This window comes from Propionicimonas sp. T2.31MG-18, assembly GCF_964266745.1.
GTDB lineage: Bacteria > Actinomycetota > Actinomycetes > Propionibacteriales > Propionibacteriaceae > Propionicimonas.
The window spans coordinates 1-230,686 of sequence record NZ_CAXWGX010000023.1 but is presented as its reverse complement, the minus strand read 5'-3'; the positions used below and the strand labels follow the sequence as shown (position 1 = coordinate 230,686).

At 70.7% G+C, this 230,686-nt stretch carries 193 protein-coding genes and 7 tRNA genes (1 of these 200 cut by a window edge); 102 read left to right on the top strand and 98 right to left on the bottom strand.

The window, feature by feature from the left end:
- The 3 genes from ACFQQJ_RS09085 to ACFQQJ_RS09075 all read right to left on the bottom strand — a co-directional run.
- Positions 1-224, bottom strand: the start of a protein-coding gene (locus ACFQQJ_RS09085) for a HEPN/Toprim-associated domain-containing protein (protein ID WP_377105834.1). 652 nt of this gene lie to the left of the window's left edge; the window shows 224 of its 876 coding nt (coding positions 1-224); the start codon lies at positions 222-224; the stop codon falls past the left edge of the window.
- A 119-nt stretch (positions 225-343) separates the two neighbouring features.
- Positions 344-853, bottom strand: coding sequence for a hypothetical protein (locus tag ACFQQJ_RS09080; protein WP_377105832.1), 510 nt, complete (start codon positions 851-853; stop codon positions 344-346).
- Positions 846-1,358: a hypothetical protein gene (locus ACFQQJ_RS09075; protein ID WP_377105831.1), complete on the bottom strand. Its 513-nt coding sequence runs from the start codon at positions 1,356-1,358 to the stop codon at positions 846-848. Before ACFQQJ_RS09075 ends, ACFQQJ_RS09080 begins: the two co-directional genes overlap by 8 nt.
- Before the next feature lie 453 nt (positions 1,359-1,811).
- Here ACFQQJ_RS09075 and ACFQQJ_RS09070 point away from each other — a divergent pair, with 453 nt between their 5' ends.
- Together ACFQQJ_RS09070 and ACFQQJ_RS09065 are read left to right on the top strand one after the other, a co-directional pair.
- Positions 1,812-2,408: a hypothetical protein gene (locus ACFQQJ_RS09070; protein WP_377105829.1), complete on the top strand. Its 597-nt coding sequence runs from the start codon at positions 1,812-1,814 to the stop codon at positions 2,406-2,408.
- A 530-nt stretch (positions 2,409-2,938) separates the two neighbouring features.
- Entirely contained in the window at positions 2,939-3,238 is a 300-nt protein-coding gene (locus ACFQQJ_RS09065) for a hypothetical protein (protein ID WP_377105828.1), read from the top strand.
- A gap of 9 nt (positions 3,239-3,247) precedes the next feature.
- On the opposite strand, the gene ACFQQJ_RS09060 is transcribed toward ACFQQJ_RS09065, so the two are convergent.
- Positions 3,248-3,427, bottom strand: a complete 180-nt coding sequence (locus ACFQQJ_RS09060; protein WP_377105826.1) for a helix-turn-helix domain-containing protein — start codon at positions 3,425-3,427, stop codon at positions 3,248-3,250.
- A 165-nt stretch (positions 3,428-3,592) separates the two neighbouring features.
- Between ACFQQJ_RS09060 and ACFQQJ_RS09055 the strand changes: the two genes are divergently transcribed.
- The 3 genes from ACFQQJ_RS09055 (at position 3,593) to ACFQQJ_RS09045 (ending at position 5,634) form a co-directional block, all read left to right on the top strand.
- A complete protein-coding gene (locus ACFQQJ_RS09055; RefSeq protein ID WP_377105825.1) occupies positions 3,593-4,351 on the top strand; it encodes an ArsR family transcriptional regulator in 759 nt (252 codons plus the stop codon).
- Positions 4,352-4,773: 422 nt separating this feature from the next.
- Complete coding sequence (locus ACFQQJ_RS09050; RefSeq protein WP_377105824.1) at positions 4,774-5,001, top strand: DUF2188 domain-containing protein; 228 nt, start codon at positions 4,774-4,776, stop codon at positions 4,999-5,001.
- Entirely contained in the window at positions 5,002-5,634 is a 633-nt protein-coding gene (locus tag ACFQQJ_RS09045; RefSeq protein ID WP_377105823.1) for a hypothetical protein, read from the top strand. It abuts the gene before it with no gap.
- 208 nt (positions 5,635-5,842) lie between these two features.
- Here the strand turns inward: ACFQQJ_RS09045 and ACFQQJ_RS09040 are convergent, their stop codons facing one another.
- The 4 genes from ACFQQJ_RS09040 to ACFQQJ_RS09025 all read right to left on the bottom strand — a co-directional run bounded on the left by ACFQQJ_RS09040 (position 5,843) and on the right by ACFQQJ_RS09025 (position 9,589).
- Positions 5,843-6,949: a tyrosine-type recombinase/integrase gene (locus ACFQQJ_RS09040; RefSeq protein ID WP_377105821.1), complete on the bottom strand. Its 1,107-nt coding sequence runs from the start codon at positions 6,947-6,949 to the stop codon at positions 5,843-5,845.
- A 207-nt stretch (positions 6,950-7,156) separates the two neighbouring features.
- Positions 7,157-7,232: transfer RNA gene (locus ACFQQJ_RS09035), tRNA-Pro, on the bottom strand.
- A gap of 60 nt (positions 7,233-7,292) precedes the next feature.
- Positions 7,293-8,747: a hypothetical protein gene (locus ACFQQJ_RS09030; protein ID WP_377105819.1), complete on the bottom strand. Its 1,455-nt coding sequence runs from the start codon at positions 8,745-8,747 to the stop codon at positions 7,293-7,295.
- Complete coding sequence (locus tag ACFQQJ_RS09025; protein WP_377105818.1) at positions 8,720-9,589, bottom strand: Fpg/Nei family DNA glycosylase; 870 nt, start codon at positions 9,587-9,589, stop codon at positions 8,720-8,722. Before ACFQQJ_RS09025 ends, ACFQQJ_RS09030 begins: the two co-directional genes overlap by 28 nt.
- A 44-nt stretch (positions 9,590-9,633) precedes the next feature.
- Between ACFQQJ_RS09025 and ACFQQJ_RS09020 the strand changes: the two genes are divergently transcribed.
- Together ACFQQJ_RS09020 and pepN are read left to right on the top strand one after the other, a co-directional pair.
- The gene (locus ACFQQJ_RS09020; protein WP_377105817.1) at positions 9,634-9,819 is read left to right on the top strand and encodes a hypothetical protein; all 186 of its coding nucleotides are present in this window, start codon (positions 9,634-9,636) and stop codon (positions 9,817-9,819) included.
- A gap of 97 nt (positions 9,820-9,916) precedes the next feature.
- The gene (gene pepN, locus ACFQQJ_RS09015) at positions 9,917-12,505 is read left to right on the top strand and encodes an aminopeptidase N (protein ID WP_377105815.1); all 2,589 of its coding nucleotides are present in this window, start codon (positions 9,917-9,919) and stop codon (positions 12,503-12,505) included.
- Positions 12,506-12,512: 7 nt separating this feature from the next.
- Here the strand turns inward: pepN and ACFQQJ_RS09010 are convergent, their stop codons facing one another.
- Positions 12,513-12,680: a hypothetical protein gene (locus ACFQQJ_RS09010; RefSeq protein WP_377105814.1), complete on the bottom strand. Its 168-nt coding sequence runs from the start codon at positions 12,678-12,680 to the stop codon at positions 12,513-12,515.
- Positions 12,681-12,910: 230 nt separating this feature from the next.
- Here ACFQQJ_RS09010 and pyrR point away from each other — a divergent pair, with 230 nt between their 5' ends.
- The 4 genes from pyrR to ACFQQJ_RS08990 all read left to right on the top strand — a co-directional run bounded on the left by pyrR (position 12,911) and on the right by ACFQQJ_RS08990 (position 16,867).
- Positions 12,911-13,483, top strand: a complete 573-nt coding sequence (gene pyrR, locus ACFQQJ_RS09005) for a bifunctional pyr operon transcriptional regulator/uracil phosphoribosyltransferase PyrR (protein WP_377105813.1) — start codon at positions 12,911-12,913, stop codon at positions 13,481-13,483.
- Entirely contained in the window at positions 13,480-14,436 is a 957-nt protein-coding gene (locus ACFQQJ_RS09000) for an aspartate carbamoyltransferase catalytic subunit (RefSeq protein WP_377105812.1), read from the top strand. Before pyrR ends, ACFQQJ_RS09000 begins: the two co-directional genes overlap by 4 nt.
- The gene (locus ACFQQJ_RS08995) at positions 14,433-15,716 is read left to right on the top strand and encodes a dihydroorotase (protein WP_377105811.1); all 1,284 of its coding nucleotides are present in this window, start codon (positions 14,433-14,435) and stop codon (positions 15,714-15,716) included. Before ACFQQJ_RS09000 ends, ACFQQJ_RS08995 begins: the two co-directional genes overlap by 4 nt.
- Positions 15,717-15,874: 158 nt before the next feature.
- Positions 15,875-16,867 (top strand): LacI family DNA-binding transcriptional regulator, encoded by a 993-nt coding sequence (locus ACFQQJ_RS08990; RefSeq protein WP_377105810.1) that lies wholly within the window; start codon positions 15,875-15,877, stop codon positions 16,865-16,867.
- 6 nt (positions 16,868-16,873) lie between these two features.
- Here the strand turns inward: ACFQQJ_RS08990 and ACFQQJ_RS08985 are convergent, their stop codons facing one another.
- Positions 16,874-17,734, bottom strand: coding sequence for an acyl-CoA thioesterase (locus ACFQQJ_RS08985; protein ID WP_377105808.1), 861 nt, complete (start codon positions 17,732-17,734; stop codon positions 16,874-16,876).
- On the bottom strand, positions 17,731-19,575 hold the full coding sequence (locus ACFQQJ_RS08980; RefSeq protein WP_377105807.1) for an AMP-dependent synthetase/ligase: 1,845 nt from the start codon (positions 19,573-19,575) through the stop codon (positions 17,731-17,733). The genes ACFQQJ_RS08985 and ACFQQJ_RS08980 overlap by 4 nt, the downstream gene beginning before the upstream one ends.
- 165 nt (positions 19,576-19,740) lie before the next feature.
- On the opposite strand from ACFQQJ_RS08980, the gene ACFQQJ_RS08975 reads away from it, so the two are divergent.
- The 3 genes from ACFQQJ_RS08975 to ettA are packed head-to-tail and all read left to right on the top strand — an operon-like array spanning position 19,741 to position 24,781.
- Positions 19,741-20,199 (top strand): MarR family winged helix-turn-helix transcriptional regulator, encoded by a 459-nt coding sequence (locus ACFQQJ_RS08975; protein ID WP_377105805.1) that lies wholly within the window; start codon positions 19,741-19,743, stop codon positions 20,197-20,199.
- Positions 20,200-20,203: 4 nt separating this feature from the next.
- The gene (locus ACFQQJ_RS08970; protein WP_377105803.1) at positions 20,204-23,038 is read left to right on the top strand and encodes an FAD-binding and (Fe-S)-binding domain-containing protein; all 2,835 of its coding nucleotides are present in this window, start codon (positions 20,204-20,206) and stop codon (positions 23,036-23,038) included.
- A gap of 60 nt (positions 23,039-23,098) precedes the next feature.
- Positions 23,099-24,781: an energy-dependent translational throttle protein EttA gene (ettA, locus tag ACFQQJ_RS08965; RefSeq protein ID WP_377105802.1), complete on the top strand. Its 1,683-nt coding sequence runs from the start codon at positions 23,099-23,101 to the stop codon at positions 24,779-24,781.
- A 141-nt stretch (positions 24,782-24,922) separates the two neighbouring features.
- Here the strand turns inward: ettA and ACFQQJ_RS08960 are convergent, their stop codons facing one another.
- The 5 genes from ACFQQJ_RS08960 to ACFQQJ_RS08940 all read right to left on the bottom strand — a co-directional run bounded on the left by ACFQQJ_RS08960 (position 24,923) and on the right by ACFQQJ_RS08940 (position 31,186).
- Positions 24,923-25,450: a hypothetical protein gene (locus tag ACFQQJ_RS08960; protein WP_377105800.1), complete on the bottom strand. Its 528-nt coding sequence runs from the start codon at positions 25,448-25,450 to the stop codon at positions 24,923-24,925.
- Between the two features lie 301 nt (positions 25,451-25,751).
- The gene (locus tag ACFQQJ_RS08955) at positions 25,752-26,207 is read right to left on the bottom strand and encodes a single-stranded DNA-binding protein (RefSeq protein ID WP_377105798.1); all 456 of its coding nucleotides are present in this window, start codon (positions 26,205-26,207) and stop codon (positions 25,752-25,754) included.
- Between the two features lie 108 nt (positions 26,208-26,315).
- Complete coding sequence (locus ACFQQJ_RS08950; protein WP_377105796.1) at positions 26,316-27,923, bottom strand: GTPase; 1,608 nt, start codon at positions 27,921-27,923, stop codon at positions 26,316-26,318.
- Complete coding sequence (locus ACFQQJ_RS08945) at positions 27,920-29,761, bottom strand: ABC transporter (RefSeq protein ID WP_377105794.1); 1,842 nt, start codon at positions 29,759-29,761, stop codon at positions 27,920-27,922. Before ACFQQJ_RS08945 ends, ACFQQJ_RS08950 begins: the two co-directional genes overlap by 4 nt.
- Before the next feature lie 9 nt (positions 29,762-29,770).
- Complete coding sequence (locus ACFQQJ_RS08940) at positions 29,771-31,186, bottom strand: PrsW family intramembrane metalloprotease (protein WP_377105793.1); 1,416 nt, start codon at positions 31,184-31,186, stop codon at positions 29,771-29,773.
- A gap of 186 nt (positions 31,187-31,372) precedes the next feature.
- On the opposite strand from ACFQQJ_RS08940, the gene ACFQQJ_RS08935 reads away from it, so the two are divergent.
- The 8 genes from ACFQQJ_RS08935 to ACFQQJ_RS08900 are packed head-to-tail and all read left to right on the top strand — an operon-like array spanning position 31,373 to position 38,879.
- Positions 31,373-31,993, top strand: a complete 621-nt coding sequence (locus ACFQQJ_RS08935) for a TetR/AcrR family transcriptional regulator (protein WP_377105791.1) — start codon at positions 31,373-31,375, stop codon at positions 31,991-31,993.
- Positions 31,990-33,273 (top strand): HlyD family efflux transporter periplasmic adaptor subunit, encoded by a 1,284-nt coding sequence (locus tag ACFQQJ_RS08930; protein WP_377105789.1) that lies wholly within the window; start codon positions 31,990-31,992, stop codon positions 33,271-33,273. The genes ACFQQJ_RS08935 and ACFQQJ_RS08930 overlap by 4 nt, the downstream gene beginning before the upstream one ends.
- Positions 33,274-33,278: 5 nt before the next feature.
- Entirely contained in the window at positions 33,279-34,073 is a 795-nt protein-coding gene (locus ACFQQJ_RS08925) for an HlyD family secretion protein (protein ID WP_377105787.1), read from the top strand.
- A gap of 3 nt (positions 34,074-34,076) precedes the next feature.
- The gene (locus ACFQQJ_RS08920; RefSeq protein ID WP_377105785.1) at positions 34,077-35,072 is read left to right on the top strand and encodes an ABC transporter ATP-binding protein; all 996 of its coding nucleotides are present in this window, start codon (positions 34,077-34,079) and stop codon (positions 35,070-35,072) included.
- Positions 35,069-36,214: an ABC transporter permease gene (locus ACFQQJ_RS08915; protein WP_377105784.1), complete on the top strand. Its 1,146-nt coding sequence runs from the start codon at positions 35,069-35,071 to the stop codon at positions 36,212-36,214. The genes ACFQQJ_RS08920 and ACFQQJ_RS08915 overlap by 4 nt, the downstream gene beginning before the upstream one ends.
- A complete protein-coding gene (locus tag ACFQQJ_RS08910) occupies positions 36,211-37,332 on the top strand; it encodes an ABC transporter permease (RefSeq protein ID WP_377105783.1) in 1,122 nt (373 codons plus the stop codon). Before ACFQQJ_RS08915 ends, ACFQQJ_RS08910 begins: the two co-directional genes overlap by 4 nt.
- Positions 37,333-37,339: 7 nt before the next feature.
- Positions 37,340-38,320, top strand: coding sequence for an ABC transporter ATP-binding protein (locus ACFQQJ_RS08905; protein WP_377105782.1), 981 nt, complete (start codon positions 37,340-37,342; stop codon positions 38,318-38,320).
- A 16-nt stretch (positions 38,321-38,336) separates the two neighbouring features.
- Positions 38,337-38,879: a lipoprotein gene (locus ACFQQJ_RS08900; protein WP_377105781.1), complete on the top strand. Its 543-nt coding sequence runs from the start codon at positions 38,337-38,339 to the stop codon at positions 38,877-38,879.
- A 12-nt stretch (positions 38,880-38,891) separates the two neighbouring features.
- On the opposite strand, the gene ACFQQJ_RS08895 is transcribed toward ACFQQJ_RS08900, so the two are convergent.
- Positions 38,892-39,587: a M50 family metallopeptidase gene (locus ACFQQJ_RS08895; RefSeq protein ID WP_377105780.1), complete on the bottom strand. Its 696-nt coding sequence runs from the start codon at positions 39,585-39,587 to the stop codon at positions 38,892-38,894.
- A gap of 244 nt (positions 39,588-39,831) precedes the next feature.
- Here ACFQQJ_RS08895 and ACFQQJ_RS08890 point away from each other — a divergent pair, with 244 nt between their 5' ends.
- Positions 39,832-40,530 carry an esterase/lipase family protein gene (locus ACFQQJ_RS08890; RefSeq protein WP_377105779.1) on the top strand — a complete coding sequence of 233 codons (699 nt, stop codon included), beginning with the start codon at positions 39,832-39,834 and terminating at the stop codon, positions 40,528-40,530.
- A gap of 8 nt (positions 40,531-40,538) precedes the next feature.
- Here the strand turns inward: ACFQQJ_RS08890 and ACFQQJ_RS08885 are convergent, their stop codons facing one another.
- Positions 40,539-41,138 carry a malonic semialdehyde reductase gene (locus ACFQQJ_RS08885; protein WP_377105778.1) on the bottom strand — a complete coding sequence of 200 codons (600 nt, stop codon included), beginning with the start codon at positions 41,136-41,138 and terminating at the stop codon, positions 40,539-40,541.
- A gap of 161 nt (positions 41,139-41,299) precedes the next feature.
- Here ACFQQJ_RS08885 and ACFQQJ_RS08880 point away from each other — a divergent pair, with 161 nt between their 5' ends.
- The 4 genes from ACFQQJ_RS08880 to ACFQQJ_RS08865 all read left to right on the top strand — a co-directional run bounded on the left by ACFQQJ_RS08880 (position 41,300) and on the right by ACFQQJ_RS08865 (position 44,459).
- Positions 41,300-42,619 carry an MFS transporter gene (locus ACFQQJ_RS08880; protein WP_377105776.1) on the top strand — a complete coding sequence of 440 codons (1,320 nt, stop codon included), beginning with the start codon at positions 41,300-41,302 and terminating at the stop codon, positions 42,617-42,619.
- Positions 42,620-42,674: 55 nt separating this feature from the next.
- Positions 42,675-43,391 (top strand): type 1 glutamine amidotransferase, encoded by a 717-nt coding sequence (locus ACFQQJ_RS08875; RefSeq protein ID WP_377105774.1) that lies wholly within the window; start codon positions 42,675-42,677, stop codon positions 43,389-43,391.
- Positions 43,392-43,479: 88 nt separating this feature from the next.
- The gene (locus ACFQQJ_RS08870) at positions 43,480-43,905 is read left to right on the top strand and encodes a PLDc N-terminal domain-containing protein (protein WP_377105773.1); all 426 of its coding nucleotides are present in this window, start codon (positions 43,480-43,482) and stop codon (positions 43,903-43,905) included.
- A 128-nt stretch (positions 43,906-44,033) separates the two neighbouring features.
- The gene (locus tag ACFQQJ_RS08865) at positions 44,034-44,459 is read left to right on the top strand and encodes a PLD nuclease N-terminal domain-containing protein (protein WP_377105771.1); all 426 of its coding nucleotides are present in this window, start codon (positions 44,034-44,036) and stop codon (positions 44,457-44,459) included.
- Here the strand turns inward: ACFQQJ_RS08865 and ACFQQJ_RS08860 are convergent.
- Positions 44,433-45,392: an EamA family transporter gene (locus ACFQQJ_RS08860; RefSeq protein ID WP_377105770.1), complete on the bottom strand. Its 960-nt coding sequence runs from the start codon at positions 45,390-45,392 to the stop codon at positions 44,433-44,435. The genes ACFQQJ_RS08865 and ACFQQJ_RS08860 overlap by 27 nt on opposite strands.
- Positions 45,393-45,463: 71 nt before the next feature.
- Here ACFQQJ_RS08860 and ACFQQJ_RS08855 point away from each other — a divergent pair, with 71 nt between their 5' ends.
- The gene (locus tag ACFQQJ_RS08855; RefSeq protein WP_377105769.1) at positions 45,464-46,366 is read left to right on the top strand and encodes a LysR family transcriptional regulator; all 903 of its coding nucleotides are present in this window, start codon (positions 45,464-45,466) and stop codon (positions 46,364-46,366) included.
- Here ACFQQJ_RS08855 and ACFQQJ_RS08850 read toward each other — a convergent pair.
- From ACFQQJ_RS08850 to ACFQQJ_RS08840, 3 genes are all read right to left on the bottom strand, one after another.
- On the bottom strand, positions 46,356-46,976 hold the full coding sequence (locus tag ACFQQJ_RS08850) for a vitamin K epoxide reductase family protein (protein ID WP_377105767.1): 621 nt from the start codon (positions 46,974-46,976) through the stop codon (positions 46,356-46,358). The two genes, ACFQQJ_RS08855 and ACFQQJ_RS08850, sit on opposite strands and share 11 nt — an antisense overlap.
- The gene (locus tag ACFQQJ_RS08845) at positions 46,969-47,742 is read right to left on the bottom strand and encodes a DsbA family protein (protein ID WP_377105766.1); all 774 of its coding nucleotides are present in this window, start codon (positions 47,740-47,742) and stop codon (positions 46,969-46,971) included. The genes ACFQQJ_RS08850 and ACFQQJ_RS08845 overlap by 8 nt, the downstream gene beginning before the upstream one ends.
- Positions 47,743-47,864: 122 nt before the next feature.
- Positions 47,865-48,341: a hypothetical protein gene (locus ACFQQJ_RS08840; RefSeq protein WP_377105764.1), complete on the bottom strand. Its 477-nt coding sequence runs from the start codon at positions 48,339-48,341 to the stop codon at positions 47,865-47,867.
- A gap of 320 nt (positions 48,342-48,661) precedes the next feature.
- Here ACFQQJ_RS08840 and ACFQQJ_RS08835 point away from each other — a divergent pair, with 320 nt between their 5' ends.
- Genes ACFQQJ_RS08835 through ACFQQJ_RS08820 form a run of 4 tightly spaced genes read left to right on the top strand, consistent with a single transcriptional unit; the run spans position 48,662 to position 51,631 of the window.
- Positions 48,662-49,129: a DUF4395 domain-containing protein gene (locus ACFQQJ_RS08835; protein WP_377105763.1), complete on the top strand. Its 468-nt coding sequence runs from the start codon at positions 48,662-48,664 to the stop codon at positions 49,127-49,129.
- On the top strand, positions 49,126-49,554 hold the full coding sequence (locus ACFQQJ_RS08830) for a thioredoxin family protein (RefSeq protein ID WP_377105762.1): 429 nt from the start codon (positions 49,126-49,128) through the stop codon (positions 49,552-49,554). Before ACFQQJ_RS08835 ends, ACFQQJ_RS08830 begins: the two co-directional genes overlap by 4 nt.
- A 5-nt stretch (positions 49,555-49,559) precedes the next feature.
- Positions 49,560-50,348, top strand: coding sequence for a serine O-acetyltransferase (gene cysE / locus ACFQQJ_RS08825; protein ID WP_377106319.1), 789 nt, complete (start codon positions 49,560-49,562; stop codon positions 50,346-50,348).
- A 23-nt stretch (positions 50,349-50,371) separates the two neighbouring features.
- Positions 50,372-51,631 (top strand): APC family permease, encoded by a 1,260-nt coding sequence (locus tag ACFQQJ_RS08820; protein WP_377105760.1) that lies wholly within the window; start codon positions 50,372-50,374, stop codon positions 51,629-51,631.
- 19 nt (positions 51,632-51,650) lie between these two features.
- On the opposite strand, the gene ACFQQJ_RS08815 is transcribed toward ACFQQJ_RS08820, so the two are convergent.
- Positions 51,651-52,553 (bottom strand): metallophosphoesterase family protein, encoded by a 903-nt coding sequence (locus ACFQQJ_RS08815; protein ID WP_377105759.1) that lies wholly within the window; start codon positions 52,551-52,553, stop codon positions 51,651-51,653.
- Between the two features lie 250 nt (positions 52,554-52,803).
- Between ACFQQJ_RS08815 and ACFQQJ_RS08810 the strand changes: the two genes are divergently transcribed.
- Complete coding sequence (locus ACFQQJ_RS08810) at positions 52,804-54,963, top strand: peptidoglycan-binding protein (protein ID WP_377105757.1); 2,160 nt, start codon at positions 52,804-52,806, stop codon at positions 54,961-54,963.
- 21 nt (positions 54,964-54,984) lie between these two features.
- Here the strand turns inward: ACFQQJ_RS08810 and ACFQQJ_RS08805 are convergent, their stop codons facing one another.
- A complete protein-coding gene (locus ACFQQJ_RS08805) occupies positions 54,985-55,347 on the bottom strand; it encodes a lipoprotein LpqH (protein WP_377105755.1) in 363 nt (120 codons plus the stop codon).
- Between ACFQQJ_RS08805 and ACFQQJ_RS08800 the strand changes: the two genes are divergently transcribed.
- The gene (locus tag ACFQQJ_RS08800; RefSeq protein WP_377105754.1) at positions 55,346-55,618 is read left to right on the top strand and encodes a hypothetical protein; all 273 of its coding nucleotides are present in this window, start codon (positions 55,346-55,348) and stop codon (positions 55,616-55,618) included. The two genes, ACFQQJ_RS08805 and ACFQQJ_RS08800, sit on opposite strands and share 2 nt — an antisense overlap.
- A gap of 102 nt (positions 55,619-55,720) precedes the next feature.
- Here ACFQQJ_RS08800 and ACFQQJ_RS08795 read toward each other — a convergent pair whose 3' ends face one another.
- A complete protein-coding gene (locus ACFQQJ_RS08795) occupies positions 55,721-58,234 on the bottom strand; it encodes a DEAD/DEAH box helicase (protein WP_377105753.1) in 2,514 nt (837 codons plus the stop codon).
- Positions 58,235-58,446: 212 nt separating this feature from the next.
- On the opposite strand from ACFQQJ_RS08795, the gene ACFQQJ_RS08790 reads away from it, so the two are divergent.
- Complete coding sequence (locus tag ACFQQJ_RS08790) at positions 58,447-58,755, top strand: GNAT family N-acetyltransferase (protein WP_377105752.1); 309 nt, start codon at positions 58,447-58,449, stop codon at positions 58,753-58,755.
- Positions 58,756-58,781: 26 nt separating this feature from the next.
- Here the strand turns inward: ACFQQJ_RS08790 and ACFQQJ_RS08785 are convergent, their stop codons facing one another.
- The 4 genes from ACFQQJ_RS08785 to ACFQQJ_RS08770 form a co-directional block, all read right to left on the bottom strand.
- Complete coding sequence (locus tag ACFQQJ_RS08785; protein ID WP_377105751.1) at positions 58,782-60,161, bottom strand: glycoside-pentoside-hexuronide (GPH):cation symporter; 1,380 nt, start codon at positions 60,159-60,161, stop codon at positions 58,782-58,784.
- Positions 60,158-61,441, bottom strand: a complete 1,284-nt coding sequence (locus tag ACFQQJ_RS08780) for a glycoside hydrolase family 1 protein (RefSeq protein ID WP_377105750.1) — start codon at positions 61,439-61,441, stop codon at positions 60,158-60,160. Before ACFQQJ_RS08780 ends, ACFQQJ_RS08785 begins: the two co-directional genes overlap by 4 nt.
- A 74-nt stretch (positions 61,442-61,515) precedes the next feature.
- On the bottom strand, positions 61,516-62,253 hold the full coding sequence (locus ACFQQJ_RS08775) for an HNH endonuclease family protein (protein WP_377105748.1): 738 nt from the start codon (positions 62,251-62,253) through the stop codon (positions 61,516-61,518).
- 55 nt (positions 62,254-62,308) lie between these two features.
- Positions 62,309-63,271, bottom strand: coding sequence for a YihY/virulence factor BrkB family protein (locus tag ACFQQJ_RS08770; RefSeq protein ID WP_377105747.1), 963 nt, complete (start codon positions 63,269-63,271; stop codon positions 62,309-62,311).
- Positions 63,272-63,404: 133 nt separating this feature from the next.
- Between ACFQQJ_RS08770 and ACFQQJ_RS08765 the strand changes: the two genes are divergently transcribed.
- Positions 63,405-63,620 (top strand): hypothetical protein, encoded by a 216-nt coding sequence (locus ACFQQJ_RS08765; RefSeq protein ID WP_377105745.1) that lies wholly within the window; start codon positions 63,405-63,407, stop codon positions 63,618-63,620.
- 60 nt (positions 63,621-63,680) lie between these two features.
- Complete coding sequence (locus ACFQQJ_RS08760) at positions 63,681-64,166, top strand: SRPBCC family protein (RefSeq protein ID WP_377105743.1); 486 nt, start codon at positions 63,681-63,683, stop codon at positions 64,164-64,166.
- A gap of 54 nt (positions 64,167-64,220) precedes the next feature.
- Here ACFQQJ_RS08760 and ACFQQJ_RS08755 read toward each other — a convergent pair whose 3' ends face one another.
- On the bottom strand, positions 64,221-65,834 hold the full coding sequence (locus ACFQQJ_RS08755; RefSeq protein WP_377105741.1) for a phytoene desaturase family protein: 1,614 nt from the start codon (positions 65,832-65,834) through the stop codon (positions 64,221-64,223).
- Positions 65,835-66,363: 529 nt separating this feature from the next.
- On the opposite strand from ACFQQJ_RS08755, the gene ACFQQJ_RS08750 reads away from it, so the two are divergent.
- Positions 66,364-66,675, top strand: coding sequence for a hypothetical protein (locus ACFQQJ_RS08750; RefSeq protein ID WP_377105739.1), 312 nt, complete (start codon positions 66,364-66,366; stop codon positions 66,673-66,675).
- A 13-nt stretch (positions 66,676-66,688) separates the two neighbouring features.
- Here ACFQQJ_RS08750 and ACFQQJ_RS08745 read toward each other — a convergent pair.
- Positions 66,689-66,761 (bottom strand) — tRNA-Arg (locus ACFQQJ_RS08745).
- 61 nt (positions 66,762-66,822) lie between these two features.
- Between ACFQQJ_RS08745 and ACFQQJ_RS08740 the strand changes: the two genes are divergently transcribed.
- The 3 genes from ACFQQJ_RS08740 to ACFQQJ_RS08730 all read left to right on the top strand — a co-directional run bounded on the left by ACFQQJ_RS08740 (position 66,823) and on the right by ACFQQJ_RS08730 (position 68,190).
- Positions 66,823-67,365, top strand: coding sequence for a DinB family protein (locus ACFQQJ_RS08740; RefSeq protein ID WP_377105737.1), 543 nt, complete (start codon positions 66,823-66,825; stop codon positions 67,363-67,365).
- Between the two features lie 53 nt (positions 67,366-67,418).
- Positions 67,419-68,048, top strand: a complete 630-nt coding sequence (gene orn / locus ACFQQJ_RS08735; protein ID WP_377105735.1) for an oligoribonuclease — start codon at positions 67,419-67,421, stop codon at positions 68,046-68,048.
- Positions 68,049-68,114: 66 nt separating this feature from the next.
- Positions 68,115-68,190: transfer RNA gene (locus ACFQQJ_RS08730), tRNA-His, on the top strand.
- 103 nt (positions 68,191-68,293) lie between these two features.
- Here ACFQQJ_RS08730 and ACFQQJ_RS08725 read toward each other — a convergent pair.
- Positions 68,294-68,923, bottom strand: a complete 630-nt coding sequence (locus ACFQQJ_RS08725) for a DUF2461 domain-containing protein (RefSeq protein WP_377105734.1) — start codon at positions 68,921-68,923, stop codon at positions 68,294-68,296.
- A gap of 109 nt (positions 68,924-69,032) precedes the next feature.
- On the opposite strand from ACFQQJ_RS08725, the gene ACFQQJ_RS08720 reads away from it, so the two are divergent.
- Positions 69,033-69,824, top strand: a complete 792-nt coding sequence (locus tag ACFQQJ_RS08720) for an SGNH/GDSL hydrolase family protein (RefSeq protein WP_377105733.1) — start codon at positions 69,033-69,035, stop codon at positions 69,822-69,824.
- Positions 69,825-69,935: 111 nt separating this feature from the next.
- Here the strand turns inward: ACFQQJ_RS08720 and ACFQQJ_RS08715 are convergent, their stop codons facing one another.
- The gene (locus ACFQQJ_RS08715; protein ID WP_377105732.1) at positions 69,936-70,424 is read right to left on the bottom strand and encodes an SRPBCC domain-containing protein; all 489 of its coding nucleotides are present in this window, start codon (positions 70,422-70,424) and stop codon (positions 69,936-69,938) included.
- Between the two features lie 2 nt (positions 70,425-70,426).
- Positions 70,427-70,753, bottom strand: coding sequence for an ArsR/SmtB family transcription factor (locus tag ACFQQJ_RS08710; RefSeq protein ID WP_377105731.1), 327 nt, complete (start codon positions 70,751-70,753; stop codon positions 70,427-70,429).
- 103 nt (positions 70,754-70,856) lie between these two features.
- Between ACFQQJ_RS08710 and ACFQQJ_RS08705 the strand changes: the two genes are divergently transcribed.
- Positions 70,857-72,155, top strand: a complete 1,299-nt coding sequence (locus tag ACFQQJ_RS08705) for a MurT ligase domain-containing protein (protein WP_377105729.1) — start codon at positions 70,857-70,859, stop codon at positions 72,153-72,155.
- Positions 72,152-72,883: a type 1 glutamine amidotransferase gene (locus tag ACFQQJ_RS08700; protein ID WP_377105728.1), complete on the top strand. Its 732-nt coding sequence runs from the start codon at positions 72,152-72,154 to the stop codon at positions 72,881-72,883. Before ACFQQJ_RS08705 ends, ACFQQJ_RS08700 begins: the two co-directional genes overlap by 4 nt.
- 39 nt (positions 72,884-72,922) lie before the next feature.
- Here the strand turns inward: ACFQQJ_RS08700 and ACFQQJ_RS08695 are convergent, their stop codons facing one another.
- Positions 72,923-73,474, bottom strand: a complete 552-nt coding sequence (locus ACFQQJ_RS08695) for a TetR/AcrR family transcriptional regulator (protein ID WP_377105726.1) — start codon at positions 73,472-73,474, stop codon at positions 72,923-72,925.
- Entirely contained in the window at positions 73,467-74,882 is a 1,416-nt protein-coding gene (locus ACFQQJ_RS08690; protein WP_377105725.1) for an MFS transporter, read from the bottom strand. Before ACFQQJ_RS08690 ends, ACFQQJ_RS08695 begins: the two co-directional genes overlap by 8 nt.
- A 109-nt stretch (positions 74,883-74,991) precedes the next feature.
- On the opposite strand from ACFQQJ_RS08690, the gene ACFQQJ_RS08685 reads away from it, so the two are divergent.
- Entirely contained in the window at positions 74,992-75,645 is a 654-nt protein-coding gene (locus tag ACFQQJ_RS08685) for an NADPH-dependent F420 reductase (RefSeq protein ID WP_377105722.1), read from the top strand.
- Position 75,646: 1 nt separating this feature from the next.
- Here the strand turns inward: ACFQQJ_RS08685 and ACFQQJ_RS08680 are convergent, their stop codons facing one another.
- The 6 genes from ACFQQJ_RS08680 to ACFQQJ_RS08655 are packed head-to-tail and all read right to left on the bottom strand — an operon-like array spanning position 75,647 to position 79,974.
- A complete protein-coding gene (locus ACFQQJ_RS08680; RefSeq protein WP_377105720.1) occupies positions 75,647-76,261 on the bottom strand; it encodes a maleylpyruvate isomerase N-terminal domain-containing protein in 615 nt (204 codons plus the stop codon).
- 2 nt (positions 76,262-76,263) lie between these two features.
- Positions 76,264-76,620, bottom strand: coding sequence for an SHOCT domain-containing protein (locus ACFQQJ_RS08675; protein ID WP_377105718.1), 357 nt, complete (start codon positions 76,618-76,620; stop codon positions 76,264-76,266).
- Positions 76,617-77,048: a DUF6325 family protein gene (locus tag ACFQQJ_RS08670; RefSeq protein WP_377105716.1), complete on the bottom strand. Its 432-nt coding sequence runs from the start codon at positions 77,046-77,048 to the stop codon at positions 76,617-76,619. Before ACFQQJ_RS08670 ends, ACFQQJ_RS08675 begins: the two co-directional genes overlap by 4 nt.
- A 39-nt stretch (positions 77,049-77,087) precedes the next feature.
- Positions 77,088-77,738, bottom strand: a complete 651-nt coding sequence (locus tag ACFQQJ_RS08665) for a lactate utilization protein C (protein WP_377105714.1) — start codon at positions 77,736-77,738, stop codon at positions 77,088-77,090.
- Positions 77,735-79,216 (bottom strand): LutB/LldF family L-lactate oxidation iron-sulfur protein, encoded by a 1,482-nt coding sequence (locus ACFQQJ_RS08660; protein ID WP_377105712.1) that lies wholly within the window; start codon positions 79,214-79,216, stop codon positions 77,735-77,737. Before ACFQQJ_RS08660 ends, ACFQQJ_RS08665 begins: the two co-directional genes overlap by 4 nt.
- Positions 79,213-79,974 carry a (Fe-S)-binding protein gene (locus tag ACFQQJ_RS08655; RefSeq protein ID WP_377105710.1) on the bottom strand — a complete coding sequence of 254 codons (762 nt, stop codon included), beginning with the start codon at positions 79,972-79,974 and terminating at the stop codon, positions 79,213-79,215. Before ACFQQJ_RS08655 ends, ACFQQJ_RS08660 begins: the two co-directional genes overlap by 4 nt.
- Positions 79,975-80,072: 98 nt before the next feature.
- Between ACFQQJ_RS08655 and ACFQQJ_RS08650 the strand changes: the two genes are divergently transcribed.
- Positions 80,073-80,804, top strand: coding sequence for a FadR/GntR family transcriptional regulator (locus tag ACFQQJ_RS08650; protein WP_377105708.1), 732 nt, complete (start codon positions 80,073-80,075; stop codon positions 80,802-80,804).
- Between the two features lie 22 nt (positions 80,805-80,826).
- On the opposite strand, the gene ACFQQJ_RS08645 is transcribed toward ACFQQJ_RS08650, so the two are convergent.
- The 3 genes from ACFQQJ_RS08645 to ACFQQJ_RS08635 all read right to left on the bottom strand — a co-directional run bounded on the left by ACFQQJ_RS08645 (position 80,827) and on the right by ACFQQJ_RS08635 (position 83,897).
- The gene (locus ACFQQJ_RS08645) at positions 80,827-81,066 is read right to left on the bottom strand and encodes a hypothetical protein (protein ID WP_377105706.1); all 240 of its coding nucleotides are present in this window, start codon (positions 81,064-81,066) and stop codon (positions 80,827-80,829) included.
- 87 nt (positions 81,067-81,153) lie between these two features.
- Positions 81,154-82,551 carry an ElyC/SanA/YdcF family protein gene (locus ACFQQJ_RS08640; protein WP_377105704.1) on the bottom strand — a complete coding sequence of 466 codons (1,398 nt, stop codon included), beginning with the start codon at positions 82,549-82,551 and terminating at the stop codon, positions 81,154-81,156.
- Positions 82,552-82,709: 158 nt separating this feature from the next.
- Positions 82,710-83,897 carry a cytochrome P450 gene (locus tag ACFQQJ_RS08635; RefSeq protein WP_377105702.1) on the bottom strand — a complete coding sequence of 396 codons (1,188 nt, stop codon included), beginning with the start codon at positions 83,895-83,897 and terminating at the stop codon, positions 82,710-82,712.
- Positions 83,898-84,062: 165 nt separating this feature from the next.
- On the opposite strand from ACFQQJ_RS08635, the gene ACFQQJ_RS08630 reads away from it, so the two are divergent.
- On the top strand, positions 84,063-84,677 hold the full coding sequence (locus ACFQQJ_RS08630; protein WP_377105701.1) for an NAD(P)-dependent oxidoreductase: 615 nt from the start codon (positions 84,063-84,065) through the stop codon (positions 84,675-84,677).
- Positions 84,678-84,687: 10 nt separating this feature from the next.
- On the opposite strand, the gene ACFQQJ_RS08625 is transcribed toward ACFQQJ_RS08630, so the two are convergent.
- Positions 84,688-85,386 (bottom strand): ZIP family metal transporter, encoded by a 699-nt coding sequence (locus tag ACFQQJ_RS08625; RefSeq protein ID WP_377105699.1) that lies wholly within the window; start codon positions 85,384-85,386, stop codon positions 84,688-84,690.
- 80 nt (positions 85,387-85,466) lie between these two features.
- On the opposite strand from ACFQQJ_RS08625, the gene ACFQQJ_RS08620 reads away from it, so the two are divergent.
- From ACFQQJ_RS08620 to ACFQQJ_RS08600, 5 genes are all read left to right on the top strand, one after another.
- The gene (locus ACFQQJ_RS08620; RefSeq protein ID WP_377105698.1) at positions 85,467-85,964 is read left to right on the top strand and encodes a DUF427 domain-containing protein; all 498 of its coding nucleotides are present in this window, start codon (positions 85,467-85,469) and stop codon (positions 85,962-85,964) included.
- A 91-nt stretch (positions 85,965-86,055) separates the two neighbouring features.
- Complete coding sequence (locus tag ACFQQJ_RS08615; RefSeq protein ID WP_377105697.1) at positions 86,056-87,015, top strand: glycosyltransferase family 2 protein; 960 nt, start codon at positions 86,056-86,058, stop codon at positions 87,013-87,015.
- Positions 87,016-87,085: 70 nt separating this feature from the next.
- On the top strand, positions 87,086-87,760 hold the full coding sequence (locus ACFQQJ_RS08610; protein WP_377105695.1) for a hemerythrin domain-containing protein: 675 nt from the start codon (positions 87,086-87,088) through the stop codon (positions 87,758-87,760).
- A gap of 140 nt (positions 87,761-87,900) precedes the next feature.
- Positions 87,901-89,814 carry an FAD-dependent oxidoreductase gene (locus tag ACFQQJ_RS08605; RefSeq protein ID WP_377105694.1) on the top strand — a complete coding sequence of 638 codons (1,914 nt, stop codon included), beginning with the start codon at positions 87,901-87,903 and terminating at the stop codon, positions 89,812-89,814.
- 109 nt (positions 89,815-89,923) lie between these two features.
- Complete coding sequence (locus ACFQQJ_RS08600) at positions 89,924-90,784, top strand: META domain-containing protein (protein ID WP_377105692.1); 861 nt, start codon at positions 89,924-89,926, stop codon at positions 90,782-90,784.
- A gap of 517 nt (positions 90,785-91,301) precedes the next feature.
- Here ACFQQJ_RS08600 and ACFQQJ_RS08595 read toward each other — a convergent pair.
- The 13 genes from ACFQQJ_RS08595 to ACFQQJ_RS08535 form a co-directional block, all read right to left on the bottom strand.
- The gene (locus ACFQQJ_RS08595; RefSeq protein WP_377105691.1) at positions 91,302-92,774 is read right to left on the bottom strand and encodes a hypothetical protein; all 1,473 of its coding nucleotides are present in this window, start codon (positions 92,772-92,774) and stop codon (positions 91,302-91,304) included.
- A 96-nt stretch (positions 92,775-92,870) separates the two neighbouring features.
- Complete coding sequence (locus ACFQQJ_RS08590) at positions 92,871-93,458, bottom strand: TetR/AcrR family transcriptional regulator (protein WP_377105689.1); 588 nt, start codon at positions 93,456-93,458, stop codon at positions 92,871-92,873.
- A complete protein-coding gene (locus ACFQQJ_RS08585; RefSeq protein WP_377105687.1) occupies positions 93,458-96,019 on the bottom strand; it encodes an MDR family MFS transporter in 2,562 nt (853 codons plus the stop codon). The genes ACFQQJ_RS08590 and ACFQQJ_RS08585 overlap by 1 nt, the downstream gene beginning before the upstream one ends.
- Positions 96,020-96,129: 110 nt before the next feature.
- The gene (locus tag ACFQQJ_RS08580) at positions 96,130-96,717 is read right to left on the bottom strand and encodes a TetR/AcrR family transcriptional regulator (RefSeq protein WP_377105685.1); all 588 of its coding nucleotides are present in this window, start codon (positions 96,715-96,717) and stop codon (positions 96,130-96,132) included.
- A 9-nt stretch (positions 96,718-96,726) separates the two neighbouring features.
- Positions 96,727-99,297, bottom strand: a complete 2,571-nt coding sequence (locus ACFQQJ_RS08575) for a YhgE/Pip family protein (protein ID WP_377105684.1) — start codon at positions 99,295-99,297, stop codon at positions 96,727-96,729.
- A 77-nt stretch (positions 99,298-99,374) separates the two neighbouring features.
- Positions 99,375-100,118 (bottom strand): ATP-binding cassette domain-containing protein, encoded by a 744-nt coding sequence (locus ACFQQJ_RS08570; protein ID WP_377105683.1) that lies wholly within the window; start codon positions 100,116-100,118, stop codon positions 99,375-99,377.
- A gap of 309 nt (positions 100,119-100,427) precedes the next feature.
- Positions 100,428-101,276, bottom strand: a complete 849-nt coding sequence (locus ACFQQJ_RS08565; RefSeq protein ID WP_377105682.1) for a shikimate dehydrogenase family protein — start codon at positions 101,274-101,276, stop codon at positions 100,428-100,430.
- A gap of 25 nt (positions 101,277-101,301) precedes the next feature.
- Entirely contained in the window at positions 101,302-102,135 is an 834-nt protein-coding gene (locus ACFQQJ_RS08560) for a Cof-type HAD-IIB family hydrolase (protein WP_377105681.1), read from the bottom strand.
- A gap of 72 nt (positions 102,136-102,207) precedes the next feature.
- Positions 102,208-103,161, bottom strand: coding sequence for a sugar-binding transcriptional regulator (locus ACFQQJ_RS08555; protein ID WP_377105679.1), 954 nt, complete (start codon positions 103,159-103,161; stop codon positions 102,208-102,210).
- Between the two features lie 77 nt (positions 103,162-103,238).
- Positions 103,239-104,309: an autoinducer 2 ABC transporter substrate-binding protein gene (locus ACFQQJ_RS08550; protein WP_377105677.1), complete on the bottom strand. Its 1,071-nt coding sequence runs from the start codon at positions 104,307-104,309 to the stop codon at positions 103,239-103,241.
- 85 nt (positions 104,310-104,394) lie between these two features.
- Positions 104,395-105,381, bottom strand: a complete 987-nt coding sequence (locus ACFQQJ_RS08545; RefSeq protein ID WP_377105675.1) for an ABC transporter permease — start codon at positions 105,379-105,381, stop codon at positions 104,395-104,397.
- Entirely contained in the window at positions 105,378-106,406 is a 1,029-nt protein-coding gene (locus ACFQQJ_RS08540) for an ABC transporter permease (RefSeq protein ID WP_377105673.1), read from the bottom strand. The genes ACFQQJ_RS08545 and ACFQQJ_RS08540 overlap by 4 nt, the downstream gene beginning before the upstream one ends.
- The gene (locus ACFQQJ_RS08535; RefSeq protein WP_377105671.1) at positions 106,403-107,932 is read right to left on the bottom strand and encodes a sugar ABC transporter ATP-binding protein; all 1,530 of its coding nucleotides are present in this window, start codon (positions 107,930-107,932) and stop codon (positions 106,403-106,405) included. The genes ACFQQJ_RS08540 and ACFQQJ_RS08535 overlap by 4 nt, the downstream gene beginning before the upstream one ends.
- Positions 107,933-108,221: 289 nt before the next feature.
- On the opposite strand from ACFQQJ_RS08535, the gene ACFQQJ_RS08530 reads away from it, so the two are divergent.
- The 5 genes from ACFQQJ_RS08530 to ACFQQJ_RS08510 all read left to right on the top strand — a co-directional run bounded on the left by ACFQQJ_RS08530 (position 108,222) and on the right by ACFQQJ_RS08510 (position 114,751).
- Positions 108,222-109,421: a hypothetical protein gene (locus ACFQQJ_RS08530; RefSeq protein WP_377105670.1), complete on the top strand. Its 1,200-nt coding sequence runs from the start codon at positions 108,222-108,224 to the stop codon at positions 109,419-109,421.
- A gap of 33 nt (positions 109,422-109,454) precedes the next feature.
- Entirely contained in the window at positions 109,455-110,453 is a 999-nt protein-coding gene (locus ACFQQJ_RS08525; RefSeq protein ID WP_377105669.1) for a class II fructose-bisphosphate aldolase, read from the top strand.
- 85 nt (positions 110,454-110,538) lie between these two features.
- Entirely contained in the window at positions 110,539-111,546 is a 1,008-nt protein-coding gene (locus ACFQQJ_RS08520; RefSeq protein ID WP_377105667.1) for a sugar-binding transcriptional regulator, read from the top strand.
- On the top strand, positions 111,543-113,099 hold the full coding sequence (locus ACFQQJ_RS08515) for an FGGY-family carbohydrate kinase (protein WP_377105666.1): 1,557 nt from the start codon (positions 111,543-111,545) through the stop codon (positions 113,097-113,099). Before ACFQQJ_RS08520 ends, ACFQQJ_RS08515 begins: the two co-directional genes overlap by 4 nt.
- Before the next feature lie 5 nt (positions 113,100-113,104).
- Complete coding sequence (locus ACFQQJ_RS08510) at positions 113,105-114,751, top strand: alcohol dehydrogenase catalytic domain-containing protein (RefSeq protein WP_377105665.1); 1,647 nt, start codon at positions 113,105-113,107, stop codon at positions 114,749-114,751.
- A gap of 22 nt (positions 114,752-114,773) precedes the next feature.
- On the opposite strand, the gene recQ is transcribed toward ACFQQJ_RS08510, so the two are convergent.
- From recQ to ACFQQJ_RS08495, 3 genes are all read right to left on the bottom strand, one after another.
- Positions 114,774-116,642 carry a DNA helicase RecQ gene (gene recQ / locus ACFQQJ_RS08505; protein ID WP_377105663.1) on the bottom strand — a complete coding sequence of 623 codons (1,869 nt, stop codon included), beginning with the start codon at positions 116,640-116,642 and terminating at the stop codon, positions 114,774-114,776.
- Between the two features lie 30 nt (positions 116,643-116,672).
- Positions 116,673-117,554: a VOC family protein gene (locus ACFQQJ_RS08500; protein ID WP_377105662.1), complete on the bottom strand. Its 882-nt coding sequence runs from the start codon at positions 117,552-117,554 to the stop codon at positions 116,673-116,675.
- 107 nt (positions 117,555-117,661) lie between these two features.
- Positions 117,662-118,447, bottom strand: a complete 786-nt coding sequence (locus tag ACFQQJ_RS08495) for a hypothetical protein (RefSeq protein WP_377105660.1) — start codon at positions 118,445-118,447, stop codon at positions 117,662-117,664.
- A gap of 184 nt (positions 118,448-118,631) precedes the next feature.
- Here ACFQQJ_RS08495 and ACFQQJ_RS08490 point away from each other — a divergent pair, with 184 nt between their 5' ends.
- Positions 118,632-121,301, top strand: a complete 2,670-nt coding sequence (locus tag ACFQQJ_RS08490) for a DUF4062 domain-containing protein (RefSeq protein ID WP_377105659.1) — start codon at positions 118,632-118,634, stop codon at positions 121,299-121,301.
- Positions 121,302-121,390: 89 nt separating this feature from the next.
- Here ACFQQJ_RS08490 and ACFQQJ_RS08485 read toward each other — a convergent pair whose 3' ends face one another.
- Positions 121,391-122,335, bottom strand: a complete 945-nt coding sequence (locus ACFQQJ_RS08485; RefSeq protein WP_377105658.1) for a trypsin-like serine protease — start codon at positions 122,333-122,335, stop codon at positions 121,391-121,393.
- Positions 122,336-122,515: 180 nt separating this feature from the next.
- Between ACFQQJ_RS08485 and ACFQQJ_RS08480 the strand changes: the two genes are divergently transcribed.
- The 3 genes from ACFQQJ_RS08480 to ACFQQJ_RS08470 all read left to right on the top strand — a co-directional run bounded on the left by ACFQQJ_RS08480 (position 122,516) and on the right by ACFQQJ_RS08470 (position 127,188).
- Complete coding sequence (locus tag ACFQQJ_RS08480) at positions 122,516-125,395, top strand: LpqB family beta-propeller domain-containing protein (RefSeq protein WP_377105657.1); 2,880 nt, start codon at positions 122,516-122,518, stop codon at positions 125,393-125,395.
- Between the two features lie 260 nt (positions 125,396-125,655).
- A complete protein-coding gene (locus ACFQQJ_RS08475; protein WP_377105656.1) occupies positions 125,656-126,639 on the top strand; it encodes a quinone oxidoreductase family protein in 984 nt (327 codons plus the stop codon).
- A gap of 150 nt (positions 126,640-126,789) precedes the next feature.
- Positions 126,790-127,188 (top strand): OsmC family protein, encoded by a 399-nt coding sequence (locus tag ACFQQJ_RS08470; RefSeq protein WP_377105654.1) that lies wholly within the window; start codon positions 126,790-126,792, stop codon positions 127,186-127,188.
- Between the two features lie 115 nt (positions 127,189-127,303).
- Here ACFQQJ_RS08470 and ACFQQJ_RS08465 read toward each other — a convergent pair whose 3' ends face one another.
- Positions 127,304-127,933: an SRPBCC family protein gene (locus ACFQQJ_RS08465; RefSeq protein ID WP_377105653.1), complete on the bottom strand. Its 630-nt coding sequence runs from the start codon at positions 127,931-127,933 to the stop codon at positions 127,304-127,306.
- Between the two features lie 102 nt (positions 127,934-128,035).
- Positions 128,036-128,911 carry a nuclease-related domain-containing protein gene (locus tag ACFQQJ_RS08460; protein WP_377105652.1) on the bottom strand — a complete coding sequence of 292 codons (876 nt, stop codon included), beginning with the start codon at positions 128,909-128,911 and terminating at the stop codon, positions 128,036-128,038.
- Positions 128,912-129,512: 601 nt separating this feature from the next.
- Between ACFQQJ_RS08460 and ACFQQJ_RS08455 the strand changes: the two genes are divergently transcribed.
- The 4 genes from ACFQQJ_RS08455 to ACFQQJ_RS08440 are packed head-to-tail and all read left to right on the top strand — an operon-like array spanning position 129,513 to position 133,228.
- Positions 129,513-129,740, top strand: coding sequence for a hypothetical protein (locus ACFQQJ_RS08455; protein WP_377105650.1), 228 nt, complete (start codon positions 129,513-129,515; stop codon positions 129,738-129,740).
- Positions 129,740-131,623: a hypothetical protein gene (locus ACFQQJ_RS08450; protein WP_377105649.1), complete on the top strand. Its 1,884-nt coding sequence runs from the start codon at positions 129,740-129,742 to the stop codon at positions 131,621-131,623. Before ACFQQJ_RS08455 ends, ACFQQJ_RS08450 begins: the two co-directional genes overlap by 1 nt.
- A gap of 1 nt (position 131,624) precedes the next feature.
- Positions 131,625-132,482 (top strand): hypothetical protein, encoded by an 858-nt coding sequence (locus ACFQQJ_RS08445; protein WP_377105647.1) that lies wholly within the window; start codon positions 131,625-131,627, stop codon positions 132,480-132,482.
- Complete coding sequence (locus ACFQQJ_RS08440) at positions 132,479-133,228, top strand: DUF6339 family protein (protein ID WP_377105645.1); 750 nt, start codon at positions 132,479-132,481, stop codon at positions 133,226-133,228. Before ACFQQJ_RS08445 ends, ACFQQJ_RS08440 begins: the two co-directional genes overlap by 4 nt.
- Here the strand turns inward: ACFQQJ_RS08440 and ACFQQJ_RS08435 are convergent.
- The 3 genes from ACFQQJ_RS08435 to ACFQQJ_RS08425 form a co-directional block, all read right to left on the bottom strand.
- Complete coding sequence (locus tag ACFQQJ_RS08435) at positions 133,191-133,616, bottom strand: very short patch repair endonuclease (RefSeq protein ID WP_377105644.1); 426 nt, start codon at positions 133,614-133,616, stop codon at positions 133,191-133,193. The genes ACFQQJ_RS08440 and ACFQQJ_RS08435 overlap by 38 nt on opposite strands.
- Positions 133,617-133,662: 46 nt before the next feature.
- A complete protein-coding gene (locus ACFQQJ_RS08430; RefSeq protein WP_377105643.1) occupies positions 133,663-135,141 on the bottom strand; it encodes a DNA cytosine methyltransferase in 1,479 nt (492 codons plus the stop codon).
- Between the two features lie 389 nt (positions 135,142-135,530).
- The gene (locus tag ACFQQJ_RS08425; protein WP_377105642.1) at positions 135,531-136,472 is read right to left on the bottom strand and encodes a nuclease-related domain-containing protein; all 942 of its coding nucleotides are present in this window, start codon (positions 136,470-136,472) and stop codon (positions 135,531-135,533) included.
- Positions 136,473-136,902: 430 nt separating this feature from the next.
- Here ACFQQJ_RS08425 and mobF (ACFQQJ_RS08420) point away from each other — a divergent pair, with 430 nt between their 5' ends.
- From mobF (ACFQQJ_RS08420) to ACFQQJ_RS08395, 6 genes are all read left to right on the top strand, one after another.
- The gene (gene mobF / locus ACFQQJ_RS08420; RefSeq protein ID WP_377105641.1) at positions 136,903-140,790 is read left to right on the top strand and encodes a MobF family relaxase; all 3,888 of its coding nucleotides are present in this window, start codon (positions 136,903-136,905) and stop codon (positions 140,788-140,790) included.
- A gap of 25 nt (positions 140,791-140,815) precedes the next feature.
- Positions 140,816-141,049 (top strand): helix-turn-helix domain-containing protein, encoded by a 234-nt coding sequence (locus ACFQQJ_RS08415; RefSeq protein ID WP_377105640.1) that lies wholly within the window; start codon positions 140,816-140,818, stop codon positions 141,047-141,049.
- 33 nt (positions 141,050-141,082) lie between these two features.
- Entirely contained in the window at positions 141,083-141,874 is a 792-nt protein-coding gene (locus tag ACFQQJ_RS08410) for a metallophosphoesterase (protein ID WP_377105639.1), read from the top strand.
- Positions 141,875-141,910: 36 nt separating this feature from the next.
- Positions 141,911-142,381 (top strand): nucleotidyltransferase domain-containing protein, encoded by a 471-nt coding sequence (locus tag ACFQQJ_RS08405; protein WP_377105637.1) that lies wholly within the window; start codon positions 141,911-141,913, stop codon positions 142,379-142,381.
- The gene (locus ACFQQJ_RS08400) at positions 142,378-142,701 is read left to right on the top strand and encodes a DUF86 domain-containing protein (protein ID WP_377105636.1); all 324 of its coding nucleotides are present in this window, start codon (positions 142,378-142,380) and stop codon (positions 142,699-142,701) included. Before ACFQQJ_RS08405 ends, ACFQQJ_RS08400 begins: the two co-directional genes overlap by 4 nt.
- Positions 142,702-143,205: 504 nt before the next feature.
- Positions 143,206-144,138, top strand: a complete 933-nt coding sequence (locus tag ACFQQJ_RS08395; RefSeq protein WP_377105634.1) for a DUF4238 domain-containing protein — start codon at positions 143,206-143,208, stop codon at positions 144,136-144,138.
- Positions 144,139-144,413: 275 nt separating this feature from the next.
- On the opposite strand, the gene ACFQQJ_RS08390 is transcribed toward ACFQQJ_RS08395, so the two are convergent.
- The 3 genes from ACFQQJ_RS08390 to ACFQQJ_RS08380 form a co-directional block, all read right to left on the bottom strand.
- Complete coding sequence (locus ACFQQJ_RS08390) at positions 144,414-147,980, bottom strand: hypothetical protein (protein WP_377105633.1); 3,567 nt, start codon at positions 147,978-147,980, stop codon at positions 144,414-144,416.
- 412 nt (positions 147,981-148,392) lie between these two features.
- Complete coding sequence (locus ACFQQJ_RS08385; protein ID WP_377105631.1) at positions 148,393-149,559, bottom strand: tyrosine-type recombinase/integrase; 1,167 nt, start codon at positions 149,557-149,559, stop codon at positions 148,393-148,395.
- Between the two features lie 116 nt (positions 149,560-149,675).
- Positions 149,676-149,751, bottom strand: a tRNA-Lys gene (locus tag ACFQQJ_RS08380).
- 58 nt (positions 149,752-149,809) lie between these two features.
- Here ACFQQJ_RS08380 and ACFQQJ_RS08375 point away from each other — a divergent pair.
- Complete coding sequence (locus ACFQQJ_RS08375) at positions 149,810-150,514, top strand: hypothetical protein (RefSeq protein ID WP_377105629.1); 705 nt, start codon at positions 149,810-149,812, stop codon at positions 150,512-150,514.
- 34 nt (positions 150,515-150,548) lie between these two features.
- On the opposite strand, the gene ACFQQJ_RS08370 is transcribed toward ACFQQJ_RS08375, so the two are convergent.
- Positions 150,549-150,902: a metallopeptidase family protein gene (locus ACFQQJ_RS08370; protein WP_377105627.1), complete on the bottom strand. Its 354-nt coding sequence runs from the start codon at positions 150,900-150,902 to the stop codon at positions 150,549-150,551.
- A gap of 224 nt (positions 150,903-151,126) precedes the next feature.
- On the opposite strand from ACFQQJ_RS08370, the gene ACFQQJ_RS08365 reads away from it, so the two are divergent.
- Positions 151,127-152,446, top strand: coding sequence for an SH3 domain-containing protein (locus ACFQQJ_RS08365; RefSeq protein ID WP_377105625.1), 1,320 nt, complete (start codon positions 151,127-151,129; stop codon positions 152,444-152,446).
- A 126-nt stretch (positions 152,447-152,572) separates the two neighbouring features.
- Positions 152,573-152,648: transfer RNA gene (locus ACFQQJ_RS08360), tRNA-Glu, on the top strand.
- Positions 152,649-152,651: 3 nt separating this feature from the next.
- Here ACFQQJ_RS08360 and ACFQQJ_RS08355 read toward each other — a convergent pair.
- Positions 152,652-154,079 (bottom strand): glycosyltransferase, encoded by a 1,428-nt coding sequence (locus ACFQQJ_RS08355; protein WP_377105623.1) that lies wholly within the window; start codon positions 154,077-154,079, stop codon positions 152,652-152,654.
- 120 nt (positions 154,080-154,199) lie between these two features.
- On the opposite strand from ACFQQJ_RS08355, the gene ACFQQJ_RS08350 reads away from it, so the two are divergent.
- Both ACFQQJ_RS08350 and ACFQQJ_RS08345 read left to right on the top strand, forming a co-directional pair.
- Positions 154,200-154,273 (top strand) — tRNA-Asp (locus tag ACFQQJ_RS08350).
- 24 nt (positions 154,274-154,297) lie between these two features.
- Positions 154,298-154,371: transfer RNA gene (locus ACFQQJ_RS08345), tRNA-Phe, on the top strand.
- A gap of 623 nt (positions 154,372-154,994) precedes the next feature.
- On the opposite strand, the gene ACFQQJ_RS08340 is transcribed toward ACFQQJ_RS08345, so the two are convergent.
- From ACFQQJ_RS08340 to ACFQQJ_RS08320, 5 genes are all read right to left on the bottom strand, one after another.
- Entirely contained in the window at positions 154,995-156,785 is a 1,791-nt protein-coding gene (locus ACFQQJ_RS08340; protein WP_377105621.1) for an ABC transporter ATP-binding protein, read from the bottom strand.
- Positions 156,782-158,035, bottom strand: a complete 1,254-nt coding sequence (locus ACFQQJ_RS08335; protein ID WP_377105619.1) for an ABC transporter permease — start codon at positions 158,033-158,035, stop codon at positions 156,782-156,784. Before ACFQQJ_RS08335 ends, ACFQQJ_RS08340 begins: the two co-directional genes overlap by 4 nt.
- On the bottom strand, positions 158,032-159,558 hold the full coding sequence (locus tag ACFQQJ_RS08330; RefSeq protein WP_377105617.1) for an ABC transporter permease: 1,527 nt from the start codon (positions 159,556-159,558) through the stop codon (positions 158,032-158,034). Before ACFQQJ_RS08330 ends, ACFQQJ_RS08335 begins: the two co-directional genes overlap by 4 nt.
- A 121-nt stretch (positions 159,559-159,679) precedes the next feature.
- Positions 159,680-161,506: an ABC transporter family substrate-binding protein gene (locus ACFQQJ_RS08325; protein WP_377105616.1), complete on the bottom strand. Its 1,827-nt coding sequence runs from the start codon at positions 161,504-161,506 to the stop codon at positions 159,680-159,682.
- 151 nt (positions 161,507-161,657) lie between these two features.
- Positions 161,658-162,083 (bottom strand): RDD family protein, encoded by a 426-nt coding sequence (locus tag ACFQQJ_RS08320; protein WP_377105614.1) that lies wholly within the window; start codon positions 162,081-162,083, stop codon positions 161,658-161,660.
- Between the two features lie 248 nt (positions 162,084-162,331).
- Here ACFQQJ_RS08320 and glnA point away from each other — a divergent pair, with 248 nt between their 5' ends.
- The 5 genes from glnA to ACFQQJ_RS08295 all read left to right on the top strand — a co-directional run bounded on the left by glnA (position 162,332) and on the right by ACFQQJ_RS08295 (position 168,755).
- The gene (glnA, locus tag ACFQQJ_RS08315) at positions 162,332-163,762 is read left to right on the top strand and encodes a type I glutamate--ammonia ligase (RefSeq protein WP_377105612.1); all 1,431 of its coding nucleotides are present in this window, start codon (positions 162,332-162,334) and stop codon (positions 163,760-163,762) included.
- A gap of 470 nt (positions 163,763-164,232) precedes the next feature.
- Positions 164,233-164,607 carry a hypothetical protein gene (locus tag ACFQQJ_RS08310; protein WP_377105611.1) on the top strand — a complete coding sequence of 125 codons (375 nt, stop codon included), beginning with the start codon at positions 164,233-164,235 and terminating at the stop codon, positions 164,605-164,607.
- 79 nt (positions 164,608-164,686) lie between these two features.
- Positions 164,687-164,989 (top strand): DUF2249 domain-containing protein, encoded by a 303-nt coding sequence (locus tag ACFQQJ_RS08305; protein ID WP_377105609.1) that lies wholly within the window; start codon positions 164,687-164,689, stop codon positions 164,987-164,989.
- Between the two features lie 61 nt (positions 164,990-165,050).
- A complete protein-coding gene (locus ACFQQJ_RS08300) occupies positions 165,051-165,887 on the top strand; it encodes an aminodeoxychorismate lyase (protein WP_377106317.1) in 837 nt (278 codons plus the stop codon).
- A 372-nt stretch (positions 165,888-166,259) separates the two neighbouring features.
- Entirely contained in the window at positions 166,260-168,755 is a 2,496-nt protein-coding gene (locus ACFQQJ_RS08295; protein WP_377105607.1) for an FAD-dependent oxidoreductase, read from the top strand.
- A 305-nt stretch (positions 168,756-169,060) separates the two neighbouring features.
- On the opposite strand, the gene ACFQQJ_RS08290 is transcribed toward ACFQQJ_RS08295, so the two are convergent.
- The gene (locus tag ACFQQJ_RS08290; protein ID WP_377105605.1) at positions 169,061-169,966 is read right to left on the bottom strand and encodes a VOC family protein; all 906 of its coding nucleotides are present in this window, start codon (positions 169,964-169,966) and stop codon (positions 169,061-169,063) included.
- A gap of 260 nt (positions 169,967-170,226) precedes the next feature.
- Here ACFQQJ_RS08290 and ACFQQJ_RS08285 point away from each other — a divergent pair, with 260 nt between their 5' ends.
- Positions 170,227-171,018: an MBL fold metallo-hydrolase gene (locus tag ACFQQJ_RS08285; RefSeq protein ID WP_377105603.1), complete on the top strand. Its 792-nt coding sequence runs from the start codon at positions 170,227-170,229 to the stop codon at positions 171,016-171,018.
- Position 171,019: 1 nt separating this feature from the next.
- Here the strand turns inward: ACFQQJ_RS08285 and ACFQQJ_RS08280 are convergent, their stop codons facing one another.
- From ACFQQJ_RS08280 to ACFQQJ_RS08270, 3 genes are all read right to left on the bottom strand, one after another.
- On the bottom strand, positions 171,020-171,778 hold the full coding sequence (locus tag ACFQQJ_RS08280) for a phosphotransferase (protein ID WP_377105601.1): 759 nt from the start codon (positions 171,776-171,778) through the stop codon (positions 171,020-171,022).
- Between the two features lie 67 nt (positions 171,779-171,845).
- Positions 171,846-172,607, bottom strand: coding sequence for a decaprenylphospho-beta-D-erythro-pentofuranosid-2-ulose 2-reductase (locus ACFQQJ_RS08275; protein WP_377105600.1), 762 nt, complete (start codon positions 172,605-172,607; stop codon positions 171,846-171,848).
- A gap of 22 nt (positions 172,608-172,629) precedes the next feature.
- Positions 172,630-174,063 carry an FAD-binding protein gene (locus tag ACFQQJ_RS08270; RefSeq protein ID WP_377105598.1) on the bottom strand — a complete coding sequence of 478 codons (1,434 nt, stop codon included), beginning with the start codon at positions 174,061-174,063 and terminating at the stop codon, positions 172,630-172,632.
- Positions 174,064-174,129: 66 nt separating this feature from the next.
- Between ACFQQJ_RS08270 and ACFQQJ_RS08265 the strand changes: the two genes are divergently transcribed.
- Together ACFQQJ_RS08265 and ACFQQJ_RS08260 are read left to right on the top strand one after the other, a co-directional pair.
- Positions 174,130-174,879 (top strand): HAD family hydrolase, encoded by a 750-nt coding sequence (locus tag ACFQQJ_RS08265; protein ID WP_377105597.1) that lies wholly within the window; start codon positions 174,130-174,132, stop codon positions 174,877-174,879.
- Entirely contained in the window at positions 174,876-177,371 is a 2,496-nt protein-coding gene (locus tag ACFQQJ_RS08260) for a glycoside hydrolase family 65 protein (RefSeq protein WP_377105596.1), read from the top strand. Before ACFQQJ_RS08265 ends, ACFQQJ_RS08260 begins: the two co-directional genes overlap by 4 nt.
- A 9-nt stretch (positions 177,372-177,380) precedes the next feature.
- On the opposite strand, the gene ACFQQJ_RS08255 is transcribed toward ACFQQJ_RS08260, so the two are convergent.
- Positions 177,381-180,359 (bottom strand): bifunctional [glutamine synthetase] adenylyltransferase/[glutamine synthetase]-adenylyl-L-tyrosine phosphorylase, encoded by a 2,979-nt coding sequence (locus ACFQQJ_RS08255; RefSeq protein WP_377105595.1) that lies wholly within the window; start codon positions 180,357-180,359, stop codon positions 177,381-177,383.
- Between the two features lie 24 nt (positions 180,360-180,383).
- Between ACFQQJ_RS08255 and ACFQQJ_RS08250 the strand changes: the two genes are divergently transcribed.
- From ACFQQJ_RS08250 to ACFQQJ_RS08230, 5 genes are all read left to right on the top strand, one after another.
- On the top strand, positions 180,384-180,770 hold the full coding sequence (locus ACFQQJ_RS08250; RefSeq protein WP_377105593.1) for a sterol carrier family protein: 387 nt from the start codon (positions 180,384-180,386) through the stop codon (positions 180,768-180,770).
- A gap of 133 nt (positions 180,771-180,903) precedes the next feature.
- Positions 180,904-182,136 carry an efflux RND transporter periplasmic adaptor subunit gene (locus ACFQQJ_RS08245; RefSeq protein WP_377105591.1) on the top strand — a complete coding sequence of 411 codons (1,233 nt, stop codon included), beginning with the start codon at positions 180,904-180,906 and terminating at the stop codon, positions 182,134-182,136.
- Positions 182,133-182,837: an ABC transporter ATP-binding protein gene (locus tag ACFQQJ_RS08240; protein ID WP_377105589.1), complete on the top strand. Its 705-nt coding sequence runs from the start codon at positions 182,133-182,135 to the stop codon at positions 182,835-182,837. The genes ACFQQJ_RS08245 and ACFQQJ_RS08240 overlap by 4 nt, the downstream gene beginning before the upstream one ends.
- Positions 182,834-184,063 carry an ABC transporter permease gene (locus ACFQQJ_RS08235; RefSeq protein WP_377105587.1) on the top strand — a complete coding sequence of 410 codons (1,230 nt, stop codon included), beginning with the start codon at positions 182,834-182,836 and terminating at the stop codon, positions 184,061-184,063. Before ACFQQJ_RS08240 ends, ACFQQJ_RS08235 begins: the two co-directional genes overlap by 4 nt.
- Positions 184,063-185,700 carry an HlyD family efflux transporter periplasmic adaptor subunit gene (locus ACFQQJ_RS08230; RefSeq protein ID WP_377105585.1) on the top strand — a complete coding sequence of 546 codons (1,638 nt, stop codon included), beginning with the start codon at positions 184,063-184,065 and terminating at the stop codon, positions 185,698-185,700. The genes ACFQQJ_RS08235 and ACFQQJ_RS08230 overlap by 1 nt, the downstream gene beginning before the upstream one ends.
- Before the next feature lie 662 nt (positions 185,701-186,362).
- Here the strand turns inward: ACFQQJ_RS08230 and ACFQQJ_RS08225 are convergent.
- On the bottom strand, positions 186,363-187,700 hold the full coding sequence (locus ACFQQJ_RS08225) for a glutamine synthetase family protein (protein WP_377105583.1): 1,338 nt from the start codon (positions 187,698-187,700) through the stop codon (positions 186,363-186,365).
- 75 nt (positions 187,701-187,775) lie between these two features.
- Here ACFQQJ_RS08225 and ACFQQJ_RS08220 point away from each other — a divergent pair, with 75 nt between their 5' ends.
- Positions 187,776-188,165, top strand: a complete 390-nt coding sequence (locus tag ACFQQJ_RS08220; RefSeq protein ID WP_377105581.1) for a VOC family protein — start codon at positions 187,776-187,778, stop codon at positions 188,163-188,165.
- A gap of 13 nt (positions 188,166-188,178) precedes the next feature.
- Here ACFQQJ_RS08220 and ACFQQJ_RS08215 read toward each other — a convergent pair whose 3' ends face one another.
- Positions 188,179-188,439 (bottom strand): hypothetical protein, encoded by a 261-nt coding sequence (locus tag ACFQQJ_RS08215; protein WP_377105580.1) that lies wholly within the window; start codon positions 188,437-188,439, stop codon positions 188,179-188,181.
- A gap of 19 nt (positions 188,440-188,458) precedes the next feature.
- Between ACFQQJ_RS08215 and map the strand changes: the two genes are divergently transcribed.
- From map to ACFQQJ_RS08195, 4 genes are all read left to right on the top strand, one after another.
- Positions 188,459-189,307, top strand: a complete 849-nt coding sequence (gene map / locus ACFQQJ_RS08210) for a type I methionyl aminopeptidase (protein ID WP_377105578.1) — start codon at positions 188,459-188,461, stop codon at positions 189,305-189,307.
- 280 nt (positions 189,308-189,587) lie between these two features.
- A complete protein-coding gene (locus ACFQQJ_RS08205) occupies positions 189,588-190,982 on the top strand; it encodes a DUF6421 family protein (protein WP_377105576.1) in 1,395 nt (464 codons plus the stop codon).
- A gap of 43 nt (positions 190,983-191,025) precedes the next feature.
- Positions 191,026-192,078: a threonine aldolase family protein gene (locus ACFQQJ_RS08200; RefSeq protein WP_377105574.1), complete on the top strand. Its 1,053-nt coding sequence runs from the start codon at positions 191,026-191,028 to the stop codon at positions 192,076-192,078.
- Between the two features lie 348 nt (positions 192,079-192,426).
- Complete coding sequence (locus ACFQQJ_RS08195; RefSeq protein WP_377105572.1) at positions 192,427-192,795, top strand: phage holin family protein; 369 nt, start codon at positions 192,427-192,429, stop codon at positions 192,793-192,795.
- Between the two features lie 455 nt (positions 192,796-193,250).
- Here the strand turns inward: ACFQQJ_RS08195 and ACFQQJ_RS08190 are convergent, their stop codons facing one another.
- The 5 genes from ACFQQJ_RS08190 to ACFQQJ_RS08170 all read right to left on the bottom strand — a co-directional run bounded on the left by ACFQQJ_RS08190 (position 193,251) and on the right by ACFQQJ_RS08170 (position 205,146).
- On the bottom strand, positions 193,251-194,645 hold the full coding sequence (locus ACFQQJ_RS08190) for a polysaccharide deacetylase family protein (protein WP_377105570.1): 1,395 nt from the start codon (positions 194,643-194,645) through the stop codon (positions 193,251-193,253).
- A 157-nt stretch (positions 194,646-194,802) separates the two neighbouring features.
- Positions 194,803-202,596, bottom strand: a complete 7,794-nt coding sequence (locus tag ACFQQJ_RS08185; RefSeq protein ID WP_377105568.1) for a hypothetical protein — start codon at positions 202,594-202,596, stop codon at positions 194,803-194,805.
- Positions 202,597-202,824: 228 nt separating this feature from the next.
- Positions 202,825-203,673, bottom strand: a complete 849-nt coding sequence (locus ACFQQJ_RS08180) for a MarR family transcriptional regulator (protein ID WP_377105566.1) — start codon at positions 203,671-203,673, stop codon at positions 202,825-202,827.
- 151 nt (positions 203,674-203,824) lie between these two features.
- The gene (locus ACFQQJ_RS08175; protein ID WP_377105564.1) at positions 203,825-204,289 is read right to left on the bottom strand and encodes a hypothetical protein; all 465 of its coding nucleotides are present in this window, start codon (positions 204,287-204,289) and stop codon (positions 203,825-203,827) included.
- The gene (locus ACFQQJ_RS08170) at positions 204,286-205,146 is read right to left on the bottom strand and encodes a CPBP family intramembrane glutamic endopeptidase (RefSeq protein ID WP_377105562.1); all 861 of its coding nucleotides are present in this window, start codon (positions 205,144-205,146) and stop codon (positions 204,286-204,288) included. The genes ACFQQJ_RS08175 and ACFQQJ_RS08170 overlap by 4 nt, the downstream gene beginning before the upstream one ends.
- A gap of 615 nt (positions 205,147-205,761) precedes the next feature.
- Between ACFQQJ_RS08170 and ACFQQJ_RS08165 the strand changes: the two genes are divergently transcribed.
- Positions 205,762-206,139: a helix-turn-helix domain-containing protein gene (locus ACFQQJ_RS08165; protein WP_377105561.1), complete on the top strand. Its 378-nt coding sequence runs from the start codon at positions 205,762-205,764 to the stop codon at positions 206,137-206,139.
- Between the two features lie 4 nt (positions 206,140-206,143).
- Complete coding sequence (locus ACFQQJ_RS08160; RefSeq protein ID WP_377105560.1) at positions 206,144-206,716, top strand: PIN domain-containing protein; 573 nt, start codon at positions 206,144-206,146, stop codon at positions 206,714-206,716.
- A 42-nt stretch (positions 206,717-206,758) separates the two neighbouring features.
- On the opposite strand, the gene mobF (ACFQQJ_RS08155) is transcribed toward ACFQQJ_RS08160, so the two are convergent.
- Both mobF (ACFQQJ_RS08155) and ACFQQJ_RS08150 read right to left on the bottom strand, forming a co-directional pair.
- Positions 206,759-210,421, bottom strand: a complete 3,663-nt coding sequence (gene mobF, locus ACFQQJ_RS08155) for a MobF family relaxase (RefSeq protein WP_377105559.1) — start codon at positions 210,419-210,421, stop codon at positions 206,759-206,761.
- A gap of 695 nt (positions 210,422-211,116) precedes the next feature.
- A complete protein-coding gene (locus ACFQQJ_RS08150; RefSeq protein ID WP_377105558.1) occupies positions 211,117-212,154 on the bottom strand; it encodes a sodium:calcium antiporter in 1,038 nt (345 codons plus the stop codon).
- 224 nt (positions 212,155-212,378) lie between these two features.
- Here ACFQQJ_RS08150 and ACFQQJ_RS08145 point away from each other — a divergent pair, with 224 nt between their 5' ends.
- The 5 genes from ACFQQJ_RS08145 to ACFQQJ_RS08125 all read left to right on the top strand — a co-directional run bounded on the left by ACFQQJ_RS08145 (position 212,379) and on the right by ACFQQJ_RS08125 (position 217,661).
- Positions 212,379-214,355, top strand: a complete 1,977-nt coding sequence (locus ACFQQJ_RS08145; protein ID WP_377105556.1) for an FAD-dependent oxidoreductase — start codon at positions 212,379-212,381, stop codon at positions 214,353-214,355.
- A 93-nt stretch (positions 214,356-214,448) separates the two neighbouring features.
- On the top strand, positions 214,449-215,420 hold the full coding sequence (locus ACFQQJ_RS08140; protein WP_377105554.1) for a thiamine pyrophosphate-dependent dehydrogenase E1 component subunit alpha: 972 nt from the start codon (positions 214,449-214,451) through the stop codon (positions 215,418-215,420).
- Positions 215,417-216,442 carry an alpha-ketoacid dehydrogenase subunit beta gene (locus ACFQQJ_RS08135; RefSeq protein ID WP_377105552.1) on the top strand — a complete coding sequence of 342 codons (1,026 nt, stop codon included), beginning with the start codon at positions 215,417-215,419 and terminating at the stop codon, positions 216,440-216,442. The genes ACFQQJ_RS08140 and ACFQQJ_RS08135 overlap by 4 nt, the downstream gene beginning before the upstream one ends.
- Positions 216,439-216,672 carry a lipoyl domain-containing protein gene (locus tag ACFQQJ_RS08130; RefSeq protein WP_377105550.1) on the top strand — a complete coding sequence of 78 codons (234 nt, stop codon included), beginning with the start codon at positions 216,439-216,441 and terminating at the stop codon, positions 216,670-216,672. Before ACFQQJ_RS08135 ends, ACFQQJ_RS08130 begins: the two co-directional genes overlap by 4 nt.
- Before the next feature lie 119 nt (positions 216,673-216,791).
- Positions 216,792-217,661, top strand: coding sequence for a universal stress protein (locus ACFQQJ_RS08125; RefSeq protein WP_377105548.1), 870 nt, complete (start codon positions 216,792-216,794; stop codon positions 217,659-217,661).
- Between the two features lie 102 nt (positions 217,662-217,763).
- Here the strand turns inward: ACFQQJ_RS08125 and ACFQQJ_RS08120 are convergent, their stop codons facing one another.
- Positions 217,764-218,261, bottom strand: coding sequence for a beta-class carbonic anhydrase (locus ACFQQJ_RS08120; protein WP_377105546.1), 498 nt, complete (start codon positions 218,259-218,261; stop codon positions 217,764-217,766).
- Positions 218,262-218,874: 613 nt separating this feature from the next.
- Positions 218,875-219,243 carry a MarR family transcriptional regulator gene (locus ACFQQJ_RS08115; protein ID WP_377105544.1) on the bottom strand — a complete coding sequence of 123 codons (369 nt, stop codon included), beginning with the start codon at positions 219,241-219,243 and terminating at the stop codon, positions 218,875-218,877.
- 155 nt (positions 219,244-219,398) lie between these two features.
- Between ACFQQJ_RS08115 and ACFQQJ_RS08110 the strand changes: the two genes are divergently transcribed.
- The gene (locus tag ACFQQJ_RS08110) at positions 219,399-222,110 is read left to right on the top strand and encodes a phosphoenolpyruvate carboxylase (protein WP_377105542.1); all 2,712 of its coding nucleotides are present in this window, start codon (positions 219,399-219,401) and stop codon (positions 222,108-222,110) included.
- Positions 222,111-222,222: 112 nt separating this feature from the next.
- Here ACFQQJ_RS08110 and ACFQQJ_RS08105 read toward each other — a convergent pair whose 3' ends face one another.
- From ACFQQJ_RS08105 to ACFQQJ_RS08090, 4 genes are all read right to left on the bottom strand, one after another.
- The gene (locus ACFQQJ_RS08105; RefSeq protein WP_377105540.1) at positions 222,223-223,962 is read right to left on the bottom strand and encodes an HAD hydrolase family protein; all 1,740 of its coding nucleotides are present in this window, start codon (positions 223,960-223,962) and stop codon (positions 222,223-222,225) included.
- On the bottom strand, positions 223,955-226,669 hold the full coding sequence (locus ACFQQJ_RS08100; RefSeq protein WP_377105538.1) for a cation-translocating P-type ATPase: 2,715 nt from the start codon (positions 226,667-226,669) through the stop codon (positions 223,955-223,957). The genes ACFQQJ_RS08105 and ACFQQJ_RS08100 overlap by 8 nt, the downstream gene beginning before the upstream one ends.
- 143 nt (positions 226,670-226,812) lie before the next feature.
- Positions 226,813-227,832, bottom strand: a complete 1,020-nt coding sequence (locus ACFQQJ_RS08095; protein ID WP_377105536.1) for a TerC family protein — start codon at positions 227,830-227,832, stop codon at positions 226,813-226,815.
- Positions 227,833-228,846: 1,014 nt separating this feature from the next.
- Complete coding sequence (locus ACFQQJ_RS08090) at positions 228,847-230,424, bottom strand: cation:proton antiporter (RefSeq protein ID WP_377105534.1); 1,578 nt, start codon at positions 230,422-230,424, stop codon at positions 228,847-228,849.
- Between the last annotated feature and the right edge of the window lie 262 nt (positions 230,425-230,686).

Below are 230,686 nucleotides of genomic sequence, written 5' to 3'. Positions count from 1 at the left end.
GACTTGGTCTCCTGTAGTGAATACCCAAGGTGGCAGAGACGGAAATGAGTCTTCTGCAATGCCGTCTCGAACCCGGGCTTCGTCTCCGTCACATTGTCGGCGTAGAGGTAGTCGATCTCCCTGATGCTGTCGGGCGGAAAGAGCCAGTGGTGTCTCCTCCAATAGCGGTTCTTGCCATAGTCGATGGTGATGCCGTTCAGGGAGAGCGTGATCTCGGTGCCCACATGCACATCTTGACACTGGAGACGATTGGTCGCGATAACCGGCGTCCTACCGGACCAGTCATGCGATCCAGCGCCGGGCGGCGGGCGTCTCTCGACTCAACCGGTCTCCCGAGATCGGGTTAGCCGGCGTCTGACCAGACGCCCGGCGTGCCGAGCCTCGACTGCCATGTGATCCTCGCCGTCACGGTGTAGCGGGTGCCGTAGGCGCGGTTAGCGCCGTCAGGCCCGTAGCTGGCGGCGATCACGATCCGCTTGCCCATGCCCCTAGCGTCGTAGCCGATCGATCCGCCCGGCTCGACCACGTCAGCCTCGATCGTCACCCGTGCCCCGTTGATTGTGAGGACGGCAGCGACCTGGAACGCTGGCGTGCTGCCAACGTTGCGGTAGACAACCCGGGACTGGTCGTCCCCGCGTTGCCGCGGGCGTTCCCATTTGACGTCTGTGCGCTCCAAGTGTCGGGCCTCATCCCGCTGTGCCACGGCGGCCGACTCTGCGGCCGCCTTTGCTGAGGCCGCTGACGCCTCCGCTGACCGGTGCGAGTCTCGGCGGGCGAGCCACGCCACAGCAAGTGCGGCGATGGCCACGGCAGCCGTGACCGCAGTGGCGACAGACTGAACCCAGTCAGGCACGATCGGTTCTCGTCCAGATCGCGGGTGTTCCAAGCTCTGAGGACCACACGATTCGCGTCTCGATCTCCATACCGGGAGAGCCGAAGAAGCCGTGCTCGAGACCATCGAGCCATCGCCGCTCCGCCTCCTCATGGAGGTCGTGTGCGTCGTGGCTGATCGACTGGCCGGGCGGGACCCTGTCGGCCTGCAGCTCGACCCGGACGCCATCGATCACTAGCACAGCCTCCACCTTGTGCGCCGCTGTCAGGCCGATATTGCGGTACTCGACCTTCCAGCGCAGGTCGTCTGTCTGCTCGACGAACTCCCAGGAGACATCTGAGCGCTCGATGCGACGCTCCGCCTCCGTCTTGGCAACTGCTGCACTGTCGGCGGCTGCTGTGGCCGCCAACTCCGAGGCGTCAGCCGAGCGCCGCGAGTCGGCGCTCGCCCGACGCGCGACGACCCAGGCGGCCCCAGCAAACACCGCTGCGATAACCGCTGCAATCGCAGAGACCCACTCCGCCATGCTGCCCCTCACGCTCACGCCGGCGCCCGTGACCCCGACCACGAACCCTGCTGCGGAGTATTCCCCAACCGGGCACGACTGTCCGGCGAACTCCTCCGTGTCCGCGCAATCTGCCCCCGGGATCCGTAGAAGCCGGCCCCCTGGGGGCGCCCTTGGAAGCTCGGGATGGCCAACCGTGTTCATCCGACTTCGGCCGTGATCGTTGCAGGATCTCCCAGGCGCCCGACGCTCGGGCAGTCGGCGCGTTGTGGCTCGCCGTCAGGTGTAGCGCCGACCGTCACCAGCCCACATCCGGCCCCCGTCACCGGATAAGGTCACTAGAGGCGCCGGTCTGCGTCAGGTCGCCGGTTCTCAACAGTCGTCTGACGTAACCAGAAGCATCACACACCTCTGGCATGCACTTCTGCATTTCGTTAGTATGAAATGCAACACTCCTCCCACTAGGAGCTTCGCATGCGAGAGGTGATCCGCGATCCGGCGAAGACGTTCAGGTGCCCTCGCTGCGGTGCTCCGGTGACGTACAAGGGACGCGGCCGGCGTCCGGTCTGGTGCTCGGCGCGGTGCCGGGTCGAGGCGTCCATTGAGCGCCGCGCGAACGAAATCGTCGGGGTCAAGCCCGAGGTCGTGAAGGTCGTTTCACCGACCACTCGGCTCAGCGATTGGGAGAAGGAACGGCGCCAGGAGATCGAGCGAAGCCTCGATCGCGACGCGGTCGTCGAGATGGTCGCGAGCCGGCCCGACCTGCTCATGGACGTGCTCGCCCGCGTCGGAGAACAGGGGTTGAGCGCTCCCTCTGGAGACCGCCAGATCCTCTCCGGTGCCATGATCCGGACGGCGCGATCCGTCTCCCCCGAGACCGTCGACCACGCCATCACGTCGCCGCGACGCTCGCACAAGCGGGACGTCTCCGAATGGGTCACCCTCCTCGACGAGCTGACCATGCAGCTCGCCACCGGGTTGCTCTATGACCGCGATCTGCCGACCATCGACGATCCCATGCGTAACCTGGTCGACCACTACCTCCGGCGCGTGGACGGCTCGAAACGCTGAGCACGCTTCCCTTCCTGGCGGTCAGGCGCTTCTGAAGCACTGCTCAATCACATGACAGTCGTGTCCGCAGCAGCACCAGCGCGCGGCCAGCGGACTCCGGAACTTTGCAGATCTGAGCTTCGAGACTTGCAGATCTGAGCTTCGAAACTCGCAGATCTGAGGCAACACCACAGGGAGGGCCGGCCAAGAGACCGCGTTGCGCTTCTCACAAGGCTTCAGTGCTGAGCGAAGCCTTCGGCGAGAGCTTCATCAACACGGTCAGAGGTATCGCGCCGGCCATCGTTGGCCGGCCCGAAGGCAAAGAAGGCTGGCGGCCATGAGCCGGCCCGTCGACCGTGGCCCTCAGCCCCCCGGGCCAGCGCAATCAAGCTGGCGACCTCGTGGTCAGACACTGGTCGATGAGCTGACGCAGTTCGTCGCGGCCGGCGTCCATCGCAGCAATGTAGGACCGCATGCCGAGGCGGAACCGGTCCAGTCGTGGCGCTTCGTATTGCACGCGTAATACGCTCGGTTCCAGGAGAGGGCAACCCATGGGAACAGAGAAGTTGATTGCGGCCGAGTCGGAGGCTGCCGAGCAGCACCCGGACACTGCGATCCGCCCGGGGTCCAAGGTCACGCGCGGCCACAACCGGGTCAAGACTCTTCAGGTGCGGCTCAACGACGACGAGTTCGCGACACTCACCGCCGCTGCCGAACGGCTCGGGGTGCCCGCGTCCACGCTCGCCCGCGACCTGCTGCTGCGCGAACTGGCCTCGCCGAGTGAGAGCCCGCAGGCTGTCATTGCCCGAATGCGAGCCGATCTCGACGCGCTGGCCTCGTCACTGGCCTGAACGGATCGCTCACCGGAGCCAGAACGGACGCAACATCGCGTCGACGTCCTCGGGCCGGACGCGGAGGATGCGCCGTCCGCTGGAGAAGACCGGCAGCTGGCCGGACGCGATCCGGCGACGCAAGGTCTTCCGGCTGATCCCCGTCCGTTCCGCCGCCTGGGCCAGGGACTCGTAGCGCTGCAGTTCCATGGTGGACTCCTTCCGCAGCCTTAAGCCTCAGAAGGGGCCCGATCCGGACACCGGAGGACCAAGCGATGTGAAGATCTGACACCTCGTGCCGCCTGCCCGGCCTGACGCCCTGGGGTCAACCAACGGCCCAGTATCCTGCATTATCCGGGTGATATGCTCCACTTTATGAAGGTTTCCGCGCCGGCGCTGCTACCCCTGCTGCGGTCCCAGGCCCAGGGGGAGATCCTCGCTTGGGTCTTCCTCACCCCGGGCGAGCACAGCATCGTCGACATCGCCCGAGCCACCAACATCCCCGAAACCACCGTGCTTCGCGAGATCGACCGGCTCACGGCGACTGGCTTTGTCCTCGAACGCCGCCAGGGCCGGTCACGGCTCGTCACACCCAACCCCGACAACCCCGCCACCCAGCCCCTCACGGCGCTTCTGGCCATCACCTTCGGACCGGCCCACGTGCTGCGCCAGAACCTGGCGAGTCTCGACGGCGTCGACTACGCCGCGATCTACGGCTCTTGGGCCGCGCGGGCAACCGGCGCACCCGGACAACCCCCCGCCGACATCGACCTCCTCGTCGTCGGAGAGCCGCCCCGCACGGACCTCTACGAACTCGCCGAAGACGCTTCGACGACCCTGCGTAGGCCGGTCAACGCGACTGTCGTCGACCGCGCCATCTGGCTCGCCGGCACCGATCCCTTCGTCGCCACCGTCCAGCAACGTCCGCTCATCACTCTGATTGACAACCTCCACCAAGCCGAAGGGATCACGGTCGCCGGACAGCCGAGCGCCCGCCTGGTGCCCGCGGCACTGAGCCACTGGAGGCGCTCGGACGAGATCGCCGACCTGTTCAGTGGTCCCACCGACCCGGACTGGCAGCATGACCGCGAACGGGTCGGGGACGACCTGCGAGACCCGTCGAACAAGCGGTAAGCGTCACAGCTCGGCGAGCTTGCTCTGGTTCTCGGCCAGCCGCGACCGGGACGCGCGTCGCGTGCTGATAGCGCCCGAGGATCCCGGCGGTGGCGCGGCCCATCATCGCCTTCAGTTAGGCGGTCGTAGCGCAGGTCATGCCAGCCAGGGAGGCCGCGGAGTGGCGCAAGTCGTGGAAGGTCAGATCCTCCCGGCCGATGTCCTTGCGCGCCTTGCCGTAGGCGCAAGACAGCAGGCCCGTAGGCGCAAGACAGCAGGCCCGTAGGCGTCATCGACGCGGTCGCTGCCCACACGGCCCGTGGCGTGCGATCCCATCCCGTACGTTCCGGCAGGGCAAGCTCGTCACCGTCGGGTGCCTTGGCCGCGAACACTCGGTGGGAGGTAGACTTGGGCTACGGAGACGGGTTGAGGGAGGTTAAGCCGTGGGCGCGAAGAAGGGTCAGCACGTGGTCCCGTCGTCAGACGGCTGGAGCGTCCGCAAGGCTGGATCTTCTCGGGTCACTCGGACGTACCCAACGCAGCAGGCCGCGATTGACGCAGCTACCAAGATCGCCCGCAACCAGCAGACTGAGGTCTACGTTCATGGCAGTGACGGCAGAATCCGTGAGCGTAACTCGTATGGCAACGACCCTTATCCGCCCCGCGGGTAGATGAGCGAGGAGCCGCCGTTCGAGCGGTCGGTCTTTATCAACTGTCCGTTCGATAAGGACTACGCCCCCATATTGCAGGCGATCGCCTTCTGCGTGATCGACATGGGCTTCTATCCACGACTAGCGCCAGAGAACTCGGATCACAGCGCAAGTCGGCTTGCGCGCATCCTCGAGTTGGTGCAGGGATCACGCTTCGGCATTCACGACCTCAGCCGCTGCAAAGCGACGACCGCGGATGAATACTACCGGCTGAACATGCCGTTTGAGTTGGGTCTCGACCATGGCGCCGCGCGATTTGGCGCTGACCATCTCACTACCAAGAGCATCTTGGTCCTTGAGGAAACCCGGTACGACTACCAGAGGTCTCTTTCCGACATCTCAGGGTGGGACATCGAGGATCATGGCGGGGACTTCAGCAAGGCCGTTCGGAAGGTTAGGCAGTGGCTCGTCCACCATCCTGGTGCCGAACCCATCGGCGCTACCAAGGTTCTCCGCGACTACCAAGATTTCCAAGAGTGGTATTGGGAGCGGGAACTCGCCAGAGGCGCCTCTGAGGATGACATTCGCGAGTACCCGACGATTGATTTCGTACGCGCCATGACCGAATGGACAAGCCTCGACAAGCCGCTCTAGCGATCGGATCCGACGGTTAGGGTGCTGTGAACTGGGGGCTCCCCACACCCGAGCAGTAAGGGACGATACTGCGACTGCCGGGTCGGCGAAAATGGTGTCGCTGACTCACCAGTTGGCAGATCGGCTCCTTGACCTCGCGGGTCGCGGGTCTGTGCATTGATGATCGTTTGGCGTTCCGACGACCTGCCGTGCCAAGCCTGGCACCGAATCACAGGTCGACCAGCTTGCTCATGTTCTCGGCCAGCCGCGACCGGGACGCCCGTGTCGCATGCTGGTAACGCTCGACCATCCCGGCGGTGGCGTGGCCCATCATCGCCTTCAGCTCGGCCGTCGTCGCCCCGGTCATGCCGGCCAGAGACGCCGCCGAGTGGCGCATGTCGTGGAAGGTGAGATCTTCCCGGCCGATGACCTTGCGCGCCTTGCCGTAGGCGTAGCGCAGCGCCTTCTCCGACATCGGCGACACGCCGTCTCCGCCCGGGAAGAGGAACCCGTCGCGTCCGGTTACCGGGAGCGCGGCTACGTACTTCGCCAGGTACGGGATCAGGTGCGGCGGGATGCCGACGTCCCGGACGCCGGCCGCCGTCTTCGGCGCGCCGACATGCACCTGGCCCTTCGTCCGCGTCACCGCCTGCCGGACGCGCACCACGCCCTCGGTGAGGTCCAGGTCGCGCCGGCGCAGGCCTCGCACCTCCCCCGACCTCAGGCCGCACCAACCGGCCAGCACCACCGGCAGGCCCTGCTTCGGCGGAAGATCCAGCAGCTTGTTCAGTTCGGCGGGCGTGGCCGGCTCGATGTCGCGCGTGCGACGCACCTTGCCGGCGTTGCGGACGCGGCACGGATTGCAGTCGATCAGACCCTCGTCCTCGGCCTCGCGCAGGATCGAGCGCAGCAGCGAGTAGGCGTGCTTGCGCTGCACCGGACGATCCGCCGAGAGCACTGTGGAGTACCAACGCCGGATGCGATCCGGCTCGAGGTGCTTCAGCTGGATCGCACCCAGCGTCGGCGCGATCAGCTTCTCCAGCAGCCGGCCGTACTCCTCGCGCGTCCGCGGCGTCAGCTCGCGCTCGGCCAGGCAGTGCCGCGCGTAGCCGGCCAGGGTGTCCAGGTCGTCCGGCCCACCCTTCACCTTCACCGGCGGACGCCACTCCTGCCGCTCGATCGAGCGGTGCACCTCCCCCAGCCAGAACTCGGCGTCGATTCGCTCGGAGAACAGGTGCGGCGCGTCGTAACGCTGTCGATCCGGGCCGACGTAACGCGCACGGAAGTACCCACTCCGGCGTTCGATGCTGCCGAAGGACCGGCGCTCCTGACCCATGGGAACCTCCTGATCGGCAGGAAACCCGAAATCCAGTATATCGCTCTGACTAGGGGTTTCGCTTGCCCCAAATTAGCCCCAATTGGGGCTTATCTGGGGCACCAGAGGTCTTGACATGGCCTCTTCTGGGTGCAGGTCGCCTGTCGCCCCTGCGGCGTTTGGCCTAGTCAGCCAGGCATAATGCCTAGTCGGGGTGGGGGGCACAAATGGTCGGGGCGACAGGACTCGAACCTGCGATCTCCTGCTCCCAAAGCAGGCGCGCTAGCCACTGCGCTACGCCCCGGATCGCCGCAACTCTACGGCCTGCCCGGCGGGGGCGGCGAACCCGGCAGCGGCCGCCGGATCAGCCGAGCGCCCCCAGGCCGGGGTTGAGCAGCAGCCACGCCAGCGGCTCCGCGTCCACCACCCGGCCGTCGGCGTAGGCGCACAGCACCTGTCCGCGGGCCTTCTCGGCCACCATCGCGTACTGGCCGGCGCGGTCCCACTCCGGCGGGCAGAGCTCGAGCAGCCCGATCAGCTGGGCGCGCTCGCTCCAGCCCAGCAGCGGGGCCCCGCCGGGCAGCGTCCCGCCCAGGCGGTTGGCGACGCCGGCGAGCTCTGCGTCCCCCACCTCGACGCTGCGGTAGTGCAGCAGTGAGCTCTCCAGGGACGCCGTGCGTCCCACCGCGGGACGCCCGAGCAGCTCGTGGCACCGCTCGCGGGCCTCCAGCCCCACCGACAGCGACGTGATCCAGCCGGCCATCGCCACCCGGCCGTAGCCGACGCCGGCGGGCAGGCGTCCCAGCAGGCGCAGGGCGTCGGAGACCAACGAGGCCTCCCCCAGGCTGCGTCCGCGGGCCAGCCCGAACGCCGCGCCGAGCACCGACGCGTCCGCCGCCCAGTCGACGCGGTCCAGCAGATCCTGCGCCGCCGGGTCGAGCCACAGCGCACGCCGGTCGGCCGCGAACTGGACGCAGAGCGCCTCCGCGACGCCGAGCGGCCCCCCGCGGGCCACCGCGGCGGACGCCACGTCGTGCAGCACCACCTCCGCGCCCGGCACCCATTCCAGCGGGATCCGGCTGAGCCCGCGGGGAGTCTGCACGTCCAGCAGCCGCCTGCCGGACGCGGCCGTCACCGACACCAGGTTCTCGGTGTAGTCGATCACCACGTCGTCGGGAGCGCTCAGCCCGTAGTCGGCCACGTCACCCCACCACGACTCCTCGGCGTCGAGCTGGCTGTCGTTCAGCCAGCCCGGCAGCTTCCCGGCGAACTCGTCCAGGCCGGGGTACCAGGCACCGATCAGCGAGGTCACCAGCCGCTGGCCCGCCCCCAGCTGGGCGCTCGACGGCGCCACCAGGTAGTCCACCGTCGCGCTGCTCGGTGCCGGGTCGGCGAACTCCTCGAGATAGCCCTGCTCGAGCCGCAGCCCCAGCACCGGTCCCGCGGCGTGCGCGGGCACCACGGCCAGCAGGGCGGTCACTCCGCTCCCCCAGCTCCACAGGCTGTACTCCGAGCCCGGGCGCACCCGCAGCCGATCCTCCACCGCGGAGGGCGCGTCCGGCTCGCGGGTCAGCACCCAGCGGCTGCGCCAGCCGCCGTTCACCGCCTGCCGCTGGAACAGCCGCCCCTCGGCGGTGGTGAGCGTGTGCTCCACCTCGTCGTCGGCCTCGAACTCTGCCGGCGCACCGGCCGCGCCCACCCAGGCCAGCTCGACGACCAGGTCCGGCCCGCGCAGCAGCTTCACGCTCGTGCCGTCCCCGGCGACGCGCACCTCCGCGTCGCCCCAGTGCATCACCGACGGCGCTGGCATCGTGCGCACCAGTACAGGTTCCGGCCCTCGAACTCGCGGACGCTGACCTCGCGCCCGCACACCAGGCAGGGTTGCCCGGCCCGCCGGTAGACGTACACCTCTCCGCCGTGGCGGTCGACGCGGGCCTCGCGTCCCATCGCCTCGGGCGTGTGCGCGGGACGCACCGTGTCGATCCGGCCGTGGCGGACGCCCTGCGGCATCAGCTCCACCAGGTCGGCCCACAGTCGGTTCCACGCGCGTCGCGACAACGCGGTGCCGGGGGTTTCGGGATGGATCCGCTGCCGGTAGAGCACCTCGGCACGGTAGATGTTGCCCACGCCCGCGGCCACCCTCTGGTCCATCAGCAGGGACGCGATCGTGCGTCCCGAGCGGTGAACGCGGGCCCACGCCCGCTCGGGGTCGGCATCCGGACGCAGCGGGTCCGGGCCCAGGGACGCCACCAGTGCGGCCACCTCCGCCGGGCCGACCAGCGCGCATGTCTGGGGCCCGCGCAGCTCCGCGGCGTGCTCGGCGGTCTCGATCCGCAGCCGCAGCGTGCCCGGCGCCTCGACCGGGCCTGGTCGCACCCAGCGCAGCTTGCCGATCAGGCCCAGGTGGATGTGCACGAACGGGCCGGGAGTGTCGATCACCTCGGGCAGCGCGGGCGGGCCGGGCACCACCGGTGCGGCGGGCGGGGAGAAGTCGAGCAGCAGGTGCTTGCCGAAGGCCTGTGCCGAGCACAGCGGGGTGCCGTCCAGCAGGACGGCGGCCTGCGCGAACCGTCCCTGCGGGCTCGTCACCGCGACCGGTCGTCCGGCGAAGGCGATCTCCAGCTCCGTGGCAAGGCGGTGGATCACGTGCCCCTCGGGCATCACACCTCCTCACCTGGACGGGCTGCGGAGTCTACGCTTCGTCCATGACCTCGTCGCCGCGCCATCCCGAGCCGGAGCGCTCCTTCGGCAGGGACGGCAGTTCCGGCCTCGTGGACGCCTCCCGCGCCCTGCGCGCCCGTGACGTCAGCCGCCCAGGGGACGCCGACCTCGCCGCTGCGGAGAAGGCGGCGGACGCCGCCCTGGCGCGACTGGACCGCTCGCGGCGCTGAACCGACGCCTCCGGGGGTATGTTGAGGGCCGCACACGGGCCTAGTAGCCTCGCCTGACCGGGCGGGCACGCCCATCTACCGAAGCCAGTGAGGTCTGATGTACCCGGCAAACATCACGCGCGACGAGGCGGCACAGCGCTCGGCCATGATCGCCACCCACAGCTACCAGGTCACCGTCGACCTGTCCGGACGCGTCCCCGACGCGGAGCCCTACGACGCGGAGGAGACCTTCGTCTCCACCTCGACCGTGCGGTTCACCAGCCGCGGCGGGCGCACCTGGATCAACCTGATCGCCGAGCGGGTGCTCGCCGCCACGCTGGACGGGCGTCCGCTGGCCTCAGAGCTCGCCGACCACCGGCTGGAGTTCGACGCCGCCGCCGGCGAGCACGAGCTCACCGTCTCCGCCCTGTGCCGCTACAGCCGCACCGGCGAGGGCCTGCACCGCTTCGTCGACCCGGTCGACGGGCTCGTCTACTGCTACACCCAGCTGGAGACCGCCGACGCCCGGCGCATGTACGCCTGCTTCGAGCAGCCCGACCTGAAGGCGACCTTCGCCCTCACCGTGATCGCCCCGGCCGACTGGACGGTGCTGTCCAACTCGCCCGAGGTGGAGCCCACGCCTGCCGGCGAGGGCCTGGGCCGCTGGGAGTTCGCCCCCACGCCGCGGATCTCCACCTACATCACCGCCCTCATCGCGGGGCACTTCCACACCGTGCGCGACAGCGTGCAGGGTCGGGACGCGGTCATCCCGCTGTCGCTGTCGTGCCGGCGCTCGCTCGCCGAACACCTGGACGCCGACCGCCTCCTGGCGACCACCAAGGCCGGCTTCGCCGTGTTCGAGGAGCACTTCGGCATGGCCTACCCCTTCGCCGACTACGCGCAGGTGTTCGTGCCGGAGTTCAACGCCGGCGCGATGGAGAACGCCGGCTGCGTGACCATCCGCGACGAGTACCTGTACCGCTCCCGGGTCACCAACGCCGACTACGAGACCCGCGACAACACGATCCTCCACGAGCTCGCCCACATGTGGTTCGGCGACCTCGTGACCATGACGTGGTGGGACGACCTGTGGCTGAACGAGTCGTTCGCCGAATGGGCGTCCCACTTCTGCCAGGCCGAGATCCGCGCATCCGGCGTGGAGGGCGCCGACCCGTGGGCCACGTTCACCAACAGCCGCAAGACCTGGGCCTACCGCCAGGACCAGCTGCCCTCGACCCACCCGGTGGCCGCCGACATGGTCGACCTCGCCGCGGTCGAGCTGAACTTCGACGGGATCACCTACGCCAAGGGCGCCTCCGTGCTGCGCCAGCTGGTGGCCTTCGTCGGCCAGGACGCGTTCCTCACCGGCGTCCGCGCCTACTTCGCGCGCCACGCCTGGGGCAACACCCGCCTGACCGACCTGCTCGCCGCCCTCACCGAGGCGTCGGGGCGCGACCTGTCGCACTTCGCGACCGAGTGGCTCCAGGCCGCCGGCGTGAACACCCTCCAGGCCGAGCTCGAGACCGACGAGGCCGGGCTGCTCACCCGCGTCGCGATCCGGCAGTCCGCGACGGACGAGTGGCCGACCCTGCGGCACCACCGCCTCGCGATCGGCTTCTACGACGAGCAGGACGGTCGGCTGGTGCGCGTCCACCGGGCCGAGGTCGACATCGCCGGCGAGCTGACCGAGCTCCCCGAGCTGGTCGGGCTGCGGCGCACCCCGCTCGTGCTGCTGAACGACGATGACCTCACCTACGCCAAGATCCGGCTGGACGCGACCTCGCTGGCGACCGTCGTCGAGGGCATCGGCCGGCTCGACAGCTCGCTCGCCCGGGCCCTGTGCTGGGGCGCCAGCTGGGACATGTGCCGCGACGCCGAGCTGCCGGCGTCCGACTACGTGACGCTGGTGCTGTCCGGCGTCGGCGCGGAGACCGACCTCACCGCCGTGGAGACCGTGCTGGCCCAGGCACAGACCGCGATCGACTACTACGCGCCCCGCGCGCAGCGCGTCGAACTGAACGACCGGTTCGTCACCGGCGTCGCCCGCCTGCTGAAGGACGCCGCTCCCGGCTCCGACCACCAGCTCGCCTTCGCCCAGGCCCTGGCCATGGCGGCGCGCTCGGACGCGGTCGTCCAGCTGTTGCAGGCGTGGCTGGCCGGTGAGGAGGCTCCCGCCGGGCTCGCCATCGACACCGACCTGCGCTGGCTCATCGTCACCAACCTCGCCCGGCTCGGCGCCATCGGGGAGGCCGGGATCGACGCGGAGCTGGCCCGCGACGCGACCGCCCGCGGTGCGGAGCGCGCCGCCGGTGCCCGCGCGGCCCTCCCGGACCCCGCGGCGAAGGCCGAGGCGTGGCGCCTGGCCACCGCGGACGACTCCGTGCCGAACGAGACCCACTTCCAGGTGTGCGTGAACTTCTGGCAGTTCGAGCAGGAGGACGTGCTGCGCGGGTTCATCCAGCCCTACCTCGACGTGGCGAAGGCGATCTCCGACGGCACCGACGGCTGGGCCGACCGCAGTTCGACGATCAAGCAGCACGTGCTGGGACGGATGTTCCCCCGCCCGCTGATGGACCGGGCGACGCTCCAGCTGTTCAGCCTCTGGGTGCAGGGGACGCCGCTGTCGACCTACGTACTGCGCCAGGTGAACGAGCGCCGCGACGACGCCGAGCGTGCGCTGCGCTGCCAGGAGGCGGCCGGCGCCTGAGGGTGCGCTACTCGGCCTTGCCGCGCCAGGCCGGGCCCATGACGAGGGCCACGACCACCGCGGCGATCGCGAACGGGACGAACAGGGTGACCGTCAGGAGCTCGACGAGCGTGGGTTCCGGCACGGCCGGCCAACTGGGCAGGGTCTCCAGCGGGAGGAACGCGGCAGGCAGCATGCCGCCCACCGTACCCAGTGACCACCCGCCCGGGGAACTGGGTAGTTCGCGCCCGCGCGTCCGGCCCGCCGTGCCGGCCCTGTGCCGCTCCCGGGAGGCGCCGGCCAACCCCGCAGCCGCACCGTGGGCCGGTCGTCCCGCAGCCCCGCCCATCCCGTAGTCTGGCGACTCGAAGAGCGGGCCGCGCGGAGCCGACGGCCCCGGTTTTCGAGACACCGAGGAGTGCGTGCGTGGCCGACCCTGTACCCGACAGCCCGACCCCCGACTCCCCCCGTGTGATCGCAGAGGAGGCCGAGGTCACCCGGTCGCTGCGGCGGATCGCCCACGAGATCCTCGAGGCCAACCGCGGGTCGGACGACCTCGTGCTGCTCGGCATCCCGACCCGCGGCGTGTTCCTGGCCCGGCGGCTCGCCGCCCTGCTGGCCGAGATCGAAGGACGCCCCGTCCGCGTCGGCGAGCTCGACATCACGATGTACCGCGACGACCTGCGACGGAACCCGACCCGCAACCCCGCCCGCACGGCCATCCCCGGGCGGATCGACGACGCGGTGGTCGTGCTGGTGGACGACGTGTTGTACTCCGGACGCACGATCGGCGCGGCCATCGACGCGCTGCGCGACCTCGGACGCCCGCGCGCCGTCCGGCTGGCCGTCCTCGTCGACCGGGGGCACCGCGAGCTGCCCGTTGCCGCCGACCACGTCGGCCGCACGATCCAGACCGCCCGCGACGAGAGGGTGCAGGTGCTGCTCGGCGAACTCGACGGCCTCGACGCCGTGACCATCTCCCGGGGAGGCGACCGGTGAGGCACCTGCTCAGCGCGGCCGACCTCGACCTCGCCACCGCGACCGCCGTCCTCGACCTCGCCGAGGAGATGCAGCAGGTGCAGTCGCGTCCGGTGAAGAAGTTGCCGGCCCTGCGCGGCCGCACGATCGTGAACATCTTCTTCGAGGACTCCACGCGCACGCGGACCTCGTTCGAGATCGCCGGCAAGTGGCTGTCGGCCGACACCATCAACGTGTCGGCGAAGGGCTCGTCGGTGAGCAAGGGCGAGTCGCTGCGCGACACGATGATGACCCTCGACGCGATGGGCGTGGACGCCTTCGTCATCCGCCACTCCTCCTCCGGCGCGGCCGCCCAGGTGGCCGGCTGGGTGAAGGCCCAGGTGGTCAACGCCGGGGACGGCCAGCACGAGCACCCGACGCAGGCGCTGCTGGACGCGTACGCCATGCGGCAGCACTTCCGCACCCTCGGCGCCGCGCCCGCGCCGGGCGCGACCGAGTTCGCCGGCAAGCGCATCGCGATCGTCGGCGACCTGCTGCACTCCCGGGTCGTGCGCAGCAACGTGCTGCTCCAGCGCACGCTCGGCGGCGAGGTGGTGCTGGTGGCGCCGCCGACCCTGCTGCCCACCGGGGTGGAGAACTGGGGCTGCGAGGTGACCGGCGACCTGGACGCCGTCCTCGGGACCTGCGACGTCGTGATGATGCTCCGCGTGCAGCGCGAGCGGATGGCCGGCGGCTACTTCCCCACCGAGCGCGAGTACAGCGAGCGGTTCGGGCTCACCGAGGAACGCCTCGCCGCGCTCAAGCCGGGCGCGGCCATCTGCCATCCCGGCCCCATGAACCGCGGGGTCGAGATCTCCAGCGCCGCCGCGGACGCGGCCAACTCGCTGGTGCTCGACCAGGTGGCGGCCGGCGTGGCCGTCCGGATGAGCGTGCTGTACCACCTGCTGGGTTCGGACGAAGGAGCAGTGCATTGACCACGACGAGCGGGCCCCTGCTGATCACCGGCGCGACGCTGGCCGACGGCACGAGGACCGACCTGTACCTCGCCGAGGGCCGGCTCGCCGATCCCGCCTCGGCCCCGGCCGGCGTGGAGCGCCTGGACGCGGACGGGCTGCTCGCGCTGCCCGGGCTGGTCGACCCGCACACCCACCTGCGCCAGCCCGGTCGTGAGGACGCGGAGACCGTCGCCTCCGGCACGGCCGCGGCGGCGCGCGGCGGCTTCACCTGCGTCCACGCCATGGCCAACACCACCCCGGTCACCGACACCGCGGAGGCCGCCGAGTACGTGGCGGCCCTCGGCGAGCGCGAGGGCCACTGCGAGGTGCGGGTCGTCGGCGCGGTCACCAAGGGACTCGACGGCGAGGAACTGGCCGAACTCGGCATGATGGCCGACTCCGCGGCCGGCGTCCGGCTGTTCTCCGACGACGGCCGCTGCGTCGGCGACAGCCTGCTGATGCGCCGGGCGCTCACCTACGTGAAGGCCTTCGACGGCGTGATCGCCCAGCACTCCCAGGACGTGTCGCTGGCCGGCCCGGGCGCCTGCTGCCACGAGTCGGAGTGGTCCGGACGCCTCGGGCTGCCCGGCTGGCCGTCCCAGGCGGAGAGCATCATCATCGCCCGCGACGTGCAGCTGGCCGAGCTCACCGGCTCCCGCATCCACGTGTGCCACGTCTCCACCGCGGAGGGCGTCGACGTCATCCGCTGGGCGAAGGCCCGCGGGATCCGGGTGACCGCGGAGGTGACCCCGCACCACCTGCTGCTGGACACCTCGCTGGTCGCCGGCTACGACACCACCTTCAAGGTGAACCCGCCGCTGCGCACGTCCGAACACCTGGAGGCGGTGCGCGAGGCGCTCGCCGACGGCACGATCGACATGGTGGGCACCGACCACGCCCCGCACGCCCGGCAGGACAAGGACCACCCCTTCGACGTGGCGCTTCCCGGCATGCTCGGCCTCGAGCAGGCGCTCGCCGTGGTCATGGAGGTCATGGTCGGCACCGGCCGGATGGACTGGCCGACGCTCGTGGAGCGCATGTCCACCGCGCCCGCCCGCCTCGGGCAGGTGCCCGGGCAGGGACGGCCGCTGGCCGCCGGCGGGCCGGCCAACCTCGTGCTGGTCGATCCCGCGGCCCGCGCCACCGTGGACGCCTCCGCCTCGCGCTCGCGCTCGCGGAACAACCCCTACGACGGCCGCGACCTGCCCGACCCGGTGGTCGCGACGTTCTGGAAGGGCCGCCGCACCTACGCCCGCTGACCCGGGACGGGCCCTGTCCGGCCCGTGTCGCGGCGCTGCCCCTGCCGTCCTCGGCGGTCCGGGGATGGTGAATCGATTCATCGTGTTTGCCGAATCGGCAGCACGCTCCCACGGCGGGTGGCTATGCTCACCACGACCGCCGGGGAAGGGGACCGATCGTGACGCAGCGGGCGAGCGTGAAGGACGTGGCGCTCTTGGCAGGGGTCTCGGTCGGCACGGTGTCGAATGTTCTCAACCGTCCCGAGTCGGTCACGGAGAAGACCCGGACGAAGGTCGAGCAGGCGATGGCCGAGCTCAACTTCCACCGCAACGCCTCGGCCCGGCAGCTCCGCGCCGGCGTCTCGCGGACGGTCGGCGTGATCGTGATGGACGTCAGCAACCCGTTCTACACCGAGCTCGCCCGCGGCATCGAGGACCGGCTCGCGGCCGACGACCACACCCTGATCCTGTCCTCGTCCGACGACGACCCCCGTCGTGAGCAGCGGTTCCTGCGGCTCTTCGCAGAGCAGGGCGTCCGCGGCGTCCTGGTGACGCCGATGGCCAGCACGGCCGAGCGCCTCGGCGACCTGCGCCGGCTCGGCATCCCGTCCGTGCTGATGGACTCCACCGACCCGGCCCACGCCAGCGTGGGCGTCGACCACGTGTCCGGGGGGCGCCAGGCCGTGGCCCACCTGCTCGACCGCGGGCACCGGCGCATCCTCTTCCTTGCGGGCACGACCGAACTCCAGCAGACCCGGCACCGCCTGCGCGGCGCGGTCGAGGCGGTCACGGCCGCCGGCCTCGAGCCGGGCGAGGTGCTGAAGGTCGTCAACCTCGCCGTGCTCACTTCCAACGACGCCCAGCAGGCGCTGGTCGAGGCACTCGACTCCGGCGGGCCCGCCCCCACCGCGGTGTTCGCCATGAACGACGTGGTGGCCCTCGGGGTGATGCGCGAGCTGCGGCGCCGCGGCCTGTCGATCCCCCACGACATGGCCGTGGTGGGTTACGACGACCTCTACTTCGCCGCGGAGCTCATGACGCCGCTGAGTTCGGTGCGCCAGCCGATGCGCCAGCTCGGCTGGGCGGCGGCCGACCTGCTGCTCACCGGGCAGGCGCACCCGCTGTTCGAGCCGGAGCTCATCGTCCGCGCGTCGTCGGACGGGAACCTCTGACGCTCCTCAGGCCGGGTTCGCCGGCCAGCGTTCCGCCGCGGCCAGCATGTTCTGCGGCAGCGGGACCGGGCGTCCGGACGCATCGCCGCTGACCAGCACCGTCCGGGTACGCACGAGGACGGCGCCGTCGCGCGGGTCCTCCACCTGAGCCACGATCGTCACCGACGTGCGCCCGACCCGGGCGATCGCCGACCGCACGCGGTAGGGGTCGCCGCGGTGGGCGATCTGGCCGAGGTAGTCCACGTCCTGACGGGCGACCATCCACAGCAGCCCCTGCTCCGCGGCGAGCTGCATGCGGGACGTGTCGTCCTCGTCCGGGTTCATCCGGATCCGGGCCTCCGCGACGAAGTCGAACACCCGCACGTTGTTCACGTGGCCGTACGGGTCGAGGTCGGACCAGCGGACCACGAACTCCGAGGTGTGCGCCCGGTCGCCGACCGTCCAGCGCCCGAGCGAGGGCCACGGCGCCAGCGCCGTCGACTGGTCGAGGAACCACAGCCGTTCCGGGCCGGTCATCCGGCGCGGGCGGCCGGCTTCGTAGTCGTACAGGCACATCAGCGAGCGGGCGCGCGCCAGCTCACGCCCGTCCTGGCGCACGGAGTAGGCCAGCGAGAACTGCGCCGCCCCCACCGGGCCCACCGTGAGCACGACCTCCACCGGGTCGAGCCCGAACATCACCGGGCCGAGGTACTCGACCTGGTGCGACACCACCATCGTGGACGTGCCCAGCAGGTGCGCGTTGGGCCCGGAGAGCAGCCACTCGACACGCGCCTCCTGCAGGTAGTCCGCCACCACGGCGTTGTTGACGTGGCCCTGGGCGTCGAGGTCGACCCAGCGGAGCGGCACCCGGCTGACGAACCCGCTCACTCCACGGCGTCCGGCTCCGCGTCGTAGAGCGACTCGACGATGTCGGCGTAGCGGTCGGTGACCACCTTGCGCCGGATCTTCATGTTCGGGGTGACCCCGCCGTCGTCGACGCTCAGTTCGCTGGGCAGGATCGCGAACCGCTTCACGGTCTCCCAGCGCTCCAGCTTGGCGTTCGCCGCGTTCATGAACCGCTCCATGGTCTTGCGCAGCTCGGGGCTCTGGGTGACCTCCGCGTAGTCACGGTCGGCCATGTTGTGCCGCGCGGCCCACTTGGCCAGGTTGTCGCGGTCCATCGTGAGCAGGGCGGAGATGTACTTGCGACCGTCCCCGACCGCGACCACCTGCGAGACGTACGGGATGCTCGCGGCGATCACGCTCTCGACCTTCGCCGGGGCGACGTACTTGCCGCCGGAGGTCTTCATGAGGTCCTTCTTGCGGTCGGTGATCGTGAGGAAGCCGTCCTCGTCCATGCGGCCGATGTCGCCGGTGTGGAACCAGCCGTCGACCAGCACCTCTGCGGTGCGCTCGGGGTCGTTGTGGTAGCCGCGCATCACCGCGGGCCCCTTGACCAGGATCTCGCCGTCCGCGGCGATCTTCACCTCGGTGCCGGCCAGCGCGGGGCCGACCGTCCCGAACCGTGGCGGGAGGGGCAGGTTCACACATGTCACGGCACCGGTCTCGGTCAGCCCATACCCCTCGACCACCACCAGGCCGGCGGAGTAGAACCACGCCTGCACCTGGGAGCTGAGCTTGGCCGAGCCGGAGACGAAGAACTCGATGTTGCCGCCTACCCGCTCCTTGAGCTTGCTGAACACGAGGCGATCGGCCACGGAGTAGGCCAGCCCCATCGCCGGCGGCAGCCGCCGGTCGGCCAGCCGGTACTCCCGGGACGCGCGCCCGACGGCGAACGCCCAGCGGGCGATGCGGCCCTTCAGGCCGCGGTGGGGGGAGGCGAGCATGACGGCCGCGCGCACCTTCTCGAAGATGCGCGGCGCGCCGCACATGAAGTTGGGGTGGACGGCGCCGAGGCCGCTGACGATGTGGTCGACGCGTCCGTCGACAGCGGTGCTGAAGCCGATCCCGAGCTGGATCGTCAGCAGGTCCTTGCCGAACACGTGGGACAGCGGCAGCCACAGGTACTGCAGCGCCGTGGGCGAGATGATCTCCATCTTGTCCAGGACCAGGGCCTGGTACACCCAGCACAGGTGGGTGAGCTCGACGCCCTTGGGCAGGCCGGTGGTGCCGGAGGTGTAGATGAGCGTGGCGAGGTCGTCGCTCCCGATGGCGTCGATCGCGCGGTCGACCACCCCCGGGTCGGACGCGAGCAGCGCGCGTCCCCGCTCGGCGAGCTGGGCGAAGGTGAGCACGCGCTCCCCGTCCCCCTCGCCGTCGAACAGGATGACGTAGCGGACCTGCTCCTCCGCCTCGCGGGAGGAGTCGAGCTTCGCCAGTTGCTCGAGGTTCTCCGCCACCAGGACGACGGAACCGGAGTCGACGACGATGTGCGCGAAGTCCTTGCCCTGGGTGTTGGGGTAGATGGTGGTCGTGGCACCGCCGGCGCAGTTGATGGCGTAGTCGGCGAGGATCCACTCGATCCGGGTGCTGGAGACGATCGAGACCCGCTCCTCCGGTGCCAGACCCAGGGACAGCAGGCCGGCGGCCAGCTCGTCCACGCGGCGACGGGTCTCGGTCCAGTCGATCGAGACCCAGTTCTCGTGCTCGTCCGGGTAGCGGAAGGCCTCCTTGGCCGGCGTCCGGGCGACGCGCCACCGGAACAGGGCCCCCACGGAGGCCGGGCCGTTCGCCAGGAGTGCGTCGACGTCGATGGTGGCTTGTGCCATGTCCCCTCACATTCCGCCGTTGGACTGTTCTCGGCAGTCTAGGGGCAGCCCCCCACCGCGGGCAGTCGGACGGGGCGTCGGGTGGCGTTTGTTCGTAGCGAAACGCCGGGGAGGATGCCCGCAGGACGTTTGTTGAACTCTAAACTGTTTTGGTACCATCCCCCGGTGACCACCCAGCTCGAACCCCGTTGGCTGACAACCTGCCAGCAGCGCATCTGGCGCTCCTACCTCAACGGTGTCGCGCGGATCACCGACAGCCTGGACGCGGAGCTGCGTCCCTACGGGCTCGATCTCGGCGAGTACGAGATCCTGGTGCACCTGTCGGAGTCCGAACACCACGCGCTGCGCATGTCGGAACTCGCAGAACGCGTCCGCCAGTCCCGCTCGCGGCTCACCCACACGATCTCGCGCATGGAGGCGAAGAACCTCGTCGTGCGCACGGCCTGCCCGTCCGACCGTCGCGGCGTCATCGCCCAGATGACCGACCACGGCTACGCCCTGCTCGTCGACGCCGCGCCCGCGCACGTGGAGTCGGTGCGGCGCGCCCTCGTCGACCGCGTCGACCCGGCTGACTTCGAAGCGCTCGGCCGGGTGATGGAGGCGGTCACCCGCGTGACAGACTGAGGCCGTGCCGGCCCCAGCGAGCGTCCTCGACAAGGTCGCCGCGCTGGCCGCCCGGGGCTTCAGCCTCGACACCTCCCCCCTCACCCGCGCGCTCTACAGCAGCGACGCGTCCCTGTACCGGGTGCCGCCGGCCGCGGTTGCCCGTCCCGCGGGGGTCGCCGAACTCGTCGCCCTCGTGGACGCCGCCCGTGAGTCCGGCCTCCCTCTCACCAGCCGCGGCGCCGGCACCTCGATCGCGGGCAACGCCGTCGGGCAGGGCCTGGTGGTGGACTGCTCGCGGCTGGACCGGATCGTCCACGTCGACGCGTCGGCCAGGGCGGCCGTCGTGGAACCGGGGGTCGTGCCGGCGACGCTGACCGCGGCCGCGGCGTCCGCGGGACTGCGGTTCGGCCCCGACCCGTCCACCGCAGACCGCTGCACGATCGGCGGCATGATCGGCAACAACGCCTGCGGGGCGCGTGCGCTGGGGTATGGGCGGACGGCCGACAACATCCTCGGCCTCGACGTCGTCACCGGCACCGGCGAACGGCTCTCCCTCTCCTCCGGCAGCTGGCACCGTCCCGATTCGGCCACCCTGGACGCGCTGGAGCGCCTGGTCCGGAAGCACCTCGGCCTCATCCGCACCGAATTCGGACGCTTCCCCCGGCAGGTCTCCGGCTACAGCCTCGAGCACCTGCTGCCCGAGCGGGGCTTCGACGTCGCCCGCTTCCTGGCCGGCAGCGAGGGGACCCTCGCTGTGGTCACCGGTGCCCGCGTCCGGCTCGTCGAGGACCTGCCCCACGTCGCGCTGGTCGTCGTCGGCTACCCGAGCATGTCCGCCGCGGCGGACGCCACCCCGTCGGTGCTGCCGTTCGGGCCGACCGCCGTCGAGGGCCTGGACCGGCGGATCGTCGAGGTGGTGCGCGCGCGGCAGGGCCACGCCGCGATCCCCGGGCTCCCGCCGGGAGAGGGCTGGCTGTTCGTCGAACTCACCGATGCCGACCCGGAGAGCCTGGCCGGGCGCGCCGCGGCGGTGCTCCAGGCCGCCGGAGGGCTGGGCGGCGAGATCGTCGCCGACCCGGGCCGGGCCGCGCGCCTGTGGCGGATCAGGGCCGACGGCGCCGGGCTGGCGGCCGTCGGCCTCGCCCGTCCCGCCCACGCCGGCTGGGAGGACGCCGCGGTACCCCCCGCAGCACTCGGGGCGTACCTGCGCGACTTCGACGCGCTGCTGCGCGCCCACGGGCTGGAAGGGTTGCCGTACGGGCACTTCGGCGAGGGTTGCGTCCACGTCCGCATCGACTTCGACCTCTCCTCCGCGCCCGGCGTGGCCGGGTACCGGCGCTTCGTGGAGGAGGCCGCGGACCTCGCCGCCCGGCACGGGGGTTCCTGCTCCGGCGAGCACGGGGACGGGCGCGCGCGGTCCGAACTGCTGGGCCGCCTGTACTCGCCCCAGGCCCTGGCACTGTTCGCCGCCGTCAAGCACCTGTTCGACCCGGACAACCTGCTCAATCCGGGGGTGCTCGTCGCCCCACGGCCGCTGGACGCCGACCTGCGGCTGCCGTCCGTCGCCGCGTCCCGGCTGCCCCGCCTCGACCCTGCCTTCGCCGCGGAGGCCCACCGCTGCACCGGGGTGGCCAAGTGCCTGGCCGACACCGGCCATGTGATGTGTCCCTCCTACCAGGCGACCGGAAAGGAGAAGGACTCCACGCGCGGACGGGCACGCACCCTCCAGGAGATGGTGAACGGCACGCTGGTGACCGGCGGCTGGCGGGCACCGGAGGTGCACGAAGCGCTCGACCTGTGCCTGTCCTGCAAGGCGTGCGCGAGCGAGTGCCCCACCGGCGTCGACATCGCGGCCCTGAAGTCGCGGGTGCTGGACGAGGCGTACCGGCACCGGCTGCGACCGCGCAGCCACTACACGCTGGGGCGCCTCCCGCTCTGGGGACGGCTGGTGACCGCCGTGCCCGGCCTTCCGGCGCTCGCCAACGCCGTCCTCGCTGCCCCTGGGCTCCAGCGGCTGGCACGGGCGATCGCCGGGGTGGACTCCCGCCGGCTGCTGCCCCGGTTCAACCCCCGTCCGGCGCGGCGGCAGCGCGTCCGCCGGGACGAGGGTCGTCCGGTCGTGGTCTGGGTGGACTCGTTCACCGACACCCTCGACGCCGCCCCCCTGGCGCCGCTGCTCGCGGTGCTCGCCGGGGCGGGCTTCGCGCCCACGGTGCTAGGCAGCACCGCGTGCTGCGGGCTGCCCTGGATCACCACGGGCCAGCGAGCGGCGGCCGCGCGGCAGCTGCGCCGCTCCCTGGACGTGCTGCACCCGATCGTGGCCGCCGGCACCCCGGTGGTCGGGCTCGAGCCGTCCTGCATCGCGGTGTGGCGCGGGGACGCGGCATCGCTGGTCGACGACCCCCGGGTCGCGCAGGTCGCATCCGGCGTCCACACGCTCGCCGAGCTGCTGGAGGAGGCCGGCTGGCAGCCGCCCGACCTGTCCGGCACGGTCGTGGTTGCCCAGCCGCACTGCCACCACTCCTCGGTGATCGGCTGGGCGGCGGACGAGCGCCTGCTGGCGCGCACCGGCGCACAGGTCGTGCGCGTCGCCGGCTGCTGCGGGCTGGCCGGCAACTTCGGCGTGGAGCGCGGCCACTACGAGACGTCCGTGGCGGTGGCCCGCACCCACCTGCTGCCCGCCGTCGAGGCCGCCGGCCCGGACGCCGTCCTGCTCGCCGACGGCTTCTCCTGCCGCCTCCAGCTCGCCGACCTCGCCCACCGCCGCGCCCTGACCCTCGCCGAACTCCTCCTGCCCCCCTCCACTCCCCCCACCCCCGCGCAAAGTGGACCGAAACCGCCGTCCACGGCGGTGTGAGTCCACTTCGCGGCTGAGGCATACTGGTCGCCGTCCCACGCGTCCTGCAGGAAGATCGCCATGCCCGAATTCGTGTTCACCATGCACAACGTCCGCAAGAAGCTGGGCGAGAAGCTCGTGCTCGACAACGTCACGCTGTCCTTCTACGAGGGCGCCAAGATCGGCGTCGTGGGGCCGAACGGCGCCGGCAAGTCCACCATGCTGAAGCTGATGGCCGGGATGCTGCGTCCGGACAACGGCGACGCGATGCTGGCCAAGGACAAGAGCGTCGGGATCCTGCTGCAGGAGCCGCCGCTCACCGAGGGCAGGACCGTCCTGGAGAACATCCACGAGGCGGTCGCCGAGACCAAGGGCATGCTCGACCGGTTCAACGAGATCTCCCTGGCCATGGCCGAGCCGGACGCCGACTTCGACGCGCTGCTCGCCGAGATGGGCGAGCTGCAGACCGAGCTCGACCACCGCAACGCCTGGGACCTGGACTCCCAGCTCGAGCAGGCGATGGACGCCCTCCAGTGCCCGCCGGCGGACGCGATCGTCGACGTGCTGTCCGGCGGCGAGCGCCGCCGCGTCGCCCTGTGCAAGCTGCTGCTCCAGCAGCCCGACCTGCTGCTGCTGGACGAGCCCACCAACCACCTCGACGCCGAGAGCGTCAACTGGCTGGAGGGCCACCTGAAGAGCTACCCGGGCGCCGTCCTGGCCGTCACCCACGACCGGTACTTCCTCGACAACGTGGCCGAGTGGATCTGTGAGGTCGACCGCGGCCAGCTGCACCCCTACGAGGGCAATTACTCCACCTACCTGGAGACCAAGCGTGCCCGCCTCCAGATCGAGGGCAAGAAGGACGCCAAGCGCGCCAAGATCCTGGAGAAGGAGCTGGAGTGGGTGCGGGCCAACCCGAAGGCCCGCCAGGCGAAGAACAAGGCCCGCCTCGCCCGCTACGAGGAGCTGGCCGCCGAGGCCGAGCGGAACCGCGCCGTCGACCTCGCCGAGATCAACATCCCGCCGGGCCCGCGCCTGGGCTCGGACGTGCTCGAGGCGAAGAAGCTGACCAAGGGCTTCGGCGACCGCGTGCTGATCGAGGACCTGAGCTTCACCCTCCCGCGCGCGGGAATCGTCGGCATCATCGGGCCGAACGGCGTCGGCAAGACCACGCTGTTCAAGATGATCGTGGGCGAGGAGAAGCCCGACTCGGGCGAGCTCAAGGTCGGCGGCACGGTGAAGTTCTCCTACGTCGACCAGGGCCGCTCGGGCATCGACCCGGGCAAGAACGTCTGGGAGGTCGTCTCCGACGGCCTCGACCACATCAAGGTGGCCAGCTTCGAGATGCCCTCGCGCGCCTACGTCGCGTCGTTCGGGTTCAAGGGCCCCGACCAGCAGAAGCTCGCCGGCGTGCTGTCCGGCGGTGAGCGCAACCGCCTGAACCTCGCCCTCACCCTGAAGATGGGCGGCAACGTGCTGCTGCTCGACGAGCCCACCAACGACCTGGACGTGGAGACGCTCCAGTCGCTCGAGGACGCCCTCCTCGACTTCCCCGGCTGCGCCGTCGTGATCTCCCACGACCGCTGGTTCCTCGACCGTGTCGCCACGCACATCCTCGCGTGGGAGGGGACGGACGAGGACGACGCCGTCTGGTTCTGGTTCGAGGGCAACTACGCCGACTACGAGGAGAACAAGGTCGCCCGCCTCGGCGTCGAGGCCGCTCGTCCGCACCGGACCGCCCACCGCCGCCTCACCCGGGGCTGACCGGGGGCACGGCGCACCCCCGCCTCACGCGTGCCCGGCGGAACGTCGTCCACGCGTGGGCGGGGACCCGCGACGTGAGCCCCTCAGGATGCCGGCGTTGGCGCCTGCTCAGGGACGGTTCGCCGCTCAGGGAGTTCGCGCTCAGGGACGGTTGGCGCTCGCCGCGCCACTGTTCCGGGTGGCCGGGCGGACCGACCTGACCGGGCGGGCCGTCGCGGCGACGAGGGTGAGCGCCGCGCACGCCAGGGCGACCGCGACGAGGACGGCGAGCGGATCCGGACCGAACCAGCCGGCCAGCCCGTACAGCGGCGCCGCCACGAGCAGCAGGATCGCCGGCGCCACCCAGCCGCCCGGGATCGCCGCCCCCGTGCCGAGGTTCAGCCGCAGGAACGTGCCACAGATGGCCGTCCCCCCGACAGCCACCGCCCAGAACGCCGCCATGCGCCGCAGCGCGCGGAAGCGCCGGCTGCACCGTCCCACCACGACGGCGTGCCCCAGCCAGGCGGCCAGATAGGCGAGTGACGCCAGCACGCCCCCCGGATGTGGGGGCGCCCCGAACAGCAGCGTCCCGGCGTTGGCGGCCGTGGCGATGACGTAGGTGGCCACGACGAGAGCCGGCGTGACCCAGACCGGCGGACGCGATCCGGCGAGGCGCTCAGTCCACGGCATGACCGGCACCGACCTCGGCGGGCGGGGCCGGGCACGGCACGTCGGTGCGACCGGGGAACCACCTGCCGGTGGCGGGTCCGAGCGGGTCGGTGGTCATGGCGTCTCCTGTGGGGGTGGGAGCACCCTGCCGAAGCAATGGGCAATTCGCATGGAACCAGCGAACCGGAGTTCGTTCAACGACGACCCGCGGGTCCATACAGTCCCGTGCGTACCCACCGCGACGGCCGCGCGAACCTCTTCCGGTACCGGGATTCTCACCCGGCCCGGACCGGAGGCGGACAGACCGGGCGGACCGACCCGCTCAGGCCGCGTCCTCCGCCGCCACCGCGTCGGTCTCCGGCTGCTCCTCCGTGGCGAGGATCAACTCGCCGACGCTCACCTCGGCGTCCTCCACCGGGGCCTTCGCCGACTTGCGGAACACCGTGGTGCCCCGCGAGAGGTCGTGGCCGACGGCCTGCGCGTCCAGCCTCAGCCGCTCGTGGCGGACGCCCTGCCCGTCGGTCCAGCGCTCGGTGCGCAGGCGACCCACCACCACGACCGGATCGCCCTTGCTGATGCTCGACTTCACGTTCAGCGCCAGCGCCTTGTTGCAGACCACCCCCAGCCAGGTCGTCTCGGCGTCGCCCCACTCCCCCGAGCGCCAGGTACGCGGGGTGCAGCCGAGCCGGAAGCTGGCGTAGGTGATGCCCTCCTTGGGTTCGCGGAACTCCACGTCGCTGCCGACGTTGCCCGTGATCGAGATCGTTGCTTCCATCATCTGCGAGTCCTTCCTGGTGTCCTCACAGGAACTATCCCTGCGCACCCCGCGGACCGCGTCAGCGCCCGCTGCACCCTGTGGATGGGGGCCGCCCTGTGGATGAATGCGTCAGCGCACGCGCGCGGCCGCCGCCACGGCGGCGCGAGCCCGCCGGTAGCGGTCGAGCTCGAGGCGCACCGGTTCGAGGACCTCGTCGTCGACCACGGCGGCGACCGCGTCGTCGAGGCTCCGGCGCGCGGTCCGCGCATGGGCGTTCGCCCCGATCTCCACCAGCACCCGGCCGAGCACGGCGAGCAGCACCCCGCCCAGAAGGCCACCGGCCAGCAGCCAGGTGCCGGCGGGCACCCCGTACCAGGCCACCGGGGGCAGCGTGGGCAGCCCGAGGGCCACGAGCAGCGGGTTCGCGAAGAGCCACGCCAGCCCCCCGACGACGGCGAGGATCAGCAGCCACTGGAGGACGCCGAACAGGCCCCACCACCAGGTTCCGCGGCGCACCGACAGGTCGGCCCCGGCGATCGCGGTGTCCAGCCGGTCCAGCAGCAACGACTCGCGGCCCGCCGCCGCGGCACGAACGGCCTGCGCCCACCCGCGGGGAAGACCCGCGGAGGCCCCGTCCGTCAGCTCGCGCAGGCCCTGGTCCGCCCGTGCCCGCTGGACGGCGGTCGCGCGCGGCAACGAGGTGCGGTTCACCTCGGTCGGGCTGTGCTCGCCGGAACCCACGTCCAGCCGCAGCCGCTTCAGGGGGTCGGGACGCAGCCGTCCCAGCCAGCTCATGAACGGCCAGCCGGTGGCCGCGGACCCCCGCTTCCGCCACGCCTTCCGCACCCCGTCCACCACCACGGGGACGCCCGCCGCGTCGCCGAGCACGCGAACGACGTGATCGGTGAGGGCCTCGTCCAGTTCGGGGACCGGGCCGCTGCCCAGGTCGTCGGCGAGCGTCCCAGCCGCGACCGTCACGTCGGTCGACAGCCGGCGGGCCATCGCCTGCTTGTTGGCGACCGTGGCCGCGAGCGAGGCCCGCAGCTCCCGCACCCCGGTGCCCCGCAGCGCGGACGTCGCCATGATCGGCGTGGCCTTCAGGCCCTCCGCGTCGAGCAGCCGGCGCAGGTCGCGCAGGCAGCGGTCGAGCTCCTCCGGGGCGAGCCGGTCGGACTGGTTGAGCACGACCATCATCACCTCGGCGTACGGCGCCAGGCGCTTCAGGTAGCCGTCGTGGAGGGCGGCGTCGGCGTACTTCTGCGGGTCGACCACCCAGATGAGCGCGTCCACGAGCTCGACCAGCCGGTCGACCGTCAGGCGGTGGGCCAGCTCGGTGGAGTCGTGGTCGGGCAGGTCGAGCAGCACGAGGTCGGAGAAGGCGTTCGGCCCGGCCGGCACCAGCCGGCGGGCGGTGATGTCGAGCCAGTCGAGCAACTCGTGCGGCAGCTCGGTGCCCCAGCTCACGGCCATCGCCTTCGACGTGGTCGGACGCCGTACCGCGACGTGGGCGAGGTCGGTCCCGGTGACGGCGTTGAACAGGCTGGACTTGCCGGACCCGGTGGCGCCGGCCAGCGCGATCACGGTGTAGCTGCCGCTGAACGCCACCCGCTCGCCCGCGCGGTCCACGACGGCCTTCGCCTTCTCGAGGACGGCGGCGTCGCCGCGCCCCTCCGCAGCCTCGAGCGCCTCGGCCAGCGCACGGACGCGCGGCCCGAGCCGGTCACCCGCCGCGCTCACGGCCGCTCCTCCAGGTCACGCTGCGCCTTGGGGTCGAGCTCCCCCGGGTCGAGCCGCTCCCCCGGGTCGAGCACGCGTCCCTCGAGCGCCGGCGTACCGGCACCGCCCTCGAGCGCCGGCGGATCCGCGGCCACGGGCAGGGCCAGATCGCCCCTGGCCAGCTGGACGGCCTCCGCCGCCGCGACCAGCGCGTCCGCCTGTTCGGGGCGGGCGTCCACGGCGTCGAGGGCGGAGAGGTACCGGCTGAGCTCGACAGCGAGCAGCGCCTCGACCCTCGCGTCCAGGTCGTTCTTGGCCTGCCGCGCCAGCCGGCGGACCGCGTCCTCGCCGAAGATCGCCTCGAGCACGCGCTGGGCGAGCACCGCCGTGCCGCCGGCCACGCCGAGCTCGGCCCCGATCAGCCCGCCGGTCTGGCTGAAGACGAGGATCATCAGTGCCACGCCGACGCCGTTGACCCCGAGCGCCCAGAACCGGGCGGTGGACTTCTTCGCAGCGCCCTCGCGCGCCACGAGGTCGAGCACGTCGCCCTGCCAGTCCCGGATGGCCCGGGAGGCGCCGGTCGCGTAGTCCCTGGAGGCCCGGCCGAGCTCGTCGTCTGCCGCGGCGAACACCTCGCGTCCGGCCGGGTGCGCCTGCCAGGCGGACTCGACCCGCCGGGCGGCCGCCTCGCCCTCCTCGCGGATGAGCACCTCCAGCCCCGACTCGACGGCGACCTTCACGTCCAGCGCCTGCCGGGGCTCGCCCTTCACCGCGGCGACTACCCGGTCGCGCAGCCAGCCGATCTTCTGCTCGACGGCGCGGAAGAACTCGCCGGTGCCGACGAAGTCGTGCCAGCGGGCGAGCACCTCACCGCGCAGCAGGGTGCCGTCTGCGGTCTGTACGCCGATGCTGCGGACCGCCTCTGCGAACGACTTCTCGGCGTCGGCGCGCAGCGTGTTGAGGCTGTCCGCCTGGGCGCGGACGGCCGCCGCCACCACCGGGGCGTCCCCGGCGAGGGCGCCGATCGCGCCGTCCAGGGTCTGGAGCACGACCTGCTTCCGGGCCACGGCGTCGGCGGCGAGGGCGCCGAGCCAGTCCCTGATCGGCGCGACGGCCGCGTCCGGCAACAGCCCGTCGGCGTCCACCTCGGTCTCCGGGACGGCGAACAGCGGCGAGCGCCCCAGCCCGCGCTGCCCCATCATCTGGCCCAGGTGCGCGGGCACCTCGTCCATGGCCGCCGGTGGCACGCGGTCGAGCACCACCGCCACGACGGCGTGCCGCTCCGCAGCCGAGCGGAGGTAGTCCCACGGGACGGCGTCGGCGTAGCGGGCGGCCGTGGTCACGAACAACCACAGGTCCGCCGCGGCGAGCAGTTGCGCGGCCAGCGCCCGGTTCTCGGCCACCACGGAGTCGACGTCGGGCGCGTCGAGGACGGCCAGCCCCGCCGGGAGGGTCGGCTCGGGCACCACCTGGAGCGTGCGGGCGTCGGCCACCTGCCCCCGGCTGCGGGCGAGCCCGGGAAGGATGGCGTCGGAGGCGAACCAGGCCGCGTCGTCCGGATGGTGCACCAGCACCGGGGAGCGGGTGGTGGGACGGATGACGCCCGGCGCGGTGACGACGCGTCCGAGGAGGGAGTTGACCAGGGTCGACTTGCCGGCCCCGGTCGACCCGCCGATCACCGCGAGCAGCGGGGCGTCCAGGCGGTCCAGCCGGGGCAGCACGTAGTCGTCGAGTTGCGCCACCGCGCGGCGGGCACGCTCGCGCGCGGCGGCGGCGTCGGGGAGGTCCAGCGGCAGCCGGACCGCGGAGAGGGCCTCGCGGAGGGCAGTCAGGGACGGCGCCAGCAGTTCTGCGCCCATGCCTTCCTCCTACCCCTTCGGCGGCCCCCAGGTGGGGTCAACTGCTGAATACCCAGGCGATCCTATCGGCGCCTGCCCCACGGGTGCGGGCCAGTTGCCGCCGAGGCCGGCCGGGCCGGGGTAGGACGGCGGGGCGTAGGACACCGGGCCCGTCCGTCGCAGCCGCGGCAGGCTCAGCTTCAACCCGCGCGGGTCGTCGATGGCGACGCCGCGCAGCCCGCGCGCCTGCTCGACCAGCTCCCGGGCGCGCACGGTGGCGGCCTCGTCGAGGATGCCGCGCACCTGCCCGTCCCTGAGGTAGGCCAGCTCGGTCAGGATGCGCTGCAGCCGGACGGTCGCGGAGAACACCCGCCAGCCGCGCGTGGCGGCCACCATCACCGCCCACCAGCGCAGGCGCTGCCGGGCGAACACGAAGGGGTCGCTCTCCGGCAGCCAGCCGAGCTGGGAGTAGTCGCCGAGCCGGGTGGCGAGGACGCGTGCCTGCTTCAGCACCTGGCGCACCACGTAGGTGGCCGCGGTGAGGACGAGCGGCACCGCGACCAGCCAGTAGATCAGCACCTGGCCCTGTTCGTTGTTCAGGCTGGCCTGGGAGTTGAACACCATGTGCAGCAGGGCTGCGGCGCCGTACCCGACCAGCGGCGACAGCACCCGCACCACCTTGCTGCGGGTCCGCAGCGCGACCGCGACGCCGATGCCCGTCATCATCGTGAACAGCGGATGGCCGAAACACGTCCACACCCCCCGCAGCCAGACCAGCTGGCTGACGGCGGCGTCCGCGTCGCCGACCCCGATGTTCTCCGAGGAGTACACGATCGCCCTGGCGTAGTAGATGATGTTCTCGGTGAAGGCGAAACCGGCCGCTGACAAGCCCGCGAGCACGATCAGCGAGACCTTCGACACCAGCCGGTAGCGGGCGACGATCGCGATCAGGAACAGCACGGAGGCCTTCGCGGCCTCCTCGACGAACGGGGCGACGAAGATCGCCGCGCGGGCGCTGGTGGCCGGGTCGCCGTTCCCCGCCACGGCGAGCTGCTGGCCGGCCCACGTGTTCACGTGGATCGAGATGAAGGTGGCGACGGCCGCTCCCCAGCCCAGGGTGAGGTACCAGACGACCAGCCGCTGCGGCCGGTAGCGGTCGGCCCAGATGAAGACCACGGTCCAGAACGCGAGCGTGGGCAGCGCGAGCCAGAAGCCCTGGCGGATCGCGGCCGGGTTGATGCCGGGGATCACGCCGTCGGTCACCGGCACGTCCGCGGTGAGCAGCTGCCACTGCGCGGCGAGAGCGATCGCGAAGACCACGGTGAGCGCCACCACGGCCCACGTCCACCACGACGTGAGCAGCCGGCGCGGCAGCGGCAGCGACTCGTCCCTGGGCTCGGGCAGGTCGTTGCGGCGCCGGGCGAGCGCGGCCACCGGATCGGTCATGGCTGCCAGCGTACCGGCGGGCCGAACCACCCCCGGCGCCCCGTTCGGGCCTGTCGCGGTGCGGCCCCGTGAGGTCGCCGCTCCGACCCCCGGGACGGGCTGCGGGTGCCGGGCGGCCGGATCGCCGAACGTGGTCCGTCCGGCCAATGGCTGCGCGAAATCAAACTGTACGGTACAGTTTGATTCGTGAGCATCGCTGTGGGCCACCGGCAGAGCGCGAAGAGGGCGCAGATCGCCTCCGCAGCGCGCACCCTCTTCCTCACCCACGGCTTCGCCGGCACCTCGATGGACGCCGTGACCGCGCAGGCAGGGGTCAGCAAGCAGACCCTCTACCGCTACTTCCCCACCAAGGTGGCGCTGCTCGGCGAGATCCTCTACGGCGGCCTGGGCAAGCTGGTGCTCGACTCCCCCGACCTCGACCGCGTGAACACCCTCGACGACCTGCGCGCCTCGCTGGTCGAGTTCTCGGTGATGGTGACCCACAGCCTGATGAAGCCGGAGGCCGTGGCGCTCGTCCGGCTGGTGCTCGGCGAGGCGTTCCGGGTGGACGAGCTCCGCAAGGCGTTCCGCGACGCCCTGCCGGGCCAGATGCTGGTGCGCACCGAGGTGCTGATCCGTCACGCCGCGGCGCTCGGGCTGATCGCCACCGATGACCCCGGGCTGACGACCCGCATGTTCGTCGGCCCGCTGATGACCTACGTCGCCCTCGACGGCTTCCTGAGCATCGCGCCGTCCCAGCCGCCGGCGCGCGCCGAGCTCGAAAGGGTCGTCGACGCCTTCCTCGCCGGAGTGGAGGTGCACCCGTGAACCGGCAGCTCCTCGTCGCCGCGGCCCTCGCGCCGGCCTTCTGCCTCGCCGGCTGCGGGACGCCGTCCGGACTCGTGGTGGCCGGCACGGTGGACGACACCGTGACCAGCCTGGCCGCTCCCGCGCTCGGCTCACCGGCGGTGAACCTCGACGCCGGTTTCGTCGACCTCACCGGCCCCACCAGCCCGGTCACCGGCCGCACGGCGAACGCCACGAGCACCGTCGCCTCTGCCCTCGGTCTCGGCACGAGCGTGCGCATCGTGGCGGTGGGCGCGGCCGTCGGCGACACCGTCCGCGCCGGGCAGGTGCTGGCGACGGCGGACACGCGCACCCAGGCCGCCCAGCTGGCCGCGGCCACGGCGGACGCGGCCGTGGCGAAGGCCCAGGTCGGCCTGCTCGGCGACGCGATCGACACCACCTACGACAAGCAGGCCGACATCGAGGACGCGAAGGACACCGTCCGCACGGCCATCGACAAGATCCACGCCGGGCAGAAGCAGCTGCGCGCGGCAGAGCGGAAGGCCCGCGCGGCCCGCGCAGACCTGGTCACCAAGCTCCACGCCATGGAGGCGCTGGCCGCCAACTATCCGCCGGTCGTCCCGCCGGGCAGCGACATCCCGCCCGAGGCCGCACTGCCGGGGATCATCGCCGACCTGAAGGCGGGGATCCGGAAGGTCGACGCCGGCCTGAAGAAGATCGACGCCCTCCAGGCGAAGCTCGCCACCGGGCTGAAAAAGGCACGGTCCGGCCTGCGGAAGCTCGAGGACGCCACCGCGAAGGTCACCGACGCCAGGAGCAACCTGCGCGACCTCAAGGAACTGGCCGCCCTGCAGGCGGAGGCGATGACGGTGCCGATCGACGTGGTCCGCGCCCAGGTCACCCTCGCCGAGATGACGTCGCCCGTGGACGGCATCGTGGTGTCGATCGCGCGCCCGGGCGACCAGCTGGCACCCGGCGCGACGGTCGCCACCGTCCGGGAGCAGCAACCGAGCACGGTGACGGCCTGGCTCTCCCCCGCCCAGCTCGCCCAGGTCTGCGACGGCGACAGCGCGCTCGTCACGGCCGACTGGATCACCGGTCCCGGCGTCCCGGCCACCCTGACCCGGATCAGCACCCGGGCCGACTACCCGCCCACGTCGGTGCCCACCGACGAGGTCCACCTCACCCGCGCGGTCGAGGTGGCGTTCACCGCCACCGAACAGCTGCCCGCGGGCGCGCCGGTGGAGATCACCATCCAGGGCTGCCGCCCGTCGGCGCCCGCCACCATCCCGAACAGGTGACGAACATGGCAGAACACACGCGCAAGCACCCGCCGGTCCCGGTGATCGTGGCCGTGCTGCTGTTGCTCATCGGCGGCGGCACCTGGTGGTGGTGGAGCTCGACGCAGGCCGGCGCCGCGGCGTCCACGACCGTCTACACCGGCACGGTGGAGGCCGGGCAGTTCCAGGTCGCACCCGCGCTGGCCGGACGGGTGGCCGCCGTGACCGTGCGGGAGGGCGACACCGTCACCGCCGACCAGGAGCTCGTGCGCATCGACAAGTCCGCCTTCAGCCTGCAGCTCACCCAGGCCAAGCAGGGCGTCAAGGCCGCGCAGGCGGCCTACACCAACGCGAAGGACGACGACGACTCCACCAAGGCCGACATCGCCGCGGCGAAGGCCCGGCTGAAGCAGGCCGAGGCCGCGGTCGAGCTGGCGCGCGTGCAGCTGGGGTACACCACCGTCACCGCCCCGAGCGCCGGCACGGTGGTGTCGGTGATCACCAACGTCGGGCAGAACGCCGCCCCCGGCCGGACGCTGCTCACCCTCACCGACCCGACCGACCTGACCGTCCGCATCTACGTCCCCGAGCCGGAACTCGGCACCGTGCGTGTCGGCGGGACGGCACGGCTCGCCACCGACTCCGGCGCGACGGCCTACGACGGCACGGTCAGCTTCGTCGCCAGCCAGGCCGAGTTCACCCCGAACAGCGTGCAGACCAAGGACCAGCGGGTGAAGCAGGTCTTCGAGGTGCGGATCCGCGCCACCGACCCCTCGGGGCAGCTGAAGGCCGGCATGCCGGTCGACGTGACCCTGGACTGACCGATGCCCGCCCTGCCGACCACACCCGCTCCCCCGTCGGGGGCCGATGCGATCCGCGCCCGCGGCCTGCGCCGGACCTTCGGCGACACCGTCGCCGTCGACGGGCTCGACCTCGACGTGCCGACCGGGGCGGTGTTCGGGCTCCTCGGGCCCGACGGCGCGGGCAAGTCGACGCTCATCCGGATGCTCGCCACCGTGCTCGCCCCCACCGCGGGCGAGGCCACGGTGTTCAGGCACTCCGTGGTGACCGAACGGGACGCCGTCACCCCCCGGATCGGCTACATGTCGCAACGGTTCTCGATGTACCCCGACCTGTCGGTCGCGGAGAACATGGAGTTCTTCGCCACGATCCGCGGCGTCGGCCGGGCCGACCGCCGCACCCGGGCCCGCCAGCTGCTGGAGGGCATGGGGCTGGACGAGTTCACGACGCGCCAGGCGCAGTTCCTCTCCGGCGGGATGAAGCAGAAGCTGATGCTCGCCACGACCCTGATGCACCGGCCCGACCTGCTGCTGCTGGACGAGCCGACCACCGGCGTCGACCCGGTCTCGCGGCGCGAGTTCTGGAGGATCCTCGCCGGGCTGCACGCGGACGGCCGGACGGTGCTCGTGGCGACCCCCTACATGGACGAGGCCGAGCGCTGCACCCACATCGCGTTCCTCGACGGCGGGCGGATCCGGCAGCACGGCACGCCGGACGAGATCAAGGCGAAGGTCCCCGGACGGCTGCTCGAGGTGACGGCCGCCGACCCGCGCGCCGCGATGGCCGTCGTGGACGGCGTCGCAGGGGTCACCTCCGCCCACCTGCTGGGCGACGTCGTCCGCGTGCTGTGGGACGGGGCCGGCGACCCGGCGCCCACCCTGGCGTCCGCCCTGGCCGCTGCCGGCGTCCGCGACGTCGGCGTCCGGCCGGTCGCCCCCGACATGGAGACGGTGTTCGCCTACCTGGCCGACCCGTCCACCCGCGCCGCCGGCGCCGAGCCGGAGGTGGCAGCCTCATGAGCGGCGCGCTGGTCCGCATGGGGGCGATCGTCCGCAAGGAGTTCCGGCACCTCGGTCGCGACCCCCGGATGCTGCTCGCCGTGGTGATCACGCCGGTCATCCAGCTGCTGCTGTTCGCGTACGCGATCAGCTTCGACGTGGAGAACGTGCCGACGATCGTCATCGACCTCGACCGGACGCCGACCAGCCGCAGCTACCTGGAGAAGTACGAGGCGTCCCCGTTCTTCGAGGTCGTGGAGCACGGCAGCACCCTCGCCGACGTGGACGACGCCTTCGACCACAACACCGCCCGGGTGGCCGTGGTGATCTCCGCCGGGTTCGCCCGCACCCTGGACGGCGGCGGGCAGGCCCAAGTGGCCGTCCTCGTCGACGGCAGCGAACCCACGGCGGCGAAGGTGGCGCAGACCTACTCGGTGGCGCTGAACCAAGTCTACACCCAGCAGCTGACCCGGGCGTGGGCGGACGCGCAGGGCCTCGACCTGAGCAGCCTCGGCATGCTCGAGCCCCGCGTCCGCACCTGGTACAACCCCGAGCGACGATCGTCGGACTTCCTGATCCCGGGCCTGATGGTGGTGATCATCGCGATCGTCACCGTCCAGCAGACCGCCGTGACGCTGGTGCGCGAACGCGACCTCGGGACGCAGGAGCAGCTCGAGGTGAGCCCGATGCGCCGCATCGAGCTGATGGTCGGGAAGCTCCTGCCGTGGACGCTCATCGCCTTCCTCGACGTGGTCATGATCACGCTGCTCGGCCGTGCGCTGTTCGGCATCCCGCTGCGCGGCCAGCCCGTCGCGCTGGCGCTCGGGGCGGCGCTGTTCGTGTTCGCGTCCCTCGGCATGGGCCTGCTGATCTCGGCCATCGCACCGTCCATGGACACCGCCAACATCATCGCCCTGCTGATCGCCTTCCTGCCGTCCTTCCTGCTGTCGGGCTTCGCCTTCGACCTCGCGCAGGTCCCGATCGTCCTTCAGTGGCTGGCCTATGCCTTCCCCGCGCAGTACATGGTGACGATCTCCCGCGCGGTGTTCCTGAAGGGGGCCGGCGTGGCCGACCTGTGGCCGGAGTTCGCCGCGCTGGCCGCGTACGCCGCGGTCATGCTCGGCATCTCGTCCCTGCTCTACGGACGGAGGTCGTCGCGATGAGCGGCAAGCGGATCCGGTTGCTGATCTGGAAGGAGTTCACCCAGCTCCGGCGTGACCCCCTGCTGATCAGGCTGCTGCTGGTGATGCCGGTCGCCCAGCTGATCCTGTTCGGCTACGTGGTCGCCGTGGACATCCGCAACCTCGCCACGGCGGTCGTCGACCTCGACCGCACGGTGACCTCGCGCAAGCTCGAGGCCGCGTTCTCGGGGTCGGGCTATTTCACCATCACCCAGACCCCGCGGACGGAGGACGACCTGCGACCCCTGCTCGACCGCGGGACGGTCAAGGTCGCCCTGGTGATCCCCGAGGGCACCCAGGACCGGCTCACCCGCGGCGAGACCGCGCCGATCGGCATCATCGTGGACGGCTCGGACTCGCAGATCTCCGCCGTCGGCAGCGGGTACGCCTCCCAGATCGTGGCGCAGTTCAACGCCGACCGCCGCGAGGCGTCCGGGGTGGCCATCGAGGCCCCGGGGATCGACGCCCGCGTCCGGGTGATGTTCAACCCGACCCTCGACCCGGTGAACACCATGATCCCGGGCCTGATCGCGGCCATCATGATGATCTCCCTGATGGTGATCATGAGCCAGGCCGTGGTGAAGGAGCGCGAGTCGGGAACCCTGGAGCAGATGTTCGTCACCCCGATCAAGGCCACCGAGTACCTGATCGGGAAGCTGACCCCCTACGCCGCGCTCGCGACGGCGCAGATGCTCCTGGTGGCGGCCGGCGGGCTGTTCTGGTTCCGCGTGCCCTTCAACGGCAGCGTCTGGGTGGTGCTCGTGGGCCTGACGCTGTTCATGTTCACCTGCATCGGCCTCGGCCTGCTGGTCTCGCTGGTCTCGCGCACCCGGCACCAGGCGCAGCAGGCGGTGATGTTCATCATGATCCCGACGATGGTGCTGTCCGGGTTCATCTTCCCGATCCAGTCCATGCCGGCGATCATCCAGCCGCTGACGAACCTGATCCCGCTCACCTTCGCGCTGCAGGTGCTCCGCGGCGCGTTCGTCAAGGGCAGCGACTTCGCCGCGCTCGCCGTGCCGATGCTGGCCCTGGTCGGGTTCGGCGTGGTCATCTTCGGCGCCTCGATCGTGGCCACCCGCCGCCGGATCTCCGAGTGAGGACGCGATGACCGACCGTCCAGACGACGCGCCCCGCCCTCCGGAGAAGGACGCGGCGGCCGAGCCCGCGATCTCGCTGCGCGGCCTCACCAAGACCTTCGGCGACTTCACCGCCGTCGACGGGATCGACCTCGACGTGCCGCGCGGGCAGATCTTCGGCTTCCTCGGCCCCAACGGCTCGGGGAAGACCACCACGATCCGGATGCTCACCGGCACCCTGCGTCCCCGGGCCGGCACCGCGCGCGTCCTCGGGGTGGACGTGGTGCGCCACCCCGACCGCGTGAAGCGGCGGATCGGCTACATGAGCCAGAAGTTCGCCCTGTTCGAGGACATGACGGTCGACGAGAACCTGCGCTTCTACGCCGGCGTCTACGACCTGCCCGCGGAGCGCTTCGCCGCGCAGCGGGAGTACGTGCTGAGGATGGCCGACCTCGTCGGGCGCGAGGACGAGCTCACCCGCAACCTGTCCGTCGGCTGGCGGCAGCGGCTCGCGCTCGGCGCCGCGACGATCCACTCCCCCGAACTGCTGTTCCTCGACGAGCCGACCTCCGGGGTCGACCCGGTGGCGCGACGGCAGTTCTGGGACCTGCTCTACGACCTCGCGAGCCGGGGCGTCACCCTGTTCGTCACCACGCACTACATGGACGAGGCGGCGCACTGCAACCGGCTGGCCTTCATCTACCGCGGGCGGATCATCGCCGACGGGAGCCCGTCGGAGATCCGCAGCGAGCACATGGACCAGCGGATCCTCGACATCTCCACCCCGGACGTGGACGCCGTCCTGCCGTGGCTGGAGGCGGCCGACGACGTCCAGGAGGCGTACCTGTCCGGGGCCAGCCTGCACGCTGTGGTGGCGGCCGATTCGCCGCTGACCCCGGCGGCGCTCACCGGGCGCCTGGCGGCCGCGGGCTTCGCCCGTCCCGACGTGGTCGAGGTGCCGGCGACGATCGAGGACGTGTTCGTGAACCTCGTCGCCCGCCACCGCTGACCCCTAGCATTCCCCCATGAGGCGGGTGCTGCTGGCGGCCGTGGTCGCCGTTTTCCTGGCCGGCTGCCAACGGCTGGACGTGCCGACGGTGCGTCCGCAGACGCCGAGCCCTGGGCCGGCGGAGATCGTCGTCGCGCTCGCCCCCGGGCTCGAGCTCGTCGTCCTCGGCACCGAGGAGGCGCTGGCACCGGCCGCCAACGACTGCACGACGATGGTGCACCGCCTGGCCACCCCGACCGGGCGGTACCAGGCCGCCGTGCTCGGCGCGGACTGCACCGCCGGCGATGCGCCCGGCAACGGGTTCCACGGCTACTTCCCGGCGCCGCCCCGCGACGCCCAGGTCGAGCGGGCCGCCACCCCCGTCGGGCCGGCGCTGGTGTTCGGCAGCGAGTACGACGAGTGCACCAACTCCTGTGCCACCGGCATCGACCAGGTCGCGCTGGTGGACGTGGGCGGACGGATGCTGCAGGTGATCGCGGAGACCAGCCCGTCCGGGTCGCAGAAGAGCACGGAGCGGGCAGACCTCGTCGCCCTCCTGCAGGGGCTGCGCAGCCGCTGAACCGGCGTCTGGTCAGGCCGGGAGCCGCAACATCCACGCGCCCCCGAGCAGGAGCGCCCCGACGGTCAGCACCAGCCAGGTGAGGTTCCAGACCACCTTCGGCACCCGGGTCAGGCCGGCGAGCTGGGCCGCGTCCGACCCCGGTCGGTGGGCGAACAGCAGCTCCACGACCGGACGGGGCGCGGCGAGGAGGAACAGCCAGGCCAGCCCGGTCGCGAGCCACGACAGCGCCTCGCCGCCGAGGTACCACGACGCGAGGGCCACGACCGCACCACTGCCCACCACGACGAGCGCGCCGTAGAGGTTGCGGATCTTGAGCAGCATCAGCGCGAGGAGCACGACGAGCAGCCACAGCAGGCCCGACGCGTGGCCCGCCCCGGCCAGCCAGGCGGCGCCGAGCCCCACCACCGCGGCCGCCGGGTAGCCGGCGAAGAGGGTGGCGACCATGCCGGGCCCGCTCGGGCGCCCTCTGCTGACGGTGACCCCCGAGGTGTCGGAGTGCAGGCGGATCCCGCCGAGCCTGCGCCCCACGAGGGTGGCCACCACCGCGTGCCCTGCCTCGTGGCAGACGGTGACCAGCAGGCGGACGCCGGGCCACGCGAGGAGCACCGCAGCGAGGGCGACGGCGGCGATGATCGCCGAGGTGCGCTGGTCGGGCACCGGCTGGGTCGCCAGGGCTCGCCGCCAGAGCTCGCCGAGGACGTCCACGTCCCCTTCTTACCCGATGGCGCTGTGGGCTGGCGCCGCAACCCGACCGCGCCCCCCTTCCTGCGGGCCCTCTCCAACCCCGCCCCAACCGTTCCCGCTCCCGAGTGCAACTCCGGCTACCGGAATTCCGGCAGCGAGGGTTGCACTCGGCAGCGAGGACGGAGCGGTCAGCCGCACCGCGAGGACGCCGGAACGGGGCGTGTGGCGACGCGGAGTGGCCGGATCGTGACGCGAAGGTGAGGCGGTGACGAAGATGGAGGGCGTGAGGCGTCAGCGGATCGCCTGGTGGGCGCTGGACTACCTGTGGGCGGGCGGGGTGTGGATCAGCACCCTCTTCGCGCCGCGCTCGCCCGACCGCTACGCCACGGGCGCCGGGCGGACGGTGGTCGCGATCCCCGGCGTCTACGAGGACTGGCGCTTCCTGCGGCCGTTGATCGTCCCGCTGTCGCGACGGGGCCACGCCGTGCACGTCGTCACAGCGCTCGGCCACACCCGCGCCCCCATCGCGGACGGGGCGCGGCTCGTCGGCCGGCTGATCGCCGAGCGCGACCTGCACGACGTGGTGGTCGTGGCGCACAGCAAGGGCGGACTGATCGGCAAGCTCGCCATGCTCGCAGACGAGGAGGGCCGGATCAGCTCCATGGTCACGGTGTGCACGCCGTTCCACGGCTCGAGCCTCGCTCCCCTGCTGCCGTTGCCGAGCCTGCGCCCGCTGGCCGCCGGGCACGCCAGCCTCGCCGCCCTGGGCGAGGTGGCGGACGTGAACGCCCGGATCACCTCGGTGTTCGGGCTGTTCGACGAGCACGTGCCGGAGGGGAGCACCCTCGCCGGGGCCCGCAACGTGCGGGTTCCGGTCGCCGGCCACTTCCGGCTGCTCGGCCACGCCGCGTGCCGGCAGGTGGTGTTCGACGTCGTCGAGGGACGGACGCCGGCGGCCACCTGAGCGGCCGGTCAGGCCAGCGTGACCGCCTGGTCGAAGCCGAGGCGCGGGTTGCGCGGGAATGACCCGTCGGGGGCGACGTGGCCGATGTTCACCACCATGATCGTGCGCAGGCTGGTGCCGGGGAAGAACTCCTCGTCGATCCCCGCGGTGTTGATGCCGCCCATCGGCCCCGCGTCCAGGCCCTCGGCACGGACGGCGAGGATGAAGCCTCCGGCCTGGAGCCAGGCGTTGTTGAGCGCCATCGTCCGGCGCCGCTCCGCGTCGGCGGCGAACCGCTCGCGGACGCCCGCGGTCTGCGGGTTCAGCACCGGCAGGTGCTCGTGGAAGTCGGTGTCCGCCGCGAGGATCGCCACGACCGGGGCGGAGGCGGACTTCGCCCGGTTCGACTCGGCGAGCAGCGGCAGGAGGCGCTCCTTGGCCTCGGCCGTGCGGACGAAGGTCACCCGCAACGGCTGGCTGTTGAGGGCCGTGGGCGTGAACTTGGCGAGCTCGTAGATCGCCTCGAGCTCCTCGTCCGACACCGGGTCCGGCGTGAACCGGTAGGCCGTGTGCATGTCGGTGAAGATGCGGGTCGCACTGAGGTCGTTGCGGAGGTCGGGCAGGGTCATGGCAGGTCTTTCCAGCGATGGTTGATTTCTAAACTATATCCCTCTTCGCGACCAATCCCAACCAGCGCTCGGTTTGACCGGACCCCCGGAACCTTGATGGAATGGAGTCCTTCCCGATGCCGCGTCCAGCCACGCTGGCCGCCCGGAGGCGCACACGTCCTGTGCTGCTGACGCCCGACCCCGCGGACGAGGAGTTCCCGTCGTCCCTCCGAGCCCTGGAGTCGTCCGTGTCCCGGCCCGTCCTGCCGTCCGTACCCCACGAGCGCGCCCGACTGCTGCTGCTCGGCGCGTTCGCCCTGAGCGGGCTGCTCGCCTTCTCGTGGCTGGCCCGGATCCCCGGCGTGCGCGACCTCCTCTCGCTGAGCGCCGCGGACCTGGGCGGGATCCTGCTGATCGGATCGATCGGCGCGCTGGCCACGGTGGTCTCCTCCTCCGCGCTGCTCGCCCGCTTCGGCAGCGCCCGGGTCTTCGCGGCCGGCACCGTGATCATCGCCGTCGGGTTCGTGCTCATGGGCCTGGGCCCCGCCCTCGGATCGCGCTGGCTCTTCGGGGTCGGGATCCTCGTCAACGGCGTGGGCGGCTCGCTGGTCGCTGTGCCGATGAACGTCGAGTCCACCCGCGTCGAGCGGGCGTACGGACGCTCGGTGATCCCGCACTTCCACGCCGCGTTCTCCGCCGGCGCCGTCGCGGGGTCGATCCTCGGCGCGGGTGCGGCGTCGGTCGGCCTGCCCGTCGTCGCACAGTTCGCCGCCTTCTCCGTCGGGGTCGCCGTCCTCCGGCTCGCTGCGCTCTCGGCGGGCATGGTGCTCCCGGGACGCCCGCAGGCCCTCAGCGGGCCACCGGAGAAGGCGTCCCGCTCCGCGATGTCCGTCTGGACCGAACCGCGCACGATCCTGATCGGGCTGGTCGCCTTCGCCGCCACGCTCGGCGAGGGGGCAGCCAACAACTGGCTGGCGCTGGCCGTCGTCGACCGCTTCGGCACCACCGAGGCGTTCGGCGGCATCGCCCTCGGCGTGTTCATCGGCGCCATGACGATCGTCCGGCTCGCCGGCACCCGCGCCATCGACCGGCTCGGACGCGTGGCCAGCCTCCAGCTCTCGCTGGTGGCCGGGCTGCTCGGCCTGGCTGCGTTCGGCCTTGCCCCGCACCCCGCGGTGGCCCTGGTCGGCGCGGCGCTGTGGGGAGCGGGCGCGGCGTTGTGCTTCCCGATCGCGGTCGCGGCCGTCTCCGACGACCACCGCGGCGCCCAGGCGCGGGTCTCCGTGATCACCTCGATGGGATCGATCGCCGTCCTCACCGCCGCCCCGCTGGTCGGTGTCGCCGCCGAAGCCCTCGGCGGTGCGCAGCAGGCGCTCCTCGTGGTGCTGGTCCCGCTCGCCGCCGCCCTGTTCGCGGCCCGGTGGGTGGCACCGTCGCTGACCAGGGTGGCCGACCCCGCGGAGATCCTGGCCGACGTCCCGGAAGCCGTTCCGGCGTCCTGACCCGCCACGGCGGCGCCGTAACAAGCCCGTCAGATTGCTCCGCTAGCCTGCGCCCATGCCGAGGGCAGTGCGCGCAACCATCCTCCAGCCCGACCCGCAGGTTCCGGCCGACCGCTTCGGCGCGTGGCTGGCCAGCAACCGGGTGCTGGTGCGCGCCGTCCCGTTGTGGCAGCGTCCCGTGCCGGACGTGGGCTCCCTGGGCGACGGCGTGATCGTGCTCGGGGGACGGATGAGCGCCCACGACACCGCCGAGCACCCCTGGATCGAGCCGCTGAAGCAGTTCATGGTCGACGCGGTGGATGCGGGGATCCCCCTGCTCGGGATCTGCCTGGGCCACCAGCTCCTCGCGGAAGCGTTCGGCGGGACGGTCACCGTCCGGCACCCCGGGGGCGGCGAGCACGGCGCGTGCCGCGTCACCTGGCGTGAGGCTGCGCTGGACGACCCGCTGCTGGGACGGCTGGCAGAACAGGGGGACTCGCTGCTGCCCGAGTCCCACGACGACGCGGTGACCGTCCTTCCGCCCGGGGCCGTGCCGCTGGCGAGCTCCGCGGCCTACCCCCACCAGGCCTTCCGGATCGGGTCGGCCGTGGGCGTGCAGTTCCACCCCGAGGCCTCCCCCGAACTGATGGGACGCTGGGCCGAGCTCGGCGGCGGGGACGGACGCGCCCTGCGACGCGCCATGCAGGCCCAGGACACCGAGGTCTCCCGCAACGGCCGGCTGATCGCCCAGGCGTTCTGCGGCCAGCTGAGGTCGCGCTCGCTCGCCGCCTGAGGCCCGGCCGCCGGGCACCGGCGGTGTTCGCCCCCGGTGCGCTTGGACGATGGCTTATCGTGGAGGGCCAGTTGTCCACAGGAGTCCGATGATCCGCATCCTGCCTGCAGTGCTCGAGGTGGCACTCCTCGTGTTCGGCCTGATCGACTGCGTGATGGCCGACCAGGCGCGCATCCGGAACCTGCCCCGCTGGGCCTGGATCCTGCTGATCGTCATCGTCCCGTTCGTCGGCGTGATCGCCTGGCTCCTCGCCGGGCGGCCGCAGCGCGCAGCCCGGCGCACACCCCCCGTCCCGCCCGGCCCGACACCGTCCGGGCCCACCTGGGAGCGCCCGCCCTACCTGCGCCCGGTCGCCCCGGACGACGACCCGGAGTTCATCGCCCGGCTCAAGCGCACCAACGCCGACCACGAGCGGATGATGAAGCGGTGGGAGGAGGACCTCCGCCGACGGGAGGAGGAGCTCCGCGACCAGGCGGAGCCGGACGACTCAGGGCCACCCGCAGAGGACCGCTGACCCGCTTCCGGCACGCGCGGGAGCACCCACAGCCGGGGCGCCCGGCACCGGTCGGCCGCGTGCTGTGCAGCGACGGCGGGGAGCGCCGTCGATGCCCTATCGTGGGCGCCAGGACCCCAGGAGTGCGCATGATCCGGATACTGCCCGTCGCCATCGAGCTGATCCTGCTCGTGTTCTGCCTCGTGGACGCGATCCTCGCCGACGAGGCGCGGGTGAGGAACCTGCCGAAGTGGGCCTGGATCCTGCTGATCGTCATCCTCCCGCTCGCGGGCGGCATCGCCTGGCTCATCGCCGGCCGGCCCACCGGCCGCGCCCCGAACCGTCCCGTGCCCCCACCCTCCCGGGCGGCGGGCCACCCCGGCGACGAGTGGTCGGGGCACCGGCGCCCGAAGGGACCCGATGACGACCCGGAGTTCCTCGCCCGGCTCGCCCACGACGGGGACGCCCACGAGCGGATGCTGAAGCGCTGGGAGGAGGACCTGCGCCGGCGCGAGGAGGAGAAGCGCGCCACCGACGACCCCGGCGCCTCAGGTCCGGGCGACGACGCCCGCTGATCCTACCCCGCCCACCGGGACGCCCGCCGGCGTCAGGTCGTCTTGCACCCCGGGTGCGGGCCGACCGGCCCGCGGACGCCGCGCGCCGATGAGCACCCCGATGACCACCACGGCCCCGCCGGCGAGTTCCCACACGCCCGGGACCTCGTGGAGCACCAGCGCGGCGGTGGCGATGCCGACCACCGGCACCAGCATCGAGAACGGCGCCACCACGCCGGCCGGGTGGCGGGCGAGCAGCCACGTCCACAGGCCCGAGCCGACCGCCGTCCCGATCACGCAGGTGTAGGCGAGGCCGATCCAGGCAGGGATCGCCGACGCGGTCACGGAGCCGGCGAGGGCAGCCCCGACCTGCGCCGGACCCTCCAGCCACAGCGAGAGGGCGAGCATCGGGACGGGCACGACGACCGACATCCACAGCGTGAGGTGCAGCGGGTTCTCGGGGCGTGCGAGCCGGCTGGCGAGGTTCCCGAAGGCCCAACCGAGGCCGCCGGCGAGCACCAGCAGGAACGGCAGCAGCGCGGCGGCCTGGGCACGGGCCACGCCCACCAGCGCCATGCCCGCCACGGCGGTGACGATGCCCACCCACTGGCGCGCGGTCACCCTTTCCCGCAGCAGGACGCCGCCGAGCACGAGCGTGAACGGTGCCGACGCCTGGAGCACCAGCGAGGCCAGCCCGGTGGGCATCCCCGCAGCCATCCCCGCGTAGAGGAACGTGAACTGCACCACCCCGAAGCCGAGCCCGTAGCCCACCAGCCACCGCAGGGGCACGCGCGGCCGCGGCACCAGCAGGATCGTGGGCACGGCGATCAGCGCGAACCGCAGCGCCACGAGGAAGAACGGCGGGAACTGCGCCAGCGAGGCGTGGATCGCGAGGAAATTGACCCCCCAGATGGCGGCCACGAGGACGGCGAGGAGGCGATGGCGGACGGGCACGCCACCATGCTGACCGCACGACCGATGAAGGACAAGCGCAAGATTCTGAAGTGAGGCTTTAGGCTGACTTCATGGAACTGCATCATCTGGCGCTGCTCAGGGAACTCGCCGATCGCGGCACCGTGACGGCGGTCGCCGCCGCGACGTACCGCTCGCCGTCGGCGGTGAGCCAGCAGCTGCGCAGTGCGGAGCGGGCCCTCGGCACGGCGCTGGTCGAGCAGGACGGCCGCGGGCTGCGGCTGACGGCCGCCGGCCGGCTCCTCGCCGAGGGGGCCGTCGAGGTCGCCACGGTCGTCGGCCGCCTCCAGCGCTCGCTGGACGACCTGCGCGGCACGCCCACCGGCACGGTGACCGTGTGCGGCCTGCCCAGCGCCCTGGAGTTTCTCACCCCCGGGCTGGTCGCCCGCACGGCGGGCAGCGGCGTCGTGGTGGTGCTGAGCGACGAGGACGTGGCAGAGGCCGACTTCGCGGGCCGGGCGGCCGACCACGACCTGGTCGTCGGCCACAGCCTCGCCGACGCGCCGGAGGGCTCGGACGGGCTGGCCGCGCGCCTGCTCACCCACGAGCCGCTGGACGTCGCCGTGCCGGCCGGCCACCCGCTCGCCTCGCGCGCCGCGCTCACCGCGTCCGACCTGGCGGGCGAGCGGTGGATCGGCGTACCGGTGGGCTTCCCGTTCGACACGGTCCGCATCGCGATCGAGAACCGCTCCGGCCGGCCGCTCGAGGTCGTCCAGCGCATCCGTGACAACCGGGTGGTGGAAGCGCTGGTCGCCGCGGACGTGGGCTGCGCCCTGCTGCCCCGTTTCACCACCCGGCCGCGGCCGGAGGTGGTCCTGCTGCCCCTGCGCGACGTGCGATCGGCCCGCTCGATCGTCGCGCTGGGGCGTCCGGACCGGCTCGAGCGCGCTGCCGTCCGCGCCGTGCTGGACGCCCTCGCCGGGGCCGCGAAGGAGGCCGCACGACTCAGGTCATGAGCGGCACGTACTTGACCACCACCATGGTGACGACGGCCATCAGCCACACCGTCACCAGGAGGGCGTCCAGGCCCGCGTCGACGAACGCCCGTGCCGCTGCGCTCGCCCGCGGCGGAAGGTAGAGGTTGCCGTCACGGATGTTGACGTGGGTGAGCGAGGTGAACACCAGGGTCGTCGACAGGGTCACCAGCAGGCACCACGGGCACAGCGCACCGATCACGAAGTAGGACTGGAAGAACAGCCAGTACGCGAAGACCACGCCGAGGGTGTAGACCACCTGGGCGGAGAGCATGAACCACCGCGGGAACCGGACCCCACCCAGCGAGGCCACGGCGATCGTGATGACCACCGGCTCGGCGGCAAGGCCGAGAAACGCGTTCGGGAAGCCGAACAGGCTCGCCTGCCAGGAGGTGCCGACCGTCCCGCAGCTCAGCACGGCGTTGATGTTGCACGCCAGTGCCGCTCGCGGGTCGGCCGCCAGCACGACCGCGTCCACCGACAGCACGAAGGACGCGGTCAGGCTGATCAGGGCCGAGAACAGCATGGTTCCCCAGATCCACCCGTTCGACCGCCGCAGGCGGACGAGGGCGGCCAGTGCGGCACTAGGCACCGGCGGCCTGCGCGATCGCCGCGGCCAGCGGGCCGGCCGTGTACGGGTCACCGGTGAAGGTCTGCCCGTTGATCAGCACGGTGGGCGTGCCCTTCACTCCGGAGTCCCAGGCCTTCTGGGTCACCTGGGCGATCCAGGGCTGGTAGGTGCCCTTCGCGAACGACGCCGTGACCGCCTCGGTCGCCCCCGCCTGGCGGGCCAGGTCGGTGAGCTGGGCGTCGGTGAGCCCGGCGGTGTTCTCGGCCGGCTGCTGCTCGAACAGGAGCCGGTAGAAGGCCATCGCTGCGGCGGGATCGGCGTTGGCGACGGTGGCGAAGGCGTTCGCCGCCCGGGTCGAGTAGCGGGTCCCCGAGGACGCGTTGTCGAGGAAGGACATCGCGTGCAGCTCCAGCTTGGCGGTCCCCGCGGACACCGCTGCGGCGAGGTCGCCGCCGTTGGCCCGCTCGAACTGCCCGCAGTAGGGGCACATGAAGTCGGCGTAGATGGTGACCGTGACCGGCGCCGACTCCTGGCCGACGACGACGGCACCGGCATCGGTCGCGCCGGCCGGGGCGACCAGCGCTCCGGGCGCGGCCGCACCGGGGTCTGCGGGACGGGTGAAGGCCCAGACCATGATGCCGGCCATCAGGGCGATCACGGCAAGGCCCACGATCCAGGTGGCCCGGGCGAGGCGCCCGGCGCGGGCGGAGGCAGCCTCCTGCTGCCGGCGGAGTTCCTCGCGGCGGGTGCCGCGGGAGGGGGTGGGGGGAGTCTTCTGGTTCGACATGGGTGTGTGTCCGTTCCGGGCTGGGTGCCCTGGGTTCCTGACGGGTGTGAGGGGGACGCGGAGATCGTCCGGACGCGCGCAGGCGTCATGGCCGCGCGCCGGGGCGCGGCCGGTTCACAGGATCAGCAGGAGCGGGACGGAGGACCGCGGCGCGGGTTGGCCCGCGAGCGGTCGAGGCCCCGGTAGTCCGCGCGGACGCGCACCGGGACGGGCCGCTGCTCGGGGACGAGCAGGGCGACGAGCTGGACCAGCGCGCCGGCAAGGATCCGGTGCGCGGAGGCCGCGACGGCCCGGGCCCCACGGACGAGGAGCGCGCCGACAGCGAGCAGCACCGGCAGCAGGAGCAGCTGCACCACGAGGGTGGCCGCCACCATCAGCGTCCAGCTGACGACCGTGGTGGGGGCGCTCACGCAGTGCGCGCCGCCCGTGAAGTCGCTGCTGGGCACCCACTGGTACAGCGGGTGGCCGGTCTCGAAGCAGGCCACCACGCTCACCTTCGGAAGGCGGAGCAGGGCCGGAACGAGCGCCAGAAGCGTGACCACGCCGGCAGCCACCCGGGACCGGAGTCCGGGTCTTGGGAGCCAGGCGGGCAGGTGCATGACCGCAAGGATAACCGGCGTGTGCCCGGCGGCGCCTGTCCCCGTCCGGGTGGCAGGTCCCGGCCGAGGGGCGAGACCCGCACTTTCTGCCCTCCGGGGGGCCCGTGTTACCCTCGACGTCATGCACACCAGCCGCAGGCTCGCCGTATCGCTGAGCGTTCCGCGTGTTCCCATGTGCATGTGTTGTTGTCGCAGCCTGGCCTGACCGCAGCCTGATCGCCGCGGCCCCGGCCGCCGGCGAACCCGAACTCCCGTTCCGGGGACGACCCGCGTCCGCTGCCGCCCACCGTCTACGACCCCACCATCTCGAGGACCCTCACATGCCCACGCCCATCCCCACCCCCGCCCTGATCGATCCCCGCGGCCCCCGCTTCGGCGCCGCGATCACCACCGTCGTGCTCGCCGCGACGCTCCTCGCCGGCCCCACGCTCGGGCTGCCCCTGCTGATCCTGCAGGCCATCGCCTTCGGCGCCGGAGCCCTGCTCGGCCTGCGCTACCAGCCGTACGGCTGGGTCTTCCGCCGGGTGGTCCGCCCCCGGCTGGGCGCCCCGGCAGAGCTGGAGGACGAGCGCCCGCCGCGTTTCGCGCAGTCCGTCGGGCTGGCCTTCGCTGTGCTCGGCCTGGCCGGGGCGCTGCTCGGCCTGGCCGGCCTGTTCTACGTCGCGGTCGGCTTCGCCCTGGTGGCCGCACTGCTCAACGCCGCCTTCGACGTGTGCCTCGGCTGCGAGGTGTACCTGCTCGCGCAGCGGCTGCGCGCGCGCCGTCCCGCCACGGGGGCCGCGCGATGACCGGGGCATGGGTGCTGGCGGCCGCCGTCCTGCTCGCGCTGGGCTTCGGGCTCTACCGGCGCGCGCTCGACGGACGCCTCCGTGCGGCCCCCGCCACGGCGGGCGGACTGGACGCCGCGCGACTGGGTCGCCCCATCGGCGACGCGGCGACGTTCGTCCAGTTCTCCTCCGAAGTGTGCGCGCCGTGCCGGGTGACGGCTCAGGTGCTCGGCGAGGTCAGCGCTGCGTCCAGCGGGGTGACCCACATCGAGATCGACGCCGCCCAGCACCTCGACCTGGTGAGCGAGCTGGGAATAACCCGCACCCCCACCGTGCTTGTGCTCGACGCGGACGGTGTGGAGCGCCACCGCATCGTTGGCGCCCCGCGCCGGCCCGACGTTCTCCAGGCGCTCCGGGCGCTCTCACCGACGGAAGCAGAGAAGTGACCGACATGACCGTGCATCGCGACGAGGTGTGGAACCGCATCCGCGCAGAGGTGGCCGCCGACGCGCAGGCCGAGCCCGCGCTGGCGAGCTTCCTGCACACCAACGTGCTCTCCCACGCGCGGCTCGAGGACGCCCTCAGCTTCATCCTGGCCAGCAAGCTCGGCAGCGAGACCATCACCTCGCTCAGCCTGCGCGAGCTGATCCGGCGGGCGTTCGAGGACGACCGCACCATCGGCATCGCGATCCGCGAGGACCTGCGCGCCGTGCTCAGCCGCGACCCGGCGTGCCGTGGCTACTCCGTCCCCCTGCTCTACTTCAAGGGCTTCCACGCCCTCCAGTCCTACCGGGTGGCGCACTACTACTGGACGCACGAGCGGTCCGCGCTCGCGCTCTACCTGCAGAGCCGGATCTCCGAGGCCTTCGCCGTCGACATCCACCCCGGCGCCCGCATCGGCAAGGGGATCATGTTCGACCACGCGACCTCGGTGGTGATCGGGGAGACGGCCGTCGTCGAGGACGACTTCTCGATGCTGCACGAGGTGACCCTCGGCGGCACGGGCAAGGTCGGCGGCGACCGGCACCCCAAGATCGGCCGGGGCGTGATGATCGGCGCCGGGGCCAAGGTGCTGGGCAACATCCGCGTGGGCGAGGGTGCCAAGATCGGGGCCGGCTCTGTCGTGCTCGAGGACGTCGCGCCGTTCACGACCGTCGCGGGCATCCCGGCCCGTCCCCTGAGCTACCCGGGGCACGCCCTGCCTGCGCTGGACGACCTCGACGAGATCCGCGAGGCCTGAGCCGCGAACGCCCGGTCCCGGCCGTGACGGACACGCCCGCACTCGCCCGCCGGCTCGGCACCGGCGACGCGATCGTGCTCGGGCTGGCCTCCATGGTCGGTGCGGGCGTGTTCGCCGTCTTCGCCCCGGCCGCGGGGGCGGCAGGCTGGGGCCTGTTCGCCGGGCTGGCGCTGGCCGCGCTCGTCGCGTGGGCCAACGCCACCGCTTCCGCCCAGCTGGCTGCGGCCTACCCCACCTCCGGCGGCACTTACGTCTACGGGCGGGAGCGGCTGGGCGAGTGGTGGGGGTTCACCGCCGGCTGGGGCTTCGTGGTCGGCAAGACCGCCTCGAGCGCGGCGATGGCGCTGACCTTCGCCAGCTACGCCCTCCCGGGGCAGGGGTGGACGCAGCGCGCGCTGGCGGTGGCCGCGGTCCTCGCCCTCGGCGCGATCAACTACCTCGGCGTCACCCGGACGGCACTGGCCGCCCGCCTGCTCGTCGCCTTCACCCTGGCGTGCCTGGCGGTGGTGGTCGTCGCCGTGCTCCTGCGTCAGCCGTCCCCGGCCGGGACACCGGTGGTCGACCTCCCCGGAGGGCCCTACGGCGTCCTCCAGTCCGCGGGACTGCTGTTCTTCGCCTTCGCCGGCTATGCACGGATCGCCACCCTGGGCGAGGAGGTGCGCGATCCCCGGCGGACGATCCCGCGCGCCATTCTGGCGGCCCTCGGCATCGCCGTGGTCGTCTACGCGCTGGTCGGCTGGACGCTGGTCGCGGCGCTCGGCCCGGCCGGCCTCGCTGCGTCGACCGCCCCGCTGCGCGACGCGGTGCTGGCCGTCGGCCTCGAGCCACTGGCTCCGCTGGTGCAGGTGGGGGCTGCCGTGGCGAGCCTCGGCGCCCTCCTGGCCCTGCTCGCGGGGATCGGGCGCACGGCTCTCGCGATGGCCCGCAACGGCGACCTGCCCCGCGGCCTGGCGGCCGTCCACCCGCGCTTCCGCTCTCCGCACCGGGCCGAGGTCGTGATCTCGGCCCTCGCTGCGGCCGCCGCCGCGACGCTCGACCTGCGGGGGGCGATCGGCTTCTCGTCCTTCGGTGTGCTCGCGTACTACGCCGTCGCGAACCTCGCGGCGTTCACCCAGTCCGGGGACGAGCGGCGCTGGCCCCGCGCCCTCAACGTCTTCGGCGTGGTCGGCTGCGTGGTGCTGGCCGCGACGCTGCCCTGGCCGTCGGTCGTCGCGGGCGCGGCCGTCCTCGGCGTCGGCGTGGTGGCCCGGCAGGTGCGCCGGGGGGCGGGCCGCGCGGCGTGAGGTCCGCACCGCCCGTGCATCACCAGCGCAGGTCGTCCCCGGAGCGTCGCTCGCCAGTGGTGGTGACCAGCCGGGTGCTGAGGTGCCCGTCCCCCAGTTCCACCAGACGGAACGCGCGATAGGGCGTCCCCCAGTGCCCGCCGTAGTGGGCGTCGAAGAAGTAGTGGACGCCCTCGTCGACCTTCACCCCGCCCTGGTCGTGGTCGTGGCCGTTGAACACCGCGCGCACGTTCGGTGCCCCGGCGAGCACGCGCCGGACCCCCGGGCAGGCGATGCCCCACTTCGTCCAGGTGTTCGGGGTGATGTGCATGAAGACCAACACGTCCTGCTGGCCGGCCTCGCCCGACAGCGCCTGAGCGAGCCAGTCCTGGTCGGCGCACAGGTAGTCCCCGGCCTCGTTGGACGTGTTCGCGAGCACCAGGCTGCGGCGCCCCAGCCGGTGCACCTGGTCGCCGGGCGCGCCCCAGATGTCCTCCCACTCCGCGGCCGACACCTCGTCGTGGTTGCCCTGCGTGACGAGGTAGGGCACCTCCAGCCGGTCGAGCCCCTTCTTCGCCTCCCTCAGCAGCGCGGCGCCACCGTGTCCGATGTCGCCGTTGAGCACGGCGATGTCCACCGGGGCGGTGGCGTGCAGCGTGTTCACCGCGTCCACGAGTTCCTCGAGGAAGCGGCGGGAGTCGGTCCCCGGCTCACCGAGGTGCCCGTCGCTCGCAGTCACCAGCCGCAGGCCCGCCGATGCCGCCGGCGTCGTCGTCGCAGCCGTGGGGGAACTCGTCAGTGGCGGTGCGGAGCCACCGTCCGTTGCTCCTCCGGGCGTCGGCCCCCCGGGGACGGGCGCGCACGCCGCGAGCGTCCCGGCCGCCCCCAGCCCCGCTGCCGCCCCGACCGCCTGCAGCAGCCCGCGTCGCGTCGTCCGGACCATCGCACCTACCTCGTTCGGGAGTGGACGGACCCAACCTAGCCGATCGCGGCGCGGCCTCCTCCCGTCCCGGCCCTGGAGCAACTCTCAACCCAACCCTGAACCACGGCTTGAGGGCCATGCCCTTCAAATCACCTAGTCAGGGCGCTGTTCCGTGTGCGCACTCAACCCTCAACCCTCAACCGGACCCTTGCTGGCCCCCCACCGCCCGGCTACCAAGGACCCTGTGAAACCTGTGACGAGAGTGCTGTCCGTGACCATTGGGCTGGCCATGGCGATCGGCCTTGCCCTCGTCGATGCCGCGCCCGCGAGGGCCGTGTCCACCACCGCGAAGAACTCGTTCATCTCCAGCGTGGTGACCGCGGCGCAGAGGACCCAGCAGAAGTTCGGCGTCCCGGCGTCGGTCTCGATCGCGCAGGCGATCCTGGCCTCCGACTGGGGCACCTCCGCCGCTGTGGACAAGGCGAACAACTACTTCGACACCCCGTGCAGCGCCTCGATGACCGCCTCCCAGTTCGCAAAGCTCGCCCTTGCCCAGGTCGGCAAGCCGTACGTGCTCGGCGCTGAGGCGGCGATCAGCAACCCGAACCCGCCAAAGTTCGACTGCTCCGAGCTCGTGCAGTGGCTGTTCGGCCGCTCCGGCAACCCGATCACCGACCTGGCCGCCGCGCAGTACAACGTGACGAGGAAGGTGAGCGGCTCCCCCGCCACCGGCGACCTCGTCTTCCTGCGCAACAACCCCGCGCGCTCCAACGGCATCGGCCACGTCGCCGTGCTCACCAAGAAGCTGTCCAGCGGCGACTGGGAGGTCGTGGAGGCCCGCGGACGCGCCTACGGCGTGGTGAAGTCCACCCTGAGCTACTGGAAGAACCGCTCGTACTACGCCGGCCTGCGCCGCTACCCGTCGTTCGTGCTGGCCAACGGCGAGAGCGTGACCGCTTCCGCCTCGAGCATGTACCAGTCCGGCTGCGTGACGATCGGCTCGACCCAGTACGGCAAGTTCACGTCGATGACGAACTCGTTCTACGCGAACGCCGCAGCCATCACCGAGGACTCCGCCTACAAGGGCGCTCGCGCCGTGATGTCGAGCGTGCCGAAGTTCGTCGACGCGATCGCCGACGTGGTGAAGCCGAAGGACTCCGCGTCGTACGCCAAGCAACTGAAGACCCTGATCGACACCTACAACCTCAACGACTACAACGTCGTGCCGATCACGATCCTGCTGGAGTCCGGCGACAGCGGATTCCGCGTGACCGCGCTGCAGTACCTGCTGAAGGCGGCCGGCTACAGCACGTCGATCACCGGCACCTACGACGCAGCGACCGTGTCCGCGGTGAAGAAGTTCCAGAAGGCCAAGAAGCTCGAGGTCGACGGCCAGTCCGGCCCCTACACGCTCGGCGCCCTGTTCGCGAAGCTGACCAGCGGGACGACCGGCGTCCGCACCAGCGCCCTGAACGTCCTGCTGAAGGGCCTGGGCTACTCCCCCAACGCCGGGGACGCCTTCGGCTCGGCCACCGTCTCCGCGCTGAAGTCCTTCCAGGTGACCGCCGGACGCAGTGCGTCCGGCACAGCGGACACCCAGACCTGGGCCGCGCTGTTCATGTCCCTGGATTCCGCGGCGCCGACCGTCACCGGGTCGGCGAAGGTCGGCAAGACGCTCAGCGTGGAGGCCGGCGACTGGGGCCCGGGCACCGTCGGTCTCTCCTACCAGTGGTACCGCGGCACGTCCGCGATCAGCGGCGCCACCGACACCACCTACGCCGTGCAGCCCGAGGACGCCGGCTCGACGCTCCGCGTGGTGGTCACCGGCCTGAAGACGGGCTACACGCTCACCAGCCGCACCTCCGCCGCCACCGACATGGTCGACAACGCGACCTTCACCGCCACGCCCACCCCGAAGGTCTCTGGCACGGCTGCGGTCGGCCAGAAGCTCACCGCCTCCGCCGGCAGCTGGACGCCGGCCAAGGTCACCCTGGCCTACCAGTGGTACCGCGGGGACGAGGCGATCAAGGGTGCCACCGCGAGCACCTACGTGCTCCAGGCGGCAGACGCTGGCGCGACGATCTCGGTGTCGGTCACCGGCACCAAGGTGGGGTACACCGCCGTGACCAAGGCCTCCGACGCCACGGAGAAGGTGGCCAAGGGCACGTTCACCACGGTGTACAAGCCGAAGATCGACGGCACCCGGAAGGTCGGCAAGACCCTCACCGCGATCCGCGGCATCTGGGGCCCCGGCCCGGTGACCTACACCTACCAGTGGTACCGCGGCTCGACGGCCATCGACAAGGCGACCGGCAAGACCTACAAGACCACCTCAGCGGACCGCAACAAGACCCTCTACGTGGTCGTCACCGGCGCCCGGGACGGCTTCGAGACGGTCGACAAGAAGTCCTCCGGGGCGAAGATCTCCTGACGACGGAGGGCCCCGCGCAGGTCACCACTGCGCGGAGCCGCACCTCGCGACGATCGTGAAGGGCAGGACCTCGGTCCTGGTCTTGCCGCCACGGGTCTCCAGGGCGTTGAGCTTGCCCTTCACCGTGTAGGTGCTCCCCGAGACGGTGAGCGCGGCCGAGGTGCCCTTGACCGGCTTCGCCGCGTCGTAGCCGAGCTTCCAGGTGAAGCCCTCACTGTCCTCCTCGAACGTCGTGGCGACGGAGCTCACGGCCTTCCTGGACGCGGTCAGCACGACGGTGACCTTCACCGACGTGTAGAACTCGTTCTTCGGGTCGGTCATCGCGATGGTGGGCACCCCGTCCACCGTGCGGCAGGTGCCCGACAACGCCTCGGTGACGGTCATGAACACACCCATGCTGCCGGTCGCCTTCACCGCCGGCGTGCTGGGCGGCGCGCTCGGAGGCTGCGACGGCGTCACGCTCGGTGACGGCGAGGTCGGCCCGCTTCCCGGCGCGGCCGGCGTCGGAGTGATCGTCACCACCGGCTTCGGCGTGAACGCCGTGCCGCCCGTCCCGCAGGCGGCGAGGCCGGCCGCCAGGCCCACGCCCAGGGTCACCGCCGCCGCTCTCCCCCACCGACGGGCCCCGGCCCGCGGCACCCGTCGTCCCTCGTGAACTGCCATTGCCCCATCGTCGCCCGTGCGCGCTCCGCGCACCGCGGCGACGCGCCACGCTCGACGGAACTGTTATCGACGCCGTGCTCCGCCGCTGCCGGCCTCAGCCGTCCAGCCGCCCGAAGCCCAGCGTGTGCAGCACCAGTTCGCCCGCGTCCTCGCACTCGTCGAGGTCGACGCGAGCGGTGATCGACCAGTCGTGGTTGCCCTGCGGGTCGTCGACGATCTGGCGGACGTCCCAGGTACGGCCACGCTCGGTGACCACGAACAGCGCCGGGCCACGGGCGTCGGCGTCGACCGGCAGCACCTCGTGCTCGTCCCAGTACTCCCCCAGCGCCTCGTCCCAGGCTGCCCAGGTCATCGGCCCGCCGGGCTCGAGGGCGACGAGCGCGTCCACGTCGTCACCGGAGGCCAGCTCCACGCGCCGGAACATCGCGTTGCGCACCAGCACCCGGAACGCACGCACGTTGCTGGTCACGGTCTGCCGCGGGACGGCGACCTCGTCGGCCGTGGCGCCCGCCGACAACCCCGCCAGCGACTCCCACTCGTCCAGCAACGAGCTGTCGGTGAGTCGGGTCACCTCGCCCAGCCATTCGACGAGGTCCTCGAGGTCCTCGGTGCGCAGCGACTCGGGGACGGTCTGCCGCAGGGCACGGTAGGCGTCGGACAGGTAGCGCAGCAGCAGGCCCTCGCTGCGTTGCAGCTTGTAGAAGCCGATGTACTCACCGAAGGTCATGGCCCGCTCGTAGAGGTCCCGGACGACCGACTTCGGCTTCACCGGTGTCTCCGCGAGCCACGGGTGGAGCGCGAGCTCGCCGGAGTACACGTGCTCCAGCAACTCCGCCAGCGGGCGCGGCCACGTGACCTCGTCCAGCAGCTCCCTGCGCTCCTCGAAGTCGTAGCCGTCCGCCTTCAGCTCGGCGACCGTCTCGCCACGGGCCCGGAACTGCTGGGCCAGCAGGATCACGGTCGGGTCCTCGAGGGTGGCCTCGATCACGCTGACGACGTCCAGCGCGTAGCCGGGGGCGTCGGGATCGAGCTCGGCCATCGCGGCGAGCGCGAACGCGCTCAGCGGCTGGTTGAGCGCGAAGTTGTGCTGGAGGTCGACGGCGAGGGCGTACCGGCGTCCCCCCGGGGTCGGTTCGGCGAGCCGGGTGACCACCCCTGCGCGGAGCAGCGAGCGTCCCATCGCCGCGGCACGCCGCAGCAGCCGCTGGCGCTGGACGCGGTCGGGGGTGCAGGAGTCGACGAGCGCCGCGAGCGCCGCGCCGGTGTCCTCGTCGCGCTGGAGCAGGTTCAGCAGCATCGCGTGGGTCACCCGCATCCGGGCGTGCAGCGGCTCGGGCTCGGACTCGATCAGCCTGGTGAAGGTGGCCTCGCCGAAGTTGACGAACCCCTCTGGCGGCTTCTTGCGGCGGACGCTCTTCAGCTTCTTCGGGTCGTTCTCGAATTTCGCCACGATCCGGGCGTTCTCCACCTCGTGCTCGGGCGCCTGCGCCACCACGTAGCCGACGGTGTCGAAGCCGGGCCGCCCGGCGCGGCCGGCGATCTGGTGGAACTCGCGGCTGCGCAGCACGCGCGAGCGTCGTCCATCGAACTTGGTCAGGGCCGCGAACAGCACGGTCCGGATCGGGACGTTGATACCCACGCCGAGGGTGTCCGTGCCGCAGATCACGGTGAGCAGCCCCCGCTGCGCGAGGGTCTCCACCAGGCGGCGATACCGAGGCAGCATGCCGGCGTGGTGGACGGCGATGCCTGCGTGCAGCAATGTCGAGAGCGTCCTGCCGAAGCCGCCCGCGAACCGGAAGCCGCGCAGGGCGTCGACGAGTTCCGCGCGATGGCTGCGGTCGATGATGCCGGAGCTCAGCAGCGCCTGCGCGCGGTCGACGGCGCTGCCCTGGGTGGCGTGCACGACGTAGACCGGGGCCTGGCGGGTGTCGATCAGGCCCTGGATGGTCTCGTGCACCGGGGTCAGAGCCCAGCTGTACACCAGGGGGACGGGACGCACGGCGCCGCCGACGATCGTCGCCGGGCGTCCGGTGCGGCGCTCGAGGGCCGCCGCCGTCGCGCTCATGTCGCCCAGCGTCGCGGACATGATCACGAACTGCGCCTGCGGCAGCTCGACCAGCGGCACCTGCCAGGCCCAGCCCCGGTCGCGGTCGGCGAGGAAGTGGAACTCGTCGATGACCACCTGGTCGACCCGCGCCGCCCGTCCCTCGCGCAGGGCGATGTTGGCCAGGATCTCCGCGGTGCAGCACACGATGGGCGCGTCCGGGTTCACCGCGGCGTCCCCGGTGACCATCCCCACGTTCGAGGCGCCGAAGACCGCGCACAGCGCGAAGAACTTCTCGCTGACGAGCGCCTTGATCGGCGCGGTGTAGTAGCTGCGGCCGCCCGCCGCGAGGGCGGCGAAGTGCGCCGCCGTGGCGATCAGCGACTTCCCCGACCCGGTCGGAGTGGTCACGATCACGTTCGCGCCGGTCAGGATGTCGACGACGGCCTCGTCCTGGTGGGGGTAGAGGGTGATGCCGTCCGCGGCCGTCCAGACGAGGAAGGCGTCGTAGAGGGCGTCCGGGTCGGCGGCCCCGTCGTCGGCGAGCAGGTCGGTGAGTCTCATCGGGGACCATGCTCCCACCTCCCGCCGGAGCCCCCGCACGACGGGTGGGAGTATCCGGGCCCCCCCGCGGCGTTGACAGCCACGACCGGCGGGACCACCCGCCGCGCACAGGATGGAGTGAGAATGGCGCACCAGACCTGCCACGGGCCGCTGGCCGGCGGGCTCCGCGACGACACTGCGGGGCGGCCCGCCACCGGGCACGGGAGCGCATCGTGAGCGGGGTCGTCGTGACGGACAACGCGGCGGCCGGCCGCTACGAGGCCCACGTCGACGGCCGCCTGGCCGGCTTCGCGGAGTACCAGCTCACCGACGCCCTGGTGGTGTTCACCCACACCGAGGTGGACCCGGCGTTCGAGGGGCAGGGGGTGGGTTCGGCCATCGCCCGTCACGCGCTCGACGGCCTGGTCGCCGCCGGGACGCGCAAGGCGTTGCCGGTCTGCCCGTTCATCACCGGCTGGATCCAGCGACACCCCGAGTACCTGGCGATCACCTACGGCGCGGCGCCCTCACGGGCCGACTGAGCCCACCGCGGACGCCCGACCGTCGCTCAGTGCAGGCTGCCGCGCTCCCTGAGGTCGGCCACGATGCGGGCGTAGAAGGCCTCGTCGATGCGGAACTTCGCACGGTAGATGAGGTAGCTGGCCAGGATGAGCACCGGCGGCAGGACGAGCATGCCGATTCTGATCGTGAGCAGCCCCGAGGGCGTCGTGTCCTGCGGGCGGTCGGGGTTCACGCCCGCGACGACGATCGCGATCGCCACCACCTGGGTCGACAGCGCGGCACCGACCTTGTTGATGAACGGCTGGAGGGCGAAGGTGACCGCGCCGTTGCGGCGTCCGAGCTTCCACTGCCCGTACTCGATGGTGTCGGTGAGGAAGACCAGCATCAGCAGGGTGACGAAGGAGTCGCCGAGGAACAGCAGCAGGCCGGCCACGGCGACCCAGGCGATGTGGGTCGGGGCGAAGAAGAAGACGACGTAACCGACGAGGATCAGGGCGATCGCCGCGCCGAACAGCGTCCGCCGGGAGAAGCGGCGGGAGAACACGGGGAACACCGCGTAGCCCACCAGCTGGCTCGCGACCAGCACGGCCCCGAACGGGGAGTACATGCTCTCGTCGCCGAAGACGTACTTGAAGTAGTAGGTGCCGAACGTCGTGGTGGTCAGGTAGCCGGTCATGAACAGCACCATCGCGATCGCCGTCCACAGCAGCTGGTCGTTGCCGGTCACCACCCGCGCCAGCTCGCGCAGGCTCGTCCGCTCCTGCTCGACGGCGATCCGCGGCTCCTTCACCCCGAACAGCGTCACCGACTGGCTGGCCAGCATGATCGCCACCACCCCGATCGCGAACAGCGTCCACGCCCCGGTCTCCCCCGCGCGGTCCCGCAGGGCCGTGGTCACCGGGATCACGGCGACGACAACGGTGAAGAGCCCGATGGTGGCGAAGATCTTGGCCACAGAGCCGAAGCGCTCACGCTGCTTCTGGTCGATCGTCAGCGCGGGCAGCAGCGACCAGTACGGGATGTCGTTCGCGGTCCACGACAGGCTCCACAGCAGGTAGACCACGGCGAACCCGACCACGAACGCCGTCCCGCGCAGCCCCAGGTCGGCGAACAGCAGCACGGTGCAGACCGCGGACGCCACCACCCCGCCCGCGATCCACGGCTTGTAGTGGCCCCACCGGGTGCGGGTGTTGTCGACGACGGCGCCCATCACGATGTCGGCGACCGCGTCGAACAGGCGTGCGACGAGGATCAGCGAGCTCGCCCACAGGAACTCCTCCGGCGGAGGCTTCAGCACGTCGCTGAGGAAGAACACCAGGTACAGGCTGACGAGGGTGTAGACCATGTCCCTGCCGACGGTGCCGACGCCGAACGTCCACAGGTTGCGCCGGTCGATGGCCGGCGGGACGGCCGGCAGCGCGGTCACCGCGGGGCCCCGTTCCTCGGGTAGTGGCGTCCGGCGACCCACCGGCGGTGGGCCTCCTCCGTCACCCCGGCGTGCGCGATGACGTCGGCGTAGAACAGGCCCGACTCCTTCACCTGGCGTTCCTGGGTGTCGAAGTCGAGGTGCACCAGCCCGAACCGGGCGGCCTCCCCCTCGGCCCACTCCCAGTTGTCGGTAAAGCACCAGTGGTAGTAGCGCTCGATCGGCAACGGGGACGCGGCGATCCGGGCGAGGTGCTCGTAGACGTAGCGGGCACGGAACCGGTCGTCGTTGTCGCAGGTGCCGTTCTCGGTGATCCACAGCGGGGCGGGAAAGCGGCGGTACACCTGCGTGGCCACCTCGACGAGCCCGGCGGGGTAGACCTCCCAGCCCAGGTCGTTCACCTCGACCCCGTCGGCGACGCCGTGGTCGAAGCCACGGATCGTGCTGCGACTGTAGTAGTTGATGCCGTGGACATCGGCGTAGCGGCCCGGGCGCAGGTCGCGCGGCACCCGCAGCGGCCCGGCCGACCGCCCGGTGCTCGTGGCCGCCAGCACCGCGTCCTGGAAGAGGTAGCGGGACGCGAGCGTCGAGGCCCGGTCCGCGGGGTTGCGCGCCTGCGCCGGGGTGAACACGCGCAGGTGGTGCGCGAGGCCGACGGTGGCGTGCGGCTGGAGCCGGTGGATCAGCAGGTACGCCCGCAGGTGCGCCTCGACCAGCACCTGCAGCACGGCCACCGTGCGCCGGTACGAGCGCTCCCCCGGCGGCCACACCCCGTACAGGTAGCCCTGCGTGGCGTACACGTTGGGCTCGTTGATCGTGATCCACTCGCTCGCCAGGTCACCCAGCCGCCGCACGACCTCGCCCACGAAGCGAAGGAAGACCGCGACCGCGTCCGCCCCGAGCCAGCCGCCCGTGTCGACGTGCCAGCCGGGCAGGGAGAAGTGGTGCAGGGTGACCAGCGGGGTGATGCCCGCCTCGCGGAGGAGGGCCAGCTCGTCGCGGTAGTGCGCGAAGGCCTCGGGGTCGAAGACGCCGGGCTCGGGCTCCAGGCGCGCCCACTCCAGGCCCAGCCGGTAGTGCCGGACGCCGAGGTCGGCGAGCAGGGCCACGTCCTGGTCGACCCGGTTCCAGTGGTCGGCCGCCCGCGCCGGCGTGGATCCGTCCGAGATGCCGCCGGACGCCGCCCAGCGGTGCCAGTTGGTATCGAGGTCTCCGCCCTCGATCTGGGTGGCAGCCGTCGCGACCCCGAGCGCGCAGTTCGGCAGCGGGAAACCAGGCATTCGACACCTTCGTCCGTCGGTTTCCCGACGCTATCACCGGCCCCGCCGCCGCGCAGCGGACCGGCTCGCCGGGCTCAGTCGCAGGTACCCAGCATGGCCGCGAGCGCGCCCTTCTCGGACAGGTCGGTGGCCAGCGCGTAGCGCGACTTCACGGTGACATAGCGGACGGCGAACCCGCACTGTGCCGCGGGCGCGGGCCGCCACCGGGCCGCGTCCGAACCCGCCTTGTCCTTGTTGGTGCCACCGCCGACCGCGAGCAGGTTGCCCAGGTCGTTGGCGAAGACGAGCCGGCGGGCGTCCGTCCACTCGGCGGCCCCGTAGCGCCACGCGACGCTGAGCGCGACGATGTGGTCGATCTGGACCTCCTCCGACTGGGCCTTGGCGTCGGTGAGGGTGATCTCGCCTCCGGTGTACGGGTCCACCCAGGTGCCGGCGAGCACGTCGTGGTCACACGAGCCCTGCCGCTGCACCCGGTGCGGCCGGGACGCGACGAGGTCGCGCAGCAGGACGTCGTCGCGCTGGTTGCAGCCGTTGCGGTCGGTGTCGGTCCAGGCGTCGCCGAAGGCGGCGCGCGAGTAGCCCGGATCGAAGGGGGGCCGCGGAACGACCGCGAGCCCGTCCAGGTTCTTCCGCGCGCGGGCGACCTCCTCCGGTGCGGCAGCCAGCAGAGTGTTGGCGCCCGCGGGCGGCGGCGCGAGCGCATCGCTGATCGCAGGCCAGGCGAAGGCCCCGGCCAACGCGAGCACCAGGAGGGCGGTGACGACCCACGGCAGCACCCCGCCGCCGTGGCGTCCGCGTGTCGTCGTGGCCATCGCCCGGCCATGATCCCACCGACCGGCCCCGGCGGCGGCTCGCCGCCCCGCGGGGTCAGCCGGCGGGCGGCAGCGAGTCGGCCTTCACCGCGCCCCGCCGTCCCCTCGGCTCGGCGGGGCCGGTCGTGGTGTCCTTCGCCGTCTGTTCCTCGGCCTCGGCGTTGATCTCCGCGCCGAGCAGCACCGCGTAGCTCGTGATCCACAGCCACAGCATCAGCACGACCACGCCGGCCAGCGCCCCGTAGGTGCGGGCGTAGTTGCCGAACAGGGTGACGTAGAGGGAGAAGCCGGCCGAGGCGAGCAGCCACAGCAGCGTCGCGACGACGGCCCCGACGCTCACCCACCGGAACTTCGGCGCCTCGCGGACCGGGGCCACGCGGTAGAGGACGGCGATCGCAGCGATCACCAGCAGCGCGAGGAGCACCCAGCGCACCACCTCGGCGAGCCACCGCCAGCCGCCGCCGAGCCCGACGAGATCGAAGGCCACCGGTACGCCGGCCACGAGCGCGACGACGACCGCCATGAACACGATCGCGCCAAGGGTGAGGGCGAGGGCGACGAGCTTGTCCTTCACGAAGCCCCGCTTGCGCTGCTCGTCGTAGGCGACGTTGATCGCCGTGACCAGGTTGCCGATGCCGCCAGACGCGCTCCACAGTGCGGCGAGGATCGTGATCACCAACCCCCAGCCGAGCGCCTGTGCCGGTGCGGAGGCGAGCTGGTTCAGCTGGCCCTCGACCACCGACCGCGCGTCGGGGGGCAGGGAGGCGGTGAGCGATTCGACCTGCCGGGTGATCCCGGCCGGGTCGGAGACCAGCCCCCAGATGAGGGTGAGCGAGATCAGCGCGGGGAAGAGGGCGAGGAAGCCGAAGAAGGCCACGCCGGCGGCCAGCAGCGGGATCTGGTCGGCCGAGGACTCCGCCCAGCCGCGCCTGGCGACCTGGAGCCAGCCCTTCGGCGGGATCCCGGCCGGGCTGTCCGCACTGGCCCCGGGGGCCGTCGTCGTTGTCTGAGGTGCCATGGGACCCCCTTACCCCGCCTCAGCCCAGCTCGCTCAGCACCCGGGGGAGCTCGTCGAGCACCTCGCGGGCGAATCGGTCCGGCCCGGGCACGCCCCGTGCGTGGCGGCGGCCTCAGCGGGGTACCTGTGGCCCATGAGCGAGAACCTGCGTGACCTGGCCGCCGAGTTGACGAGGGTGGACACGGCCATCCACGACGTACCGCTGTACGCCGATCCCTCCGATCCCACCTCCAGCTTCAGCGACGAGCTCATCGATCTCGTGGCCCGTGAGGAGGAGCTCGTGAGCGAGCTGATCCGCCAGGCCCGGCAGGAGATCGCCGACGACCAGGAGGAGCCCGCCCACGCCTGAGCGGCGCGGCCCCCGTCCACCCGGCCCCCCCGGGCTGCGGATGCCACAGAAGGGACACCCATGACCTCCGATGCCGCGCGCGCCCACGCCGACGACCCGGGGCCCACGATCTCGAGGGCGGTGTCCGCGCCCGCATCCGCCGTGTGGTCGGTGCTCGCCGACGGCTGGTCGTACGCGACCTGGGTGGTCGGAACGGCCCGCATCCGGGACGTCGACTCCGCCTGGCCGGCGCGGGGCAGTCGCCTGCACCACTCCTTCGGCGTATGGCCGCTGCTCATGCAGGACGTCACCAGGGTGGAGCGGGTCGACGCGCCCGCGGAACTGGTGCTCACGGCGCGCGGCTGGCCCGCGGGCGAGGCCCGGGTGCACCTCAGCGTGCGCGCCGCCGGCGAGGAGAGCAGCGTGGTGACGATCTCGGAGGATGCGGTGTCCGGTCCCGCACGGCTCGTCCCTCCACCCCTGCGCAGGATGATGATCACCTCGCGGAACCGCGAGACGCTGCAGCGGCTGGCCCTTCTGGCCCGGGGACGGCACGAGCATCGCTGAGCCCGTCCCAGCCCTTTCCCTGGCCCCCTGATCGATCGCGCCCTGGAGGGCGGCTCAGCGCTCCCCGTCGGCGAGCACCCGGTCCCAGGCGGTGCGGGAGAGCGCGGTGCGGACGGCGCCGAGCGGACCGTGCGCTCGGAGGGCGGTGAGCGCGGCGTTCCAGCCGCACGCCCCGTGGACGCCCCCGCCGGGATGTGCGGAGGCGCTGGCCAGGTACAGGCCGTCGATCGGCGTCTCCGGTCGGCCGGGCCCGGGGACCGGGCGGAGGAGGAGCTGCTGGTGGAGCCCGGACGTCCCGGCGTTCAGCGCTCCTCCCACGAGATTGGCGTCAGCTGCCTCGAGGTCGGCGGGTGACTGCACGTGCCGGGCGCGGACGAGCAGCCCGAAACCGGGCGCAACGCGTTCGACCGCCTCCTCCACCTGCGCGGTGAGCCGGCCCAGCGCCGCCCCGTCCGCCGCGTGCCGGTGGGGCAGGTGGGTGTAGGCCCACGCGGATTCCGTGCCCGCGGGCGACCGGGACGGGTCGGCGGTGGTCATCTGCCCGAACAGCACGAAGGGCCGGCGGGGCATCCGTCCCACGGCGAGGTCGGCGGCGAGGTCGACGAAGCCGTCGAGGTCGACGCCGAGGTGCACCGTGCCCGCGAGCCGGACCTCCTCGCCGCACCACGGCACCGGCCCGTCGAGCGCCCAGTTGAGCTTCAAGGTCGCGTTGTCCCACTGGAAGCGCCGGACGCCCTCGCGGAGCCGGGCCGGCATGCTGACGCGGGACAGCAACTCCTGGTAGAGGGCCGGGGCGGTCACGTCGGCGAGGATCGCCCGCGAGGCCGTCAGCAGCGTCCCGTCGGCCAGGCGCACCGCCCGGGCCCGTCGGGAGCGGACGACGATCTCCACCACCGGCGCCCCGGTGCGGATCTCGGCCCCGCGGGAGCGGGCCCGCGCGGCGAGGGCCCCGGCAAGGGCCCCCGCCCCACCGTGCGGCACGGGGAAGCCGACGTCCTGGCCGAGCATCGCCAGCAGCCACCCGAACAGGGCGCTCCCGGCACCGTCGGGCGGGATGTCGGAGTGCTGGGCGTTGCCGGTCAGGAGCAGGCGCGCGCCCTCGCCCGCGAACTGCTCCTCGCCGAACCGGCGGACGGGTGAGACCGCGAGCCGCGCCAGCCGCAGCACGCCGGGGGTGCGCAGCGTCCGCCACAGCCGCGACCCCGCCCGCACGGGCGGGAACGGGGTGAACAACGCCGTCAGCACGTCGTCGCGCACCCGCTGCCACTCCTGGAAGAGGGCGAGCCAGGCGTCCCCGTCGCCCGACGCGAACGTGTCGAGACCGGCAGCGGTCCGCGCGGGATCACGGTGGAGGACGGCCGTGCGTCCGTCGTCCAGCTGGTGGGCCAGGACGGCCGGGGCGTGCCGCCACTCCAGCCCGTGGTGGTGCAGGTCGAGGTCCCGGATGACCGGACTCGCCGCGGCGAGCGGGTAGAAGGCGCTGAACAGGTCGGTGGTGAAGCCGGGAGCCGTCACCTCCGCGCTCCGGACGGCGCCGCCCACCTCGGGCTGGGCCTCCAGGAGCAGCACGCTCCAGCCGGCGTCCGCGAGGGCATTGGTGGCCACGAGCCCGTTGGGGCCCGCCCCGATCACGATCGCGTCGTAGCCGCCCGCCTGGAGTGCCGCCATGCCCGCCCCTTACCCCGCTCCGGGCCGGCCGAGCACCGGCCCGCCGGACACCACGATGCCATGCCTCCCTTCGTGGCCACCGCCCCGACGGCGCGGCAGGCCGCCCGCGGGGTGCCCGCCCTCCCCGCCCAGGGCCAGCCTTCCCGCGCGAGGGCCAGCCTTAGTGCCGAGGGCCAGCACCGGCGCACGAGCCCTCGGCGGTAGGGCTGGCCCTCGGGGACGGGAGGGGCGGCGGGAAAGGGCCGGGGACGCACCAGGTCCCCGGGTGTGCCCGTGGTTGCCCCGCGGTGCGCCGGCTGTTGGCTCAACCGGCGCACTCCGCGGGGCGCTCTCCCGGGCGAGGCGGCCCCTACGGATCCCACGGGACACTGAGGCCCTACCCGTTCCCGGGGGGGCGGCATTCACCTGGCAACGTGATTCTTGTGATGAATTTCACGCACGGTGGGCCCCTTCGCCGGGGGCCCACCGCCCCGGAAGCGGGCACGCTGGCGATGCACGCCGCGCACGTCCGGCTGCCCGGGGGGTGGACGTGCCCCTCCACCGGTCCGGCCCGCCCGGCCCGACGACGGGCGTCCTGGTGCACGGCATCGGGATGACGCACCGCACCTTCGCCGACCTCCGCCCCGCTGCTGGCCTCCCGCGGGCCGGTCGTCTCGGTGGACCTCCCCGGCTTCGGGGCAACGGCACGTCCGTCCCGGACGTTCTCGATCGCCGACCACGCGGCGGACTTGGCTGGTACCTGGCCACCCTGAGGACGATGTTCGCCTACGACATCGCCGAGCAGCTGACCCGGCCGCGCGTCCCCGTCGTGGTGGTGCGCGGCGAGCATGATCCGGTCTGACAAGGCATGACAGCGCCCCCGGCAGGACTCGAACCTGCGCACGACAGATTAGAAGGCTGTTGCTCTATCCGCTGAGCTACGGGGGCCCGGCGTCTTCGATGGTATCCCGCTCTGGCCGGTGCCACGCACGCGGGGCAGGATGGGGGCATGGACAGCCTCGACATCGTCCGGGACTCGCTGGGTCGGGTCCACGAACTGATCCCCGCCGTGCTGGACGGCCTCTCCGGCGACGACCTGCTGTGGCGTCCCGACCCGGAGGCCAACTCCATCGGTTGGCTGATCTGGCACCTCACCCGGATCGAGGACGACCACGTCGCCCACCTCGGCGGGGTCGACCAGGTGTGGACGTCGGACGGCTGGTACCAGCGCTTCGGTCTGCCGTACCTGCGCCAGGCGCACGGCTTCCGGATGACGCCGGTCGAGGTCGGGGCCTTCAACGTCACCGACACCGCACTGCTCAACGGCTACGCTGCGGCCACCTGGGCACAGACCCGGGCCCTGCTCGACAGCCTCTCCCCCGAGCGCCTGGACGAGGTGATCGACGCCCGCTACACGCCGCCGGTCACCCGCGGCGTCCGCCTGGTGTCGGTGATGGTCGAGACCGCCCAGCACGTCGGACAGGCGGGCTACCTGCGCGGCCTGCGCGAGCGGTCCGTGGGCATCAACTCCGGCTGGGCGGGGACGGCGTGACAACGGGTGTCATGGTGTGACCGGCCCGCGACGAACGACGTAAAGTACCGCCCGTGAACGAACACCTCGTCTGGGTCGACTGCGAGATGACCGGGCTCGACCTCAAGGCCGACGCGCTCATCGAGGTCGCAGCGCTGGTCACCGACTCCGAGCTCAACGTCCTGGGCGACGGCATCCAGGTGGTCATCCGGCCCCCGGCCGAGGCGCTGGAGCAGATGGGCGAGTTCGTCCGCACCATGCACGACAACTCGGGCCTGCTGCCGCTGCTGGAGGACGGCCTGGACATGGCCGAGGCCGAGGAGCGGGTGCTCGCCTACATTCGCGAGCACGTCCCCGAGCCTCGACGCGCGCCGCTGGCCGGCAACACCATCGGGACCGACCGTGCGTTCCTCGCCCGCGACATGCCGACGCTGGAGGCGCACGTCCACTACCGCAACGTGGACGTCTCCAGCCTGAAGGAGCTGGCCCGCCGCTGGTACCCGCGGGCGTACTACAACACCCCGGCCAAGAACGGGAACCACCGTGCGTTGGCCGACATCCAGGAGTCGATCGAGGAGCTCCGCTACTACCGCGAGGCCCTGTTCGTCCCCCCGCCGGGGCTGAACACCGAGGCGCTGCGGGAGCTGGCGGCCAAGCACCAGGGCTCCCTCACCGGCGAGGCGGTCCCGTCCGTCGAGCACTGATTTCTGCTCTCGCACCTTCAACCGCTAAGCTGGGCCAGCCCTTTCGGGGGCCGTCGGTGACGCATGGTGGGTATAGCTCAGCTGGTAGAGCACCTGGTTGTGGTCCAGGATGTCGCGGGTTCGAGTCCCGTTACTCACCCCAAGGAAGGCCGAGAGCAGGCGAGCTCGTTCGCATGCCGAGGCCGGCGCAGGGGCAGGAGGCGCGCAGCGCGCCCACAGGAGCGGCAACCCTCCCGCGCGCGTCCCTATGACGACAGGTGCTCATCCAGCCACTCGATGAGCGGACGGTAGGCGCGCCAGTCCTCGCGCACGTGCTCGGCCACGTCGTCCCCGCCCAACCACGCAGGCTCGCCGTGCGGGATCGAGACGAGCAGGGACCTGTGGCGCATCAGTCCGATCCGGGGGTGGTCCGGGTCGACGCCGCGCGGCGCGGTCTTGAGCAGGTCGCCGTCGATCTCCGCCCCCCACGCTCCGAGCGCCTCCACGATGCCCGCGAGGGCGTCCCCGGCGTCGTCGTCGAGCACGGCCTCCCGGTAGGCGGCCACCTGAGGTGGGGACGGCAGGTACCACCCGGCGCCCGTCATCAGGCCCTGGCTGCTCACCTGCACGTAGTAGCCGACACCCGGCGAGGTGCCCACGACCGCGCCCTGGTGGGTCTTGTAGGGCGACTTGTCGGCGGAGAACCGCACGTCGCGGTGCGGCCGGAACAGCTTGGCCTCCCCGAACTCCCCGGTGAGCGCGTCACACACCGCCTGCACCGGACCGCGCACCGACCGCTTCCAGCGGTCCTGGTTGGCGGCCCACCAGGACCGCTCGTTGTTCAGCTCGAGCTCTGCGAAGAACGCGACCGCGTCGCGCGGGATCCCCTGGGTCACGCCGCACACTGTGGCACGCTCGAGTCCGGAAGGGGTATCCCGGACAGCGGCGTGAGTGCAGTGCACGGGCGCTACCGTGAATTCCTCCCGAGCAGAAAGCTGGCAGACCGTGGCCGAGACGATCCCCTGGCGTTCCTACGTCGCGCTGGGCGACTCCCTCACCGAGGGGCTGATGGACCTCGACACCGCCGGATGCCCGGTCGGCTGGGCCGACCGCCTCGCCCAGCACCTCGCCGACCGCGCCGGGGAGCCCGTCCGCTACGCCAACCTCGCGATCCGGGGACGCCTTCTGCGTCCGATCCTCGCCGAGCAGGTGGAGCCGGCCCTGGCGCTGGCGCCCGACCTGGTGTCGCTGTGGGGAGGCGGCAACGACATGCTGCGTCCGGACGCCGACCCCGACGCCATGGCGGCGGCGGTCGAGGAGGCGGTGGTGCGGTTCCGCGCGGCAGGGACGGACGTGCTGCTGGGCCTGGGCGTCGACGCCCGGGACTCCCCCGTGATCAAGCTCACCCGCAACCGCACGGCGATCTACAACATCCATATCGTCGGGATCGCCCGGCGTCACGGCGCCCACGTGCTGGACGCGTGGAACATGCGGTCCCTGCGCGACTGGCGGATGTGGCACGAGGACCGGCTGCACCTGAACGCGCTGGGCCACGAGCGGACGGCGCAGGCCGCGCTCGTCGGCCTTGGCCTGGCCCCCGACCGTCCCGACTGGGACGACCCGCTGCCTCCGCTGCCGCCGATGAACCGTCGTGAGCGGCTGGACTGGAACGTGGTGTGGGCCCGCGAGCACCTGAGCCCCTGGATGATGCGCCGGGTGCGCCGGACGAGTTCTGGTGCCGGACGGAGCGCCAAGCAGGCGTCCTACCGGGAGGTGGCGCCCTCCGCGGGCGCCTGAGACGGGGGTGGGGGGTGCTCACGGCCGTCCCCCTCCGACGACGTGAGCACCCCCACACCAGCGTCCGTTTTTTCACTCAACGGACCTTGAGTCATTTCCCGCGGGCCGCCTTCAGCCCTCGGCGAGCAACGCGTCGATCTGGTTGGTGGCCTGGGTGGCCCCCTCCTCCATGCCCATGTCGAGCACCTGCTGGAGGGCTTCCGCGGTGTCGTAGGTGGTGGTGAACACCGCCCTGGTGCCGGCCGGAAGGGGCTCGAACCGGAACTCCGACGACGACACGGGCAGGCCCGCGGTGGGCGTGAAGTCGGACTCGGCGAAGAAGTCCTCGAAGGTGAAGCCGTTCGGCTGGTCGACGGTCAGCACCCGCCAGCCGCCGTAGTACTTCTCCCCGTCCGGCCCGGTCATGTAGTAGTGGACGAGCCCTCCCGGTGCGAGGTCGTGGTCGACCACCGTCGCCGGGTGCGAGGGCGGGCCCCACACCCGCTCCAACTGGCGCGGGTCGGCGTACACCTGCCACACCCGCTCCACCGGCGCGGCGAACTCGGCGGTGATGACGATGGAGCGGGCCTCGAGGTCCTTGGTGATATCGGTGACGGGCATGGTCAGTCTCCTTGGATGAGTTGGTCGATCCGGTCGATGCGGCCCCGCCAGACGTCCTCGAGCTCTGTGAGCATCGAGGCAACCGAGCGGACCGCGTCCACGTCGCCGCTGGCCAGCTGCTCCCTGCCGCTGCGCCGCTTGGTGAGCAGGCCGGCCCGTTCGAGCACCGCGACGTGCTTCTGCACCGCGGCGAAGCTCATGTCGTACGACGCCGCGAGCGCGGTGACCGAGTGTTCCCCGGCCAGCACCCGGCGCAGGATGTCCCGCCGGGTCCGGTCGGCCAGTGCGTGGAAGAACGCGTCCGCCCTGTCCTCGTCCTGGTCGATCACCCCACCAACATACAACCGTTTGGTTGTAGATTGTCAAGACCCCTCCTGCCCACCGGACGCGGCGATCGGCGCGCCGGCTCGGGGACTTGGCAGAATGGGCCCCATGCCGTCCGTCCTCAGCACCCCCGCGGTGCCCGCGTCCCTGTCGCGACCCGAGCGGTGGCGACTGTGGGCGGCCATCCGGATCGGCAACGCGGCCGCGCTCGCCTCGCGCCTCGCGGGCCGGGGCTCGGGGGCGTCCATCCGTGGCCAGGTACTCACGCGGCTCGCCCCGGACGCCTTCGCGCAGCTGCTCCAGGGACGCCGGGTGGTCGCGGTCTCGGGAACGAACGGCAAGACGACGACCACCCACCTGCTCGCCGCCGCCGTCCGCGCCGGCCTGGGCGACGCGGCGGGACGGCTGGTCACCAACGCCGACGGCGCGAACCTGCACTACGGCATCGCCTCCGCCCTCAGCGAGAAGCCGGCCGCCGACATCGCCGTGCTCGAGACCGACGAGCGGGTCGTGTCGGACATGATCGCCTTCGCCGACCCTGAACTGCTGGTGCTGCTGAACTTCAGCCGCGACCAGCTCGACCGCCACCACGAGATCAAGGCACTGGGACGCTCCTGGCGGCTCGCCCTCGAGGCCGCGGGAACGAGCGGCCCGGTGATCGTCGCCAACGCCTGCGACCCGCTGGTCGTGTGGGCGGCACAGACCGCCGCACGGGTGGTCTGGGTCGAGACCGCCACCACCTGGAACGCCGACGGCGCCCTGTGCCCGGCGTGCGGCACGATCCTGCGCCGCACCGCGCGGGACGGCCGCGACCGCTGGGACTGCCCCGGCTGCAGCCTGGCCCAGCCCGAGGCCGGCTACCGCGTGGACGGCGACCGGATCGTGCTCCCCGGCGGCCGGATGGTGCGCCCCGACCTCCAGGTACCCGGCTCCTTCAACGTGTCCAACGCGGCGTGCGCCCTGGCGGCGGCGGTCGAGTTCGGCGTCCCCGTGGCCGAAGCCCTCGCCGGCATGCACACCGTCACCGCCCCCGCCGGCCGGTTCGCCACCGCGGCCTTCGGCAGCACCCGGGCCCGCCTGCTGCTGGCCAAGAACCCCGCGGGCTGGGCCGAGGCGCTGCCCCTGGCCACCTCGGACCCGGTGATCCTCGCCATCGACTCGGTGGCCGCCGACGGCAAGGACGTCTCCTGGCTGTGGGACGTCGAGTACGAGCAACTGGCCGGACGCACCGTGGTGTGCACCGGCCCCCGAGCCCAGGACCTCGCCGTCCGCCTCACCTACGCCGGCGTGGACCACGAGGTCGAGCCGGACCTGAGAGCGGCCCTCGGCGAGCGCGGCGGGCCCGTCGACGTGATCGCCACCTACACCCCGTTCCAGCGACTCCTGAAGATGGCGGGCCTGCGATGAGCGAACCGGTGGACATCGTCCTGGTGTACCAGTCACTGCTGGGCATCTACGGCGACCGCGGCAACGCGATGGTCCTGCGCAGCCGCCTGGCCTGGCGGGGCATCGAGGCGCGGCTGATCGAGGTGGAGCCGGGCACGCCCGTGCCTGCCGGCGGCGCGGTGTACCTGCTCGGGGGCGGTGAGGACGCGGCCCAGGTCTCCGCGGTACGCGCCCTGACCGCAGACGGGAACCTGTACCGTGCGCTGGACGCCGGCGCGGTGCTGTTCGCCGTGTGCGCGGGCTACCAGATCGTCGGGAAGACCTTCACCGTCGGCGAGCGCGACGAGGTCATCGAGGGGCTGGGGCTGCTGGACGTGAACACCCGGCGCGGCACGGAGCGGGCGGTCGGCGAGGTGCTCAGCAGCTGGACGAAGCCGGACGGCACGCAGAGCCTGATCACCGGGTTCGAGAACCACGGCGGCTTCACCTACCTGGGCCCGGACGCGCGTCCGCTGGCCCGCGTGGAGATCGGGATCGGCAACGCCGGGGACGGCACCGACGGGGCCGTGCAGGGCAACGTGCTCGGCATCTACCCGCACGGCCCGATCCTCGCCCGCAACCCCGAGCTCGCCGACCACCTGCTCGAGCGCGCTCTCGGGCACCCGCTCGACCCGCTGCCCAGCGAGGAGCTGGACGAGCTGCGTCGCCAGCGCATCGCCGCCGTCCGGAAGGCCGGGCTGCGCCGCTGACCGCCGCGCCGGTGCCCCGCCAGCACGGGACGGCGTCCCTCAGGCGGTGAGGCCGTGGAAGAACACGTCGAGGAGGTCGTCGACGGCTCCCCTGCCCGAGGCCGCGGCACCGGGTGGCGCGAAGAACGGGTAGAGCATGCCCAGCAGCACCCACACCACCACGCCGGGGTCGAGCGCCTTGAACTCCCCGGACGCGGATGCATCGGCGACCACGGCGCGCAGCGGCGCGAGGAAGCGCTCGTGGTAGGCGGCCCCGAACGACGCCCGCGCCTCGGGGAGCAACTGTCCGAGGTCGTGCATGGCGAGCCGCATGATCGCCCGCTTCTGTGCCGGCAGGGCGAAGAGGCGTTCGACGAGCCACCGCAGCCGCTGCTCACCCACGCCGTGGGCCGCGCTGGCCTCCACCACGTCCGCGATCTCGGCGAGGTAGCCGGTCACGACGGCCTCGAGCACCTCCGCCTTGCCCGCGAAGTGGTAGTAGAGCGCGGCCTTGGTGATGCCGCAGGCCTCGGCGATCTCCCGCATCGCGACGCCCTCGTAGCCGCGCTCGACGAACATCCCGGTCGCGGTCTCCAGGATGCGGTCACGCATGGGCGGCGTCCGTCCGCTCGCCCCGGTCTCCGGCCGCGGCGGGTGCGGCTTCCGCGGCCCGGGGCTTGAGCTGCAGGGCGACCAGCAGCAGCACCACCCCGACTGCGCCGATCAGGGCGAACGCACCGTTGTAGCCGGCTGCCGCACCACCGGCGGAGGCGGCCACCGCCCCGACGACCGCGCTGCCCACGAGCTGACCGATGCTGGTGAAGGTGTTCACCAGTCCCTGGGCGGCCGACCGGTCGGCCGGCGTGGTCTCGTTCAGCGTGACGTAGCGCACCGGCGCCCCGAGCAGTGCAGAGAGTCCGAGGCCGACGAGCAGGCCCGAGACGATGAACATCACCAGCGACGACGACGTCTGGCTGAGCAGGAACATGCCGGCGGTCATCACCGCCACCCCGGCGAGGATGACCACCCGGGAGCCCAGCCGGTCGAGCAGGCGTCCCGCCAGCGGGGAGCCGACGCTCATGGCCAGCACCACCGGCATCAGCAGGTAGCTCGCGACGTGGGCCTGGACGCCCAGCGCGGCGACCGCCAGGGACGGCAGGAAGACCAGGCTGGCCTCGCCGAGGCCGGCCCCGGCGGTCAGCGCGTAGCCGACCGAGAGCTGACGGCGGCGGAACAGCCGGGTCGGGAAGACCGGATTCGCGGCCGTCCGCTCGACGGCGACCAGGACCACCCAGGCCACGACCGAGGCCAGCAGCCAGGGCCACACGCCCGTCCCGGTGAGGCTCTGCCAGACGTCCGCGGTGTCGATCGCGCCGAGCCCGTAGGCCAGCGTCCCCAGCGCGACCGCGAGGGCTGCCATGCCCGCCCAGTCGAAGCCACCGGAGGTCGCCACGCGCTCGTGCGGGAGCAGCCGCCAGGCGAGCGCGATCACCACGAGCGCGATCGGCAGGTTGATGCCGAACAGCCACTGCCAGCCCAGGCCCAGAAGCAGCCCGCCGAGGATCGGGCCCACCAGGAACGCCAGCCCGAAGACGGCGCCGATCAGGCCCAGAGCGCCGCCCCGCTTCTCGGCAGGGAAGGTGTCGCCGATCACCGCGCTCGCCACGGGGAAGATGCCACCGGCGCCCAGGCCCTGGACGATCCGCCCGGCCAGCAGCACGCCGAAGAGCCCGGAGCCGTGCGAGAACACCACGATCAGCGAGCCCGCGGCGAACAGCGCCACGTCCAGCACGTAGATCGCCCGCCGCCCGAAGAAGTCGCTGAGCTTGGCCATCAGCGGGGTGCCGACGAGGTTGGCCAGCACGTAGCTGCTGAAGATCCAGGACACCGCACGCGAGTCCAGGCCGAACTCCGCCTGGATCGCCGGCAGGGCCGGCCCCACGATCGCGATGTCGAGGGCGCCCATCAGTACCCCGACGAAGAGCACCGCGAGCACGCGGTTGCGTTGGCTGTCGTTCATCCACCTGTCCTTACTTACCGGTCGGTAAGGAGTGTAGCCGCCCCGGAAAGGTGCGTATTCCACCGGGCGCCCGCCCGGCGCACGATCGCGGGGGAGGAAGGAGACCCGGATGCGCATCGCAGTCCTCGGCACCGGCGTCGTCGGGCGGACGCTCGCCGCGGCCCTGGTGACCCACGGCCACGAGGTGACGGTGGGGACGCGCGACCCGGTGGCATCGCTGGCCCGCGACGGCGCCGACGGGTTCGGCACCTGGGCGGCCGCCCACCCCACGATCGAGGTGGGCTCGTTCGCCGAGGCGGCGACCGGTGCCGAGCTGGTCGTCAACGCGCTGGCGGGCACCGCGTCCGTGGCCGGCGTGACCGCGGCCGGCATCGCGGACGGGACCGTCCTGCTCGACGTGGCGAACCCGCTGGACGCCTCCCACGGCTACCCCCCGAGCCTGTTCGTGGCGAACACCGACTCCCTCGCCGAGCAGCTCCAGCGCGCCCAGCCCGGCCTGCGGGTGGTGAAGAGCCTGAACACGATGACCGCCCGGCTGATGGTGTCCCCGCAGGAGCTGCCCGGGTTCACCACCTTCGTCTCCGGCGACGACGCGGACAGCAAGGCCGTCGTGACGAGGCTGCTCACCGAGCTCGGGCACACCGACGTGATCGACCTCGGGCCCCTGGAGACGGCCCGGGGGGCTGAGGCGCTGATGCTGGTCTGGCTCCGGCTGTGGGGCGTCGTCGGCTCCCCGATGTTCGGCTACCGGATCGTCCGCTGACTCACAGCAGCGAGAAGCCGTCCCCCAAGCCGCGCCGTCCGGTGAGGGCGAGCATCAGCGCCCCGGCCCTGCCCTGGGCCACCGCGAGCTCGTTCAGCAGCTCCAGCGTGAGCGCCGCGGGACGCCCGGGAGGGTCGAGCGGGCGCCCGAGGGCCGCGGCGAGGTCGGCCGTGTGCACGGTGAGTTCGAGGACGCGGGTCGGCAGGTAGTCGGCGAGCCGCATGCCGCCGGCGATGGTGGTCACCAGTTCCTGGCCGGTGCACGCCTCGACGAGCGGCAGCACCCGCTCGGCGATCGTCGCCACCGCCGACACCGGGTCGTCGCCGAGCGCCGCGCCGGCGTCGCGTCCCCGCTGCGCCACCTCCGGGCCGGCCGCTATCGCGCGCGTCACCTGGTAGTAGGCCGCGGCCGAGCCGACCTCGACGGCGCCGGCCGGGCGCGCGAGGTAGGCCTCCACCGTGAGCAGGGAGCGGCTCGTGTGGCCTACCAGGGCGCGCACGTCCCACTCCCCCAGCCCCGGCGCGGACCAGCGGTCACCGACCTCGCCGAGAACGACGCGGAACCACGCCGTGGCGTCGGCGAACGCCCGGCGCGACCCGGCCCAGTCGCCGGTCACGCTCAGCCGAGGAGCCGGGCCTTGGCCGCGGCGAACTCGGCGTCGCTGAGGAGCCCCGCCTCCCTCATCGAGGCGAGCTGCTGCAGTTGCGACATCAGGTCGCCGGCAGGCGCCGCGGCGGGAGCGGGAGCAGGTGCGGCCGGGGGCGCGGGCGGTGCCTGGAGCTGCGAGACCTGGTTGCGCAGGTCGGCCAGCTCGGCCTGGGTGGCCTGCGCCGCGGCCTGCTCGGAGGCGGCAGCCTGCGCCTTCGCCGCCTGCGACTGCGCAACCGACCCGGCCGCCGCCTGGGCGGTTCCGGCGATCACGGCGGTCCGTGCCATGGTGCCCAGCAGGCTGGGACGTCCGACCCTGCGTCTCATCGGTTCTCCTCCTCGTCGGGAACGGTGTCCGCGATCTCCTGGACGACGACGTCGGCCACCGCCACCTCGCCGAGGACAGCCCCACCGGCGCCGCGCACGGCCGCGAGCAGGGGACGCACCCAGGTGTTCTCGAACGCCAGCACGAGGCCGGCGCGGCCGGCGGGCAGGTCGGCGGTGAGCAGGTCCACGTCCTCCGCGGCGACCAGCCCCTCGACGTGGTCGATCGAGCCGGCCAGGTCGTCCCAGCTCGGCTCGTCCGCGAGCTCGGCCAGCGTGAGCGCGCCATCGGCGTCGCGGCGCGCGAGCACGGCGTCGACGATCGTCACCGTGCCTGCCGCGACCAGCGACTGCACCTCGCTGAGCACCTCTCCCGCGAGCCCGTCACCGGGCAGCGAGAACACCACGATTTCGATCGGTCCCAGCGGCATTGCCACGTCCTCTCCTAGCCTCGAGCGAACACTACCGCCTCACTCGGACAGGATGACCAGAAGGGTGCGCGGCCCGTGGACGCCCTCGACGCGGCTCAGCTCGATGTCGGAGGTCGCGGAAGGGCCACTGATCCAGGTGAGGGGCGCGCCGTCGGTCACCGCGGGGGCCAGCCGGGCGACCGCCTCGGCGACGTCGGAGACCACCTGGTCGGCGCGGACCACCACGAGGTGGGTGTCCGGCACGAGCGTCAGGGCGCGGCGGCCCTGGTCCGCAGCGTGGTCGAGGACGATCGTCCCGGTCTCGGCGATGCCGACAGCCGAAGCGGTCACGACGGCGTCGATCCGGTCGAGCTCTGCCCGCGACAGCTGTGGCTCGTCGTCGAGCACCCTCACGCCGGACGCGGCGATCGCCGCACGCCAGGCATCGTCCAGGCCGGACGGGAGCACCGCGGTGGCCACGCCGGCCCCGGCGAGCAGCTCGGCGATCAGGGCGGGGACGTCCCCTGCCGCCGCCCGCACGACCGTGGCCTTGTAGTCCTCTGTCGTCTCGACGAAGCGCTCGAGCACGTCGGCCATGGCGGTGGCACGCCCGTACTCCCACGCGACCGGCACGTCGGCGACCGGGTCGAGCTCGGTCACGTCGGCGAGGGCCGTGCGGACACGCCCCAGGATCTCCTCACGCGCGTTCATCGCCCCTCCTCCCGGTTCTTGCGCCACCAGGACCGGAACGACTCCGGGGGTGGCATCGGCAGGTCTCTGGCCCGGGTCCACGGCGAGGCCGGCCAGGGCATCGGGCCGAGGTGGGTGGTGTGCGGCAGCACCCGCGCGGCGAGGCCGGCCGCGCGCTGGGCGAGCTCGAAGTGCCGTCGGTCGGACAGCACCCACCCGGCCAGCGCCATCGCGGTCGGTTCGACCCTGGGCGTCCCCTTCTTGTGGTCGGCGACCTCCTTGCGCAGGTGCACGAGCATGTCCGGGATCGGGATCCGCACCGGGCAGACGTCGAAGCACGCCCCGCACAGGGTGGACGCGTACGGCAGCGACTGGTCGATCTCGTGGCTGATCCCGCGCAGCTGGGGGTTCAGCACCGCGCCGATCGGGCCCGGGTACACCGAGCCGTAGGCGTGCCCGCCGACGCGCTCGTACACCGGGCAGATGTTCAGGCAGGCCGAGCACCGGATGCACCGCAGCGCGGGGCGTCCCAGCGGGTCGGCCAGCGCGTTCGTCCGGCCGTTGTCGACCAGCACCACGTGCACCTCCTGCGGGCCGTCGCCGGGGGTGACGCCGGTCCACATCGAGGTGTAGGGATTCATCCGCTCGCCGGTGGACGAGCGGGGCAGCAGTCGCAGGTACACCTCGAGGTCGGCCGTCGTGGGCAGCACCTTCTCGATGCCGACCACCGAGATCAGTGTCTCGGGCAGCGTCAGGCACATCCGCCCGTTGCCCTCGGACTCGACGACCACCAGCGTCCCGGTCTCCGCGATCGCGAAGTTCGCCCCGGAGACCGCGACCTTCGCGCGCAGGAACTTCTCCCGCAGGTGACGGCGGGCGGCCCCCGCCAGCTCGGCCGGGTCGTCGGTGATGTCCTCCGGCGCTGCGGTGCCGTAGCGCTTCATCTCCCTGAGGAAGATCTCGCGCACCTCGGAGCGGTTGCGGTGGATCGCGGGGACGAGGATGTGGCTGGGCCGGTCGTGGCCGAGCTGGACGATCAGCTCTGCGAGGTCGGTCTCCCAGGCGGCGATGCCGGCCTCCTCGAGCGCCTCGTTCAGTTCGATCTCCTGGGTGGCCATCGACTTGACCTTGACCACCTCGTCCACACCCTTGGACTGCACGAGGCCGACGACGATCCGGTTGGCCTCCGCGGCGTCGCGGGCCCAGTGCACGGTGGCGCCGGCCCGCACCAGCGACTCCTCCAGCTGCACGAGGTAGGTGTCGAGGTGCCGCAGCGTGCGGTTCTTGATGGCCTCCCCTGCCCGGCGCAACTCCTCCCACTCGGGCACCTCGGAGACCCTCGCGACCCGCTTGGCGCGGATCGTGCCGGTGGCGTGGCGCAGGTTCTTGCGCAGTTGCTCGTTGGCGAGGGCCGGCTTCGCGTTCTTCTGGAACTTCGGCATGCCCAGGTAGGTCCCGGCCGGCGGGGCCGGCGTCCGGCGCTGCGCGTCCGCGGTCATCGCTCGCCTCCTTCGGTGCGAGCCAGGATCTCGGCGAGGTGGATCGGCCTCACCCCGGAGTTCTGGCGGTGCAGGATGCCGCCGATGTTCATCAGGCAGGCGTTGTCGCCGGTGACGAGGTACTCCGCACCGGTCTCCATCACGTGGCGCGCCTTGTCCGCGGCCATGGCCACCGACACGTCGGGATTCTTCACCGAGAACGTGCCCCCGAAGCCACAGCACTGGTCGGCGTCCGGCAGCGCCACGAGGTCGATGCCCTTCACCTTGCTGAGCAACTGGTAGGGACGGTCCCCCACCTTCGCCACCCGCACCGAGTGGCAGGTGGGGTGGTAGGTGACCCGGTGGGGGAAGTACGCGCCGACGTCGGTGACGCCCAGGACGTCCACCAGGAATTCGCTCAGGTCGTAGGTGCGCGCGACGACGCGGTCGACCTCGGCGGCGAGCCCGGCGTCCCCGGCGTGGTCGGCCAGCATCGGGTGCTGGTGCCGCACGGCCCCGACGCACGAGCCGGACGGGCCGACGACGTACTCGTAGCCGGAGAAGGCCTTCACGTAGTTGCGGACGTTCGGCACGGCCGCGTCGAAGTAGCCGGTGTTGGTGAACATCTGGCCGCAGCAGGTCTGCTCCATCGGGAACTCGACCCGGCATCCCAGACGCTCCAGCAGTTCCACCACGGCCCTGGGCGTGCCGGGGAACATCACGTCGTTGATGCAGGTCGCGAACAGTGCGACCGTGAGCCCGTCTGTGCGGATTGTCATCGGCTCCTCCTTGACCCTCATTGGTCAGACCATTTGGAGTCTGCCCTCTTGCGTCCGTGTCGTCAAGTGCTGCCCGCGCGTCCGCCACAATGTGGTGCGTGACACCAGCGGAGCGCTCCGGCCTGCACGCCTACGAGGTCGTGCTCAAGCACATCGAGGCCGGGATCCTCGCCGGCACCCACCGACCCGGCGATCAGTTGCCCCCGGAGCGGGACCTCGCCGTCCAGCTCGCCGTCAGCCGTTCGGCCGTCCGGGAAGCCATGCGCGTCCTCCAGACCCAGGGCCTGATCACCTCCAGCACCGGCCCGGGACGGGGCACCCGGATCGCTCCGGCCCGCGGCGACGCGCTCGCCCGGATCTTCCAGCTGCACCTGGCCCTCTCCGACGCCGGCACCGACGACCTGACAGAGACCCGCGTGGCGCTGGAGCGGTCCTCCGCGGCGCTGGCCGCCCGCAGGACCAACGCCCGCTCGCTGCGCAAGCTGCGCGCTCTGGTCGCGGGGATGGAGGAGGTCGAGCCGGTGGACGAGTTCAACGACCTCGACACCGCGTTCCACGTCCAGATCGCGCGGACGGGCCAGAGCGAGCTGATCGCCGACCTCACCGTCGCGATCCGGCAGGCGGTCCGCGAGGCCATCCGCACCGCGTCCGCGTCGTTGCCCGACTGGCCGCGGCACCGGGCCGAGCTGCTCCACGAGCACCAGCAGATCCTCTCCGCGATCGAGGCCGGCGACTCCGCCGCCGCGGCGAACCTCGTCGAACAACACATCCGGCGCGCCTACTCCACCCTCGGCATCGCCGGCCCGGCGGAAGCCCGCGACCAGGACTGAGCCGCGCGGACCGGCGGCGCGCCTACACGCGCCGCGGCTCGCCGAGGTCGTGGTCGAGCGGGTCGGGCCGGACCGGAACGGCTCCCGGCTGGTTGGTGGCGGCGGAGTCCGCGGCGGCGGGCTCGCCCTCCCGGGCGTTCCCGGAGCCGGACGCGGCGCGCACCCCCTCCTCCTCCGACGCCGACGAGCCGAGGAAGGGCCCGGGCACCGGCCCCTGGGCGGGTGCGTCACCGGTGCCGTGGTCGTCGTTGTGGTGACTCATGCTGTCCTCCCTGGTCGCGGTCAGCGGTGCAGTACCCCGGCGTGTCGCGGCGCAATCCCTCCGGGGACGCGGCCGCGGCGGGCCGGATCAGGCCTTGACCGACAGGGTGACGGCCTTCCTTGCGCCGGTCAGCTGGTCACTTCCAAGGTACTTCACCACGAAGGCGTGGCGACCGGGCTTGGCGATCTTCGGATAGGTGAAGCGCACCGGGCTCGCGTCGCCGTCCAGCGTGATCGACCTCAGGAGCTTGCCGTCGAGGTAGTACCGCACCTTGCCTGTGGGCACGAGGCCGTTCGGGGCGGTGACGGTCGCCTTCACGGTGACCTTCGTGCGCGACCGCGTGATCTTCTTCGTCGAGAACGACCAGGACAGCGAACCGGTCGCCTTCACCACCGTGTAGGGGATGGTCGCCGCCTTCGTCACGCCGCCCTCGCTGTACGCGGCCCTCACCTGGGAGGTGCCGACAGTGCCGGAGTCGAAACCGCTCAGCGTCGCGCCGGAGGTCACCACCCGGGCGTAGGCGCCCTTGTCGTAGACGGCCTTGACGACCATTCCGGAGGTGCTGAAGCGCTCCCCGACCGTGTAGGTCACCTTCTTCGGCGCCGTGAGCGCGATCGAGGTGAGCACCGGGTCGGACGGCGGCTTGGCGAGCACCGCCTTGTACGGCGCCGCGATCTTGAGCACGCTCGCCACGTTGCTGGCGGTGTAGGCCACCGACGAGGCGGACAGCGGCACGCGTCCGGCCGTCTTCATGTCGAGGTAGGCGACATTGGCGAGCTGGCGGATCGTCCACGGCTGGCCCGACACCTCCTGGACGCGGACCGTCGCCGCGCGGAACAGGATGCTCGCCCGCCGCAGGTGCGAGGAGTCGGAGATCAGGCTGTAGCTGGTCGCCGGGGACGCCGCGAGAACGGCCATCGAGTTGGTGGCGTTGCCGACCGTGCTCGCGGCCTTCTTCTCCACGATGATGCGGCTCTTCGCCACCCCTCGGGCCAGCAGCCACTTCTGCATGACCTCACCCTCGGTGTGCCCGTTGCGGGCGGCCCCACCGGTCACCAGGACCTTCGAGGACGGGTATTTCGAGAGCGCCTTGAGCGCCAGCTTCATGCGACGCTCGAGCTTTGTCGTCATCTTCCCGGATTTGCTCAGTGCGGAACCGAGGACGACGAACACGTGCCCCTTCGAGGGCAGCCCTTTCGGCACCGAGGAGTTCATCGCCATCGACTTGTTGATGGTTTCCCACGAATTCAGGAAATCCGTCCACAGCGTGGCCTGCCAGGGCGACTTCAAGGCGAGCGAGCCGAGCACGACCTCGCGCTGGGCGGCGTCCCCGGTGCGCAGGAAGTAGATGGCCTGACCCTTCAGGATCTCCGCCGACACCGAGCTGGCAGCGCGCGACGGGGTGGCCGGCACCAGGAGCCCGGCGGTGGCGACAACCCCGCCGAGCAGCGCGACGAGGGCCCGACGAATACCGCGAGAATGCATTCGACGACACCTCACCTTTCGTATTCGGGCACGCCGAATACACCGGCGCGCGGTGGTGGGCGCAGGGATTCCCTGACTCGGTATCCCACGCCATGGCGACCATCTGCGAAAGAGGTCGATTCAGGAAGTCTGGCATCGCCGGCGGGGCCGGCGTGGCTTTACTTGAGGGTTTGGTCGGGGCTGGTTGAGGGTTTGCGTCCGGCGAGCGTCAGGTCGAAACCCCGCAGGAAGTAGCCGGCGATCAGGTCGTCCCAGCCCAGCTCCGGCTCGGCGGCCACGGTGACGTCGAGGGCCAGCAGGCGCCGCAGCAGCACGTCGGACTCCAGGATCGCCAGCGGCTGGCCCGGGCACTTGTGCGCGCCGTCGCCGAAGCTGAGCACCGCCTGGTTCAGCCCTGCGGGCAGCGACCGTCCCGGGCACAACTCGAGCGGGCTGTCCCCCACCACCTCGGGGTCGGCGTTGGCCGCACGGATGCACAGGTCGACCAGGTCGCCCGGGTCCAGCGTCCACGACTGCGCGCCCTCGCTGATCGTCACCGGCTGCTGCACCCGCCGGTACAGGTGGCCCACCACGGGCTCGAGCCGGATGATCTCGTTCAGGATCGCGAACCGCTCCTGCTCCCCCGCCACGAGGTAGCGCTCGCGGAGCGCGTCATGGCGCAGCAGGTGCCAGGCGGCCATGCAGATGAACTCCCGCGTCGTCACCATGCCCGCGGTGCCGTAGGTGACGCACTCCACGAGGATCTCGATGTCGGAGTACCCCTCGTCGATCAGGTGGCTGACCACGTCGGCACGGCGTGCGCGGCGCCGGGCGCGGATGGCCGGACGGACGTCCGCGAGGTGGAAGCGGATGATCGGCAGCAGCCCGTTGGCCGCGGCCCGCGCCCACTGCGCCGGGGTGCGGCCGAGGTCGGGCCGGGTGATGTCGAACGGCGGCTGGTTGAAGAACGTCACGAGGCGCCGGGCCATCTTCGGCACAGGGGAGTCGGTGAGGCCCACCACCTCAGCGGTCACCTCGACGCTGTACAGCAGGGCGAGGTCGTCGAGCCGGCACCGGCCGGCGGCGAGCGCCCCGGCCAGCAGCCTGTCCGCGCACGCCTCCATCGAGCCGGTGTAGCGCTCCGCCACCACCCGGGGGGCGAAGAAGCGGCCCACCTTCCCGCGCTGCTCGTCGTGCTGGGGGCCGTCGGAGATGAGGATCGGGTGGTGGGTGAGGCGCCCCTTGGGGATCCACTCAGCGGTGAAGCCGGCCTGGGTGGTCTCCGCGCGCGCACGCAGCACCTGGCGGGCGGCGCCGACCGACCGGATGCGCCACACCCCCGGTCGCTCCGTGCCCAGCCGCTCCACCCTGGGACCGTCGGGTTCCCCGGGCCTCACCGCCCATCGCCGGCCCGGCTCCTCCACCATCGGTCCTCCCCTGTGCTGGCTGTAGCGAAAGGCTAGCGGCGGCGTCCACGCCGGGCCGGGCGGCCGGGCCCTTGTCCGCGCGCGACGGCCCGGCATCATGGGCGCATGCGCATCGTTGTGGTGGGAGCGAGTTCCGGCACCGGCCGGCTGGTGGTCGAGCAGGGCGTCGGCCGGGGGCACGACATGGTGGCGGTGTCCCGGCGGGGCACGAGTGTTGCGGGGGCGGTCGACATGCGCGGCGACGCGACGGCGCCGGGAGTGCTTTCGGCGGCCCTCGCCGACGGCGCGGACGCCGTCGTGCTGGCGATCGGCGGCGCGCGGGGTGCCGACCGCAACCGCTCCACCGTGACCGCCGCCGTGCTGGACGCGCTCCCTTCCGGCTGGACGGGACGCGTGGTCGTGCACTCCTCGCTGGGAGCGGGAGACTCCAGGAACTACTTGCCGCGGGCGATGCAGCTGTTCACGTCACTGGTCCTGCGCGCCGCCCTGGAGGACCACACAGAGCAGGAGCGCCTGGTGCGTGAGTCGGGGTTCGCCTGGACGATCGTCCGTCCCGGCGGGCTCACCGACAAGCCGGCGAGCGGGCACATCGCCGCCCTGGAGGAGCCCGGACCGTTCGCCGGCGTCATCGCGCGGGCCGACGTCGCCGCGTTCATCCTCGACTGCGTGGAGGACGCCGCGACCACCGGTCGGACCTTCGCCCTCGGGACGCCCGCCTGAGCGGCGCCCGTCACTGGAGCAGCGAGAGGGCCATCGCGAGGGCGAAGCCGAGCACCGTGGCCAGGCCGGCCCGGCCGGGTGCCTTCTGCTCGGCCTCGGGAATCATCGAGTCGGTGAGCATCACCAGCAGCGCCCCCGCGGCGAAGCCGTTCACACCGGTCGCCACCTCCTCCGGCAGCACCTCTGCCAGGGCGTAGCCGGCCAGCGTGGCGAGCGTGCACACCGCGGCGACCAGCGACCACAGCCCGATCACCGAGCGTCGGGACCGCCCGGACTCGAGCATCTCCGCGGACGAGCCCAGGCCCTCCGGCAGGTTGGAGACGAACACGCTGCCCAGCAGGGCGAGGCTGACCCCGCCGCCGGAGGCAAGGCCGATCCCGAGGACGAGCTGCTCGGGGATCCCGTCCAGCAGTGCGCCGAGCGCGAGCGGCACGCCGCCGGACCCGCCCGACGTCATGCGCTCGACCTTGCGATCGGCCAGGTAGAACGCCAGCGCGCCGAGGGCGAGCCCGATGCCCAGCGGCACCGGCCCGGACGTCCGGATCCCGTCCTCGACCAGTTCGTAGGCGACGCTGGAGATCAGGGCACCGGCGCCGAACGCCAGCACGAAGCCGACCGTCGGGTGGTGCCACTTCCGCAGCAGCGCGAGCAGTGCGCCGATGACCACCGAACCGGCCGCGACCGCGCCCCATCCCAGTGCTGCCCACATGCCGCCATCCTGTCAGGGGTGGCGCCCACCCGCCCCGTCCGGACGGGGGCAGCTTTGCCGCCGGTTCCTACGCTGGCCGCATGACGCGCCCGGTACCGGATCCCGTCCGCCCCGGCCAGGAGTCGGTGTGGGACTATCCCCGGCCCCCGGCGGTGCGGGCCTGCACCCTGCCGATCCAGGTCGTCCTCGGCGGACAGGTCGTCTGCCGGACCTCGACCTCCTGGCAGGTGCTCGAGACCAGCCATCCGCCGACCTACTACCTCCCCCGCTCGGCGTTCGCCGACGGCGTCCTCACCCCGGCCGCGGGCACCTCGTTCTGCGAGTGGAAGGGCTCCGCGCGCTACCTCGACGTCACCGGGGGTGGCCGCACGGCCGCCGGGGCGGCCTGGTACTACCCGCGTCCCGCGCCGGGCTTCGAGCAGCTCGCCGGCCACGTCGCGCTCTACGCCGGCCGGATGGACGCCTGCCTGGTCGGCGACGAGACGGTCCTGCCGCAGCCGGGCGGCTTCTACGGAGGGTGGATCACCGCCTCCGTCGCCGGGCCGTTCAAGGGGGTTCCGGGCAGCGCCGGCTGGTGATCCGGGCATTGGGTGTGAGGAAAACGTCACCCAGCGGGTAAGAGGGTGAGGGCCCCGCGATCCGCGGGCGCCTGGCCCGGAGGGAGGCGTCGTGACAGAACCGCTGGTGAGCGTGGTGGTGCCGGTGTTCAACGTGGAGCGGTGGCTGCCGCGTTGCCTGGACTCCCTGCTCGCGCAGGACCACCGTCCCCTGGAGGTGATCGTCGTCGACGACGGCTCCCGTGACGGTTCGGCCGATGTGCTGCGCCGCTACGCCGCGGCGCACCCCGAGGTTCGGGTCGTCCTGCAGGAGCACCGCGGCCTCGGACCGTCCCGCAACGCCGCCCTCGCGCTCGCCACCGGCGAGTACGTCACCATGGTGGACGCCGACGACTGGATCGAGCCGACCTTCGTCTCCGACACCCTGCGGATCGCGCGCGAGACCGGGTCCGACGTCGTGATCGGCGGCTTCTGCTTCGAGGCAGCGGGACTGCGCGTCCCGTTCCCGTTCCTGCCCCGGCGGTCGTCCTTCACGGGGCCGGAGGCGGCGGAGACCTCGATCAACATGGTCCGGCTGCCGGCCTTCGCCTGGGCCAAGCTCTACCGCCGTGAGCTCTTCCACGCCGACGACGAGCCGTTCCCGGCGATCTTCTACGAGGACCTCGCGACCACGCCGCGCATCCTCCGCCGCGCCCGGCGCGTGGCGCTCACCCGCACCGTCTACTACCACTACTGCCTGCGGCCGGACAGCATCGTGGGCGCCTTCGGGGTGAAGAACGTCTTCTCCTTCGCCGCCGCGATCGACATCCTGCGCCACAACCTCGCCGAGAACGGGCTGTGGGAGTCGTGGCAGCCCGCCTACCGGCGGCTGCTGCGCCAGGCGCGGGTGATGATGCCCGTGCAGGTCCTCCTCCAGCGCAACCTGATCCCGCTGCGGGCGCGGGTGCCGCTGCTGCGCCGCTACTTCACCCTGCTCTCCGAACTCCGGCACCGCCCGCTGGACCGGCACCGCACGACACCTGTCCGGAGGGCCCGCCGGGCCTCCGTGCCGGTACGCAACAGTGCACCTTGACCCTCCTTCAGCGGCGGGAAGAGGCTGGGCGGGTTCGGCGACCGTTCAGGGGTGGGGGGCATCGATGTCGATGGACGCTGGCAGGCCTGCGGGGTGCGACACCTCCGAGATGCTGACCATCCACCGGCTCCTCCGCCGCGTGTTCTCCGACGCGCCGGGTCTCGTCCGTGGGGTGGACGCGGGCAACCTGCGACGCACGAGGGTGGTGGCGGACCACGTCGAGGAGATCTCCGCCGGGCTGCACCTGCACCACCACACCGAGGACATCCTGCTGTGGGACGTGCTCGAGGAGCGTTCCCCCGGCTGTGCGCTGCACGTCGGCAAGATGCGGGCCCAGCACGCGATCATGGCACGACTGCTCGCCGAGCTCGACGAGCGCCTTCCTCGCTGGCGCGAGACGGCCTCCGAGTCGGAGCGCGACGTCGTCGCCGCGATCCTGGAGGACATCTCCGACGCCCTGGAGTCGCACCTGGGCCAGGAGGAGGACGACATCCTGCCGGTGGCCGGGGAGACCATGACCCAGCAGGAGTGGGACCAGCTCGGCCGCCACGGCATGAGCCAGATCCCGCGTGACCGCATGCTCATCCAGCTCGGGATGATCCTGCACACGATGCCGCCGCAGGAGCGCGCAGGCTGGCTCAGGGCACACGTCCCCCCGATCGGACGGCTGCTGTACACCCTGCTCGGCCGGCGCCAGTTCGAGAGCCACTACCGCAGCGTCTACGGGGCCGCCCCCGCCGCCTGAGGCAGCGCGACCAGGGGGCGGTGAACGACCGTTCGCCCCTGTCGACAGCGCCCTGCACGTCCGCCCACCCCACGGCCCTGGCCCGCGACGGCGGCGTAGCGTGGAACGTGCGACGACGATGTCGCGGAAGGTCGCCAACCATGAGTACCGAACACCTTTTCGCTCCGGTGGCCATCGGCAGCCTCACGCTGCCCCATCGGGGGATCATGCCGCCGATGGTGGTGAACCTGTGTGACCTGGACGGCTCGGTCACCGACCGGTTCATCGCCTACCACGTGGCCCGCGCCCGGGGCGGGGCCGCCCTGAACATCACCGAGGCCGCCTACGTGCGCCACAGCGGGAAGGGCTTCGTCCGCCAGCTCGGCATCGAGCACGACGGCCAGGTGCCCGGGCTGCGTCGCCTGACCGACGCCGTGCACGCCGTCGGCGGGCTCATCGCCGTCCAGCTGTTCCACGGCGGTCGCCAGGCCAGTCCCGAGCTGACCGGTGGCGTGGTGGCCCCGTCCCCGATCCCGTGCCCTGTGGTGCGGGCCATGCCGCACGAACTGACCGTCCCCGAGATCGCCAAGCTCGTGCAGTCGTTCGTGCACGCCGGCGTCCGCGCCCGCGAGGCGGGCTTCGACGCGATCGAGGTGCACGGCGCCCACGGGTACCTGATCAACGAGTTCCTCTCGCCCCACACCAACCACCGCGAGGACGCCTACGGCGGCGACGAGGAGCGGCGCGCCCGCTTCCCGCTCGAGATCGTGGACGGTCTCCGCGCGGCGCTGGGTCGCGACTTCCCGCTGATCTACCGCATCTCCGCGAGCGAGTACCTCCCCGGCGGGCTCACCGTCGCCGACTCCGGGCGGTTCTGCCGCAGGCTCGTGGAGCACGGGATCGATGCGATCAACGTGACCGGCTCGATCTACGAGTCGAACCGCGTGGCGGGCGGTCCGTGGGACCCGCTCGGCGCGTTCGTCGATGACGCGGCCGGCATCAAGGAAGCGATCGGCGGCGCGGTGCCGGTGGCGGTCGCCAACCGCATCAAGACGCCCGAGTTCGCCGACGAGGTCATCGCCTCCGGACGGGCGGACCTGGTGTGCACCGGTCGCGCGCTGATCTGCGATCCCGACTTCTACAACAAGGCGCGGTCGGGCGAGAGCGGGCTGATCCGGGTGTGCCTGAGCTGCAACCACTGCTTGGGCGAGCTGATGTCCGGCAACCCGGTCAGCTGCCTGTGCAACCCGCTGGCCGGCCGCGAGGTCGACTACGCGTGGCCCTCGACGGCGTCCACCCTGCGCGAGGTGGTCGTCGTGGGCGGCGGGATCGCCGGGATGGAGGCCGCGAACACCGCCGCGAGCCGCGGACACCACGTCCGGCTGTTCGAGGCGACCGGCGTCCTCGGCGGGCACGTCATCGCCGGGACCCGTCCGCCGTTCAAGGCCGAGATCGGGGCGTGCGTGGACTACGAGCGGGCCGCCCTGGCCGCGAACGGCGTCGAGGTCTCCCTCGACAAGCCGGTGGACGCCGCGCTGCTGGCCGGGCTCGGCGCCGACCGGATCATCGTCGCGACCGGCTCCGACCCGATCGTGCCTGCGCTGCCGGGTGCCGACGGCCCGAACGTCGTCACGGCGGAGGACGTCCTCCTGGGACGGGCGGACACCGGCGCGGACGTGGCGGTGGTCGGCGCGGGCTCGGTCGGCGTCGAGACCGCCGAGCTGCTCTGCGCGCAGGGACGCAGCGTGACGGTCATCGAACTGGCAGACGACATGCTGTCCGACCTGTCCGCCACCCTCCGCGCCCCGCTGGAGGCGCGGATCCGGCAGACCTCGACCCGTTTCGAGTTCGGGCGCCGGGTCGTCGGCTTCGGCGAGCACGAGGTGCAGACCGAGTCCGGGAACCTGGGGCCGTTCGACACGATCGTCCTCGCCGTGGGCTACCGCCCGGCCACCGAGCTGTCCCGTGCGCTGCGCTCGGCGGGGGTGGCGCACACGGTGATCGGCGACGCCATCGCCCCGCGCAAGATCTCCGACGCCGTCCTCGAGGGGTTCACCGCCGGGTACGCGGTGTAGGAGCATGTGGGCGCGGGAGGGCGCGGTGTAGGAGTACGGAGCCCCCGGCTATCGAGTCGGCCGGGGGCCTCTGGAATGATGGCGCCCATCGCCGCGAGGAGTGATGCCGATGAGCACGATCGTCCTTGTCCTGCCGGTCGCCCAGGTCACCGTGAGCCAGGGTCGCGCGGTGGCCACGGCCACGGTGACGAACAACGGCAGCGTCGCCCAGAGCATCGTCCTGGGCGTGTTCCCTCCGGCCGCGGGGGGCGCGTCCGGCGCGTCGGCCGTCGCGTGGACGTCGGTCGACCGGCCGCAGCGCGACCTCCAGCCGGGGGCGACCGAGCAGTTCACGGTCACGTTCACGCCGCCGGCGGGCACGGCGTCCGGCACCTACGCGGCGCGGTTCATCGCCTACTCCGCCTACGGGGCGCCCGAGGAGAGCGCCGACCAGGCGCGCCGGCTGGAGGTGGTGGTTCCGTCCGTGGCGCCACCGCCGCCGAGGCCGGGGACGCCGTGGTGGGTGTGGGTGGTCGCCGCGGCGCTCGTGCTGGTGGTCGGTACCGTCGCGTTCCTCGTCCTGCGCCCGTCCGACCCGTGTCCGGGCGGCTCGTGCGCGTCGCCGTTCCCCAGCCCGACACCGACGCCGACGGTCGTGGTCGAGGGCATCACGTGGACCCTCACCGGCATCCGCGAGGGCGACGCGATCACTGTGCCGGCGTCCAAGAAGGCCTCGCTCCGCGTGGAGGGCTCGACGGTGTCGGGCTCCAGCGGCTGCAATTCCTACAAGGGCACCTGGAAGCGCGACGGCGAGACGGTGGCCGTCTCCGACATCGCGACGACCCTCGTCCTGTGCCTGCCGAAAGAGGTCGCCCAGCAGGGCGCGAAGTTCCTCTCGATCCTCCGGTCGGCCACCCGCGTCACCACGGACGGTGACACCATGCAGCTGCTCACAGACGACGACCGCGCCCTCCGCTTCCAGCGCGCCTGAGCCACCGGGCGGCGTCCCCCGCCCGTCGAGCGCCAGCCCTCCCACGCGAGGGCCAGCCTCCCTGCGCGAGGGCCAGCCCTCCTGCGCGAGGGGCCAGCCCTCCTGCGCGAGGGCCAGCGTCGACGCCGAGAACCAGCACCAGGGGACGAGCCCTCGGCCACAAGGCTGGCCCTCGACGTGGGTGAGGGGGCGCGGGACGCGGTCTGGCGACAGCCACCACTCGACGGCCCGCCAGCATCGTCGGTGACCAGGCCTCGCGCGCGACGGGACCGCCACCGTGCGCGAGCCAGCCTCTCCGCGCGAGGACCAGCCTCCCTGCGCGAGGGCCAGCCGTCCCACGCGAGGACCAGCCTCCTCCGACGGCCAGCCGTCCCGCGCGAGGACCAGCCTCCCTGCGCGAGGGCCAGCCTTGATGCCGAGGGCCAGCACCAGGGGACGAGCCCTCGGCCGTAAGGCTGGCCCTCGGGACGGAAGCAGGCGTCCACGGGGACGCGAGCAGGCACCCAGAGGGACGGGCTCAGCCGGCCGTCGGCAGCGTCCAGCCGTAGCGGGCGCCGGCGACGATCGCGCCGGCGTTGGTGGTGGACGTCCAACCGAACTTCGCCTTGGGAAGCAGCCCGCGGGCGCTCATCACCAGGCCGGAGTCGACGGTCGCGCCGACGTCCTCGCCGGGCGCACCCACCAGGATCCCGTCGCCGCCGTAGTACGGCCCGTGGTACTCCCCCGGCAGGTCGCCGAGCGCCGCCCCCACCTGGTCGCCCTTCTCGGCCCTGCCCGGCAGCCCGGAGCCCTGCGTGAGGCCGTAGGCCGGCTTCACCCCCGGCGCGATCACCGTGATGGCGCCGGCGTCCTTCACCGAGCCGACGTCCTCACCGGGCGCTCCGACGACGTAGACCGACTTCGCGACCGGGTCGTCGTCGACGAGGATCTCGACCCATCCCAGGTGGACGGCCGCGCCGAACCGGTCGCCGGCCTCGTTCGAGCCGGGGATGCCGGACGTGTTCTGGTCCCACGACTTCCAGTTGCCGACGACGTGGTTCCCGAAGTCGCCGTAGCGCATCACGCACCCGACGTCCTTGCGTCCGGCGATGTCCTCGCCGGGGACGCCGACCAGCACCATCGTGTCCGCGTCGACGCTCGCCCCGAAGTGGTCGCCGGTCTCGGCCTTGCCGGGAGCGCCGGGGCTGTTCTGGTTCGCCCGCGCCCAGTCGTCCAGCTGGATCGCCCCGAACTCGTCCACGAACGAGGTGGTGACCACTTCGCCCGCGTCGAGCGCCGATCCGACGTCACGGTCGGGGACGCCGAGGGTCACGTGCCAGCTGTAGGTGTCCATCACCGAGCCGAGGTGGTCGTTGGCCGCGGGGGTGGCGCCGAAGGCGGCGTAGGTGAACAGCACGGCGGTGCTGCTGGTCGTGCCGTCGGCCGCGAGTTGCCAGACGTAGATCCCGCCGGCGTCGGTCGCAGTGCCGACATCGACCCCCGGCGCGCCGACGATCACCTTCACGCGGGTGAGCGAGAGGTCGAGCGAGCCCACGGTCGTCCCGAACCGGGCTCCCGCACCGGCCGGCGACGCCACCCGGGTCGCGGTGCCCGCGACCCCGTCCCCGTTGCCCCGGACGAGGTACACCGCTCCCCCGCCCGCCGCACCGGGTGAGCCGATCACCAGGTCGGGGCAGTTGTCGGTGGTGTCGATCGTGCCGATATGGATCGAGGCCCCGAACGCGTCACCGGCGGCGGACGCGAAGCCGAGCGAGGAGGCGCTGATCGTCTGGGTGCCGCCACCGCTGAGCACGACGTCGACGACGCCCGCCTGCGTGGCCGGCAGCGTGCGGGCGACCACGAGGTCGGCGTGGTCGTCGTTGTCGAAGTCCTGGAAGGTCGTTCCCGAGCACCAGGACGCGGCATGGGCCGGAGCGGGTGGGGAGAGGAGGAAGCCGGCAGCGACCAGGATCCCTGCGATCAGGGCGCTGCTGGACCGGCGCGCGTTCATGGTGTGCCCTCCTTCGGGCAGTATCCGCAGCTGTCTCCATCATCCCGCCGCGCAGGCACCGCCGTGCCGGTTTCCCCGACCTGCGCCGGGACGGGGTCAGTCGGTCGCGCCGATCAGGTCGTGCATGGCCCGCACCTCGGCCATCAGCCGCGCGCCGATGTCGCCGGACGCCGCGCCCTCGGCGCGCGCGGTGGCCGAGCCGACCGCCGCCAGGACGATCCCGAAGGCGATGCGGGCGGTGTGGGTGTCCCCGATCCGCCGCTCCACGAGCCGGAAGAACGGACGCAGCCGCGTGATCGTCTGCGACCAGAAGTCCATCGCCAGCTCGGGACGCAGCCGCAGCAGGTCCTTGATCCGCGGGTAGTCGCTGGGGAGGCTGACGTTGCGTCCGACCAGCTCGCAGGTGTCGGCGATCAGCGGCCCGGACGCGTGGAGGAACCACTCCTGCTCCGACTCGGGGATCTCCGCCACCATCAGGTCGAACGCGGCGGCGAGCTTGCTGGGGTAGTAGTTGAAGAACGTCCGCGGCGACACGTCCACCTCCGCGCAGATCTCCTCGACGGTGACGCTGCCCGCACCGCGCTCGGTGACCAGGCGCAGCGCCGTGTCGTGGATGGCCGCCCGCGTAGCCGCCTTCTTGCGCTCGCGCAGCGACGTGCACTGCTCGGCCACCGCCTCGCTCATCACGCCATCCCTTCGACGACCCCAGTATTGCCCAGGTCCGACTTCTCCTGGAGGGCGGACCGGGTGCGCAGCGGCGGCACCCGGAAGAACCAGGTGATCACGAACGCCACCAGCATCACGGCGAGCCCGACCCAGTAGATGGTCACCACCGAGTCACTGAAGCCGACCATGAACGGCTTGGTGAGCCGCGGGTCCGCGCCGGTGAGGAACGAGGTGTCGCTGGTGCCGGCGTCGGTCTTCACGTCGCCGGTGTTGCCTGTCTTCACCTGGTCGATGAGCGTCGGCGTGAGCGTGTCGACCATCGCCCACCGCTGGACGGGGTCGGCCCAGTCCACCACGAGCCGGCCGTCCGCCACGCTCAGGTTCCGCTCGAACGCCACCTGCTGCAGAGCCTTGGCGTAGGCGTCGGGCAGGGCCTTCTTCACCGCCTTGTCGATGATCTTCTCGACCTTCGACAGCTTGCCCGCGCCGGTGGCGAGCTTCCTGCTGCCCGAGGCCGCCGCTGCCGCACCGGTCGGGATCGCGCTGCCCTTGTCCGCCGCCATCAGGGCACCGTCGGCGAGCTTCTGCGCACCGGACGCCGCCTTCGCGAGGCCCGCGGCGAGGCCGGGGGTGTCGCCGGAGCCGTTCAGGTACCCGCTGGTGGTGTAGAGGCTCTTCTGCAGGTCGGCCATCCGGTCGTCGACGGTCGCCCGGTCACCCGCGAGCCTGTCGCAGGCGCCGGGGACGCCGTCCACGCAGTCCTTCTCGTCCGCTGTCAGGTCGTCCAGGGCGGCCGACAGCGCCGCGTAGTCGCCCGTCGCGGCCCTGGCCTCGGACGCGGCCACCTTCTCGGCACCGCTGGCCTGCTTCAGGCCCGTCGCCAGCTTCTGGGCGCCCGCACCGAGCTGCCCCACCCCGTCCACGAAGGCGCCCGTGCCGGTGGCCAGCTTGTCCAGGCCGGACCCGAGGGCGGTGATGCCGTGACCGATCTTCCCCGTGCCCTCCGCGGCCTTCTTCGAGACCGCCTCCGTCACCCTGGCCCGGACTGCGGCCTTCACGCCGTCCCTGACCTGCGTGGTGGCATCGGCGAGCTGGTCGTCGACCTGTTCCTTGACCTTGTCGGTGATCGGCGTCCACATCTTGTCCATGATCGCGGCGTTGGCCGGGTCGTTGGCGACGGCAGGGTTGAGGGCGGCGTCGAGGGCGTGCCAGGTGGTCTTCTCGTCGGCCAGCGCACCGGTGATGTTGACGGGAAGGATGCTGAACAGCAGCGACAGCATGATCGCCGTGCCGAGGGTGCCGCCGATCTGGCGGAAGAAGGTCGCCGAGCTCGTCGCGACGCCGATGTCCCGCGCCGCTGCCGACGCCTGGACGGCCATGGTGAGCGTCTGCATGAGCTGGCCGAGCCCCAGTCCGATCACGACCATGGCGATCGCCAGGTACCAGAAGGGCTTGTCGGGGGTCATGAAGGTGAGGATCCCGAAGCCCGCGGCGGTCGTCGCGGTGCCGGTGATCGGGAAGGCCGAGTACTTGCCGGTCCGCGCCACGATCTGGCCGGTCCCGATGGACGCGGTCATCACGCCGGCCATCATCGGCAAGGTGGCGAAGCCCGACTGGGTGGGGCTGAAGCCCATCACGATCTGGAGGTAGAGCGGCAGGGTCAGCATGGCGCCGAACATGCCGAAACCGACCAGGATGCTCAGCACCGTCGCGGTCGAGAACGCGCTGTTGGAGAACAGCCGCAGCGGGATGATCGCGTTCGCACCCATGGCCCGCTCCACGAGGATGAAGCCGGCGAGCGCTGCCGCGCCGATCACGTAGCAGGTGATCGAGGCGACGGACGTCCAGCCCCACTCGCGGCCCTGCTCGGCCACCAGCAGCAGCGGCGCGAGCGTGCCGACCACCAGCCCGGCCCCCCACCAGTCGATCCTCGGCCGGGCGTGCGGGATGTGCGGCAGGTGGAGGAAGGCGATCACCATCAGCAGGGCGACGATGCCGACCGGCACGTTCACCAGGAACACCCAGCGCCAGCCGGTGACGAACAGGATCTGGTCCGCACCCGCGAACAGGCCGCCGACCAGCGGGCCGATCACCGACGCCACGCCGAAGGTGGCGAGGAAGAAGCCCTGGTAGCGGGCGCGGTCGCGGGGGGCGAGCATGTCCCCGATGATCGCCAGCGGTAGCGACATCAGGCCGCCGGCGCCCAGGCCCTGGAAGGCGCGGAACGCGGCCAGCATGAGCATCGAGTCCGCGAAGCTGGACAGGAACGAGCCGGCCACGAAGATGCTGATGCTGATGATGAACAGGGGTCGCCGGCCGAACAGGTCGGACAGCTTGCCGTACAGCGGCGTGGTGACGGTCGCAGCGATCAGGTAGGCGGTGGTCACCCACGCCTGCTGGTCGAGGCCGTTCAGGTCGTCGCCGATGGTGCGGATCGCCGTGCCGACGATCGTCTGGTCCAGCGCGCTCAGGAACATGCCCGCCATCAGCCCGTACATCACGAACATGATCTGGCGGTGGGTCATCACCGGTTCGGTGGTCTCTATCGGAGCCGTGCGCTCGACGGTGGCGGCTGCCACATCTCCTCCTACACAAGAAAAGCGCTGCCGTGTTGCAGCAGCGCATCTCTACAGTAGCGCAATCTTGCAGTCATGCAAGAATGTGGTTCAGGGGAGCGTTCGCACCCGGATCAGTGGTCCAGCGTGCCGAGCACGGCCGAGGCCACCTGCTCGTAGCTGCGCTCGGGGTGGAACACCAGCCACTCCAGCCCGGCCATCAGCGTCGCGCCGACGATGGACGCCGCCTGCACCCCGGCGACCACCGGGTCGGCGCCGTGGGCACGCAGGTCGGCGATGAGCGGCGAGAGCGCCAGCCCCCGCCACTGCTCGATCGACTCGCGCCACGAGCGTTCGGTGCGGAACAGCTCGGTCACCATCACCCGGGCCGCGGACGCGTGCTGCTGGACCAGCCGGAGCAGGACCCGCACGACCTCGTCGCGCAGGGCCGTCCCGCTGCGTCCCCGCGTCGCCTCGGCGAGCGCGTCGCCCAGCAACCGGCTGTTGCGGGCCATGATCGCCTCGACCAGCCCAGCCTTGGACTCGAAGTTGTAGTAGATCGAGCCCTTCGCGATGCCGGCGGCCGCGGCGATGTCGTCGATCGAGGTGGACGTCACCCCGCGCGCGGCGAACAGCTCCGTCGCGGCGTCCATGATCGCCTCGCGGGTGCCGGCCCGTCGCGCGGACCGGCCGTCCGTCCGGGGAACCGTCGGTGTGGTCACGGGCTCCTCCTAGATGCTCAGCGCCGGGTGCAGCCGCGACATCGTCCACATCCGCTTCCGGGCGGACGCGATCGAGGTGGCGGCCAGCGACACCACGAAGATAGCGGCCATCACCGCCACGCTCACCCAGAACCGGGTCTCGATGCCGCCGGTGATCGCCTCGCGCAGGCCGTTGACCACGTAGGTCATCGGCATGTACGGGCTGATCGACTGCAGGAACGACGGCGTGGTCTGGATCGGGTAGGTGCCCCCGGCCGAGGCCAGCTGCACCATCAGCGCCACGATGATCACGACCTTGCCGACGGCCGAGCCGAGCGTCACCTGGAAGAACTGCTGGAGGGCGAAGAACGCCGCGGCGGACAGCATGGTGAAGCAGAACGTGGCCAGGACGTTCTTCGGGTTCAGGCCGATGGCGAAGTGCATCACCGACAGCATGATCACCACCTGCCCGAGGGAGAGCAGCAGGGCGGAGTTCAGCGAGCCCCACGCCATGCGGAAGCCGTTCACGGAGGTCATCAGCGCCCGGGTCTGCAGCGGACGCAGCAGCAGCCAGGTGATCAGCGCACCGACCCACAGGGCCAGCGAGATGAAGAACGGCGCGAAGCCCTCCCCCCAGGAGTCGGCCTCCCAGACGTGGCTGTCGGCCAGCGTCACCGGGGTGGACACCGCGCGCGCCCGGTCGTGCCGGACCGCCGAGCTGTCGTCGGGGATCGCGTCCGCGCCGTCGGACAGCTTGTTTCCGAGGGTGGACGCGCCGGCCTGCGCGTCGTCGAGGCCGGACGCGAGCTGCGGGGTGTTCCGGGCGATCTGCGCGCTGCCCGAGCGGAGCTCCGCCGTCCCCGCGTCAGCCGTCGCCAGCCCGTCGGCGAGGTCGGACGCGCCGGCGTGCAGCGCGGTCGCGCCGCTGACCAGGCCGTGCTCGGGGTCTGCGTTGGTGAAGCCGTCCACCAGCTGCGCCAGGCCGGCCTGGAGGGCGGGGATGCCGGCGGTCGGGTCGGACGCGGCGGTGCTCATCGTGGTCAGCCCGGCCGACAGGGTGTCGGCCCCGTCGACCAGCTGCGCCACCTGGGCCAGCGTCGCCGGGTCGGCCAGCTGCGCCGCGCCCGCGGTGAGGCCGGACGCCCCGGCGGAGAGCTGCGCGCTCGCCGCGTCCAGCGCGTCCAGGCTCCCGCCGAGCTGGCCGGACGGCGTCAGCACGGCGTGCACCCCGGCCCAGCCGGACGCGACCGCCGCGGCCCCGTCAGAGAGCTGGGCGGCGCCGCTGTGCACGTCGGCGATCCCGTCGCGCACGGAGTCCGCGCCGGAGGCCAGGCCCTGCGCGCCGGTGTGGGCGGACCCGGTCGCCGAGCGGGCGGCGGACAGGTAGGCCGACGCCTGGTCGGTGTCTCCGTCGGCGAGGGCTGCCTGGGCCTTGGCGAGCAGCCCGTCGATGCCGTCGAGGCCGTCGGCGAGGTCGGCGGAGCCCTTGGCCACGGCGGAGGCCCCCTGGCCCAGCGCGGAGCCGGACGCGGTGGCGCTCGCGAGGTCGGACGCCCCGGCGGCCACCTTCTTCGTCCCGACCGCGAGCTGACCGTCGTCCGCGGTCGCCGTGGCGGCGCCCTGGAGCCACTGGCGGGCGCCGGCCCCCCAGCTCGCCGCGCCGTCGGCGTAGCCCGTGGCTCCTTGCGCGAACCCGGTCGCGCCGTCGGCGAGGGTGGTCACGCCACCGGCGAGCTGGTGCAGCCCGGCGGCGAGGGCGGGAGCACCCGTGGTCGCGTCCGCCGCCCGGGACAGGCCGTCGGCCAGCGCGGTGAGGTTCGCTGCCCCGGCGGAGAGCCGGGCGGCCCCCTGACTCGCGGTGGTGACGCCGGCCACGTAGTCGCCGAGCTTGTCGCGCAGGGTGACGCTGCCGGCGGCGAGGTCGTCGGTGCCGTCGGCGAGTTCTGCCATCCCTGCCGCGAGGTCGTGGGCGCCGACGTTGAGCCGGTCGGCCCCTTCGGCGGCGTCGGTGAGCCCGTCGGAGAGGCGGAAGGCGCCGTCGGAGGCCTTCGCGAAGCCGTCCCGGGCGTCCCCGACGCCGATGAGCAGCGTGTTCACCGCCTCCTTGCTGACCTTCTTGGCCACCGCTTCGCGCACCTCGGACATCGCGGTGCGGCCGAGGGTGGAGGCGAGGAAGGAGTTGCTGTCGTCGTAGCTGACCATGATCCGCGCCGCGTGCGGGTCATCCTCTCCGAGAGAGAGGATGCGCGCGGTGAAGTCGTCGGGGATCGTGACCGCGAAGTAGTAGCGGCCGGCCTCCACGCCGGCGGCTGCGGTGGTGGCGTCCACCGTCGCCCACCCCACGGACGCGTCGTCGACGAGCTCGTCGACCACGTCCTGCCCGTAGTGCTGGAGCCGGCCGTCGTCGTCCTTCTTCGCCTGGTCGGCGTTCACGAGGGCGACCGGGAGCTCGTCCATGCGGGTGGTCGGATCCCAGAAGGCCCACACGTACATGGCGCCGTAGAGCAGGGGGATGAGCAGCATCACCGCGATGGCTGCGCGGGTGATCGGCTGGCGCGCGAAGCGCTTGAGTTCGGTTCCGTGGGATGTCCAGGCAAACATGGGTTCTTCTCGTCGAGGTAGGGTCGGGACCGTGCCGGCGGGCACGGCGCAGTGCGCCGAGCCGGACCGGACGGGGATCAGGGGGTCGGCAGGGCGACGTGGCCGGGGAGGGTCTCCCAGCCGAGGCGGGACAGCTCCCCCGCGCTGGCCGCGGACGTGATCACGGTGACGCCGCGCTCGCTGAGCGTGCGCAGGGACTCCCACACCAGCCGGCGTCCGTCGGTGTCGTGCAGGGCGTCGATGTCGTCGACCACGACGAGCTCGGGGCTGCTGAGCAGCGCGAGCGCGAGCCGCAGCTGGAGGTTGGCGGCCTCGTCGAGCTCGTGGACGAGCTGACGGGCCCGCGGCACCTCGTTGCGTCCGAAGACGCCCGCGCACACGCGGGCGACGTGCTCGTCGTCGGGCGTGCGCACCACGGAGTACCAGGGCGCGAGCCAGGCCTCGCGCTCACGCAGCGCGGCGGCCACGGTCACTTCCTCGTCGAGGTCGTCCAGGCCGTGGATGCCGACGGCAGCGCTGCGGCGCTGCACCCCGGCGGCCCGCGCCGGCAGGCGGCGTCCGAGCACGACGAGGTCGGACCCGCGGTTGGGACGCATCCGGCCGACGAGCGTCAGCAGGAGCGAGGTCTTGCCGCTGCCGGAGCGGCCGGTGAGGAGGGTCACCGTCCCCGGCGCGATCTCGAGGTCGACGGGCCCGTAGACCCGGCCGCGGCTGCCGTCGAGCCGCAGCCCGGACGCCCGCACGGCCGGCGGGGCCGTCTCCCGGGGATCGTCGTCACCGGTCTCGGCCCGCCCGGGGGCCGCCGTCATGGTCGCGCTCACGTGTCCTCCTGTTCGACCTCCAGAGTAGTTGAACTGACCGGTCATTACAAAATGATGGGCAGGCCTCGCGCAGGCGTCCCACTGCTCGACCCGCACCGGATCGCACTGCCCGGTCCGCCTCCCCCTCCCGCCGACGGCCAGCCCCGGCGTCGAGGGCCAGCCTTCTCGCCGAGGGCCAGCACCAGGGGACGAGCCCTCGACGGCAAGGCTGGCCCTCGCGCGTGGGGGCGGGCCCTCGCGCGGGGAGGCTGGCCCTCGTCAGGGCGCGCGACGCCCAGCCGGGGCCAACCGGGATCCCTCGGACGCGGGTCAGCCGGCGGCGAAGATCGCCGCCAGCCGGGCGCGCATGACGTCCCGGTCAGGGTCGACGCCGGTCCACAGCTGGACGGCGAGCGCGCCCTGGTTCACCAGCATCCCGAGTCCGTCGAGGGTGACCAGGCCCCGGCTTCGGGCCGCGGCCACGAGCGCCGAGGTCGGCGGGTTGGGGATCACGTCGGCGACGACCGTGGGCGCGCGCAGGCTGTCCAGGTCGATCGCCGGAATGGCGTCCACGTCGGGGAACAGCCCGACCTGGGTCGCGTTGACCAGCAGGTCCAGTCCGCCCGGCGCCGTCCACCGGCCCTGCCACGGCACCCACCGCCCGGCGGCGCGCGTGCGCGCGCTGATCACCTCGGCCAGTGCCCGGCCCGGTTCGGGCCGCCGGCTCACGATGTCGATGGACGCCGCCCCGGCCAGCCCCAGCTCGACGGCGATCGCGCGGGCCGCTCCCCCGGCGCCGAGGACGGCCACCCGCGCACCGGCAGGGTCGACCACCTCGCGCACGGAGGTGAGGAACCCCTGCCCGTCGAAGTTGTGTCCCACGAGCGCGTCGCCGTCGCGGGCCACGCAGTTGACCGCCCCGATGACCTCCGCGGACGGTGCCAGCCGGTCCAGGTGCCCGATCACCGCGATCTTGTGCGGGATCGACAGGTTGAACCCCACCCAGCCCATGGCGCGCGCCCCGGCGACGGCGGCCGCGAGGCCGGCCGGTGCGACCTCGCAGTTGAGGTAGCGGGCGTCGATGCCGTGGTGGGCGTAGGCCGCCTCCATCATGGCCACGGTCGGGTTCTCGTCGACCGGCTGCGCGAAGCAGCCGGTGAGCGTGCTCAGGAAGTGCATGCCGGGTCCTCTCCGTGACCCATCCTCAGGCGAGCAGCTCCTCCAGCACCCGCACCACGCCGTGCTCGCTGTTGGACGGCGCCCGGTGGCGGCTGGCCGCGACCACCCGCGGGTGGGCGTTGCCCATGGCGAAGGAGTGGGTGGCCTGGGCGAGCATCTCCAGGTCGTTGAGGTAGTCGCCGAAGGCCATCGTCTGGTCCGGTCCGACGCCCAGCGTGCGCTGCAGCGCACGCACCGCCACGCCCTTGTCGACGGCCGGGTCCATGATGTCCATCCAGTGCTCGCTCGACATCACCACCCGGAGCGGCGCCAGCGCGGGGACGAGCGCGTCCCTGCTGCCGCGCGAGGCGCCGACGGCGTCGTGGACGGCGAACTTCAGGGGCTCGTCGGTGACCTCACGCAGGTCGTCGACGACCTGGAGGCTGGTGTAGAACCGCCCGGCCTCCTCGAGGAACGCCGGCTGGTCGCTCTCCACGTACGCGCTGCGCCGGCCCGACAGCACCAGGCCGAGCTCGAAGTCCCCGCCGAGGCCCCGCACGACGTCCACCACGTGGGCGGCCGCGGCCGGGTCGACGGTGCTGGAACTCACCTCGCGTCCCTCGCTCACCACGTAGGCGCCGTTCTCCGCGATCAGCGCGAGCCCGTGGCCCGCGCGGCCGAACATCCCGGCCAGCGCCGGGTACTGCCGTCCGCTGGCGACCGCGAACACCACCTCGCGCGCGGCGAGGCGCTCGAGCAGTGGCCAGAAGCTGTCCGGGATCGTCCCGTCGCCGTCGAGCAGCGTGCCGTCCATGTCGGCCACGACCAGGCGGATGTCCGCCAGGGTCGGCCGTCCGGCCAGCTGGTCATCGGTGTGCATGGGGTCCTCTCGACAGGGTCATCAGGGCGTGCCGGAGCTCGCCGGTACGGCGTGGGGTTGGGGGACGGAGCCTCAGTCGAGGAGCAGTTCCGCCGTGGGCTCGTCGGTGATCAGCACGTCGAGGTAGCCGCCGAGGACGGCGGCCCGGATCGCGGTCGCCTTCTCCACGCCCGCGGCGACCCCGATCACGTGGGGCATCGTCGCCAGCTCGGCCAGGTCCATGCCGATCCGGCGGTCGGACGTGGCCTGCGGGACGACGCGTCCGTCCGCGTCGAACCACTCCCCCAGCATGTCGCCGGCACCGCCGAGCTCTGCGATCGTGCTGATCGCGGACGGGGAGTACAGCCCCGACCTGACCGAACTGCCGGTGACCTGCGTGCCGCCGACGCCGGTGATCGTGGCCACGGCCGTGCGGGACAGCTCGAGCACCCGGGTGACAGAGGTGTCCTGGCGCAGCGCCTCCGCCGTCGCCGGGGAGTTGACCACCAGCGGAGCCGGAATCAGCTGGAGGTGCGCCTGGATGCCGTTGCCCGTGGCGAACACCTCCCGGGTGTACCGGTCGATGCCTCCGGCGACCGAGGCGAAGGTGACGCCCTCCAGCGACTCCGAGCGGATGCTGAACAGCACGTTCATCACCGTGTCGCCCCAGCCGAAGCCGATCACCGCGCCCGGCCGCAGGTAGCGCTCGAGGTAGCCGGCCGCCGCGATCGCGATCCGCCGGTTCACCGTGAGCGCCACGCTGTCGGTGGCCCGCCGCGGCACCACGAGGGCGTCCTCCAGGCCGTACCGGTCGCACAGCCGGCGGCTGAGCCCCATGGTGGCCAGGATGGTCGGGTCGATCGAGATGCGCACCACCCCGGTCTCCCGCGCCTCCTGCAGCAGCCGCCCCACGGTCGCCCGCGACGTCTTCATGCGCTCGGCGATGTCGGCCTGGGTCAGGCCGTCGATGTAGTAGAACCAGGCGATGCTCGCGAGCGCGGTCGTCCGCTCCTCTGGCATGACCTCGTCGTGCCGTCCTCGCTTCACGTGCCCGTCCTGACCTCGATCCCGCGCCAAGTATTGCCCGTGGCCCGGCGTCTCCGCCGGGCCACGGCATCATCGAATCAGAAGCTGTACTGGTCGATGTTGTCGGCGGTGAACATCAGCGGCTTGTTGTAGAGCACCTCGCCGGCTTCGCCGACCTCGTAGGTGCCGGCCTTGCCGCAGTCGATCTTCGTGCCCTTGTCCGTGGTGATCTTGCCCTGCGCCAGCTGGGCAGCCGCAACGGTGGCCACGTAGCCGAGCTCTGCCGGATCCCACATCATGAAGGCCTTCGAGTTGCCGCTCTTGATGAAGTCCTTCACCGAGGACGGCAGCGCGACGCCGGTCGCGAAGACCTTGCCGCCCTTGCCCGCGTTGATGATGGCCTGCTCCGCCGCCGGGGCCGAGACCGCGGACGAGGAGATGATGACCTTCAGGTCCGGGTGGGCCTGCATCAGGTTGAGCGCGATGTCCTGGCTCTTCTGGGCATCGTCCGCGGCGAACTGCACCGTGTCGACGTACTTGAACTTCGAGTACTTCGGGTTGGTGTCGATGTTCTGCTTCATGAACTTCACGTGGGCGGTGTGGTTCGGCGCCGTCGGCGAGGCGGAGATGAACGCCACCAGGCCACCCTCGGGCGAGTTCAGCAGCGCGGCGTCGAGCATGGTCTGCGCGGCCAGCTCGTAGGAGAGCTGGTTGACGAACAGGTCGCGGGCGTCGGCAGCGGCGTCGGCGTCGTAGGTGACGACCTTGATGCCGGCCGAGCGGGCCTGGCGCAGGGCCGGGGCGACGGCGTCGCCGTCGATCGCGCTGACCACGAGGGCGTTCGGCTTCTGCGCGACCGCGTTGGTCAGGGTGGCGATCTGCTCGGTGGCCTCCGCCTTGTCCGAGCCGATGTACTGGAAGTCGAGGCCGAGCTCCTTGCCCGCGTCCTCGCCGCCCTTGCGGGCGACCTCGAAGTAGGCCAGGCCGGTGAACTTGGGAGCCATGAACACCTTGAGCTTGGCGCCGCCCGCGCTCGCGGAGCCGGCGGCGGTGGCCGCGCCGGGGGCGGTGGTGGTGCAGGCGCTGAGCAGCGGGACGGCGGCAGCGGCGGCGCCCGCGGCGGCGGCGATGCCGATGAAGCGACGGCGGGTGAAGGCCGATTCGGTCATGAGTGGGTTCCTTTCATCATTGAACAGGTGGTGCTGAGTGGGGTCGAAGGTGGACGGGTGACAGCGGTGCACGTGGACGCCGGCCTCACCCCCCGGCCGTGGAGACGGAGGTCCTGCGCACCCGTCCGAACGCGGAGCGCAGCAGCGTGACCAGCTGGGGGCCGCCGGTGCTGGCGATGAGCAGCAGGCCGATCACCAGCGTCTGGCTGGTGCCGGGCACGTTGGCCAGCTTCATCCCGGTCTGGATGGTGGCCAGCAGAAGGGTCGACAGCAGGACGCCCAGGGCGCGCCCGCTGCCTCCCTTGATCGACACCCCGCCGAGGACGACGGCGGTGAGCACGAAGAGGATCGCGCCGTCGGCGTTGTCGCCGCGCGCCGACTGGTACTGGTTCACCCAGACGAAGCCGGCGAGCCCGGCGGCCGCCCCGGCCACGGCGTAGGCGATCACGCGGGTCTGGCGCACCGGCACGGCCGCGGTACGGGAGGCGTCGGGGTTGGAGCCGATGGCGTAGCTGTAGCGGCCGAAGCGGGTGGCCTCCATCAGCACGCCGATCACCACGGCGAAGATCAGGAAGAGGACGACCGTGGACGGCACGACGCCGACCCAGGACAGGCCGAGGAACGTGTACTCGGGGGTGAGGCCGGTGACGCCGGCGTCCCCGGCCAGCAGGTACGCGACGCCGCGGTAGGCGCCGAGGGTGCCCAGCGTCACGGCCAGGGACGGCAGGCCGGCGTAGGCCACCAGGACGCCGTTGACGGCTCCCAGCAGCGCGGTGGCCGCGAGCACCACCGGCAGCGCGACCAGCACCGGGACGCCGGCGACCGACAGCTTGGCGAACAGGACGCTGGCCACGGCGAGGGTCGAGGCCAGCGAGATGTCGATCTCGCCCTGGACGACCACGGGGAACAGCCCGAAGGCCATCAGCCCGAACACCACGAAGAAGGCCGCGGAGTTCATCAGGTTGTTCAGGTCGAGGAAGTAGGGCGACAGCTGGCTCGACCAGATCGCGGCCAGCACGATCAGCGCCACCAGCAGCAGCTCGGCGGAGAAGGACCGCAGCACCCGGCTCATGCCGCCACCTCCAGGATGACGCGCCGCCGGGTGGCCGTGAGCACCCGTTTCTGCACCAGGGCGTCCACCGCGACCGCCGCCACGATGGCCAGGCCCTGGATCAGCAGCCGGTAGAACTCCTGGACGCCCAGCAGCACCAGGCCGTTGTTGATCGTGGCCAGCACGATCGCGCCGAGCGCTGCGCCGTAGACGCTGCCCGAGCCGCCCCAGATGCTCACGCCGCCGATCACGACCGCTGCCAGCACCTGCATCTCGATGCCCGAGGCCAGCAGGGAGTTGATGTTGCCCACCTGCGCGCCGAGCAGCAGCCCCACGAAGCCGGCGATGCCGCCGGCGGCGACGTAGGCGCCGACGAGGATGCCGTTCTCGTTCAGGCCGTAGTAGTAGGCCGCGCGGGCGTTCGAGCCGAGGGCGTAGAGCTTGCGTCCCCACGGCAGCAGGCTGAGCGCCAGGCCGACGAGGACGACGACCAGGACCGCGATCCACACGTAGGACGACAGCCCGAGCCAGCGGACGGTGGCCAGCGTCCGCATCCACTGGGGCAGCTCGCCGCTGGTCACCTCCATCGCGTTGGCGTAGAAGGACACCAGCCCGCGGTAGACCGACAGCGTGCCGAGCGTGGCGACCATCGACGGGATCTTGAGATAGGTCACGAGCAGGCCGTTGACCAGGCCGAGCACCGCCCCGAGGGCGACGGCGAACGGGACCGTGAGCCCCGCCAGCCAGGGCGCCTGGCTCGTCACGTCGAAGACGACGTACGCGCACAGCCCCATGATCGAGCCGACCGACAGGTCGAGGTTGCCGGTGAGCACGACGAGCGTCTGGCCGGCGGCGGCCATCGCGAGGATGGCGGCGGTGAACAGGATGCTCTGGGCGTTGTCCCAGCCGATGAAGCGCGGGTTGAGCGCGGTGAACACCACGATCAGCAGCACCTGGAAAGCGAGCACGCCGATGAAGCGGACGCGCAGCGCCGCGCCGCCGCTGCCGCTCAGGCGCAGTCGCTCCAGGACCGATGGCTCACTCACTTCGTGCCTTCCTCGACTCGACCAGCCGTCGCGGCGGCCATGATGTTCTCCTGCGTGGCGTCCTCGATGTCGATGGTCGCGGCCAGGCGTCCGCGCCGGATCACCAGCACCCGGTCGCTCACCGCGAGCACCTCCGGAAGGTCGGAGGAGACCATCAGGATCGCCATCCGCTGCTGCCGCGCGAGGCGGCGCATCATGTCGTGCACCTGCACCTTCGTGCCGACGTCGATGCCGTGGGTGGGCTCGTCGAGCAGCAGGACGCGGGGGTTGGTGGCCAGCCAGCGGGCCAGCGCCACCTTCTGCCGGTTGCCGCCCGACAGCGAGCTGACCAGGGCGGAGATCTCGCCCTTGATGCTGAGCGCCTCGCGCTGGCCGGCGGCCAGCGCCCGCTCCTTGCGCGGGGCCATGAAGCCGGCCTTCGACAGGCTGCGGATGCTGGGCAGCGCGATGTTCGCGGTGATGCTCATCGAGGAGATGATCCCCTCGGCGTCCCGGTCCTCCGGCAGGTAGACCACGCCCTTGCGGGCCATCACCGCGGGGCTGTCGGGACGCACGGCCTCGCCGTCCACCTCGATGGTTCCGGTGACCTCAGGGCTGAGGCCGAAGACCGCCTGCTGGATCTCCGAGCGGCCCGAGCCGACCAGCCCGGCGATCGCGACGATCTCGCCCTCCGCGACGTCGAAGGAGATGTCGGCGAACGTGCCGGCCAGGTTCAGGTCGCGCACCCGCAGCCGGACCGGGCCGAGCTCCTCGGTGCGGGGGACGCGCTGGAGGGCGACCGAACGGCCCACCATCGCCTTGATCATGTCGTCGTCGCCGAGTTCGGACGCCGGAGCGGTGACCACGTGCTGGCCGTCCCGCAGCACCGTGATGGTGTCGGCGAGGCGGCGGATCTCGTCCATGCGGTGGGAGATCCAGACCACGGTGGTGCCGGCGGCCTTCAGCGCCTCGACCATCGTGTACAGCCGGCCGGCCTCGGACGGGGTGAGCGCGCTGGTCGGCTCGTCCAGGATCAGCAGCTGGAGGCCCGGCTCGACCGCGCGGGCGATCTCGACGAACTGGGCCTCGGCCACGGTGAGCTCGGCCACCAGGCGGTCGGGGTCGAGGTCGAAGCCGAGCTGCTCGAGCTTGGTGCGGGCCAGGCCGCGCATGGCCGCGCGGTCCAGCAGCGGGCCCTTGCGCGGGTAGGCGCCGGTGACGATGTTCTCCGCGATCGACAGGTGCGGGAAGAGGTTCGGGTCCTGGAACACCGCCGCGACGCCCTTGGTGCGCGCCTCCAGCGGATTGTGGAAGCGGACGTCCGTGCCGTTGAGCAGCACGTGGCCGTGGTCGGCCTGGAGGAGGCCGGTGATGACGCCCACCAGCGTGGACTTGCCGGCGCCGTTCTCCCCCACCAGGGCGTGGATCTCGCCGGGGGCGAGGTCGAAGGAGACGTCGCGCAGGGCATGGATCGCCTCGAAGCTCTTCGAAATGCCCTGGACCGACAATCGCGGGACGCCCGCGCTCGCCGTCACCTCCGCTGTCATTCGCTACCTTCCGCCACGTCCTCGTGCCGGGGCCTGGACGGCCCTTCCCTCCGGAGGCTAGGCAGCACCCCGCGGGGGTCGCAAGCAGATGCACAGAAGCTGAGCAATTGCTCAGGTTAGGTTGCAGTTCGGTCGCAGAGTGTCGCTGGCAAGGCCTTTTGGCGTCGTCTGCGGGCGGGGTCGGCCCGATCTGGGCATATGCCCGAACCGCCGGGAGCCGGTTGTGGCGCCGGTCGTCGCACCCCTAGAACTGTCACTGCGTGGCGACGCCGCCGCGGGGAAGGACCACATGCGACAGGCCGTGATCTTCGGCGCGGGCAGCGTCGGCCGGGGGTTCCTCGGCGAGCTGCTGTGCGGGGCCGGCTGGTTCGTCACCTTCGTGGACGTGGATCCCGTCCTCGTGCGCACCCTCGCCGCCGACGGGTGCTACCCGCACCTCACGGTCTCCGACACCGGCACCCGGCGCACGACCGTCGGCCCGGTGACGGCGGTGGACGCACGCGACACCGACGCCGTCCTCGAGGCCCTCCTCACCGCCGACCTGGCCGCCACCAGCGTCGGGGCCGCCGTGCTGCCCGCCGTGGCGGACACGGTGGCCGGGGGGCTCGGACGGCGGATCGGCCTCGGCCGGCCACCGCTGGACATCCTGCTGGCGGAGAACGTGCACGGCTGCGCCGCGGTGATGCGCGGCCTGCTGGCCGAGCGGCTCCCCCACCTGTCGCCGGACGAGCTGGCCGCGTCGGTGGGACTGCTGGAGACCTCGATCGGGCGGATGATCCCCGTCCCCGTGCCGGATGCGGCCGAGCCGACGCTGGTGCGCGTCGAGCCCTACCGGTTCCTGCCCTACGACGCCGCCGCGGTGGTCGGGCCGCCGCTGGAGGTCCCCGGCCTGGTGGCCGACCCCGGCGTCCCTTTCTCCTACTACGGCGACCGCAAGCTCTACGTCCACAACCTCGGCCACTGCGCGACCGCCTGCCTGGGCCGGCTGGCCGGCGCCGGGCTGGTCTGGGTGGCGATCGGACGCCCGGACGTCCGGCTGCTGGTGCGCGGGGCGATGCTGGAATCGGCGATGGCGCTGGCCGCCCGGTACGGCGTCGGCCTGCCGCCGCTGGTCGACCACGTCGACGACCTGCTGCACCGCTTCGGCAACCGGGCGCTGGGCGACACCACGCAGCGCGTGAGCCGTGACCTGCCGCGCAAGCTCGCCGCGGACGACCGGCTGCTCGGCGCCTACCGGCTGGCCGTCAAGGAGGGCGTGCCCACCCGGCACCTCTCGCTGGCCGTGGCCGCCGCGGGCGCACTGCTGCTCCAGGAGGGCTGGGACGCACCGCGGCTGTGGGCGCACCTCGACGCCGCCCTCGCCGGGGTTCTGGACGGGCCGCGCCGCGACCTGCTCTCCCGCCAGCTGGACGCCCTGTCGGGCGGCTTCGACGCCGCCGCCCAGCTCGCGCTGCTGGAGGACCAATTCGAACCATCCCGGATCGCCTGAGCGCCGGGACCGTCCAGAGAAGGAACACAACGCATGCCGATCGTGCTGGGCAAACAGGAGGTGGCGGCGGTCTATCGTACCGCCGCCGGCCGGGGCTGGGTGGTGCCCACGTTCTGCGCCGAGAACCAGATCACGGTCGAGGCCGTGTTCGCCGCCTGCCAGGCGAAGGCCGTCGAACTGGCCACCCGCGTGCCGGTGACGATCGCGATGACCGGCCGCTACGCCCACCGGGCCCAGGCCGTGCACTACGCGGGCAGCCGCAACCCGGAGACCGGCATGGAGCTGTTCCTCGGCGACTGCGAGGTGCTGGCCCGGCCGGGCGGCGACTACCCCGCCGTCGACGTGCTGACCCACTTCGACCACGGCCAGTACGACGTGGACGCCGCCGTCCTGGACGGCGACCTGTCGCGGTTCTCCTCGGTGATGTACGACGCGTCCGCAGCCCCGTGGGCCGACAACCTCGCCATGACGGCCGACTTCGTGGCCCGCCACGGCGAGGACGTGCTCGTCGAGGGTGCCGCGGACGAGATCGTGGACGCCGGCGGCACGATGCACGGGGAGCTGACCTCGCCCGAGCGCGCGGAGGAGTTCGTCGCGCGCACCGGCGTCGACATGGTGGTGGCCAACCTCGGCACCGAGCACCGCGCCTCGGCCGCCGACCTGCGCTACGTGCCGGAGGCCGCCCGTGCGATCGCGGAGCGGATCGGCGCCCGGCTGGTGCTGCACGGCGCCTCCAGCGTGCCGCCCGCCCAGCTCGCCACCCTGTTCGCCGACGGCGTGTGCAAGGTGAACATCTGGACCATCCTCGAGCGCGACACCAGCCCGCTGCTGCTGCGCGCGATGCTCGAGCACGCGGACGCCGTCGCCGGCCCCACCGCTGCGACGCTGGCCGGCGAGGGCCTGCTCGGCCCCGCGGCGCCGGCCGCGGGCGCTGCCGACATCGCGTACTTCACCTCGTCGTGGCGCAACCAGGTGGTGCGCGAGGGCATGCAGCGCATCGTCGCGGGCTACCTCGACCTGTGGTACCGGTGAGCACGCGGGCGACCGGACGTGGGCAGGTGCCCGGGTCGGCCCGGTACCGTCGAACTCCGGCCCCGCACTGACTAGGGTCGCGTCCATGGTGCTTTCCTCATCGCCGAGCGACCTCGACCTCGTCGTGCGGGCGGCCTGGCTCTACCACGGGGACGGGCTGACCCAGGCGCAGGTGGCCAAACGGCTCTTCGTCTCCCGCCAGACCGTCGGACGCCTGCTCGAGGCGGCCCGCGCGCAGGGCGTGGTGCGGATCGAGATCGACGCGCGCTGCCTGTCCGCGCTCGACCTGGCCACCCGGCTGCGCGATACCTTCGGGCTGGCCGACGCGATCGTGGTGCCGCGCGACGACGAGGCACCCAAGCCGACCGGCCGGGTGAACGAGCGGGTGGCCGCCGCCCTGGCCGCCTACGTGCGCCGCTACCTGCACCCCGGCGCCGTGGTCGGCGTCGGCTGGGGCGACACCGTCGCGCGGGCCCTGTCGATGCTCGCCGCCGAGTCGCTGGACGGCGTGACGCTGGCCTCCGCGGCCGGCTCGATCCAGGCGATCTCGCAGTCGCTGGCCGGCGACCCGAAGGTCGCCCACCACCTGCGGGTGGTGCCGGCGCCGCTGCTGGTGTCCTCGCCGGAGGCGGCCGACCTGCTGCGGGCGGAGGCGTCGGTGCGCGAGGTGCTCGACCTGGCCTCGTCGGCCTCCGTCACGCTCACCGGCATCGGCTCCGCGGGGCCGGACGCGTCGGCCGTCCGCTCGCAACTGGTCACCCCGGCCGAGGTCACCTCCTTCGCCGCGATGGGGGCGGTGGGCGACATGCTCGGGGAGTGGTTCGACGCCAACGGGCGCATCGTCTCCGCCGCCACGTCGTCGCGCCGGATCGGGCTGGGGCTCGACCGGCTGCGGGAGATGCCGAACGTGGTGGGCGTGGCCGGCGGGCGGCACAAGGCTGAGGCCGTCCTCGGCGCGATCCGCGGCGGCTTCCTCAAGGTGCTGGTCACCGACGAGAACACCGCGGAGGAGCTGCTGGCGAAGGGCTCGGTGACCGCCGGCGCAGCCCGCGCGGCCACCTCTGCCCGGCAGGGCGGGAGGGCCGCGCGATGAGCCGCGACCTGCTGCTCGCCATCGACGCCGGCGGCTCGGTGGTGAAGGCGACGGTCTTCGACGTCACCACGGGCACCTCCAGCACCGCGTCCCGGTCCGTGCCCCTGGACCGTCCCGCTCCCGGCCAGACCGAACGGGACGCAGAGGTGCTGTGGGAGGCGACCACCGCCTGCGTCCGCGAACTGCTGCTGCGCCCGGGCATCGCCGCCGAACGCGTGCTGGCCGTCGGGTTCACCGGCCACGGCAACGGCCTGTATCTGGTGGACGCCCAGGGCCGTCCCACCCGCGCAGCGGTGATGGCGGCCGACACCCGGGCCGCCGCTGCGGTGCGCCGCTGGGTGGCCGCGGGGCTGGCCGAGGAGCTCCAGGCCCGCAGCTGGAACGGCCTGTGGGCCGGCCAGCCGGGCCCGATCCTGGCCGACCTCGCCGCGCACGAGCCGGACGTGCTGGCCCGCACGCACGCCGTGCTGTCCTGCAAGGACTACCTGCGCGCCCGCCTCACCGGCGTCGTCGCCACCGAGCTGTCGGACGCCTCCGCGGGCGGCCTGTACGACAACACGGCCTGGGCCGCCGCCGGAGGACGCGGCGAGCTCGGCCTGAACGAGCCGGCGATCGCCGCGTTCGGGCTGGACGCGCTGCGCCGCCTGCTGCGGGCGCCGATCGCGTCCGACAGCCAGGGCGAGGTGTCGGCGGAGGCGGCCGGGCAGACCGGCCTGGTTGCCGGGACGCCGGTGGTGGCCGGGCTGGTGGACAACGCGGCGCTCCACCACGGCTCCGGCGTCTTCGACGGCAGCGAGATCTGCGTCGGGGCGGGCACCTGGAGCGTGAACCAGGTGCTGGTGCCGGCCCGGGACGCCACGATGGACTCGGTGCTGGGCGCGATCCGTCCGACCGCGGCCAACATCGCCCTGGGCGGGCTGGCGCTGCTCTGCGAGGCCTCCCCCACCTCCGCCTCCACGTTCGACTGGGCGATCAGCCGGGCGCTGACCGCCACCAGCGCGGCCGACCGCGCGGCCGGCCGCGACATCTACAGCGCCCGGCTCGAGCGCGAGGGCCGGCGCCGCCAGCGGCGCGACGACCCGATGTTCCTGCCGTTCCTCGACGGCAGCCGCGCGGACGCGGGCGCCCGCGGCGCCTGGATCGGGCTGTCGTCGTCCAACGGCGAGGACGAGCTGCTGGGCGCGGTGCTGGAGGGGGTGTGCCTGGAGCACCGCCGCCACATCGAGCGGCTCCAGGCCGCGCTGCCGCAGCGCCTGCCGGTGCGGCTGTCGGGCGGCGCGACGAAGTCGCCGGTGTGGTGCCAGCGGTTCGCGGACGTGCTGGCCGTGCCCGTCCAGATCTCGCCGGTGAGCGAGCTGGGCTCGGTGTGCGCCGCCGCGCTGGCCGGGGTGGGCGTCGGCGCGTTCGCCGACGTGGCGTCCGGCGTGCAGGCGCTGAACCCGACCTGGCGGGTGTTCGAGCCCGACCCGGCGACGGCCGGCTTCATGGCCGCCCGCTACGAGCGCTACTGCACCGTGGCGGAACTCCTTGACCGACTCCCGTGGGAAGAGTGATCCGGTTGACCCGACCCGAGGACGCCGGCCTGCCGGCCACGCAGCACGCCATCCAGTACCTGGGGGTGGACGCGTTCGCGCACAACCCGGCCAAGCCGGTCGACCCGGTGGGGCCGACCCAACTGCTGCTGGAGGTGGAGGCCTGCGGCATCTGCTTCAGCGACACCAAGCTGCTGCACGCCTTCGAGAACCACCCGCGCAAGCTGCCGGTCGTGGCCGGGCTGAACGCAGAGGAACTGGCCGGCATCCCCAGCTACCATCCGGGCGCCGAGCCGACCGTCCCCGGCCACGAGCCGGTGGCGCGGGTCGTTGCGGCCGGCGAGCGGGTCGCGCACTACGCGGTCGGCGACCGGGTGCTGGTGCAGGCCGACTGGCGGCACCTGCCGACGGCGGCCTCGAGCGGCGCGTTCGGCTACAACTTCGAGGGCGCCCTCCAGGAGTACGTGGTGGTCGACGAGCGGATGGTCGTCACCGCAGACGACGAGTTCATGCTGCGCGTGAGCGAGGCCCCCTCCGCGGCCGCGGTGGCGCTGGTCGAGCCGTGGGCGACCGTCGAGGCGGCGTACTCCCGGCACGAGCGGAACACGCTGAAGCCCGGCGGCTCGCTGCTGGTGGTGGCCGAGGCCGGGGTCGCGCCCTCGGGCCTGGAGGCGTTGCGGGCGGCGTCCGCTCCCGCGCGCGTGACGGCGGTCGGCGCCGACGTGCCCGGAGCCCGGGCCGCATCCTGGGACGAGCTGGAGCCCGGGTTCGACGACATCGTGTACTACGGCGCGGACGCGGACGCGATCGAGCGCCTGGCCTTCCTGCTGGGCAACGAGAGCCTGCTGTGCGTCGTCCTGGGCGGACGCAGGCTCGCCCGCCCGGTGAAGCTGGACGTGGGCCGCGTGCACTACGACTTCGTCCGGTTCATCGGGACGACCGGCGACGACCCGGCCGAGGCGTACGCCAGCATCCCCGCGACCGGGGAGATCCGTCCCGGCGACCGGGTGGCGATGATCGGCGCGGCGGGCCCGATGGGCCTGATGCACACGATGCGCGCCGCCGTGCTCGGGCTGGACGGGCTGAGCATCGTGGCCAGCGACCTGAACGACGACCGGCTGCGGCACCTGGCCGAGGTGGTCGGGCCCGCCGCGGCGCGGCACGGCGTCCGGCTCGACGTGGTGAACTCCGCGGCCACCCCCCTGCAGCCCGGGTTCACCTACCTGACCTGCCTGGTGCCGGTGGCCCCGGTGCTGGCCCAGGCGGTGGACCTGGCCGGGCCGGGCGCGATCGTGAACGCGTTCGCCGGGTTCCCGGCCGGGACGCTGGCCGAGCTCGACCTCCAGCGGATCATCGAGAACCACGTGTTCCTGATCGGCACGTCGGGCTCGCAGATGGCGGACATGCGCGGCGTGCTTGCCAAGCTGGAGTCCGGCGTGCTCGACACCTCGATCTCGCTGGACGCCGTGTGCGGGATGGCGGGGTTCGCCGAGGCGATCCAGGCGGTGATCGAGCGCACCTCCGGCGGCAAGATCATGGTGTACCCGCGGCTGCACGACCTCGGCCTGGTGCGGCTGGTCGACCTGCCGCGGGTGCTGCCCGAGGTGGCCGCGCTGATGGACGGCGGCCGCTGGACGGCGGCCGCGGAGAAGGCGCTGCTGGCCTCGCCGTGAGGCGGCGCCGGCGAGGGACCGGCTAGGCGAGCAGGTCGGCCGGCTCTCCCCCACCGGCGGACGCGACGAGCGCGAGCACGTCCTCGCCGTACTGCTCGAGCTTCTTCGCGCCCACCCCGCTGATCGCCGACAGCTCCCCCAGCGAGGACGGCCGGCTCTGCGCGATCCCGACCAGCGTGGAGTCGGGGAACACCACGTAGGCGGGCACGGACGCGGCGCGCGCGGTCTCCGCCCGCCAGGCGCGAAGCCGCTCGAAGAGCGTCCGGTCGTCCTCGCCGAGGCCGGTCGCCGCGGCCGCCGTCGTCCGGCCCGCCCCCGCGGTCGCACCCCGGCGCGAGCGGGACGGGTGCACCGCGGCCTGGGTGCGCAGCCACAGCTGGTGCTCCCCGCGCAGGACCGTCCAGGACGCCTCGGTGAGCCCGAGCGTTCCGTGGCGGTCGGACACCGCCAGCAGCCCGCCGGCGAGGAGCTGGCGCACCACGCCGCGCCACTGCACCTCGCTGAGCTCCGCACCGATCCCGAAGGTGCTGAGCTCGTGGTGGCGCCACTGGTCGACGCGCTCGGTGCGCCGGCCCAGCAGGATGTCGATGAGGTGCCCGGCGCCGTAGCGCTGGTTGCGCTCGCGCTCCAGGCGCACGATCGTCGACAGCAGCTTCTGGGCGGGCACGGTGCCGTCCCACGACTCCGGCGGGGTGAGGCAGGTGTCGCAGTTGCCGCAGGGCCCGCTGGCCTCGCCGAAGTGGTCGAGGATCACCTGGCGGCGGCAGCGCAGGGTCTCGCACAGGCCGAGCATCGCGTCGAGGTGGCGGCTGAGCAGCCGCTTGTGGGCGGCGTCGCCCTCGGAGGACTCGATGAGCTGGCGCTGCTGCACGACATCCGCCAGCCCGTAGGCCATCCAGGCGGTGGCGGGCAGGCCGTCGCGTCCGGCGCGCCCGGTCTCCTGGTAGTAGCCCTCGATGCTCTTGGGCAGGTCGAGGTGGGCGACGAAGCGGACGTCTGGCTTGTCGATCCCCATGCCGAAGGCGATGGTGGCGACCATCACCACGCCGTCCTCGCGCAGGAACCGGTTCTGGTTGGCCGAGCGCACCGCCGGGGGCAGGCCGGCGTGGTACGGCAGGGCGGTGACGCCCGCCGCGCACAGCGCCTCCGCGGTCTTCTCCACCGAGTTGCGCGACAGGCAGTACACGATGCCGGCGTCGCCGTCGTGCTCGGTGCGGATCAGGTCGAGCAACTGCTTCAGCGGCTGCTGCTTGGCCTCGATCCGGTACCGGATGTTGGGCCGGTCGAAGCTCGACACGAACACCTTCGCCTCGCCGAGGGCGAGCCGCTCGACGATCTCGCGCCGGGTGGCCGGGGTGGCGGTCGCCGTGAGGGCGATCCGCGGCACCTGCGGCCAGCGGTCGTGCAGGACCGACAGCCGCAGGTAGTCGGGACGGAAGTCGTGGCCCCACTGGGACACGCAGTGGGCCTCGTCGATGGCGAACAGCGAGATGTCGAGCCGGTCGAGGAACTCCTGTGCCCACTCCAGGCCCAGGCGCTCCGGGGCCAGGTAGAGCAGGTCGAGTTCGCCGGCCAGGGCCGCGCGCTCGGTGGCCCTGCGCTCGTCCGGGGAGATGCTGGAGTTCAGGAACCCGGCGCGGACGCCGAGGGCGTCCAGGGCGGTCACCTGGTCGTGCATGAGCGCGATCAGCGGCGAGATCACCACCCCGACACCGGGACGCAGCATCGCCGGCACCTGGTAGCACAGCGACTTGCCGCCACCGGTGGGCATCAGGACGAGCGCGTCGCCCCCGCCCACGAGGTGGGCGATGATGTCGGCCTGGTCGCCGCGGAACCCGTCGTAGCCGAAGGTGGTGCGCAGGATGTCGGCTGCGGTGGTGGGGACGGGCACGGGCGCCATGCTAGACGGCCCTGCCGACGCTCAGCCGAACGCGGAGATCTCGATCTTCTTCTGCGCCATCAGGGTCGCGTAGGCGTTCGGCCTGGTCATCAGCTCGTTCAGGTTGTCGGGCACGAGCTGCCAGCTGAGGCCGAACCTGTCGACGCACCAGCCGCACTGCTCGGCCTCCGGCACCGCGCTGAGCTGCTCCCAGTAGCGGTCGAGCTCCTTCTGGCCGTCACACCACACGAGCAGAGACACCCCGGGGGTGAAGGTGAAGGTCTGGTCGGCGGCGTCCATCGCGGCGAACCACTCCTCGCCCAGGCGGAAGTCGGCGTACATCACCTGGCCGGCGGAGGAGCCGGCCCCGTCCGGGTAGAGGGAGACGGTGCCGAGGTCGCCGGCGAAGAGCCAGGTGTAGAAGCCGATGGCCTCCTTCGCCTTGCCCTGGGCGGTGTAGCCGAACATGAGGCTGGGCACGATGAACGGACGCGGCTCGCCGCCGGGCCCTCCGACCATCAGCTGCCAGCTCACGCCGTAGCGGTCCTGGATCCACCCGTAGTGCGGGCTGAAGTCGTAGGACTGGAGCGGCATCAGCGCCGTCCCGCCCTCGGACAGCCGGGCCCACAGCTCGTCCAGCCGTGCGCGGGCGTCGGCGTCCGCAGGATCGAAGTGGACGAAGAACGACACCGACGGGTTGGGCGCGAACTCCGCCCCGGCGTTGATGCCCATCATCCGGTAGCCGCCGATCTCGAACTCCACCGTCACCGGCTGCCCGGCCATGCCGGCCTGGAAGTCGGGCAGCCCCTCGCTCGGGTAGTGCTGCACCTCGACGATCCGCCCGTCGGGGAACACCGAGGTGTAGAACTGCGCCGCCTCCTCCGCGGTGTGGTCGAACCAGATGTTGGGGACGATCCGCTGCATGCCGGGCTCCTGTTCGTGGTGCTTCCTGCCGAGACTAGGCATCCTGTCGGTCGAGATGTACCCGGAAAAGGTGCTCAGGTGATCCGCAGCGCAGGCGTCCCCGCAGATCACTCCTCGGTGATGCTGGCCTCCCAGGTGTCCTCTGCCGCGGTGCCGTGGACGATCAGGAAGTAGGCGCCCGGCCCCTTGGTGGTCTGGCCGTCGGAGTCCTCGGTCTTGGCCTTGTTGACGTACTTCGGCACGTTCAGCACCGACTCCCCGGTGGCGGCGTCGTAGATCTGGGCCCGGGCGAGCATCACCCCGGTCGGGGCGTTCTCGTCCGCCGTCCCTGTGTAGGCCAGGCTCAGCTTGACGTAGGTGCTCGTGGTCTTCACCACCGGCGTGACCAGGATCCCCTCGGCTCCGGAGAAGGTCTGCGGGGCGGCCACGGCGCCCGCGGTCGAGGGCGGGTTGCCGAACGTCAGGACGTACCCGCCGGTCGCCTCGATGGTCAGGGCGGCCGACGTGCCGTCGGGGGTGAAGACCGCCACGTCCTCGGCCGTGGTGCTCATGATCGAGGGCAGTTCCTTGCCGGTGACCGTCACGATCACGGTGCCGAAGTCGGCCGCGGCGGAGTTGGTGGTCCTCACCAGGTAGTAGGGCTTGTCGAAGGTGATCGGGCCGGTCTCGCCGTTGCCGGAACCGGCGACGGTGATGCCGTTCGCGTCGGTGGTCACCTGGGGCGGGGAGCCCGGGTTCTCCGCAGCCGGTGACTCCTCGGCCGGGGCCGCCTCGCCGGCGGTCGTGGCGACGCCGTCCTCTCCGGCCGGCGGGGCGGACGTGGTGCCGCACGCGGCGAGGAGGGCGAACGAGAGGGCGATTCCCGCGGCCTTGGCCGCGGCGGTGTGCGTCATTGCACGTCCCTTCACGAGAGATGGCCAATTCTCCCGCTGCTGAAGCACGGCCGCAGGCGGGCGGCGGAATTCGCCGGGACACCCGATCCGGGGGTGAGGGGCCGCCCGACGGTGGCAGGAGTGCTGAGCGGGCCGTCCGGCCCCTCCCTCGACGTGACCCGTGGCGGGCCGGAGAATGACAGGCATGGCTCAGCCGGCCTCCGACGGACCGGTCATCCGGACGCCCGACCAGCTGCTGCGGGTCTTCGTCTCCTCCACCCTCGGCGAGCTGGCGGCGGAGCGCCGTGCTGCCCGGGGCGCGATCGAGCAGCTCCACCTCGCGCCGGTGATGTTCGAGCTGGGCGCGCGCCCGCACCCGCCACGCAAGCTGTACCGCTCCTACCTGGAGCAGAGCGACGTGTTCGTCGGCATCTACGGCGACCGCTACGGGTGGATCGCCCCCGGGGAGGAGATCTCCGGCCTTGAGGACGAGTACCGCCTCGCCGATCCGCGGATGCCGAAGCTGATCTACCTCAAGGCCAGCACCTCGCGCGAGGAGCGGCTGGCCGCCCTGATCAAGCGGATCCAGGTCGACGACGGCGCCAGCTACGTCACGTTCTCGACCGAGGAGGAGCTGCGGGCGCACCTGGTGAACGACCTGGCGACGCTGCTGGCCGAGCGGTTCCAGACGGTCGAGGAGGACACCCGCGTCGCGTCCGCCGTGGTGCCTCAGGCCAGCCCGGTCTACGCCCAGGTCCCTCCCCCGTACACACCGATCGTGGGTCGCGGCACGGAGATCGACGAGTTGTCGGCGATGGTGGACGACCCCCACGCACGGGTGGTGACGATCGTCGGGCCGGGAGGGATCGGCAAGAGCCGGCTCGCCATCGAGGTGGCGCTGCGGACGGGCCCACACTTCGCCGACGGGGTCGCCTTCGTCGCGCTGGAGAACGTGTCGGACGAGAAGCTGCTGCTCCCCTCGCTCGCCAAGGCGCTCGGGATGGGCGAGAGCGGCGAGGCGCCGATCGAGGACCGGCTGCCGACCGCCCTGGCCCGGCGTCCGGTGTTGATCGTGCTGGACAACTTCGAGCAGCTGGTGAACGCCGCGCCCGTGCTGGTGCGGCTGTACGCGGCCGCGCCGGAGGCGACGTTCCTGGTGACGAGCCGGGCGGTGCTGAGGATCCGGGGCGAGCGGGTGTACGAGCTCGGCGGGCTGTCGCTGGGGTCGCTGGCCGACCGGGTGAGCGCCCGGCCGCCGACGGTGGCGGAGGCGTTCCGCAGCGAGGCCGTCCAGCTGTTCGTGGAGCGGGCGCGCGCGGCACGCGGCGACTTCGACCTGTCCCCGGCGAACGTGGCGGCGGTGGTGGGGATCTGCCAGCAGCTGGAGGGGTCGCCGCTGGCGATCGAGCTGGCGGCGCCCCGCGTCCGTGCGCTGCCACCGCAGAACATCCTGAAGCGCCTGGACCGCCCGCTGGAGGTGCTGCGATCGGCCGCACGGGACGTGCCGGAACGGCAGCGGACGCTCCAGGCGACGATCGAGTGGAGCTGCCGGCTGCTCACACCCGGGCAGCGTGACCTCCTCGCCGACCTGTCGGTGTTCGCGCCCGGCTTCACCTACGAGGCTGTCGAGGCGCTCGGCGCGGGGCGTCCGTGGGCCGGACGGGAGCTGGAGGACCTCGCCGCGCTGGTCGACAACTCGCTGCTGAAGCAGCAGAGCCAGACCGAGATGCCGGCGTTCACGATCCCGGCCACCGTGCGCCAGTTCGCGGAGCACCTGCTGGAGGAACGCGGTGACCACGAGGTGCTGCGGGCCGCGCACACGCGGTACTACACCGACCTGGCCCGGCGGATGAAGCCGCAGCTCAGCGGTGCGGGGCAGGTGGAGGCGGCAGCCCGCCTGGATCTGGAGGTGCCGAACCTGCGCCAGTCGATGCAGTACAGCGTGGCCCTCGGCACGCCGGACGATGCCGGCGACCTGGCGTGGGCGCTGCTGGTGTTCTGGTGGTTCGGCGGGCACTTCGGGCAGGTGCGGGTGCGGATGCAGGAACTGCTGGCGCAGCAGGGGGCGAACGCCGGCGAGCACACGCGGGCGGTGGCCGGCTTCATGATCAGCTGGGTGGACATGTGGCACCGCCCGTCCCCGGACGTGGCGGTGTCCTTCGACGAGGCGCGCAGCCTGTTCGCCCGCACCGGGGACGTGAGCGGGGAGGCGCTGGCCACGGCGTGCGCCGCGTTCACCCGCAGTTCGCTGCCGGGGTCGGACGTGGGGGCGTGCCGCGCGGACCTCGCCCACGCTGTCGAGCTGTTCGAGAGCGTGGGGGACGCGTGGGGAGCGGCGCTGGCGCTGGTGGGCCTCGGACGGGTCGAGTCGGTGCTCGGCGTGGAGGAAGAGTCGGCGGAGTCGTACCTGCGGGCGGGCCGGGTGGCGCGTGAGCACTCCGACGTGCTGGCCACCCTGATCACCGACCACCACATCGGGCGGGTGCAGCTGTTCGGCGGACGGATCGAGGAGGCAGAGCGGACGTTCGCCGCCAGCGTCCACCTGTCGGCGAGCCTCAGCCTCGAAGGCGGCATCTGCGATGGGCTGGAGGGGCTGTCGGCCATCGCAGCCCTGCGCGGCGAGGACGAAAGGGCGGGGCTGATGGCCGGGGCGGCGGCGGCCCTGCGGCAGCGCCTCGCGCTGTACGAGGTGCCGGCGTTCGTCTTCCACGAGCGCTATCTCGACCGGGCGCGCGCGGCCGATCCGGAACTCTTCGCCTCCGCCTTCGCGCGCGGCCAGGAGCTCACGATCGCCGAGGCTGTCGCGCTGGCGCCGCCGGTCACGCCGGCGACGGGTCCCGACGCGGCGGACGCGGCCGTGGCGCTGGCGTCCTAGCACCTCACCGCGGCGGGGCGGCCGTCCTCGGGTCTTGCCGGGACGGGAAGGCTCCGGCCCGATGAGCCGGAGCCTTCCCGCCACGATGGTCAGGGCTTGCCGAAGTAGTCCTCCGGCGCAGTGCCGGTGGTGACCACCGGCATCAGCCAGTTCTGGACGACCGGGATGTCGACCCGCTGGAGGCCGTCGAGGTAGCGGCAGTTGTCGGTGTAGCCGTAGCTGGTGACGGTGACCACCTTCTCGCCGGCGCTTCCCCCACCCGGGTAGAAGGCCGGGCCGCCCGAGTCGCCGAAGCAGCTGCCTCCGGTGCCGCGGGTGTCGTTGATGTTGCCGTTGACCTGGAGCACCTGGGGGCCGAGCTTCTGTCCCGGCGCGTCGGCGTAGCGGCGCACCAGCGGGTAGGACTGCGGCGTGGGCTTCTTGCCCTGGTTGGCGTCCTCGGGCACCGGCTGGTACTTGCGGACCTCGGTGCCGTAGCCGACGATGCGGAACAGGGTGCTGCTCAGCTTCGACTTCTGGATCGCGTCGAGGGTGCCGACCGGCGCGATCGTCGCCGGGGAGATCCCCGCGACCGGCTTGTCGAGGACCACCACACCCACGTCGTTCCAGTTCTTCAGGTCGGTGAAGTCGGAGTACTGCGGGTGGGCGTAGGCGTCACCGGTGAACCACTGGCGGCCCTTGGCGTCGACAAGGACGCCGTCAGCGTCGCTGTCGACGTAGCCCGCCGCCGGGTCGGCCGCGGCCGGGATGCCCGAGGGGGGCTCCTCCGCGATCACCGGGGAGAAGTTGACGATGGTCTTGCCGGCCGTGCCGGCCGTGCAGTGGGCCGCGGTCAGCAGCACCGTCGGGCTGACGAGGGTCGCGGTGCAGCGGAAGCGCCCGCCGTCCTCGTAGAAGACGATCATGCCGACGTTCGCGTAGTGGTTGGCGTCGTCGCGATCGCCGCCGGTGATCGCCTGTGCGCTGACCGCCGTCGCGCCGGCCAGGGCGAGGGTGGCAGCTGTCAGTGCGGCGATGGATCTCCAGACCTTCATGCAGTGCTCCTTGGGACGATGGTGTGTCGCGGTGACAACCTAGGCCCCGTCCCCCGGGGTCGGGAACCCCAAGCCCTAAGCAGTTTGCGTTGGCCGATAAGGGGTCGGGAGGTCATTCGGGTTGCCGACAATTGCCGAGGACCATGACCGGCGCCCGCCCCCACGGGTCGAGAATGCACCATGGCCACAGCGTGGGACGCCTTCGTCTCCTACGCGCGGTCGAACTCCGAACCGACGGCGATCGCGATCCAGCGCGGGCTCGAGCGCTTCGCGCGGCCGTGGAATCAGCGCCGGGCCGTCCGGATCTTCCGGGACGACTCCGCGATGTCGACGAATCCGGCGCTGTGGTCGGCCATCGAGGAGGGCCTCTCTGCGGCAGGTCACCTGATCCTGCTGCTCAGCCCTGCGGCGGCCGCCTCCGCCTACGTCGAGAAGGAGGTCTCGTGGTGGCTCGACCACAAGGGACCCTCGACGATCCTGCTGGTGCTCGACGGCGGCGACCTCGCCTGGGACGACGCCGGGAACCGCTTCTCGACGGAAAGCGCGGTTCCGTCCTGCCTGCGTGCGGCCTTCGCCGAGGAACCCCGCTGGCTCGACCTTCGGTGGATGCGCGACTCGCCCGATCCGACCGGCGATCCCCGGTTCGCGGCGGCGATGGCCGACCTGTCCGCACCCGTCCGCGGCGTCCCCCGCGACGAGCTGGTCGGGGAGGACCTCACCCAGCATCGCCGGGTTCGCCGCCTGGCCGCCTCGGCGGTGACCCTGCTCGCCCTGCTGCTCGTGATCTCGATCATCTCCACCGTCCTCGCCGTCCAGCAGCGCGACGACGTGCTGCGCCAGGCCGTGACGCTGCGGTCCCGCCAACTGGCCAGCACAGGGACGGGCCTGCTGGAGGCGGACCTGCGCCTGGGGCAGCTGCTCGCTGTGCAGGGCTTCCGCACCGAGGAGTCCGCCGCGACACGCGAGGCCCTGCTGCGGGCGGCGTTCGCCTCGCCGCTGGTCGACCGTTTCGTCACGTTCGAGGCCGACGTCACGGCCGTGGCGACGAGCGCGGACGCCTCGACGGTGGCGGTCGGGTTGGCGGACGGCCGGGTGTTCACGATCGACGGCGCGGGTGCCACGGCGCCCGTGCTCCGGTTCACCGCTTCCGGCGCCGTCACGCAGCTGCGCGCGAGCAGTGACGGCGCGGTCGTCCTCGCCTCGACGCGGGACAGCGTGACCGTGGGGGACGCGACCGGCTCACGCGTGCTCCCCGGTGGGCCCGCCGCGCCGATCGAGGCCGTCGCCCTGTCCGCGTCCGGACGCAGGGCTGCGCTCGTCCGGGGCGAGTTCACGACGACGATCCTCGCCTACGACACCGCGAGCGGGGCCGAGGTCGCCCGTCGCGCCGACCCGCTGGGACTGACGGCGGGCCAGGCCGTGGTGACCTCCCAGTTCACCGAGCACCTGGCCTTCCTCGACGAGCACCGCCTGCGCCTGGTGGGCAACGACGCGCGCTGGCGGGAGCTCGACCTGCGCACGGGACGCACCCGCAAGGCCGGCTGGGTGACGTGGATGCCGGCGGTGGCGCTGTACGCCGCGTCCAGCCGGGCCGACTTCCTGCTCGCCGCGCCGATCACCAACGGCCAGGCCGTGCGGGTCTGGCGGCTGGACCGCGCCGGAGCGAACCCGCCCCCGAAGAGGGCGGGCGTCCAGCTGACCGACCCGCTGGGGATGGCGGTCAGTCCCGACGGGAGGCTCGTGCTGGTGAACGACTCCTCCACCGGGCTCTCGGTGGCGCCCGTCCCCCACGCCGACGCGGGGCCGGTGGTGCCGGCGACCCGGATCGCCGGGCTCAGCGGCGTGGCCGCGATGGAGTTCCTCGACCCGACCAGGGCCGTCGCCGCCGCCCGTTCGGAGCTCGTCTTCCTGCGCTTCGGTGAGGCCGGGAGGGGTGCGGCGTCGGTGACGCTGGCGCCGCGGGGCATCGGCGGTGTGCCCGACTACGCCACGGACTTCCGGAACTCGCGCCTGGCCGTCTCGCCGGACGGCTCGCGCGTCGCCGTCCTGGACCTGAGCGGCGGCGAGCTCGAGATCGTCCCGGTGCCGGGACGGAGCGGGGCGGCGTTGCCCAGGACAGCCCTGGGAGGCGTGGACGACCTGGACGCGCTGTTCGGGGTGGTGTGGCTCGACGAGGACACCGTGCTGGTGGCCGGCAGCCAGCCCGGCGGGCCCGCGACGGGCCTTCCTCCCGGAGTGGTGCGCTGGGACCTCGGGCTTCCCGTCACCAGCGAGGAGGGCGACCGCGAGACGCCGCTCGCCGCGCTCCCGACCGGCGCGGGGACGGTGCTCATCGCCACGTCCGGCGGGCGGATCCAGACCCGCGCGAGGCCGTCCGGCGCGCTGCGCGGGGAGGTGCCGGCGGGCGCGCCGGGGACGGCGTACGACCTGGCCCGGTTCACCGCCGACGGGAGCTCGCTGGCCCTGATCGACGTCGGCGACACCACCATCGACCCGGTGGCGACGACCGCGACGCTGCGGGTCGTCGACAGCCAGAGCGGCGGGGTGATCCACGAGCAGGTCTGGAAGGACGGCGTGGACGTGGCGGGTCTGGAGTTCGCCGGGACGACCGTGCTGGTGACGCACCTGGACGGCTCGGTCGACGTGCTGCCCGATCTGGGACGTGGTGCGGCGCAGCGCATCTCGACGGCGGGGATCCGCACCAGCACGGGCTCGATCCAGCCGAACCCGCCGGTGGCCGGGGCCGACGGGCTGGTGGGCTTCCCCACCCGATCCGGTCTCCAGCTGTACGACCTGACGACGCTGCAGCCCTCGGCCGCGCTACCGGTTCCGCCGGGATTCGAGGCCGTCCCGAGGACGTACGCGTTCGCACCCGACGGACACACCCTGGTCACCGGCTTCTTCGGCGGCGACGCCCGGACTGCGCAGGTGAACGTCCGTGACCTCGACACGAGCGCCGTCGTCGGTCAGGTGTGCGCCAGCGCCGGAGGCCCGATCAGCGCCACCGAGTGGCGCCTGCTCGTCGGGGGCACCGCGCCCGACGACCCGGCCTGCCGCTGAGCTCCCGGGCGCTCTCCCGTCTGGCCGTCGCGGACGAGAGACGATCGCACCACGCGCAGCTGAGTCGCCCCTGTCCCGTCGGTGACCCAACGACGTAGCCAGCCAGGATGCATGGGGTCTGTGGCACGTCGAGGGTGGCCCGGGACGTGCGCTGTGGACATCGAGCGAGCACGAGGCGGGCCACAACTCTGACGGGCACGAGGAGGGGCGACGTTTTGAGAGGGCGAGGGTCTTTGAGGGCCCCGGGTTACTGTCTGGTCATGCGAGCCATTCAAGCCCAGCGGGCCGGCGGCCCGGACGTCCTCGAGTTGGTTGACCTTCCCGACCCGACAGCGGGCCCTGGCGAGGTGCTGGTCAGGGCCGCGGCGGCCGGCATCAACTTCATCGACACCTACCGTCGTGGCGGCGTCTACCCGATGCCGTTCCCGCACACCCCGGGCGACGAAGGCGCTGGTGTGGTGGTGGCCGTCGGTGACGACGTCACCGACCTGGCAGAGGGCGACCGGGTCGCCTGGGCGGACTCCCCCGGCTCCTACGCCGAGCTGGTCCGGGTCAAGGCCGACCGCGCACTCCGCGTCCCCGACGGTGTCGACCTCGACACGGCGGCCGCGCTCCCCCTGCAAGGCCTCACGGCGCACTACCTGGTGACCTCGACCTACCCCGTGCAGCAAGGCGACACGATCCTGGTCCACGCCGGTGCCGGCGGAGTCGGGCTGCTGCTCACCCAGCTCGCGACCGCTCGCGGCGCCCGCGTGATCACCACTGTCTCCACCTCGGAGAAGGAGGAGCTGTCCCGGGCGGCTGGCGCAGTGGAGGTCATCCGGTACGACCTGCTGCACGACCTAACCGCCGAGCTGCCTGGCCTGGTGAAGGAGCTCGCTGGCGGCGGAGTGCCGGTCGTCTACGACGGGGTCGGCCGCTCCACCTTCGACGCATCGCTGGCGTGCCTGCGACGCCGCGGAATGATGGTGCTGTTCGGCGCCTCCAGCGGACCGGTGCCGCCCTTCGACATCCAGCGGCTCAACTCGGGAGGCTCGCTGTTCCTCACGCGTCCAACGTTGGGTCATTACATCGCCACCACCGAGGAGTTGCGTGGCCGGGCGGACGAGCTGTTCGAGGGCGTGCTCGACGGAAGCCTCGACGTCCGGATCGGTGCGCGCTTCACTCTCGCCGACGCGGCCGATGCGCACCGGGCCCTCGAGGGACGCGCCACCACCGGGAAGGTGATCCTTGAGATCGGCTGATCCGGCCGGACAGCCTGCGCGGCAGCAATAACGCGGCCTCCGCATGCGGGTTGGGTGGTGTGCCAAAGGCTGCGGGTTGTGACGTGTCCCGGGCGACGTCAGCAGAAGTAGCGCTTGGCTCACCACTGCACCGGGAGCCACTCTCTGGACATGAACAACTTCCCCGTTGTGTGCGCGTCAGGCAGCCTCCGACAACGCCTTGCTGGTCACGACGAAGTGACGCACTTCGGCCATCGCTGGACCGAGGGCGGCGTCGACGTGGCAGCCAGTTACACAGGGGCGCACGTCTTGCACCTGGCGGTCGCCGCATGTGTGCTCAACGACATGCACCGCGAGGCGCAGAGCCGGGGCGTGCCGATCGATGGTGTCCTGGTCGAGGCTGAAGGCGGGTTCGGTGAGGACTGGCGCTCGAGCGGGATCAGGTATCGGGTGGAAGTCGACTCCTCCGCAGACCCCGCAGGCATCCAGGAACTGATCAGGTTGGTCGACCGGCTCGCGGAGATCCCCAGAGCGATCAGGGCCGGCGCTCCGGTGACTCGCACACCGTGACGCCAGCCCTGTCTTGCGCCATCGGGCTTTCATCCCAGGCCGTCATCCCGGCGGACCACCCCTGGCTCCGAGGTGCCATCCCGGTCGCCGAAGTCGCTGGCGGCATCGGACGGGTTCATGCCGTATCGCCCGGTAGCGGCAGCTCCCCCACCGTCGTCGTACCGGTCGAATCGCCCGGCGGCGACGGGCGGTCGCGGAAACTCGCCTCACGCTCCGCCTCGTCGCCCACCTTGCCCGAGTCGCCCCAGGACAACGCGGCGTCCGCGACGCCCGGCGTCGTCACCGTCGCGCCCTCGTTGATCGAGCCGCGCCACGCACCGGTCGCCCGTCCCTCGTCCTCGATGAAGCGGGCGAAGTTCTCCAGGTCGGCCTCGGCCTGGTGCTCCACGATCTTCAGCAGGTCGCCGACCTTCTCCACGACGCCCTCCGGCTCGTACTCCAGGCTGAGGTGCACCTCGGTCCGCGCCGGGCCGAGCTCGGTGAAGGTCACCGACCCCGCATTGGTGGCGCCTTCCACGGCCGCCCAGGCCACCTTGTGGCCGGGCACCTGCTCCAGGATCTTCGCGACCCACTGCCGGCGGATCCCGCCCATCTCGGCCACCCACTCCAGGCGGTCGTCGCCGAGCTGGGTCACCTTCTCCACCGCGCCCATGAAGTGCGGGAACTCCTCGAACTGGGTCCACTGGTTGTAGACCGTGCTCAGCGGCACGTCCACCACCACCGACCTCTCGACCTTGGTCGTCATCCGCATTCCCCTCTGGTTCAGGCTCCGTCCGCCGTGGACGGTGCCTTTCGGACGACCATTACCCATCGCCGGCGGAGGCCGGCACCGCATCCTTGCGCGTGCTCAGGTGGGGCGGCTCGGCGCGTCCTTCTGGCGGGGGAACGCCTCGTGGAGCTGCCACTGGAGGTCCGCGATCTGCCCCGGATCGAGCGGGCCGGATTCGAGGAGGCTCGCCTTCAGCTTCTTGGGCCACACCACCGAGACGCCCTGGACAATGAAGGAGCCTCCGAAGATCGGCCAGTCCGCGCCCACGAAGCAGAGCACCCCGCGGACCGGCACGTCAGGCTGGTCCTCGAGTGCTGCCCTCACCAGGCCGAGCTGCTTGTTCATGCCATCGACGAGCTTGGTCCGGTCGCGCCCTCCCACCAGCAGAAGCTCCTGTCGCGGACGGATGAGCCCTCCCTCCACGCGCAGTTCCGGACGCTTGTCCAGATACCGCTTGGCGTCGATCACGTAGACGCCCGTGGGGCACACCACGAGGTGGTCGATGTTGGCCGTCGACCTCGGGATCCGCCGGTCGTGCAGCACGCGGACCGTCGGGCCGGCGATCGCGGCCAGCATGCCCCCGAGCTGCTGCTCGCCCACCGCACCCGTCGCCCACGCCGTGGTGGACTGCGGGTCGTCGAAGACGGCGAGCAGGAACTTCCCGATCTTCGGATGGGCAGCCTGGACCCGCTGCTGGCGCGCGTCGTGGCGACGATCGAACTCCCGCGCCGCCGAGCCACCGGCCGTACCGTCCACAACCTCGAGCTCTGGCGGGAGGTCCGGCGTGAGGGCGTGCCGCGGGGCCGCCGTCGTCTCCGCCCGCTCGGGCAGCGCGCGACGCGCCGGACAGGCAACGCAGGCCACCGTCCTCGACGTCTGGTCGTAGTCCGCGAGCACACCCGCCTCGAGCGATGCCCCGCATCGCGAACAGGTGCCGGCGTAGCGCAGCTTCATCCGCCTCGGCGTCGGAGTCGCCGGCGCTGGCGCGATGACGTCCTCGCTCATCGCGCTGCGGCGGCTTCGTCGCAATGGCAAGCAGTACGAGAGCGGAGACGGGCAATGTGGGAGGTCACATCATGGGAGCCTCGCACGGCCCCCGGCACGCAATGAAGTCCCCGTCAGGGCGACGTGTGATCGATAAGTTCGAGCTTCATCGCCCGGCCAAGATCTTGGTGGGCCCACTGGGAATCGAACCCAGAACCCGCGGATTAAAAGACCGTCTCTGATTTGGCCCCTACTAGGTAACCTACGCTTCCGTAGCCCTTTTCGTGCACTCCACATGTTGACGATTCAACTTTTGAAGTCCGCTTGTGGCGGCCTCTTCCGATCTCGGCGGACACCACTTTGCCGCCACCCGGGCAGGCAAGCCCGCCAAGAGCCTCACCATACGGTCGAGGACGGACATCGCCGTGGCGCCAGCCCCTAACTAGGCCGGAGGCCACGGGACGCACGTAGCTGCGACGCGTGCGCACGAACCGAAGCGCGCCTGCATGTGCGGCTTGTAGCGTCTGTATTTCTGATATATAGTCGCTATCTAGACGAAGGGAGGGTAGTCATGGCTGACGAGTCAAGGAACGATCGGTTCCGACGGCTGGCCGCGAGCAGGGGCGACCGTCTGATTCGTGAGATCGCGCTCTTGGGCAACCTCGCCAACCGAAAGAACTACGACTACTCCGAAGATGAGGTCGACGCCCTGTTCGGGCCCATCGAGGCCGAGCTTCGCGAGACCCGGGCGCTGTTCAATCCAGACCTTCGCTCGACGAGAAAGGTGACCTTCGACTGATGCAGTACTACGGCTTCGGCTTCTACTTTGAGAAGGCTGGGCGGGGCGGTGAGCAGGGGGCAATCGCGCCAGCAGAGCAGTTCTTCGAAGGATCTCTCGCAGAGATTTCCGTGGCGCGCGAGTTCGGCCAGAACTCACTCGACAACCCCTTGGGCGATGGCCCCGTCACGATGCAACTCGAGCTGAGACGGATGGCGGTCGACGATATCCCCGGCATCGACGAACTGCGCCCCCACTTCGAGGCAGCCGAACTCGCAACGCGAGGGGAGAGTGGCCACGAGCGCATGCGCCGCGCCCTTGAGCTTTCTGGGGAGGACCAGCTTTGGGTGCTCCGAGTCAGCGACTACGGAACGACTGGGTTGACGGGCAGCGAATCCATCACTCAATCGAAGAAGTCGCCACTGGTCGCCCTGACCCGTGGCGACGGAATCTCGGCGAACGACGGTGAGCGAGGTGGATCGTTTGGGATCGGCTCGGCAGTGGGACCGATGGCGTCCGACCTGTGCACGGTCTTGTACACCTCTCTCGCCAGCGACAAGTCAGAGGTCGTGTTTGCTGCACACAGCCGGCTAGCCTCACACAACGACGCATCAGGAGTTCGGCGCCGCGCAGATGGCTACTTCACAGAGCTCTCCAACGAGGATGACCTCCAGTACCTTCGCGGACCTGGGCAGATTGGGCCGTTCGCGGAACGCACCGAGCTCGGCACGGACGTGTTCATCCTTGGCTACCGCAAGGCGGAAGACGACTCGGGCCTCACCAACATCCGGGATGCCTTCGTGAGGAACTTCATGATCGCAATTTCGCGAGGCAAGCTGATCGTGCAGGGGCGGAGTCCTGACGGTGCTTGGACACTGAACGCCGACACGCTGTCCAGCTATCTCGATGCCGAGAGTGCAGCCTTCTACCGGGCCATGCACGATCCTGAGCCCTACGAGCGTGAGGTGCCTGGCCTTGGAATGCTGAAGCTATTCGTCGAGATTGATGACGGACTGCCAAAGAAGCTGAACACGATCACGGTTCGCACCCCACTTATGAAGATTCACACATTCAGGAGCACGTCGATCCCCGTAAAGTACGCTGCGATCCTTGACGCATCGAACGCAGCTGCCAACGAGAAGCTCCGCAAGCTAGAACCGCCGCAGCACGATCAGTGGGACCGCGGCCGGTCACCGGAGGGCCCAGGTATTGTCGCCGCCCTCCAGAAGTTCATCCGAGAAGGCCTCGCCTCGAAGCTGACAACGCAGGTCGGTCGCACCATCGAGATCAAGGGCCTGGACCGAATGCTGCCGGCCGAGCTGTGGGATCGGGGCCCCCGGCCCAGCGGTAACTCGGGTGAACCGACGGCTGGCGATGGCGAGCATGAGTCGGCCACCCAACACGGCAAGCCAACCGACGAGCGGACAGCCGAGTTGAACCACGAGCGCAAGGCCGTCGCTGTGACGATCCGTAAGCCGGCAACAGCGGGCGAGGGCGAGGACATCGACAAGGGCCGCGACAGGGGCGGCAAGGGCAAGGAGAGGGGCGGCGGCCAGGGGCTCCCGGGCCAGGGTGGCGAGAGCGGGGGTCGCTCACGGATCCGCGCCCGCGCAGTGACTCTGCGCAGTTGGACTGATGACTCCACCGGCGATCTCATCGTCGCGATTCGCCCACGGGAGGCCGTGACTGGCGACCTAACGCTGGCCGCGCTCGGACCAGGGGGCGCCCTGATCCGAGACTATGAGCTCCCAATAGCGGCGGCAACGATGGACGGCCAAGAGCATCAGGTGATCGAAACCGAAGGAAACACCCTGCGTGACATCTCGCTGATCCCCTCAGAGTCGCCGACCGTGATCCGGCTCCGTCTGAATGGTCAACATCGCTACATGCTGGGAGTCAACTGACATGGCTACGCAAGGCTCCTACCCGCACCCGGTCATCGGGCACCTGGACGATGTCAACTCGACATTTGAGCTGTCCACGGCCACAGTGACGCCAACGACCGAGGACATTGAGATCAGGCTCAGGCTCCGACTAGACGATCCCGACCTCAGGCGGATGCTGGACGACCACTCTGCCGCCCTCGTCTTTCGCTGGTCCTGCGCTGCGACCCTCGCGATGGGTGTCCTCCACCCCTACGTTGGCGCACGGCACGTGGATGGCGAAACTTGGGTTGCGACGATCGACCAGCAGGAAGTAAGGGACACCGTGCAAGTCGACATAAGCGCGATCGCGGTGCAGCCGATCGACGCCTATGTGCTGGAACGGCAACACCCCGACTACGGTGGCCAGACCTTCACCATCCGCGCCGGTGATGTCATCGCGGTCGCTGGCTCTTTCGACTTCGAGGCCGAGAAGCTGTATGACCCTCTCCGCCCACCGCTGGGATCCTGCTTCCGATTCACGGACGATCCTGACCAGAGACGGGGCCTCGAGGTCAAGTTCTTCGACGACGACCAAGTCGTCGTGTCCATGTCGCCCCAGATGCGCGCCAGCCTTCAGCAACTCAGTGACCAACCAGACAGCCAAGTCGCCCTCGTGGTGCTTCCTCCTCTCATGCAGACACTCAGCTACATCCGTGACAATGAGATCAGTCACGACGAGGACACAACGAGCAAGAGGTGGTACACCACGATCCTTGATCTCGCCAACAAAGCGGGCGGGCTGGACGAACAACTGATCGGGCTTGCTCAACGGATCCTTGAGTTCCCAATCGACAAGGCCGTCCAGGCCCGGGTCCCCCTCGAGGAGGATGACGAGTGACTACGAAGACCTACGCGTTCACTCTGAACGCACTGGATTTGATTGCTTCGCGCCTAGAATCCGCCGAGAACCCGGGGGACTTCCTGCGGGAGGTGGACGTCCTACTAGAGGACCAAGCGAACCTGCTGGTGCGCCCTGACACTGTAGAGCCCTCCAGTGAGCTCAAGGTTGGCCACGAGCCTGAAAATGCCCGCGTGGTGTTCGAGGCGCTCGGCGCGATGGATCGCGCCAACGCAGCGGACGGGAGACTGTGGACGCACCTCGCATTCACAACATTCCGTCCATACATGAGCCAGCGGTGGCCTCTGGACCCGGACAAGAACTGGAGGGGCAGAGTTGCGGATCGGTGGCTCATGCCTCGCGCCACTCGTCAGAACTTGGTTCGGCATGGCATCGCACGACTGTGGTGGATTCCTAACCTCACGTACGACGCCCATCTGTCCAACAAGCTCAGCGCCGCGAGCGGTGATCCGTACGCCTACTCGGACTGGGTCTTTGCCTATGAGGACAGGGTGCAAGCAATCTTCGAACGCGAGGCGGGCTCGGCTCCACAGACGCTCGTCGCCGCCATCGACGCGATGGCCGCAGTCACGACGCGCAATCACGGCGACTTGGTGAAGGACTTCATGAAGGAAGTCACCGCTGCGAGTGCCTACCGCAGTCTCGATCTGCTCGACCGCAGGGCGATTGTCGAGGTGATGATGGATCTCATCCCGGATAGGTACGGAGCTGGTCCAGCGAACTAGCCTGTGGAAGCGGTCGCCGACGAGCTTGCACGGCGGAACTGATCCTGTCGACAGCCTCCACGGGATCCTCGTGCTCCCAGACTCGGACGACGAGCCAGCCGAGACCGGTGAGGTACGCGTTCGTCTCCTCGTCGCGCTGCCGATTCTTCTGGAGCTTCGCCTCCCACCAAGCGGCGTTGTTCTTCGGAGAGACGGCGTGCTGCGGGCATCCGTGCCAGAAGCACCCATCGACGAAGACTGCGACCTTGATCCTGGTGAAGGCGATATCGATAGTGCGCCTCGGCATTCCTGGTACAGGTAGCTGTTTTCGGTACCGTAGGCCGCGGGAAAACAAGGCCCCTCTGACTGCGAGTTCTGGCAGCGTGTCGAAGCGTCCTTGGGTGCGCATTGCCGCCTGCACGGCATCACTCGCCGGCGTCGGGCGCGTGACGGGCTCAGATTCGCTCGGCATCAACTTCGGCGCCTAAGAGCTTGGCCACCGACGCCCCCAGCTGTCGCGCCAACCATGGCGGCACAGCGTTTCCAACTTGGCGGTACTGGTCAGTGCGACTGCCAGCGAAATAGTAGTTGTCAGGGAACGTCTGCAGCCGCGCAGCCTCTCGGACTGAAAGACTGCGCGCTTGATCCGGGTCCGGATGGATATAGTAGTGCCCGTCCTTGGCGATATGACTGACTACAGTCGTGCTAGGCCTATCAGCGCGCTGGACACGAAATCGGTCGGCGAATGGGGCATCCTCACGCGAAGCGTTTGTGTGGGCGGGCGCAAGATCACCCCGCAGCTCATTGACCTTCGGGAAAAGGCTCTCGCTCGCCTTAGCGGCCAAGTAGGCATATCGCACCAGATCAGATGCCATGTGGGCCCGACTCTCGTGGTGCACGACGCCCCCAATGCTGTCGTCGCACAGCCACGCCCGCAAAGAGTCGGGGCCGTGCACACTGGCGCTGCTCACGAATGGCGCCCCAAGCGGAAATCGCCTAGTTGAAACGGGATAGCTCGCGAGCAACTGGCCACGTGTCCGGGAATCTAGGAAGGTCGCTTCGCTGTCCCGGCTGCGGGGCGAGATCATCGACCGGATCGCCGGGAGATCTCCGATCGCATCGTCCACTGTGACGACGTTCGAAGTCGATCTGAGACGTTCGTGCTCCCCCAGTCCCGTGGTCCGGTTCACGCCCAGGAGAATGACGCGGTGCCTGCGCTGGGGAACGCCGAAGTCCTCCGATCGGAGAACGAAGTCCTTGGGCCCCGGGTCAGACCCTTCCAGTAGGAATGAGCGGATCTCGTACTCGAGCCCGTCTGCCGGGCTTCGAAGGTCATCAAGGATCTTCTGGAAGACCAGCCCTCCGTCGTGCTGCGACGAGAGCATCCCCTTCACATTTTCCATAACGAAGACCGTCGGCTGGTGCTCCTGAAGAATGTGAAGGTACTCCCGGTACAGAACGTGTTTCTCATCGCTCACGAAGTCGGGGTCATTCACCCTACGAGACCTGCCCGCCAACGAGTACGCCTGGCAGGGCGGCCCGCCGACCAGCGCCCAGGGTCCATCACCCGATCCCTTAAGCGATTCCCTGATTTGCGCGTCTGACTCAGCGCGAGTCTGCGCCCCGAGCCGAAGCTTCCGCACCTCACGTTCTGCGTCCTTGAAGGCAGCCGCGAACTCAGACGATGCCTCCAGCTGGGCGATGTTCCTGCGACCCCGAAGGAGGTCGTAGTAGACGCCAGGGATGGTTCCCGTTGCTAGTCTGATGCGCCGCAGCGCAGCTCGGAGACGCAGAGTGTTGACCGCCTCATCGTCAATCTCGAATGAGTTGGCAGTTCGGAAGACCGGGCTTCCATGCGCGTCGAGCAGTGAGGAGAAGCCCTCGTTGAGCCCGCCGGGGCCGGCGAAGACATCAACGATAGGAATGGCCGTCAAGTTCGGTCGCCTCCAGCACTGCGTCGATCGACCGAGCGTAGCCGGCCCCCTCTGGGAGCCCAGAGCCTTCTGATTATACCTGGCCCGGGATGGGACACCGAGGCAGGAGCACCGAACGTTTCGCCACGTGAATAGAGGCGTCCACGGCGACGCGCAGGCCCGCCGGCGGATGACCTTCTCGACGATGGCGGGTCCGTGCGACTGACTTGGTCGGTTCACACCACGCCGCTGATCAACTCCGGTTCGCAGTCACAAGCCATCTTCACAGGTCACCGGGCGTTGTTCTCGCGCAGGACGCCATCGGCTCGATCGCGTCCGGTGCTCTGTGGCACGCGGCCAGGATGCATGAGGTCTGTGGCACTTGGGGGGTCTGTATCCACAGGGGTTGGTTACGTCGGGGGGACATCCTGTGACGGGACAGTGCGTTCCTTCTGGCGAGGGAAGGCCTCATGGAGCTGCCATTGCAGGTCAGCGATCCGATCAGCGTCCAGCGGCCCGGCCTCGGCGAGCATCGCCTTGAGCTTCTTCGGCCACATCACCGAGACACCCTGAACGGTGAACGAGCCGCCGATCAGCGGCCAGTCCGCATCCACAAAGCACAAGACGCCGTGCACCGGTACGTCCGGCTGATCGGCGAGGGCCGCGCGGACTAGGCCGAGTTGCTTTTGCATGCCCTCGACGAGCTTGGTGCGCTCCCGGCCACCGACGACCAGCAGTTCTTGTCGAGGACGGATCAGCCCGCCCTCGACCCGCAACGCAGGCCGGGCGTCCTGGTAGCGCTTGGCGTCCACGACGAACACCCCGGACGAGCAGACGACCAGGTGGTCGATGTTCGCGGTCGTCTTCGGGATCCGCCGGTCGTGCAACACCCGGAGGGTCGGGCCAGCGAGGCCGGCCAGCATGCCTCCAAGCTGCTGCTCCCCCACAGCGCCGGTCGCCCACGCCGTGGTGGACTGCGGGTCATCGAAGACGGCCAGCAGGAACTTGCCGATCTTCGGATGGTTGGCCTGGACACGTTGCTGGCGGGCGTCGTGTCGACGGTTGAACTCCCGCACGGCCGAGCCGCCGGCCGTACCGTCGACCACCTCGAGCTCGGGCGGGGCGTCCCGGGTGATCGCGTGCTTCGGAGCCGCCGTCGCCTCCGCCCGCTCGGGGAGAGCGCGTCGAGCCGGGCACTCGACACAGGCGACCGTCTTCGACGTCCGGTCGTAGTCCGCGGTCACGCCCGCCTCCAGAGATGCCCCACACCGCGAACAGATGCCTGCGTAGCGAAGCCGCATCCTCTTCACCGCCGGAGTTGCAGTGGGCTCGACGACCGCGTCCTCGCTCATCGTCTGCTCCGGCGGGTCATCTAGAGAGCTTCCCACTGGATTCAGCACTCGATGAAGTACCCGCCCGGGCGACTTGGCTCTTGTCCCCACCCACCCAGTCGATGCCTGGGAGCCACATTCCCAAGAAGTCCGGGATTTCTTCGCGGATCGTGTCCGGAACCCCGCCCTGCGCTGGCTTAAGGAGGTGACCCTGCCGAACTCCGCATGGGGGCATACGCCAGGAACCGAGGTGGGAGGTCTGAGAAGTGTCGAAGTTGCCAGCTCCCCAGCGTCCCGATCGCCTCGTTGCTGGGCTTAGGGAGGTTGTGAAGGGTTCAAGTCGCGCCTCCTCTGAAAGCAGTTGCCCCGATGTGTCCGGATCGGGGGTCACTTTTCGGCTTAGTGGAACGACGGCAACTTCGGCCCTGACAGCGCGAGAGGAGGTGTGGCCATGGTGATGACCCTGCACAAGCTGACGGCCGGCACCGGCTACGAGTACTTCACCCGGAACGTCGCGGCGATGGACTCCACCGAGAAGGGTCACATGAGCCTGGCCGACTACTACAGCCTGAAGGGCGAGAAGCCCGGACACTGGGTCGGCTCCGGCCTGGCCGGCATCGACGGGCTGGAGGCCGGCGACGTCGTGACCGCCGACCAGATGCTCTCGCTGTTCGGGCTCGGTGATCACCCACTGGCCACCGAGCGGCTCGCCGCTCTCACCCGCGCCACCGACCGCGACATCCGGGACGCGATGCAGCTCGGTCAGCGCTTCGGCGTCTACCCGGGGATGACCGACTTCAGCGTCGAGCTCACTCAGCGCATCGGCGACTGGAACCTCACCCACGGACGCCTCGCGTCCGACTCGGTGCCGGCCGAGGTTCGCGCCGAACTGCGCACAGAGGTCGGACGCGAGGCCTTCCGCAAGCGCTTCGGACGCGACCCGCTCGACGCCCGCGAGCTGTCCGGGTTCATCGTGCGAGCGCAGCGTCCGGTGCGCAGCGGCGTGTCCGGCTACGACGCGACCTTCTCCCCGGTGAAGTCAGTGTCGGCGCTGTGGGCGCTGTCCGACCCCGAAACCTCCGCAGTCATCGAACGTTGCCACGACCGTGCCGTCGCCGACAGCCTGCGCTACCTCGAGGATCGGGCGATCTACACCCGGCGCGGCCGCAACGGCGTCCGGCAGGTCAAGACGCTCGGGATCGTCGCGGCGTCCTTCACCCACCGCGACTCCCGCGCCGGCGACCCTGACCTGCACACCCACGTCGCGATCGCGAACAAGGTGCAGGCCGCCGACGACGGAGCCTGGCTGGCGATCGACGGCCGGATCATGTTCAAGGCCAACGTGACGGTCTCGGAGTTCTACAACACCGCGCTGGAGAAGCACATCACCCACGAGCTCGGAGTGCGGTTCGCGAACCGTCCGGGATCCGATCCCGAGCGCCCGGTGCGGGAGATCGTCGGCGTCGACCTCGCCCTGCTGGAACGGTGGTCGCAGCGCGACAAGATGATCACCCGGGCGCAGGGCGATCTCGTCGCCGACTTCCAGCAGCGGCACGGACGCACCCCGACCCCGACCGAGCTCTACGACCTCGCGCAGCGGGCGACTCTCGAGACGCGCGAGGCCAAGCACGAGCCACGATCCTTCGCCGAGCAGCGCCGGGTCTGGGCGGCGCAGGCCGACGAGGTGCTGGGACGCGGCGGGACGGCGCGCATGCTTGACCGAGCGCTGCACCGGAGTCCCCTCCCCTCCCGGACGATCGACGAGGCGTGGCTGCAGCGGCTGGCCGACAACGTCGTGTCTGTCGTGCAGCGGCACCGGTCGTGGTGGCAGCCCTGGCACATCCGCGCAGAGGCGTTGCGCCAGGTGCGGAGGTTCGAGCTGCCCGAGCTGGCGTCCGTTCTTGAGCGGGTCGTCGACCTGGCCCTGGAACGGTCCTCGGTGCGGCTCACCCCGGCCGGGGACGGGATCAGCGAGCCGGCCGAGCTGCGCCGTCCGGACGGCAGCTCGGTCTACACGGTGGCCGACTCGGCGATCTACACCTCGCAGCAGATCCTGCACGCCGAGACCCGGCTACTCGCCTTCGCCGGTCAGCGGGACGGGATGGTGGTCGGTGAGCGGTCGATCAGCCTGGCGCTGCTGGCAGCGATGGCCAACGGCGTCGAGCTCAACTCCGGCCAAGTGAACCTGGTTCGGTCGATGGCCAGTTCCGGCGACCGCTTGCAGCTGGCCATCGCGCCGGCTGGTGCGGGCAAGACGACTGCGATGAGCACCCTGGCGGCTGCGTGGCGGGAGGCCGGTGGCGAGGTGCTCGGGATGGCGCCGTCCGCGGCTGCGGCCGCGGCGCTCGGCGAGCAGTTGGGCGGGCGTGCCGACACCCTGCACCTCCTCACCCACGGTCTGGCGAAGCGCCGGCTGCCGGCGTGGGCCGAGCAGATCGGGCCGCGCACGCTGGTGGTCATCGACGAGGCCGGCATGGCCGACACGCTCACCCTCGAAGCGGCGGTGTCGTTCATCATCGGACGCGGCGGCAGCGTCCGGCTGGTCGGGGACGACCACCAACTCGCCGCAGTCGAGGCCGGCGGCGTGCTGAAGGACCTCGCCGCCGAGTACGGCGCGGTGCGGCTCACCGAAGTGGTGCGGTTCTCCGACCCGGCCGAGGCGGCGGCCTCGCTCGCGCTGCGGGAGGGACGTCCGGACGCGCTCGGCTTCTACCTCGACCAGGGACGCATCCACGTCGGGGACGCTGGCTCGACGCTGGACCAGGCGTTCATCGCCTGGGCGGTCGACCGGGCGTCCGGACTGGACAGCCTGATGCTCGCATCCACTCGCGAGCTGGTGGCCGAGCTGAACCGGCGAGCGCGGGACTACCGGCTCGGCGGCGCGGCACGTGGCGCCGAGGTATCCCTGTCCGACGGGAACCGGGCATCCGTCGGTGACACAGTGGTGACCCGGCGCAACGAGCGGCGCCTGCAGTACTCGCGCACCGGCTGGGTGCGCAACGGCGACCGGTGGACGGTGACCGCGGTCGGACGCGACCAGAGCCTGGTCATAGCGAACAGTCGCGGCTCTCGAATCACCCTGCCAGCCGACTACGTGCGCTCCGACGTCGAGCTAGGCTACGCGACCACGATCCACGGCGCGCAGGGCGCCACGGTCGACACCATGCACGGTGTGCTCACCGGTTCGGAGAGCCGTCAGCAGCTGTACACGATGATGACCCGCGGACGGCTGGCGAACCACGCCTACGTCCAGGTGGTCGGCGACGGTGCACCGGACAGCCTGCCGCGGTGGGAGACGGCCAGGCCGCCCACGCCGACGGAGGTGCTCGAGTCGGTGCTGGCGCGGGACGACGGTGCGCTGTCGGCGACTGGTCTGCGGCGCATTGAGACCGATCCGGCGACGCAGTTGAAGCCGGCCGTCGACCGCTACGTCGATGCCCTCGGCTTCGCAGCCGAGCAGATGGTCGGACGCGAGCGTGCCGCGCAGGTCGAGGCCGAGGCCGACCAGGTGGTGCCGGAAGTGACGGACGCCCCGGCGTGGCCGGTGCTCAGGTCGCAGCTCATGCTGCTGGCCGCGTCCGGCGCCGACCCTGGAGAGGTGCTGCGCAGCGCCATCCGGGACGGCAGTCTGGAGGGCGCACGCGACCCGGCGGCCGTGCTGTCCTTCCGGCTCAACTGGGTGGACCGCAACGGTCCGCTCCCCTGGCTCAGCACCGTTCCGGAACGGTTGGCCGAGCACCCGCAGTGGGGTCCGTACCTGGCGTCCCGCTCGGAGTTGGTGCGAGACCTGGCCGCCCAGGTGCGTGAAGCGTCGACAACCACCGAGCATCGCTGGCAGGAGGCGCTGTCGGCCAACCTGCTCCCCGAGCTGGTCGCGCAGATCTCAGTGTGGCGGGCGGCGATGGGTGTGCCGGCAGACGACCTCAGTCCGACCGGCCCCACCCAGGTGCCAGGATCAGCTTCTCGCTGGCAGCGCGTCCTGGACGATCACGTCGGGCTGTCGAGCCCGACGCTCCGGCACTGGACGGCGGTGGCACGCCAGCTCGCACCGCAGCTGCGCGACGACCCGCAGACTCCTGTGCTGGCGGCGAAGCTCGCTTCGCTGGCGCACGAGGGCGAGGACATGCCTGAGCTGCTCGATCGCGCGCTGCGACGGGGGCCGTTGCCGGACGACCACGCCGCGGCCGCCCTGTTGTACCGCCTCGAGCGGCGCCCACGGCGCGAGCCGATTCGTGAGGTCTGGGAGACCGTCGAGGTCACCGAGAGCATGGGCCAGCGCCACGAGCGCATGCGTCCACCCGGACTCGATCGGCCCCACGGCTATGGCATCGGCATCTGAACTACCCACCACCAGGAGTACCACCATGACCGCACAGCCCAGACCGGCCGACCGGCCTTCCGAGTTCCTGACGATCGCCGAGGCCGCCGCGCGCTACCACGTGTCGCGCGACTACATCCGCCACCGCATCATCGACGGCGCCCTGCCCGCCGTCCGCTCTGGGAAGCGGATCATCCGGGTGAACTCGCTGGATCTCGAGCGCCTGTTCCGTCCCGTTCAGTCGATGCGCTCGCTGGGAGTTGTCGGCGGTCGCGAGTAGCGTTGCCCGGCTCAGCTCGATCAGGGAGGAACCGTGGCCGATCCGCAGCGCATCCTGCTGGTGGGCGACCTGCACATGAACACGCTGACTGCACACCAGATGATCGACCACGCCCAAGCGCTCGCTGCAGACCTGATCCTCCAGCTGGGCGACTTCGGGTTCTGGCCGCGTGCAACCGCCGGCCAGAGGTACCTGAACGAGGTTGAGTCGAAGTTGTCCACGTTCGGGCTCGACCTGTGGTTCATCCCCGGCAACCACGAGGACTGGACCTCTCTCGCCGAACGACCGATCGGGGACGACGGACTGCGGATCATCACTGAGCACACCCGCGAGATCCCGGTCGGGCACCGCTGGACGTGGGGCTCGACCCGCTGGCTCGGGATCGGCGGCGCTCCATCGGTGGACAAGCACCTGCGCGCGGAGGGCGTCGACTGGTTCCCCGAGGAGGAGGTCACGGAGAGGCAGGTGGCCGCGATCATCGCCGCCGGACCTGCGGACATCGTCGTGGCACACGACGCCCCGATGGGCACCGACTTCCTCGGACGGCGCTATCAGCAGCACCTCGACCCGTGGGAACGGAACAGCTGGTGGCCGGTGTCGGCGCAACTCCGGGCGGACGCACATCAGGAGCGAGTCCGCCGCGTCCTCGATGGAGTTGAAGCCACTCGCTGGTTCCACGGGCATCACCACGTCCGCTACTCCTCATCGATCACCACAGCGCGCGGCGATGTCCAGGTCGAAGGGCTCGCGTTGGACGGCGAACCACTCAAGCAGCTGGCTCTGCTTGTGGATACCGACGGCGTCCCGATCATCGATCTCGATTGACTCCGCGGCAGCCATAGCACTTGCTATACTGTCCGCGTGTCGACGAGTCTCGCCGAAGTTGCGCACCGCACCGATGATGCGGTCGCTCAGGCACGGGCTGAGCTCGTCCGCGCCGTCCGGCAAGCCGCGGCCAGCGGCATGAGCCAATCCCAGATCGCGTCCGAGATCGGACGCAGTCAACCCGAGGTGTCCCGGCTGCTGCACTTCCACGGCACCTCTCCGTTGGCCCGACGCCTCCGCAAGCACACCGGTGAGGTCCGGCGGATCATCATCAACGCCGGCGGCAGCAACGTCCGGGTGTTCGGGTCGGTGGCGACAGGTCAGGACCACGACGACTCCGACATCGATCTGCTGTTCACCATGGGGGCCCCACTCAGCCTGATGCAGCTCGGCGCGCTCGAGCAGCAACTCAGCGACCTGCTCGATACGAAGGTCGACCTGGTACCCGACAGCGTCCTGCGTCCGGAGTTCCGCGACCGCGCCTTGGGCGAGGCGGTCGCGCTGTGAGCCGGCAACCCGACGAGATCCTGCGCGACGCCCTCGCCCACTTCGAGATCGTGCTGGCCTACGCCGAACACGACCTCGACGACCAAATCGTGATCGATGCCATCTGCATGCGCCTGTCTGCCGGCGTCGAAGCCCTCGCTACCCTCGAACCGAACATGCGCGATCGCCTGTTCGGCGCCGACTGGCCCCTCATGTGGGGCATGCGTAACCGCATCGCCCACGGCTACCTACTCGTCGATACCGCCATCGTTCGCCAGACACTTGCGCAGGACATCCCGAAGATCATCGACCGCATCCAGGACCGACTCGGTTCGTCGTAGCGGATGTCGAGCATTCACGCTCGGCTTCAACGACCGCGCCGGGTGCGGCAGAAGCGGTCGTGTCCGGAACACCGGCTGCAAGGGTGGTGCGCGTGCCAGTATGCCTGTTGTGGTGTGGTGCGAACTGTGTGACCTTGACCGGTCGACCTGCGTTCACGGACTCCGCGATCAACAGCTCACGCGCGAGCGTCACGGCGTCTTGCTGATCTCTCCCAGGGGCATGGCTCACTTCGAGGGTTGTCCCCACAAGGGCGAGGACCCTGGCTTTGAGAGATGGGGCCGGCTCACCGAACAGGGCTTGTGGCAGCGTCTTGGGAATGGCGAACGCATCGCGACCGTCGACTCCTCTGGTCGGGAGCTGATAGTTGTCGCAAGATGCTGTGACTGCATCGAGCACGGGCCCTGGTAAGGCGGCAGCAGTGCGCTTGCGGAGAGCACCTCTCGTGGTCGCGGGATGGAAGTGCGTTGCTCGGCTTCAAGCCCCCACGCCGGGAGAGTGATCCTGTGCCCGAAAAGCCCCGTCGGCGGCAGCATCTTGTTTCAAGGGGATACCAGCGCAACTTCGCGGCGGACAACACCTGGGTGAGCGTCTTGGACGTGCATAGCGGGCAGACCGTCTGCGCAAGGCGCTCGATCGGAGCTAACTGGCGCATCGATGACTTCATCTCGGCGATCTTCCCCGACGGCACTGTGGACGACGCCTTGGAGCGGGAGTTTGGCGAGCGCGAGCGGGTGTTTCTGAGGGTCGTACGTGAGATTCGGCTGAACCAGCGGGTCGGCCCGGAGCAGAAGGACGCCCTGGATGATTTGGCCGCGGTCCATCTGGCCAGGAACTCAGCGTTCAAGGTGGCACACCAGAAGGTAGTGCGTGGAACGCTGGAGCAGGAGTGGCCCAAGCTTGCCCAAGACGAACGCTTGATACTGACCTTCGCCCGACAGTGGGGACGATCTCCGGAACCAGGTGAACTCGAAGCGATCGTCGCGTCTGCCGGCAATCTGTTTGTGTCCAGCCCGGACTTCTTCACCTCTGGGGTCCAGCACGCCGCCAGCGGGTTTCGCCCACTACTCGCTAAGTGGCGGGTTCAGTTGGTGGGTTGTGCCGACGAGCTGCCCGGTTTCGTCCTCTCCGACAACCCAGTCGTACACGGCAGACGGCGTGAGGGATTGTTCGGCTTCCTGCGCGCGGGCGCGATCGGCGGTGCGGACATGATCGTTGTGCCGATCAGCCGCCGCTTGGTCGCGTTCTACTCTGCGAGGAAGCTCCCTGACATCCTGATTCAGACCAAGAATTCGGTTCAATGGGTGAATGCCATCTTGATGCAAGTCGCGGAGCGCGAGGTCTTGTGCCATCCCGACGATGAGCAAGCGACCTCGCGACTCATACGGAACCTTGACCGTTACCCGGCAGCTAAGTTCGACAGCATCAACATCCACTAGCCTGGCCAACTCGCGGCGGTCCTCCGGCTCAATCTGCTTGCGTGCCTCAACCGCCTCACCGTCCCGGGGCCCACATGACCGCCCGCACCGGAAGCGGCAGAAGCGTGCGTTCTCTGGTTCACGGCTCGGAAGAAGCGCCTCGCGTCAGGACTCGTGAAGAGCCGGCATCCTCGCCGTCACGAGCCGTGCGGAGAGCCAAGGGAGAAGCTGCCCCGGACACTGGTTGTTACTCGGGAAGCCACGGCCGGCCCAAGCTGGAGGGCCGCTGACAGTAGCTAAGGCTGCTCCAGCCCTACGACGTGGCTGAAGCGATGAGCGCCTTTCTGGAAGATCTCGCGAAGCGACTCCGGAAGTCCCCGTTCCATGGACTTGTAGCTGACGTTGCGCTCCCCGGCGACAGCCTGCACGAGCTTGAGGTTGCGACCCGCGGCATATCGCTCGACAAGGTCCCATCGCATGTATAGGAAGTAGGAGCCGTATCCAGGCCCGTCAGCGCGACGGAAGATCGTGGCCAACCTGCCCTTCTCGTCCAGCATGTCGGAGTTGCCAGCCGCGACGCGCAGTCCCAACGCCTCGGCAAGAGGTGGCGCAGGGAAGACCACGCCGCCAACCTGGTTGAGTTGGCTGTGATGGTCCTCCCAAGCCCAGCGTCGGCATGTGCTCTCAACAGGAATCCCGCGTTTCCACCCCCCGTCGAAGTAGTCGAACGCGCGATCGTTGAACCGTCTCGCCCGCCCATGAGCGGTTCGAACGTCGCTGCCGTACAACGCTGACCAAGGAACCTCGCCGTGGTAGGTGTAGTAGTCCGCTCCACTCTCAGGGAAGCCACGGTCAAGGATCGCGCGTCCTGACTCAACCTCCTTGCGCAGTTGATCAATGGATCGAGGAGGGACGAACACGGACCTGACCCACCCTCGCGCCTCTCTCCCATCACCCGAGCCTTCATGCATCATTGCGTCGAGCAGCACCCAATCGCCAGCGATACCGTCTACCTCAGGCAACCGAACGACACTCGCGTAGTCGGGGTTCTGCCCGTTGGCGATCCATCCGTGCAGATCCGGGGGCGACGCCGCGAACACATCGACGTGCGGCGGGCTCCATCGTGGAATCTCCTCCGGAAAGGACGGGTCGATGTCGCTGTCGGAGGACCTTGGCTCGTGGAAGTACTCGCTCTTGAATCTTCCCTCGGCCCGCCGTAGGCCGTACATCTCAAAGAACGCAATCCACGAATACTTCTTTCCGTAGCGGTCGACGGGATACCCATCGCGCCTGTGTTCCGAGTAGCGGACGATTATCCTGTCGAGTTCGCCGAAGCGATCCGTAGAATAACCGAGCTGACGCATGCGGTCGGCGATTTGCTTCCGAACCCCCGCGTACTCCTTGTGATCGAAGTCGTAGTTACCCCTGTCCTCGACGAGGCGACCGATCGTGTAGTTGCCGAAGTCCATGTGGATTGCATGCTCGGGGTCCTCAGTGTCACGCTTGCGAATCCGTGAGACCGGGCGGAAGTGCGAGACTGCCTGGCCTGGAGCAAGTTCCAGCAACCGCCGATCTGACGCAGAGAGGGCTCTCGGGCGGAGCTTCCGCAGAATCTGAAGCACTCCAATCGCGTATCCGCGCGTGAGCGCATGCCAGGTTGAGTGAGGTGCACCCGGGCGCAGGATCTGTTCCAGAAGAACCAGGCCTAGCCCCGCAAGGGCGTCCCCGAAAGCCGACCGACTCGCCTCTCTCGCCCATACCCGCATGCACACGCCGTAGCATGCGGCCACGACGCGCTCAGTGACGTACGGATCTCCGATGGAAAGGACACCTAGAACCTCATCAAAGAGACGCTGGGGGTGTGCTTCACCTATCAGAACGAGTGCCCGGGTGGCTCGATCACGAATGGGCCGATCAGTTGTGGTCAGGAGCAGTGCCGCAGTTCTGAGCGCCTGAGCAGAAACCTGCCGCTCCACTTTTCCGTGCTCCTCGCGCTCGGCCCAAGCGAGCAGCCGATGAAGGTTCGAGTCGGGTTCGGCGGTCCGGACGAACTCCGACCACTCGACGTCACGCTCCGGCATCGACATCCTCGCAAGTCGGCCGACCAACCACTCAGAACCCAATGGATGGCCATCGCGCAGAGCGAGTCCCACGACTACCTCGTACGTTCGTGACCTGAGTTCCTGCTCGGGGCGCCTCAACAAGAACTCGACCATGTCCTCGGTTTCTGGCCCGAAACTGGAGGACGGGCGCCAATACAACCCCTCCAGAAACACGTCCACCACAGGGCTGACAAGACGTCGATCCTTGGGCAGGTAGGCGAGCAACTCTGTCGGTAAACCCTTCCGCTCAGCCAGCCGCCGGATGCGTTCGGGGAACTCAACCATCAAGGCCGAAGCGATCCCCGGCTCGGCAAACTGTCGCCCCCACCGGTCGAGCATGAAAACGGCTCCGAGCCGCCGATTCTTGAAGAAGCATCTGCGGACACTCGCCGAACTCGACGTGTCCAAGTGCGAGTCCAGGAGGTGCCGCGCAACAAGATGATCCGAGAACCGCTGGTAAGGCAGGATGAACACGTCGACGTAGCCACCATCCTGGTACCGCGCGTGCTCGATGAGCAGCCCGGAAGCCTTCATCGAGTTGATGATTGCGCCGGCCGCATCCAAACTCACGGCGGTCAGCGCCCGTATCTCGCACACCACCTCGTCGACGGTAAGCCACTCTCGACGCTCCGCTGCAAGGACGCCAGCCAGACCCCTGCGCCCGTTGCGGGGATCGCCCTTCATGATGAGCCAGCATGATCGCGGGGGGATGCCGTGAGCATTCTCGACTTCTGAGCCAACCTCCTTGACGAACCGCTCGAGGACGTAGGTCATGCTCTTCTGCCCCGAGGCGAGATCCCTCAAGTGGCTCTTCTGGGCTCGCTTCCCCAGATCCTTGATTCCCTCACACATAAGGCGAAGGAACAGTGGCCGAGAGAACTCCGACGTCAACAGCGGGACGTGGAGCGCCGGGAGGTTGTAATACCTGAAGAACTCCAGCTGCGCGTCAAACTCCTGCTCCTCGAATCCTGGGTGACGAAGGACCGCCATCCGCGCCCGAGCGGAGCCAGCGACGACACTTGAGTCGAAGGGAGTTCGACACGAGACAATCAGCCCGACGTTCTCGGTTGCCTCGACTGCGCGCAGGAGTCCAGGCAGGTTGCGGCGCCAAGTACTGCGATCAGACTCGTTGAGCGCATCGATCAGGATGAGCGCTCGACGGCCAGCAGCCTTGGCGCCGGCATCCAGCGCGTCAACAAGCGCGGCACCGTTGGCCGCGATTCCGGTCGCCTCGGCGATGGCATCCAGAGGTGAGATGTCAGTCCGAAGTGTGCTCGCAAGCACCACAAGCGTCGGCGTTCCGTCGCTGATCGCCTGCAGAGCGAAATCACACAGGAAGTGGGTCTTGCCAGTCCCCCACTCACCCAACAAGAGTGCGGCCTGTCTCTGGCAAACGAGGACACCCTCGGGGCCCTCCGCGTACTCCGACACCTCATCAAGTGCGCCGTCGAGACGTCGGATCGAGCCAAGCCGAGACTGCACTTGCTCCCGCTGGGCTACTCGAGACCTCTCCTGCTCGTCGTTCGGCCCATCTGACTTCGACGCCTCGATGCTCTGCAGCTTGGCGCGCATCTCATGATCCGCAGAACTCAACCGCGCACGAACCACCCTGAGGTGTCTGCGGAGCTCCTGCATGGTACGTCGCCGCGCAGACGCGCCGGACCCCGCCGCGAGGGCGTCTAGATCGGCCGAAACGGTAACGACGTTCACGACCCTGCGAGCGAACAGCCAGTCCGCGACGCGGTCGTCCCGGTCGTACACTTCGCTCACGATGGCGGCAAGAGCTCGGACTCGTTCGCCGAAGCCTGTCCCCTGAGCCAGTGCGTGGCCAGCCCACTCAAGGGGCAGAATCGCGAGATTAGGCGCTGCGGGGTCCAGCGATGGCGCATACCTCGGGCCGGCCGCACTCAACGTACGGCTGGCGACGTCTCGGAGACGGTCAAGCAGATGATCGGTTGGAGAGCTCGGCACTAGACACCAGCCACGGAGGACATGGCTGCTCTACGCAGCACGTCGGCACGTCTTCTCACATGACGATTGTCGTCGCGGGCGTCGAGATTCTGGCGGATCACGGTGATAGTGCTTGGCGTCTTCCGAGTCTGCATTCCCTCGCCAGACCTCGCGCCCACGGGGTTACTCGGAGGCGCACGGACCTCGGCATGAGCGCGAGACGTCAATCCTGCCTGGCAAGCATCTGCGAGAGTCGCTCGGCGATCTGGCGGTCGCGATCCTTCGCGGCGTGCTGGTACAGCTGCGCCGCTACAGAGGTCGAATGGCCGAGTCGCGCTTGAAGCTCGGCCGTCGTCGCTCCGACCTGGGCGGCTAGCGTGGCTCCGGTGTGGCGAAGGTCGTGCCACTTGAGGTCGTCCCTTCCAGCCGCAGCCCTGGCCTTGGTGAAGTGGCTGCCCATCACCGAGTGCCACATGTGGCCTCGCGCCTCGCCTGGGAACAGCAGCGAGTTGGGTCCAGGTCGGACGTAGGTCTCGAGGTGCTGCTCGATGATCGGCCAGACATGCGGAGGAATCGAGACGTCGCGGACGCCGGCGTCGGACTTCGGCGGCCCCACGACAGCTCCTCCGGGCGGGAAGGTGACCGCGCGGCGCACCTTGATCTGGTGGTTGGCGACGTCGATGTCCTTTCGGCGCAGCTCGGCGATCTCTCCGTAGCGGAGGGCGCACCAGGCGGCGATCATCACCGCGGCGCTGAGCCGGGGTGGCATGTTGTCGGCCATGACCTGGATCTCGGCGGGGGTTGCCGGCTCCACGGGACGCCTGACCGCCGCCGCGCCAGCACCACGAATGTGGACCGGGGAGGCCGCGATCAGCTCGTCGTCGACGGCGCTGTTCATGATCGCGCGCAGGAGGGCGTAGGCCTTGGTACGGGCTCTCGGAGTCGCCTTGTTGAGGCTGGCGTGCCAGGCCCGCACGTCAGGACGGGTGATCCGGTCAACAGGCTTCTTGCCGAACGTCGGCATCAGGTAGGCGCCGAGAACCTGGCGGTAGTCCTTCTGCGTCAGGGCCCGCAGCGGCTCCCCCTTCGAGTTGCGTCGCTCGTCGATCCACCGCGCCGCGTAGTCGCCGAAGAGCTCCTTGGGCGCAGCGGCGAGCCTCGCCTCCTCGGCACGCTCGCCCGGCGAGCTCCAACGCTCGTCGTCGATCGTCGCCTGGTCGATCCGCTTCTTCTCGTTGTACAGCCAGACGACTGCCAGGTCCTTGTTCTCGAAGGTCACCGGTGCGTTGTGCCGTGCCAGGTCCGGACCGATGAAGCTAGCCTGATATCTGCCCGATGGCAGCCTGCGGATGGTGCCGAAGTCCCGTCTGCCGACCATCGAGGCCTCCAAATCGCCCAGATCCGTGCACTCTACGTGCACTAAGAGAGCATACGAGCATCTACATCTGCTTACCAGAGCGTCTCCGTGTCGGTCGCGTTTGCCCTAGTCAGAGGCCTGAAATTCGCTGGTGGGCCCACTGGGAATCGAACCCAGAACCCGCGGATTAAAAGTCCGCTGCTCTGCCAATTGAGCTATAGGCCCCACGCCGGAGCGCCCTCGTAGCGTACCTAGCCGCGCAGGGCTCGTGCACACTGGACGGGTGGACGTCGGCTACCTCGGGATCGGGCTCGTGCTGGTGCTCGGCATCGCGGTCGTCGTCTACGGCTGGCTGGCCGACCGCACCGACACGAAGCGCCGCCAGGACGCGCTCACGCAGGCGCCCGACCGTCCCATCCCCGGCCTGCGCGACGACGCGCCGTCCCCGCGCTACCTGAGCCAGGCGGACGCCCTCCGGAACCCCCGCGCGAACGCCACCCCGCTCCCCGAACAGGGACGCAGCGACCTCCAGCGGCGCATGGCCGGCTCACCGAGCCTGCCCTTCGGGTTCGCCGACCCCGTCTTCGTCACGGACGCCGCCAGCGGCCTGTGCGTCCTCGACCACCCCCTGGTGCTCGTGGCGGACGACCCCGTCACCACCACCCGCGAACTCCTCGGGCTCCTCGAGCGGGCCACCTCCGCCGGCCGAGCGGTGGTCGTCGTCGCGCCGTCCTTCGAGCTCGACGTCATCGCCACCCTCGCCGTCAACTCGGCCCAGGAGACGCTCGACTGCGTGGCCGTGGTCGTCCCCGACAACAGCCAGCGCCGGACGCTGTGCTCGCTGGTGGGCGCGGCGCTGGTCCCGCGCGAGGACCTGCGCGCCGGCTACCTCCCCGACGCGGCGCTGGGCAGCTGCGACACCTGGGTCTGCGACGGCGCGCGCCTGTGGGTGCTGAACGCCGAGAAGGCCGACGAATCTCTCAAGTAGCGCTCTAGGTGATTTCTCAGGTTCGCCCGACGCCTCAGGCGTAGCCCAGGTCGTCCAGTTCGTCGTCGTCGATGCCGAAGAAGTGGGCGATCTCGTGCCACACCGTGATCCGGATCTCCTCCACCAGTTCGGCCTCCGACGACACCAGTCGCAGCAGCGGCCCGCGGAAGATGAGGATGCGGTCCGGTAGCACGCCCGAGTACTGCGAAGTGCGGTCTGACAAGGGGGTTCCGTCGTAGTAGCCGAGCACGTCGCCCATCTCGGCGTCCGGCTCCTCCTCCACGATCAGCGCACAGTTCTCGACCAGGTCGAACAGCTGGTCGGGGATCTGTTCGAGCGCCTCGTCCACGAGCTGCTCGAACCGCTGCGGCGACACCACCAGGGCCATGGCACCACCCTAGCCGGGCCCGGAGCAGTCGAATCACACGACTGTCATTTCGTGCTCCCACTAGGGCAATTGCGCCTGAAACGGTGACGCGGACAGGCCTCGCTGATTACAGTCCACAACTACTGGGGCAGCTGGGACGGGTGTGACGAACGTCACGGGGAAGACCCTCCCTCCTGCCTCACCGGAACGCCGATGACCGCCGAATGTGAAGGAAACCTGAGACCGTGACGCACGCGCTGGCCACCGCTCGCGCCGCCCTCTCCTGGGCCGTGCTCACTGCGTCCCTGCTCGCCTTCAGCCTCGTGGACGCCCCCGTCGCCCGGGCGGCCGTGACCACCTACACCGCCTCCACCAGCGTCAACGTGCGCAGCGGCCCCAGCACCAGCAAGACCATCCTCACCCAGCTCCAGGCCGGCGACAGCGTGATCGCCGCCGGCGCCGTCTCCGGCGACTGGCTGCCGATCAAGTACAACAACACCACCGCCTACGCGTGGGCCGAGTACCTCGACCCGAACACCAACCCCGCGGCCGTCACCATCACCGGACCGACCGGACGCAAGACCGCCACCAAGAACGTCAACGTGCGCCAGTCCGCGAGCCTCACCGCCGAGATCGGGACCATCCTCACCAAGGGCACCGAGATCAAGGTCACCGGCCTCACCTCCGGCGACTTCACCCAGGTGAACGTCGGCGGCAAGACCTCCTGGATCCACTCGAAGTTCCTCTCCACCGCCACCGACACCACGCCAGAGACCGTCGCCCGCTACACCACCACGGCGAAGCTCGCCCTGCGCACCACCGCGTCCGTCGCCGCGACCAACCAGGGCACGATCGCCACCGGCTCCACCCTCGGCACCACCGGCACCCACACCGGCAGCTACAGCCAGGTCGTGTACGCCGGCAAGGTCGGCTGGGTCATCACCGGCTACCTCAAGGCCGTCGCCGGCACCGCGGACGACCTCGTGCTCCCCCTGTCGAAGGGCGCCCGCTACGCCCTCACCGAGGGCGTCGTGATCCGCGCCGGCGCCGCGTCCAACGCCACCAAGGTCACCACCGTCGCCCAGAGCACGGCGCTGCGCATCACCGGCACCACCAAGGACGGCTTCACCGAGATCATCTGGAACGGCGGCACCGACTGGGTGGCCACCGCCGACCTCGCCACCAGCCCGCCGACGGTCGACCTCGGCTCGTCCAGCCTCAACAAGCTCGAGCCGTACGCCAAGGCCGCCGTCCTCGAGGTGCGCGCCAAGTTCCCGGCGATCAAGACCATCTACGGGTGGCGCTCCTCCAGCGCGTACTCCTCCGACCACCCCAACGGCCGCGCGATCGACAACATGATCCCCTCCTACAAGACCAACAAGGCCCTCGGCGACGCGCTCGCGCAATACTTCATCGACAACGGCAAGCGCCTGCACGTCACCTACGTCATCTGGCGCCAGCGCAACTACACCCTCACCCGCGGCTACTGGGTCAAGATGGCCGACCGCGGCGGCGACACCCAGAACCACTACGACCACGTCCACGTGTCCTTCGAGCCCAGCTAGACCTGCCCCCAATCCCCCCGGACCGAGCGGTCCCCGTCAGCCACCGACGGGGACCGTTCGGCCGTCCGGGGCCGGACCGGCCTGGTTTGGGACGCCACCGGCGCGCGCCGTATAGTGACGCCTCAGGTCCCCATCGTCTAGCGGCCTAGGACACTGCCCTTTCAAGGCAGCAGCGCGGGTTCGAATCCCGTTGGGGATACCACTGTCAGCGGATCGTCAGCGTCCGCGTCTCACGCTCCCCCAGCAACCAGCGTCCCGTGGACGCCAGGTCGAGGTTCTCCGGCTGCCAGCGCAGCGCGTTCATCATCGGACGGGCCACCTCGACGCTCGTGGCCCACGGCAGCGGCGAGAGCACCTCCAGCTGGGACTGGGTCACCAGGGCCAGCGAACGGCCCGTGGAGGCCTCACAGAGGGTCCGCAGGCGGCGTTCCCCCTGCTGGTCCGCTGCCGCCAGTCCCTCCTCCACGTTGGCCAGCATGGCGCGCTGGGCGTCCCTGCTGATCCACAGAGGTTCGCCCTCCATCGACAGCGACGTGCGTGCCACGTCCGCGCCCGCGGCCGGACGTCCGACCCGGCGGGCCGCCTCGGCCATCCGGGCGAGCCGGTCCGGATCGGCCAGCAGCGACTCGATCTTGTAGCCCACCGTCGTGGCGTAGTTGCAGCGGACGGCCGCGCCCTCCTCGAGCAGGTAGTCGGCGTTGCGCACCTCCTGCCCGGGGATCGGGTTCACGATCACCATCGGCAGGCCCGCGGCCATGCACTCCGAGGCCGACAGCCCGCCCGGCTTGCCCACGAACAGGCTCGCGACCCGCATCAGGTCGGCCATCCGGTCGGTGAAGCCGAGCACGACGAAGTCCTCCTCGCGTCCGGCCACCACCTGCTCCATCTCGGCCTTCAGCTCGGTGTTGCGCCCGCAGACGATCACCGCCTGGAACGGACGCCGGATGCGCAGCGCCTGGCGCACCACCTGCACGGTGTAGGCGCCGCCGGCGGCGCCGGCCGAGATCAGCACCACCGGCACGTCCGGACGCAACCCGAAGGACGCCCGCACGGCGGCCTCGTCCACCGGGCCGGACAGCCCGGCGCGCACCGGGATGCCGGACGCGCTCACCCGGTCGGCCGGGATGCCGATGCTCGTCAGGTACTCCCGGCTCTCCTCGCGGGCGGCGAAGAAGTGGTGGAACGGGGCGGTCAGCCACAGCCCCTGGAAGTCGTAGTCGGTGGTGACCACGGTCAGCGAGGCCCGCAGCTGCTTGCGGGCGATCAGCAGCGACGTGAGCCGCGCCGGCAGGAAGTGGGTGCAGATCACCACATCCGGGTCGTCGTCGCGCAGCTCGCGGACGAACGACAGCGTGTTCAGCTGCTCCAGCCACTGGAGCGGGGACGCGGCCAGCTTGAACGGCGGGTCGGCGTTGTCGTAGCCCCAGCCGACCAGCCACGGCGCCTGCGACACGAGCTGGAAGTAGGCGTCGTCGTAGAGGCGGTTGAACACCTCGTTGGTGGTCTCGAGGATGTCGAGGCGGTGCACGTCCGCGTCGGGCTCACGCGCCAGCACGGCGGCCTCCACAGCACTGGCAGCCTGGTTGTGGCCGGATCCCACCCCGGCGGCGAGGATCAGCACGCGTCGACCCATGCGGCACAGACTAGGGGAGGACGCTCCCGCGGGACGCCCGCCGGGCCCGATTTTCGCCCGGGCGAGCGCGTACGTTATAGTTTCCGGGCTGGCCCGGTAAGGGCTGGTGAGGCCTACCAAGGCCCCGTAGCGCAGTTGGTTAGCGCGCCGCCCTGTCACGGCGGAGGTCGCGGGTTCGAGTCCCGTCGGGGTCGCTGAAGCGAGCTATTTGCTTCGACGGCCAGGTAGCTCAGATGGTAGTAGCGTTCGCCTGAAAAGTGAAAGGTCGCCGGTTCGATCCCGGCCCTGGCCACGCACGCGATGGAATCTCCGATTTCATCGCGTTTCTGCATTTCTGGAGCCGCCTTTCGCTTCATATTCCGCTCCCAGTCGGGCCCGCTCGCCTCCCTCGCCGCGCGCCGCCTTCTTCGCCTTGCCCTCGTCTCCCCCACGCCTCCGGCTCGCCTCCCGACGCCTCCGCCTCGCCTTCCCCACGCCCTCCGCTCGCCTTCCCCCGGCAAAGTGGACCCAAACCGCCGATGTCGAGGGTTTCGGTCCACTTTGCGAGGCATTGGGGGTGCGGCGCGCTGGGCATCGGGGCGTGGGGCACGCGAAGCGTCGGGGGCACGCGAAGCGTGAGGGCACGCGAAGCGTGGGGGTGCGGCATCTAGAGCACGGGATGCATCACACGAAGCGTCGGGCGCGCCGTGCAATGCACGGGGTGCGGCACACGAACCTCGCGGTGCGGCCTGCACAGCACGGGAGTGCAGCATCCGAACGGCGAGGTGCGGCATTCAAGGCACAGGGTGCGGCACACGAGCATCGTGCGACACCACCATGAGAGTGCGGCGGCCCCGCGCCAAAGCGCAAAGTGGACTCATACCGCCGTTGACGGCGGTTTGAGTCCACTTTGCGGGAAGGGCGCGAGGGAGGGCCTCAGGAGACGAGGTGCTCCTTCTCGATGATGGCGTCGCGGAGCTCGCGGCGCTTCTTCTGCTCGGCCGGGTCGGGCACCGGGACCGCGGACAGCAGCCGCTGGGTGTACGGGTGCTGCGGGGAGTTCACGATCTCCGCGGTCGGCCCGAACTCCACCAGCTTGCCGTCCTTCATCACCGCGATGCGGCTCGACAGCATCTCCACGACCGCCAGGTCGTGGCTGATGAACAGGCAGGCGAAGCCGTAGCGCTCCTGCAGGTCGGCGAACAGCTGGAGCACCCGGGCCTGCACCGACACGTCGAGGGCAGAGGTCGGCTCGTCCGCGATCAGCAGCTTCGGCTCCAGGGCCAGCGAGCGCGCGATGCCGATGCGCTGGCGCTGGCCACCGGACAGCTCGTGCGGGTAGCGGTTCCGCATCGCCCGCGGCAGCTCGACGCTGTCGAGCAGCGCCTCCACCCGCTTCGACAGCTCCGCACCACGCAGCTTCTCGTGCAGGTACAGCGGCTCACCGATCGACTCCCCCACCGGCAGGCGCGGGTTCAGCGAGGAACCCGGGTCCTGGAACACGATCCCGACGTCACGCCGGAACGGGTACAGGTCGGCGTTGCTGGCGTGGGTGATGTCGCGCCCCGCCACGTGCAGCCGTCCCTCTGCCACCGGCAGCAGCGCCACCGCCGCGCGTCCGATGGTGGTCTTGCCCGAACCGGACTCCCCCACCAGGCCGACGACCTCGCCCGGGTCGACGCGCAGGTTGATGTTGTGCGCGGCCCGGAACACCGGACGGCGTCCCTGCTTCGGGTAGTCGATGCAGACGTCCTCCATGAACAGCGCCGGCGTCACCGCCGGGTCGCCCGCAGCCATCGGCAACGGGTTCGTGCCGTCGGCCACGAGCGACTCGCGCACGTCGATGCGCGTGCCCTCGGTCAGCGAGCCCAGGTGCGGCACCGCGGCCAGCAGCGACTGCGTGTAGGGGTGCTGCGGACGGTTGAAGATCTCGTCGGACGTGCCGTGCTCGACGACCCGGCCGTCCTTCATCACCACGATGCGGTCGGCCATGTCGGCCACCACGCCCATGTCGTGGGTGATCAGGATGATCGCCGCGTCCACCCGCTCGCGCAGCTCGCGCATCAGCTTCAGGATCTCGGCCTGCACGGTCACGTCGAGCGCCGTGGTCGGCTCGTCGGCGATCAGCAGCTTCGGGTCACAGGCCAGCGACTGGGCGATCATGATGCGCTGCCGCTGGCCGCCGGAGAGCTGGTGCGGGAACTTGTCGAAGCTGCCCTCGGGGTCGGGGATCTCCACCAGCCGCATCAGCTCCAGCGCGCGCGCCCGGGCCTGGGCCGGGGCCATCACGAAGTGCGTCCGCAGCGTCTCGGCGATCTGGAAGCCGACCGTGTACACCGGGTTCAGCGCGGTCATCGGCTCCTGGAAGATCACCGCGATCTCGTTGCCGCGCACCTCCCGCAGCCGCGTCCCGGACAGCCCGATCAACTCGGTGCCCTTCAGCTTGGCCGAGCCGGTCGCCCGTCCGTTGGACGGCAGCAGGCCGATCAGGCTCATCGACGACTGGGTCTTGCCCGAGCCGGACTCGCCCACGATCGCCAGCACCTCGCCGGCCTTCAGGTCGTAGTCGATGTGGTCGGCGGCGTCGAACCACTCGCCGTTCACCCAGAACTTCACGCCGAGGTCACGCACCTCGAGGATCGTGTCGCCCCGCTTGATGGTGCCGTCGCCGATCCGGCGCGACAGCCGGACGGCTCCGTCCAGGCCGGTCTCCACCTGCTTGCTCATCGGGCCCCCACCTCCGCGGTCGCGCTCTCGGACTGGATCCTCGCCAGCGCCTTGTCCATCTCCCGCTTGGACGGGATGCGCTTGGTGCGCGGGTCGAAGGCGTCCCGGAGGCCGTCACCGATGAAGTTCACGCTCAGCGCGATCAGGATGATGAACAGGCCGGGCCACCAGAACAGCCAGGGACGGGTCTGGAAGGCGCCCTGGTTGATCGAGATCAGGTTGCCCAGCGACACGTTCGGTGCGCTGATGCCGAAGCCGAGGAAGCTCAGGGCGGTCTCCAGCACCACCGCGGAGCTCATCAGCAGCGTCGTGTTCACGATGATCACGCCGACGGCGTTGGGCAGGATGTGCTTGGTGATGATGCGCCAGTCGGACGCCCCCGCGACGCGGGCGGAGTCCACGAACTCGCGCTCGCGCAGGCCGAGGAACTCCGCGCGCACCAGGCGGGCCAGCGAGGGCCACAGCACCATGCCGAGCAGGATGCCCAGGAGCAGCGGCATGGCCGCGTCCACCGCGATCCGGGTCTCGACCGACCAGCCGAACTTGTCCGGGGCCGCAGACAGCAGCTTGCCGAGCACGGCGCCGAGCACGATCACCGGGAGGGTGATCACGAGGTCGGTCACCCGCATCAGGCCGGTGTCGAGCTTGCCGCGGTAGTAGCCGGACAGCGCACCGACCACCACACCGACGATCAGCGCGGTCAGGCCGAGCACCAGCATCACCAGCAGAGAGGTCTGGACGCCCTTCATCACGGCGGCGAAGTTGTCGGTGCCGATGTTGTCCTGGCCGAAGGGGTGGTCGCCGAAGCTCAGCGTCGCCGCGGTGCCACCGAGCCACGTGGGCAGGGTGATCGTCGGCGCGCCGTTGTTGATCATCGGGTGGGTCGCCAGCGCGTTGTCGCTGTACTGCCACCAGCCGCGGATCGGGCCGATGCCCATCGCGGAGAACGAGAACAGGGCGATCGCCAGCAGCACGCCCAGGCCCGCCATGGCGCCCTTGTGGCGCACGAAGCGACGCCACACGATCTGGCCCTGCGAGAGGCCTTCGACCTCCTTGGCCTCGCCGACGCCCTCGCCGCGTCCGCTCTCGTCGCCCAGGACCGGCTCGCCCGGCTCCACCGGCAGCGTGCCGGGCAGGACGCCCGGAACGGCCTCGTCCTTGCGCACGTCCTCGGGCGGGACGGTGCCCTCCCCCGGCAGGTCGTCGGGGCGGATGCTGTCCTCGAAGGGACGATCGTCGTTGGTGTTCATGCGTTCACCCGGATCCGTGGGTCGAGGACGGCGTACAGGAGGTCGGCGAGCAGGTTGGCCGTCATGGCCAACGCGCCGGTGATCATGACGTAGGCCATGACCGGGTCGATCTCTGAGTTCTGCATCGAGTCGATGAACAACTTGCCCATGCCGGACCAGCCGAAGATCGTCTCGGTGATCACCGCGCCGCCGATCACCGCCACCAGGTCGACCGGGATGATGGACGCGAGCGGCATCAGCGCGTTGCGCAGCGCGTGCCGCACGATCACCACCCGCTCCGACAGGCCCTTGGCCCGTGCGGTGCGGATGTACTCCTGGGAGAGCACCTCCAGCATCGAGCCCCGCTGGTAGCGGGTGTAGCCGGCGAAGGAGATCAGCACCAGCGCCACCGTGGGCAGCAGCAGGTGGGTGAAGCGGTCGAGGTTGGCCATCCAGAAGTCGGCGTTGAGGTTCGGGGTCTGCGCGCCGATCGTCGCGATCGGGCGTCCGCGGATCACCGAGGAGTGGTAGTACTCCGGGTAGACCTGGAGCACGCGGTCGATGAACGTCATCACGGACATGATCAGGGCGACGATGACGGCACCGCGCATCGAGACGCCGCGGTCGGGCCCGCCCCACAGCCAGCCGATGAGCATGGCCACCGCGATGGCCGAGACCAGCAGCAGCACGATCTGCCAGAAGTCGGCGGGCACGTAGAACCACAGCCACTGGAGCCCGTAGTACACGCCCAGGCCGACCGCGGCCGTGGTCAGCGCCGAGTAGAGCGCGCGCTTGTTGTTGAGGCCGGCGAAGGCCATCGTGATGATGACGGCGAAGGCGAAGCCGATGATGCCGACGCCGAAGAAGCCCAGGCGCGGCGCGTCCAGCCAGCCGCTGAAGACGATGAAGGCCCAGGTGCCGCCCGTGATCAGGGTCGCGGCGGCGAAGACGAGGATCTTGCGTCGGGGGCTGCCGCCGAGGGCGCCCGCCCAGAACAACCCGAACACCGCGGAGATGACGGCCGTCACCGGCACGTTCAACGTGGGGTTGTCGAGGAAGTCGTTCATGCCGATCGCCATGAACTGCTTCAGCAGCACCGCCACCCAGAAGACGGGCAGCGAGTAGAGCACGAAGGAGACAAGGGTGATCGAGTAGTCGAAGCCGGTGTACTGCCGCAGCGCGCTGACGATGCCGATCATGATGCCCAGCATCAGCGCCAGGACGGTCGCGCTCAGGACGAGCGAGATCGAGGTCGTGACCGCGCCCTGGAGCTGGCTGGCCACCGTCTGCTGCGTCCGCCAGGCCATGCCCAGGTCGCCGCGGACGAAGCCGCCGAGCCAGTCGAAGTAGCGGACCCACCACGGTTCGTCGAGCTTCAGCAGCGCCACGCGCCGCGCGACCAGGTCGGCCTTGTTCGGGGAGGTGCTCTGTCGCAGGTCAGCCAGCGGGTCGAGCGCGAGGTCGACCATGAAATAGACCAGGACCGACAGCACCAGCAAGGTGCCGAGCGCGAGGAAGAACCTGCGCAACAGGAAACGGAGCATTCAGTGCCTAACGATGTCGACCAGCAACGTACTGCTGGGGCGTCAGGATATGACCTGACGCCCCAGAAGTGGGAATGGTGGCCGCGCGGACGCGGCCACCACCCTTTGTGCTAGAGCCTGATCAGCTGATCTTCCACTGCCAGAAGTTCCAGAAGATGGTCGGGCTGATCGACACCGGATCGATGCCGCTCAGCGCCTTGCTGTAGGCGGTGACACCCGGGAACTGGAAGATGGTGACGCCGAAGGCGTCGTCCACCATGATCTTCTCGATCTTGCTGACGATCTCGGTCTGCTTGGCAGCGTCGACCGTGGTCTGCAGCTCGTCGAACAGAGCGTCGACGTCCTTGTTCGAGTAACCGCTGAAGTTGTTCAGGCCCTTCGTGCGGTAGTTCGCGTCGGACTCGGTGACGCCGGTGCCGGTGGACTGCCAGCCGAAGAAGGACACGTCGTAGGACTTGTCGCCCAGCTTGGCGCCCCAGTCGTCGGAGCCGTTGTCGATGACCTGGAAGCCGGCCTTCTCCGCGGACTCCTTCATCAGCCGGAACTCCTGCTGCCGACGGACGTTGGACTTGGCGTACAGGATCCGGACCTTCGGCGACTTCGCGCCGGCCTCGGCGAGCAGGGCCTTGGCCTTCTCGACGTCGACGTTGGCGTAGGCGGTGCCCATGCCGTTGGCCTCGGAAACCGCGGCGTAGTTCGACGCGGACGGGATGACGATGAACGAGTTACGCACGGCGGCGTTCGGGTTGATCGGCTTGATGATGTTGTCGACGATCGTCTGACGCGGGATGGTCAGCAGGAACGCCTGGCGCACCTTCTTGGCCTTCTCGGCGTCGCCACCGTAGGTCTTCGGGTCGAACGGGCCGCCGTTGTTGAAGGTCGGGTCGACGTGCTCGTAGGTCGCCTCGTCGCCGGTGTAGACCTCGACGTTGTTGATCGCCTTGGCGGCGGTCAGGATGTCGGCGGTCGCCTGCGGCGAGATCAGCTGGACCTCACCGTTCTGCAGCGCCTGGACGGCAGCCATCGGGTCCTCGTTGTAGCGGACGGTGATGGAGTCGATCGAGGCGGTGTGCTCGCCCTTGTAGTTGGCGTTCTTGGTGACCGTCAGGTACTGGTTCTCCTTGTAGTCGGAGATGGTGTACGGGCCGGAGCCGACGACGAGATCCTTGTCATCGGGCATCTTGGTGAAGTTCCAGTCCTGGTTCCACACGTTCGAGATCTTGGACAGCGCGGCGGCGTCCTTGGTCTTGAAGGCGTTCAGGACGGCCTCGGCGGCCTTGGTCGGGTCGGCCTCGCCGAGCGCGCGCTTGCCGACGATGTGGGCCGGCAGGCCTGCGCCGAAGGCGGTCATGTACTGCTCCCAGTCCGCGAACGGCTTGGAGTAGGTGACGGTGACGGACTTGCCGTCGACGACCGGGAAGTCCTTGATCAGGGCCAGGCCGGCGGAGCTGGAGTCGAAGTACACCTTGCCGGCGCCGACGTCCTTGATGGTCCCGTCCTCGTTGTAGAGGCCGTCGGCGTCGTCACCGGTGACGGTGTTGAACAGGCCGCTCTGGGCGCCGTAGGCGAGGATCACGTCGGCCGCGGTCACCGGGACGCCGTCCGACCAGGTCGCGGTGTCCGCGAGGGTCATCTTGACGGTCAGCGGGCTGTCCGAGGTCTTCTCGTAGGAGCCGTACGACTTGTTGGGCACCATGTTGAGGCCCTTGTCGTAGTACATCCAGTTGTCGTTCGTCAGGTAGACGATGTTGGCATTGGCGGTGGCATTGCCGAAGGTCGTGACGTTGTTCATCGAGTACATCGGCTGGTTCCACATCACACTGACGGACGTGGGCTGAGCAGTCGATGCGGTCGACGAGGCGTTCGGGGTCGGCGGGGTGCAGGCGGTGAACGCCAGAGCACCCACGATCAGGCCCGTTGCCGCGGCAAGGAGCTTCTTGGTTGCCAAAGTTTCCTCCAGTCATAGAACGCCCACCCGGAAGCGCAACACGCGTCGGGGGAGCGCGAACAGATTGCTCAAAAGTACCCGTGCGACCAGGGGTCGGCAACGAAAGACGCTCCCGCGGACACAGTTCGTTACAGAAGAGCAACCTCACAACTCATCGCCTGTTGACCACGACCGTCCCCAGGACGAGGTCGTTCAGCCCCCGGCGCTCCGCCCCGATCACCACGGTGGGGAGCACGAGGCTGATCATCGCCGCCCGCGCCAGCGCCCGCCACCACCCCAGCGGCTGCTCGTCCAGGCGGACGACCGCGATGCGGGCGATCAACTGGCCGAAGCTCGCGCCGGCCAGGGCGGTGAGCACGGCGCTCTCGACGAAGTAGACGGCGAGGATCATCCACGCCCGCCAGCCGCCCTCGCGGAGGACGCCCACGCCGAACAGGAAGACCGCCACCACCATGCAGGCGCCCCAGTCGAGGACGAGGGCGGCGATCCTCGACCACCAGGAGGCCAGCGAGCCGCGTCCGGTCGGGGGCAGGCCGATGCTCGCGCCGGGGTAGCTGTCCTCGTCCGCGGTGGCCATTGCCCGAGCGTAGCGAACAGCTCCGTCCTTGCTCGGGGCGGCTGCTGGAGGGGAGTCGCGGCCGCGTCCCCCAACATGGACGCCGGCGGCGGCACCGCGTCCCGGTGGCATCCTTTCGGCGGCAGGGTCGTCACCCGGACGAGCGGTCTGGTGCAGCGTGTTACCGGGCTGAAACATGGACGCAACTCCTCGGTTACGGCGCGTGCCTAGCGTGTGCAGCGTTCAATCCCCTGACTTGTGGAGGACCAATGTTCCAAGGCGCCGACGACCTGTTGGCCTACATCAAGGACGAGGGCGTCGAGACCGTTGACGTCCGCTTCTGCGATCTCCCCGGCGTGATGCAGCACTTCACGGTGCCCGCCGCCTTCTTCGACGGCGACGTGTTCGAGAACGGCCTGTCCTTCGACGGCTCCTCGATCCGGGGCTTCCAGAAGATCCACGAGTCCGACATGACCCTCATGCCGGATCCCACCACGGCGTTCATCGACCCGTTCCGCCGGTCGAAGACGCTGTCGCTGAACTTCTTCGTCCACGACCCGCTGACCAAGGAGCCCTACAGCCGCGACCCGCGCAACATCGCGCGCAAGGCCGAGAACTACCTCGCCTCGACCGGCATCGGCGACCAGGCGTTCATGGGCCCGGAGGCCGAGTTCTACGTGTTCGACTCGGTGCGCTTCGAGACCAAGTCGAACGCCGGCTTCTACTACATCGACTCCGAGGCGGGCGCCTGGAACACCGGCGTCGAGTCCGAGTCCGACGGCCGCGGCAACCGTGGCTACAAGGTGAAGTACAAGGGCGGCTACTTCCCGGTGCCCCCGGTCGACCACTTCGCCGACCTGCGTGACGACATGGTGCGCAACCTGATCGGCGTGGGCCTCACCATCGAGCGCGCCCACCACGAGGTCGGCACCGCCGGCCAGGGCGAGATCGCGACCAAGTTCGACTCGATGCTGGCCGCCGCGGACAACCTGATGAAGTACAAGTACGTCGTCAAGAACACCGCCTGGGAGGCCGGCAAGACCGCCACCTTCATGCCGAAGCCGATCTTCGGCGACAACGGCTCTGGCATGCACGTGCACCAGTCGATCTGGAAGAACGGCCAGCCGCTGTTCTACGACGAGGCCGGCTACGCCAACCTCTCCGACCTCGCGCGCTGGTACATCGGCGGCCTGCTGCACCACGCTCCGGCCGTCCTCGCGTTCACCAACCCGACCGTGAACAGCTACCACCGCCTGGTGCCGGGCTTCGAGGCGCCGGTCAACCTGGTGTACTCCAGCCGCAACCGCTCGGCGTCCATCCGGATCCCGATCACCGGCTCCAACCCGAAGGCCAAGCGCCTCGAGTTCCGCTGCCCCGACCCGTCCAGCAACCCGTACCTGGCCTTCCCGGCCATGCTGCTGGCCGGCCTCGACGGCATCCAGAACAAGATCGAGCCGCCGGCCCCGGTGGACAAGGACCTCTACGAGCTGCCCCCGGAGGAGCACGCACAGGTCCCGACCGTTCCCGATTCGCTGGGTGCGGTGCTGGACGCGCTGGAGGCCGACCACGACTTCCTGCTCGCGGGCGACGTGTTCACCTCGGACCTCATCGAGACCTGGATCGACATGAAGCGCGCGGACATCGACGCCATCCGGCTCCGTCCGCACCCGCACGAGTTCGAGATGTACTACGACATGTGAGTTGTCGTCTCGACGCAGGCAAGGGCCTGGGACTTCGGTCCCGGGCCCTTCGCCTTTGTGCGGCCGGTTGTGCAGGCGGTGAGGGCCAGCCTTGGTGTGCGAGGGCCGGCCCTGCTACGTGAGGGTCAGCCTTGGTGTGCGAGGGCCAGCCTCCCTGAGCGAGGGCCAGCCTTGGTGCCGAGGACCAGCGCACCGGTACTGGCCCTCGGCCATAAGGCTGGCCCTCGCGCAGCGTGGCTGGGCCTCGTTCCATAAGGCTGGCCCTCGCTCAGGGAGGCTGACCCTCACCCTGGAGGCCACCACCGGCGCGGGCGGGGACGCGGCGACTGGCTGGCCGGCACTGGTGAGGACGGAAGCGTCACCGGCGGCGCCGCACGTCGGCAGCCCGGCGGCGGTGACACGGGCCCCGCGCGAGGTGATATTTTCTACATGTGCTGTTGGAGAAAAGGTCGGAGGCCGCCAGGCTGACGGTGACGCGACGCCCCCGCCCGGTCGCTCGTGGACGCGTCGCGCTGCTGGCGCCCGGCGGCGCGTTCCTGCCTTCGGGGCTGGACTCGGCGCCCGTGCGGCTCGAGGCGTGGCGCCCCAGCGGGCATCCCCGTCCGGGCAACGTCCACGTCGTCGGCGCGCAGTTCGACACGGTGTACGCCGAGGGCGGCTCCCTGTTGCGCCCTGATCGGGACGCGTCCGGCACCCGAGGCGGCGGCTCGCAGGCGCTGGCGCTCCAGCCCGCGCAGGGCGGGTTCGTCGAGGCCGCCTTCGGTGAGGCGGGACGCTACCCGCTGGTCACCCGCGCGATGGCCGACGCCGAGCACGGCGCCCACGGCGTGGTGGTCGTGCGGTGACCACCCCACGGACCCGGCGACGCCCGTCGCCGAACACCATCCTCCCGGGCCACCGGGGGGACGACAGAAGGGAAGCGACATGAGCCAGTTCGTCCACCTGGACACCCCGTCCACCACCACCGGCGGGTGCTCGTGCGGCGGGCGGGACGAGGGGGTGCCCGCGCTGGACGTGCGGCAGATCCCGCACGCCATCCGCCACGCCACGGTGTTCGGCGCCTTCGGTGCGATCCGTCCCGGCGGCTCGCTGGTGATCGTGGCGCCGCACGCCCCCGTCCCGCTGCTCAACCAGCTGTCGGCCCGGGCGCCGATCGCCGTGGAGTACCTCCTCGAGGGTCCCACAGAGTGGCACGTGAAGATCACCCGGCTCGTCGACGAGGACTGAGCGGCGACCTCGGCCCGGGGGGCCCTAGGGTGTCGGTGTGACGAATCCGACCCCTCAGGTCGTGGCCGTGATGGGCCGCGGAGTGGTTCCCCGGGACACCCCCCTGCTGATCGCCGACGACCTCGGCTTCACCCGGGGCGACGGCTGCTTCGACGCGGCCCGGGTGACCGTCGTGGACGGCCGGGCACGCGTCGACCACCTCGACCGGCACCTGGCCCGCTTCCGGCGCTCGGCGTCCGCGCTCGAACTGCCGGCGCCGGACGAGGATGACTGGCGGGTCCTCGTCGATGAGGCCCTCGACGCCTGGGACGCCGACGGCGAGGCCGTCCTGAAGCTCGTGCTCACCCGGGGCCCCGAACACAGCGACCGAGGCGTGTCCGCGCTGCTCACCATCACCGCAGCCCCCGACGCCACAGCGGCCAGGGCCGGCGTGCGGGCCGCCACGCTGGGCCGCGGGTACGCCAGCGACGCCTTCGCGTCCGCGCCGTGGCTGCTGGGCGGGGTGAAGACCCTGTCCTACGCGGTGAACGTCGCTGCCCGGCGCGAGGCCGCACGGCGCGGCGTGGACGAGGTCGTCTTCACCTCCAGCGACGGCTTCCTGCTCGAGGGACCGACCGCCGGGCTGCTCGTCGCCGCCGACGACCAGCTGTGGACCACTCCGCTGGAGGGCACCGGGGTGCTCGCCTCGGTGACCATCGAGGTCATCATGGACGCCGCCCGCGCCGACGGCGTCGCCACCCGTTTCGCCCTGTTCCGTCCCGGCGACCTGCCCGACACCGACGGCGCCTGGCTGGTGTCGGCCGTCCGCGGCGTCCTGCCGTTGCGGGAGCTGGACGGCGTCCCTCTCCCCCACGACCCCGAGATCACCGCGAGGCTGGCCACCGCCGCCGGCTTCTGATCCGCCCGGCGACGGCTCTTTTCGTTCCGCGTCGCTGGCTGCGGTCGCGTCATTGGCTGTGCCCGCGTCGGCGGCAGTGTCCACGTCCACCCACGACCCGAGGGCCAGCCTTCTGGCCGAGGGCCAGCGCACCGGTGCTGGCCCTCGGCGTCATGACTGGCCCTCGATCACGAAGGCTGGCCCTCGATCACGACGGCTGGCCCTCGACAACGGAGGCTGGCCCTCGAATCACGGAGGCTGGCCCCCGAGGACGGACGGCCGATGGAGGCGGGATCAACGGCGCGATAGCAGACGTCCGGGGCCGCCCCTGCCCAGCACCCTCGGGGCGAGATACCCCCGGGTGTATCCGCGATGGCATCTACGCTGCCCAGCGTGAAACTAGTCGTCGTCGGCGGGGTTGCCGCCGGAGCATCTGTCGCCGCCCGAGCACGCAGGCTGGACGAGTTCGCCGAGATCGTGGTCATCGAGAAGAGCCACCACGTCTCCTTCGCGAACTGCGGCCTGCCCTACCACATCGGCGAGGTGATCACCGACCGGAACCGGCTGCTCCTGCAGACCCCCGAGAGCCTGCGCGAGTCGCTCGACATCGACGTCCGGATCGCCGCCGAGGTCGTCTCCATCGATCGGGCGGCGAAGACCGTCACCGTGAAGGAACTCGACAGCGGGCGCACCTACACCGAGAGCTACGACAAGCTCGCGCTCTGCATGGGCGCGCGCGCCCTGCGTCCGCCCCTTCCCGGGATCGACCTGCCCGGGATCCACGTGCTGCGCCGGATTGCAGACATGGACCAGATCAAGACCATCGTGGACGCGGGCCTGGCCGCCACCAGGGACCACAAGCGTCCCGCGTTGCGCACGGTGGTGGTCGGCGCCGGCTACATCGGCCTCGAGATGGCCGAGAACCTCGCCCACCGCGGCGCTCGGGTCGACGTGGTGGAACTGGCCGACCAGATCCTGCCGCCGCTGGACCGCGAGATGTCCGTCCCGGTGGAGCACCACCTCGAGGCGAGGGGCGTGTCGCTGCACCTGTCCACCGCGGTGGCGGCCTTCGCCGCCCGCCCCGAGGGCGGGCTGCGGGTCGAACTGAACAACCACACCACCCTCGACGCCGACCTCGTCATCCTGGCCGCGGGCGTGCGTCCGCGTACCGACCTCGCCCGCGAGATCGGGATCGAGCTGGGCGAACGCGGCGGGATCCGGGTCGACAGCCACATGCGCACCTCGGACCCGGACATCTTCGCCGCCGGTGACGTTGTCGAGACGCCGCACACCGTCCTGCCCGGCATGCACCTGGCGCCCCTGGCCGGCCCGGCCAACCGGCAGGCGCGCGTGGCAGCGGAGAACATCTGCGGACGCGACACCGAGTACCGCTCCACCCAGGGCACCTCCATCGTGAAGGTGTTCGACATGGTGGCCGGCGGCACCGGCGCCACCGAGCGCCAGCTCATCGCCGCGAAGATGCCCTACCGGGTCGTGCACGTCCACCCGTCCGGTCACGCCGGCTACTACCCCGGGACCGCGATGCTGCACCTCAAGGTGCTCTTCGATCCCACCACCGGACGCCTGCTCGGCGGCCAGGCCACCGGCTTCGACGGCGTCGACAAGCGCCTCGACATCCTCGCCGCGGCCATCCGCAACGGCTCGACGGTGTTCGATCTCGAGGAGTACGAGCTCGCCTACGCCCCGCCGTTCGGCTCGGCGAAGGATCCGATCAACATGGTCGGCTTCGTCGCGTCCAACACCATCCGCGGCGACCTCCGGCTGTGGTACGCCCAGGACTACCCGGCCAGCACCGAGGGCGCGCGGATCATCGACGTCCGTACGCCGGAGGAGTACGCGATCTGGCACATCCCGGGCGCGGAGAACGTGCCGCTCGGGACGCTGCGCAGCGCCTGCACGGACTGGGACCGGGGAGTCCCGCTGCGCCTGTACTGCGCGGTCGGCTTCCGCAGCTACCTCGCCCAGCGGGCGCTCGTGCAGCGCGGATTCGCCGACGTCGCCACCCTCTCCGGCGGGTCCACCACCTTCCGCCTGTGGCACGACCTCGACACCGAGGACCACGCCCCCGCGCCGGTGGAGAACTACGCCGAGCGCGAGTCGCTGAAGGCCCTCGAGCGGCCCGGGACCGGCGTCCGCGTCGACCTCGACTGCGCGGGGCTGGCCTGCCCCGGCCCGATCCTGAGGCTCACGGAGAAGATGGGCGCCCTGAACCCGGGCGACGAGATCCTGGTGAACGTGTCCGATCCCGGCTTCGGCAAGGACGCCCCCGCGTGGGCGCGGCGCAACGGGCACCAGCTCGTCGAGCTCACCCCGAAGGGCCCCGGCTACGAGGCGCTGTTCCGCAAGGGCGCCGCGGGCGCACTGTCGGCGGAGGTCCCGCCGTCGATGCCGGCCGGACGGGCGAAGACGTCGTTCGTCGTGTTCTCCGGTGACCTCGACAAGCTGATCGCGTCGTTCATCATCGCCAACGGCGCCCTGGCCATGGGCGAGGACGTGTCGATGTTCTTCACCTTCTGGGGGCTCAACGCCCTGCGGGTGAAGAACCCGCCCAAGCGCGATCGGGAGCCCATGGAGCGCATGTTCGCCGCCATGATGCCGTCCGGCGCGGACGCCCTGAGCCTGTCGAAGATGAACATGATGGGCGCCGGCACCGCGATGATCAACCGGGTCATGGAGAAGAACGGCGTGCCGTCCCTGGAGGAGATGATCGCCTCGGCCAAGTCCGGCGGCGCCCGGATCATCGCCTGCACCATGACCATGGACCTGCTCGGCATCGCCGAGTCCGACCTGATGGACGGCGTCGAGTTCGGTGGCGTGGCCACCTTCCTCGACGAGGCGGCCGACTCCCGCACCACGCTGTTCATCTAGCGCCGGTCCCCGCCGCACGTCGCGGTCACGCCGAGGGCCAGCCTTGTGGCCGAGGGCCAGCGCACCGGTGCAGGCCCCCGACGTCAAGGCTGGCCCTCACGCCTGGAGACTGGCCCTCGACGTCAAGGCTGGCCCTCACGCCTGGAGACTGGCCCTCGCACGGGAAGGCTGGCCCTCACGCCTGGAGGCGGTCCCTCGCACGGGAAGACTGGCCCTCGGGAGCGGAAGCGGGCCCTCGGGCGGGAACGCTGGCCCTCGGGCGGGAAGGCTGGCCCTCGGGAGCGGAGGCCGGCCGGGGCCGCGAGTCAGGCGGCGGAGGCGACTTCGACGCGGTTGCCCCAGGGGTCGTCGACGCTGAGGTGGGCGGACGCGGCGGAGACCTCGAGGGCGACGTCCTGGCCGCGGGCGCGGAGGCGGCGGGCGGCGGCCAGGACGTCGTCGGCCGAAGGGACCTCGATGGAGACCAGGCCGAGGCCGAGGCCGGGCGCGCGGAGGCCGACGCCGGCGGTCTGCCAGGTGTTCATCGCCATGTGGTGGTGGTAGCCGCCGGCGGAGACGAACAGCGCGCCGGGGACTTCCGCGGTCACCTCGAAGCCGAGGGTGTCGACGTAGAAGTCCCTGGCACGATCGGTCTGTCCGACCTTGAGGTGGACGTGGCCGACCACCTGCGCCTGGGTTCCCGCCAGCGCGGGACGCCGGTCCGGCGCGGTCTCGAGGTAGTTCCGGGCGGTGTCGGTGAGGTGCTCGGCGAGGAAGTCGTTGGGGTCGAGCCAGAGCGTGCCCATCACGAGCTGGTCCCCGTTCCACGTCCACTCCGACCGCGGCCGGTCGACGTACAGCTCGACGCCGTTGCCCTCCGGGTCGTCGAGGTAGAACGCCTGCGACACCAGGTGGTCGCCGCTGCCGGTGTACAGCTGCGGGGTACGCAACGCGACCGAGGCCAGCACGGTCGCCAGCGTGCCGGCGTCCGGGTGCAGCAGGGCGGTGTGGAACAGCCCGGCAGTGCGACGCTCGCCGCGCGGCAGGTGCGGACGGTGCCGCAGCTCCACCAGCTCGCGACCGCCCCGTCCCAGCGCGACGGTGCCCTCGGCCTCGCGCAGCGGCTCGAGGAGCAGCACCTCGCTGTAGAAGCGGGTCATCGCGTCCAGGTCCGCCACGTCGAGCGCGACCTGGGACATCCGCGTGTCCGCGGGAAGCAGTTCAGTGGTCACAACACTCTCCTCGTCCATGTAGTTGATGATTCAATCATATCTCGCCCGGTTTGTCTCCTCCCCGATCCACAGGTCGCCCACGCGGTGGGCACAGGGAGCGGGAGTTGAGTAGGGGGCAACCGAGAGCACAGGAGGCAGATGAGAGCAGCCAACGTTTCCCCCTTCATGTGAGGCGGCCCCGCGGGTGTGCGAACCGGCGGGGCCGTCGGCCGTCGTGGCCTAGCCTGTGCACATGCGGACGCGACACCGGGCAGGCTGACGTGGACGTCCTCCTGCTCGGCACCGGAGCCGCGGACGGCATCCCCAACCCCTTCTGTCGCTGCGCCACCTGCGACGACCACCGGGCGCGCGGCGAGTTGCGCACCCCCACCTCCGTGCTGCTGGACGGCCGGCTGCTGATCGACCCGGGGCCGGAGGCGCCGCGGCAGGTGTCCCGGCTCGGACGCGACCTCGTCGGCCTGGAGGCCGTGCTCGCCGGGCACGCCCACGACGACCACCTCGATCCCGCGATCCTGCTGCACCGCTCCTGGGTGACCAGCGCCCCCCTACGGCTGGCCGGCCCGAAGCCTGTCGTCGACTGGTCGCGCCAGTGGCTGGACGGGGACCAGACGGCGGTCACCTTCACCACCGTGACCGCGGGCGAGGAGTTCGAGCTCGCCGGCTACCGGGTGACCGCGCTCGAGGCCAACCACGAGGCCTTCGGCGAGGCGCTGTGCTACCTCGTCGAGGACGGGGACGCGACCCTGCTCTACGCCACGGACACCGGGCCCCTGCCGGAGACCACCTGGGACGTCCTCGCCGGCCGCCGCGTCGACCTCGTGCTGATGGAGGAGACGTTCGGGCCGTGCACCACCAAGGGCGGACGCCACCTGCACCTGGCCACCTTCGCCGCCACCGTCGAGCGGTTCCGGGCAGAGGGTGTCGTCGACGAGCGCAGCCGCGTGGTGGCCGTCCACCTCGCCCACGACAACCCGCCGCTGGACGACCTGGCCGCCGAACTCGCCCGCTGCGGCGCTGAGGTGCTCGCCGACGGGACGCTGATCGCGCTGTGAGCTAGGAGGCCTCCCACAGCCAGGTGTAGAACGCGAGCTTGGCGGCGTCGCGCGCGATCCCGTAAGCGGCGAGGAACACGTCCTCCCAGCCCTCGCCGAAGTTCCAGCCGAGGCTGAGCAGCGCCGGGGCCAGGTCGGCCCAGCGGTCGCCGACGCCGAGCTTGCCCAGGTCGACGTAGCCGGCGCAGCGGCCCGCGGCGTCCAGCAGGAAGTTCGGGCTGCACGCATCGCCGTGGCAGACCACCGGATCCAGCTCCGGCCACGCGCGACCCAGCGTGTCGGTGCCGGGCTCGCGCGTCAGGCGGTAGGCGATCGAGTACTCCCACGCGCAGCCGTCCACCGGCACGGTGTCGTGGAAGCGACGCAGGGCGCGTCCCAGCTCGGGCACCACCTCGGCCGCCCGGTCCGGCCACTCACCGAGCACGGCGGAGGTGCCGGGCAGCCCCTGCGTGCGCAGCCAGTGGTGGCCGGTGGCGTCCACGCCGTGGTCGATGGGACGCGGTGCCGCTACGTGCGCACCGACCCACCGCAGCCGCGCCACCTCTGCGGCGGTGTCGAACTCCCCGTGCGGCGGCCCGTACTTCACGTACTCGGCGCCGCCGTCGACGGCCCAGGTCAGCCCGCCGATCTCGTTGCGCCACACCGGCTCGACCGGACGCCCGGCCGCGAGCCGGGCGACGACCTCCGGCACGCGCGCGTCGCCGAAGGCGAGGTGGGGGTTGAGGCCCGGCACGCCGGGGATCGCCACCGCGCGGGGCATCCGCCCGGCCGGCGACGACGCCGCGACACCCGCGCCCGCGGGTGGCTCCCCCACCGCTCGCCGTCCGCTAGAGGGGCAGCAGCCGGAAGATCGGGCCGGGGATGTGCTTGAGGACCATCATCACGAGCCGGAAGGCCGGCGGCACCCAGATCAGCTTCTCGCCCTTGCGGGCGGCGTCCACGACCTGGCGGGCGACGTCCTCCTTGTCGACGGTGAGGGGCGCGTCCTTCACGTGCGCGGACATGCGGGTGCGCACCTGGCCGGGACGCACCACCAGCACCTTGGGGCCGAAGGGGGCCAGCGTCTCGCCGAGGAGCCGGTAGAACCCGTCGAGGCCGGCCTTGGTGGAGCCGTAGACGAAGTTGCTTCGGCGCACGAGCTCTCCGGCGACGGTCGACATCGCGATGATCTGGCCGTACCCCTGTGCCTTCATCTTCTGGCCCAGCAGCACGCCGACGCTCACCGCGCCCGTGTAGTTCACCTGGGCGACGCGGACGGCGGCCGCCTGGTCCTGCCACAGCTGCTCGGCGTCACCCAGCAGGCCGAAGGCCACGATGGCCACGTCGATGTCGGCGATCCGCCAGGCGGCGTCGATCACGGCGGGGTGGCTGTCGGCGTCCATCGCGTCGAAGTCGAGGACGTCGACGGCAGAGGCGCCGCGCTCCCGCAGGGAGGCCACGGTCGCCTCCCGCAGCTCGTCGCCGGGCTGGACGCCGAGCACCACCCGGACGGGCTGCCGGGACAGGTACTCGCCTACGATGGCCAGCCCGATCTCGGACGTGCCACCGAGCAGCAGCACGGTCTGGGGATTGCCGGTCGCGTCGATCACGTGAATCTCTCTCTGTTGTGGATCAGGCCAGCTCGAGCCGGCGGGCGAGGTCGGAGACGAACACGCCGTGCGGGTCGATGCGCCGCCGGGTCGCGATCCACTCCCCGATCCGCGGGTACATGGCGTGGAAGGTCTCTGCCGTCGTGCGGGAGTCCTTGGCGGTGTAGAGCCGCCCGCCGAACTCCAGGACGCGGGCGTCGAGGCCGTGCAGGAACTCGTGCAGGCCGGCCTTGATCGGGAAGTCGACGCACACGTTCCAGCCCGCGATCGGGTAGCTTAGCGGGGCGGTGTTGCCGGGGCCGAACAGCTTGAACACGTTCAGGAACGAGTAGTGGCCGGACGCCTGGATGTCGCGGATGAGCCGGGTGAACTCGCCCACGGCTGCCGGCGGCACGACGAACTGGTACTGGAGGAAGCCGTGCGAGCCGTACGCCCGGTTCCACTCGCCGAACATGTCGAGCGGGTGGTAGAAGCCGGTGAGGCTCTGGATCTTGCCGGTGTAGTTGCCACTCTTGGCGTACCACAGCGAGCCGAGCACGCCGAAGGTGAGCTTGTTGGCCAGCCCGTTCGGGAACACGTCGGGCAGGTCGAACAGGGGCTTGGCATTGAACGCCAGCGGGTCGGCGGCCAGCTTGGGCGCCTTCTCCTTCAGCTGGTCGAGCGTGGCCAGCGAGCCGCGCGACAGTGCGGCCCGACCGAGCTTCGGCTCCGGCGAGATCGCGTCGAACCAGGCGCTGGAGTAGTCGTAGTCCGCCTCGGAGCCGTCGGAGTGGACGGCGATGGTCTCCTCCAGGTTGTGGGTGACGACGCCGTCGGCGATGAAGAAGGCGGTCTCGGTACGGGTCATGTTCAGCACCACCCGCAGGATGATGCCGGTCAGCCCGACGCCGCCGACGGTGGCCCAGAACAGGCTCGCGTCCGGGTCGTCGGGGGAGCCGTCCGGGGTGATGGTGAGGATGCGCCCGTCCGCCACCAGCAGCTGCATGGACGCGACGTGGTTGCCGAACGAGCCCGCGCTGTGGTGGTTCTTGCCGTGGACGTCGCAGCCGATCGCGCCGCCGACGGTCACCTGGCGGGTGCCGGGGAGCACGGGCACCCACAGCCCGAACGGCAGGGCGGCCCGCATGAGGTCGTCCAGGCTGACCCCGGCGTCCACGTCGACGGTCGCCGCGTCGGGGTCGATGGCGTGGATGCGGTTCAGCGGGGTCATGTCCACGACGATGCCGCCGGCGTTCTGGGCGACGTCGCCGTAGGACCGTCCGAGGCCGCGCGCGACGATGCCGCGCCGCAGGTGGGACGGCGAATCGGCGTTGTGGTGGGCGACCGCGGCCACCGCCTCGGCGATCACCTCCGGATCCGGCGTCGAGAGCACCTGGGCCGTCGTCGGCGCGGTGCGTCCCCAGCCGGTCAGCCTGGTGGAGACGGTGGGCAGGTCGGGGGTCTGGAGAGCGCTCATCGAGCCTCAGACTACTCGGCCGCGGGGTCCGCCACGCGCCGTGGCCGGGGACTACGATCAGGCGCAATGAGCGCTAACGAGACCCTGCGCGCCGTCTGCGACGCCGGCCTGTTCGACCTCGACGGAGTCCTCACCCCCACCGCGACGGTCCACATGCTCGCCTGGTCGAGGATGTTCAACGCCTACCTCGCCGACCGGGCCGCCCGGACGGGCGCGGACGCGTCCACCCGGCCCTACACCGACGAGGACTACTTCGCCCACGTCGACGGCAAGCCCCGCTACGACGGGGTGCGCGACTTCCTCGCCTCCCGCGGCATCGCGATCCCCGACGGCGACCCGGCCGACCCCCCGGAGGCCGACACCGTCTGCGGGCTGGGCAACCGCAAGAACACCTTCTTCGCACGGGTCCTGACCGAGGACGGGGTGGCGCCCTACCCCGGCTCGGTGCTCCTGCTCGACCACCTCGCCACCCTGGGGGTGCCGCTGGCGGTGGTGTCGTCCTCGCAGAACGCCGAGGCCGTACTGGCCGCTGCCGGCCTCCGCGAACGCTTCGCCCTCGTCGTGGACGGACGGGTGGCCCATGCACGCGGGCTGGCCGGCAAGCCGTCCCCGGCCACCTACGCGTGGGCGGCGGAGACGCTCGGGGTTCCACCGGAACGGGCCGTCGTCTTCGAGGACGCGGTCTCCGGGGTCGCCGCCGGGCGGGCGGGCGGCTTCGGGCTCGTGGTCGGGGTCGACCGTGGCGTGGGCGCGGAAGAGTTGCGCGCCCACGGGGCCGACCTCGTCGTCTCCGACCTCTCGGAGCTCCTTCCGTGAGGGCCCCGGCCTCGGACCCGGTCGACCGCACCCGGTTCCCCGTCGAGGAGTGGGGGCTCACCGAGATCCGCTACGACACCGCCCACCTGGGCCAGCGCGAGACCGTCTTCGCCGTGGGCAACGGCTACCTCGGGCTGCGCGGCAACAACGAGGAGGGCAACGCCGAGGCCCACGCGCACGGCACGTTCGTGAACGGCTTCCACGAGACCTGGGACATCCGCCACGCCGAGGACGCGTTCGCGTTCGCCAAGACCGGGCAGACGATCGTCAACGTCCCCGACACCAAGACCATCGCGATCACCGTGGACGGCGAGCCTCTGCGGCTGTCCGGCCCGGGCGTCGAGTCGTTCCGGCGCAGCATCGACTTCCGGGAGGGCGTCCTGCGCCGCGACGTCACCTGGCGCACCGCGTCCGGCCGGCGCGTGGCCGTCCGGTCCAGCCGGATGGTGTCGTTCAGCCGACGCAACCTCGCGCTGATGACCTACGAGGTCACCGTGCTCGACGGCCCGGCGGACGTGGTGATCGCCTCCGAGGTGCGCAACCGCCAGGACGAGGTGCCCGAGGGCTCCGCGGCGTCCGTCGGCTTCGACCCGCGGCGCTCGGCCCAGTTCGAGAACCGGGTGCTTCTCTCGCAGCTGGTGCGCGAGGAGCTGGGACGCATGGCGCTGGCCTACCGCGCCGCCCACTCCGGCCTGGGCCTGGCCGTGTGCGTCGACCACGAGCTGTACACCGGGGACCCGGTGGCCACCGAGACGCGGATGACCGCCGACCTCGGCCGGCGCACCTACCGGATCGCGGCGAGCGAGGGCCGGCCGATCCTGCTGGTGAAGTGGGTGGCCTACCACGACGGCGGCGCGGACGCCGACGCCGAGGACCTCGTGGGGCTGGCGCGGCTGACCATCGACGACGCGCAGGCCGTGGGCCGCGAGGTGCTGGCGGCTGAGCAGGGCGACTGGCTGGCCGGCTACTGGGCGAACGCGGACGTGGAGATCGACGGCCGGCCCGAGTTGCAGCAGGCCGTCCGGTGGTGCCTGTTCCAGCTCGCGCAGGCCGCCGGACGGGCGGACGGCGGCGGCATCGGCGCCAAGGGGGTGTCGGGATCGGGCTACCAGGGCCACTACTTCTGGGACACCGAGGTGTACCTGGTGCCCTTCTTCGCCCACACCAACCCCGGGCTCGCGCGGCGGGCCCTGCGGTTCCGCATCTCGATGCTGGACGCAGCCCGCGACCGGGCGGCGGAGATGGCCCAGCGCGGCGCGCTGTTCCCGTGGCGGACGATCAACGGCCAGGAGGCGTCCGCCTACTACGCCGCGGGTACCGCGCAGTACCACATCGACGCCGACATCGCCTGGGCGATGTGCAAGTACGCCGACGTCTGCGGCGACCCCGGCTTCCTCACCGGCGAGGCGCTGCCGGTGCTGGTCGAGACCGCGCGGCTGTGGGTCGATCTGGGCTTCTTCCGCGGGCCTGAGCGCAGCTTCCACATCCACTCGGTGACCGGCCCGGACGAGTACAGCGCCGTGGTGAACAACAACCTCTACACCAACCTCATGGCGCGGGCGAACCTGCGCCGGGCGGCGGCGGCCGTCCGCGAGCTCGCCGCGGGCGACCCCGACGGCTTCGCCGCGATCGCCCCCGGCCTGCAGCTCGAGCTGTCCGAGGTGGACGTGTGGGAGGCGGCAGCCGAGGCCATGACCATCCCCTACGACGAGGGGTTCGGCGTGCACCCCCAGGACGAGGACTTCCTCAAGCGCGAGGTGTGGGACCTCGCCCACACACCCGAGGAGAACACGCCGCTGCTGCTGCACTACCACCCGCTGGTGATCTACCGCTTCCAGGTGCTGAAGCAGGCCGACGCCATCCTGGCGCTGTTCCTGGCCGGCGACGCGTTCACCGCCGCCGAGAAGCGCGCCGACTACGAGTACTACGACCCGATCACCACCGGTGACTCGACGCTCTCCGCGGTGGTGCAGTCGATCATCGCCGCAGAGGTCGGCTACCAGGAGCGGGCGCTGGGGTCGTTCATGGAGGGGATCTTCGTCGACCTCGCCGACCTGCACCACAACACCGGTGACGGCGTGCACATCGCCTCCGCCGGCGGGGTGTGGAACGCACTGGTCTACGGGTTCGGCGGGCTGCGCGACCATTCCGGGCAGATCAGCCTCGACCCGCGCCTGCCGGCCGGGTGGAAGGCCCTGCGCTTCGGGTTCGGGCTGGCCGGCTCCCGGGCGCAGGCAGAGCTGACGGCGTCCGAGCTCGTGCTCACCCTGCTCGACGGCCCGGGCGGGACGCTCACCGTGCGGGGCGAGCCGGTGAGCCTCACCGGGCGCGAGCCCGTCCGCGTGGCCCTCGACGGACAGGGCCCGATGCTGCCCACGATCACCGGCTCGGTGCCGCTGCTGCACGGGCGTCCGGCCACCCCGGAAGAGCTCACCGTGGGCCTGCCCACCGGCAGCACCACCCTCAGTCCCCACCAGGTGCCGGACAGCTGAGGGCGGCGCCTACGGCGTGCCGGGAGGGTCGCCCGCGCCCCAGAAGACGCGGTCCATCACCTGTCGGGCCAGCCGGGTGCGCTTGCGGTAGTCCTCGACCAGCAGGGACGATTCGCCCTTCGCGTAGCCGAGCACCTGGGCCACGGCCGCGAGCTCGCGCACGTCGGTCGGCAGGCTGTCGCCGGGACGTCCGCGCAGCAGGGTGATGGCGTTGCGGATCCGGCTGGCGAGCAGCCACGCGTCCCGCAGCGCCGTCGCGTCCGGCTCGTCGAGCAGGCCCGCGTCCACGGTGGCGTCCAGCGCCTCCAGGGTGCCGGTGGTGCGCAGCCGGCGGTCGCCGGCGGCGTGGTGCAGCTGGAGCAGCTGGACGACCCACTCGACGTCGGACAGTCCGCCCGGGCCGAGCTTCACGTGGCGGCCCGGGTCGCCGCCGCGGGGCAGCCGTTCGGCCTCCATCCGGGCCTTGAGCTTGCGGATCTCGTGCACCTGCTGGTGGCTGAGCCCGCCGCTGGGGTAGCGGAGCGGGGCGATCGCGGACAGCAACTCCGCCCCGAGCGCGCGGTCGCCGGCCCCCACGTCGGCGCGGAGCAGGGCCTGCGCCTCCCAGGTGGAGGACCACCGCTCGTAGTAGGCGCGGTAGGACCCCAGGCTGCGCACCATCGCGCCCCCCTTGCCCTCCGGCCGCAGGTCGATGTCGACCTCCAGGGCCGGGTCGGGCCCGGGCTTGGCGAGCATCGCGCGCAGCCTGCTGACCACGGTGACGGCGTTCCCGGTGGCGTCCGGGTCGTCGCTGTCGGCGACGACGAACATCGCGTCGGCGTCCGAGGCGTAGGACAGCTCTCCCCCGCCCCAGCGGCCCATCGCGATCACGGCGATCGGGGGCACCCGCGCGCCGCGCGAGGCCACCTCCAGGGCGGCGTCCAGCGTGGCACCCGCGAGGTCGGAGAGCGCCCGCCCGAGCGCGGGGATGTCGAGCTGGCCCAGCAGGTCGGCCATCGCCAGCCGCAGCAGCTCGCTGCGCCGGGACGCCCGGACGGCCGCGATCGCGCCCTCGGGGGAGTCGTGGCGGCGCAGCGCCGTCCGCATCTCGGCGAGCACCTCCTCGGCCGGACGCGGGCGCAGCCCGTCGGTGTCCCCCAGCAGCGCGGCGTTCTGCGGCGCCCGCAGCAGCAGGTCGACCGCGTACCGCGAGGACGCCAGGATCCGGGCCAGGTGCTCGGCCATGGCGTCGCCGTCCCGCAGCGCCCGGAGGTACCACGGTGTACTACCAAGCGCCTCGGACACCTGACGGAACGCCAGCAGCCCGTGGTCGGGGTTCGGCCCGGCGGTGAACCAGGTGAGCATCGCCGGGAGCAGCTGCCGCTGGATCTCCGCCTGGCGTGTCATGCCGTGGCTGAGGGCCTCGATGTGGCGCAGCGCGGCCCGGGGATCGCCGTAGCCCAGCGCCCGCAGGCGGGTCTCCGCGGCTTCCGGGGTCAGGCGCACCTCCGCGGACGGGATGCGGGCGACGGTCTCCAGCAGCGGGGAGTAGAACAGCCGCTGGTGCAGCGTGAGAACCCGGCGCGCGGTGGAACGCCACAGGTGCATCAGCTCGCGGGGCTCCGGAAGCCCGATCGCCCGGGCCAGCCACCGCTGGCTCTTCTCGTCCTCCGGCATGAGGTGGGTGCGGCGGAGCCGGTACAGCTGGACGCGGTGCTCCAGCAGCCGCTGCAGCCGGTAGGCGGTGCCGAGGTCGTACCCGTCCCCGCGTCCGACGTACCCGTAGTCGACGAGCGCGGCCAGCGCCTCGAAGGTGCCGCGCAGGCGCAGCCGCTCGTCCGAACGGCCGTGCACGAGCTGGAGCAGCTGCACGCTGAACTCCACGTCGCGCAGGCCGCCCGCGCCCAGCTTGATCTCCGTGCTGGCCTCCTTGGCCGGCAGCAGGGAGATCACCCGCCGGCGCATGGCCTGCACCTCGCCGACGAACTGGTCGTTGTCCGCCACCCGCCAGACCATCGGCCACACCATGTCGACGAACTCGCCAGCCAGGGCCAGGTCTCCGGCCATCGGCCGCGCCTTCAGCATCGCCTGGAACTCCCAGTTCTTCGCCCACTTCTCGTAGTAGGCGCGATGCGAGGCCAGGGTCCGGACCAGCGGGCCGGCCTTGCCCTCCGGGCGCAGGGCCGCGTCGATCTGCCAGATCGTGCCGGCGGCTGTGTGGGCCGAGCACACCCGGGTGAGCGCGCTCGCCAGGCGGGTGGCCACGGAGACGGCGTCCTGGGCGGTGCACACCGGCTCCCCGTCGGCGTCCAGGGCCGGTTCGGCGAGGTAGAGGACGTCGACGTCGCTGACGTAGTTCAGCTCGCCAGCGCCGGTCTTGCCGAGAGCGATGATGCCGAGGCGGCACCTCTCCCACCCGGGCACCTCGCCGCGGGCGAGGGCGAGGGCGGTCTCGACCGTGGCGTCTGCCAGGTCGGCGAGCTCGCCGGCCACCTCGGGCAGCTCGCCCAGCGGGTCGGCGGCGGTGAGGTCGCGCGCGGCGATGCGCAGCAGTGCCCTGCGGTACGCGCGGCGCAGGTCGTCCGAACGTCCCTTCTCCGCGGACGGGGTGTCGGCGCCGGGGTCCGCGCCCACAGCGGTGAGGAGCTCCGCCCGCAGGTCGGCCGCCGGCCGCCGCTCGACGCCGCCGGTGAGCGCGTTCACGTCGTCGGGGTGCGTGCCCAGGTGCTGGTTCAGCGCGACGCTCGCGCCGAGCACGGCGATCAGCCGCCGGGCGAACGCGGGGTTCTCCGCCAGCTCCCCGAACAGCCCGGGCCGCGCCCGGGTGAGCTGGTCGAAACCCGCCAGCGCGAGGTCGGGGTCTGCGGTGCGCTGCAGCTCGCCGAGCGCGAGGTCGACCTGGCCGGGCGCGGCCAGCTCCTGCCAGCCCTCCACCATCGTCGCGACGGCCGCCGCGTCCGCGAACCCGAGCCGGGCGAGGCGGGCGGACTGGCTGTCGATGCGCGTCACGCTCGCGATGCTAGCGTCTGGCACGTGGCCAGAACCCCGACCGCTGCGGAAGTCGCAGACCTGCGCAGCGTCGTCGCGGCCCTGGCCGCCGACCCCGGCGCCGAGCTGCCCCGGCCGCGGCTCGCCGGCGCCGCCCGCACCGCCTGCGCGCTCCTCGCCGCCCGCCACCCCGGCGGCACGGTCGAGCTGAGGGTGCCGCCGTTCGCCGCCGTCCAGCTCGGCGTGGGCGAGCGCGGACGCCACACGCGCGGCACCCCGCCGAACGTGGTCCAGACCGACCCGGTCACCTTCCTCCGCCTGGCCGGGGGCAGCCTCACCTGGCAGGAGGCCCGCGCGGCCCACGCCGTGCGGGCGTCCGGCATCCACAGCGACCTCGCCGAGGTCTTCCCGCTGCCCGGCGCGACCGCCTGACCGGCGTCCCCGGGCCGCTCGCAGCGGACTCGCGGCGGCCGCACAGCCTGCACACAGGTTCGCGCAGCGTCCGGCACAGGTGGCGTCCCTAGGTTCAGGGGCGTGGCAGACCGCTGGAACGAAGGCCGGACCGATGACAACTGAGAACACCGAAGCCGCGGCGACCCCGCGGCGCCGCTTCCGCATGACCCCGAAGAGGTGGATCGGGCTCGCGCTCGCGATCGCCCTCCTCGCCGGGGCGGGCGTCGGCACGTACCTGTTCCTGCGGCCGGCGACGACGGCGGCGACGACGTTCAGCCGGACCGTGGAGGTCGCCAAGGGGACACAGACGCAGACCGTCACCCTCGACGGAACGCTGAGCCCCCGCACGCAGTCCGACGTCAACTTCACAGTTTCCGGGACGGTCACCTCCGTGAAGGTCACCTCCGGCGACAAGGTCACCAAGGGCCAGAAGCTCGCGCGGATCGACGACTCCGAGCTCCAGAACGCCGTCGACCTCGCCCAGGCCAACGTGACCACGGCGAAGGCCAACCTCTCCGAGGTCTACGACAACGACGGCAGCAGCGCCGCGATCACGTCGGCGAAGGCGCAGGTGACCTCCGCGCAGGCCGCGCTCGCCAGCGCGCAGGACGACCTGGACGCCGCCGTGCTGCGCTCCCCCATCTCCGGGACGGTGGCCAGCGTCAACGTCGAGGTCGGCGACACCGTCGGCTCGTCCTCCGGCGGCTCAGGCTCGAGCAGCTCGGCCTCCACCACCAGCTCGACGAGCTCGGCCCAGTTCGTGATCATCGGCACCTCCACCTGGAAGGTCGAGGGCAGCGTCGGCGCGGCCGACCTGGGCAGCGTGAAGGCCGGCCAGGCCGTGTCGGTCACCACCGACGCCACCACCGACCCGCTGACCGGCACCGTGGCCTCCGTCGGCATCGTGGCCACGTCCACCAGCGACGACGGGACGGCCACCTTCCCGGTGGTCATCACACTGTCGGGCACCCACACCGACCTGTACTCGGGCACGACCGCCACAGCGGTGATCACCACCGGCACCTACGACGACGTCCTCACCGTGCCCACCGCGGCGATCCGGACGGAGAACGGCAAGACGGTGGTCACGAAGGTCACCGACGGCACCAACAGCACCGTCGAGGTCGAGGTCGGCACCGTCTTCGGCAGCTCCACGCAGGTCACCAGCGGGCTGAGCGAGGGCGACACCGTCCTGATCACCTTCACCCGCCCCAGTTCCACGTCCACCAGCTCGGCCGAGCAGCAGGGCGGCGGCTTCGGCGGCGGCTTCGGCGGCGGGCTGGACGGCGGCGGCCCGCCCGGCGGTGGGGCGCCCCCCGGCGGCACCGGCCAGGGCGGCCGATGATGGGCATGCTGCAGATGACCGGCGTGCGCAAGACCTACTCCACGGGCGTGGTCGAGGTCGAGGCGCTGCGCGGGATCGACCTCGACGTGGACGCCGGGGACTACCTGGCGATCATGGGGCCCTCCGGCTCCGGCAAGTCCACCCTGATGCACATCATCGGGTGCCTGGACGTGCCCACGGCCGGCACCTACCTGCTCGACGGGACCGACGTCAGCTCGATGTCGGAGAAGCAGCTCGCCGAGGTGCGCAACCGCAAGATCGGCTTCGTCTTCCAGCAGTTCAACCTGCTGGCCAGCCTGACCGCCCTGCGGAACGTCGAACTGCCGATGGTCTACGCCGGCGTCCCGGCGGCGGAGCGCCGGGAACGGGCCATGCTCGCCCTGGAGAAGGTCGGGCTGGCCGACCGCGTCCAGCACCGTCCCAACGAACTCTCCGGCGGACAGCAGCAACGGGTCTCCGTGGCCAGGGCCCTGGTCACCAACCCCGCCCTGATCCTCGCCGACGAGCCCACCGGCAACCTGGACTCCCACTCGACCGCCGAGATCCTCGAGCTGTTCGAGGAGCTCAACGAGTCCGGCCGCACGATCGTGATGATCACCCACGAGGCGGACGTCGGCGAGCGGGCGCGGCACCTCGTGCACATCTACGACGGACTGCTGCGCGAGTCCGCCCCCGTGGCGACGGCGGGAGCGTCGCGATGATGGGCTGGACCGAGACGCTGCGCACGGCTGTCGCAGCGCTCAATGCGCGCCGCATGCGGTCAGCGCTGACGATGCTCGGGATCCTGATCGGCATCGCCGCGGTGATGCTCACCGTCGGCCTGGGCCAGGGCGCACAGGCGCAGATCACCGATCAGATCAACTCGCTGGGCTCGAACCTGATCTCGGTGTCGCCGTCCCAGTCGTCGTCCGGAGGGTTCCGCGGCGGCGGCAGCACCGTCTCGACCCTCACTCTTCAGGACGCCGAGATGCTGGCCGATCCCCAGATCGTCCCGGACGTGGCCGCCGTCGCGCCGACGTCCTCGACGAGCGGCTCGCTGCAGTCGTCGGAGACGACCTGGACCTCGACCGTGGTCGGGACGGTGCCGGAATGGGCCACCGTCCGTGCCCGGGAGGTCGACACCGGCCGGTTCTTCACGCAGTCCGAGGTCGACTCCTCTGCGACCGTGGCCGTGATCGGCTCGGAGACGGCCAGCGAGCTGTTCACGACCGGCTCGCCGGTCGGCCAGTCGATCAGTGTCAACGGCCAGTCCTTCTCGATCATCGGGGTGCTGGCCTCGGAAGGCTCCTCGACCACGAGCAGCCTCGACGACACCGTCCTGGTCCCGATCACGACGTTCGCGTCCCGCCTGTCCACCTCGAGCAGCGCGAACAGCGTGTCGACGATCTACCTGTCCGGCCGGGACACGGAGAGCCTGTCGGCGGCCTACCAGCAGGTGAAGACCGCCCTGCTCGCGTCGCATCAGGTGACCTCCGACAGTGCCGACTTCACGGTCAGCACCCAGGCGTCCCTCGTTGAGACCGCGACGTCGATCACGGGCATCCTGACGCTGCTGCTCGGCGGCATCGCGGCGATCTCGCTGCTGGTCGGCGGCATCGGCGTGATGAACATCATGCTCGTCTCGGTCAGCGAGCGGGTGCGCGAGATCGGCCTGCGCAAGGCGCTCGGCGCGACACCGGGCGTGATCCGCCGGCAGTTCCTGGTGGAGGCCGGCATCCTCGGCGTCCTCGGCGGCCTGATCGGCGTCGGGCTGGGCTTCGCCGGCGCCGCCATCCTGACCCCCGTCCTCGGCATGACCGTGCTCATCTCGATCCCGGCCACGCTGATCGCCCTGGTCGTGTCCCTGGGCATCGGCCTGGTGGCCGGGGTCTACCCCGCGGCACGGGCGGCCAAGCTCGCACCGATCGACGCACTGAGGAGTGAATGATGTTCGCCAACCCCCGCATCCGGGCCGTGCTCGGCGCCGGGACCGCCCTCGCGGTGGTCGCCGGCGTCGGGATCGCCGTGGCCGGGACGTCCAGCGCCGCCTCGCAGCGCTACGTGACCGCCACCGCCGGCACCGGCGAGGTCACCCAGACCTACGTCGCCAGCGGCGCGGTGACCCGGAAGAACACCTCAGAGGCCACCTTCGCCGTCGACGGGACGGTCCGAAAGGTCTCCGTGGCCGTCGGTGACGAGGTGGACGCCGGCGACGTGCTCGCCGTCCTCAACAAGGGATCGCTCCAGCTCGCCGTGCTGAACGCGGAGACGTCGGTGGCCAGGGCGAACGCCTCGCTGTACGCCGCGCAGCACCCGTCGAGCACGTCGGGCTCCTCCGGGTCCTCCGGCTCCGGCGGCTCGGGTGGGGCGGTCGTCACCATCGATCCGACCGTCCTGAACGAGGCCGTCAGCCGGGTGAACCTCGCGGTGGTGAGCGAGTCGGAGGCCTGCTCCGCGATCTTCGCCGCGATCCTGCCCGAAGCCGAGCCCACGGCGACCGCGACCCCGACGGCGACCGGTGAGGCGACGGACGGCACCGGCGCGGCCGAGGCCACGGCCACGCCGACCCCGACGGCGACCGCCAGCACGGAGGAGACGCCCGCCGCGGAGGCCACGCCGACGGCGAGCGCGTCCCAGCTGGCCGACACGATCGACTCCGACTTCTCCGACGAGGAGCTCCAGACCTGCGCGAACGCACGGGCGGAGGTGACGGCCGCCAACGCCAACCTCCAGCAGGTGGTGGCACTGCTCACCACCCCGAACGCCGGCGGCAGCAAGAAGACCAGCAAGAGCTCGTCGAGCTCGAGCTCGGTGAGCGCCTCCCAGGTCGCGTCGGCGAAGGCCGACCTCCTCGAGGCAGAGCAGGATCTCGCCGCGGCGAAGGCCGACCTCGCGGACGCCGAGCTGGTGGCCCCGATCTCGGGCACCGTCGGGGTGGTCGGCCTGGCCAAGGGCGACAGCGCCTCGTCCGGCTCGATCACGATCGTCGGGTCCGGGAGCGCCGTGGTCACGTTCGAGCTGCCCCTGTCCACCCGCCAGCTGGTGAAGGTCGGCCAGGAGGTGACGGTCACCCCGGCCGGTTCCGCCACGGCGCTCACCGGCAGGATCGCGTCCATCGCCACGCTCGAGACGAGCGGGACGAGCGGCAGCTCGCCCACCTACACCACCACGGTGTCGGTCAGTGACGCGACCGGCCTGCTCGCGTCCGGCTCCAAGGCCGCGGTGCTGATCCCGGTGCGGGCCGAGACCAGCGTGCTGCGCGTGCCGGCGTCGGCCGTGACCCCGACCGGGACGGGCACCGCCACCGTCCAGGTGGTGGAGAACGCGGGAGCCACCACCGCGAGCACCGTGGAGGTGACGACCGGAGCCGTCGGCGGCGGCTGGGTGCAGATCACGTCCGGGCTGGAGGCGGGCACCCTGGTGGTGCTGGCCGACAACACCGCGGAGATCCCGTCCAACCAGTCGAACCGGCGCTCGAGCTCGACCACCACCTCCCGGTCGAGCGCGTCGGCGACGGCCTCGGCGAGCGCCGCGGGGGCATCCGCGTCGACCGCTCCGCAGCCGAGCGCCACGGCCAGTCGCTAGGAACCGCGCCGGCGGGAGGCACAAAAGGCCCGTCAGGACTCACCCCCGGGTCGTCCTGACGGGCCTTGCCATCGACACGCCTCCGGGTCTGCCCCCCTCAGAGAAGTCCGGGTGCCGAAGCCTGCATGGCCCGGCGGCCGTTGGTGACCACCATTCAACCGCCCGCGTCACGTCCCCGTTCGGCTCCCGGACAAGTCCATACACTCCCGGACGCCGGAGTCCTCGTCGCCCTAGCCGTCCCCGATCGGCCCGGCGCGACTCCGCCCCGTCCCACCCGCACCACCCGTCCCACCCTCCGCGTTCGCCCCCGACTGCAACCCCTGCTACCGGAATTCCGGCAGCACGAGTGACATTCGGGGGCAGGGACGGCCCGGCACGGGCGGCGGGGCGGGTGCGAGGTGAGGGCGGACGGCGAGCGGTGGGCGGTGGCGCTCCAGAAGGTGGCCGTGTGGTGACGTGGGAGAGCCGGCGGGCGGAATGGCGAAGGCTCCGCCGCGTTCACCCCCTCGCCTCTGCCGGGGACGGCGTCCCACGCGCACCACCCGTCCCACCCCCCGCGTTCGCTGCCGATTGCCACTCCCGCTACCGGAATTCCGGCAGCACGAATGACATTCGGGGGCAGGAAGGGCCCGGGGCGAACGGCGGGACGGGGGGCGGCGTCCCTAGAGCGTGGGCAGCGAGTTGGTCAGCTCCCACTCCGAGACGTGCCCGCGGTAGGAGTCGTACTCCGCCTTCTTGTTGCGCAGGTAGAAGTCGAAGACGTGCTCGCCGAGGGTGTCGGCGACCAACTGGGAGTTCTCCATCAGGTCGATGGCGTTGCCGAGGCTGCGCGGCAGCGGGGTGATTCCGAGCGACTGCCGCTGGCGGTCGGTCAGCGACCAGACGTCGTCCTCTGCGCCCTCGGGCAGCTCGTACTCGTTCTCGATGCCCGCCAGGCCAGCGGCGAGCACCATCGCGTACGCCAGGTAGGGGTTGGCAGCGGCGTCGATCGACCGCAGCTCCACCCGCGCGGACGCACCCTTGTTCGGCTTGTACATCGGCACCCGCACGAGGGCGGAGCGGTTGTTCTGGCCCCAGCAGATGTAGCTGGGCGCCTCGGCGCCGGCCACGAGCCGCTTGTAGGAGTTGACCCACGGGTTGGTCACCGCGGTGATCTCCCCGGCGTGCCTGAGCAGCCCGGCGATGAACTGGCGTCCCGTCTTCGACAGGTGGTATTCGGCACTCGCGTCGTAGAACGCGTTGGTGTCGCCCTCGAAGAGCGAGACGTGGGTGTGCATGCCCGAACCCGGGTGGTTGCTGAGCGGCTTGGGCATGAAGGACGCGAACAGGTTCTGCATCACCGCGACCTCCTTGATCACCACCCGGAAGGTCATGATGTTGTCGGCCATGGTGAGCGCGTCGGCGTAGCGCAGGTCGATCTCCTGCTGGCCGGGGCCGCCCTCGTGGTGGCTGAACTCCACCGAGATCCCCATCTGCTCCAGGAGGGTGATCGCCTGGCGGCGGAAGTCCGCGCCGGGCGAGGTGGTGGTGTGGTCGAAGTAGCCGGACTGGTCGGCCGGCACCGGCGGCTGGCCGGGCACGATCGGCTGCTTGAACAGGTAGAACTCGATCTCGGGGTGGGTGTAGTAGGTGAACCCCATGTCCGAGGCCTTCTTCAGCGCCCGCTTCAGCACGTAGCGCGGGTCGGCGAAGGACGGCGAGCCGTCGGGCTGCCGGATGTCGCAGAACATCCGGGCCGTGCCCTGGGTGGCGCCCCGCCACGGCAGCAGCTGGAAGGTGGACGGGTCGGGGTGGGCCACCATGTCCGACTCGTACACGCGCGCGAAGCCCTGGATCGCGGAGCCGTCGAAGCCGATGCCCTCGTTGAACGCGCCTTCGAGTTCGGCGGGGGCGATGGCGACGGACTTGAGGAACCCCAGCACGTCGGTGAACCAGAGCCGGACGAAGCGGACGTCCCGCTCCTCCATGGTGCGAAGCACGAACTCGGTCTGCTTATCCATGCGGTTCAGTCTGCCCCGAGAAGTGTTTCAATCTGGTTACACGTGACCGCCGGACACGCTGGGTACCGTGAGGCCATGGCCCTTTCGTTCAGCGCGATCGGCATCACCGTCGCCGACATGGCCGCCAGCCTGGGGTTCTACCGGCTGCTCGGCCTCGAGTTCGACCCCTCCGACGACGCCGAGGGACACGTCGAGTGCGAGACGCCCGGGGGCGTCCGGATCATGTTCGACAGCGTCTCGGTCGTCCATTCCTTCGACCCCGACTGGCAGCCGCCGGTCGGCGGGCCGGCGATGACGCTGGCGTTCGAGTGCGCCGATCCCGCCGAGGTGGACGCGACCAGCGCGCGCCTCGCGCAGGCCGGCCACACCGTCCACCGGGAGCCGTGGGACGCGTTCTGGGGCCAGCGCTACGCCACGGTCCTCGACCCCGACGGCAACCGGGTGGACCTCTTCGCCTGGCTGTGACCGGGCCGGCGGCTCAGACGCCGAACAGCCCGGCCCGGTCGGGGTCCTCGTCGGGATCGTCCTCGTCGTCGTCGACGAAGCGCGGGTCGTTGTCCCACTCGTCATTGCGCTGGGCCACGCGCTCCAGGGCGTTCGCCGCCTCCGCCGGTGTGGCGTACGGGCCGAGCCGGGAATCGCTCTTGCACCCCTCGTAGGGCTCGACCGTGTGGTGGTCGAGGCAGTAGTACCACTCGCCGATCGCCATGGTGAATGCGCCTCCGATCGTCCGACTCACGCCCACTATGATCGCAGGAGTGACCGCGATCAAGCCCTTCCCGGTGTCCCCCCAGCGTCCGGTTCCGGACCACATCCCGCGGCCCCACTACGTCGGACGCCCCCGTCCCGAACGGTACGACGGGCCCCACGTGCAGACGCCGGAGACCATCGAGCGCATGCGCGTCGCCGGACGCATCGCGGCGCAGGCCATGCACGCCGGTGCCGCGGTGATCGCGCCCGGGGTGACGACCGACGAGATCGACCAGGTCGTCCACGACTTCATCGTCAGCCACGACGCCTACCCCTCGACCCTGGGGTATCGCGGCTTCCCCAAGGCCTGCTGCACGTCGGTCAACGAGGTGATCTGCCACGGCATCCCGGACGCGCGCCCGCTGGCGGACGGCGACCTGGTCAAGATCGACGTGACGGCGTTCCACGGCGGCGTCCACGGTGACAACTGCGCCACCTTCTTCTGCGGCGAGGTGGACGAGGCGTCCCGCCTGCTGTCCGAGCGCACGGAAGAGGCCATGAACCGGGCGATCAGAGCCGTCCGCCCGGGGCGACAGATCAACGTCATCGGGCGCGTCATCGAGTCCTTCGCCCGGCGGTTCAACTACGGCGTCGTCCGCGACTACACCGGCCACGGCGTGCACACCGCGTTCCACTCCGGCCTCATCGTGCCGCACTACGACGAGCCGATGGTCGACACCCTGATGGAGGTCGGCATGACCTTCACCATCGAGCCGATGCTGGCCATGGGCGACCAGCGCTCGCACGTGTGGGACGACGGCTGGACGGTCGTCACCAATGACCGGAGCCGGGTCGCACAGTTCGAGCAGACCATCGTGGTGACCCCCGACGGCGCGGAGATCCTCACCGTCCCGTGAGCCCTCGGCACGGCCGGCCGAGCCAGGTGTGAACCCGTACCTGAGACTCCACGGCTCGCACGCCGGACCGGCGGCGCTGCGCATTTCGGCCGGGCGGCCCGGACCGCTACGGTGGTGCGAGCCGTACGACTCCTCTCCCCCCCTCCGAGAACACGGAGACGGACGGTCAGGCCCCGCCAGGTCGCCAACCCCCCGGTTTATCTGGCTGGGCCGCCCACCCCACCTCCGCGGCGCGCTCGCGGGTTCTGGCCGCCCGCCGACGTCCGTGTGAGAATGCGCCATGGCCACCGCCGCAACCGACACGACGCTCGCAGGGCACGACACCCCGTCGCTCGCCGAGCACCCCGCCTGGCTGCAGGTGAAGCGAGCCGCCACCGCGCTCGCGTCCCTCCAGTCCTCCAACGGCGCCATCGAGGACGCCGCCCACCACCCCACCGCGCGCGACCACGTCGCCGAACTGGCGGACGGGATCGCCGCGCTGGCGCCGGAGTTCCCCCACGACGCCGACTACCTGACCGCCGTCACCGCAGACCTGGAGCGGTGGGCGGCCGGCTACTTCAAGGAGCCGGACTTCTTCGACTCGCTGGTGCTCTTCCACCCCGAGCAGCACCGCGTCGACGGGCTCACCCACCTCGTGGTGTTCCCGATGTACACCCAGAACGGCTCGCGCGACCGGCACATCGAGGCGCTGCTCATCCAGGTCGTGTGGCCGTCCTTCGTTGCTGAACTGGAGGCGGGCGCGTACACCAACGCTGCGTTCGTCCCCATCCAGTTCGTGGACTTCACCGCCGGCTACGACACCAACTCCGCCGTTCTCTTCCCCGAGACCGTCGCCATGCGGCAGATCCCTCCCTTCACCTGGGGCGGCATCTTCTGCGACCGGGAGGCGGCCCGCTTCCGGCGCGTGGTGCGGGCGGCGACCGAGGTGACCCGGCTCGACCTGCCTCCGCTCGCCGCGGAGATGCTGGACGACCAGCGGCTCACCCAGGAGACCTTCGTGATGTGGGACCTGATCCACGACCGCACGCACATGCGCGGCGACCTGCCGTTCGACCCGTTCATGATCAAGCAGCGGATGCCGTTCTTCCTGTACTCGCTGGAGGAACTGCGCTGCGACCTGACCGCCTTCCGTGAGGCCGTCCGGATCGAGCGGGAACTGGCCGCGCTTCCGCAGCGTTCGCCCGAGCAGGAACAGCTCGCCCGCTACGCGAAGCTGGTGCAGTACGCGGTGATCTTCGACCGGATCTTCCGGTTCGCGGTCACAGGGACGCGGGTGCGCAACTACGACGGGCTGGGTGGTCAGCTCCTGTTCGCCTGGCTGCACCAGAGGCGGGTGCTGCACTGGACCGACACCCAGCTCACCTTCGACTGGGACGAGGTGCCCGACTGCGTCAACGAACTGGGGCAGGAGATCGAGCAGCTGTACTGGCGCTCGATCGACCGGCCGAAGGTCGCCCACTGGCTGGCGGCGTACGCGCTGGTCAGCGGCGTGGTCGAGCCGCACCCCGCCTCGGTTTGGAAGCGCGGCGAGCTACCACTGAAGGGCACACCGAAGGAGCTCACCGACCTGGTGATGGACGACGAGTTCCCGCTGTCGATGTTCTACGAGGCGTTCGAGAAGAAGATGCGGGACGTCGTCGCGTCCACCTCGGGGATCACCGGCGTCGACGCCTGACGCCCGGCCACGGGCCGCCGCGGCCGGGTGAGAGAATCGCGTCGTGCAGCTCCATGACCCCGCCGCGCGCGGCTTCGCGTCCGACAACTACTCCGGCGTCCACCCCGACGTGCTGGCCGCGATCGGTGCGGCCAACCTCGGCCACCAGTCGTCCTACGGCAACGACGTGTACACCCGGCGGCTCCAGGAGGTCGTCCGGCAGCACTTCGGCGAGGACGCGGAGGCGTGGCCGGTGTTCAACGGCACCGGCGCCAACGTCACCGGGCTGCAGGCGGTGCTGCCGCGCTGGGGCGCGGTGGTCTGCGCCCGCACCGCGCACATCAACGTGGACGAGGGCGGCGCCCCGGAGCGGGTCGGCGGCCTGAAGCTGTACTCCGTCCCCACACCGGACGGCAAGCTGACCCCCGACCTGGTCGACACCGAGGCGTGGGGCTTCGGAGACGAGCACCGGGCGCAGCCGCTGGCGCTGTCGATCACCCAGTCCACCGAGCTGGGCACGGTCTACACGGTCGAGGAGCTGTCGGCGCTCACCCGCCACGCCCACGACGTCGGCATGGTGGTGCACCTGGACGGCGCGCGCCTGTCGAATGCCGCGGCGAGCCTCGGGCTGCCGCTGCGCGCGTTCACCACTGAGGTCGGTGTCGACATCCTGACGCTCGGCGGAACCAAGAACGGCGCGCTCGGCGCGGAGGCCATCGTCGTGCTCAACCCGGACGCCGTCCACGGGCTCGTCTACGCACGCAAGTTCAACATGCAGCTCGCCAGCAAGATGCGGTTCGTCTCCGCGCAGCTGGTGGCGCTCTACTCCGGCGACCTGTGGCTGCGCAACGCGGGCCACGCCAACGCGATGGCGGCCCGCCTGCGGGCCGCGCTCGAGGGCGTCCCCGGGATCACCTTCGCCCAGCCGACCCAGGCCAACGGGGTCTTCGCACGGCTTCCCGACGGGGTGGCGGACGTCGTCCGGGAGCGCTTCGCGTTCTACGACTGGGACGCCTCCGTCAACGAGGTGCGGTGGATGTGCTCCTTCGACACCACGGCCGAGGACGTCGACACCTTCGCTGCGCTGGTCACCGAGGCGGTCGCGGCGCGCCGGTGAGGGTGCTGGGGGCCCTCGACTCCATGCGGCGCACCCCCTGTCCGGGTCGGGGGGCCTCGTCAGCACCTCTACGTAGTCGGCTCGGCGGGTTCTGCGGCCGACCGGCACGAACTGCCATAGTTTAGCTGGCCGAGTGATCTCCCTCTCCCCCCGATCACTCGTGCCAACCCCCAACCACATCGTCGGAACCGCGATCCGCCTCCAGAATTGATTGCGCTGCATGAGCTAGATGGATAGCATCAACCGCCCCGCGAGCCGCCGTCGGCGGACGGCAGTCTCCACGAACCCGGTGCCGCAGGCATCCACCGTGCAGGCTCGGGGCGGGCCTCAAGCGAAGGGATGGCTCGAATGCTCGGAGTTGTTGTCGGCGTCACCCTGGCCGCCCTCTTCGGGGCCTTGGTGATCTGGCTCGTCGCGAAGATGGGGTTGGGCATCAAGGTCGCCGGATTCGGGTCAGCGTTCCTTGCCGCTCTCACGGTCGCGGTGGTCGGCGGCCTTGTCACCGCGCTCCTCGGCGTCCTGGGTGTCACGATCGGGTCAGGCCTGGTGGGCGCGATTGTCCACTTCGTCGTCGCGGCAATCGTCTTGTTGATTGCCGGCCGCCTTCTCCCCGGCTTCGAGGTCAAGGGCTTTGGGGGCGCTATGGTCGGCGCCATCTCCATGGCCGTCGTCGCGGGACTCCTCCGCTGGGTGTTGGCGGCCTTCCTCCACCTGTGAGCTGCGTCCGTCGGGCCCGGGCGGGACGGACGGAACGGCGCACGCTGAGCAGGGTGAGGGTCTGGCCGGGCGCGTGACAGGGCTGACTGCGGTCGTCGGTAGCCCGAGCGAGTCGGGTTCCGGCAGCGCCGGGTCCGGCCTGCCCATCAGGGCAGCCGTGGCGGCAGCGGCCGGCTCCCGGCCGGTCGCCCACCTCTGGACGCCGAGGCACGACGACGCCGACCGATGCCGTGGATCGTCCTGATCCTGTTGCTGGTCGCCTTCCTGCGCGACCGCTCCCGGGAGTGGGGTTGCCGCCGTCGTCACCGCAGCGCTCTTTGGCGCCTTCCGTTTGACCGGTCGGCGGGACGGACGGTGTCGTCGCGCGCAGGTTCGGTCCCTCTGTCCCCCTCGGCGCCCTGCCTGCGTGGGCAGGTGTTCGTGATCTCTTCGTTGGCTTGTCGCGGCGCTGCGGGTCAGCGTCCCCGGAAGGAAGCGCCGGGCGTGAGCCGCGAACCCAGGAGTTCGGGGACGGTGACCAGCGTGAAGCCCTTCGCCCGAAGCCCGTCGATGATCCGCGCGTAGGCCTTCACGGTCGTGGGGTGGATGTCGTGGGAGAGCACGATCGATCCGGGGCGGGCCGCCGCGAGCACACGTGAAGCGACGGTGCTGCTGTTGCGGTCCTTCCAGTCGAGCGGGTCGACGTTCCACAGGATCTGGCTCATGCCGAGGTCGGCGGCCACCCCCCGCACCGTGGGATTGGTGGCCCCGTACGGCGGCCGCAGGAGGGTCGGGGTAACGCCGGCGGCCTTGCGGATCTGGGCGTTGGTGCGGTCGATCTCGATCCTTATGGCGGCCCGGCTGAGCCTGGTCAGCTGCTGGTGGTCCCAGGTGTGGTTGCCCAGGACGTGCCCCTCGGCGGCCATCCGCCTGACCAGCTGGGGCTTGGTTGCCGCGTTCGAGCCGACCATGAAGAAGGTCGCCTTGACCTCCTTGCGAGCCAGGATGTCCAGCAGCTCGGCGGTGCCGGAGACGGGTCCGTCGTCGAAGGTGAGGGCGACACACTTCAGCCGTGCGCAGTTGGGCCGACCGGCCGCGGGCGCCGAAGGAACCGGCGTCGGGGCACCGGAGTCCGGCGCCGAGGGGGTGGGTGTCGGTCCGATGCCCGGGTCGGATGGTGTCACGGCTGCCGCTCGTGCCGCCTTGCCGAAGTCGGAGAGCAGGTCGTCCCCGGGCACGCTCACCCCGAAAGGCTCGTCGGCGTCGGACACCTGACGGGTCGGGAACTCCACCCACAGGTTGCCGTCGGAGTCGAACGCAACGGAGTGGATCGCCTCCCATTCGCCGTCGAGCTCCTCGTTGAACAGGGCCATGTCGACCCGCGGATCGGCCTTGGCAATGTCGGTGAGGCGGCGGAAGAACTCCGCGGAAGCGTCCGTACGGATGAGTGCGTCAGCCCCCAGCGACCGGCGGCCCTTCGGGTCCCACCAGTTCGTCTCCACCGCACCGTCGAAGGTGTTGTCGGGCCCGAGTTCGGTGGTGACCAACCGGATGCCGAGCGCGGACGGCGACGCAGCGATCAGATCCCAGGTGACCGACAGCTCGGGATACGGGGCCTCGCTGTCGCGCGGAGCGAGCTGTCGGAACCGCTCCACCTTCGGGGCGAGCTGGGACTTGATCGCCTCGGTCCACGCGGCGTCACCGGGGAACTCCGGGTAGGAGAGGTAGGTGTACTGACCACGGGTCAGGACCTCGCTCACGTCGGCGGTGAGGCCGGAGACGATCGTCGGGTCGACCAGGGCGAGCTGTGCAGGAGTATCCGGCGTCGGCGGGAGCGGGATCACTCGCGTCGGCGTCGCGGTGGCATCCACGGTAGGCGCGACTGGCGCTGGCGTTCCGGTGCAGCCGACCACGAGGGCGGTGATCAACCCCCCGACGGTGACGAGCCGCGCCCTACTTGCGCCTCTCACATGCCTCGCCTCACTCGGGTCCAGGTGGCAGGCGCAATGTGTGGCAGTCGTGGTTCGATCACGAGTTCACCCCGCGCCGACGACGTCCGCGAGAACGGACGAGCGCTGCGCCTGCCAGGACCATCACGAAACCGAGGGACACGAGCAACCACGGGTCGCCACCGGTTCGCGCGAGTCCCGGGCGGGTCGGAGTCGTCGTCGTGGACGGCGTGGAGGTCAGCATCGTTCCCCCGGGCGTTCGGCCCGTGGCTGTGGCCGTGTTCACCACAGAGCCCCGGCGTACGTCCGCGGTGGTGATCAGGTGGTCAGCGTCGGCGCTGCACACCATGACGGATCCGGCTCGGTACGGGCCGAGGGTGGTCTGCGGGCAGGTGACCGCAGCCGCGAGCACGTCGTCCACCGCCACATCGGTCATCGTCACGTTCCCGGTGTTCCAGACCAGGAACGCGTAGGTGATGGTCTCGCCGGCGTCACCGCGGCGGTTTCCGTTGGTGTCGTTCAGCTGCGCCAGCTTGATGATCGCGAGCCCGGTGGTGCGCTGGAGGGCGGGAATGTCGGTGGTCGACGGCAGCGAGGGGACGCGCGGCCCGATCGGGGGGTTGCCGCCGCCGGTGGCCGAGTTGTGCACGTACCCCGCGTCGATGTCGGCCTGGGTCACGGTGTAGGTGGCCGGGCCGCAATCGGTCGACTCCCCCGGCGCGAGGGTTGCTGCCACGCAGGGCACGGCGCCGAGCTTCGGGTCGTCGACCCCGACCCCGGTCAGGGTCACGTTGCCGGTATTGGTGACGACGAAGGCGTACCGGACGGTCTCGCCGAGGTCTGCCCAGCCGTTGCCGTCCGCGTCGTCGAGCTGGGCCGTCTTCACCACGTGCAGCCGCGGGTCCTGGACCGGGGTGGGTACCAACGAGGTCCCCGGCGGGCTCGTCGTCCGCGGCCCGGTCGGTGGCGTCCCGGTGGCCGTCGCCGAGTTCGCCACGGCACCAGCATCGATGTCGGCCTGAGTGACCGTGTAGGAGCCCGTGCAGTCGATCGTCGCGGCCGGCGCGAGCGGGCCGGACGGGCAGGTCACCCCGGCGAGCTTCGCGTCGTCGACGGCGATCCCGGTGAGGGTCACGTTCCCGGTGTTCGTGACGCTCAGGGTGTAGGCGACCTGCTCACCGATGTCCGCCACACCGTTGCCGTTGGTGTCGGTGAGCGTCGCGGTCTTGACCAGAGCCAGGCCCGGCACCGGGGAGACCGTGGCGGTGGTGGTCACGCCGGGCAGGCTCGGCGGAGTCCGGGTGCCCGACGGCGGGACGCCGGTCGCGGTGGCGGAGTTCTCCACGAACCCCCGATCCACGTCGCTCTGGGTGATCGTGTAGTCGGCGGACGCGCAACTGGTGAACTCCCCCGGCGCGAGGATGCTCACCGCACACGTCACCGCGCCCGCGAGGGCGTCGTTCACCTGGACGCCGGTCAGCGTCACGTTGCCGGTGTTGGTGATCGTGAAGGCGTAGGAGATCGTCTCGCCGACGTCGCCCAGGCTGTTGCCGTTGCCGTCGTGCAGTGCGGCCGTCTTCTGCACGGCGAGCAGCGGCTTCTGCGGCACGGCCGGCACGTGCACGGTGCTGGTGCTGGTCGGCGGCCTCCCGGTGGGCGGCGTCCCGGTACCGGTGGCGGTGTTGGCGACGGTCCCCGCATCGACGTCGGCCTGGGTGACCGTGTAGTCGGCGGCTGAGCAGGTGGTGGACTCCCCCGGCGCCAGGCCGGCCTGAGCGCAGGTGACCGGCCCGACCTTGGGGTCGCTGACGCCCACACCGGTCAGGCTCACGTTGCCCGTGTTCGTGACGGTGAACGAGTAGCTGACGGTCTCGCCGACGTCCGCCAGCCCGGGGGTGCCGCCAGAGTCGTCGATGAGCACGGCGTGCTTGACCAGGGTGATCCCGGGCAGCGGTTGCACGGTGGGGACCCGGCGGGTGTCGGGCGGGCTCGTGATCGGCGTCCCCCCGGGGGTGGTGCCGGTGCCGGTGGCGGTGTTCTCCACGTAGCCGAGATCGACGTCGGCCTGGGTCACGGTGTGATCGGGCGCGGTGCAGGTCGTGGACGCTCCGGGCGCCAGGCTCATCGCGACACAGGTGACCGTTCCCGCCGACGGGTCGTCGACACCGACCGGGTCGAGGGTGATGTTGCCGGTGTTGGTGAGGACGAAGGAGTACTCGATGGTCTCACCGGCATCGGCGACGAAGTTGGCGTTGCCGTCGACGAGCGTCGCGGTCTTCACCACCGTGATCCCCGGACGCGCCGGCGTCGTCGGGACGTTGTGCGTGACCGGAGGGCTGGTCGTGTCCGGCCCGGTGGGGGGCGTCCCGGTGGCGGTCGCCGTGTTGGCGACAAAGCCGTGGTCGACATCGACCTGGGTCACGACGTAGTCCGCGTCGGCGGTGCAGGTCGACTGCGCACCGGGTGCGAGCGTGGTCGGCGAGCAGGTCGCCGCGCCCGCCTTCGGGTCGTCGACGGCCACGCCGGTGATCGTGACGTTGCCGGTGTTGGTCACCACGAACCCGTAGGTGATCCTCTCCCCCGCATCGGCGGTGCCGTTGCCGTTGCTGTCGGTCAGGGTGTGGCCCTTGGTGACCGTCAGCCCGGGAGCGGATCGTGCGGTGGGCACGGCCGACTTGGACGGCGGGCCGGTGAACAAGCCCCCGTCCGGCGTGGTCCCGGTCGGACGGGCGGTGTTGTCCACCGACCCGTGGTCGACGTCAGCCTGGGTGACGGTGTGGGCGGTGTCCGCGGTGCAGGTGGTGAACGCACCGGGCGGGAGGGTCGTCGCGGCGCAGGTCACGGACCCGGCGGTCGGGTCGTCGACGGCGACAGCGGTCAGCGTGACGTTGCCGGTGTTGGTGATCGTGAAGCCGTAGCTGATCGTCTCCCCGACGTCCGCGACGTGGTTGCCATTGGCGTCGTTCAGCGCCGGCGTCTTGACCACGACCAGGCCGGGCGCGGACGGGGTCGTCTTCACCTCGGTGGTGGACGGTCTGCTGGGAACCGTGCCCCCGCCCGGCGGGACGCCGGTGGCGGTGGCAGTATTGCGCACGCGGCCGGCGTCGAGATCGTCCTGGGTGACGGGGCGCGGTGCGTCCGCGGTACATATGGTGGTCTCCGCGGGGGCGAGCGTTGTTGCCGCGCAGGTGGCGGAACCGGCGACCGGGTCGACGATCGCCACGCCGGTGAGCGTCACTGTGCCGGTGTTGCGCACCTCGAAGGAGTAGCCGATGGTCTCGGCCACATCGGCGGTGCCGTTGCCGTTGAGGTCGTTCAGGGCGGCCGTCTTGGCCACGAACAGCCCGGGCGCGGGCAAGGTGGTGCCCAGTGCGGTGCGGGCCAGGTTGCTGGGCACGAGCAGGTCGCCGGGAGTGCGGCTGTCGGCCCGCGCGACGTTCTCCACACGCCCGGTGTCGACGTCGGCCTGGGTCACCACGTACTCGGCGTCCGCCTGGCACGAGGTGCTCACCCCCGGCGCCAGCACGGTCGCGTCACAGGTGACCGGGCCCGCCGTGGCGTCGTGCACCTGGAGGTCGGACATCGTCACATTGCCGCCGTTGGTGACGGTGAAGGTGTAGCGGATGTGGTCGCCGAGGTCGGCGATCCCGTTGGTGTCGTTCACCAGCGTCGCTGTCTTCGACAGGGTGAGCAGCGGCTGCGGTGTCTCCGCGGGAATGATCACGATGCTCGGCTGGCTCGGGACGTTCGGGCCGGTCGGCGGGGTGCCGTGGGCGGTGGCGGAGTTGCCCACGTAGCCCCGGTCGATGTCTGCCTGCTGCACCGTGTAGGGCGCGGCCGCGCAGTCGGCGTGGGCGCCGGGCGCGAGGGTGGCCGGTGTGCAGGCGACTGGCCCGAGCATCGCGTCGTCCACGCCGACGCCCGTCATGGTGACGTTGCCGACGTTGGTCACGGTGAAGCCGTAGTCGATGTGCTCACCGACGTCGGCCAGGCCGTTCCCGTCGTCGTCGATGATCTGGCCGGTCTTGGCAATCGTCAGTTGGGGGTCGGGGGCTTCAACCGGCACGTTGGCGTGCGGGTGGTTGCTCTCGACCGGGTCGGTGTTGCCCGGTGGCTGGGCGGTGGCGTAGGCCTCGTTCGCCACCACTCCGGCGTTCACGTCGGCCTGGGTGACGGTGTACGGGGCATCGGCTGCGCAGGCGGCCGTGGCCCCGGGCGCGATCGTCGTCGGAGTGCAGGTGACCGACCCGGCCCGGTCGTCAGTGATACTGAGGCTGGTCAGGGTGACGTCACCGGCGTTGGTCGCCACGAAGGTGTAGCGGACGGTCTCCCCGGGCTGGGCAAGGCCGTCGCCGTTGGTGTCGTTGAGGTCGGCGGCCTTGGCCAGCGTCAGCGCGGGCTGCGGCGTCTTCACCGGTACCACGTGGTGGGCGGGGGGGCTCTTCACCGTGCCACCGCCCGGTGGGGTACCACCGGCTGTGGCGGAGTTGGCGACCTGGCCGGCGTCCACGTCGTCCTGGGTGACCGTGTAGTCGGCGGCAGTGCAGTCCATCGTCTGCCCCGGCGGGAGCGGGGTGGCGGAGCAGGTGGCCGTGCCCGCCTTGGGATCGTCGACGGTGATCCCGGCGATGGTCACATTGCCGGTGTTCCGGACGGTGAAGGAGTAGGTGATCGTCTCGCCCAGTTCGGCGAGACCGTCGCCGTTGGTGTCGTGCAGCGTGGCGGTCTTGCCCAGGGCAAGACCCGGGTCTGCGGTCGCCGTGGGCGTCCGCGTGGTGGCTGGCGGGCTGGTGGTGGTGCCGCCGCCCGGCGGCGTGCCGACCGCGGTCGCGGAGTTGTCCACGGCACCCGCGTCGACGTCTGCCTGGGTAACGGAATACGTGACCGCCACGCAGTCGATGTTCTGCTGCGGGGCCAGATCGCCCGCCGGGCAGGTGACCGGACCCACCTTCGCATCAGTGACCCCGACTGCGGACTGGCTCACGTTGCCGGTGTTGCGAATACGGAACCCGTAGTCGATCGTCTCGCCGAGGTCGGCGAGGTGGTTGCCGTTGGTGTCGTTCAGGCTGGCCGTCTTCGTGAGCGCGAGGCCCGGGTTGGGCTTGAGCGCCGGGACGGTGGTCGAGCTCGGCTGGCTCGGCACCGGGGTGGTGGTGCCCGGCGGCGTGCCGGTGGCGGTCGCGGTGTTCTGCACCGAGCCGGCGTCAAGGTCGGACTGGGTCACCGTGTAGGTCGCCGCTGTGCAGGCAGTCGAGGCGCCCGGAAGGAGGGTGGTCGCCTGGCAGGTTGCCGGGCCCGCCTTCGGGTCGTCCACCGTCACGCCGGTGAGGGTCACGTTGCCGGTGTTCCGCACGCCGAAGCTGTAGTCGATGGTCTCGCCGAGGTCGGCCAGGCCGTTGCTGTTGGTGTCGTTGAGGTGGGCCAGCTTGGCGAGCGTGATCTGGGGGGCCGGTTGCTGGACCGGCACTCGCGAGGTGCCGAAGGCGGTCACGTTGCCGCCGCCGGGCGGCGTCCCGATGGCTCCGGCGGTGTTGTCCGCAGCTCCCGAGGCGCCGTCGGCGGCCGTGATGACATAGCCTGTCGCGGTGCAGGTCATCGCTTCCTGTGGGGCCAGGATGCTCTGTGGGCAGGTCACCGTGCCGACCTTTGCGTCGACGACGCTGATCCCGGTGATCGTGACGTTGCCCCGGTTCGCGACCAGGAAGCCGTAGTCGACGGTGTCACCGACGTCGGTGATCCCGTTGCCGTTCGTGTCGTGCACCGTCGGCGTCTTCTCCAGGGTGAGCTTCGGCAGCGCGGGCCGGGTGGGCACCGAACTGTCACCCCGCGCGGTCACCGGTGTGCCGGACGGGGGTGTGCCCGTCCCGGTCGCGGTGTTCGCGACCACCCCGGCGTCCGAGTCTGCCTGGGTCACGGTGTAGGCGGGGCCCGTGCAGGTCGTCGAGGCGCCCGGCGCCAGCGTGCTCGCCGGGCAGGTGATTCCCGGCACCTTCGGGTCGCTCACCACGACGGCGCCCAGGGTGACGTTGCCCAGGTTCGTGAGCGTGAAGTCATAGCTGACGGTCTCTCCGGGGTCCGCCGCACCGTTGGCGTTCGTGTCGCTCAGGTGGGGCGTCTTGACGAGCTGCAGCTTCGGGTTCGCCGCGGGCACCGGCACGTCCGTGGTCGACGGCCCTCGCGTGATCGTGGACCCGGTCGGCGGCCGGCCGGTCACGGTCGCGGAGTTGTGCAGCGGCACGCCCCCGTCCACGTCGGCCTGGGTGACGGTGTAGCCGGCGGCGTGGCAGGCGGTGGCGTCGCCCGGGTCCAGACTGACCGCGTCGCAGGCGAGCCCGCTCAGGCTCGGGTCCTGGACGGCGATGCCCGTGATCGTCACGTTGCCCGTGTTGGTCACCGCGAAGCTGTAGTCGACCGTCTCGCCCACGTCGGCAACGTTGTTGCCGTTGGCGTCATTGAGCGCGGCGGTCTTGCTGATCGTCAGGTCGGGGGTCGGGGTGAGGTCGACCGTGACAGTGTCCGTGTCCTGCACGGTTCCGCCGGTCGTGGTTGTGGCCTTGACCAGGGCGGTGTTGGTGAGCGTGGTCCTTCCCGCCGCGTCACCGGGCTGGACGGTGTAGGTACCCGTGCAGGTCATGGTTGCGCCCGGGAACCCCGCCGGGTCGAGGGTGGTGCGCGGGCAGGAGGTGTTCGCGATCCTCGGGTCGCTCACCGCCACGTTGCTGAGCGCGTTCGCCTCGGCGTTCGTCACGACGAACTGGTACGGGATCGTGTCGCCGACCGCGTAGGTTGCCGGCTGCTGCTGGGTGCGGTCCACCTGCTTGACCAGGTTGATCGCGTTCAGCGGCACCACGGTCTGCACCTTGATCGTCCGGATCAGGTGGACGTCGCGGTTGCCCCCGGTGGAGGAGGCGAGGCCGAACTTCCAGGTCGCCGGGGCGGGCGTCGTCATCCGGTAGTTGAGGACGTTGCGGTAGCCGCGGCCGTCGAGGAAGTCGATCTCGACCGTGACCGTCGGGAAGCGGTCCTCACTGACCGTGATCCGCACATCCCTGCGAGCACCATTCGGCACCGCGCTCGAGTTGCGCGGGATCGTCGGTCCACGCAGGCTCCCGGGCAAGGTCGTGCGGCTGGCCGAGGAGTTCAGGGTGCCGTCGAGATAGCAGTAGCCCGTCCGTCCGGAAGGATCTCCCGACGCCTGGGGGCCCCGGATCACCACCGAGTTCGGAATCTGCCGACTCCCCGGGACCGGCGACCGGTCTCCGGGAGCGCACCCGCGTCCGCGCGACTCCCCGTCATTGGCGTAGTTGCCGAACACGTCGAGTCCGACGCCCAGGTACCCGCCGAGCACCCCGGGCTCGTTGTTGCGCTGTGCATAACCGAGCGAGCCGCCGTAGGCACCGGTGCTGGCCAGGTTCAACGATCCGTCCACCAGGAAGAACGTGATTCCGTCCGCACCCGCCCGTTCCGTGCCGTACTGGAACTGCTGGAACTCGACCTGGATCCCCGCGTTGCCCGGCAGCGCCTGGTTGTACACCATGCCGCCACGCCGGTTGTTGGCGTTGTCCGTCAGTTGCAGGTAGCCAGGGTCCACCCCGGGCCCTGGGCTGTTCGTGGTGTGGTGGCACTTGCCCAGGTTCGACACGCTCGGGTCGGTCGCCGGCGGCTGGGTCGTGGACCGGGTCAGACACGCGTCGTCCAGGGCCCGGATCGCCGGATTGGTCACCGTCGCACCGCCGAAGTCCTCGTTCAGCAGCGCCGTGCCGTTCACCGGCGCCGCGGTCGCCACGCCTGGCGCGAACGGGAGAAGACTGACCGCGAGCGTGGTGGTGAGCGCCAGCGACAGGAATCGGGCGATCGACATCTGGCGACTCATCTTTACTCCTGAACAGGCGTCAGCGGATCAGGCGTCCCCGCGTCGGGGTCACCTGGGGACGAGGCGCCAACGGGACAGATGCCGATCCGACACCGCCGGGAGAAACCCTTAGCAGGCTAAACTACATGGTCGGCGCACCCAGAGGCCCAAAGGCGGGCAGGCGTCTCAATCCGGGGCGACGTAGCGCGCGCCGAAAGCGCCGGTATGGTCGCGTGACCCCGCGCATCCTCAGTTCGCAGGCACCCGAGTACCGACAGCGCATGCGGACCGCAACGCCTCGCCGATGGCGGTGGCGTGGGGTTCGAGCGCCGCGGCAAGCTCCGCCGCCATCGCCTGCCCGGCCTGCGTGAGCTCCACCAGCACGGCGCGGCCATCGGCGAGGCCCGGCTCGAGGTTCCTCCTGGCCAGGCGCGTCGCGACCAGCCGGTCAACGATGCCGCTGACGGCTCCCGAGGTGACCCGTAGCCGCCGAGCCAGGTCGGTCGGCTGCTGGGGACCTTCTCCGGCAATCATGGTGAGTGCCAGACGAGCTTCACTACCGAGTCCCACGTGGCTGAAGACCTGTGTCGCCGCCCGGACATAGCCGGACGCCGCTCCGGCGATGGCGGCGGTGGCCCCCAGCATCGAGCCCGTGGCAGCCACCGCTTCGTGGGGATCAACGCCGAGAAGGGAGAGGATGGCACCAACGGCGTCCCGGTGACACGCGAAGTACTCGGTGAGTGCGCGTTCCAGATCCTCCACCCGCTCCGTCCCACGATCGGTCAGCAGCAGAAGAGCGAAGCGGTGATCTTCTTCCGCCGCCACCTTCAGCACCAGGTCCTCTGCGATCAGCCTCCGCAGCAACTGGGCAACAAGGCTCCGGGACGACCCCATGCGATCGGCCACTGCGGCCGGTGAGATGCCGGGCGACAGTGCCACGATCAGCAGCACCTGCACCAGGCGGTTCGACGTCACCCTCGGCGTGAGACTCTCCTGCATGATGGCAGTGAGGTCCCCGCTCAGGTCGGCCAGGCCCGCAAGGGCAGCGAGCGCATCCTTCGCTGCTGCCGAACGAATCATCGAGACTGTCCCCTCCACCCCGTGAGCGTACTCGACGCCAGCTCGCGGCCCGGTCGACGCACTCCTCAATGTCGCGGCCCGCCATGGGTCGTGTCGGGTCGCTGACTCCAGGGGCGGACACGCACGCGTTCGGTGTCCGCTCGCCGTGGCCGGCCCCGGCTTCACTCGCTCAGCAGTCGGCGTCACCCACCCGGCAGAACTCGGCCCAGCTGCGGAAGCCGATCGTGTTCCTGGCTCCGGTCCGGGTGTCCAGGTCCACGACGGTGACGCGCACCGGACGCGTGGAACCGCAGTCGCCGAAGATCGCCGGACGTGCGAGCGTCAGGTCGCCCACGGCCATCGCCTTGTCGAGAGTGCGCGCCTTGCCATTCCCCGACGGCGGGCACAGGACGGCCTCGGGAACGTCGCCGCCCACCACGAAGTCGGTCCTGCCGGCCGGCGACGTGAGGGCAACCGTGCCGGTGGCGACGTCCAGGCTGGTGCCCTGCGGGACGGTCGCCCCGGCGGACGTTGCGTAGAGCCGGTAGCTTCCGGGCTGGACTTGCTGGGGACCTGCCTGGCACCCGACCAGCGCCAGCGTGGCGAAGAGGACCAGTCCAGCGACCGGCAGGTGCCGCCAGGTGGTGCGCCTCATGGCGATTCCTCCGCCGAAGCCTGTGCGCTCGTGCGGGTGTGCCACATCGCGACGCCCGCCCCGAGGGCGAGGACAGTCACAGCGGCCACCCAGCCGAACTCGCCCAGCAGCGCCTCGGCCCCCGAGAACGCCGGCATCCTGGTGGCTCCCGTGATCACGGCGAACGAGGTGGCGACGACCGCGTTCCACGCGCCGTGCGCGAGCACGCTCGGCCAGAGCGAGTGTGAGCGGTCGGTGAGGACACCGACGAACAGGACGAACCCGACGATCGCCACCGTGAAGGCGGGAAGACCGCTGACTGATCCGTACCAGCCGAGGAGGATGAGGGGCACGTGGTAGAGCCACCACACCACTCCGACGATGAGGCTCGACCGCCAGAAGTCGGCACGCTGGCGGACCGCAGGCCAGAGGAAGCCGCGCCAGCCGATCTCCTCACCGACCGCGGACAGGCACGCGCTGAGGATCGAGACCGGCGCGACGAGGAGGGCGGAGCCGAGGAGGCTGGCGTCGAGGTGGTACCACCCGAGGCCGGCCCCGAGGAGGTAGGTCAGGAGGACGGTGGCCGACGGCACCAGGCCGGCCAGGATCCACCAGGTCGCCATGCCCCACTGGATGCGTCCGCCGGCGAGAACGCGTGCCAGCAGGGCGCCCACCGTCGGGGCAAACATGACCACCAGAAAGACCATCGACGACGGGGCCCCGCCATCCGCTGGCCAGAGGGCCGCGACACCCGCCAGGTACACCACGACCACGCCACCGAAGTACCACGCCAGTTGGGCACCGTAGCCTTTGGTGCGCGTCGCCGTCGCCCGGTCGAGCGGCGGCGAGACAGGGCCTGTCGGGTTGAGCTCGTCCACGGCGGCTCCTGTTCCGAGAGATCCGGACATGAGCCGATCCACAGTCCGTGGACGAAATCGTAGAGAGCCGATCTTCCGTGTCAACCATGAGACCCCGGTCGATGGCGTGCCGATGCCGACGCGAGGACGGGCCGGTCGCGGGCCGCGAAGGCACTGGATGCACTTCGGCTCGCGGCGCCCGCCGCAGAGGGCCGGTTTGTCCTCGCCAGACACCGGTTTTGGGACGAGTCGGCCTGTAAGCCGGATTCTGTTTTCGGCCTAAATGGCCGGAATTGGTCATGTTGGCCAGGTTGGCAAACCGCACTTGACTAGGCATTTCTCAGTTTGGCAGGTTGGCGGCGTTTGGGGCAGCTGCAGATTTTGCGGACTCCCTGCGGACTCCCAAGCCCCCCGCGACCGACACCAAATCCGTGTTCCGGGCGCTCTCCCAAGCCCTCGGTCCGGTGCCGTCTGGCCCAACCCTGGGAGTCGGATCGACAGTCTCCCGGGCTCGTCGCGTGCTTCCTCAACGGGCGATGTCGAGGCTATGCGGCGATCGCCTCTGGGGAGTCGAGAATGTCTGCCGCATCCCCACCGGAGGTTGCTGTTATTGCACTTGTGCGTACCATGGAGGACATGACAACCCACCCGCTCGCCACCCTGGACCCGAGCGACCCCACCATCCGGTCCGACGCGAAACACCTGGCCGACCGCCTCAGCGGCGACACCCCGGTCGAGGCCGCCGTGCGCGCGATGCTCGACGATGTCGCCCACGGCGCCCGCGTCGTGGTGCTCCGCGCCGAGGACGAAGTCACCCCCGCCCAGGCCGCCGCCATCCTCGGCGTAACCCGCCAGTTCGTCGACCGACTCTGCTCCGACGGCGTGCTCGCCTTCCGCCGCTTGCCCGGTAGCCGCCACCGCCGCATCCGGGTCCAGGACGCCATCGACATCGCCGCCGAACGTGACCAGCGCCGCGCCGGAGGCGACGCGATCCGCGCCGCCCTCGGGGAGTAGCCGGGTGGCGCGACTGCAGCGGGTCTTCATCGACACCAGCGAGCTGTTCCCGTTCACGATCATGGACGTGCTGCTCACCCTCGCCGAGGACTTCCTGTTCACCTGGGTATGGACCGACCAGATCCTCGAGGAGTGGATCGACGTCATCGTCCGCGAGGGCAAACGCACCCCGGAATCGGCCGCCTCCGTGGCGGCCGCGGTGCGCACCTACTTCGGCCGGTACCGCATCGACCCGGCCCTGTACGACGACAAGATCACCGACGAACTGTCACCCGACCCCGACGACCGGGTGCACGCCGCCGCCGCGATCCACGGCGACGTCGACGTGCTGCTCACCCGCAACCTCAAGCACCTGCGCACCAAACCGGTCCTGGCCGCCGGCGTCAAAGTCAGCACCTCCGACGACTTCCTCTGCGAACTACTCACCCACCGCAGCCAAGGCGTTCTCGAATCGTTCATCCGCGCGGCGGAGAGCAAGAAGAACCCCCCAATGACTCCCCAAGAGCTGGCCGACAAGATCTCCACTGCCGGTGCGCCGCGGTTCGCCGAACGCCTCCGGCCATACCTCCCGCGCTGATCGCCCCCGGCATGTCAGCGAATGCGGCAAGCGGACATGAGCTCACCAACCGGGGGTGAGGTCGGGTCCGGGTCGGCCGAGCCGCGGGGGTTCTCCGTGTGGGTCGATCCGCGTGTCGGCGGGCGGCCGGCTGGGCTTGAGTTGGGCGCGCCGGGTCTCGGAGGCCTGCTCGATGGTGGTCCAGCGGCTGGTGAGCGGGTCGGCCGACTCGTGCCACTGGGGGTCGCTGGCGAGGCGGCTCGCTTGGTCGCCCAGCCAGCCGACGAGGGGTTGGCGTAAACCTCGCAGCCAGGGCCTGTCGTAGTCGCCGCCCCAAACGAGGTCATCAGGGCTGGCTGCGTCGGCGAGGGTGTGCCACTGGCTGGGGGTGGCGAGGTCGGCGATGTGGCGGTCGTCGTTGACGAGGTCGATGATCGCCCGAACCGGGTCGGCCGTGTCGCGGGGCTGGGGTTCGGCGAGCCAGATGTCCCGGAGCGCTTCGAGGTCGGCGCGACTGTACGACTGCTGGTATTCCACGCCGGGCAGCGGCATCAGGTCGAGGGTGAGCTGGTGCCGCTCGCCGCGCAGCCAGCCAAGTTGGGTTTCGGCGAGTTCGACCTCGCGGGAGAGCCGGCGGGTGGCTTCCTGCTGCCGTTGGGCGATCTGGGTGAGTTCGGCGTGACGAATGCGCTGGCCGGTCTCGGCATGCCGGGCGGCCCAGAGCGTGTCGCGGGCGGCGGTGAGGTCACGCTCGCGGCTGCCGCGATTGAACGGGTTCGCGTGCCGGAGGCGGTCCTCCGCGGCCATCACGGCTTCCTGCGCAGCCTTTGTGGCCTTCTCGGCCTGCCCGACCCCGCGCGTCGCACTGGCCACCCTGGACGCTGCCTGTCGGTTGGCGTCTATGGCCTTGGCGAGCGTGCCTCGCAGCTGCTCCAGGCTGGCCTCCTGCTGGCCGGCGTCGACAGCCCGCTGCCGCTGCAGCCGGTCGAGGTAGGCGAGTGCCCGATCGAACAGGTGGGGATCGCGAACCTCGCTCGGCCAGTCGGCGTCCCGTGCGATCTGCTCGGCAGCCTCGGCAGCCTCGGCGACCTGGCCGCCACCGATCGAGGGGACGTGGCGGCTGGGCATGTCGACGAGGTCGCCCATCCGTTGCCGGTCGGCGGCTGCGGCCAGGTCGGCGGCACGCCATCCTGTATCGGCGCCAGGCTGGGACAGGATCGCCTCTACCTGCGCGCGCGCCAGGTTCGCGTCCCCATCGGTGGCGAGGATCGCGGCCTGGTTGGTGTAGCGGCCGCGGGTCGAGCCCACATAGAACGACGGACGGTCCATGCCCTCGGCGACCAACAGGACAGCCTCGTTGACCGTGACCCCTTGGGCGCCGTACCCGGTCACCGCATACGCCAGTTGCAGCTGCTCGCGCGCCGCGCCGACCGACAGCCGCAACTCGCGGCGGCCGTCGAGGCTGATCAGGTACGCCCCGACATCGTCCAGGGCGTCGACCCGCCAGCGTTCCCGGTTCGCGTACCGGTGACCGGCCTCATCGACGCCGTTGACCCGGGTCGCGACGATGTCGCCCTCGCTGATCGTCTCCGAGGCCCACTCCCCCCGCGGTGCGGTCGCGACCGTGTCACCGGTCACGATCCCGACCGTGCGCAGCCGGTCGGCGATCAGCCCATTCAGCTGCTGCACGTCCGCATTGGTGCCGGCGATCACCAACCCCGTCCCGGCATGAGCACGCTCGGCCCACACCTGCGCGATCGCCGTCTGACGCTCGGCCTCGGAGGCGTACACCGTCGCGCGATCCATCACCCGCGCGGCGGTCGCTTCGGGGTCGGTTCCACTCCGGATCGCGATGCTGTGCGCCGCAAAGGCCTCATCCCGGCCACCGTCTGCGGTCCGGAAGCGGTGGACGTCGCTGGCATCCTCCAGCAGGGCCACCCGGTCGGGCTGCGCGGCACCCTTGGCGATCTCCATGACACCGCCCACGCCGACCGCGGAGAACTGGAACGAGTCACCCTGGACCCGGACCTGCCAGCCGCACACGGCGGCGAGGGTGACCAGCGCCCGGGCGGCGTCCTGGGACACCATGCCAGCTTCGTCGATCACGAGCCTGCTACCGGGCGGCAGCGGCTCCCGCGGCCGTTTGTGGGACTCGGCCCAGACCCAGCTCCCGGCCGTGTTCTTGTCCCAGCCGTACCGCCCCAGCAGCGAGTCCACCGTGGACGCCTCCACACCAGCCCCTGCAGCAACGAGGGCCGCCGCCCCCGTGGGAGCGACCACGGCGACCCGCCGGCCCGCCACGGATGCCTCCTCGAGGTAGGCCGCCAGGCTGGTCGTCTTCCCCACACCGGCGGCGCCCTCGACCACACTCAACCGGCCATTGTCAGCCAGGACGGCCAGCCCGGCGCGCAGCTCGTTCTCCCGCTCCGCGACCGCAGGGCTGGTCCACCACTTCACTGCCGTCGATGGCCTACCGTCGGCGACCGACGGCAACAGCCGGGACTCCCCCAACGCCCGGGCCACCACATCCCCAGCCAGCTCGTCGACCGCGGCACGATCCCCACGCACCCGCCCCTCGACGGCCATGATCGCTGCCGCCTCCAGATCCGCCCGCGACCACGCCGACCGCCTCAGACCCTGCGTCTCCACCAACTGAGCCGCCAGCGCGTCCCGGTCGAACTCGGCCACACTGACCCGCCTGTCGACAACACTCCCCGGGACGGGTTCAGTGATCCCGTGCTCGACCATCAACTCGCCGATCCGAGCAGCCCACACCGCCAGCTCAGCATCCAAAGCGCCAGGCTCGCCCTTGTATGGTCGTTGCTTCTCCCACGCCAACACGCCCCACTTCCGCAGAATCCTTGCGGTCGGCTCCTGCCCTGGATGCTCCACCCGCCACGCGGCCTCGATCACCGCTAGGTTCCGCTCCACCTGGGCCGCGCGTCGGCTCATCGCCTCCACCACCGGCCGGAGCAGCGCGATCTGACCGACCTCGTCTACCTCATAGCCGAGCCGGGCGAACTCCGGCCGCAGCGCGCGCAACTGCTCGCGATGGAAGATCGCCTGCACGGCCACGTTCAGGTTTCTCGCCCCCAAGGAGTCCAGCGCCCGCCACTTTCCCGCCGCCCACACCCGGGCCGAGATCTCCATGTGCCGGTGGAAATGCGGGTCCCCCGCCCGGGACGAGAAATGCTGCACCGACGCGATCTCGATCCGCTCCACCGGCACCCGCACCACCTGGCCGGCTTGCTTCACCTGCACCGTCCCGTTCTCCCACAAGTACTGCAGCACGGCCCGCTCGGCGTTCACCTGGCCCAGCAACAGCGCGGCCTGCACGCCCGGGTCGAGAACGGCGAGGATGCTCCACTCCTTCGGCCCGTTCACTAGGAAGTCGATCGCCGCGACGTGCTCCGGCTCCACCCGCTGCGCCCACCGGGAAGCGCCGGTCTCTGGATCCAGACCGGCCATGAACCGGCCGAACTCCTCCGCCGTCAGCTGCCGCTCGACCAATTTCCCGTCTGCACCAATACCGCGCCAGGTCACCACCGCGTGCCCATGCTCCGAGAAGTACTCGTCCGGGCGCGAATGGCCGCACTCGGACAGGTACTTCACGTACCCGGCGGCGCCCGCCGCCCGCACGATGCCCATGCCGGTGATAGCCACATCCCAATGGTACATTACGTGCGCCCGCTCGGCTGCTTGCACATCAAGCGTCTTGTTGTCCACTAACTCCTGGGGACCGAGCGCTGGAGGGCGGGTCCAACTCGACCGGTCGATTCTGAGCCCTTGGGGCAGGGGCATCGGGAATGTCATCGGGCACTGGGCGTCCGCCTATGCGCCGAAACGTCCGTAAGCCGAATGCAGGTGGGTCATTTCGGTTGGAGATCGGAAGACTGTGGCAGGAGTGGCCCAGTCCGATCGATCCATCCACCCAGATTGGTGGGGTGATCCCTCAACCTTGAGAGACTTCGGCGGTCGGAGCCGCCTGGCGTCCCCGGTGGGGAGTGGCAGCTGCCTGGCTCATCGGCTCAGCATCATCGCTTGCCGTGATGGCCTCCCTTGTCGCGGTGGTCGCAACGCTTTGCAGTGCGGACTCGTGGCAAGACGTTCTTCTGGTCATCTTCGGGTCGCTCGCACTGGCTGGAGCCGTCGTTGCCTTCGCTCAGCTAAGCCGAAATCGATCACTAGTAGCCGCGACAAGGCGGTCGATCTGGACTTGACGCAGGTCTGGCTTGCAGAAGTTGGCCGCCGCGGCACTCGCGTCGGTGCCACGCATGGCCTTTGGGTCAGGACGAGGACCAGCAATCAACCGTCGTGCAAAGGACTCGATCGCCGAACACGTCCCGTCGTCGACAGGTTTCGTCGACCGGGTGTGCATGTCGATGGAACTGGTCGGAGTGAGATCCTCGCAGCTGTGGACTTCAGCGGGGCTGGATGGTGAGGAGTAGCACAGCGTTGCCGATGTAGGCGACCAGGATCAGGACGGCGTCCCAGGCGAGGACGAACCTCTTGCGGGGCTGGTGCTGGGTGAGGCCGATGATCGCGACGGCAGACATTGCGATGACCGTGACAACGGTGAAAATGTGGCTGGCCGAGGCATCGGCCAGAAGAAGGCCTTGGGTGTAGGCGAGGTCGTCGAAGGCCAGGATGAGGATGTTGAACAGGTTGGAGCCGAGGATGTTCCCGACGGCCAGGTCGATCGCCCCGATTCGGACGGCCTTGAGGCTGACTGCGAGTTCGGGAAGCGATGTCGACAGGGCGAGGAAGACAGTGCCCACGAACGACTCCTGGAGACCGGTCATCCGCACGACGGCTTCGGCCGTGGGTGGCAGCAGCACGGCAGCAACGACCACCACCACGGCGAAGAGGCTGTACCGGACGCCAAGCTGGCGGGGACTGAGTCTCAGGATGCCCGTGACCGGCTCAGGTTCGAGTTCCTCGTCGAGTGCCGGTTGGGTCGTGTCGCCACGCAGTCCGCGGGCGTGGCGGAACATGAGTCGTACTGAGGCCAGGTAGAGCACGAGGAAGATCAGGGAGGACGCGCCGATCCACGGGGTGATGGCGAGGGCGTCGCGCGTCAGGAGGCCGATCCCGACGGCACACAGCAGCACGATGCCCAGTGCGGCTGCCAGCACGTGGGAGTTGGAGGCGATCCCGAAGAGCCGGCGCCTGCGGGGCACGAACGCGTCCAGGCTGGCGAGGATGAGCAGGTTGATCGCGCAGCTGCCGAGCACGTCCCCGACGGCGAGATCCGGCGACCCGACCAACGCGACGGAACTGATCCCCACCAGGAGTTCAGGAAGCGAGGTAACCGAGGCCATCAGGATCAGACCCACCCAGGCGCCGCCCCAACCGCTCAGCTCGCCGATCCGCTCGCCGTAAAGGGATAGTCGCCCGCCGGCGAGAAAGATGACGGCACCACAAAGGAAGAAGCCGAGAACGGCGAGGGTATCGCTCATCGGGGTCTCCCGGATCGGACTCTCTTCGAACGTATCCCAAGCGGCAGGTCAGCGGACCGGTCCCTCCGAACTGGCATGTCGCGACGCCTGAGCCGGGGTTGAACAGTCCTCGATTTCCGACGCGTCGTCCAAAATCGGCGTAGCGTTGGAGGTGGCGCCCCGGCGCCCCGGTCGGGGCCCACAGCGAGACAACGACGCCTCGCCGGAACCGCAGGGGAGGTGTCATGTCATCCACTCTCCTGTCCCCGCTCCGGGTGGGGACGCTCGAACTGAAGAACCGAATGGCGGTGGCCCCGATGGTCACCTGTTACTGCGATGACGATGGAATGCCGACCGAGCAGTACATCGCCTATCACGAGGCTCGAGCTCGTGGCGGATTCGGCTTGATTATCACCGAGAACTACGCCGTCGACCCGATCGGACGCGGATTCTGGTGTGCCGGCCTCTGGAAGGACGAACAGGTCGCGCCCCACAGCGAGCTCGCTCGCCGAGTCCACGCCGCCGGCGCAACGATCTTCGTCCAGCTGTACCACTGCGGCCGCCAGACCTCCTCGGCCATCATCGGTGCCCAACCCGTCGCTCCGTCCGCACTCGCATGCCCGGTGATGGGCGAGCAACCGCACGAGCTGACGCCAGAAGAGATCACCACCATCGTCAGCCAGTTCGGCGACGCGGCACACCGCGCACAGCAGGCCGGCTTCGACGGCGTGGAAGTGCACGGTGCCCACGGCTACCTGATCGCCGAATTCATGTCGGCCTACTCCAACAAGCGCACCGACGCCTACGGCGGACCGCTCGTCAACCGGCTGAGGTTCCCGCTGCAGATCATCGCCGACATCCGGGCCAAATGCGGTCGCGACTTCGCCGTTTCCTTCCGCATCTCCGCCGACGAGTTCGTCACCGGCGGCCGCGAAATCGCCGAGACCAAGGCCATCTGCCGGCACCTCGAAGCCGCAGGGGTGAACCTGCTGCACATCAGCGCCGGCACCTACGAAAGCACACCCGCGATCATCCCGCCGCTCGGCACCCCGTACGGCTGGCTGGCCGGCTACGCCGCCGAGATCAAGCAGGTCGTGCACATTCCCGTCCAAGTGGTCGGCCGGATCAAGGACCCCGACATCGCCGAGGACATCCTCGCCGCGGGCCAGGCCGACCTCATCTCGTTCGGCCGGGCCGCACTCGCCGACCCGGACCTTCCCCGCAAGTACATCGAGGGCCACGCCAGCCGCATCCGGCAGTGCATCGGCTGCAACCAGGGCTGCATCGACATCCTGTTCGGCAACCAGCCGATCCGGTGCCTGGTCAACCCCACCTGCGGCTACGAGGCTGCGCAGGAGGTGCAACCCGCGGCGATCCGGAAGCGCGTGCTGGTGGTGGGCGGTGGCCCCGCCGGGCTGGAGGCCGCCCGGGGCGCCGCGCTGTGCGGTCACGACGTCGTCCTGCTCGAACGCGGCCACCAGCTGGGCGGCCATTTCCAGGTCGGTGCCATCCCTCCCGGCAAGGGCGAGCTGACCAGCTACATCACCTGGCTGGGCGAGGAACTCGGCCGCTTGGGAGTCCGCGTGGTGCTCAATTCGGCCGCCACTGCGGAGATTGTCGCAGCCGAGCACCCCGACGTCGTGGTCTACGCCGCCGGTGCCAGGCACCTGCGTCCACAACTGCCGGGCATCGAGACAACGGTCGAGGCGTGCGACGTCCTCACCGGCCACGCACCCGTCGGTCACCGGGTTGTGGTGGCCGGCGGCGGCATGATCGGCAGCGAGACCGCCCTGCACCTGGCCACCATCGGGCGCGAGGTCACGATCGTCGAGCAGCGCGAAGCGGTCGCCCTCGAAGAGGGCGGCGCGCGGCGCGAGCACCTGCTGAAGGAGTTCGATCGCCGCCACGTGCGCACCGTCGTCGGTGCCACCATCACCGGCTTCCTCGACGGCGGGATCCAGGTCGTTCAGGACGCGACCCAGCGCACCGTGGAGTGCGACACCGTCGTCCTGGCACTCGGCATGACACCTGACCGTGCCGTGCTCGATGCCATCGGGACGGTCGGCGACATCCGCGTGGTCGGGGATGCCGTCGAGGCGGCCGACGGCCTCAAGGCCAGCCGGGACGGCTTCGTCTGCGGGTTGTCCATCGGGCGCGAACCGCCTGGCGACCCCACGACCGGCGCCGACCCGCGCCTGGTCCCCGCCGGGGGCACCCGGTAGTAGCGGTAATCACACATCGTCGTTGGAGACACCATGTCAACCATCAAGTCACCACCGGTTGAGTCCAAAGGCACCCTTTCCCCAGAAGTGAGGGTGTCCCTGTACGAGATGATGGTCCTGTCACGGACCTTCGAGGAGGCCATCCTCCGCGAGTACCACGCGGACAAGGGCCCCGGTTTCGACATCGGCAAGGGGCTGGTTCCCGGCGAAATGCACCTCTCGGCCGGTCAGGAGCCGGTCGCGGCAGGCGTGTGCGCGCACCTCACCACGGCGGATGCCGTCACAGCCACCCACCGTCCGCACCATTTCGCGATCGCCCACCGTGTCGACCTGCGACGGATGACCGCCGAGATCTTCGGCCGCGTCGATGGCCTCGGCAGGGGGCGGGGTGGCCACATGCACCTCTTCGACCCTGACACGCACTTCTCCTGCTCGGGCATCATCGCTGAGGGATACCCGCCGGCGTTGGGCATGGCCTTCGCCTTTCAGCGGCAGGGCAAGGACGCGATCGCGGTCGCGGTCACCGGTGAGGGCGCGGCCAACCAGGGCGCCTTCCACGAATCGCTGAACCTGGCCGCGCTGTGGAAGCTGCCGGTCGTGTTCGTCGTCGAGGACAACGACTGGGGAATCTCGGTGCCACGGACGGTGTCCACGTCCGTCGGCAACAACGCCGACCGGGCAAGGGCCAACGGCATGCCCGGCGTCCGTGTCGAGGACAACGACGTCGAAGCCGTCTGGGAGGCGGCACGCACAGCCGTCCAGCGGGCCCGCGCCGGCGACGGTCCGAGCCTGATCGAAGTCCACACCCTGCGCATGTGGGGACACTTCGAGGGCGACGCCCAGGGCTACCGGCCCGAACTCGCCGAGGTCACCAGCCACGACCCGATCCCGGCCTACGAGAGCACGTTGCTCGCGTCCGGTGTTCTGGACGCGACCGCCATCGACCGCATCCGGGCCGCCGCCAGCGAGCGGGTCGAGGACGCTGTCGCCTTCGCCAAGGCCAGTCCCGTTCCGGATCCCGCCACCGCCCACGACTACGTCTTCAACGAAAGGTCGACGCGATGACAATCACAGAAGTGCGGTCAGAGCGACTGACCACCTCCAAGGCGATGGTCCAGGCCATCGACCTCGAGATGGAACGCGACGAGCGCGTCATCTACCTGGGTGAGGACGTCGGCATGTACGGCGGCATCTTCTCCTCCACCACGGGACTGCTCGACAAGTACGGCCCGTCCCGGGTGCTCGACACCCCGATCTCGGAGAGCGCCTTCATCGGGCTCGCGATCGGGGCAGCCACCGAGGGCATGCGACCCATCGCCGAACTGATGTTCTCCGACTTCATGGGTGTGTGCCTGGACCAGATCTACAACCACATGGCGAAGATCGGCTTCGAATCGGGCGGCAACGTGAAAGTGCCGATGGTGCTGACGATGGCCGTCGGCGGCGGCTACTCCGACGGCGCCCAGCATTCCCAGTGCCTGTGGGGCACCTTCGCCCATCTGCCCGGCATGAAGATAGTGGTGCCGAGCAATCCCTACGACGCCAAGGGGCTGATGACCGCGGCGATCCGCGATGACAACCCCGTCGTCTACATGTTCCACAAGGGCGTGATGGGCCTGCCGTGGATGGCGAAGAATCCCCGATCGATCGCCGACGTACCTGCCGAGGCCTATGAGGTGCCGATCGGCACGGCCAACCTCGCCAGGGAGGGGACGGACGTGACCGTCGTGACGATCTCCCTGTCCGTGCACCACTGCCTCGACGTCGCTGAAGCGCTCGCCCCGCAGGGCATCAGCGTCGAGGTTATCGACCTGCGGAGCCTCGTGCCCCTTGACCGGCACGCGATCCTGCAGTCGGTGGCAAAGACCGGACGACTGGTCGTCGTCGACGAGGACTACCTGTCCTTCGGGATGTCGGGTGAGGTGGCCGCAACCATCACAGACGCCGACCCGTCCCTGCTCAAGGCGCCTGTCGTCAGAGTGGGCAACCCGGACGTGCCGGTGCCCTACGCCCACGCCCTCGAGTACGCCATCCTCCCGCGTCCCGACCGGATCGAGGCCGCCATCCGGATGGTCGTCGGTGCATGACCGACGTCCTGTTTCCCACCCTGTCGCGGGAGCGGCCGGACGCCGAAGGGGTGGTGGCAACCTGGTTCGTGACTGACGGCCAGGTCGTCACCACCGGCCAGCTGCTCGCCGAGGTACAGGTCGACAAGGTCGCCCAGGAGGTCGCGGCCCCGATGTCCGGAGTCGTGCACATTCTGACGGCTGAAGGGGACGCGGCCGCCCAGGGTTCCGCTATCGCCCGGGTCGGCTGAGCGGCAGACGCCCCGACATCGAGGTGTCACAGAAGCGGCCGTTCGATCGCCGTGGATCGCGGAACGGCGGCCCGTAATGGAAGGGTTGACGGTTGGTACACATCGAAGATCGTCGAATCGTGGACGAGGAAGAGGCGCGCGCAGCCGCGGTGCCGCGGATCCTGGTCGGTGTCGACGGTTCACCAGATGGGGTGCGCGCCCTTCGCTACGCGATGAGGCAAGCCCAGTACAGCGGCGGCGACCTCTGGGTCGTGAATGTCGTCGACGACCGGGCCCCGGTGAGTGACCTCTGGGAGCTGGTTTCGACGCCGCAGACGCTTCGGCAGGCAGGTGAATCCAAAGTGTCCGATGCACTGAGGGTCCTCGCGGATGAGGGGTTCCCGACTGAGCGCACCCGTGCGGAGGTATTGGTCGGTTCACCGGGGGCCGTGCTGGGTGCTCTGAGTGGGGGCGCTGCTCTGATGGTCGTGGGGCGGCGTTCGATGAGCGGGTTGGAGCGGATGTTCGTCGGCTCGACCAGCCTGGCGGCCGCCATGCGCGCTGAGTGTCCGGTGATCGTGATTTCGGCGGCGTCCACGCCCCACCGGACGGGCGGGTTGCGAGCAGTTGCTGTGGCGGTGGGCAGTCGGTCGATTCCTGGGTCTGCGCTGGAATGGGGAATCCGGGAGGCAGAAGCTCGCAAGGCACACCTCCGCCTGGTCCACGTTGCACCCGAGACGGTCGGCGTGGAGGGGGGCGAGTTTGTCCGGGCCGCCGCGACTGATCTGGAGCACCAATTGGGCAACCTCCGCGAGGGGCACCCCGGAGTGTCGATGGAGGTTGAACTACTGCTCGGGGACCCTGTGGACGCGCTGGTCGAGGTGACCAAGTCCGTCGACTTGCTGATCCTAGGAGTTCGCCACCGCCGCGGTGTGGTGGGCGGCTCGATCCGCGGGGTCCTGGCTCATGCCCATTGTCCCGTTGGACTGATCAAGCAAGACCGGTCCTGACCCAGGTCTCACCCAGCCATCAACGGAGCCGATCGGCGCGATTTGGATTACGGGCCGCGGACAGGGCTCTGCTTGCGTAGTTTCCCTTGGCACCGGTGTGTCTCACACGTGCTGTTCGAGAAGGCCCGTGTCAACGTTGTAGAGGAAACCGCCGACCTGCGCGCGCGCCGTGATCAGCGGGTGGCTGCGCACCATTTCGGCGTCCATCTGAAGCCGATCCAGCTGGTTGGGGTCGGCGCCAATGTGGAAACCGGTCAGGTCGGCTCCGGTCGCCTTTGTGACGCGTTGGCGCATCCAAGCGTCGTCTCCGCCTGCCATGGCGCAGCGGGTGTGCTGAACGATCAGGATCCGGGTCACCCCCAACAGGTGCACGCCCAGGACCAGGCCGCGCAGGGCGTCTTCGGTAACGTGCCCGCCGGGGGTGCGCAGGATCTTGGCTTCGCCAAGGACCAGTCCGACCATCTCCAGTGGCTGCAGGCGGGAGTCCATGCAGGTGACGATGCCGACGCCGGCGTGAGCGATGCCGTCAAAGTTGGGGGGCGCTGAGATGGAGTAGCGGCGGTTGGCTGCGAGGAGGTCGGCGAAGCCACCAGCGTCCATGGCGACGAACCTAGTGCATTGACATACGTAATGCAATTCGTGAATAATAGGCCGCACGGGGGTTCTTCGCTACCGGGCGGAGGCAACGAAGGTCGGCGGATTGACGCCTTGAACCGGCCTGCTGCTCACGGACCGCGGAGAACCCCCGCCCAGGTTGGGGCTCGGAGGTGTCAGGTGGACGTCTGGGAGTGGGGTTGGCTAGCGGAGCTGGCCGGAGTTCTGGTCCTGGTCCTGTTCCCGCTCCTGGCCGTGGTCGCCCTGCTTTCGGGCCGACGGGGTCCTAGCGCTGGGAAGGGCAAGGCTGCGGATCCACCCATGATGGAGGAATCTGATGGACCTGAGGCCTTCTGCGTGGACGCTTGGGTTCCGGTCACTCCAGAAACCGCAGCGTCGCTGCGACGTCTCCTCGATGAGGGGAAGGACGCCACAGTGATGGTGGATCCCGGTCCTGGGGTGTGGACGCTCGATGCCGCACTGTTGGCGTGGCGACACCGGCGCGCACAGGAGGCGCTTGCGGATCGCACCGAGGAGTTGGCTTCCATTGCCGGGGAGGACACCGGTGCGGTGACCGTGTGGTCAGGCCAACCGCCCGTGGCTACCGCCCTTGACGCACTCAGGCCGGCGCACTGTCAGCCGGTCCGGCCATTTCCAGCCCGCCGCGATGGATGGGCTTGGACGGGCGGGGCAGCCGTGCCCGGTCGACAGGCCGCCTCGCCAGTGCCACGAATTCGCCGAGGCTGACTCCGGCTTCGAGTTCGTGTCGCAGGTGCGCGTGGTGGGCGATGTGATAGCGGTTGCGTCGTCCGTCCTTGTCCTTGAAGACGTAGCCCTGGTCGACGAGTTCGCGGACGATCTGCTGCACCGCCCGCTCCGTGATTCCGACCATGTCGGCGATGTCGCGCATCCGAGCGTCCGGATATGTGGACAGCGCGACGAGCACATGTCCATAGTTCGACAGGAACGTCCAGCCGCTCGTACTCATACGAAGGATGATACGTGAGTTAGACTTCCAAGAGTGGGAGGCGCTGTACACATGACTACCCAAATGTACGGATCTGTCCGGTGCCGGATGACGATGGCTGCGTCCAGGGCCATGCCAAGCCGCTTCTCGTCGGGGTTGAGTTCAGGAGGACTGCTGTGACTAGTCATGAGCCCCGCACCCACGCGGGACGCCGCGTGGATGGATTGCTGGACGCCGATATCGCGCTTCTCACAGCACTCCACAACCAGGTGCTGACCGAGGCGGGGCAGGGCCAGCTCGCCGCCCTGATGGCCGACCTGCGCAACGCCACGACGCGTGCGCTCTGCGATGGCGACCAGGATGCTCCCCGGCGCATCGTTGATGCCCTTGACGTCTCCGAGGCCGCTCGCCTGGCCCAGGCGCTCACCGTGCACTTCCACTTGACCAACCTCGCTGAGGAACGGCACCGGTCCCGCGGACAGAGCGGCGGGCGAAGCTCCGATGCTCCTGTCACCGACGATGTCTGGCCAGACGTCGCTGCGCTGGGGCCACAGGTGGCGTCCCGGCTCGACCGCTTGGTCGTCCATCCGGTGTTCACCGCGCACCCGACCGAGGCTCGACGCCGGGCCGTGGCTTCGGCATTGAACCGCATCGCCGTCCAGCTCGAGAGGTACGACGACGCCCGCAACGGTCCCCATGAGCAGGCCTTCGCTCGACGGCGAATGCTGGAGGAGATCAACATCCTCCACCGGACCTCACCATTGCGCAGCACCCCGCCCCAGCCGACCGACGAGGTCCGCACGCTCATGACGGTCTTCGACCAGACCCTGTTCAGGGCCGTGCCGCGCCTGTACAGAGCCGTCGAGCGTGCCCTGGGCGGGGGTGAGCCCGGCTGGCAGGCGCCAGTCGTTCCCGCCTTCGCAAGGTTCGGGACCTGGGTCGGCGGTGACCGTGACGGCAACCCGTTCGTCACCGCCGAGGTCACCCGGCAGACCATGGCCATCCATGCCGACCACGTGCTGCGCGCCCTGGCCGAAGGCACCGAGCGGGTGGCCCGAACCCTCACCATGAGCGATGAGAACACCCCTGCGTCGCCGGCGTTGCGCAACTCCCTCGCCGTGGACGCCGTCACAGCACCACAGGTCTTCGCGGAGATCGCCGCGTCCTCACCGGGTGAATCACATCGGCACAAGCTCCTGTTCGTTGCCGCCCGCCTCGTCGCGACCCGCCGGGCCAGCCTCGATCTGGCCTACCGCGACCCGGGCGAACTACTTGCCGACCTGAGACTGGTTCAGACTTCGCTGCGACTGGCCGGGGACGTCCGCGGCGCACACGGCGAGTTGCAGCACCTGATCTGGCAGGCCGAGACGTTCGGCTTCCATCTGGCGGAGATCGAGGTCCGCCAGCACAGCGCGGTCCACGCCGCCGCGATCGAGGAGTTGCTCTCCCAACTCGATGGTGCTGTCACGGACGGCAGCCGACTGACCCTGCTCGACGACCTGGCCGTCCACGGCTGGCCTGACCACGTCCGGCCGATCACGGAATCCACCCGCGAGGTGCTCGATACCCTGCGGGTGATGGCCCTGATGCAGGAACGCTGGGGCCGGCGCTGCTGCGGGCGCTATGTGGTCAGCTTCACCCAGCATGCCGAGCATCTGGTGACGGTGCGGGCCCTGGCCCGGCTGGCGGTGGGCGACCGGCCGCTGCGGCTTGACGTTGTCCCTCTGTTCGAAACCGGTCGCGACCTCAACGGTGCGACCGCCGTACTCGAGGAATGGCTGCAGCTGGAGAGCACCCAGAGCTGGCTGGGTCAGCGCGACCGAAACGTCGAAGTGATGGTCGGCTATTCCGACAGCGCCAAGGATGTCGGACCGGCCAGCGCGACCCTCACCTTGTACGACACCCAGACCGATCTGGTTGCCTGGGCCAAGCGACACGAAGTTCGACTGACCATCTTCCACGGGCGCGGCGGATCCCTCGGCCGTGGCGGGGGTCCGGTGCACCGGGCGATCCTGGCGCAACCTCCCGGGTCGGTCGCCGACCGGTTCAAGGTCACCGAACAAGGCGAAGTCATCTTCGCCCGCTACGCAGACGTCGCCCTCGCCCAGGCCCACCTCGAGCGGCTCACCTCCGCAGTACTCCTCGCCGACACCGATCCGGTGAACTCGGCCAACCCCTCAGCCCTGCGGTACGCCGACGTCGCCGCGCAGGTGGAGAAGACCTCCCGACAGACCTACCTCGACCTGGTGCACACGCCAGGCTTCGCAGACGTCGTGGCCGAGTCCAGCCCCCTGGAAGAACTCGGACAACTACGCCTGGGTTCGAGGCCCGCGCGTCGGAGCGGAGCTACCGAGGGCCGCGACCTGTCCGACTTCCGGGCCATCCCGTGGGTGTTCGCCTGGGCCCAGATTCGCGCCAATGTCCCCGGCTGGTACGGCCTGGGATCCGGTCTGGACGCGGTCGGGGACATGGACCTGCTCCGCGCCGCCTACCGGGAGTGGCCACTGTTCGCAAGCCTCATCGACATCGCCGAGATGAGCCTGGCCAAGGCCAACCGCCAGCTGGCCGAGTCATTCCTTGCCCTCGGCGGACGCCCCGACATCACCGCAGCCGTCCTGGCCGAGTTCGACCTCACCCGCCGCACCGTGCTGGCCACCCTCGATCAGGACGAACTCCTCCAGCACAAGCCGCAGCTGCGCACAAGGATCGCCCTGCGGTCCCCCGACATCGACGCGCTCAGCCACCTTCAGCTCCGTGCCCTGCGCCTGTTGCGCGACAGGGGTGCCGAAACCGAGACTGGGTCCGACCCGCACACCAAGGAACAATGGGGAAGAGTCCTGCTGCTCACGGTCAATGGGGCCGCTGCCGGTCTGCAGAACACCGGCTAGGCCCGTCCGGAAACCCCATCAGGGGCAACCCGGCAACGTGGCTACGGGGGGTCGAGCGGGTCGGGCGGCGCGAGCGAAGACCCCCGAGCCCGGACCACAGCCTTTCCGGGGCTCAGCCGGGGTAGCGATGCTCGACCGCCTCGCGGAGCCGGCGCCGAGCAGTCTCGACACTCTCTTGCCAGGCAGTGGTGAGCTCTGTCTCGACCTGTTCGACGTCGGAGGCGAGGCGGTCGTCGCGGAACACGCCACGGATCCAGCGGGAGAAGTCGTGGGCCCCGGCGTGGTGCATGATGACGTCGGGCTCACATCCGGCGAGTTCATCGTAGAAGTCGCGCATGCTGGCTGCCTCGTGTCCGGAGGTTGACTCGCCGCTGCGCCGGAACACGAACCGCCGGTGGACTGGCAAGTCCACCGTCGCGTACTTGTGCCAGTGCCGCTCGTGGGCGGTACGCCGGGGTCCGACTGTGAAGGGGCGCAGGACGCCCGGCTCACTCGCGCGCAACAACAGGCCAGCCCCGACGGGCAGGGCCGAGAACGCGGCGAGGACATCGTCGACCGCGAGCCGGCTGAACGCCGTCGTGACGACGACTACCGGGTCCTCGGCATCGAGAGTCGTCGGCTGCAGCGACACAAGGATGTCGATGCTGTTCCGCGCCTCGGCACAGAGCTCGGTGGGGTGGTAGGTGATCATGCAGTGACCCTTGCGGTCCGGAGCGAACAGGTTCCGGGTCTCCGTCGCAGGACCGAGCGATTCGTGGGCCTCGTCGACCAGCACCCAGTGGGGCAAGCCGCGGTCCCGGCGCAGGTCGGCGAGCCGCGGTGGTGCCTGGGTGTACCAGTTCCGCCTCTCGTCGCCGGTGAGCTGGGACAGGTCGGCGACGATGCTCGTGCCATGGTGGCTCAACAGGTTGCGCAAGAGCCCCGTCGTGGGGACGGGCGCGTGCCCTCCCAGATGAACGACGTCGGGCAGGTCGGCAAGATTGGAGTGGTCGCCTTCGACGTCGATCACGACAACGGCGTAGGCGAGCCGGATGAGCTGTTCGGCGATGAGCCCGGCCAGGTAGGACTTCCCGGACTGGGTGCCCCCCGTCACAAGGACGTTGACCTGGGAGGCCGGAATGGTGGCGGGCGTGGCGTCGAAGTAGGTGCCGAGTGAGATCTGCCAACGGTCGGGGTGCACAGCTGAGCGGCCCCGCAGGAGGTCACCGTGGAGGACCTCGATCACCCCTCTGCCGTCCGGGGCGTTGGTGACGATGTCCGCGCGACGCTTGAGCGAGTCGACCGCATTGGCGACGGCGACGCCGATCTCGCAGTGCGCGAGCATGGTGTGGTCGTTCTCGGCGTCGCCAATCGCGATCGCGGAGTGTGAGGACAGGCCGAGGCTGTTGAGCGCGGCATCCAGACCGGATCCCTTGGTGACTCCAGCCGGGACGATCATCAGGGCACCCCGGTTGCGCGTCAGTTGGCAGTCGGCTCCCAGACGACGGACCTCCTCCAGGACCAGGTGGTCATGGGCTGCCGAGCAGCCAAGGAGTACCTGCCCGCGGTCGACCGCGACCCCGCGTCTGGCGAGCGCGTCGGCCAACGCAGGGTCGACCGGTTGGGCCAGTACCTGTGACCCCGCGGGCGTGTGAAGCACGGCGCCGTTCTCGGCGACGATTGCGTCGAACCAGTCGTCTACGTCGGCGAAGCCCGACCGCAAGTGCGCCATGGTGCGCCCGGTGACGAGCACAAGCCGATGCCCGCGGCCGCGCGCCTCGGCCAGAGCAGCGAGCACGGCTGAGGAGGGCCTTTCACCGGTGGTCAGAGTGCCGTCGAAATCAAGCGCCACAGCGCGGAAGTAGTCAGGCATGGCTCCCCCGAAAGGTGAGCGGAGCCCGGGTCAGCGCCTTGACCACCTCGATCACAGTGAACAGGCCTACGCCTGCCGCCGCTGCCACCAACAAGTCCGCGGGCGCGAGAGGCTGCACCTGCAGGAAGTCGCCCAGCGGGGTGTACAGCGCTGCCAGTTGGAGGGAGAGGACCACGCCGGCGATGGTGAGGAGGAGGGGGTTGGTCCAAAGCCCCACCTTCCACAGGGAGTCGCGGAAGGAGCGGATGGCAAACGCCTGACCGACCTGGAGGAACGCGAGGGTGGTGAACAGCATCGATTGCCATGCGGGGTTGCCCGCCTCGTGGTAGCCGATCGCCACGGCGAGGGCGATGGCGCCGATCAGGAATCCGATCCAGGCGGTGTGAAGGCCGAGCCCACCGGCCCACAGGCTGCCGCCGGGAACGTGTGGGGGGCGTCGCATGACGTCGGGCTCGGCAGGTTCCTTGCCCATCGCAAGTCCCAGCAAGCCGTCCGTCATCAGGTTCAGCCACAGCAGTTGCAGGGGTAGCAGCGCGACTGCGGCCGTGGTGTCGAGGTCCGTGAACAGGTATGGGATCGGCCAGCCCACCATGACCAGGATCTTCCCGAGGTTCCCGGCGACCGCGAAGGACACGAAACGGCGCAGATTGTCGTAGATCACGCGGCCCTCCTCGACCGCGCTGATGATGGTGGCGAAGTTGTCATCGCGGAGCACCATGTCTGATGCCTCTTTGGAGACGTCGGTGCCTGTGATGCCCATCGCCACGCCGATGTCTGACTTCTTCAGCGCTGGGGCGTCGTTGACCCCGTCGCCCGTCATCGCAACGATCTGGCCGTCGCGCTGGAGGGCGTCGACGAGCCGGAGCTTGTGCTCGGGTGCCACGCGAGCGAAGACGCTGACGGTGCGGGCCGCGTGATCGAACTCCTCCCCCGCAAGCCGGTCGAGTTCCACGCCGGTGAGGACTACGCCGTCGCGGCCGATGCCGATCTGTTGGGCGATGGCACGAGCTGTCAGGGGGTGGTCGCCGGTGATCATCACCGGCCTGATCCCCGCTGTCTCGCACTTTGTGACGGCCTCGGCCACTTCCGGCCGGGGCGGGTCGATGATGCCCACCAGGCCAAGCAGGGTCAGTCCGTCCTCCAGGTCGGCGTCCGCGCCGATTTCGATCGTCCGGAAGGCCAGGCACAGCACGCGGTGCCCCGCAGAGGCGAGTGTCGCGTTGGTCGACTCGACCCAAGCCCGTCCGGTGTCGTCGAACGGGTGAGGATTGCCGGTCAACCAGACCGAGGAGAGGTGCGTCAGCATTCCGTCGACGGCGCCCTTGACGAAGACGAGGTCGCCGTCGACGTCAGCGAAGACCGTAACGTCATCACGCCGGTGGCGGGTGCTCATCCGCTTGCGTTCGGAGTCGAAGGGGAGCTCTGCGATGCGTGGCAGAGCCGACCCCAGTCCCGCGACATCGAGTCCTGCGACAGACGCCGCCTCGAGGAGGCAGGTTTCGGTCGGGTCTCCGATCAGCTTGGTCTCACCATCGACGCAACGGACTTCGGAGTCGTTGCACAGCACACCAGCAACCAGCGCCATGCTCGCCGTCGGGGAGGGGATGCCATGGCCCGGCACCCATTCGGGCTCTCCCGGGATCGCGAGGCGAGCGACTGACATCCGGTTCTGCGTCAGGGTCCCCGTCTTGTCCGAGCAGATCACCGTTACCGATCCCAGGGTCTCCACGGCCGGTAGCTTCCGAATCAACGCCTCCCGGCGCAGCATCCGCTGCGCCCCCACCGCCAAGGTAAACGTCACGACAGCCGGCAAGCCTTCCGGGATGACCGCGACCGCCACCGAAATGGCTGTGAGCACCAGATCGCTCCAGGTCTCCCCGGCCAACGCTCCCAGCCCCGCAACCACCCCGGCGGTGACCAGCCCCACGACGGCGAGTTGCTTGCCGACGCTGTCCAGCCGTTGTTGTAGCGGAGTGCGTTCCGTCCTCACGCCTTGTAGCAGGTCGGCAATCTTCCCGAGTTCCGTGGCCATGCCGGTGGCCACCACCACCCCCACGCCCCGCCCGTGCGCCACCTGCGTGCCCGAGTAAGCGACGTTGAGCCGATCACCCAACGGGGAGTCAACCTGCGTCACGGGGTCGCTGGTCTTCTCCACGGCCTCGGACTCCCCGGTGAGCGCGGCCTCCTGGATCTTCAGAGCTACCGTCTCGAGCAGGCGCAGATCCGCGGGAACCACCGCGCCTGCAGCCAGCTGGATGATGTCTCCCGGCACCAGATTCGTCGCCGCCAACTGGCCGACTTGACCACCGCGCACCGCCCGCACGAACGGGACCGTCATCTGGCGCAACGCCGCGATCGCCCGTTCGGCCCGATACTCCTGCAGAAATCCCAACAGCGCGAAGAGAAGCACGATAAGGCCAATGGCACCCGCCTCTAGGAATTTCCCCAACAACAGTGAGAACCCTGCGGCTGCCAGCAGGATCACCACCATCACCGCGGTCAGCTGCTCCCACAGAATCTTCCACGGGGACTTGGTCCCACGATCGATCAGGGCATTGGGGCCAAGCCGGTCAAGGCGGACCCGCGCTTCCTCGTCAGTGAGACCGCGCGGGGAGGTCCCCAGCTCCTCCAGGGCCTCCGTGGCAGATAGCACGTGCCACGGTCGCGGCCGTGCTGGCTCGTTCAGGACAAGTGGCACGAGTTCCATGACAATCCTTCAGCGACTCGTGAGCGAAGCACCACCGAGTCTCTTCCACCCTAGGGGCCGACGCGACGGGCAGGGGACAGGACGGACGAGAATGTCGTCCCGTAACACCCGCGCGGCGCACCCGCCCGGGTCGATCCCGGGGGTCACATCCGCCGATGTCCAAACGTCTCATCCCCTGCCACTTCGGCCTCAGCGGTGGCGTCCCGGGCCTCAGGTTCCGGCGCGGTGGGCGCGTGGTCCTGCGGTGTCGGCGCCGGATCGCGGGTGGCTCGCAGGCTCCACACGACGGCGACGGTGATGGTGGTGGCGATCACGGCGATCGAAAGCCAGATCGGGATCTTGTAGACGTCGAGCAGCAGCATCTTGACGCCCACGAAGACCAGCACAACGGCGAGCCCGGCCTTGAGGTAGATGAACCGGTGGATCAGGTCGGCAAGCAGGAAGTACATCGCCCGCAGACCGAGGATGGCGAAGGCGTTGCTGGTGAAGACCAGGAACGGTTCCTGGGTGACGGCGAAGATCGCGGGAATCGAGTCGACCGCAAAGATGATGTCGGTGACCTCGACCAGGACCAGCACCGTGAACAGCGGGGTCGCCACCCACTTGCCGGCCTGCTTCACCCAGAATCGCTGCCCGTGGTACTCCGCGGTGGACGGCACCCACTTCTTGACCAGGCGCAGCACCGGGTTGCGGGAAGGGTCGAGCTGTTCGTTGCGGTGGGTGAACATCTTCCAGCCCGTGAACACCAGGAACGCGCCGAACAGGTACAGGACCCAGGAGAAGTTCTCGATCAGCACCGCACCGCCGGCGATGAAGATCGCCCGGAACACCAACGCCCCGAGCACGCCGTAGAACAGCACCCTGTGCTGGTACTCCCGCGGGACCGAGAAGTAGGCAAACATCAACGCGAACACGAAGACGTTGTCGACCGCCAGTGACTTCTCGATCAGGTAACCGGCGAAGTACTCACCGCCGGCCTGGGCGCCGTAGGCCCACCACACCACCGCGCCGAACGCCAGGCCCAGCGAGACCCACACCCCCGACCAGATGGCGGCCTCACGAACCGACACCACGTGAGCGGTGCGATGGGCGAAAAGGTCGACCGCCAGCATCGCAAGAATCACGGCGAGAACTGCAGCCCACGCCCAGAGCGGAACATCCATGCCCCATACCTCCACCTGCCCGCACACGGCGAGCGGTTGGAGGTCTCCCCCACCACGCCAATCTGGCTGGGGTGGCCGACGCTCCGGGCCGAACAGGGCCGGCCGAACTGACGGAGACATCGCGAGCGGGGTACTCCCCTCGTGCGCTCCAGTATTCACGAACATGTCTTCGTACGTCAAGGGCGCCCATGGCATTCCTCTGGGGGGTCACGACCATCCTCGCTGTCGCTCCTCGCCTTTCATGCTGCTCGAATACTCATGGCCGGGACTTTACGCACGTAACGGTCTTCGCGTATTGTTGTTCGTACCCCAACGGAGGGGAGTATCCCGAAGAACGAGTCGGTCGCCGACACCACGGACCTAGCAATTAGGCCCGGTGACCGAGCCCAGCGAGAGCTGGGTGGGAGAGACTTCCGGTTCTGCCAGACCGGAAGGAGACATGCCATGGATCATCCACCTGCCGGACCCCCGATGGGAGCACCGCTCCCTCGCTCGGTAGCCGCGGGTTCGCGCTCGAAGTGGTCAGCTGCAGAAACGCGAGCCAGCTGAACGAGCTCCACACATAAACACCCACCGCAGACTTGAGGTGCACGAAGGCCCTCCCTTTGCCCTCCAGCCTCGCGGTCCCGCTTCACCATCGACAACACCAGGGACGTCATCATGGCTGACCTTCTGCTCGCCCTCGCCCTCGCCGCATGGCTCACGCTCTGGATCCTGCGCGACACCGGGCGCACCGACATCCGCCGAGGCGCCGGTCTTCGGTGGGCTCAGCGGCGCACCACCCCACCTTCTGGAGCCACCCACCGCGCACTCAAGGCTAAGGATCGGCAACCGCGGCGCGACGCGGCCGCCCCCACACCCGCCATCCGTCTGATGCCCTGCACCCCATAGGTACATTCCACGGGCGTGTTGATGGCGTCATTGTCCCGCGCGATCGCGGGCACAGGGTCCTGTCTGCCGGCTGGTCGCCCGCCACGTCGTCGCTTCCTCCTGTTCACCCGATCTGAGCAGCGACTAGGCGTGGCGGTGCCGGAGTGCCTGCTCGGCGAGCTGCGCGCCGGCCCCGGCGTACAACGACAGAGATGCGTCCACACCGATCCCGGCCCAGTCGGGCGCCTCGTCCTCATCGCGGGTGACGACCCCGATCGTCCCGGCGAACGGAGTGCGCTGCAGCAGCCGGATGGCCGCAGCGTTGGCCTCATGATTCGGCAGGGCGAACACGGCGATCTCCAGCCCGTGCCTGCCACGGATGCGTTCCCAGAACTCGAGGTCGGTCGCATCCCCCTCAATCACGTTCACACCACGCCCGCGCAGCTTCTCGACCACCTCCGGGTCGCTCTCGATCCCGACCACACGCAAACCGGGCTCGGCGACAAGACGCTCGAACGCTGCGATGCCCACCCTCCCCAGACCGAGAACCAGCACGTTGGCGTCACCAATCACAATGTGGCGATCCTCGGGCAGGAGCACCTGCTCGGCCCGGTTGGGAAACCGGTCGGCCAGCCACGAGGCGAACGACGCGTCGCGGCGTCCCACCGAAGCCCCGATGACGAAGCTCAGCGCCACGGCAAGCGAGACAGCCACTAACCAGTGCCGATCGATCAATCCGTGGCCAGCGCCCACCGCGACCACGATCATGCCGAACTCGGAGTAGTTGCTCAAGGCAACCGCTGCCAGGGCCGACGTGCGATTCCGGAGCCGTGCCCACCTCAACAGGACGATGAAGAGAATCCCCTTCACCGGCAGCAACAGCAGTAGCGCGAGCGCGAGCGCGATCTCCGCGGGACCCGGCACCCCAGCCAGACCGATCGCCAGGAAGAACCCAACCAGCAGGAAGTCCTTCAGGCGCAGCAACGATCGCGCAAGGGCTTCGGCGTGAGGATCGACAGCCAGGAGCACCCCGATGACCAGAGCGCCCAGATCACCCTTGAGCCCGACTGCCGTGAACGCCCAGTAGCCCGGACCCAGAGACATCAGCACCCCGAAGAGAATCTCCAGATCGGCTCGCGCGATCCGCGCCCAGACGAAGCGGGCAACGCGCACCACGGGAACCAGGAGGAACAGCGCCAACGCCCACGGAGAGGGCACCGTCCCTCCAACCACAGCCAGGAAGATGACCGCCGCCAGATCCTGAATCAGCAGGATGCCAATCGCCACCCGACCATAGAGCGAGTCCTCGTCCCCCCTGTCCTCAAGGAGCTTGACGACGAAGACGGTGCTGGAGAACGACAGCGCGAACGCCGCCACAGCGAAGGAACCCCACGACCCTGGGGCGGCAAAGGGAACACCGACCGCCGCCAGCCCGGCGATCACCAGCACCGTGACCACCCCGAAAGTGGCGAGGTGCGCCAGAGCGGGCGACCAGACATGACGCCGGAACAGCCTGCGAACGTCGAGCTTCAGCCCGATCGTGAACAGCATGAGAGCCAGACCGGCCTCAGCGACACCCTCAAGCTCGGGCACTTCAGGCACACCCGCGAATCCCAGGAGGAAGCCTGCCGCGAGAAAGCCAACCAGTGGGGGCAAACGCAACACCGCTGCGACCGCTCCCCCGGCGAGCGCGGCACCCAGGTAGACGAGCCACGTCTCCATTAGGCCAGCCTACGAAGACCCACCGGGATTGGTGAGGCGCGCCAAGAAATCAGACCGAAGGCGGCATGCCGCCCTGATCGTCACGACCGATCAACGTGCAGCCTTGGCTGAATCTCGGTTGCGATGACGCGCCCATGAGTATGTCAACTCGACTTGGCCCCACCAGGACGGCTTGAGTTGGCCCCACCTGCTCGGGTGTGGGCGAGGCGGTAGCTGGTCGTGCCGGTTTCGATGATGGTGGCGTCGTAGGTCAGGCGGTCGA

Coding starts and splice junctions, on each gene's coding strand:
- ACFQQJ_RS09075 (WP_377105831.1), bottom strand. CDS start 1,358: ATGGCGGAGTGGGTCTCTGCGATTGCAGCGGTTATCGCAGCGGTGTTT.
- ACFQQJ_RS09070 (WP_377105829.1), top strand. CDS start 1,812: ATGCGAGAGGTGATCCGCGATCCGGCGAAGACGTTCAGGTGCCCTCGC.
- ACFQQJ_RS09065 (WP_377105828.1), top strand. CDS start 2,939: ATGGGAACAGAGAAGTTGATTGCGGCCGAGTCGGAGGCTGCCGAGCAG.
- ACFQQJ_RS09060 (WP_377105826.1), bottom strand. CDS start 3,427: ATGGAACTGCAGCGCTACGAGTCCCTGGCCCAGGCGGCGGAACGGACG.
- ACFQQJ_RS09055 (WP_377105825.1), top strand. CDS start 3,593: ATGAAGGTTTCCGCGCCGGCGCTGCTACCCCTGCTGCGGTCCCAGGCC.
- ACFQQJ_RS09045 (WP_377105823.1), top strand. CDS start 5,002: ATGAGCGAGGAGCCGCCGTTCGAGCGGTCGGTCTTTATCAACTGTCCG.
- ACFQQJ_RS09040 (WP_377105821.1), bottom strand. CDS start 6,949: ATGGGTCAGGAGCGCCGGTCCTTCGGCAGCATCGAACGCCGGAGTGGG.
- ACFQQJ_RS09025 (WP_377105818.1), bottom strand. CDS start 9,589: ATGCCCGAGGGGCACGTGATCCACCGCCTTGCCACGGAGCTGGAGATC.
- ACFQQJ_RS09020 (WP_377105817.1), top strand. CDS start 9,634: ATGACCTCGTCGCCGCGCCATCCCGAGCCGGAGCGCTCCTTCGGCAGG.
- pepN (WP_377105815.1), top strand. CDS start 9,917: ATGTACCCGGCAAACATCACGCGCGACGAGGCGGCACAGCGCTCGGCC.
- ACFQQJ_RS09010 (WP_377105814.1), bottom strand. CDS start 12,680: ATGCTGCCTGCCGCGTTCCTCCCGCTGGAGACCCTGCCCAGTTGGCCG.
- ACFQQJ_RS08980 (WP_377105807.1), bottom strand. CDS start 19,575: ATGGCACAAGCCACCATCGACGTCGACGCACTCCTGGCGAACGGCCCG.
- ettA (WP_377105802.1), top strand. CDS start 23,099: ATGCCCGAATTCGTGTTCACCATGCACAACGTCCGCAAGAAGCTGGGC.
- ACFQQJ_RS08960 (WP_377105800.1), bottom strand. CDS start 25,450: ATGCCGTGGACTGAGCGCCTCGCCGGATCGCGTCCGCCGGTCTGGGTC.
- ACFQQJ_RS08955 (WP_377105798.1), bottom strand. CDS start 26,207: ATGATGGAAGCAACGATCTCGATCACGGGCAACGTCGGCAGCGACGTG.
- ACFQQJ_RS08945 (WP_377105794.1), bottom strand. CDS start 29,761: ATGGGCGCAGAACTGCTGGCGCCGTCCCTGACTGCCCTCCGCGAGGCC.
- ACFQQJ_RS08940 (WP_377105793.1), bottom strand. CDS start 31,186: ATGACCGATCCGGTGGCCGCGCTCGCCCGGCGCCGCAACGACCTGCCC.
- ACFQQJ_RS08925 (WP_377105787.1), top strand. CDS start 33,279: ATGGCAGAACACACGCGCAAGCACCCGCCGGTCCCGGTGATCGTGGCC.
- ACFQQJ_RS08920 (WP_377105785.1), top strand. CDS start 34,077: ATGCCCGCCCTGCCGACCACACCCGCTCCCCCGTCGGGGGCCGATGCG.
- ACFQQJ_RS08915 (WP_377105784.1), top strand. CDS start 35,069: ATGAGCGGCGCGCTGGTCCGCATGGGGGCGATCGTCCGCAAGGAGTTC.
- ACFQQJ_RS08910 (WP_377105783.1), top strand. CDS start 36,211: ATGAGCGGCAAGCGGATCCGGTTGCTGATCTGGAAGGAGTTCACCCAG.
- ACFQQJ_RS08905 (WP_377105782.1), top strand. CDS start 37,340: ATGACCGACCGTCCAGACGACGCGCCCCGCCCTCCGGAGAAGGACGCG.
- ACFQQJ_RS08900 (WP_377105781.1), top strand. CDS start 38,337: ATGAGGCGGGTGCTGCTGGCGGCCGTGGTCGCCGTTTTCCTGGCCGGC.
- ACFQQJ_RS08885 (WP_377105778.1), bottom strand. CDS start 41,138: ATGACCCTGCCCGACCTCCGCAACGACCTCAGTGCGACCCGCATCTTC.
- ACFQQJ_RS08875 (WP_377105774.1), top strand. CDS start 42,675: ATGCCGAGGGCAGTGCGCGCAACCATCCTCCAGCCCGACCCGCAGGTT.
- ACFQQJ_RS08870 (WP_377105773.1), top strand. CDS start 43,480: ATGATCCGCATCCTGCCTGCAGTGCTCGAGGTGGCACTCCTCGTGTTC.
- ACFQQJ_RS08865 (WP_377105771.1), top strand. CDS start 44,034: ATGATCCGGATACTGCCCGTCGCCATCGAGCTGATCCTGCTCGTGTTC.
- ACFQQJ_RS08855 (WP_377105769.1), top strand. CDS start 45,464: ATGGAACTGCATCATCTGGCGCTGCTCAGGGAACTCGCCGATCGCGGC.
- ACFQQJ_RS08845 (WP_377105766.1), bottom strand. CDS start 47,742: ATGTCGAACCAGAAGACTCCCCCCACCCCCTCCCGCGGCACCCGCCGC.
- ACFQQJ_RS08840 (WP_377105764.1), bottom strand. CDS start 48,341: ATGCACCTGCCCGCCTGGCTCCCAAGACCCGGACTCCGGTCCCGGGTG.
- ACFQQJ_RS08835 (WP_377105763.1), top strand. CDS start 48,662: ATGCCCACGCCCATCCCCACCCCCGCCCTGATCGATCCCCGCGGCCCC.
- ACFQQJ_RS08830 (WP_377105762.1), top strand. CDS start 49,126: ATGACCGGGGCATGGGTGCTGGCGGCCGCCGTCCTGCTCGCGCTGGGC.
- cysE (WP_377106319.1), top strand. CDS start 49,560: ATGACCGTGCATCGCGACGAGGTGTGGAACCGCATCCGCGCAGAGGTG.
- ACFQQJ_RS08815 (WP_377105759.1), bottom strand. CDS start 52,553: ATGGTCCGGACGACGCGACGCGGGCTGCTGCAGGCGGTCGGGGCGGCA.
- ACFQQJ_RS08800 (WP_377105754.1), top strand. CDS start 55,346: ATGAACACACCCATGCTGCCGGTCGCCTTCACCGCCGGCGTGCTGGGC.
- ACFQQJ_RS08805 (WP_377105755.1), bottom strand. CDS start 55,347: ATGACCGTCACCGAGGCGTTGTCGGGCACCTGCCGCACGGTGGACGGG.
- ACFQQJ_RS08795 (WP_377105753.1), bottom strand. CDS start 58,234: ATGAGACTCACCGACCTGCTCGCCGACGACGGGGCCGCCGACCCGGAC.
- ACFQQJ_RS08780 (WP_377105750.1), bottom strand. CDS start 61,441: ATGCCTGGTTTCCCGCTGCCGAACTGCGCGCTCGGGGTCGCGACGGCT.
- ACFQQJ_RS08775 (WP_377105748.1), bottom strand. CDS start 62,253: ATGGCCACGACGACACGCGGACGCCACGGCGGCGGGGTGCTGCCGTGG.
- ACFQQJ_RS08770 (WP_377105747.1), bottom strand. CDS start 63,271: ATGGCACCTCAGACAACGACGACGGCCCCCGGGGCCAGTGCGGACAGC.
- ACFQQJ_RS08765 (WP_377105745.1), top strand. CDS start 63,405: ATGAGCGAGAACCTGCGTGACCTGGCCGCCGAGTTGACGAGGGTGGAC.
- ACFQQJ_RS08760 (WP_377105743.1), top strand. CDS start 63,681: ATGACCTCCGATGCCGCGCGCGCCCACGCCGACGACCCGGGGCCCACG.
- ACFQQJ_RS08755 (WP_377105741.1), bottom strand. CDS start 65,834: ATGGCGGCACTCCAGGCGGGCGGCTACGACGCGATCGTGATCGGGGCG.
- ACFQQJ_RS08740 (WP_377105737.1), top strand. CDS start 66,823: ATGGACAGCCTCGACATCGTCCGGGACTCGCTGGGTCGGGTCCACGAA.
- ACFQQJ_RS08715 (WP_377105732.1), bottom strand. CDS start 70,424: ATGCCCGTCACCGATATCACCAAGGACCTCGAGGCCCGCTCCATCGTC.
- ACFQQJ_RS08705 (WP_377105729.1), top strand. CDS start 70,857: ATGCCGTCCGTCCTCAGCACCCCCGCGGTGCCCGCGTCCCTGTCGCGA.
- ACFQQJ_RS08700 (WP_377105728.1), top strand. CDS start 72,152: ATGAGCGAACCGGTGGACATCGTCCTGGTGTACCAGTCACTGCTGGGC.
- ACFQQJ_RS08695 (WP_377105726.1), bottom strand. CDS start 73,474: ATGCGTGACCGCATCCTGGAGACCGCGACCGGGATGTTCGTCGAGCGC.
- ACFQQJ_RS08690 (WP_377105725.1), bottom strand. CDS start 74,882: ATGAACGACAGCCAACGCAACCGCGTGCTCGCGGTGCTCTTCGTCGGG.
- ACFQQJ_RS08685 (WP_377105722.1), top strand. CDS start 74,992: ATGCGCATCGCAGTCCTCGGCACCGGCGTCGTCGGGCGGACGCTCGCC.
- ACFQQJ_RS08675 (WP_377105718.1), bottom strand. CDS start 76,620: ATGAGACGCAGGGTCGGACGTCCCAGCCTGCTGGGCACCATGGCACGG.
- ACFQQJ_RS08670 (WP_377105716.1), bottom strand. CDS start 77,048: ATGCCGCTGGGACCGATCGAAATCGTGGTGTTCTCGCTGCCCGGTGAC.
- ACFQQJ_RS08665 (WP_377105714.1), bottom strand. CDS start 77,738: ATGAACGCGCGTGAGGAGATCCTGGGGCGTGTCCGCACGGCCCTCGCC.
- ACFQQJ_RS08660 (WP_377105712.1), bottom strand. CDS start 79,216: ATGACCGCGGACGCGCAGCGCCGGACGCCGGCCCCGCCGGCCGGGACC.
- ACFQQJ_RS08655 (WP_377105710.1), bottom strand. CDS start 79,974: ATGACAATCCGCACAGACGGGCTCACGGTCGCACTGTTCGCGACCTGC.
- ACFQQJ_RS08645 (WP_377105706.1), bottom strand. CDS start 81,066: ATGAGTCACCACAACGACGACCACGGCACCGGTGACGCACCCGCCCAG.
- ACFQQJ_RS08640 (WP_377105704.1), bottom strand. CDS start 82,551: ATGCATTCTCGCGGTATTCGTCGGGCCCTCGTCGCGCTGCTCGGCGGG.
- ACFQQJ_RS08630 (WP_377105701.1), top strand. CDS start 84,063: ATGCGCATCGTTGTGGTGGGAGCGAGTTCCGGCACCGGCCGGCTGGTG.
- ACFQQJ_RS08625 (WP_377105699.1), bottom strand. CDS start 85,386: ATGTGGGCAGCACTGGGATGGGGCGCGGTCGCGGCCGGTTCGGTGGTC.
- ACFQQJ_RS08620 (WP_377105698.1), top strand. CDS start 85,467: ATGACGCGCCCGGTACCGGATCCCGTCCGCCCCGGCCAGGAGTCGGTG.
- ACFQQJ_RS08610 (WP_377105695.1), top strand. CDS start 87,086: ATGGACGCTGGCAGGCCTGCGGGGTGCGACACCTCCGAGATGCTGACC.
- ACFQQJ_RS08605 (WP_377105694.1), top strand. CDS start 87,901: ATGAGTACCGAACACCTTTTCGCTCCGGTGGCCATCGGCAGCCTCACG.
- ACFQQJ_RS08600 (WP_377105692.1), top strand. CDS start 89,924: ATGAGCACGATCGTCCTTGTCCTGCCGGTCGCCCAGGTCACCGTGAGC.
- ACFQQJ_RS08595 (WP_377105691.1), bottom strand. CDS start 92,774: ATGAACGCGCGCCGGTCCAGCAGCGCCCTGATCGCAGGGATCCTGGTC.
- ACFQQJ_RS08590 (WP_377105689.1), bottom strand. CDS start 93,458: ATGAGCGAGGCGGTGGCCGAGCAGTGCACGTCGCTGCGCGAGCGCAAG.
- ACFQQJ_RS08575 (WP_377105684.1), bottom strand. CDS start 99,297: ATGTTTGCCTGGACATCCCACGGAACCGAACTCAAGCGCTTCGCGCGC.
- ACFQQJ_RS08565 (WP_377105682.1), bottom strand. CDS start 101,276: ATGCACTTCCTGAGCACGCTCACCGGCTGCTTCGCGCAGCCGGTCGAC.
- ACFQQJ_RS08560 (WP_377105681.1), bottom strand. CDS start 102,135: ATGCACACCGATGACCAGCTGGCCGGACGGCCGACCCTGGCGGACATC.
- ACFQQJ_RS08550 (WP_377105677.1), bottom strand. CDS start 104,309: ATGACCGAATCGGCCTTCACCCGCCGTCGCTTCATCGGCATCGCCGCC.
- ACFQQJ_RS08545 (WP_377105675.1), bottom strand. CDS start 105,381: ATGAGCCGGGTGCTGCGGTCCTTCTCCGCCGAGCTGCTGCTGGTGGCG.
- ACFQQJ_RS08535 (WP_377105671.1), bottom strand. CDS start 107,932: ATGACAGCGGAGGTGACGGCGAGCGCGGGCGTCCCGCGATTGTCGGTC.
- ACFQQJ_RS08530 (WP_377105670.1), top strand. CDS start 108,222: ATGCGACAGGCCGTGATCTTCGGCGCGGGCAGCGTCGGCCGGGGGTTC.
- ACFQQJ_RS08525 (WP_377105669.1), top strand. CDS start 109,455: ATGCCGATCGTGCTGGGCAAACAGGAGGTGGCGGCGGTCTATCGTACC.
- ACFQQJ_RS08520 (WP_377105667.1), top strand. CDS start 110,539: ATGGTGCTTTCCTCATCGCCGAGCGACCTCGACCTCGTCGTGCGGGCG.
- ACFQQJ_RS08515 (WP_377105666.1), top strand. CDS start 111,543: ATGAGCCGCGACCTGCTGCTCGCCATCGACGCCGGCGGCTCGGTGGTG.
- ACFQQJ_RS08500 (WP_377105662.1), bottom strand. CDS start 117,554: ATGCAGCGGATCGTCCCCAACATCTGGTTCGACCACACCGCGGAGGAG.
- ACFQQJ_RS08495 (WP_377105660.1), bottom strand. CDS start 118,447: ATGACGCACACCGCCGCGGCCAAGGCCGCGGGAATCGCCCTCTCGTTC.
- ACFQQJ_RS08490 (WP_377105659.1), top strand. CDS start 118,632: ATGGCTCAGCCGGCCTCCGACGGACCGGTCATCCGGACGCCCGACCAG.
- ACFQQJ_RS08485 (WP_377105658.1), bottom strand. CDS start 122,335: ATGAAGGTCTGGAGATCCATCGCCGCACTGACAGCTGCCACCCTCGCC.
- ACFQQJ_RS08480 (WP_377105657.1), top strand. CDS start 122,516: ATGGCCACAGCGTGGGACGCCTTCGTCTCCTACGCGCGGTCGAACTCC.
- ACFQQJ_RS08475 (WP_377105656.1), top strand. CDS start 125,656: ATGCGAGCCATTCAAGCCCAGCGGGCCGGCGGCCCGGACGTCCTCGAG.
- ACFQQJ_RS08470 (WP_377105654.1), top strand. CDS start 126,790: ATGAACAACTTCCCCGTTGTGTGCGCGTCAGGCAGCCTCCGACAACGC.
- ACFQQJ_RS08465 (WP_377105653.1), bottom strand. CDS start 127,933: ATGACGACCAAGGTCGAGAGGTCGGTGGTGGTGGACGTGCCGCTGAGC.
- ACFQQJ_RS08460 (WP_377105652.1), bottom strand. CDS start 128,911: ATGAAGCTGCGCTACGCCGGCACCTGTTCGCGATGCGGGGCATCGCTC.
- ACFQQJ_RS08455 (WP_377105650.1), top strand. CDS start 129,513: ATGGCTGACGAGTCAAGGAACGATCGGTTCCGACGGCTGGCCGCGAGC.
- ACFQQJ_RS08450 (WP_377105649.1), top strand. CDS start 129,740: ATGCAGTACTACGGCTTCGGCTTCTACTTTGAGAAGGCTGGGCGGGGC.
- ACFQQJ_RS08445 (WP_377105647.1), top strand. CDS start 131,625: ATGGCTACGCAAGGCTCCTACCCGCACCCGGTCATCGGGCACCTGGAC.
- ACFQQJ_RS08435 (WP_377105644.1), bottom strand. CDS start 133,616: ATGCGCACCCAAGGACGCTTCGACACGCTGCCAGAACTCGCAGTCAGA.
- ACFQQJ_RS08425 (WP_377105642.1), bottom strand. CDS start 136,472: ATGAGCGAGGACGCGGTCGTCGAGCCCACTGCAACTCCGGCGGTGAAG.
- mobF (WP_377105641.1), top strand. CDS start 136,903: ATGGTGATGACCCTGCACAAGCTGACGGCCGGCACCGGCTACGAGTAC.
- ACFQQJ_RS08415 (WP_377105640.1), top strand. CDS start 140,816: ATGACCGCACAGCCCAGACCGGCCGACCGGCCTTCCGAGTTCCTGACG.
- ACFQQJ_RS08370 (WP_377105627.1), bottom strand. CDS start 150,902: ATGGCCCTGGTGGTGTCGCCGCAGCGGTTCGAGCAGCTCGTGGACGAG.
- ACFQQJ_RS08355 (WP_377105623.1), bottom strand. CDS start 154,079: ATGGGTCGACGCGTGCTGATCCTCGCCGCCGGGGTGGGATCCGGCCAC.
- ACFQQJ_RS08340 (WP_377105621.1), bottom strand. CDS start 156,785: ATGAGCAAGCAGGTGGAGACCGGCCTGGACGGAGCCGTCCGGCTGTCG.
- ACFQQJ_RS08335 (WP_377105619.1), bottom strand. CDS start 158,035: ATGAACACCAACGACGATCGTCCCTTCGAGGACAGCATCCGCCCCGAC.
- ACFQQJ_RS08330 (WP_377105617.1), bottom strand. CDS start 159,558: ATGCTCCGTTTCCTGTTGCGCAGGTTCTTCCTCGCGCTCGGCACCTTG.
- ACFQQJ_RS08320 (WP_377105614.1), bottom strand. CDS start 162,083: ATGGCCACCGCGGACGAGGACAGCTACCCCGGCGCGAGCATCGGCCTG.
- glnA (WP_377105612.1), top strand. CDS start 162,332: ATGTTCCAAGGCGCCGACGACCTGTTGGCCTACATCAAGGACGAGGGC.
- ACFQQJ_RS08305 (WP_377105609.1), top strand. CDS start 164,687: ATGAGCCAGTTCGTCCACCTGGACACCCCGTCCACCACCACCGGCGGG.
- ACFQQJ_RS08280 (WP_377105601.1), bottom strand. CDS start 171,778: ATGCCCCGCGCGGTGGCGATCCCCGGCGTGCCGGGCCTCAACCCCCAC.
- ACFQQJ_RS08270 (WP_377105598.1), bottom strand. CDS start 174,063: ATGAGCGCTCTCCAGACCCCCGACCTGCCCACCGTCTCCACCAGGCTG.
- ACFQQJ_RS08265 (WP_377105597.1), top strand. CDS start 174,130: ATGAGCGCTAACGAGACCCTGCGCGCCGTCTGCGACGCCGGCCTGTTC.
- ACFQQJ_RS08245 (WP_377105591.1), top strand. CDS start 180,904: ATGACAACTGAGAACACCGAAGCCGCGGCGACCCCGCGGCGCCGCTTC.
- ACFQQJ_RS08240 (WP_377105589.1), top strand. CDS start 182,133: ATGATGGGCATGCTGCAGATGACCGGCGTGCGCAAGACCTACTCCACG.
- ACFQQJ_RS08235 (WP_377105587.1), top strand. CDS start 182,834: ATGATGGGCTGGACCGAGACGCTGCGCACGGCTGTCGCAGCGCTCAAT.
- ACFQQJ_RS08230 (WP_377105585.1), top strand. CDS start 184,063: ATGTTCGCCAACCCCCGCATCCGGGCCGTGCTCGGCGCCGGGACCGCC.
- ACFQQJ_RS08225 (WP_377105583.1), bottom strand. CDS start 187,700: ATGGATAAGCAGACCGAGTTCGTGCTTCGCACCATGGAGGAGCGGGAC.
- ACFQQJ_RS08220 (WP_377105581.1), top strand. CDS start 187,776: ATGGCCCTTTCGTTCAGCGCGATCGGCATCACCGTCGCCGACATGGCC.
- ACFQQJ_RS08205 (WP_377105576.1), top strand. CDS start 189,588: ATGGCCACCGCCGCAACCGACACGACGCTCGCAGGGCACGACACCCCG.
- ACFQQJ_RS08195 (WP_377105572.1), top strand. CDS start 192,427: ATGCTCGGAGTTGTTGTCGGCGTCACCCTGGCCGCCCTCTTCGGGGCC.
- ACFQQJ_RS08185 (WP_377105568.1), bottom strand. CDS start 202,596: ATGAGTCGCCAGATGTCGATCGCCCGATTCCTGTCGCTGGCGCTCACC.
- ACFQQJ_RS08175 (WP_377105564.1), bottom strand. CDS start 204,289: ATGAGGCGCACCACCTGGCGGCACCTGCCGGTCGCTGGACTGGTCCTC.
- ACFQQJ_RS08165 (WP_377105561.1), top strand. CDS start 205,762: ATGACAACCCACCCGCTCGCCACCCTGGACCCGAGCGACCCCACCATC.
- ACFQQJ_RS08150 (WP_377105558.1), bottom strand. CDS start 212,154: ATGAGCGATACCCTCGCCGTTCTCGGCTTCTTCCTTTGTGGTGCCGTC.
- ACFQQJ_RS08145 (WP_377105556.1), top strand. CDS start 212,379: ATGTCATCCACTCTCCTGTCCCCGCTCCGGGTGGGGACGCTCGAACTG.
- ACFQQJ_RS08135 (WP_377105552.1), top strand. CDS start 215,417: ATGACAATCACAGAAGTGCGGTCAGAGCGACTGACCACCTCCAAGGCG.
- ACFQQJ_RS08130 (WP_377105550.1), top strand. CDS start 216,439: ATGACCGACGTCCTGTTTCCCACCCTGTCGCGGGAGCGGCCGGACGCC.
- ACFQQJ_RS08120 (WP_377105546.1), bottom strand. CDS start 218,261: ATGGACGCTGGTGGCTTCGCCGACCTCCTCGCAGCCAACCGCCGCTAC.
- ACFQQJ_RS08115 (WP_377105544.1), bottom strand. CDS start 219,243: ATGAGTACGAGCGGCTGGACGTTCCTGTCGAACTATGGACATGTGCTC.
- ACFQQJ_RS08105 (WP_377105540.1), bottom strand. CDS start 223,962: ATGCCTGACTACTTCCGCGCTGTGGCGCTTGATTTCGACGGCACTCTG.
- ACFQQJ_RS08100 (WP_377105538.1), bottom strand. CDS start 226,669: ATGGAACTCGTGCCACTTGTCCTGAACGAGCCAGCACGGCCGCGACCG.
- ACFQQJ_RS08095 (WP_377105536.1), bottom strand. CDS start 227,832: ATGGATGTTCCGCTCTGGGCGTGGGCTGCAGTTCTCGCCGTGATTCTT.
- ACFQQJ_RS08090 (WP_377105534.1), bottom strand. CDS start 230,424: ATGGAGACGTGGCTCGTCTACCTGGGTGCCGCGCTCGCCGGGGGAGCG.